219 protein-coding genes, 2 tRNA genes, 1 pseudogene and 1 riboswitch (1 of these 223 cut by a window edge) are annotated in these 230,686 nt (G+C 67.5%); of the genes and pseudogenes, 87 read left to right on the top strand and 135 right to left on the bottom strand.

All coding sequences use genetic code 11. The features are described 5' to 3' along the window. Both purQ and purS read right to left on the bottom strand, forming a co-directional pair. Positions 1–36: the beginning of a phosphoribosylformylglycinamidine synthase subunit PurQ gene (gene purQ / locus DAT37_RS14345; protein ID WP_109525214.1), read on the bottom strand. It extends 642 nt beyond the left edge of the window; 36 of the gene's 678 nt are visible here — the first part of the coding sequence; its start codon is at positions 34–36; its stop codon lies beyond the left edge, outside the window. After that, entirely contained in the window at positions 33–269 is a 237-nt protein-coding gene (gene purS / locus DAT37_RS14340) for a phosphoribosylformylglycinamidine synthase subunit PurS (RefSeq protein ID WP_109525213.1), read from the bottom strand. Before purS ends, purQ begins: the two co-directional genes overlap by 4 nt. Positions 270–384: 115 nt before the next feature. On the opposite strand from purS, the gene DAT37_RS14335 reads away from it, so the two are divergent. Next, positions 385–1,035, top strand: a complete 651-nt coding sequence (locus tag DAT37_RS14335) for an MBL fold metallo-hydrolase (RefSeq protein WP_109525212.1) — start codon at positions 385–387, stop codon at positions 1,033–1,035. Between the two features lies 1 nt (position 1,036). Here DAT37_RS14335 and DAT37_RS14330 read toward each other — a convergent pair whose 3' ends face one another. Beyond that, positions 1,037–2,437 carry a dipeptidase gene (locus tag DAT37_RS14330; RefSeq protein ID WP_109525211.1) on the bottom strand — a complete coding sequence of 467 codons (1,401 nt, stop codon included), beginning with the start codon at positions 2,435–2,437 and terminating at the stop codon, positions 1,037–1,039. 351 nt (positions 2,438–2,788) lie between these two features. On the opposite strand from DAT37_RS14330, the gene DAT37_RS14325 reads away from it, so the two are divergent. Beyond that, on the top strand, positions 2,789–4,183 hold the full coding sequence (locus tag DAT37_RS14325; RefSeq protein ID WP_109525210.1) for a glutamate decarboxylase: 1,395 nt from the start codon (positions 2,789–2,791) through the stop codon (positions 4,181–4,183). Between the two features lie 135 nt (positions 4,184–4,318). Here the strand turns inward: DAT37_RS14325 and DAT37_RS14320 are convergent, their stop codons facing one another. Together DAT37_RS14320 and DAT37_RS14315 are read right to left on the bottom strand one after the other, a co-directional pair. Then, a complete protein-coding gene (locus DAT37_RS14320) occupies positions 4,319–5,020 on the bottom strand; it encodes a DUF2334 domain-containing protein (protein ID WP_109525209.1) in 702 nt (233 codons plus the stop codon). Positions 5,021–5,142: 122 nt separating this feature from the next. Continuing rightward, on the bottom strand, positions 5,143–7,287 hold the full coding sequence (locus DAT37_RS14315) for a S9 family peptidase (protein WP_109525619.1): 2,145 nt from the start codon (positions 7,285–7,287) through the stop codon (positions 5,143–5,145). An 89-nt stretch (positions 7,288–7,376) separates the two neighbouring features. Between DAT37_RS14315 and DAT37_RS14310 the strand changes: the two genes are divergently transcribed. Continuing rightward, on the top strand, positions 7,377–8,420 hold the full coding sequence (locus tag DAT37_RS14310; protein WP_109525208.1) for a DUF2330 domain-containing protein: 1,044 nt from the start codon (positions 7,377–7,379) through the stop codon (positions 8,418–8,420). An 18-nt stretch (positions 8,421–8,438) separates the two neighbouring features. Here the strand turns inward: DAT37_RS14310 and DAT37_RS14305 are convergent, their stop codons facing one another. The 5 genes from DAT37_RS14305 to DAT37_RS14285 all read right to left on the bottom strand — a co-directional run bounded on the left by DAT37_RS14305 (position 8,439) and on the right by DAT37_RS14285 (position 13,504). Further along, the gene (locus tag DAT37_RS14305; protein WP_109525207.1) at positions 8,439–9,371 is read right to left on the bottom strand and encodes an alpha/beta hydrolase; all 933 of its coding nucleotides are present in this window, start codon (positions 9,369–9,371) and stop codon (positions 8,439–8,441) included. Between the two features lie 161 nt (positions 9,372–9,532). Continuing rightward, positions 9,533–9,961: an HIT family protein gene (locus DAT37_RS14300; RefSeq protein WP_109525206.1), complete on the bottom strand. Its 429-nt coding sequence runs from the start codon at positions 9,959–9,961 to the stop codon at positions 9,533–9,535. A gap of 69 nt (positions 9,962–10,030) precedes the next feature. Beyond that, a complete protein-coding gene (purB, locus tag DAT37_RS14295) occupies positions 10,031–11,452 on the bottom strand; it encodes an adenylosuccinate lyase (RefSeq protein WP_109525205.1) in 1,422 nt (473 codons plus the stop codon). A gap of 98 nt (positions 11,453–11,550) precedes the next feature. After that, entirely contained in the window at positions 11,551–12,180 is a 630-nt protein-coding gene (locus DAT37_RS14290) for a TetR/AcrR family transcriptional regulator (protein ID WP_109525204.1), read from the bottom strand. A 154-nt stretch (positions 12,181–12,334) separates the two neighbouring features. After that, positions 12,335–13,504 carry a pyridoxal phosphate-dependent aminotransferase gene (locus tag DAT37_RS14285; RefSeq protein WP_109525203.1) on the bottom strand — a complete coding sequence of 390 codons (1,170 nt, stop codon included), beginning with the start codon at positions 13,502–13,504 and terminating at the stop codon, positions 12,335–12,337. 110 nt (positions 13,505–13,614) lie between these two features. Here DAT37_RS14285 and DAT37_RS14280 point away from each other — a divergent pair, with 110 nt between their 5' ends. Further along, positions 13,615–14,592, top strand: coding sequence for a M23 family metallopeptidase (locus DAT37_RS14280; protein WP_109525202.1), 978 nt, complete (start codon positions 13,615–13,617; stop codon positions 14,590–14,592). 281 nt (positions 14,593–14,873) lie between these two features. Here DAT37_RS14280 and purD read toward each other — a convergent pair whose 3' ends face one another. Next, entirely contained in the window at positions 14,874–16,148 is a 1,275-nt protein-coding gene (purD, locus tag DAT37_RS14275; RefSeq protein WP_109525618.1) for a phosphoribosylamine--glycine ligase, read from the bottom strand. Positions 16,149–16,364: 216 nt separating this feature from the next. On the opposite strand from purD, the gene DAT37_RS14270 reads away from it, so the two are divergent. Next, positions 16,365–16,742, top strand: a complete 378-nt coding sequence (locus DAT37_RS14270) for a PH domain-containing protein (protein WP_109525201.1) — start codon at positions 16,365–16,367, stop codon at positions 16,740–16,742. Between the two features lie 52 nt (positions 16,743–16,794). After that, positions 16,795–17,220: an HIT family protein gene (locus DAT37_RS14265; RefSeq protein WP_109525200.1), complete on the top strand. Its 426-nt coding sequence runs from the start codon at positions 16,795–16,797 to the stop codon at positions 17,218–17,220. Between the two features lie 59 nt (positions 17,221–17,279). Here DAT37_RS14265 and DAT37_RS14260 read toward each other — a convergent pair. From DAT37_RS14260 to DAT37_RS14250, 3 genes are all read right to left on the bottom strand, one after another. Next, positions 17,280–17,351: transfer RNA gene (locus DAT37_RS14260), tRNA-Thr, on the bottom strand. 127 nt (positions 17,352–17,478) lie between these two features. Beyond that, positions 17,479–17,721, bottom strand: coding sequence for an MbtH family protein (locus tag DAT37_RS14255; protein WP_011207082.1), 243 nt, complete (start codon positions 17,719–17,721; stop codon positions 17,479–17,481). A 186-nt stretch (positions 17,722–17,907) separates the two neighbouring features. Further along, complete coding sequence (locus tag DAT37_RS14250; protein ID WP_109525199.1) at positions 17,908–18,741, bottom strand: alpha/beta fold hydrolase; 834 nt, start codon at positions 18,739–18,741, stop codon at positions 17,908–17,910. Positions 18,742–18,942: 201 nt separating this feature from the next. Between DAT37_RS14250 and DAT37_RS44910 the strand changes: the two genes are divergently transcribed. From DAT37_RS44910 to DAT37_RS14235, 4 genes are all read left to right on the top strand, one after another. Then, entirely contained in the window at positions 18,943–19,113 is a 171-nt protein-coding gene (locus tag DAT37_RS44910) for a hypothetical protein (protein ID WP_169334866.1), read from the top strand. Between the two features lie 159 nt (positions 19,114–19,272). Beyond that, positions 19,273–20,844, top strand: coding sequence for an alpha,alpha-trehalose-phosphate synthase (UDP-forming) (locus tag DAT37_RS14245; protein ID WP_232839786.1), 1,572 nt, complete (start codon positions 19,273–19,275; stop codon positions 20,842–20,844). Positions 20,845–20,939: 95 nt separating this feature from the next. After that, positions 20,940–21,665 carry a response regulator transcription factor gene (locus tag DAT37_RS14240; protein WP_109525615.1) on the top strand — a complete coding sequence of 242 codons (726 nt, stop codon included), beginning with the start codon at positions 20,940–20,942 and terminating at the stop codon, positions 21,663–21,665. 95 nt (positions 21,666–21,760) lie between these two features. After that, positions 21,761–23,200 carry a sensor histidine kinase gene (locus DAT37_RS14235; protein ID WP_109525616.1) on the top strand — a complete coding sequence of 480 codons (1,440 nt, stop codon included), beginning with the start codon at positions 21,761–21,763 and terminating at the stop codon, positions 23,198–23,200. 297 nt (positions 23,201–23,497) lie between these two features. On the opposite strand, the gene DAT37_RS14230 is transcribed toward DAT37_RS14235, so the two are convergent. The 12 genes from DAT37_RS14230 to DAT37_RS14175 all read right to left on the bottom strand — a co-directional run bounded on the left by DAT37_RS14230 (position 23,498) and on the right by DAT37_RS14175 (position 35,422). Further along, positions 23,498–23,995 carry a h domain protein gene (locus DAT37_RS14230; protein ID WP_109525198.1) on the bottom strand — a complete coding sequence of 166 codons (498 nt, stop codon included), beginning with the start codon at positions 23,993–23,995 and terminating at the stop codon, positions 23,498–23,500. After that, positions 23,992–25,065 (bottom strand): hypothetical protein, encoded by a 1,074-nt coding sequence (locus DAT37_RS45465; protein WP_232839742.1) that lies wholly within the window; start codon positions 25,063–25,065, stop codon positions 23,992–23,994. Before DAT37_RS45465 ends, DAT37_RS14230 begins: the two co-directional genes overlap by 4 nt. Further along, positions 25,062–26,480, bottom strand: coding sequence for an MCE family protein (locus DAT37_RS14220; RefSeq protein ID WP_109525197.1), 1,419 nt, complete (start codon positions 26,478–26,480; stop codon positions 25,062–25,064). The genes DAT37_RS45465 and DAT37_RS14220 overlap by 4 nt, the downstream gene beginning before the upstream one ends. Beyond that, positions 26,477–27,724, bottom strand: a complete 1,248-nt coding sequence (locus tag DAT37_RS14215) for an MCE family protein (protein WP_109525196.1) — start codon at positions 27,722–27,724, stop codon at positions 26,477–26,479. The genes DAT37_RS14220 and DAT37_RS14215 overlap by 4 nt, the downstream gene beginning before the upstream one ends. Further along, on the bottom strand, positions 27,721–28,965 hold the full coding sequence (locus DAT37_RS14210; protein ID WP_109525195.1) for an MCE family protein: 1,245 nt from the start codon (positions 28,963–28,965) through the stop codon (positions 27,721–27,723). The genes DAT37_RS14215 and DAT37_RS14210 overlap by 4 nt, the downstream gene beginning before the upstream one ends. Beyond that, positions 28,962–30,029 carry an MCE family protein gene (locus DAT37_RS14205; RefSeq protein WP_109525194.1) on the bottom strand — a complete coding sequence of 356 codons (1,068 nt, stop codon included), beginning with the start codon at positions 30,027–30,029 and terminating at the stop codon, positions 28,962–28,964. The genes DAT37_RS14210 and DAT37_RS14205 overlap by 4 nt, the downstream gene beginning before the upstream one ends. After that, a complete protein-coding gene (locus tag DAT37_RS14200; protein WP_109525193.1) occupies positions 30,022–31,050 on the bottom strand; it encodes an MCE family protein in 1,029 nt (342 codons plus the stop codon). Before DAT37_RS14200 ends, DAT37_RS14205 begins: the two co-directional genes overlap by 8 nt. Beyond that, positions 31,047–32,267, bottom strand: coding sequence for an MCE family protein (locus DAT37_RS14195; protein ID WP_109525192.1), 1,221 nt, complete (start codon positions 32,265–32,267; stop codon positions 31,047–31,049). The genes DAT37_RS14200 and DAT37_RS14195 overlap by 4 nt, the downstream gene beginning before the upstream one ends. Positions 32,268–32,274: 7 nt before the next feature. Then, positions 32,275–33,126: an MlaE family ABC transporter permease gene (locus tag DAT37_RS14190; RefSeq protein ID WP_109525191.1), complete on the bottom strand. Its 852-nt coding sequence runs from the start codon at positions 33,124–33,126 to the stop codon at positions 32,275–32,277. 4 nt (positions 33,127–33,130) lie between these two features. Then, positions 33,131–33,895 carry an MlaE family ABC transporter permease gene (locus DAT37_RS14185; protein WP_109525190.1) on the bottom strand — a complete coding sequence of 255 codons (765 nt, stop codon included), beginning with the start codon at positions 33,893–33,895 and terminating at the stop codon, positions 33,131–33,133. 299 nt (positions 33,896–34,194) lie between these two features. Further along, entirely contained in the window at positions 34,195–35,112 is a 918-nt protein-coding gene (locus DAT37_RS14180) for a 3-oxoacyl-ACP reductase (protein WP_109525189.1), read from the bottom strand. A gap of 121 nt (positions 35,113–35,233) precedes the next feature. Further along, entirely contained in the window at positions 35,234–35,422 is a 189-nt protein-coding gene (locus tag DAT37_RS14175; protein ID WP_109525188.1) for a ferredoxin, read from the bottom strand. A 165-nt stretch (positions 35,423–35,587) separates the two neighbouring features. Between DAT37_RS14175 and DAT37_RS14170 the strand changes: the two genes are divergently transcribed. Both DAT37_RS14170 and DAT37_RS14165 read left to right on the top strand, forming a co-directional pair. Then, entirely contained in the window at positions 35,588–36,781 is a 1,194-nt protein-coding gene (locus tag DAT37_RS14170; RefSeq protein ID WP_109525187.1) for an acyl-CoA dehydrogenase family protein, read from the top strand. A 26-nt stretch (positions 36,782–36,807) separates the two neighbouring features. Further along, positions 36,808–37,911, top strand: a complete 1,104-nt coding sequence (locus DAT37_RS14165) for an acyl-CoA dehydrogenase family protein (protein ID WP_109525186.1) — start codon at positions 36,808–36,810, stop codon at positions 37,909–37,911. Positions 37,912–37,975: 64 nt separating this feature from the next. Here the strand turns inward: DAT37_RS14165 and DAT37_RS14160 are convergent, their stop codons facing one another. Beyond that, positions 37,976–38,572, bottom strand: coding sequence for a TetR/AcrR family transcriptional regulator (locus DAT37_RS14160; RefSeq protein ID WP_109525185.1), 597 nt, complete (start codon positions 38,570–38,572; stop codon positions 37,976–37,978). Between the two features lie 100 nt (positions 38,573–38,672). Here DAT37_RS14160 and DAT37_RS14155 point away from each other — a divergent pair, with 100 nt between their 5' ends. Beyond that, on the top strand, positions 38,673–39,854 hold the full coding sequence (locus DAT37_RS14155; RefSeq protein WP_109525184.1) for an FAD-dependent oxidoreductase: 1,182 nt from the start codon (positions 38,673–38,675) through the stop codon (positions 39,852–39,854). Positions 39,855–40,214: 360 nt separating this feature from the next. Here DAT37_RS14155 and DAT37_RS14150 read toward each other — a convergent pair whose 3' ends face one another. Continuing rightward, positions 40,215–41,294: a substrate-binding domain-containing protein gene (locus tag DAT37_RS14150; protein ID WP_109525183.1), complete on the bottom strand. Its 1,080-nt coding sequence runs from the start codon at positions 41,292–41,294 to the stop codon at positions 40,215–40,217. Between the two features lie 31 nt (positions 41,295–41,325). Here DAT37_RS14150 and DAT37_RS14145 point away from each other — a divergent pair, with 31 nt between their 5' ends. After that, positions 41,326–41,766, top strand: a complete 441-nt coding sequence (locus DAT37_RS14145) for a MarR family winged helix-turn-helix transcriptional regulator (RefSeq protein WP_157978487.1) — start codon at positions 41,326–41,328, stop codon at positions 41,764–41,766. Here the strand turns inward: DAT37_RS14145 and DAT37_RS14140 are convergent. Next, positions 41,757–42,617 carry an acyl-CoA thioesterase domain-containing protein gene (locus tag DAT37_RS14140; RefSeq protein WP_109525182.1) on the bottom strand — a complete coding sequence of 287 codons (861 nt, stop codon included), beginning with the start codon at positions 42,615–42,617 and terminating at the stop codon, positions 41,757–41,759. The two genes, DAT37_RS14145 and DAT37_RS14140, sit on opposite strands and share 10 nt — an antisense overlap. Positions 42,618–42,655: 38 nt before the next feature. Beyond that, a complete protein-coding gene (locus DAT37_RS14135; protein ID WP_109525181.1) occupies positions 42,656–44,305 on the bottom strand; it encodes an acyl-CoA synthetase in 1,650 nt (549 codons plus the stop codon). 107 nt (positions 44,306–44,412) lie between these two features. On the opposite strand from DAT37_RS14135, the gene DAT37_RS14130 reads away from it, so the two are divergent. Next, positions 44,413–45,195 carry a crotonase/enoyl-CoA hydratase family protein gene (locus DAT37_RS14130; RefSeq protein ID WP_109525180.1) on the top strand — a complete coding sequence of 261 codons (783 nt, stop codon included), beginning with the start codon at positions 44,413–44,415 and terminating at the stop codon, positions 45,193–45,195. Between the two features lie 27 nt (positions 45,196–45,222). On the opposite strand, the gene DAT37_RS14125 is transcribed toward DAT37_RS14130, so the two are convergent. Continuing rightward, positions 45,223–45,630 carry a VOC family protein gene (locus DAT37_RS14125; protein WP_109525179.1) on the bottom strand — a complete coding sequence of 136 codons (408 nt, stop codon included), beginning with the start codon at positions 45,628–45,630 and terminating at the stop codon, positions 45,223–45,225. A 197-nt stretch (positions 45,631–45,827) separates the two neighbouring features. Between DAT37_RS14125 and DAT37_RS14120 the strand changes: the two genes are divergently transcribed. Beyond that, a complete protein-coding gene (locus DAT37_RS14120; RefSeq protein WP_109525612.1) occupies positions 45,828–46,832 on the top strand; it encodes a sigma-70 family RNA polymerase sigma factor in 1,005 nt (334 codons plus the stop codon). Between the two features lie 243 nt (positions 46,833–47,075). On the opposite strand, the gene DAT37_RS14115 is transcribed toward DAT37_RS14120, so the two are convergent. Next, the gene (locus DAT37_RS14115; RefSeq protein ID WP_109525178.1) at positions 47,076–48,614 is read right to left on the bottom strand and encodes an acyl-CoA synthetase; all 1,539 of its coding nucleotides are present in this window, start codon (positions 48,612–48,614) and stop codon (positions 47,076–47,078) included. Between the two features lie 73 nt (positions 48,615–48,687). Continuing rightward, positions 48,688–49,722: an LLM class F420-dependent oxidoreductase gene (locus DAT37_RS14110; protein ID WP_109525611.1), complete on the bottom strand. Its 1,035-nt coding sequence runs from the start codon at positions 49,720–49,722 to the stop codon at positions 48,688–48,690. A gap of 600 nt (positions 49,723–50,322) precedes the next feature. Between DAT37_RS14110 and DAT37_RS14105 the strand changes: the two genes are divergently transcribed. The 4 genes from DAT37_RS14105 to DAT37_RS14090 are packed head-to-tail and all read left to right on the top strand — an operon-like array spanning position 50,323 to position 53,946. Then, positions 50,323–51,315: a Zn-ribbon domain-containing OB-fold protein gene (locus DAT37_RS14105; RefSeq protein ID WP_232839741.1), complete on the top strand. Its 993-nt coding sequence runs from the start codon at positions 50,323–50,325 to the stop codon at positions 51,313–51,315. A 17-nt stretch (positions 51,316–51,332) separates the two neighbouring features. Beyond that, the gene (locus DAT37_RS14100) at positions 51,333–52,373 is read left to right on the top strand and encodes a thiolase domain-containing protein (protein ID WP_109525177.1); all 1,041 of its coding nucleotides are present in this window, start codon (positions 51,333–51,335) and stop codon (positions 52,371–52,373) included. Next, a complete protein-coding gene (locus DAT37_RS14095) occupies positions 52,370–53,536 on the top strand; it encodes a thiolase domain-containing protein (RefSeq protein WP_109525176.1) in 1,167 nt (388 codons plus the stop codon). The genes DAT37_RS14100 and DAT37_RS14095 overlap by 4 nt, the downstream gene beginning before the upstream one ends. Continuing rightward, positions 53,533–53,946, top strand: coding sequence for a nuclear transport factor 2 family protein (locus tag DAT37_RS14090; RefSeq protein ID WP_109525175.1), 414 nt, complete (start codon positions 53,533–53,535; stop codon positions 53,944–53,946). Before DAT37_RS14095 ends, DAT37_RS14090 begins: the two co-directional genes overlap by 4 nt. A gap of 74 nt (positions 53,947–54,020) precedes the next feature. Here DAT37_RS14090 and DAT37_RS14085 read toward each other — a convergent pair whose 3' ends face one another. Then, on the bottom strand, positions 54,021–55,316 hold the full coding sequence (locus DAT37_RS14085) for a cytochrome P450 (RefSeq protein WP_408637400.1): 1,296 nt from the start codon (positions 55,314–55,316) through the stop codon (positions 54,021–54,023). 130 nt (positions 55,317–55,446) lie between these two features. On the opposite strand from DAT37_RS14085, the gene DAT37_RS14080 reads away from it, so the two are divergent. Continuing rightward, positions 55,447–56,610 carry a steroid 3-ketoacyl-CoA thiolase gene (locus tag DAT37_RS14080; RefSeq protein WP_109525173.1) on the top strand — a complete coding sequence of 388 codons (1,164 nt, stop codon included), beginning with the start codon at positions 55,447–55,449 and terminating at the stop codon, positions 56,608–56,610. A 360-nt stretch (positions 56,611–56,970) separates the two neighbouring features. Beyond that, entirely contained in the window at positions 56,971–57,387 is a 417-nt protein-coding gene (locus DAT37_RS14075; RefSeq protein ID WP_011207048.1) for a helix-turn-helix domain-containing protein, read from the top strand. A gap of 553 nt (positions 57,388–57,940) precedes the next feature. On the opposite strand, the gene DAT37_RS14070 is transcribed toward DAT37_RS14075, so the two are convergent. The 5 genes from DAT37_RS14070 to DAT37_RS14050 form a co-directional block, all read right to left on the bottom strand. Beyond that, positions 57,941–58,963 carry a hypothetical protein gene (locus tag DAT37_RS14070; protein WP_109525172.1) on the bottom strand — a complete coding sequence of 341 codons (1,023 nt, stop codon included), beginning with the start codon at positions 58,961–58,963 and terminating at the stop codon, positions 57,941–57,943. Beyond that, the gene (locus tag DAT37_RS14065; protein WP_109525171.1) at positions 58,960–59,475 is read right to left on the bottom strand and encodes an ImmA/IrrE family metallo-endopeptidase; all 516 of its coding nucleotides are present in this window, start codon (positions 59,473–59,475) and stop codon (positions 58,960–58,962) included. The genes DAT37_RS14070 and DAT37_RS14065 overlap by 4 nt, the downstream gene beginning before the upstream one ends. A gap of 10 nt (positions 59,476–59,485) precedes the next feature. After that, positions 59,486–60,766 (bottom strand): hypothetical protein, encoded by a 1,281-nt coding sequence (locus tag DAT37_RS14060; RefSeq protein WP_157978486.1) that lies wholly within the window; start codon positions 60,764–60,766, stop codon positions 59,486–59,488. Between the two features lie 199 nt (positions 60,767–60,965). Then, complete coding sequence (locus DAT37_RS14055) at positions 60,966–61,877, bottom strand: SDR family oxidoreductase (RefSeq protein ID WP_109525169.1); 912 nt, start codon at positions 61,875–61,877, stop codon at positions 60,966–60,968. A 32-nt stretch (positions 61,878–61,909) separates the two neighbouring features. Further along, entirely contained in the window at positions 61,910–62,713 is an 804-nt protein-coding gene (locus DAT37_RS14050; protein ID WP_109525168.1) for an SDR family oxidoreductase, read from the bottom strand. Positions 62,714–62,797: 84 nt separating this feature from the next. Between DAT37_RS14050 and DAT37_RS14045 the strand changes: the two genes are divergently transcribed. From DAT37_RS14045 to DAT37_RS14020, 6 genes are all read left to right on the top strand, one after another. Further along, positions 62,798–63,562: an enoyl-CoA hydratase family protein gene (locus DAT37_RS14045; RefSeq protein ID WP_109525167.1), complete on the top strand. Its 765-nt coding sequence runs from the start codon at positions 62,798–62,800 to the stop codon at positions 63,560–63,562. 9 nt (positions 63,563–63,571) lie between these two features. Further along, on the top strand, positions 63,572–64,453 hold the full coding sequence (locus tag DAT37_RS14040; RefSeq protein ID WP_198654267.1) for a CoA transferase subunit A: 882 nt from the start codon (positions 63,572–63,574) through the stop codon (positions 64,451–64,453). Next, on the top strand, positions 64,454–65,233 hold the full coding sequence (locus DAT37_RS14035) for a CoA-transferase subunit beta (protein ID WP_109525165.1): 780 nt from the start codon (positions 64,454–64,456) through the stop codon (positions 65,231–65,233). It begins immediately after the preceding gene. Continuing rightward, the gene (locus tag DAT37_RS14030; protein ID WP_109525164.1) at positions 65,230–66,312 is read left to right on the top strand and encodes an NAD(P)H-dependent flavin oxidoreductase; all 1,083 of its coding nucleotides are present in this window, start codon (positions 65,230–65,232) and stop codon (positions 66,310–66,312) included. Before DAT37_RS14035 ends, DAT37_RS14030 begins: the two co-directional genes overlap by 4 nt. Positions 66,313–66,542: 230 nt before the next feature. Then, positions 66,543–67,340 carry a hypothetical protein gene (locus DAT37_RS14025; protein ID WP_157978485.1) on the top strand — a complete coding sequence of 266 codons (798 nt, stop codon included), beginning with the start codon at positions 66,543–66,545 and terminating at the stop codon, positions 67,338–67,340. After that, positions 67,324–69,105 carry a hypothetical protein gene (locus DAT37_RS14020; protein ID WP_157978484.1) on the top strand — a complete coding sequence of 594 codons (1,782 nt, stop codon included), beginning with the start codon at positions 67,324–67,326 and terminating at the stop codon, positions 69,103–69,105. The genes DAT37_RS14025 and DAT37_RS14020 overlap by 17 nt, the downstream gene beginning before the upstream one ends. A gap of 41 nt (positions 69,106–69,146) precedes the next feature. On the opposite strand, the gene DAT37_RS14015 is transcribed toward DAT37_RS14020, so the two are convergent. Continuing rightward, positions 69,147–69,902, bottom strand: coding sequence for an SDR family NAD(P)-dependent oxidoreductase (locus DAT37_RS14015; protein WP_109525161.1), 756 nt, complete (start codon positions 69,900–69,902; stop codon positions 69,147–69,149). A gap of 101 nt (positions 69,903–70,003) precedes the next feature. Here DAT37_RS14015 and DAT37_RS14010 point away from each other — a divergent pair, with 101 nt between their 5' ends. Further along, positions 70,004–70,828: a helix-turn-helix transcriptional regulator gene (locus DAT37_RS14010; protein ID WP_198654266.1), complete on the top strand. Its 825-nt coding sequence runs from the start codon at positions 70,004–70,006 to the stop codon at positions 70,826–70,828. A gap of 228 nt (positions 70,829–71,056) precedes the next feature. Here the strand turns inward: DAT37_RS14010 and DAT37_RS14005 are convergent, their stop codons facing one another. From DAT37_RS14005 to DAT37_RS13975, 7 genes are all read right to left on the bottom strand, one after another. Continuing rightward, positions 71,057–72,247 (bottom strand): acetyl-CoA C-acetyltransferase, encoded by a 1,191-nt coding sequence (locus tag DAT37_RS14005; RefSeq protein ID WP_109525160.1) that lies wholly within the window; start codon positions 72,245–72,247, stop codon positions 71,057–71,059. 8 nt (positions 72,248–72,255) lie between these two features. Further along, positions 72,256–72,855 carry a TetR/AcrR family transcriptional regulator gene (locus DAT37_RS14000; RefSeq protein ID WP_109525608.1) on the bottom strand — a complete coding sequence of 200 codons (600 nt, stop codon included), beginning with the start codon at positions 72,853–72,855 and terminating at the stop codon, positions 72,256–72,258. A gap of 93 nt (positions 72,856–72,948) precedes the next feature. After that, on the bottom strand, positions 72,949–73,680 hold the full coding sequence (locus tag DAT37_RS13995) for a hypothetical protein (protein WP_109525159.1): 732 nt from the start codon (positions 73,678–73,680) through the stop codon (positions 72,949–72,951). A gap of 359 nt (positions 73,681–74,039) precedes the next feature. Further along, the gene (locus DAT37_RS13990) at positions 74,040–74,657 is read right to left on the bottom strand and encodes a PIN domain-containing protein (protein WP_232839740.1); all 618 of its coding nucleotides are present in this window, start codon (positions 74,655–74,657) and stop codon (positions 74,040–74,042) included. Positions 74,658–74,725: 68 nt separating this feature from the next. Next, the gene (locus DAT37_RS13985; RefSeq protein WP_109525157.1) at positions 74,726–75,187 is read right to left on the bottom strand and encodes a helix-turn-helix domain-containing protein; all 462 of its coding nucleotides are present in this window, start codon (positions 75,185–75,187) and stop codon (positions 74,726–74,728) included. A 106-nt stretch (positions 75,188–75,293) separates the two neighbouring features. Continuing rightward, positions 75,294–76,091: an SDR family oxidoreductase gene (locus DAT37_RS13980; protein WP_109525156.1), complete on the bottom strand. Its 798-nt coding sequence runs from the start codon at positions 76,089–76,091 to the stop codon at positions 75,294–75,296. Further along, on the bottom strand, positions 76,088–77,287 hold the full coding sequence (locus DAT37_RS13975) for an acyl-CoA dehydrogenase family protein (protein WP_109525155.1): 1,200 nt from the start codon (positions 77,285–77,287) through the stop codon (positions 76,088–76,090). The genes DAT37_RS13980 and DAT37_RS13975 overlap by 4 nt, the downstream gene beginning before the upstream one ends. A 108-nt stretch (positions 77,288–77,395) precedes the next feature. Between DAT37_RS13975 and DAT37_RS13970 the strand changes: the two genes are divergently transcribed. The 8 genes from DAT37_RS13970 (at position 77,396) to DAT37_RS13935 (ending at position 85,771) form a co-directional block, all read left to right on the top strand. Next, a complete protein-coding gene (locus tag DAT37_RS13970; protein WP_269814753.1) occupies positions 77,396–78,949 on the top strand; it encodes a FadD3 family acyl-CoA ligase in 1,554 nt (517 codons plus the stop codon). Beyond that, positions 78,949–79,845, top strand: coding sequence for an enoyl-CoA hydratase (locus DAT37_RS13965; protein ID WP_109525153.1), 897 nt, complete (start codon positions 78,949–78,951; stop codon positions 79,843–79,845). The genes DAT37_RS13970 and DAT37_RS13965 overlap by 1 nt, the downstream gene beginning before the upstream one ends. Beyond that, positions 79,845–80,987 carry an acyl-CoA dehydrogenase family protein gene (locus DAT37_RS13960; RefSeq protein ID WP_109525152.1) on the top strand — a complete coding sequence of 381 codons (1,143 nt, stop codon included), beginning with the start codon at positions 79,845–79,847 and terminating at the stop codon, positions 80,985–80,987. Before DAT37_RS13965 ends, DAT37_RS13960 begins: the two co-directional genes overlap by 1 nt. Beyond that, positions 80,984–82,015 (top strand): acyl-CoA dehydrogenase family protein, encoded by a 1,032-nt coding sequence (locus DAT37_RS13955; RefSeq protein WP_109525151.1) that lies wholly within the window; start codon positions 80,984–80,986, stop codon positions 82,013–82,015. Before DAT37_RS13960 ends, DAT37_RS13955 begins: the two co-directional genes overlap by 4 nt. Beyond that, positions 82,012–83,067 (top strand): acyl-CoA dehydrogenase family protein, encoded by a 1,056-nt coding sequence (locus DAT37_RS13950; protein WP_109525150.1) that lies wholly within the window; start codon positions 82,012–82,014, stop codon positions 83,065–83,067. Before DAT37_RS13955 ends, DAT37_RS13950 begins: the two co-directional genes overlap by 4 nt. 108 nt (positions 83,068–83,175) lie before the next feature. Continuing rightward, positions 83,176–83,634 carry a MarR family winged helix-turn-helix transcriptional regulator gene (locus DAT37_RS13945; protein ID WP_109525149.1) on the top strand — a complete coding sequence of 153 codons (459 nt, stop codon included), beginning with the start codon at positions 83,176–83,178 and terminating at the stop codon, positions 83,632–83,634. A gap of 10 nt (positions 83,635–83,644) precedes the next feature. Further along, on the top strand, positions 83,645–84,892 hold the full coding sequence (locus DAT37_RS13940) for an MFS transporter (protein WP_109525148.1): 1,248 nt from the start codon (positions 83,645–83,647) through the stop codon (positions 84,890–84,892). Between the two features lie 126 nt (positions 84,893–85,018). After that, positions 85,019–85,771, top strand: coding sequence for a DUF427 domain-containing protein (locus DAT37_RS13935; protein ID WP_109525147.1), 753 nt, complete (start codon positions 85,019–85,021; stop codon positions 85,769–85,771). Positions 85,772–85,995: 224 nt separating this feature from the next. Here the strand turns inward: DAT37_RS13935 and DAT37_RS13930 are convergent, their stop codons facing one another. Together DAT37_RS13930 and DAT37_RS45460 are read right to left on the bottom strand one after the other, a co-directional pair. After that, complete coding sequence (locus DAT37_RS13930; protein WP_109525146.1) at positions 85,996–87,012, bottom strand: phosphotransferase family protein; 1,017 nt, start codon at positions 87,010–87,012, stop codon at positions 85,996–85,998. After that, entirely contained in the window at positions 87,009–88,226 is a 1,218-nt protein-coding gene (locus tag DAT37_RS45460) for a helix-turn-helix transcriptional regulator (RefSeq protein ID WP_232839739.1), read from the bottom strand. The genes DAT37_RS13930 and DAT37_RS45460 overlap by 4 nt, the downstream gene beginning before the upstream one ends. A gap of 92 nt (positions 88,227–88,318) precedes the next feature. Here DAT37_RS45460 and DAT37_RS13915 point away from each other — a divergent pair, with 92 nt between their 5' ends. Both DAT37_RS13915 and DAT37_RS13910 read left to right on the top strand, forming a co-directional pair. After that, complete coding sequence (locus tag DAT37_RS13915; protein WP_198654265.1) at positions 88,319–89,356, top strand: saccharopine dehydrogenase NADP-binding domain-containing protein; 1,038 nt, start codon at positions 88,319–88,321, stop codon at positions 89,354–89,356. 28 nt (positions 89,357–89,384) lie between these two features. Beyond that, positions 89,385–89,795 carry a cupin domain-containing protein gene (locus DAT37_RS13910; RefSeq protein ID WP_109525144.1) on the top strand — a complete coding sequence of 137 codons (411 nt, stop codon included), beginning with the start codon at positions 89,385–89,387 and terminating at the stop codon, positions 89,793–89,795. An 87-nt stretch (positions 89,796–89,882) separates the two neighbouring features. Here DAT37_RS13910 and DAT37_RS13905 read toward each other — a convergent pair whose 3' ends face one another. Then, a complete protein-coding gene (locus tag DAT37_RS13905; protein ID WP_109525143.1) occupies positions 89,883–90,212 on the bottom strand; it encodes a hypothetical protein in 330 nt (109 codons plus the stop codon). Next, complete coding sequence (locus tag DAT37_RS13900; RefSeq protein ID WP_109525142.1) at positions 90,212–91,423, bottom strand: Rieske 2Fe-2S domain-containing protein; 1,212 nt, start codon at positions 91,421–91,423, stop codon at positions 90,212–90,214. Before DAT37_RS13900 ends, DAT37_RS13905 begins: the two co-directional genes overlap by 1 nt. Before the next feature lie 198 nt (positions 91,424–91,621). Here DAT37_RS13900 and hsaA point away from each other — a divergent pair, with 198 nt between their 5' ends. The 4 genes from hsaA to hsaB all read left to right on the top strand — a co-directional run bounded on the left by hsaA (position 91,622) and on the right by hsaB (position 95,251). After that, the gene (gene hsaA / locus DAT37_RS13895; RefSeq protein ID WP_109525141.1) at positions 91,622–92,785 is read left to right on the top strand and encodes a 3-hydroxy-9,10-secoandrosta-1,3,5(10)-triene-9,17-dione monooxygenase oxygenase subunit; all 1,164 of its coding nucleotides are present in this window, start codon (positions 91,622–91,624) and stop codon (positions 92,783–92,785) included. A gap of 12 nt (positions 92,786–92,797) precedes the next feature. Next, positions 92,798–93,682, top strand: a complete 885-nt coding sequence (gene hsaD / locus DAT37_RS13890; RefSeq protein ID WP_109525140.1) for a 4,5:9,10-diseco-3-hydroxy-5,9,17-trioxoandrosta-1(10),2-diene-4-oate hydrolase — start codon at positions 92,798–92,800, stop codon at positions 93,680–93,682. 64 nt (positions 93,683–93,746) lie between these two features. Then, on the top strand, positions 93,747–94,652 hold the full coding sequence (hsaC, locus tag DAT37_RS13885) for an iron-dependent extradiol dioxygenase HsaC (RefSeq protein ID WP_109525139.1): 906 nt from the start codon (positions 93,747–93,749) through the stop codon (positions 94,650–94,652). Next, complete coding sequence (hsaB, locus tag DAT37_RS13880; RefSeq protein ID WP_109525138.1) at positions 94,649–95,251, top strand: 3-hydroxy-9,10-secoandrosta-1,3,5(10)-triene-9,17-dione monooxygenase reductase subunit; 603 nt, start codon at positions 94,649–94,651, stop codon at positions 95,249–95,251. The genes hsaC and hsaB overlap by 4 nt, the downstream gene beginning before the upstream one ends. A gap of 48 nt (positions 95,252–95,299) precedes the next feature. Here the strand turns inward: hsaB and DAT37_RS13875 are convergent, their stop codons facing one another. The 10 genes from DAT37_RS13875 to DAT37_RS13830 all read right to left on the bottom strand — a co-directional run bounded on the left by DAT37_RS13875 (position 95,300) and on the right by DAT37_RS13830 (position 105,445). Beyond that, positions 95,300–95,836 carry a hypothetical protein gene (locus DAT37_RS13875; protein WP_109525137.1) on the bottom strand — a complete coding sequence of 179 codons (537 nt, stop codon included), beginning with the start codon at positions 95,834–95,836 and terminating at the stop codon, positions 95,300–95,302. 168 nt (positions 95,837–96,004) lie between these two features. Then, positions 96,005–96,751, bottom strand: coding sequence for a hypothetical protein (locus DAT37_RS13870; protein WP_109525136.1), 747 nt, complete (start codon positions 96,749–96,751; stop codon positions 96,005–96,007). A 16-nt stretch (positions 96,752–96,767) separates the two neighbouring features. Then, entirely contained in the window at positions 96,768–98,492 is a 1,725-nt protein-coding gene (locus tag DAT37_RS13865; protein ID WP_109525135.1) for an asparagine synthetase B family protein, read from the bottom strand. Between the two features lie 9 nt (positions 98,493–98,501). Beyond that, positions 98,502–98,987 (bottom strand): hypothetical protein, encoded by a 486-nt coding sequence (locus DAT37_RS13860; RefSeq protein ID WP_109525134.1) that lies wholly within the window; start codon positions 98,985–98,987, stop codon positions 98,502–98,504. A 12-nt stretch (positions 98,988–98,999) separates the two neighbouring features. Further along, on the bottom strand, positions 99,000–99,815 hold the full coding sequence (locus DAT37_RS13855; protein ID WP_232839738.1) for a hypothetical protein: 816 nt from the start codon (positions 99,813–99,815) through the stop codon (positions 99,000–99,002). Next, a complete protein-coding gene (locus DAT37_RS13850) occupies positions 99,800–100,816 on the bottom strand; it encodes a hypothetical protein (RefSeq protein ID WP_157978483.1) in 1,017 nt (338 codons plus the stop codon). The genes DAT37_RS13855 and DAT37_RS13850 overlap by 16 nt, the downstream gene beginning before the upstream one ends. Before the next feature lie 146 nt (positions 100,817–100,962). Then, positions 100,963–101,997, bottom strand: a complete 1,035-nt coding sequence (dmpG, locus tag DAT37_RS13845; RefSeq protein WP_109525132.1) for a 4-hydroxy-2-oxovalerate aldolase — start codon at positions 101,995–101,997, stop codon at positions 100,963–100,965. 11 nt (positions 101,998–102,008) lie between these two features. Further along, positions 102,009–102,920, bottom strand: a complete 912-nt coding sequence (locus DAT37_RS13840) for an acetaldehyde dehydrogenase (acetylating) (RefSeq protein WP_109525131.1) — start codon at positions 102,918–102,920, stop codon at positions 102,009–102,011. A gap of 91 nt (positions 102,921–103,011) precedes the next feature. Then, positions 103,012–103,797, bottom strand: a complete 786-nt coding sequence (locus DAT37_RS13835; RefSeq protein ID WP_109525130.1) for a 2-keto-4-pentenoate hydratase — start codon at positions 103,795–103,797, stop codon at positions 103,012–103,014. Position 103,798: 1 nt separating this feature from the next. Beyond that, positions 103,799–105,445 (bottom strand): FAD-binding protein, encoded by a 1,647-nt coding sequence (locus DAT37_RS13830; RefSeq protein ID WP_109525129.1) that lies wholly within the window; start codon positions 105,443–105,445, stop codon positions 103,799–103,801. A gap of 101 nt (positions 105,446–105,546) precedes the next feature. On the opposite strand from DAT37_RS13830, the gene kstD reads away from it, so the two are divergent. Beyond that, a complete protein-coding gene (kstD, locus tag DAT37_RS13825; protein WP_109525128.1) occupies positions 105,547–107,256 on the top strand; it encodes a 3-oxosteroid 1-dehydrogenase in 1,710 nt (569 codons plus the stop codon). A gap of 111 nt (positions 107,257–107,367) precedes the next feature. Further along, complete coding sequence (locus DAT37_RS13820; protein WP_109525605.1) at positions 107,368–108,228, top strand: MaoC family dehydratase; 861 nt, start codon at positions 107,368–107,370, stop codon at positions 108,226–108,228. 51 nt (positions 108,229–108,279) lie between these two features. Here DAT37_RS13820 and DAT37_RS13815 read toward each other — a convergent pair whose 3' ends face one another. The 6 genes from DAT37_RS13815 to zapE form a co-directional block, all read right to left on the bottom strand. Beyond that, positions 108,280–108,741, bottom strand: a complete 462-nt coding sequence (locus DAT37_RS13815; protein ID WP_109525127.1) for a hypothetical protein — start codon at positions 108,739–108,741, stop codon at positions 108,280–108,282. Next, on the bottom strand, positions 108,738–109,943 hold the full coding sequence (locus DAT37_RS13810; protein WP_408637412.1) for a DUF58 domain-containing protein: 1,206 nt from the start codon (positions 109,941–109,943) through the stop codon (positions 108,738–108,740). Before DAT37_RS13810 ends, DAT37_RS13815 begins: the two co-directional genes overlap by 4 nt. Positions 109,944–110,389: 446 nt before the next feature. Beyond that, a complete protein-coding gene (locus DAT37_RS13805) occupies positions 110,390–111,352 on the bottom strand; it encodes an AAA family ATPase (RefSeq protein WP_109525126.1) in 963 nt (320 codons plus the stop codon). A 46-nt stretch (positions 111,353–111,398) separates the two neighbouring features. Continuing rightward, positions 111,399–111,896 carry a hypothetical protein gene (locus tag DAT37_RS13800; protein WP_109525125.1) on the bottom strand — a complete coding sequence of 166 codons (498 nt, stop codon included), beginning with the start codon at positions 111,894–111,896 and terminating at the stop codon, positions 111,399–111,401. Further along, complete coding sequence (locus DAT37_RS13795; protein WP_109525124.1) at positions 111,893–112,801, bottom strand: DUF4129 domain-containing protein; 909 nt, start codon at positions 112,799–112,801, stop codon at positions 111,893–111,895. The genes DAT37_RS13800 and DAT37_RS13795 overlap by 4 nt, the downstream gene beginning before the upstream one ends. A 181-nt stretch (positions 112,802–112,982) precedes the next feature. Further along, the gene (gene zapE, locus DAT37_RS13790; protein ID WP_198654263.1) at positions 112,983–113,966 is read right to left on the bottom strand and encodes a cell division protein ZapE; all 984 of its coding nucleotides are present in this window, start codon (positions 113,964–113,966) and stop codon (positions 112,983–112,985) included. A gap of 41 nt (positions 113,967–114,007) precedes the next feature. Here zapE and DAT37_RS44905 point away from each other — a divergent pair, with 41 nt between their 5' ends. Continuing rightward, complete coding sequence (locus DAT37_RS44905) at positions 114,008–114,736, top strand: TetR/AcrR family transcriptional regulator (RefSeq protein WP_232839735.1); 729 nt, start codon at positions 114,008–114,010, stop codon at positions 114,734–114,736. Positions 114,737–114,823: 87 nt separating this feature from the next. Here the strand turns inward: DAT37_RS44905 and DAT37_RS13780 are convergent, their stop codons facing one another. Continuing rightward, positions 114,824–115,276, bottom strand: a complete 453-nt coding sequence (locus DAT37_RS13780; protein WP_109525123.1) for an NUDIX domain-containing protein — start codon at positions 115,274–115,276, stop codon at positions 114,824–114,826. Between the two features lie 185 nt (positions 115,277–115,461). On the opposite strand from DAT37_RS13780, the gene DAT37_RS13775 reads away from it, so the two are divergent. Continuing rightward, on the top strand, positions 115,462–115,884 hold the full coding sequence (locus DAT37_RS13775) for a YciI family protein (protein ID WP_109525122.1): 423 nt from the start codon (positions 115,462–115,464) through the stop codon (positions 115,882–115,884). A 31-nt stretch (positions 115,885–115,915) separates the two neighbouring features. Next, positions 115,916–117,196, top strand: a complete 1,281-nt coding sequence (locus tag DAT37_RS13770; protein WP_109525121.1) for an RNA polymerase sigma factor — start codon at positions 115,916–115,918, stop codon at positions 117,194–117,196. Between the two features lie 25 nt (positions 117,197–117,221). Here DAT37_RS13770 and DAT37_RS13765 read toward each other — a convergent pair whose 3' ends face one another. The 6 genes from DAT37_RS13765 to DAT37_RS13740 are packed head-to-tail and all read right to left on the bottom strand — an operon-like array spanning position 117,222 to position 124,229. Continuing rightward, positions 117,222–118,403 (bottom strand): lipid-transfer protein, encoded by a 1,182-nt coding sequence (locus DAT37_RS13765; protein ID WP_109525120.1) that lies wholly within the window; start codon positions 118,401–118,403, stop codon positions 117,222–117,224. After that, complete coding sequence (locus DAT37_RS13760; RefSeq protein ID WP_109525119.1) at positions 118,396–118,815, bottom strand: MaoC family dehydratase; 420 nt, start codon at positions 118,813–118,815, stop codon at positions 118,396–118,398. Before DAT37_RS13760 ends, DAT37_RS13765 begins: the two co-directional genes overlap by 8 nt. After that, a complete protein-coding gene (locus tag DAT37_RS13755) occupies positions 118,812–119,735 on the bottom strand; it encodes a bifunctional MaoC family dehydratase N-terminal/OB-fold nucleic acid binding domain-containing protein (RefSeq protein WP_109525602.1) in 924 nt (307 codons plus the stop codon). Before DAT37_RS13755 ends, DAT37_RS13760 begins: the two co-directional genes overlap by 4 nt. Positions 119,736–119,794: 59 nt before the next feature. Beyond that, on the bottom strand, positions 119,795–120,964 hold the full coding sequence (locus DAT37_RS13750; RefSeq protein ID WP_109525118.1) for an acyl-CoA dehydrogenase family protein: 1,170 nt from the start codon (positions 120,962–120,964) through the stop codon (positions 119,795–119,797). Then, positions 120,949–122,022 carry an acyl-CoA dehydrogenase family protein gene (locus DAT37_RS13745; RefSeq protein ID WP_109525117.1) on the bottom strand — a complete coding sequence of 358 codons (1,074 nt, stop codon included), beginning with the start codon at positions 122,020–122,022 and terminating at the stop codon, positions 120,949–120,951. Before DAT37_RS13745 ends, DAT37_RS13750 begins: the two co-directional genes overlap by 16 nt. 26 nt (positions 122,023–122,048) lie before the next feature. Further along, positions 122,049–124,229 (bottom strand): acyl-CoA dehydrogenase, encoded by a 2,181-nt coding sequence (locus tag DAT37_RS13740; RefSeq protein WP_109525116.1) that lies wholly within the window; start codon positions 124,227–124,229, stop codon positions 122,049–122,051. A gap of 147 nt (positions 124,230–124,376) precedes the next feature. Here DAT37_RS13740 and kstR point away from each other — a divergent pair, with 147 nt between their 5' ends. The 5 genes from kstR to DAT37_RS13715 all read left to right on the top strand — a co-directional run bounded on the left by kstR (position 124,377) and on the right by DAT37_RS13715 (position 130,993). Continuing rightward, on the top strand, positions 124,377–125,108 hold the full coding sequence (gene kstR, locus DAT37_RS13735; RefSeq protein WP_109525115.1) for a cholesterol catabolism transcriptional regulator KstR: 732 nt from the start codon (positions 124,377–124,379) through the stop codon (positions 125,106–125,108). Positions 125,109–125,499: 391 nt separating this feature from the next. Next, on the top strand, positions 125,500–128,070 hold the full coding sequence (gene otsB, locus DAT37_RS13730; protein WP_109525114.1) for a trehalose-phosphatase: 2,571 nt from the start codon (positions 125,500–125,502) through the stop codon (positions 128,068–128,070). Between the two features lie 259 nt (positions 128,071–128,329). Beyond that, positions 128,330–129,214 (top strand): metal ABC transporter solute-binding protein, Zn/Mn family, encoded by an 885-nt coding sequence (locus DAT37_RS13725; protein WP_109525113.1) that lies wholly within the window; start codon positions 128,330–128,332, stop codon positions 129,212–129,214. Positions 129,215–129,239: 25 nt separating this feature from the next. Beyond that, positions 129,240–130,127 (top strand): metal ABC transporter ATP-binding protein, encoded by an 888-nt coding sequence (locus DAT37_RS13720; RefSeq protein WP_408637411.1) that lies wholly within the window; start codon positions 129,240–129,242, stop codon positions 130,125–130,127. 29 nt (positions 130,128–130,156) lie between these two features. Next, positions 130,157–130,993: a metal ABC transporter permease gene (locus DAT37_RS13715; protein ID WP_408637410.1), complete on the top strand. Its 837-nt coding sequence runs from the start codon at positions 130,157–130,159 to the stop codon at positions 130,991–130,993. 181 nt (positions 130,994–131,174) lie between these two features. On the opposite strand, the gene DAT37_RS13710 is transcribed toward DAT37_RS13715, so the two are convergent. Next, positions 131,175–131,915: an alpha/beta fold hydrolase gene (locus tag DAT37_RS13710; RefSeq protein ID WP_109525110.1), complete on the bottom strand. Its 741-nt coding sequence runs from the start codon at positions 131,913–131,915 to the stop codon at positions 131,175–131,177. A 182-nt stretch (positions 131,916–132,097) separates the two neighbouring features. Here DAT37_RS13710 and DAT37_RS13705 point away from each other — a divergent pair, with 182 nt between their 5' ends. Then, positions 132,098–133,267: an acyl-CoA dehydrogenase family protein gene (locus DAT37_RS13705; RefSeq protein ID WP_109525109.1), complete on the top strand. Its 1,170-nt coding sequence runs from the start codon at positions 132,098–132,100 to the stop codon at positions 133,265–133,267. 102 nt (positions 133,268–133,369) lie between these two features. Then, positions 133,370–134,176, top strand: a complete 807-nt coding sequence (locus DAT37_RS13700) for an enoyl-CoA hydratase/isomerase family protein (RefSeq protein ID WP_109525108.1) — start codon at positions 133,370–133,372, stop codon at positions 134,174–134,176. A 76-nt stretch (positions 134,177–134,252) separates the two neighbouring features. On the opposite strand, the gene DAT37_RS13695 is transcribed toward DAT37_RS13700, so the two are convergent. The 6 genes from DAT37_RS13695 to carD all read right to left on the bottom strand — a co-directional run bounded on the left by DAT37_RS13695 (position 134,253) and on the right by carD (position 138,848). After that, complete coding sequence (locus DAT37_RS13695; protein ID WP_109525107.1) at positions 134,253–134,531, bottom strand: DUF4190 domain-containing protein; 279 nt, start codon at positions 134,529–134,531, stop codon at positions 134,253–134,255. Between the two features lie 111 nt (positions 134,532–134,642). Further along, positions 134,643–135,623 (bottom strand): 23S rRNA (guanosine(2251)-2'-O)-methyltransferase RlmB, encoded by a 981-nt coding sequence (gene rlmB, locus DAT37_RS13690; RefSeq protein WP_109525106.1) that lies wholly within the window; start codon positions 135,621–135,623, stop codon positions 134,643–134,645. 70 nt (positions 135,624–135,693) lie between these two features. Further along, entirely contained in the window at positions 135,694–137,094 is a 1,401-nt protein-coding gene (cysS, locus tag DAT37_RS13685) for a cysteine--tRNA ligase (RefSeq protein WP_109525105.1), read from the bottom strand. Positions 137,095–137,160: 66 nt separating this feature from the next. Beyond that, positions 137,161–137,628, bottom strand: coding sequence for a 2-C-methyl-D-erythritol 2,4-cyclodiphosphate synthase (ispF, locus tag DAT37_RS13680; RefSeq protein WP_109525601.1), 468 nt, complete (start codon positions 137,626–137,628; stop codon positions 137,161–137,163). A gap of 2 nt (positions 137,629–137,630) precedes the next feature. Beyond that, on the bottom strand, positions 137,631–138,356 hold the full coding sequence (gene ispD / locus DAT37_RS13675) for a 2-C-methyl-D-erythritol 4-phosphate cytidylyltransferase (RefSeq protein ID WP_109525104.1): 726 nt from the start codon (positions 138,354–138,356) through the stop codon (positions 137,631–137,633). Between the two features lie 3 nt (positions 138,357–138,359). Next, entirely contained in the window at positions 138,360–138,848 is a 489-nt protein-coding gene (gene carD, locus DAT37_RS13670; RefSeq protein ID WP_011206964.1) for an RNA polymerase-binding transcription factor CarD, read from the bottom strand. Positions 138,849–139,287: 439 nt separating this feature from the next. Here carD and DAT37_RS13665 point away from each other — a divergent pair, with 439 nt between their 5' ends. Both DAT37_RS13665 and radA read left to right on the top strand, forming a co-directional pair. Next, the gene (locus DAT37_RS13665) at positions 139,288–139,986 is read left to right on the top strand and encodes a hypothetical protein (protein WP_232839734.1); all 699 of its coding nucleotides are present in this window, start codon (positions 139,288–139,290) and stop codon (positions 139,984–139,986) included. 126 nt (positions 139,987–140,112) lie between these two features. Beyond that, complete coding sequence (radA, locus tag DAT37_RS13660) at positions 140,113–141,495, top strand: DNA repair protein RadA (RefSeq protein ID WP_109525102.1); 1,383 nt, start codon at positions 140,113–140,115, stop codon at positions 141,493–141,495. A gap of 6 nt (positions 141,496–141,501) precedes the next feature. On the opposite strand, the gene DAT37_RS13655 is transcribed toward radA, so the two are convergent. Both DAT37_RS13655 and DAT37_RS13650 read right to left on the bottom strand, forming a co-directional pair. Then, positions 141,502–142,158 (bottom strand): hypothetical protein, encoded by a 657-nt coding sequence (locus DAT37_RS13655; RefSeq protein WP_109525101.1) that lies wholly within the window; start codon positions 142,156–142,158, stop codon positions 141,502–141,504. A 113-nt stretch (positions 142,159–142,271) separates the two neighbouring features. After that, entirely contained in the window at positions 142,272–142,895 is a 624-nt protein-coding gene (locus tag DAT37_RS13650) for a carbonic anhydrase (protein WP_109525600.1), read from the bottom strand. Positions 142,896–142,994: 99 nt separating this feature from the next. Here DAT37_RS13650 and DAT37_RS13645 point away from each other — a divergent pair, with 99 nt between their 5' ends. Beyond that, on the top strand, positions 142,995–143,927 hold the full coding sequence (locus DAT37_RS13645) for an HhH-GPD family protein (protein WP_109525100.1): 933 nt from the start codon (positions 142,995–142,997) through the stop codon (positions 143,925–143,927). Here the strand turns inward: DAT37_RS13645 and DAT37_RS13640 are convergent. Then, complete coding sequence (locus DAT37_RS13640; protein ID WP_109525099.1) at positions 143,924–144,670, bottom strand: alpha/beta fold hydrolase; 747 nt, start codon at positions 144,668–144,670, stop codon at positions 143,924–143,926. The genes DAT37_RS13645 and DAT37_RS13640 overlap by 4 nt on opposite strands. 61 nt (positions 144,671–144,731) lie before the next feature. On the opposite strand from DAT37_RS13640, the gene DAT37_RS13635 reads away from it, so the two are divergent. From DAT37_RS13635 to DAT37_RS13620, 4 genes are all read left to right on the top strand, one after another. Further along, positions 144,732–145,049, top strand: coding sequence for an antibiotic biosynthesis monooxygenase family protein (locus tag DAT37_RS13635; RefSeq protein ID WP_109525098.1), 318 nt, complete (start codon positions 144,732–144,734; stop codon positions 145,047–145,049). A 266-nt stretch (positions 145,050–145,315) separates the two neighbouring features. After that, positions 145,316–145,510, top strand: a complete 195-nt coding sequence (locus DAT37_RS13630; protein WP_109525097.1) for a CbtB domain-containing protein — start codon at positions 145,316–145,318, stop codon at positions 145,508–145,510. Continuing rightward, entirely contained in the window at positions 145,501–146,316 is an 816-nt protein-coding gene (locus tag DAT37_RS13625; protein WP_232839733.1) for a CbtA family protein, read from the top strand. Before DAT37_RS13630 ends, DAT37_RS13625 begins: the two co-directional genes overlap by 10 nt. A gap of 36 nt (positions 146,317–146,352) precedes the next feature. After that, complete coding sequence (locus DAT37_RS13620; RefSeq protein ID WP_157978482.1) at positions 146,353–146,832, top strand: hypothetical protein; 480 nt, start codon at positions 146,353–146,355, stop codon at positions 146,830–146,832. 66 nt (positions 146,833–146,898) lie between these two features. Here the strand turns inward: DAT37_RS13620 and DAT37_RS13615 are convergent, their stop codons facing one another. Next, positions 146,899–147,339 (bottom strand): OsmC family peroxiredoxin, encoded by a 441-nt coding sequence (locus tag DAT37_RS13615; RefSeq protein ID WP_109525094.1) that lies wholly within the window; start codon positions 147,337–147,339, stop codon positions 146,899–146,901. Between the two features lie 62 nt (positions 147,340–147,401). After that, complete coding sequence (locus DAT37_RS13610; RefSeq protein WP_109525093.1) at positions 147,402–147,857, bottom strand: SRPBCC family protein; 456 nt, start codon at positions 147,855–147,857, stop codon at positions 147,402–147,404. A 308-nt stretch (positions 147,858–148,165) separates the two neighbouring features. Here DAT37_RS13610 and DAT37_RS13605 point away from each other — a divergent pair, with 308 nt between their 5' ends. Continuing rightward, a complete protein-coding gene (locus DAT37_RS13605; RefSeq protein WP_109525092.1) occupies positions 148,166–149,548 on the top strand; it encodes a sensor histidine kinase in 1,383 nt (460 codons plus the stop codon). Positions 149,549–149,570: 22 nt separating this feature from the next. Further along, entirely contained in the window at positions 149,571–150,233 is a 663-nt protein-coding gene (locus DAT37_RS13600) for a response regulator transcription factor (protein ID WP_109525599.1), read from the top strand. Positions 150,234–150,308: 75 nt separating this feature from the next. Here DAT37_RS13600 and DAT37_RS13595 read toward each other — a convergent pair whose 3' ends face one another. Further along, positions 150,309–150,791 (bottom strand): vWA domain-containing protein, encoded by a 483-nt coding sequence (locus tag DAT37_RS13595; RefSeq protein WP_232839732.1) that lies wholly within the window; start codon positions 150,789–150,791, stop codon positions 150,309–150,311. Positions 150,792–151,168: 377 nt separating this feature from the next. Here DAT37_RS13595 and DAT37_RS44095 point away from each other — a divergent pair, with 377 nt between their 5' ends. Further along, positions 151,169–151,621, top strand: a complete 453-nt coding sequence (locus DAT37_RS44095; RefSeq protein ID WP_157978481.1) for a YfbM family protein — start codon at positions 151,169–151,171, stop codon at positions 151,619–151,621. Positions 151,622–151,693: 72 nt separating this feature from the next. Here the strand turns inward: DAT37_RS44095 and DAT37_RS13585 are convergent, their stop codons facing one another. The 18 genes from DAT37_RS13585 to ftsH all read right to left on the bottom strand — a co-directional run bounded on the left by DAT37_RS13585 (position 151,694) and on the right by ftsH (position 170,285). Then, positions 151,694–154,252 (bottom strand): ATP-dependent Clp protease ATP-binding subunit, encoded by a 2,559-nt coding sequence (locus DAT37_RS13585; protein WP_109525090.1) that lies wholly within the window; start codon positions 154,250–154,252, stop codon positions 151,694–151,696. Positions 154,253–154,644: 392 nt separating this feature from the next. Further along, complete coding sequence (locus tag DAT37_RS13580; RefSeq protein WP_109525089.1) at positions 154,645–155,265, bottom strand: anthrone oxygenase family protein; 621 nt, start codon at positions 155,263–155,265, stop codon at positions 154,645–154,647. A gap of 143 nt (positions 155,266–155,408) precedes the next feature. After that, the gene (locus DAT37_RS13575) at positions 155,409–155,969 is read right to left on the bottom strand and encodes an FHA domain-containing protein (protein WP_109525598.1); all 561 of its coding nucleotides are present in this window, start codon (positions 155,967–155,969) and stop codon (positions 155,409–155,411) included. Positions 155,970–156,289: 320 nt separating this feature from the next. After that, the gene (locus tag DAT37_RS13570; protein ID WP_109525088.1) at positions 156,290–156,649 is read right to left on the bottom strand and encodes a histone-like nucleoid-structuring protein Lsr2; all 360 of its coding nucleotides are present in this window, start codon (positions 156,647–156,649) and stop codon (positions 156,290–156,292) included. A gap of 115 nt (positions 156,650–156,764) precedes the next feature. Further along, entirely contained in the window at positions 156,765–158,243 is a 1,479-nt protein-coding gene (lysS, locus tag DAT37_RS13565) for a lysine--tRNA ligase (RefSeq protein ID WP_109525597.1), read from the bottom strand. Between the two features lie 360 nt (positions 158,244–158,603). Next, positions 158,604–159,026 carry a rhodanese-like domain-containing protein gene (locus tag DAT37_RS13560; RefSeq protein ID WP_109525596.1) on the bottom strand — a complete coding sequence of 141 codons (423 nt, stop codon included), beginning with the start codon at positions 159,024–159,026 and terminating at the stop codon, positions 158,604–158,606. Positions 159,027–159,034: 8 nt separating this feature from the next. Further along, a complete protein-coding gene (locus DAT37_RS13555; protein ID WP_232839731.1) occupies positions 159,035–159,631 on the bottom strand; it encodes a cysteine dioxygenase in 597 nt (198 codons plus the stop codon). Between the two features lie 224 nt (positions 159,632–159,855). After that, entirely contained in the window at positions 159,856–160,647 is a 792-nt protein-coding gene (locus DAT37_RS13550; protein WP_109525086.1) for a type III pantothenate kinase, read from the bottom strand. Between the two features lie 32 nt (positions 160,648–160,679). Then, complete coding sequence (gene panD / locus DAT37_RS13545; protein ID WP_109525085.1) at positions 160,680–161,126, bottom strand: aspartate 1-decarboxylase; 447 nt, start codon at positions 161,124–161,126, stop codon at positions 160,680–160,682. Positions 161,127–161,140: 14 nt separating this feature from the next. Beyond that, positions 161,141–162,136: a pantoate--beta-alanine ligase gene (panC, locus tag DAT37_RS13540; RefSeq protein WP_109525084.1), complete on the bottom strand. Its 996-nt coding sequence runs from the start codon at positions 162,134–162,136 to the stop codon at positions 161,141–161,143. Further along, complete coding sequence (locus DAT37_RS13535; protein ID WP_232839730.1) at positions 162,133–163,089, bottom strand: Rossmann-like and DUF2520 domain-containing protein; 957 nt, start codon at positions 163,087–163,089, stop codon at positions 162,133–162,135. Before DAT37_RS13535 ends, panC begins: the two co-directional genes overlap by 4 nt. 124 nt (positions 163,090–163,213) lie before the next feature. Next, positions 163,214–164,614: a DUF6779 domain-containing protein gene (locus DAT37_RS13530; RefSeq protein ID WP_157978480.1), complete on the bottom strand. Its 1,401-nt coding sequence runs from the start codon at positions 164,612–164,614 to the stop codon at positions 163,214–163,216. A gap of 70 nt (positions 164,615–164,684) precedes the next feature. Further along, positions 164,685–165,161, bottom strand: coding sequence for a DUF3180 domain-containing protein (locus tag DAT37_RS13525; protein ID WP_109525081.1), 477 nt, complete (start codon positions 165,159–165,161; stop codon positions 164,685–164,687). Next, positions 165,158–165,691 carry a 2-amino-4-hydroxy-6-hydroxymethyldihydropteridine diphosphokinase gene (gene folK, locus DAT37_RS13520; protein WP_109525080.1) on the bottom strand — a complete coding sequence of 178 codons (534 nt, stop codon included), beginning with the start codon at positions 165,689–165,691 and terminating at the stop codon, positions 165,158–165,160. The genes DAT37_RS13525 and folK overlap by 4 nt, the downstream gene beginning before the upstream one ends. A 28-nt stretch (positions 165,692–165,719) precedes the next feature. Next, positions 165,720–166,142, bottom strand: a complete 423-nt coding sequence (gene folB / locus DAT37_RS13515; protein WP_109525079.1) for a dihydroneopterin aldolase — start codon at positions 166,140–166,142, stop codon at positions 165,720–165,722. Continuing rightward, the gene (folP, locus tag DAT37_RS13510) at positions 166,139–166,993 is read right to left on the bottom strand and encodes a dihydropteroate synthase (protein WP_109525078.1); all 855 of its coding nucleotides are present in this window, start codon (positions 166,991–166,993) and stop codon (positions 166,139–166,141) included. Before folP ends, folB begins: the two co-directional genes overlap by 4 nt. A gap of 105 nt (positions 166,994–167,098) precedes the next feature. Next, complete coding sequence (gene folE / locus DAT37_RS13505) at positions 167,099–167,686, bottom strand: GTP cyclohydrolase I FolE (protein ID WP_109525595.1); 588 nt, start codon at positions 167,684–167,686, stop codon at positions 167,099–167,101. A gap of 196 nt (positions 167,687–167,882) precedes the next feature. Beyond that, positions 167,883–170,285 (bottom strand): ATP-dependent zinc metalloprotease FtsH, encoded by a 2,403-nt coding sequence (ftsH, locus tag DAT37_RS13500; RefSeq protein ID WP_109525077.1) that lies wholly within the window; start codon positions 170,283–170,285, stop codon positions 167,883–167,885. A gap of 417 nt (positions 170,286–170,702) precedes the next feature. Between ftsH and DAT37_RS13495 the strand changes: the two genes are divergently transcribed. After that, entirely contained in the window at positions 170,703–171,647 is a 945-nt protein-coding gene (locus DAT37_RS13495) for a hypothetical protein (protein WP_109525076.1), read from the top strand. A gap of 22 nt (positions 171,648–171,669) precedes the next feature. Here DAT37_RS13495 and DAT37_RS13490 read toward each other — a convergent pair whose 3' ends face one another. After that, complete coding sequence (locus DAT37_RS13490; RefSeq protein WP_109525594.1) at positions 171,670–172,494, bottom strand: DUF1266 domain-containing protein; 825 nt, start codon at positions 172,492–172,494, stop codon at positions 171,670–171,672. 142 nt (positions 172,495–172,636) lie between these two features. On the opposite strand from DAT37_RS13490, the gene DAT37_RS13485 reads away from it, so the two are divergent. Continuing rightward, a complete protein-coding gene (locus tag DAT37_RS13485) occupies positions 172,637–172,873 on the top strand; it encodes a DUF2277 domain-containing protein (protein ID WP_109525075.1) in 237 nt (78 codons plus the stop codon). A 22-nt stretch (positions 172,874–172,895) separates the two neighbouring features. Here DAT37_RS13485 and DAT37_RS13480 read toward each other — a convergent pair whose 3' ends face one another. After that, the gene (locus DAT37_RS13480) at positions 172,896–174,185 is read right to left on the bottom strand and encodes a PucR family transcriptional regulator (protein WP_109525074.1); all 1,290 of its coding nucleotides are present in this window, start codon (positions 174,183–174,185) and stop codon (positions 172,896–172,898) included. Positions 174,186–174,371: 186 nt separating this feature from the next. Here DAT37_RS13480 and DAT37_RS13475 point away from each other — a divergent pair, with 186 nt between their 5' ends. From DAT37_RS13475 to DAT37_RS13465, 3 genes are all read left to right on the top strand, one after another. Then, entirely contained in the window at positions 174,372–175,964 is a 1,593-nt protein-coding gene (locus DAT37_RS13475) for an aldehyde dehydrogenase family protein (RefSeq protein WP_109525073.1), read from the top strand. Next, on the top strand, positions 175,961–176,800 hold the full coding sequence (locus DAT37_RS13470; RefSeq protein ID WP_109525072.1) for an SDR family oxidoreductase: 840 nt from the start codon (positions 175,961–175,963) through the stop codon (positions 176,798–176,800). Before DAT37_RS13475 ends, DAT37_RS13470 begins: the two co-directional genes overlap by 4 nt. A gap of 454 nt (positions 176,801–177,254) precedes the next feature. Next, on the top strand, positions 177,255–178,133 hold the full coding sequence (locus DAT37_RS13465) for a LysR family transcriptional regulator (protein WP_109525071.1): 879 nt from the start codon (positions 177,255–177,257) through the stop codon (positions 178,131–178,133). A 38-nt stretch (positions 178,134–178,171) separates the two neighbouring features. On the opposite strand, the gene DAT37_RS13460 is transcribed toward DAT37_RS13465, so the two are convergent. Then, positions 178,172–179,770: an amidase gene (locus DAT37_RS13460; RefSeq protein WP_232839729.1), complete on the bottom strand. Its 1,599-nt coding sequence runs from the start codon at positions 179,768–179,770 to the stop codon at positions 178,172–178,174. 705 nt (positions 179,771–180,475) lie between these two features. Here DAT37_RS13460 and DAT37_RS13455 point away from each other — a divergent pair. From DAT37_RS13455 to DAT37_RS13445, 3 genes are read left to right on the top strand one after another with little or no spacing between them, the layout of a single operon-like run. Further along, the gene (locus DAT37_RS13455; RefSeq protein ID WP_408637409.1) at positions 180,476–182,746 is read left to right on the top strand and encodes a serine/threonine-protein kinase; all 2,271 of its coding nucleotides are present in this window, start codon (positions 180,476–180,478) and stop codon (positions 182,744–182,746) included. Continuing rightward, positions 182,743–184,893, top strand: a complete 2,151-nt coding sequence (locus DAT37_RS13450; protein WP_232839727.1) for a protein kinase domain-containing protein — start codon at positions 182,743–182,745, stop codon at positions 184,891–184,893. Before DAT37_RS13455 ends, DAT37_RS13450 begins: the two co-directional genes overlap by 4 nt. Beyond that, on the top strand, positions 184,890–185,597 hold the full coding sequence (locus DAT37_RS13445; RefSeq protein ID WP_109525069.1) for a cyclase family protein: 708 nt from the start codon (positions 184,890–184,892) through the stop codon (positions 185,595–185,597). The genes DAT37_RS13450 and DAT37_RS13445 overlap by 4 nt, the downstream gene beginning before the upstream one ends. Positions 185,598–185,609: 12 nt before the next feature. Here the strand turns inward: DAT37_RS13445 and hpt are convergent, their stop codons facing one another. The 4 genes from hpt to dacB all read right to left on the bottom strand — a co-directional run bounded on the left by hpt (position 185,610) and on the right by dacB (position 190,117). Next, on the bottom strand, positions 185,610–186,170 hold the full coding sequence (hpt, locus tag DAT37_RS13440) for a hypoxanthine phosphoribosyltransferase (RefSeq protein WP_109525068.1): 561 nt from the start codon (positions 186,168–186,170) through the stop codon (positions 185,610–185,612). Between the two features lie 79 nt (positions 186,171–186,249). Beyond that, complete coding sequence (tilS, locus tag DAT37_RS13435; protein ID WP_109525067.1) at positions 186,250–187,341, bottom strand: tRNA lysidine(34) synthetase TilS; 1,092 nt, start codon at positions 187,339–187,341, stop codon at positions 186,250–186,252. A 216-nt stretch (positions 187,342–187,557) separates the two neighbouring features. Continuing rightward, a complete protein-coding gene (locus DAT37_RS13430; RefSeq protein ID WP_109525066.1) occupies positions 187,558–188,667 on the bottom strand; it encodes a zinc-dependent metalloprotease in 1,110 nt (369 codons plus the stop codon). A 13-nt stretch (positions 188,668–188,680) separates the two neighbouring features. Then, a complete protein-coding gene (gene dacB / locus DAT37_RS13425; protein WP_109525591.1) occupies positions 188,681–190,117 on the bottom strand; it encodes a D-alanyl-D-alanine carboxypeptidase/D-alanyl-D-alanine endopeptidase in 1,437 nt (478 codons plus the stop codon). Between the two features lie 196 nt (positions 190,118–190,313). Between dacB and DAT37_RS13420 the strand changes: the two genes are divergently transcribed. Then, positions 190,314–190,805, top strand: a complete 492-nt coding sequence (locus DAT37_RS13420) for an inorganic diphosphatase (protein WP_109525065.1) — start codon at positions 190,314–190,316, stop codon at positions 190,803–190,805. Positions 190,806–190,913: 108 nt separating this feature from the next. Here the strand turns inward: DAT37_RS13420 and DAT37_RS13415 are convergent, their stop codons facing one another. The 4 genes from DAT37_RS13415 to DAT37_RS13400 all read right to left on the bottom strand — a co-directional run bounded on the left by DAT37_RS13415 (position 190,914) and on the right by DAT37_RS13400 (position 194,648). After that, entirely contained in the window at positions 190,914–191,153 is a 240-nt protein-coding gene (locus DAT37_RS13415; RefSeq protein WP_109525064.1) for a hypothetical protein, read from the bottom strand. Between the two features lie 230 nt (positions 191,154–191,383). Further along, positions 191,384–193,240 (bottom strand): MDR family MFS transporter, encoded by a 1,857-nt coding sequence (locus tag DAT37_RS13410; protein ID WP_109525063.1) that lies wholly within the window; start codon positions 193,238–193,240, stop codon positions 191,384–191,386. After that, positions 193,237–193,740, bottom strand: a complete 504-nt coding sequence (locus DAT37_RS13405; protein WP_232839726.1) for a MarR family winged helix-turn-helix transcriptional regulator — start codon at positions 193,738–193,740, stop codon at positions 193,237–193,239. Before DAT37_RS13405 ends, DAT37_RS13410 begins: the two co-directional genes overlap by 4 nt. Positions 193,741–193,826: 86 nt before the next feature. Next, positions 193,827–194,648 carry a crotonase/enoyl-CoA hydratase family protein gene (locus DAT37_RS13400; protein WP_109525062.1) on the bottom strand — a complete coding sequence of 274 codons (822 nt, stop codon included), beginning with the start codon at positions 194,646–194,648 and terminating at the stop codon, positions 193,827–193,829. 217 nt (positions 194,649–194,865) lie between these two features. Between DAT37_RS13400 and DAT37_RS13395 the strand changes: the two genes are divergently transcribed. The 3 genes from DAT37_RS13395 to DAT37_RS13385 all read left to right on the top strand — a co-directional run bounded on the left by DAT37_RS13395 (position 194,866) and on the right by DAT37_RS13385 (position 196,374). Continuing rightward, entirely contained in the window at positions 194,866–195,186 is a 321-nt protein-coding gene (locus tag DAT37_RS13395; RefSeq protein ID WP_109525061.1) for a 2-oxo-4-hydroxy-4-carboxy-5-ureidoimidazoline decarboxylase, read from the top strand. Between the two features lie 61 nt (positions 195,187–195,247). Beyond that, a complete protein-coding gene (locus tag DAT37_RS13390) occupies positions 195,248–195,724 on the top strand; it encodes a YbaK/EbsC family protein (protein ID WP_109525060.1) in 477 nt (158 codons plus the stop codon). A 182-nt stretch (positions 195,725–195,906) separates the two neighbouring features. Next, complete coding sequence (locus tag DAT37_RS13385) at positions 195,907–196,374, top strand: flavin reductase family protein (RefSeq protein ID WP_109525589.1); 468 nt, start codon at positions 195,907–195,909, stop codon at positions 196,372–196,374. Positions 196,375–196,494: 120 nt separating this feature from the next. Here DAT37_RS13385 and DAT37_RS13380 read toward each other — a convergent pair whose 3' ends face one another. Next, positions 196,495–197,814 (bottom strand): aminotransferase class V-fold PLP-dependent enzyme, encoded by a 1,320-nt coding sequence (locus DAT37_RS13380; RefSeq protein WP_109525059.1) that lies wholly within the window; start codon positions 197,812–197,814, stop codon positions 196,495–196,497. 47 nt (positions 197,815–197,861) lie between these two features. After that, positions 197,862–197,975: riboswitch (SAM riboswitch) on the bottom strand. 301 nt (positions 197,976–198,276) lie between these two features. On the opposite strand from DAT37_RS13380, the gene DAT37_RS13375 reads away from it, so the two are divergent. Both DAT37_RS13375 and DAT37_RS13370 read left to right on the top strand, forming a co-directional pair. After that, positions 198,277–202,350, top strand: coding sequence for a Pls/PosA family non-ribosomal peptide synthetase (locus DAT37_RS13375; protein ID WP_109525058.1), 4,074 nt, complete (start codon positions 198,277–198,279; stop codon positions 202,348–202,350). After that, the gene (locus DAT37_RS13370; RefSeq protein WP_109525588.1) at positions 202,350–203,702 is read left to right on the top strand and encodes a M1 family metallopeptidase; all 1,353 of its coding nucleotides are present in this window, start codon (positions 202,350–202,352) and stop codon (positions 203,700–203,702) included. Before DAT37_RS13375 ends, DAT37_RS13370 begins: the two co-directional genes overlap by 1 nt. 3 nt (positions 203,703–203,705) lie before the next feature. Here DAT37_RS13370 and DAT37_RS13365 read toward each other — a convergent pair whose 3' ends face one another. Both DAT37_RS13365 and DAT37_RS13360 read right to left on the bottom strand, forming a co-directional pair. Further along, the gene (locus DAT37_RS13365; protein ID WP_109525587.1) at positions 203,706–203,894 is read right to left on the bottom strand and encodes a hypothetical protein; all 189 of its coding nucleotides are present in this window, start codon (positions 203,892–203,894) and stop codon (positions 203,706–203,708) included. Between the two features lie 32 nt (positions 203,895–203,926). After that, positions 203,927–204,397, bottom strand: a complete 471-nt coding sequence (locus tag DAT37_RS13360) for a DUF2752 domain-containing protein (RefSeq protein WP_232839725.1) — start codon at positions 204,395–204,397, stop codon at positions 203,927–203,929. Positions 204,398–204,564: 167 nt separating this feature from the next. On the opposite strand from DAT37_RS13360, the gene DAT37_RS13355 reads away from it, so the two are divergent. The 5 genes and pseudogenes from DAT37_RS13355 to DAT37_RS45455 form a co-directional block, all read left to right on the top strand. After that, a complete protein-coding gene (locus DAT37_RS13355) occupies positions 204,565–204,834 on the top strand; it encodes a hypothetical protein (RefSeq protein ID WP_109525057.1) in 270 nt (89 codons plus the stop codon). A 302-nt stretch (positions 204,835–205,136) separates the two neighbouring features. Continuing rightward, positions 205,137–206,192, top strand: coding sequence for an alpha/beta fold hydrolase (locus DAT37_RS13350; RefSeq protein WP_109525056.1), 1,056 nt, complete (start codon positions 205,137–205,139; stop codon positions 206,190–206,192). Between the two features lie 565 nt (positions 206,193–206,757). Further along, a complete protein-coding gene (locus tag DAT37_RS13345) occupies positions 206,758–207,957 on the top strand; it encodes an FAD-dependent oxidoreductase (protein ID WP_232839724.1) in 1,200 nt (399 codons plus the stop codon). 291 nt (positions 207,958–208,248) lie between these two features. Further along, entirely contained in the window at positions 208,249–208,455 is a 207-nt protein-coding gene (locus DAT37_RS13340; RefSeq protein ID WP_157978479.1) for a hypothetical protein, read from the top strand. 159 nt (positions 208,456–208,614) lie between these two features. Further along, a pseudogene (locus tag DAT37_RS45455) lies at positions 208,615–208,863 on the top strand (hypothetical protein); the annotation flags it as partial. 14 nt (positions 208,864–208,877) lie between these two features. On the opposite strand, the gene DAT37_RS13330 reads toward DAT37_RS45455, so the two are convergent. The 4 genes from DAT37_RS13330 to DAT37_RS13315 all read right to left on the bottom strand — a co-directional run bounded on the left by DAT37_RS13330 (position 208,878) and on the right by DAT37_RS13315 (position 213,655). Next, positions 208,878–208,953 (bottom strand) — tRNA-Thr (locus DAT37_RS13330). A 57-nt stretch (positions 208,954–209,010) separates the two neighbouring features. Then, entirely contained in the window at positions 209,011–210,216 is a 1,206-nt protein-coding gene (locus DAT37_RS13325; protein WP_109525052.1) for a DNA polymerase III subunit delta', read from the bottom strand. A 62-nt stretch (positions 210,217–210,278) separates the two neighbouring features. After that, a complete protein-coding gene (gene topA, locus DAT37_RS13320; RefSeq protein WP_109525585.1) occupies positions 210,279–213,137 on the bottom strand; it encodes a type I DNA topoisomerase in 2,859 nt (952 codons plus the stop codon). A gap of 311 nt (positions 213,138–213,448) precedes the next feature. Then, positions 213,449–213,655, bottom strand: coding sequence for a cold-shock protein (locus DAT37_RS13315; protein ID WP_011206895.1), 207 nt, complete (start codon positions 213,653–213,655; stop codon positions 213,449–213,451). A gap of 499 nt (positions 213,656–214,154) precedes the next feature. Here DAT37_RS13315 and DAT37_RS13310 point away from each other — a divergent pair, with 499 nt between their 5' ends. Beyond that, positions 214,155–216,497 carry a DEAD/DEAH box helicase gene (locus tag DAT37_RS13310; protein WP_198654262.1) on the top strand — a complete coding sequence of 781 codons (2,343 nt, stop codon included), beginning with the start codon at positions 214,155–214,157 and terminating at the stop codon, positions 216,495–216,497. A 298-nt stretch (positions 216,498–216,795) separates the two neighbouring features. On the opposite strand, the gene DAT37_RS13305 is transcribed toward DAT37_RS13310, so the two are convergent. The 7 genes from DAT37_RS13305 to ssd all read right to left on the bottom strand — a co-directional run bounded on the left by DAT37_RS13305 (position 216,796) and on the right by ssd (position 222,343). Beyond that, entirely contained in the window at positions 216,796–217,200 is a 405-nt protein-coding gene (locus DAT37_RS13305) for an Rv3654c family TadE-like protein (protein WP_269814751.1), read from the bottom strand. A gap of 170 nt (positions 217,201–217,370) precedes the next feature. Next, entirely contained in the window at positions 217,371–217,700 is a 330-nt protein-coding gene (locus tag DAT37_RS13300) for a TadE family type IV pilus minor pilin (RefSeq protein ID WP_232839722.1), read from the bottom strand. A gap of 35 nt (positions 217,701–217,735) precedes the next feature. Next, a complete protein-coding gene (locus DAT37_RS13295) occupies positions 217,736–217,900 on the bottom strand; it encodes a DUF4244 domain-containing protein (RefSeq protein WP_109525583.1) in 165 nt (54 codons plus the stop codon). 513 nt (positions 217,901–218,413) lie between these two features. Further along, complete coding sequence (locus tag DAT37_RS13290) at positions 218,414–219,022, bottom strand: type II secretion system F family protein (RefSeq protein WP_109525049.1); 609 nt, start codon at positions 219,020–219,022, stop codon at positions 218,414–218,416. Between the two features lie 42 nt (positions 219,023–219,064). Then, positions 219,065–219,856: a type II secretion system F family protein gene (locus DAT37_RS13285; RefSeq protein ID WP_232839721.1), complete on the bottom strand. Its 792-nt coding sequence runs from the start codon at positions 219,854–219,856 to the stop codon at positions 219,065–219,067. Further along, a complete protein-coding gene (locus DAT37_RS13280) occupies positions 219,853–221,061 on the bottom strand; it encodes a TadA family conjugal transfer-associated ATPase (protein ID WP_109525581.1) in 1,209 nt (402 codons plus the stop codon). The genes DAT37_RS13285 and DAT37_RS13280 overlap by 4 nt, the downstream gene beginning before the upstream one ends. 172 nt (positions 221,062–221,233) lie before the next feature. Beyond that, positions 221,234–222,343, bottom strand: coding sequence for a septum site-determining protein Ssd (ssd, locus tag DAT37_RS13275; RefSeq protein WP_109525048.1), 1,110 nt, complete (start codon positions 222,341–222,343; stop codon positions 221,234–221,236). Between the two features lie 425 nt (positions 222,344–222,768). Between ssd and DAT37_RS13270 the strand changes: the two genes are divergently transcribed. Next, positions 222,769–223,632, top strand: a complete 864-nt coding sequence (locus DAT37_RS13270) for an HAD-IB family hydrolase (RefSeq protein WP_109525580.1) — start codon at positions 222,769–222,771, stop codon at positions 223,630–223,632. 476 nt (positions 223,633–224,108) lie between these two features. Here the strand turns inward: DAT37_RS13270 and DAT37_RS13265 are convergent, their stop codons facing one another. From DAT37_RS13265 to DAT37_RS13245, 5 genes are all read right to left on the bottom strand, one after another. Beyond that, a complete protein-coding gene (locus DAT37_RS13265; protein ID WP_109525047.1) occupies positions 224,109–224,855 on the bottom strand; it encodes a Fic family protein in 747 nt (248 codons plus the stop codon). Between the two features lie 27 nt (positions 224,856–224,882). Next, positions 224,883–226,568, bottom strand: coding sequence for a dipeptide ABC transporter ATP-binding protein (locus DAT37_RS13260; RefSeq protein ID WP_109525046.1), 1,686 nt, complete (start codon positions 226,566–226,568; stop codon positions 224,883–224,885). Further along, a complete protein-coding gene (locus DAT37_RS13255) occupies positions 226,565–227,518 on the bottom strand; it encodes an ABC transporter permease (RefSeq protein WP_109525045.1) in 954 nt (317 codons plus the stop codon). Before DAT37_RS13255 ends, DAT37_RS13260 begins: the two co-directional genes overlap by 4 nt. Further along, complete coding sequence (locus DAT37_RS13250; protein WP_109525044.1) at positions 227,511–228,437, bottom strand: ABC transporter permease; 927 nt, start codon at positions 228,435–228,437, stop codon at positions 227,511–227,513. The genes DAT37_RS13255 and DAT37_RS13250 overlap by 8 nt, the downstream gene beginning before the upstream one ends. A gap of 64 nt (positions 228,438–228,501) precedes the next feature. Beyond that, a complete protein-coding gene (locus tag DAT37_RS13245) occupies positions 228,502–230,109 on the bottom strand; it encodes a peptide ABC transporter substrate-binding protein (protein WP_232839720.1) in 1,608 nt (535 codons plus the stop codon). A 368-nt stretch (positions 230,110–230,477) separates the two neighbouring features. Between DAT37_RS13245 and DAT37_RS13240 the strand changes: the two genes are divergently transcribed. Then, positions 230,478–230,686 (top strand): acetyl-coenzyme A synthetase N-terminal domain-containing protein (locus DAT37_RS13240; RefSeq protein ID WP_332873282.1); only part of this gene is annotated, 209 nt, incomplete at its 3' end.

Below are 230,686 nucleotides of genomic sequence, written 5' to 3'. Positions count from 1 at the left end.
TCCGGGGAAGGTGATGACTCCGATCCGCGCGCTCATGAGACGCGGACCACCTTCCACTCCTCGATGACGGTGTTGGCGAGCAGGGCTTCGGCGATCTGCTCGAGTTCGGCGTCGCTGACGCTTTCGTCCACATCGAGTTCGAATCGCTTGCCCTGCCGTACATCCGAGACTCCGGCGAATCCCAGACGCGGGAGCGCACCGGCGATGGCCTGTCCCTGCGGATCCAGGATCTCGGCCTTCGGCATCACCTCGACCACGACCTTTGCCACGCGTTGCTCCTCAAGTGGTATTCGGGGGGTTACCAGCGAAATCCTAGTCGCCGTCGGCGTCCCGACACCGTGCGGGGTGGGGTGAGAAGCGGCACGCTGCAAATAGCATGGGTCCATGCGAATAGCTCACTTCGGCCACTCCTGCATCCTGGTCAAGCTGCACGGTAGGAAGGTGCTGTTCGATCCGGGTAATTTCTCGCACGGATTCGAGGGCATCACCGGTCTGGATGCCATCGCGGTGACCCATCAGCATCCCGATCACATCGATCCGCAGCGTATCGAGGCTCTGATCGACGCAAATCCGGGCGCTCGACTGTTCTCCGATCCGCAGACGGCGGCGCTGCGCGGGGAGGCGTGGGAGGCGGTGCACGCGGGCGCGGTCGTCGAGTTGGGCGATCTGCGGATCACCGGCGGCGGTGGCAGGCACGCGGTGATCCATCCGGACATCCCGGTGATCGACAACACGGTCTTCCAGCTCGGCACCGCCGACGACCCGGCGCAGTTGGTCCATCCGGGTGATTCGTTGTGGGTGCCGTCGACGCCGGTCGGTGTGCTGGCGATTCCGGCGGCGGCGCCGTGGATGCGGATCAGCGAGGCCGTCGACTATCTGCGCGCGGTCGCCCCGCGCACCGCCGTACCGATCCATTTCGGCATCGTCGCACCGGAGGCCAGGGGTATCTATTTCGGGCGCCTGTCGGAAATGGGTCCGGCCGGAACGGAATTCACCACCATCGATGCCGAGAGCGAGCGCGAGTTCGCGACCTAGGTCACGGCCCGACGGGCCGGTCCCAGCTGCCGTCGGCGCCGTATCGGGTGAGGAAGAGGACCTCGGCCAGGGCGATGTGTTCGATTTCGGTGGGGTCCACGCTTTCGTTGGGGGCGTGGATCCGGCAGCGCGGTTCCTCGACGCCGAGCAGCATGATCTCGGCGTCGGGGTAGGTGTTCGCGAAGACCGTGCACAGCGGGATGGAACCGCCCTGCCCCTGGGTGGTGGCGGGCTTGCCGTAGGACGCGGCCAGCGCCGCCTCCATCGCGGTGCGGGCCGGTCCGCCCGATCCGGAACGGAACGGCGCGCCGGTGGCCTCGGGTGTCACGGTGAGTTTCGCGTGCCACGGCGTATTCGCGATCAGGTGGGCGGTGAGTGCCTCGAGTGCCGTTTCCGGGTCGATACCGGGCGGGATGCGCAGATTCAGGCGGGCCCGGGCCGACGGCTGGATCGCGGCGGACGATCCCAGCACCTTCGGCGCGTCGATGCCGAGCACGGTCAACGCCGGCCTGGCCCAGAGCATGTCGGCGATGGTGCCGTCACCGGTCAGGCCGACACCGCCGAGCACCCCGGCGTCGGCGCGGAAGTTCTCCTCCGCGTACTGGACTCCCGGCCATTCCTGGTCGGCGGGTAGGCCCACGATCGTCGTATTGCCGCGAGCGTCGCGCAGTGTGGCGAGCAGGTGGATCAGCGCGGCGAGCGCGTCCGGCGCGGCTCCACCGTACATGCCGGAATGCACGGGGCCCGCGAGGGTTTCGACGGTGACGACGACGGTGACGTTGCCGCGCAGGGTCTCGGTGAAGGTCGGTATGCCGACGGCGACATTGCCGCTGTCGCAGATCAGCAGGGCGTCGGCGCGCAGCAGGTCGGCGTGCTCGGGCACGAAGGCCTCCAGGCCGCCGGTGCCCTGTTCCTCGGAACCTTCGGCGACCAGGGTGACGCCGACCGGGAAATCGTCACCGCAGACCTCGCGCAGGGCGCGCAGCGCGGTCAGGTGCATGACGATATTGCCTTTGCAGTCGGCGGCTCCGCGCCCGTACCAGCGGCCGTCGCGTTCGGTCAGCGTCCACACGGGGGTGCGCCATGCGCCGTTGTCGAGCGGGGGCTGCACGTCGTAGTGGCAGTACAGCAGCACTGTCGGCGCGCCCGGCGGCGCGGTTCGGCGGGCCACGACGGCTTTACTGCCGTCCTTGGTCTCGTGCAGTCCGACGTCGGTGAGCCCGACCCCGGCGAAGGCGTCTGCCACCCAGTGCGCGGTCCGCTCGCATTCCTCGGCGGGGAACTGTCGCGGATCGGCCACCGATTTGAACGAGACCAACTGCGTGAGATCCTCTTTCGCCCTTCCCATCAGCGCGGAGATCCGGCCGCGCAGCTCGGCGGTGTGCGGATCGTCGGAAGTCATGTCGTCACCCTCACGTCGTCGTCTGCTCCGGTTTCGATTCTGCCCGCGCCGCCGGGTATTCGCCGAGCCCGGATTTACTCTGGCACGGACCGCGCGGTCCGACGCTTCGATTCGCCGGACCGCGCGGTCCGTGTCGCAGGCAGGCTAGAGCGATGAATCGGCAAATACGGCCGGCGATGCCCGGACAGACACCACGTCCGCCCAAGAATCGCCCGATTGATGTGAATAGCCATCATTTGGCAACATATCTTGTGGTATTGATACTCAAGCAAGACAATGAATTTCATCGAGTCCCGTGCGCCAAAGCACGGAACCGGCAAATATTTTCCGCCAACGCGCCCTGGAGGCGAGATGCCCGAAGATATCGAAGCCGATGACCTGTTCGCCATGGCCGGGCTACAACACGGCGCACCCCGTGCCGGATTCCCCGACAAGGAGATGTTCGCGCAGGTGGCCTACCAGCTCGTGCACGACGAATTACTGCTCGACGGGGTTTCCCGGATGAATCTGGCGACCTTCTGCACCACCTGGACCGACGACTACGCGCGCAGGCTGATGGCCGAATCGCTGGACAAGAACATCGTCGACAAGGACGAGTACCCGCAGACCGCCGAGTTGGAGAAGCGCGGCGTGCGGATGGTCGCGGACCTGTGGAACGCTCCCGATCCGGCCACCGTCCTCGGCACGTCGACCATCGGCTCCAGCGAGGCCGCGATGCTCGGCGGACTGGCCGCCAAATTCCGCTGGCGGGCGCGCGGCGGACAGGGCACACCGAATTTCGTCTGCGGACCGGTGCAGGTGTGCTGGGAGAAGTTCGCACGATACTTCGACGTCGAGATCCGCCAGGTCCCGTTGCGCGGTGACCACTACATGATGCGTCCGGAAGATATCGCCGCCTACTGCGACGCGAACACCATCATGGTGGTGCCGACCTTCGGGCAGACCTTCACCGGACTGTTCGAGGACGTCGCCGGTATCAGCAGGGCACTCGACGATATCCAGGCCGCCACCGGCGTCGATATCCCGATACACGTCGACGCGGCCAGCGGCGGTTTCCTCGCGCCGTTCTGCGCGCCGGATCTGGTGTGGGATTTCCGCTTGCCCCGGGTGAAATCGATCAACGCCTCCGGCCACAAGACCGGTCTGGCGCCGCTCGGTGCGGGCTGGGCGATCTGGCGCGAACCGGCCGACCTGCCCCAGGAGCTGATCTTCAACGTCGACTACCTCGGCGGTGCGATGGCCACCTTCAATCTCAACTTCTCCCGCCCCGGCGGGCAGGCCATCACCCAGTACTACGATTTCATCCGGCTCGGCCGACGCGGCTACACCCGCGTGCAGAGCGAAATCTACCGGGTCGCACAGTATCTCGCCGAAGGACTGGAAGCGACCGGACTGTTCGACCTGATCCACGCGGGCGATCCGAACCTCGGGATCACGGCGGTGTCGTGGCGGTTGCGGGGTGAGCAGAACTTCAATCTCTACGACCTGTCGGACCGGCTGCGCAGCCGTGGCTGGCTGATCGCCGCATATCCGCTGCCCGCCGACCGGAGCGAGGAGACGATCATGCGCGCGGTGATCCGGCACGGATTCACCCACGACATGGTGGAGTTGCTACTGGCCGATATGGATCGCTGCCTGACCGTGCTGTGCAAACACGCGCTCGGTCTGTCCAGCGCCGAGGCGGGCGGATTCACCCACAGCGCCACCGCGGCCGTGCCGATCGAGCAGGTCGCCCCGGTCCGCTGATCGCGTCCGACGACGCCGCACGTCGCCGCCCGTTCACGCCTGTACCGGGCGGCGACGCCGATCGGGCGTCAGCTGGGTGATCCCGACCGGATACACCCGCGACATTCCCGACCACACCGCACAGGGCGGCGTCTCTCACGCCGCCCGAGCGGCGACGAACGGCTCCCAGCGATATACCTCGCTGACGGCGCCGTAGTAGCGGGCCAGATCGACCGCGTCGAGCATGGCCTGACGCGGACCCGAGCGCTGCAATTGCGCGGCCGAGACCGCCAGGCGCAGGATGCCGCCGCGGCGCGCGGTCCTCGCCGCGCCCATCACCAGCGCACGACACCACCAGGGTTCCGCGCGGAAACCCTCGCCGATCCCGTACACCCTGGCGCGCTGCGCGGTGTTGCGTTCCAGATCCAGTACCGAGGTGAGGCCGAGCGCGAGCCGGAATCCCACGGACGGCAATGCCTCGATGGCTCCCGCCGAGGCGTCCCAGCGGGGCGCGGCGAACAGCCGGGTGCGCAATTCGACCTGTTCCATCACCCGATCCGCCGCGGTCAGCCGCAGCCGGGCCTCGTGCCCGGGCAGCGTGGCGAATTCCGCGCGACGACTCTTGGTCGCGGCCTGGTCGTAGCCGTGCAGCACGATGGCATCGCCCCTGGCTCGCCGCCCGCGCAGCCAGGATTGGGTCGCGGGATCCTCGGCGAGGCGGTACTTGCCCTTTAGCCGGGGCGCGACCAGCAGCGAGAGGCGGATCTCGCGCCGGTCCATCTCGGCGGCGAATTCGATCGCGGCATCCCGGGTGGTGTCCCGGATCCCCGACACGGACACGATCAGCTCGGCGTTCATGGATCAACGGTGTCAGGTCCGTGTGACGCCGACATGCAGCGAACGTGACATCACGACGAACTCCCCGTCACGGTCCGCGCCGAGAGCACGGCGCGGGTTTCGAACCCGCGCCGGCGGTCGAACTACTCGCCCGACAGGCCGAGGGTGTCCAGCACCCAGGCGTACTCGAACCCGACTTCCTTCCACTTCTCGTACCGGCCGCTGACACCGCCGTGACCCGCGCTCATCTCGGTCTTGAGCAGCAGCGGGGAATCCCCGGTCTTGGTCACGCGCAGTTTGGCGATCCACTTGGCGGGCTCCACGTAGAGCACGCGGGTGTCGTTCAGGCTGGTGATCGCCAGAATCGCGGGATAGTCCTTGGCCTCGACATTCTCGTAGGGGGCGTAGGACTTCATGTAGTCGTAGACGTCCTTGTCCGCCAGCGGGTTACCCCACTCGTCCCATTCGATGACGGTCAGCGGCAGCGAGGGATCCAGGATCGAGGTCAGCGGGTCGACGAACGGGACGTTGGCCAGGATGCCCGCGAACAGTTCGGGTGCGAGGTTGGCGACCGCGCCGACGAGCAGCCCGCCCGCGCTGCCGCCGTCGGCGATCATGCGATCCGCGACGGTGACCCCGGTATCGATGAGATGCCTTGCGCAGGAGACGAAATCGGTGAAGGTGTTCTTCTTGGTGAGGGTTTTCCCGTTCTCGTACCAGAGTCGGCCCATCTCACCGCCGCCGCGCACATGCGCCACCGCGAACACCATGCCGCGATCGAGCAGCGACAGCCTCGATACCGAGAAGGCCGGATCCATACTGGCCTCGTAGGACCCGTACCCGTAGAGCAGCAACGGTTTCGGACCTTCGGGCAGACCCTTCTTCCACACCAGCGAGATCGGGACCCGGGTGCCGTCCTCGGCCAGTGCCCAATCGCGGTGCTGCTCGTAGTCGTTCGCGTCGTAGCCGCCGAGCACCGGCTGTTCCTTGCGCAACAACAGCGCCCCGGTGGCGGGGACGTAGTCGAAGACCTGGGTCGGGGTGATGAAGGAGGTGAGACCGATCCGCAGCGTCGGCTGCTCCCATTCCGGATTCGAGCCGGAACCGACCGAGAACAATTCGAGGTCGAATTCGAGTTCTCTGCGCTCGCCGTAGCCGGTGTCGGTCAGCGGCCAGATCGCGACCCTGGTCAGCGCCTCGCGACGGTAGCTGAGCACGAGGTGATCGGAGAAGGGGTCGATATCCTCCAGCCGCACGTCGTCGCGGTGCCCGATCAGCAGGGTCATATTCGACGGATCGGCGACCGGGGCGTCGGCCAGCACGAAATTCTGCGCCTTCACCCCGTCCACGACATCGTTGTGCAGGATCAGGAACCGGTCCTCACCGGCGATCACTGCGTGTTCGGCCGAGTATTCGACGCCTTCGCGACGCTCCAGGATGACCCGGAACTCGCCCTCCGGATTATCGGATTCCAGGACCCAGCCCTCGGTGGTGATCTTGGAGCCGACCCAGATCATCAAGAACTTCTCCGAGCGGGTGGCGCCGATACTCACCCAGTAGCGCTCGTCGGGCTCGTGGAAGACCTTCGCGTCGGCCTCCGTCGCGGTGCCGAGGCGGTGCCGCCAGACGGTGTCGGGACGCCACGATTCGTCGACGGTCTGATAGAAGACGTGCGTGCCGTCCAGCGACCAGGTCGCGCCCGGCGCGGTGCCGACGATCTCGTCGCCGAGCAGTTCGCCGGTGCCCAGATCCTTGAAGCGTAGTGTGTAGCGCTCGTCGCCGACGGTGTCGACCGAATAGGCCAGCAGGGTGCCGTCGTGGCTGAGGGAGAACGCGCCGAGCGCGAAGAAGTTGTGTCCTTCGGCCAGCACATTGCTGTCGAGCAATACCTGCTCGCCCTCGACCTCGGTTCCCACTTCCAGCTGGGGCGGGGTCCACGCGTCGATGCCGTCGGCATTCGCGTCGATCGGGCACCGACAGTGCACGCCGTACTGTTTGCCCTCGAAGCTGCGCGAGTAGTACCAGTACTGGCCCATCCTGGTCGGCACCGAGAGGTCGGTCTCCTGGGTGCGCGATTTGATCTCGTCGAAGATCGTGTCGCGTAGGCCGCCGAGATGCGCGGTCCTGGCCTCGGTATAGGCGTTCTCCGCCTCCAGGTAGGCGATGACCTCGGGGTTTTCCTTGTCCCGGAGCCATTCGTATTCGTCGACGAAGACGTCGCCGTGATGGACCCGCTCGGTCGGCACCGTCTTGGCGATCGGCGCCGCCACCACACTCTCGACAGACATGCGGTCCACCCTACTGTTCCCCGGTCGCGCCCTCCGGGCGACGAGCGAACTCCGCGTCACCGCGGGCTCGACGCCACTAGGCTCGCCGAATGCGCACCCATACCGTCGTTCGCCTCGCCGCGACCGCCGCGCTGCTGCTGTCCGCGGTCGGCTTCGGCGCCTTCGCTCCCGCCTCCGCCTGTGCCTGCGGCGGGGTGGTCAGTCCGGGTAATACGGCCACCGTCCACGACGAAGTGGCGTTGGCCGGATGGGACGGACGCCGCGAGACGATCGTGATGCGACTGGCCCTGGAGTCCGGCACCGACCACGCCGCGCTGATCGTGCCGACGCCGTCCCCGGCGCGGGTGAGCGCGGGCTCGGCGCAGACCTTCGCCGAACTTGCGCGGGTAACGGCGCCGGAGATCGTCACCGAACGGCACTGGTTCTCCGGTGACGGCGGCGGCGATACCTCGGCCGCGGCCCCGCCCGGCAGCGGACCGACCGTCGTGGAGCAGGTCCGGCTCGGACCGATCGAGGCGACCACCCTGTCCGGCGGCAGCCTGGACGGTTTGCGGAACTGGTTGGGCGCCAACGGCTATGCGATGCGCCCCGAGGTGACCGCCAGCCTGGACCCCTATCTGCGCGAGAACTGGTCGTTCGTCGCCGTCAAACTCACCGGCGCCAGGACGCTGACCGGCGCGCTGGACCCGATTCGGCTCACCTTCGACTCCGATCGTTTCGTGTACCCGATGCGAATGTCCAGCGCGGCCGAGGATCCGCAGACGGTGCGTCTGTACCTGCTCAGCGATCACCGTGTGCGGCGTGTCGACGCCGACGCGGACACGCAGTACAACAACGTCGAATTCGCGGGCAGAGTCGAGGATTTCGACGATCAGGACCTGAAGGACCTCGCCGCGGGCGGTCACGACTACCTGACCGAACTTTCCGTGGGCATCCATCGGCCCGACGCCATCACCACGGATTTCGCCTTCGCCGCCGCGCCCACCGATGACGACTACCGTCAGCGCGTGATCGCCACCGAATACGTCGAGATGTTCGGATTCCCGGCGGGCACAGTCATTCTCGGCGCGGCGTCACTCGCCGCGGCGGTGGTGCTCGTGGCCGTCGTCCGCGTGGTGCGGCGACGCCCCTGATCGACGGGAGCCGCGAGCTTACGCCCCGATGGCGGGGCCGATGGTCGGCCACGAGGCGTGCAGTTTGTCCTGCCAGTAGGACCAGGAATGGGTTCCGGTGGGGCTGTATTCGATCCTGGCCGGGATACCGAGGGATCGCAGACGCTGGTCGAAGGCGACGGTGCAGGTGTTGATGCCCACCTCGACCGGGCCGCCGAGGATGATGTTCTCCGCCAGTTGCGGTTTGATCTCCGCTTCGTGCGGACCGGGCACTCCGGTACCGGTCGACAGGTAGATCGTCTTGCCGCGCAAGCGATCTGCCAACAGCGATGGATCGTGTTCGGCCCACGCCCTACTCCCCGGCGGACCCCACATATTGCCGGGGTTGCCGCCACGGTTGGCGATGGAGAACATCACCGCGCCGGTCGCGAGGCCGGTGTCGGGGCACGCGCTGTAACCCGCGACCGCGCGGTACAGCTCCGGATTGCGCGCGGCCAGAATGAAAGCCGCGTTACCGCCCATGGACAGTCCGCCGATGGCGTTGACACCGTTGCCGTCGAATTCCGCGTCGATGATCGGCGGCAGTTCACGGGTGAGGAAGGTTTCCCACTTGTATCGGCCGAAATGCGGATCGTCCTGCTGCCAGTCGGTGTAGTAACCCGCCTGACCGCCCACCGGCAGCACCACGTTCAGATTCTTGCCCGCGAAGAACGGCTCGGCGTCGGTGGCGTTGAGCCAGGTGCTCTGTCCCACGCCGGGATCGAGGCCGTCGAGCAGGTAGTAGGACGGGCGGCCACCGCCACCGGCCGGGTGCAGTACATCGACCTGGATGGTGCGTCCCATCGCGGGTGAGTCGATGTACACCTCGGACCTGGTCGGGCTCACCTCATCGATCCGGACGATCCGCGCGGCGGTGGCCGTCGCCGGTTGGGCGACCACCGGCCCGAGCAGCGCCCCCGCGATAAACAGCATAGAGACAGCAAACTTTGAAAGTCGCACGTCCCACCTCCATCAACACGCACTGACGACCTCAAACGTAACTCGAGCTACGAAATCACGGGCGAGAATCGGCCAGAGAGCGTCTGTTCAGCAAACTTCCCGGTCCGTCAATATCTCGACGGAGACACCGGGCGTCAGCCGCGCCGTTCGAGCGCGCCCCGGATGGAACCGGCGAGATAGTCGAGGTCGACGCGATGCGGACTGGTCGGGCGACCGCGCAACCCGAAGCCGTCGCCCGCCGTGCGCGGGATGACATGCAGGTGCACATGGAATATCTCCTGCCCGGCCAGCACACCGTCGGCCAAGAAGAAGTTAACCCCATCGCAGCCGACCTCGCTATCCCGTAGCGCCGCCGCCAGCAACTGCCCCACCTTGAACAGTTTTCCGCCGACCTCGGGATCGAGTTCGGACAGATCGCGGGCCGCCACTTTCGGCACGACCAGCAGATGTCCCGGCGTCATCGGACGAATATCCATGAATGCCAAGACGTCCTGGTCCTCGTACACCGTGGACGCGGGCGCACGCCCGGCGACGATTTCGGCAAAGATCGTGTACGGATTCACCCCGGCACCCTAACCCGGACCGTGCCGACGACGCGCGGACGCGGTGTCGGCACGGAAACCGTGATGCCGCTAGAGAATCGGGGACGGGGTGTAGCGCGCCGCCTCGGGGTAGCTGTCGACCAGTTTCTGCACGGTGGCGACCACCTCGCCGACCTGCGCGGAGGCCGCGCCGATGAACGCCGATCGGTCGGCGAGCGCCGCGTCGAGTCCGGCGCGATCCAGCGGGAAACGGGCGTCGGCGGCGAGACGATCCAGCAGATCGGGTTCGCGGCCCTGTTCCCGCATGGCCAACGCCACCGCCACCGCGTGTTCCTTGATGACCTCGTGTGCGGTCTCCCGGCCCACGCCTGCGCGCACCGCCGCGATCAACATCCTGGTGGTGGCGAGGAACGGCAGGTATCGGTCGAGTTCACGCGAGATCACGGCCGGATAGGCCCCGAATTCGGCGAGCACGGTCAGGAAGGTCTCCATCATGCCGTCGATCGCGAAGAAGGCGTCGGGCAGCGCGACGCGACGCACCACCGAACAGAAGACGTCACCCTCGTTCCATTGCGCGCCCGCGAGTTCGGCGGCCATCGAGGCATAACCGCGCAGCACCACCTGGAGGCCGTTGACTCGCTCGCAGGAACGCGTGTTCATCTTGTGCGGCATCGCCGAACTACCGACCTGGCCGGGCTGGAAACCCTCGGTGACCAGTTCGTGCCCGGCCATCAGCCGGATCGTGTGCGCGAACGAGGACGGGCCCGCGCCCACCTGGACCAGCGCCGAGAGCACATCGTGGTCGAGCGAGCGCGGATACACCTGACCGACGCTGGTCAGCACGGTCGCGAAACCGAGATGACGGGCCACCTGATGTTCCAGGGCGGCCAATTTGTCCGCGTCACCGTCGAGCAGATCGAGCATGTCCTGCGCGGTGCCCATCGGCCCCTTGATCCCGCGCAGCGGGTACCGGTCGACGAGTTCACGCACCCGGCTCAACGCGATCAGCAGTTCGTCGGCGGCCGAGGCGAAACGTTTGCCGAGCGTGGTGGCCTGCGCGGCGACATTGTGCGAACGACCCGCCATCACCAGGGTCTGGTACTCGGCGGCACGCTCGGCCAGCCTGGCGGCGATCGCCACACCGTGCGCGTGCACATGTTCCAGCGACAGCCGGATCTGCAATTGCTCGACGTTCTCGGTGAGGTCGCGGCTGGTCATGCCCTTGTGCACGTGTTCGTGCCCGGCCAGCGCGTTGAACTCCTCGATACGGGCTTTCACATCGTGGCGGGTGACCCGCTCGCGCTCGGCGATCGAGGCCAGATCCACCTGGTCGACGACCCGCTCGTAATCGGCCACGACACCGTCCGGGATACCGACGCCGAGCTCGGACTGCGCACGCAGCACCTCGAGCCACAACCGCCGCTCCAGCACGATCTTGTTCTCGGGGGACCAGAGGTGTACCAGCTGCGGGCTGGCGTACCTGGTGGCGAGGACATTGGGAACCAGACTCACGATCGCACCTCGCTGACGCTCGGATCCTGCGCGCACATGCGCCCTGTCCCTACGGTTGGCTCTCCTGAGGATGACCCACTGCGCTCGCTCACGTGGCGTCAGTCTAGTGCCCGGAAGCGATCCACTTGCTGGGGCGTCGCCGGAGCGACGATATCGATGACTTCGAGCAGTGCGCCACGGGCCATCCGCCGCGGCTCCGGATCCATCTCGCTCAGCGCCGCCACCACCGCGCCGTCGACCACGGCGACGAGTCGGCGCAGCTGTTCGGGCCGGACCGTGCGGTCGGAGCGGCGGAGCACCTCGGCCAGGAGTTCGTCGAGTTGCGCGCGCAGGCGTAACTGCACGCCGCGGAGCTCGGGATGGCGCGCCGAGGCCACCGAGCGCTCGTAGCGAGCGATCAGCTGGCCGCGCGCGGCCTCGTCGGCGCCGATCAACAGATCGAGCACCAGGTCGACGGTCGCCTCGGCGCCACGTCGGCGATGACTCACTTCGCCGATGCGGCGGCGCATCGTGTCCAATTCGGCGTTGCCGCTGAACTCGACCGCACGCGCGATCAGATCCTCGAGGGACTCGAAATAGTAGGTCGTCGACGCGAGCGGCAAATCGGCCCGCGTCGCGACCGAACGATGCCGTACCGCATCGAATCCGCCTTCGAGTAACAACTCGGCGGCGGCCGCTACCAGAGCCTGGCGACGCCGTTCGCCTTTCGGGGTCGTCGCGGTTATCACCGTGCCATCGTGCCAGTCATCATCAGTTCATTCCGTGCGAAATCGTGAGGGGAAACCCAGCTACCGATTTTCTACCCCATCGGCACGCCCCGTGGGACGGTCTGTGGAAAGTTGTTGCAGTACTTGACCTTCGACTACCGGCTTCGAGCCCGCGTCAGCCGTCCAGATAACGGCCGAGTCGTGTCAACGCCTCTTCTATATCCGCTGTCGCTCCAGCAAACGAGAAGCGAACTGTTCGGTGGCCGGAAACGGTGTCGAAATCGATGCCGGGAGCGAGGGCGACACCGGTGTGCTCGAGCACTCGCGCGCACCACGCGAGCGAATCATCGGTCAGATGGCCGATATCGGCGTAGGCGTAGAACGCGCCGTCCGCCGGGGCGAGATCGGTGATGCCCAATTTCGGCAGTCCGTCCAGAAGTAGCCGACGGTTCGCCGCATAGCGCCGAACATGTCCGTCCAGTTCGGTTTTCGCGTCCGGACCGAAGGCGTGCAACGCCGCGCACTGCGAAATCGCGGGCGGACACACCGTCATATTCGACGCGAGCCGCTGCAACGCCGGACGCAGATCGGCCGGGGCGAGCATCCAGCCCAGACGCCAGCCCGTCATCGAGAAGTACTTCGACACCGAGCCGATCACCACGGACTCGCGCGAGGTCTCCCACGCCGAAGCAGTGCGGTCACTCAACGCCGTGGTCTCGTAGGTGATGCCGTGATAGATCTCGTCGGAGATCAGCAGCGTCCCGTTCGCCTCGCACCAGCGAGCCAGCGCGGCGAGTTCGTCCGGGGCGATCATGGTCCCGGTCGGATTCGCCGGGCTGGCCACCACCAGGCCCGCGGGCGGTTCGGGCAGCGCCTCCAGCATCGCCACCGTCGGCTGGAACCGGGTCTGCGCGCCGCAGTCCAGTTCGACCACCCGGCAGCCGAGCGCGGCCAGACTGTTGCGATAGGCCGGATAACCGGGCCTGGCCACCACGACGGTGTCACCGGGGTCGAACGCCGCGAGGAAGAGGAGGGTGAACGCGCCGGAGGATCCCGTCGTCACCACCACCTCATCCGGATGGACCGGATGCCCATAGGTCCGGCTGTGATGGTCCGCGATCGCCTCGCGCAACGGCAGAATGCCGAAAGTCTCGGTATAGCCCAGCAATTCGGAATCTATGGCGACCTTCGTCGCCCGCAGCACCGGAGCGGGCGCGGGCGTCGAAGGCTGCCCGGCCGCCAGCACCAGCACGTCACCGTGTGTTCGCGCGCGCTGCGCGGCTGCCTTCCACACATCCATCACGTAAAAAGGTGGGATGTTCGACCGGCGAGATTCTCGAGACACGAGAGAGACGGTAGACCCTCGCGCCCGGCGGCCCCTCGCCCGTGCCCGACGTGCCACACACCGTGCCCGCATCGTTTACCCAACGGATCGACGAGGCTAGGGTTTGCGTAATGCTCGAAAAAGCTCGCCGCCTCGAGAAGGCTCGCCGCGTGGGGCTCGAACGAGTACGCGCCGTGGGCCGACCAGGCGTCATCAGGCGTGATCGACGCGCCGCACCGGCCCGGCTACGAGCGACCGTCACCGGATCGTTGCGCCGAATCGAGACCCGACTACGCGAACTGCGTCACCGGCCACGCCCCGACCCTCGCGCACTGTGGCAGCGGCAACGCGACCGCGACTACCGCGCCCTCCTGATCCGGCACCGGGTACTACTCGCCGGAATGCTGACCGTCGCGCTGTTCGCCACCGCCGACTCCCCCTTCACCTGGGGAGTCACCGACCGCACCCCGGGCCCGCAGGAAGCCCAGCGCGTCGCCTTCGCCTATCCCCAGCAATTCCAGTCGACACCCCCCTCGGTGCGGCGCTACCTCAACGCCATCGCCAACGGCGAACGCATCCGCGAACAAGCCGTCGTCGCGGCCGCCGCCCGCGCCACCCTCGAACGCGCCAGAGCCGAAGCGGCCGCCGCCGTCGCCGGTGAACGCCAGCCCTGGATGACCTCCGGCACCGTCCCGCTGTCGCCCGGCTCGATCCTGCCCGGCGCGGGCGGATTCGTCCTGCCCGCCATCGGCGCCTTCACCTCCGGATTCGGTTCCCGCTGGGGCACTTTCCACGCGGGCATCGATATCGCCGCCCCCATCGGCACCCCCATCTACGCCGTCGCCTCCGGCACCGTCATCGACGCGGGCCCCGCCCAGGGCTTCGGCCTGTGGGTACGCATCAGACACGACGACGGCACCATCACCGTCTACGGCCACATGTACGACTTCTTCGTCTCCGTCGGTGAACGCGTCCCAGCCGGCATGCAGATCGCCCGCATGGGCAACCGAGGCGACTCCACCGGCCCCCACCTGCACTTCGAGGTCATCCAACAGGGACAACACATCGACCCCGCCGCCTGGCTCGCCCAACGCGGGCTCGTGTTATAGGCGGCTGTGATATCGGCGGCCGGGGCCGCGGGTTCGCGGCCCCCTGTGTCTCGCGTCCGAGCGGTCGAGACTGGCGACTGCGTCGCTTCGCTTCGACCGCTCGGACGCGAGACGGGCCGCGAACAGGGCGCTCGTAAGACTCGCGCCTGTGGTGGGTGGGTTTGGTTGTTCGGGTGAGACGGGGCGCGAACGAGGTGCTTGTGAGGCTCGTGCCAGTGGTGGTGGGTGTTGATTGCTGGGCGCGAACGGGGCGGGCGGGAGCTCCCAGTGGGTTGGGGGGGTTACCCGACCTGGATACGGTCTTCTACGGCTGCCAAGCCGATGTCGGTGCGGTAGTGGCTGCCCGCCAGTTTGATACGCGCGATGCGCTCGTAGGCGTTGACGCGCGCTTCGGTGAGGTCGGCTCCTACGCCGACGACGCTCAGCACGCGGCCGCCCGCGGAGACGAGCGCGCCGTCGGCGCGTGATTCGGTGCCCGCGTGCAGGACCGAGGACGCGGTGTTCTGGGCGCTGTCCTCGGCGCCGGTGATGACGTCACCGATGCGGGGGCGGCCGGGGTAGTTCTCGGCGGCGACGACCACGGTGACGGCGGCGCCGTCGCGCCAGCGCGGCGGCGCGACATCGGCCAGAGTTCCGGTGGCGGTGGCGTTGAGCAGTTCGCCGAGGGGGCTTTCGAGCAGCGACAGCACGGCTTGGGTCTCAGGATCGCCGAAGCGGCAATTGAATTCGATTACGGCGGGGCCGTCTGCGCCGATCGCGAGACCGGCGTAGAGCAGTCCGGAGAAGGCGCTGCCGCGTCGGACGAGTTCGGCGGCGACCGGCTTCACGACATCGTCGACGATGGCGGTGACCGTTTCCTGCGGCAGCCAGGGCAGCGGGGTGTAGGCGCCCATGCCGCCGGTATTCGGTCCGGTGTCGCCGTCGCCGACGCGCTTGTGGTCTTGCGCGGGCAGCAGCGGCACCACGGTTTCGCCGTCGACCAGGCAGAACAGCGAGACTTCCGGGCCGTCGAGGAAGGTTTCGAACAGGACGGGATGTCCGTTCTCCAACAGCTCGGCGCCGTGATCGCGGGCGGCGAGGCGGTCGTCGGTGACGACGACGCCCTTTCCGGCCGCGAGACCGTCGTCCTTGACGACCCAGGTGGGTCCGAAACGGTCGAGCGCGGCATCGAGGTCGGCGGGGGTGTCGACGATCTCGCTGTGCGCGGTGCGCACACCGGCCGCGATCATCACATCCTTGGCGAACGCCTTGGAACCCTCGATTCTGGCGGCATCGGCGGACGGGCCGAAACACGCGATGCCCGCCGCGCGGACGGCATCGGCGACACCGAGCACCAGCGGCACTTCGGGGCCGATGACGACCAGATCGGCCTTCACCTCCACGGCCAGCGCGGCGACCGCCTCACCCGAGGACGGATCGACCGCGCGGGTCTGCGCGTGCTGGGCTATTCCAGCGTTGCCCGGGGCCGCGACCAGCGCGGTGACCGCGGGGTCCTTGCGGAGGGCCAGGACGAGGGCATGTTCACGGGCACCTGAGCCGATGACGAGTACGCGCACGGCCAACAGCTTATGTGTAGTCCTCCCCGCTCCGAGCCGGAGCCCGTTACCAGCGAATGACGAGCGATCGACGTTTCGGCGAACAACGCCACGACGCGGACGAAATCCGTTGTCGCCATTCACCCGTCGCGGCCCCGCGAAGAGGATGATGGATAGTGGTGCGGGCCGAACGCCCGCACCGTCCGCTGCCGGAGCAAGCCGAAGGATGGGCCAGCGATGGGTCTGATCGATGGACTGATGGGAAATGCCGGACGAATCGACCCGGCCCAGGCGCAACAGGAGTACGCGAAGCTACTCGGCAACGGTGAGCAGATCTATTCGGCGTATCTGCTGGTCCGCGACGCGATGCTGTTCACCAACCGCCGCCTGATCCTGGTCGACAAACAGGGTCTGTCCGGCCGCAAGGTCAGCTATCACAGCGTCCCGTACCGCTCGATCACGCATTTCGCCGTGGAGACCGCGGGCACCTTCGATCTGGACGCCGAACTGGTCATCTGGATCGCCGGAAGCAGCGAGCCCTTGCAGAAGCGGTTCAACCGTCAGGTCGACATCTACGAGGTCCAGGGGATCCTGTCGCACTTCGTCGCGGTGTGACCGCGCTGCGGTGCGACCGCTGCGCGCCGGGGCGAGGTTGTAGCCTGCGCTCATGGCTTCTGTCTTCAGCGCGATCATCGCAGGCGACCTCCCCGGCCGATTCGTCTGGGAGGACGACGAATTCGTCGGTTTCCTGACCATCAACCCGATCACGCCGGGCCACACCCTCGTGGTCCCGCGCGCGGAAATCGACCAGTGGCAGGACATCGACGGCGAGGTCTTCACCCGCCTCAACCTGGTGGCCCAGAAGATCGGCAAAGCCGTGCGCGCGGCCTGGGGCGCACCGCGCGCGGGCCTGCTCATCGCGGGCCTCGAGGTCCCCCACCTCCACGTCCACGTCTTCCCCGCCTTCTCCATGGGCAATTTCGACATCTCCGGCGCCGACCCCAACCCCTCCCCCGAATCCTTGGACGAAGCTCAGTCCAAGATCAAACAGGCCCTGCGCGACCTGGGCCACGGCGCGAACGTCCCCGCCTGAGCCGGACACGAAAAAGGGTGGCCCCTCCGCACATGCGGAGAGACCACCCTTTCATCGGGAGCCCCCTGTCAGGATTGAACTGACGACCTTTCGCTTACAAGGCGAGTGCTCTACCACTGAGCTAAGGAGGCGGAAGCGGTACCAATCGCGACCGGTTGCCCACTATAGCGGGGCACACCGGCCGTGCGACACCGAGTTACGGTGCCGCACGGCTGGCGGCTGAATCAGCTTTCCCGGCGCAGTATCGGATACCGCGGTTCAGGACTGGGCGCCCTGACGGGCCGCGTCGTCGGCGGCCATCGCGTCCCGCAAGCTCTTCGGACGCATATCGGTCCAGTTCTTCTCGACGTACTCGACGCAGGCAGCGCGGCTGTCCTCGCCGAACACGACTCGCCATCCGGCCGGGACCTCCGCGAAGGCCGGCCACAGGGAATGCTGTTCCTCGTCGTTGACCAGGACGAAGAATCGACCGTCTTCGTCGTCGAAGGGGTTGGTGCTCAATTTCACCTCACTGGATACTGGCGCTGTGTACGGGATCGGCTCCTGAGACCGTCCGGCGCTGGGCCGTGCGGCACACGAACCACGCCCCGGATGCTCCCCGAGCGTTGTGTCGACCCTAGCAAGGGAGACGCTACGCGTAGGTGGTTACCTCGTCCTGGGGTTCAACGGATCGGACCCGCGTCCGGTTCACCCGGCGAAGAACTCGAGCAGAATCTTGTTCACCTCGTCCGGCTTCTCCAGGTAGCCGAAATGCCCGGCGTCGGGAATCTCCTGGTAGCGGGCACCGGGAATGGCCTCGGCGACCTCGCGGGAGAGGTAGGGCGGGATCATCCTGTCGTCGCCGAACCCGACCGAAAGGCACGGCACGGTGATGGCGCGGTAGGCCTGGACGCGGTCGAAATCGTGGTCCATCCGGCGCTGAGCGCGAATACCAGGGGTCACCGGACCGCCGGTGAACTCGAACAGGTCGAGCCAGTCGCGCGCCGCGTTGGGCTGCGACATCGTCGCGGGCGACAGGTTCATCACGGCGGTGACGGCGGCCTCGTATTTGGCGGGCATCTTCACCCCGCTCGCGTCGAGTTCGTGTTCGCCGAGCGAGAGCGTCTTCTGGAACTGGTCGAGGCGGCCGTGGCCCGCCATGAATACGGCCTTGCGCACCAGATCCGGCCTGGCCAAGGCCAATTCCTGGGCCACGCGCGCGCCCATCGACGTGCCGACGACCAGCGCTGGGCCCTCGTCGAGCAGTTCGATCAGCCCGGCGGTGTCGGCGACCAGCTGGTCGATCGTCATTCCCGACGGCGCTTCGTAGGACGGCGCGATACCCCGGTTGTCGAAGGTGCACACCCGGTATCCGGCGGCGACGAGCGCGGGCACCTGGTGCAGCTCCCAGACTCGGCCGGGACTTCCGGTGCCCATGATCATCACGACGAGCGGCGCCCCGCCCTTGACGTCCGCGCCCTTGGCACGGTCACCCTTGACCTGGTAGTTGAGGGAGATCCCGTTCACCGTGGCCAGCGGCATTGTCGACCCTTTCGTGGAGTTGGTGCTGACCGTCAGGAGCGACCTGCTTCCGGTCGCTACGGCCCGTCACCACGGTATAGGCAGGGGTCCCGCAACGCACCGAGGCGGGTGCTCGAGGTATCGGGTGCGGCGCGCCCGCGCTCGCGCCATATACCATTGACTATTCGCACGTACGAGCGTAATGAGCCGGGAGGATTTGAGATGGCTGCGAAGGGCAGCGCGAACGATATCGCGGACGATGACCTGGAACCACTCGCCGATGAAACCGCCCGTCAGGCCCAGCGCGTCGTCGCCGCGTACGCGGAAGACGCCGACGAGTGCCGGATGTTGCTGTCGATGCTCGGCATCGGCCCCAACGGTCGAGGCGAGTAGACCCAACCCGCTCGACGACAACGGCGCCGTCGACGACACCCGACAACTCCAGACGGGATCAGCGATACACACCATCCGGTGAGTGTCGGGGCCCGGAGGCGGCCGCTCGCTCGAGACCGCGAACGCCGCCGCTCGAATAAGGATGCGTGAGTGGACCAGATGACCGACCAGCCGTCCGACGACTCCGAGCTCGCTTCTCCCGACGATCGCACGACGACATCGGCGGACGCGGTGGAGCCGATCGAAACCGACGGGGCCGGTTCCGGTTTCGTCGTCGTGGCCAATCGGCTACCGGTGGATCTCGATCGACTACCCGATGGCTCGACCCGATGGAAGCGCAGCCCGGGCGGCCTGGTCACCGCGTTGGAACCGGTGTTGCGCAACAACAAAGGGGCGTGGGTCGGCTGGGCGGGAGTTCCCGACGCCGACCTCGATCCGATCATCGAAGACGGCCTGGAACTGCATCCGGTCACGCTGTCGGCGCAGGAAGTCGCCGACTACTACGAAGGTTTCTCCAACGGCACGTTGTGGCCGCTCTATCACGACGTCATCGTGCGACCGACCTACGACCGCGCCTGGTGGGCCGCCTATGTCACGGTGAACAGGCGATTCGCCGAGGCCACGGCCGAGGTGGCCGCCGAGGGCGCGACGGTGTGGGTACAGGACTACCAGCTGCAACTCGTTCCGAAGATGCTGCGCATGTTGCGCCCCGATCTGACCATCGGGTTCTTCCTGCACATCCCCTTCCCGCCGGTCGAACTGTTCATGCAGATGCCGTGGCGGACCGAGATCATCGAAGGTCTGCTCGGCGCCGATCTGATCGGTTTCCACCTGCCCGGTGGCGCGCAGAACTTCCTGTATCTGGCACGCCGACTGGCAGGCCAGGCCACATCGCGCGGCACCGTCGGTGTGCGCTCCAAGATGGGCGTCGTCCAGGTCGGATTCCGGACGGTGCGGGTCGGCGCGTTCCCGATCTCCATCTCCTCGGCCGAGATGGACGACAATTCCCGGCGAAGATCGGTCCGCGAGCGTGCCGCGAAAATCCGTGCGGAACTGGGAAATCCGAAGAACATCCTGCTCGGCGTCGACCGTCTCGACTACACCAAGGGTATCGATATCCGGCTCAACGCGCTGGAGGAATTGCTGGTCGACGGACGGGTCGACCCGTCCGAGACGGTGATGGTGCAGTTGGCGACCCCGAGTCGCGAGCGTGTCGAGAGCTATATCCAGATGCGTGGCGATATCGAACGCCAGGTCGGCCGCATCAACGGCGAATTCGCCCGCGTCGGCTATCCGGTGGTGCACTACCTGCACCGTCCGATCCCGCGCGAGGAACTGCTCGCGTTCTTCGTCGCGGCCGACGTCATGCTGGTCACCCCGCTGCGCGACGGGATGAATCTGGTCGCCAAGGAGTACGTGGCGTGCCATAGCGGACTCAACGGCGCCCTGGTGCTGAGTGAGTTCACCGGGGCCGCAGCGGAATTGCGTCAGTCCTATCTGTGCAACCCGCACGATCTGGACAGCGTGAAGGACGCGATCGTCTCCGCGCTGGAGGACGACCGCGACACCAAGCGCCGCCGGATGCGGTCGCTGCGCCGCCAGGTGCTCGCCCACGACGTGGATCGCTGGGCCCGCGCCTTCCTCGAGGCCCTCGCCCAGGATCAGGTCGCCGGGAGCGCCCTGCTCACCGACGACGACGTCTACCCGGAGTCACGGACGCCGCGCCGCTGACGGCACGGCGCGCGCTGACGCGGTGGGGGACGTTCACAGCAACCACCCAGGAAAGGTCCAGTGAGTTCCCAGTCCCCTACCGCAGGATGGACCACATGACCGGCGTGCCCACAGAACAGAAACCCGAGGCCAGGGTGCTGGTCGTGGACGACGAACCGATGATCGTCGAACTGCTGTCGGTGAGTCTGCGCTACCAGGGATTCGAGGTGGACACCGCGGCCGACGGCGCGCAGGCGCTGGACAAAGCGCGCGGTTTCCGCCCGCAGGCGCTCATCGTCGACGTGATGATGCCGGGTATGGACGGATTCGGACTGTTGCGCCGGTTGCGCGCAGACGGTGTCGACGCACCGGTCCTGTTCCTCACCGCGCGCGACGAGGTGCAGGACAAGGTCGCGGGACTCACCCTCGGCGCCGACGACTACATCACCAAACCGTTCAGCCTCGAGGAAGTGGTCGCGCGACTGCGCGTGGTCCTGCGCCGCGCGGGCCATGCCGCACCCGAGCCGAAGAATTCGCGGCTGCGGTTCGAGGACATCGAACTCGACGACGACACGCACGAGGTCTGGAAGGCAGGCGAACCGGTCGCGTTGTCGCCCACCGAATTCACGCTGCTGCGCTATTTCATGGTCAACGCGGGCACCGTGCTGAGCAAACCGCGCATCCTGGATCACGTGTGGCGCTACGACTTCGGCGGCGAGGTCGGCGTGGTCGAGACCTACGTGTCCTATCTGCGCAAGAAGGTCGACACCGAGCAGCGGTTGATCCACACGCTGCGCGGCGTCGGCTATGTCATGCGCGCGGCCCGCCCGGCCGGGCAGTGAGCCGGACCGGTCCCGCACGACGCCCGCGCCGGGCGACAAGCGAACCGGCCCGCTCGGCGACGATTCTGCGGCGTGTCCGCGACGGGTTCGCCGCGGTGCCGCTTCGGGTCGCGCTCGTGCTCGCCCTGGTGGCGCTGTCCGGTCTCGGTCTGCTGATATCGGGCACGCTCGTCACCTCCGGACTCGAACAATCGCTCACCAGCCGCACCGATCAGCAGTTGCGCGAGGGAGCGCTGGAATGGTCGCGGCGGTTGCGTCCGCCCGCGCCGATCGCGCAGCCGCCGGATTCGCGGCATCCGCCGAGCCAGTTCTACGTGAAGGCGCAGAGCACCGGCGACGCGGCCGGGATGGGCGCGACGCAGATCTATGTGAAGGCGTTCGGCGTCGACGCGGAGCCCGCGCTGCCCGCGATACCGGACGAACTGCCCGCCAATACCCGCGCCGAGGTCACCGGACCGGCGACGGTGCCGTCGGTCGGGGATTCTCCCGTCCGGTGGCGGACGTTGTCGCTGCGCACCCAGGACGGCGTCACCACCGTCGCGCTGCCGCTGACCCAGAACAGCGATACCGTGCACCGGCTGGTCATCCTGCAATTGGCGGTCGGCGCCGCGGTGCTCGCCGTGCTCGCGGTGGCCGCGTATTTCGCGATCCGCCGCAGTCTGCGCCCGCTGCGCCGGGTCGAGAACATCGCCGCCGCCATCGCCCGCGGCGATCTGCACCGCCGGGTGCCGGTGCGCGGCACCAATACCGAGGTGGATCGGCTGTCGCGGTCGCTCAACGGCATGCTGGCCCAGATCCAGTCGGCGTTCAAGGCGACCGAGGCGTCCGAAGCGGCGGCCAGGCAGTCCGAAGCGAATATGCGGCGCTTCGTCGCCGACGCCAGTCACGAACTGCGCACGCCGCTCACCACGATCCGCGGGTTCGCCGAACTCTACCGACAGGGCGCCACCACCGATCCCGCGCTGTTCATGGCGCGGATCGAAACCGAGGCGCAGCGGATGGGCCTGCTGGTCGAGGATCTGCTGATGCTGGCCCGCCTGGACGCCCAGCGTCCACTCGAACGCGGCCAGGTGGATCTGCTCGCGCTCGCCAGCGACGCCGTGCACAACGCCCGCGCGGTCGCCGCCGCCACCGCACCGGAGACCCCCCGGCCCATCGCCTTGGAAATCCGTTCCGGGGAAGGAACATTGGAGATCGAGGGCGACGCGGAGCGGTTACGTCAGGTATTGGGCAACCTCCTGAACAACGCCCTCACCCACACGCCGCCCGACGCGGCGGTCACCGTGCGTCTGACCCCTCGGAAGGACGACGTCCGTCTGGAAGTCGCCGACACCGGCCCCGGCCTGCCCGAGGACGAGGCCGAGCGCGTCTTCGAACGCTTCTACCGCACCGACACCTCGCGCACCCGCGCCAGCGGCGGCACCGGCCTCGGTCTGTCCATCGTGCAGGCCCTGGTCACCGCGCACGGCGGCACGGTCACGGTCGACAGCGTCGTGGGCGAGGGCACGACCTTCACCGTCGCCCTGCCGCGCTGAGGACCGATCAACGCAGGCCCTTCGAGCCCCCAGCGTCCGACACCAACCACTTCCGGCGCGAGCCTCACAACCGCCCCGTTCGCGGCCGTCTCGCGTTCGAGCGAACGCATGCCCTCGAAGCCCTCACCGTTCGACACCAACCACTTTCGGCGCGAGCCTCACGAGCGCCCCGTTCGCGGCCCGTCTCGCGTTCGAGCGGTCGAAGCGCATGCGACGCAGTCGCGAGTCTCGACCGCTCGAACGCGAGACAAAAAGGGGCCGCGAACCCGCGGCCCCGGCCGCCGAAAATACAGCCGATTACACAGGGTTCACCGAGTCGACCAGCCAGCGGTCGTCCGTCTTGTCCAGCGTGACGCGCACCCGGCTGCCCGTGGTCGTGCCCTGCGGGGTGTCCTTGCTCGTGGTCACCTGGTTGAGGAACAGCAGCACGACGACGTGGGACCGCTCGGCCTCCACGACGCCACCGGCCTGCGTGGTCGCGTTGACGGTGAGTTGCTTCTCCTTGGCGCCGGGCGCGATGGCCTGGGTGATCAGCTTCAGGTAGTCCTCGCGGAAACTCGCCGACAGGTTGTCGGCGGCCTTCGGCAATTCGGTGTCGACGGTGCCGTAGTCGTAGGTGAACATTGCCGACACCGTGCGCTGCGCCGCGGTGACCGCCTCGTCGCGCGCGACCTCGGTCCGCTGATGGTCCCAGTATCGGAAACCGTTGATACCCATGATGATCACCGCGGCAGCGATCACCACGCCCGCGATACCCGCGCCGACCGGTCCCAGTTTTCCCGAGAGGATCCTCATGCCACGAACTCCACCTTCGACGCGGTCAGACCGGTATCGCCCCTGGACACGGTGACCCGGAATCGGTAGTACCGCGTCTGCGGCTCGGCCTGGCCCGCATTGCTCAACGTCTGCTTCGCCGCGACGAGCACCTGTGCCGAATTCTCGTCGTCCTGCTGGATCGCGGCCTCGACGACCTCGCCGTTCGAGACGACCTTGGCCTGCTGCACGATGCTCATGAACGGATCGACGCGCCCGTCGAATTCGGTTTTGAACTGCCCCGAGGCCAGCGACAGGATCCGGTCGATATCGGCCTTGGCCGAATCCGCGCGGATCGTCGTCAGGTTCAGCACCGCCTGGCGCGCGGTCTGCACATACTCCGCGCGTCGCTCGTCGCGCTCGTTCGTCGTGTGCACCAGGTACGTCGACGCACCCGCGCCGACCACCGTCAGCAGCACCAGCACGGCGGCGGCGACCACCGCCGCGATACGTCCGGCCCGGCGCTTCGGCTTCTCGGCGATGCCGTCGGCACCGGATTTCGCTAGAGCGACCGGGGTGTCGGTGTCGGCGGCGGCGTCAGCGTCAGCGACATCAGCGGCGGCGACATCAGCGGCGGCGACATCAGCGGCGGCGACATCAGCGGCGGCGGCGGCGTCGGTGACTGCGGCAGTGGCGACGGCGGCGTCAACGGCGGCGGCGTCAACGGCGGCGACGGCGGTGACTGCGGCAGTGGCGACGGCCTTCGGCTCGGCAGCAGGTGGTGCCTTCTTCGTTGTCACCGCCGGTTTCGCCGCGACGCCCCCCGGCTCGGTTGTCGCGTCCGCGACGACGTCGCCGGAACCGCCGACGGATTTCGCCGCTTTCGCCGCGGCATCACTTCCCGACTTCTTCGCGGCGTCGGCACCGTCGCCGCGAGCCGCGGTACTCGCGGTCGCTGTGGCAGGCACCTTCGCGGTACCGACCTGCGCTTTCGTCTCGGTTGTCGCAGCGGTGACGCCGGACGTGCCGTCCGCGTCCTCCTCCACCGGAGGACCGACCGAACGGACCGCTCGCCTGCGCACGCGGTGGTTATCGCCGTTGATATCACTCATCGTTGCTGCTCCTCGAGCATCGCTTGCCAACTCGACGGTACCGTTCCCGAGCCGCCGGGACCGACATCTCCCTGACGGTAGGTCCGGCCGTCCGGGCCGATGTACACACCGGTCGACGGATCGTAGGATCGGGCCGCCGCAGGTGTGCGGTACGAGGCGGGCGCGGTGGGCGCCTCATCGGGCGTCTCGGCGCTCGCGGGTGCGACCGGCTGCACGGGGCCGAACGGCGGGTTGTTGCCCTCGGGCACGAATCCGGTCCGGCAGAGTTCCGGCGTGGGTGCGCGCACCCCGGGGAATTCCGCGCACGGGGTATTCCTGATGCCGCGCACCGCGATCGGCGAATCCTGCGGCACCTTGCAGTAGAGACCGGGCGGGGTGTCGATGGAATCCAGTTCGCTCGGTGAGCGACGCTGGTCGGCGGGCAGGAATCCGGTCGTGCAGGCGGGCGGATCGTTGACCACCGCCATGAAGTCGACCATCGCGCCGTATTTCGCGGGCCCGCGGATGATGGTGCGCAAGGCCGCGATCAGCGGCGGGAAGACGACGAGAAGTTGTTCGATACCCGCGTGATAGGTGACGGCGACCTGGCCCAGGCTCACCAGATTGGTCAGCAGGATCGGCAGGGTCGGTTGCAGCGACTGGAACTGCTCGGTGACCCGCTGCATGGCCGAGGGCCCGTCCCGGAGCAGGCTGCGCAGCGACGGGTCGTGCGCGCGCAACGTGTCGGTGACCGTCGCCAGATCCGCGGTCCAGGAACGGATCGCGGCGTCGGATTCGATCTGGGTGTCCAACAGCGGGCCGAGCTGGTCGAGCAGTTCTTTGGTCGGCTCGGTGTTGTTCTGCGCTTCCTGCACCAGCAGCGACGCGGAATCGATGAAACGTTGCAGATCCGGGCCCGCGCCGTTGAACGCGCGGAACGCCTCGTCGATCACCTGCCGCAGCCTGGTGTCGGCCACGCTGGACAGCAGCCGGTCGGTCTGGTCGAGCAGCGATCCGACATCCTGCGGCAGTTTGGTGCGCTGCACCGGGATCACCGATCCGTCGGAGAGGTTGCCGCCCCGTGGATTGTCGACCGGGACCAGGTCGACGTACTGTTCGCCGATCGCCGAGACGCTGCGCACCCAGGCGTCCACGTCGGCGGGGATCTTGTAGTCGCTGTCGATGGACAGTTTCGCGTCGACACCCTCGTCGGTGAGCACCACGTCCTGCACCACGCCGACGTTCGTGCCGCGATAGGCGACATTGGCCTGCTGGTACAGCCCGCCGGTCGCGGCGAGTCGTACCGTCACGTCGTAGCGTCCGATGCCGAACATGGCGGGCAGTTTGACGTAGACCCCGCCCATCACGACCAGGCCGATCACGGTCAGTATGGCGAAGATGGTCAGCTGACCGCGGACGAATTTGGTGAGCGTCATCGGCCCGTACCCCCCTGTGGCGCGGTATTTCCGGGCAACGGAACCGTCAGGCCCGGAATGGCGGGCAGTCCGGGGATGGGCGGCAGGCCCGGCAGCGTCGGCGTGGGTGAGGCGCCCGCGTCGGGCGTCGGCAGCAACGGCCCGGTCGCGGGATTACCTCCCTGCGCGGCGGAATCGGGGGCGAAACTGCCGATCACGCCTTCGACGCCGCCGAAACGCCCGCCGAGCGGGGTTCCGGTCAGCCAGTTGGAGTCGAGCCTGCGCCCGGTCATGTCGACGGTGATGAACAGGTTCATGTAGTCGCCCTTGATCGCGTTGCCGATGTTCTTGATCGGGAACGGGAAGGTGGGCAGGATCTTCAGCGATTCGATGAGGTTGACGCCGGTATCGGCCAGGGTCTGGAGCACCGGACCGAGACTGCGCAGATTCGCCTTCAGATCCTCACCGCTCTCGTTCACGATGCGGTCGGCCACATCGCTGAGTTCGCCGAGCGAGGTCACCGCGGCGGTGATGTTCGCGGTGCGGTCGGCCAGGATCGTCAGCGCGGGGTGGATCTGGTCGATGGCGCGTGCCACCACGTCACGCTGATCGGCGAATTGTCCGGCGAGGCGGTCGAGTCCGCTCATGGCCGAGATGATGTCCTCGCGCTGTTTGTCCAGACCGGTCGCGAGCGTCGCCAGTTGCGGCAGCAGATCGCGGATATCGTCCTCGCGCCCGGTCAGGGCGGAATTCAGTTCGCGGGTAATGGTTTCCAGCTGCGAGATGCCGCCGCCGTTGAGGACGACCGACAGCGAGGAGAGCACCTGTTCGGTGGTCGGATAGGCCCCGGCCCGCGACAGCGGGATGACGTCGCCGCCGTGCAACTCGCCCACCGGGGCCGCGTCCTCGGGCGGGCCGAGTTCGACGTGGTTGCTGCCGAGCAGACTCGTCTGGCCGATTTTCGCCACCGCGTTCGCGGGCAATCGGACGTCACGGTCGAGTGCGACGGTGACGAGCGCGTGCCAGTCCTGCACCTCGATGCCGGTGACGGTGCCGACGGTGACATCGTCGACCCGGACCGGCGAATTCTTGGTCAGGGTCGTCACATTCGGCATCTGGATCTGGATCCGATAGCCGTCGGTTCCCTCGGTGCCGGGCAGGGGCAGCGAGTTCAGTCCGTCCCATTCGCATCCGGAGACGCCGAGCGTCACCGCAAGACCTACGGCGAGTGCGGCGACCCGCCGCATCGAACGCGGGCGCGTCATCGGTTTCCTCCCGGAATGGCAAGTCCGGCAACACCGTCGGGCACGGTCACCTGCGGTGAGGTCTGGCCTTCCAGGCTCGGATCGCTGTAGACGATCTGGTCGGGGAACGCGTGCACGCCGGTGGCCGGATTCAGCAGGATCGGCGCGTAGTTCATGGCGACCGAGCTGATCACCGGCGCCAGGTACTGCGCGCACAGGTCGGCGCTGCGATCGGACTGGTCGTATTCGAGCGCACGGATGGAACCGCACAGGAAGCTGAGCGGGTCGGCCGTGTTGTTCAGCGCGATCGCGCCGGTCAGTGTGCCCTGCGCGGGCTTGTAGATCTGATAGAAGTTCACCAGCGCGGTCGGCCCGGAATGCAGCACCCGCTCGAGTTCGGGACGCTTGTCGACCAGCAGTTGGGTCACATCGCTCAACCGGGTGACACCTTCGGTGAGTTCGGCTCCGCTGCCGTCGAGGAACCGTTTCACATCGGCCAACGCGATATCCAGATTGTCCAGTCCCGCGCCGAGATCGGCCGAGGTGTCGCCGAGTACTTCCGACACCGAGGCCAGCCTGCTGCCGAATTGCACGATCTGTTCGTTGCTGCCGGACAGCACCTCGACGAATTTCTGCAAATTGCGGATGGTGCCGAAGAGATCGGTCCGGCCGTCGGACAGGGTGTTCAGCGTCGCCGACAGTTCGTGCAGGGTGTCGCGCAGTCTCTGGCCGTTGCCGTCCAGATTGTCGGCGGCGGTGTTCACGAACCGGCCGAACGAGCCCTGTTCGTCATCGCCGACCGGCCCGAGGGCGGTGGCGAGTTTGGACAGTTCGGCCTTGATGTCGTCCCACTCGACCGGGATCGCGGTGTGCTCGATCGGAATCGTCGCGTCGTCGGCCATTTTCGGGCCGCCGGTGTAGGCGGGGGCCAATTGGATGAACCGGGCCGAGACCAGCGAGGGCGAGATGATCACCGCGCGCGCGTCGGCCGGAATGTCGACACCCCGGTCGATCGTCACTGTGACGCGCACCTGCTCGCGGCCCGGCTCGATCTTGTCGATGGTGCCGACCTTGACACCGAGCACGCGCACGTCGTCACCCTCGTACAGGGCGCTCGTGGACGGGAAGTAGGCGGTGATCGTGGTCTTGCCGATCCTGGTGACACCGGTGTAGACAGCGAACGCGACGAGCGCGGCCACCAGCACTCCCGCGGTGATCAACGCCCAGCGCGGCAGTGTCCGTACTCCGTTCAACTTGCTCATCGCGGTGGATCCTCTTCCGCAGGCCCGATCGACGGCGGCGCCGGGTGGGTGAAAATATTGCGCAGATCGTTGGGCAGCTGCTCCGGCCAGACCAGCGCGTCGACCAGTGGCCGCAACTCGGTACTCGTCGCGTTGACCACGTAGGCGTTGAACCACGGACCGTTGCCGACCTGTTCACCGAGCGCCGCCGCGTACGGGCCGACGCTGTCGAGCGCGTCGCTGAGGTTCTGCTTGTTGCGCTGGAGCAGGTTCAACACCGAATTCAGCCGGTCCAGCGCGGATTTCAGCAGCGGCTCGTTATCGGAGACCAGACCGGACAGTTGCAGCGATACCTGATTCACGTACACGATGAGCTGCCCGATCGCGCCGCGGCGGCGTTCGAGTTCGCCGAGCAGATTGTTGCCGTCGAGCAGCAGCGCGTTGATCTGATCGCTGCGGTCGGCGAGGATCTTGGTGACGCTCTGCGCCCTGGTCAGCAGGTCCGACAGTGCCTGGTCGCGGGCGTTGATACTGCGCGACAGCGCCGTGACACCGTCCAGCGCGGACCGCAACGGCGCCGGGGTGTCGGCGAAGGTCTCCGACAGCGCGTCCAGGGTTCGGTCGACCTTGTCCATATCGAGTTCGCCGATGGTGCTGCCGAGATCGCCCAGCGCTTCGTTGAGCGAATACGGCGAGGTGGTGCGTTCCAGCGGGATCGTGTCGTCCACCCGCAGCGCGCCCGAACCCTGCGGGGTCACCTCGAGCGATTTGCGGCCGAGCACCGTATTGGTCTTGATGGCCGCGGAAGTCTTCTGTCCCAACACGATCGACTCGTCGAGGCTGAATCGCACGAGCACCTTGTCGCCGTCGAGTTCGACCTTCTCGACCCGACCGCTGCGCACCCCGGCGACCTGGACCGCGTCACCGGGCAGTAGGCCGCCCGCGTCGGTGAAATTCGCGGTGAAGGTGGCGCCGCCGCGGATGAAGGGCAACCGATCGAATTGCAGCGCGGACAGGGCGATCGCGAGGCCGACGACGATGCCGACGATTCCGATGGTGATCGCGGGCGAACGCTTCTCACTCATTGGGCGTACACCTTCCTGTCGCCTGCAGACCCGGCATCTTGACCTCCAGGGTTTGCCCGTTGGGGCCGTCGACCAGGAAATTCGTGCCGCAGACATAGAGCTGTAGGAAGGAGCCGTAAGCGCCGATGCGGATGAGCTTCTTGTAGGTTTCGGGCAGCCGCTCGATCACCCATTGCACGGTGTCCGAGCCTTCGTCGAGATTGGTGGCGAGTCGGCCGGTCTGCTCGATGGTGTTGCGCAGATCCGGACGCGCCGTCGCCAGCAGATCGGTGAGATCCTGTGTGGCCCCGGCGATTCTGGGCAGCGCGTCGCCGATCGGATCGCGATTCGCGGACAGTCCGCTCACCAGTCGCTGCAATTCGTCGAGGGTCGTGCCGAATTGGTCGCCGCGCTCGTCGATGGTCCGCAGGACGGTGTTCAGATTGTCGATCACGCTGCCGATCAGTTCGTCGCGTTCGGACAGCGTCTTGGTGAACGAGCCGCCGCTGTTGAGCAATTGGACCAGTGTGCCGCCCTGGCCTTGGAAGATCTGCAACAGCGCGCCGGTCAGATCGTTGACCTGGGTCGGATCGAGTCCGCGCAGCAGCGGCTTGAAACCGCCGAGCAGCAGATCCAGATCGAGCGCGGGTGCGGTCCGGTCGGTCCCCATGGTCGCGCCCGAGCGCATGACCTCGGCCGAACCCGGTCCCTCCATGAGTTCCAGGTATCGGTCGCCGACCAGATTCTCGTATTTGATGGTCGCTCGGGTGCTGGTGAGCAGGGTGTATTTCCGGTCGACGTCGAATTCGACGTGCGCGAGGTGGTCCTTGCCCACCTTCACCGAACTCACCGAACCGACCGGCACACCGGCGATACGCACCTTCGCGCCCGGCAGAATTCCCGAGGAACTGGTGAACACCGCGTTGTAGCCGTATTCACGCGAGAAACGCATCTGACTGAAGACGATGGCCAAGCCTGCGAAGACCAGGGCCATGACCAGGGTGAAAATGGTCAGTTTGACCGTTGTCGCGGTGTTCTTCACAGCTTGTCCACCCCTGGCAGCCCGGCGAACAACAACTGGAACACCTTGGGACCCTCGTTGATTGTGATCGGACCGGTATTCGGCACATACGGCGCGCCCTGGTTGGTATCGGTGACCAGGTAGTCGGAATGGCTTTCCGGCTCCCGGTCGACGACGCCCTCGCAATGCGGGCCGCCGGTGGCGTTCACCTTCGGCAGGTCGTTCGGATAGGTGTAGGGCTTCGCGCCGAACATGAAGTTGGTATTCATGCCGACGCCGGGCAGCACGCCGCCGAAGACTTCCTCGGCCAACGGCATCAATCCGCCGATACCGGTGATCACACAATTCAACGCCGGCGCGTACTCGTTCAGCAGCGCGGAGGTCGGCCGGAGCAGATCCAGCGCGGTGACCAGATTGTTCTCGTTCTGGCGCAGGACCGCGCCCGTGGTGTCGGCCAGCCCGATCACATTCGTCAGCACCGCGTCCAGGTTGTCCTGTTCGTCGATGAAGGTGCGGCTGGTGAGCGTCGCGTTGTCGACCGTGCGCAGCAGGTCGCCGACGGTATCGGAATAGATTCCGGTCACCTCGGTCGTCTTGTTCAGATCCTGTTGCAGCGTGGGCAGATAGGGATTGATCTCGCGCAGGTAGACGTCACTGCGGGAGAGCAGATCGCCGAGTTTCGCGCCACGGCCCTCCAGCGCCGTACCGAGCGCGGTCAGGGTGGCGTTGAGTTTCTCCGGGTCCAGCTGGGCAAGCACATCCGACAGATGCTGGAACAGGGTGTTGAATTCGACGGTCACCCGCGAGGCGGACACCGTGGAGCCCGGCTTCAGCGAAGTCGACGCGGGTTCGTCGGGAATGATGAAATTGACGTACTTCGCGCCGAACACCGTGGTCGACCTGATATCGACGCCCGCGTTGGACGGCACCATCTTCAATTTGTCCGGCGATACCTCGAGACGCAGCCGCGCGCCGTCCTCGGAATATTCGACCGATGCCACCCGGCCTATCTCGACCCCACGCACCTTCACTTTCGCGTCGGTGTCGAGGACGAGTCCGCTGCGCGGCGCCTCGACCAGGATTTTCGAGGTCGGGGTGAAACCACCGACGAACATGACCATCGCGACGGCAACCACCGCGATCAGTGCGAGCACCATCGCCAGGCCGGCCAATTTCAGGCCGAGCCCGCCGCTCAGCGCGCGCTTCAGACCATTTTCTGAATGCTTCGAATCCGCCATTGTCGCTTTACCCGGAGAGATGGAAGTTGCCGGAGGTGCCGTAGATGGCCAGGGAGATCAGCAGGGTCACCGTGACCACCGCGACCAGCGAGGACCGCACCGCGTTGCCGACCGCGATACCGACGCCGACGGGGCCGCCCGCCGCGTTGTAGCCGTAGTAGGTGTGGATCATCATGACCGCGAGTGCCATGAAGATCGCCTGAGCGAATGACCAGAGAATATCGCTCGGAATGAGGAACGTAGAGAAATAGTGGTCGTACACGCCCGCCGACTGTCCGTAGATGACGACGGTGGCGAATCGGGCCGCGAGGAACGAGGCGATCACCGCCAGCGCGTACAGGGGAATGATCGCGATCATCCCGGCGAGCACCCTGGTGCCGACCAGGTAAGGGATCGGCCGGATGGCCATCGATTCGAGTGCGTCGATCTCCTCGGCCACCCGCATCGCGCCGAGTTGGGCGGTGGAACCGGCGCCGATCGTCGCGGCCAGCCCGATCCCCGAGATCACCGGCGCCGCGATGCGGACGTTGATGAAGGCGGAGAAGAAGCCGGTGAGCGCCTCGACGCCGATATTGCCGAGCGAGCTGTACCCCTGGACGGCGATCGTGCCGCCCGCGAACAGGGTGAGGAAGCCGACGATCACGACGGTGCCGCCGATGACGGCCAGCGCGCCGGAACCCATGCTGATCTCGGCGATGAGCCGGATGGTCTCGGTGCGGTAGTTCCGCAGTGCCCGTGGGATGGACGCCAGCGTCTGCGCGTAGAAGACGGCCTGCTTGCCGACCGAGTCCAGCGAGTCGGAGAACCGGCGCACCCGCCGGACCGTCCGGGGGAAACGGGATTGGATCACCAGTGCCATCGGGTCACCGCACCGTGAATTTGATGCCGACGGCGGTGACGACGACGTTCACCACGAACAACGCCATGAACGCGAACACCACGGTCTGGTTGACCGCGTCACCGACACTCTTGGGACCACCCTTGACGTTCAAGCCCAGATAACAGGCGACCAGACCGGCGATCAGGCCGAACAGACCGGCCTTGACCTCGGAGATGATCAGTTCCGGCAGGTGGGTCAGCAGCGTGATGCCGTTGACGAACGCGCCGGGGTTCACATCCTGGAGCAGCACCGAGAACAGGAAGCCGCCGACGATGCCGATGGTGCAGACCAGGCTGTTCAGCATGAGCGCGACGAACATGGAGGCCAGCACCCTCGGCACCACGAGTCGCTGGACCGGATCGATGCCGAGAACCCGCATGGCGTCGATCTCTTCGCGGATCGTCCTGGCCCCGAGGTCGGCGCAGATCGCGGTGGCGCCCGCGCCGGCCACGATCAAGACGGTGACGATCGGGCCGACCTGGGTGACGGCGCCGAAGGCCGCTCCCGCGCCGCTGAGGTCGGCGGCGCCGATCTCGCGAAGCAGGATATTCAGCGTGAAGCTCACCAGCACGGTGAACGGGATCGCGACCAGCAGGGTCGGCACGAGGGACACCCGTGCGATGAACCAGGACTGATCGATGAACTCACGCGCTTGGAAGGGCCTGCGGATGCTCGCGCGGGCGACGTCGGCGGTGAGTTCGAAGAACCCTCCGACTGCCCGCAGCGGCACGGCAAGGACCTCGTTCATCCGCGATCCTCCTTGCTCAACGTGCTCGTGTTACGTGCGACACGGCCCACCGAAGGGCCGCGTCGCCGGAATGATTAGAACATGTTCATTTTTGAGATGCGAGCTTTTCATGGTTTTGAACTGCTATTTTCCTCTAAAAGAGGGTCTGAAGTTGTAACACGTATCAGAAATGACCTGCGGCCCGGCTGTGAGCCGTCACACACATCACTAGACTCCCATGTGTACCAAGTGTCTGGGTCGGGATCAAGAATTGGACAACCGATCAGTATGAACCGAAGGCAGCTGCCATCGGTCCGGCGTCAGCCGAGATCGTAGAGCGCGGACGCGGAGAAGGTCTGGTTCGCCGGACGATCGGCGAAATAGCCGCCGAGCGTGTCGGCGAGAGCTTCGGGATTCCACTCGTCGCCCTCGGCGTCGAAACGCCGCTCGACCACGGGCGCGGCCATCAGCGCGACCATCGGCCCGTAGACGACGAACAGCTGCCCGCTGATCGCCTCGGCGGCCGGTGAGGCCAGGTAGGCCACAAGTCGGGCCACGTGATCGGGAGAGAGCGGATCGATGCCCTCTTGCGGCGCGGCACTGAAGGAGGCCTCGGTCATCGCCGTGCGTGCTCGCGGCGCGATGGCGTTGGCGCGCACCCCGACCTTCGCGAGCGCGCGCGCCGCGGTGAGCGTCAGCGCGGTGATACCCGCCTTGGCCGCGCCGTAGTTGCCCTGCCCCGGCGGGCCGAGTAGACCGGCCTCGGAGGAGGTGTTGATCAGACGTCCGTAGACCGGAGCGCCCGACTCCTTGGACTTCGCGCGCCAATAGGCGGCGGCATTGCGGGTCAGCAGGAAATGTCCGCGCAGGTGCACGGCGACGACCGCGTCGAAATCCTCGTCGGACATGTTGAACAACATGCGATCACGGGTGATGCCCGCGTTGTTGACCACGATGTCCACGCTGCCGAACGCCTCGTTCGCCACACTGATCAGCGCGTCGGCGGTCGACCGTTCCGCGATACTGCCCGCGACGAATTCCGCCTCGGCGCCGAGCGCCCTGATCTCGCCGAGGGTCGCGGCCACCACGTCGTTGTCGGCCAGATCGTTGACCACCACCGAGGCGCCCGCGGCGGCCAAGGCGAGCGCCTCGGCCTTCCCGAGTCCGGCCCCCGCGCCGGTGACGATCGCTACCTTGCCCGCCAGCTCGACGGCGGATTCGCGCACGCCGTCGCTCATGACATCGCCCCGTTCCGCTCGACGATGTCGCGCGCACCGCGCGCTGGGTTGCCGGTTCGCACGCTTTGCTCACTCACCGGGCCGACTTTAGAACGTGTTCCTACCGATGGGCAAGCAGTATTCATTCCAGTTTCAGCGCGGCCTTCGGACACTGCGCCACCGCGTCCCGCACATCGGCGAGCAGGTTCTCCGGAACCTCACCCCCGGCCACGTGCAACTGGTCGTCATCATCGAGTTCGAACACGTCGGGGGCGAATCCGACGCATATTCCGTTGGCCTCGCACTGGTCGAAATCGACGGTTACCTTCATGAGAACTCCTCGCCCGAGCAATCAACTGCCTACTGTTCGAAGCCTACAAGCCAGCGGCGGCGCATGCGCGGCCAATGACCGGCTTCGCGGTCAATACTGGAACATGTTTCAGTCGATATGCAATCATCGGATCAACCGAATCCAACGAAGGCTCGAGGTTTTGCCATGCGCATTGCGTATACGCCGCAGCAGGAGCAGCTCCGCGCGGAGCTGCGCGACTACTTCGCGCGGCTCATGACACCCGAGCGCCGGGAAGCGCTGAGCGCGACGACCGGCGAATACGGGCACGGCAACGTCTACCGTGAGGTCGTGCGGGACATGGGCCGCGACGGCTGGCTCACCCTCGCCTGGCCCGAAGAATACGGCGGTCAGGACCGCCCCGTCATGGATCAGCTGATCTTCACCGACGAAGCGGCCATCGCGGGCGCACCGGTGCCGTTCCTGACCATCAACTCCGTCGCGCCGACGATCATGCACTACGGCAGCGAGGAGCAGAAGAAATTCTTCCTGCCCAAGATCGCCGCGGGCGAACTGCATTTCGCCATCGGCTACTCCGAGCCCGGCGCGGGCACCGACCTGGCGAGTCTGCGCACGAGCGCGGTACGCGACGGCGACGACTACGTGATCAACGGCCAGAAGATGTGGACCAGCCTCATCGCCTACGCCGACTACATCTGGCTGGCCGTTCGCACCGACACCGGCGCGAAGAAGCACAAAGGCATCAGCATGCTCATCGTGCCGACCAGCGCCGAGGGCTTCTCCTGGACCCCGGTGCACACCATGGCGGGCCCCGACACCAGCGCCACCTACTACCAGGACGTCCGGGTTCCGGTGAGTTCGCTGGTCGGGCAGGAACACGGCGGCTGGTCGCTCATCACCAATCAGCTCAACCACGAGCGGGTCGCGCTCACCTCGGCGGGACCGCTCGGCGTCGCGCTGAACCAGACCGTCGAATGGGCGCGCGCCACCAAGGCGGGCGACGGTTCGCGCGTCATCGACCGGGAATGGGTGCGACTCAACCTCGCGAAGGTCTACGCCAAACTCGAATACCTGAAGTTGCTCAACTGGGAGATCGCCAGCCGCGCCGACGCGGGCGGTGACGCGGCCCCGCGGCCGTGGGACGCCTCGACCTGCAAGGTGTACGGCACCGAACTGGCCACCGAGGCCTACCGGCTGCTGATGGAGGTACTCGGCCCCCAAGCCTACCTGCGCCAGGACTCCCCCGGCGCGCAGCTGCGCGGACGGCTCGAACGGTTCCATCGCGCCGCGCTGATCCTCACCTTCGGTGGCGGCACCAACGAGGTCCAGCGCGACATCATCGCCATGACCGCGCTGCGCCAGCCCGCCTCGGCCCGCTGACAGACTTCGGAAAGCAGGGAAGACCCATGGATTTCACCCAGACCGAGGCCCAGGGCGATATCGCCCGCCTCACCGCCGAGGTGACCGGCAAACTCGTGACCGCCGACCGGCTGCGCGAACTCGACAGCGCCGGACGTTTCGACGACGCGCTGTGGCAGGCGCTCGCCGAAACCGGCGTACTCGCCGCGGCACTGCCCGAGAACGCGGGCGGCGGCGATTTCGGTGTGCTCGAACAGAGCGCCGTCCTGCGCGAACTCGGCAAATCGGTGGCCGCGGTGCCGTACCTGTGGTCGATCGTCGTCGCCGCGAACGCGCTGGCGGCCTTCGGTGACGACGCCCAGCGCGAGCTGGCTCGACGGGCGGGCGCGGGCGAGATCGTGCTGACCGCCGCGCTGGCCGAGGAGTACAACTGGGAGCCCACCCAGCCGGTGACCGTCGCCAGGCAGGACGCGGGCGATTGGCTGATCACCGGATCCAAGATCACCGTGCCGCACGCCGAGCGCGCCGCCCGAATCCTGGTTCCCGCGAACGTCTCCGGTCTTCCCGCGATCTTCCTCGTCGACCCCGCCGACGCCACCGTGCGCTCGACCTTGCAGCAGGTGGTCGACTGGAGCGCCGAATACTCCGTCGAATTGACCGACACCCCTGCCGAATTGGTCGCGACGGTCGAATCCGGCGCACGGATCCTGGACTGGCTCCTCGGCCGCGCCTGGCTGGGACTGGCCGCCCAGCAACTCGGCACCCTGGAGAAGGCCCTCGACCTGGTCGCCGAATATGCCCGCGAGCGTGAACAATTCGGCAAGCCGATCGGTTCCTTCCAAGCCGTCGCCCAGCGCCTCGCCGACGCCTACATCGACGTGCAGGGCCTGCGCCTGGCCGTCACCCAGGCCGCCTGGCGACTGTCGGAGAACCTGCCAGCGGGCGAAGCCGTGCACACCGCCAAGTTCTGGGCCGCCGACGCGGGCCACCGGGTCGCCCACACCCTCGTGCACGTGCACGGCGGCGTCGGCATCGACCGCGACCACATCGTGCACAACTACTTCACCGCCGCCAAACACAACGAATTCGCCCTCGGCCCCGCCACCGACCACCTCCGCGGCCTCGGCGCCCTCCTCGCCGACCCCGCCTGACCCCTCCTCCACGACAGGCCCACCGCACCACGGTGGGCCCGTCGCGTTTCCGGCAGGTCAGCAGTCAGCCCCGATCGAGGGTGTGGGTGCTGGTCAGGTAGCGCTGGAGGGTGGGGGCGAGGTCGGTGACGATGTCCTCGGGGGTCAGGGTGAGGACCGGGGGGAGGCGCAGGATGTAGCGGCACAGGGCGAGGCCGAGGAGTTGGGTCGCGATGAGGCCGCTGCGACGGGGGGCGTCGGCGGGGTCGCCGACGCGCAGGACGGCGGGGGTTACCTGTTCGGCGAAAACCCCGCGCGCCCGGTCGGCGACGGAGTCGTCGGTGATGGCGGTGCGCAGCAGCGTCAGCATGACCTCGTTGCCCGGCGATTCCTCCCAGACGCCGAGGAAACGGCGGATCAGCAACTCCCCCATACCGTCCGGGTCGACGCCGGAGAGGTCGGGCAGGTCGAGGCTGATCTCGACGGCGGCCGCGAACAGGCCCTCCTTGTTGCCGAAGTAGCGCATCACCATGGACGGGTCGATGGCGGCGTCGGCCGCGATGGCGCGCACCGTGGCCTTGCGGTACCCCTCGGCGGCGAAGCGGGCGCGGGCCGCGTCCAGTATCGCGGCGCGGGTCGCGTCCGAGCGGCGCGCGGGGGGCTGATCTGTGCCGACTGTCATGCCAACGATTGTAGGCCAACAACTGTTGACTTCTTCAACGGCCCCGCGTTACGGTTACGCCAACAAGCGTTGGCCTACGGCCGTTGACCCAGGAGTCGTCATGACAACCACCTCGCTGCCGCAATCCGCCGATATCGTCGTCGTCGGCGCGGGACCGGCCGGACTCACCGCCGCGATCACGCTGGCCGACGCCGGTGCCGACGTCGTCGTGCTCGACCGACTGAGCGAGGGCGCGAACACCTCCCGCGCCGCGGTCGTGCACGCCCGAACCCTCGAGGTTCTGGACGAACTCGGCATCGCCGACGAACTGATCGACCGCGGCATAAGGGTCCCTCGGCTCATCGTGCGCGACCGCGCACGCACCCTCGCCGCCATCGATTTCAACAGCCTCCCCACCAGGTACCCCTTCACCCTGATGGCCCCGCAGGAGGTCACCGAGGCGATACTGCTGGCCCGCCTGCGCAAGGCCGGGGGCGATGTCCGCAGGCCCTACCGGGTCACCCGGATCACCGACGACGACACCGGCGTCACCGTCGAATACCTGGACGGCACGGACGCCGCGGGAACCATGCGCGCCGGGTATGTCATCGGCGCGGACGGTATGCACAGCCTCGTCAGGGAGCAGGCCGGGATCGGCTTCACCGGCGACACCTATCCGACCTCGTTCGTCCTGGCCGATGTCCGCATGGACTGGCCCGTCGCCAGAGACGAGGTGGCGCTGCATCTCTCACCCGACGGCGTCACCGTGGTCGCCCCGCTGCCGGACGACGTGACCCCGGACAGGTACCGGGTCGTCGCCTCGCTCGATGACGCGCCGGAACATCCCTCGGTCGGCGATATCCAGGCGATACTCGACGCGCGCGGCCCCGGCGGTGCGGTGAAAGTGACCGAGGTGCTGTGGGGTTCACGCTTCCGGATCCACCACCGCGTCGCCGACCACTATCGCGCGGGCCGCGTCCTGCTCGCGGGCGACGCCGCCCACGTGCACAGCCCGGCGGGTGGGCAGGGCATGAATACCGGCATCCAGGACGCGGCCGTCCTGGGCGGACTGCTGGCCAGGGTGCTCGCGGGTGAGCCCGAAACGCTGCTCGACACCTACGAGACCACCCGTCGTCCGGTGGCGAAGGACGTGGTCGCCTTCACCGATCTGATGACCAGGACGGGCACCCTGCGCGGCCGCCCGGCGCGCCTCATCCGCAACACCGCAGTGTCGACGCTGACCCGGATCCCCGCCGTGCGCCACAAGCTGGCCTTCCGGCTCGCCGAACTCGCCTATCGCTGAACCGGATCCGGTCGGGATCGGCCCGCCCCATCGGCGGGCCGATCCCTTCTGGCCGAACGCGGGCTCCCTCGTGCCCTGATATCCGGCCCCCGTGTGTGCCCGGCCGCCGGCACGGCCGGGCACACACGGAGTCCAGCGGGCCGCGCGAGTGACGTCGCGCCGGGAGCGCTGCTCCGGCGGTCGTCTCGATCATCACGGCCTCATTTATTTTCAGGTGAACCTATTTCGTACGGTGATGATCCAACGACAGTGATGTCTCCACCGTGAAACCACGGTGTGAACTTCCGATTACGGCGCGAGGCCGCACTCACCCCCGCTGTACGCCCGGGTACTCGAAGCCTCCGATGTCGAGGCCCCTGATCAGGACATCAGCTCGGCGAGCACACTGAATTCGAGTTCGTTCGCGTCCGCCAGGAAAACCGGCTGGGTGGTGTGCGACCCGCGGACCCTGACCTCACCGCGCGGGCCGTCGTAGCTCACCCGCCCCGCGTGCCGCTCGATCGCGCGCACGTCAAGACTGCGCGCCGCCTCGGCCAGCGAGGCGAACAGAAGCAGTCCCTCGTAACAGGATTCGCCGATATTGTTCAGCGCCGGTGCGAACGTCCCGTACCTGGCGACATACCTGCTGCCGAAATCCATCCCCCCGGGCGAGATCACGCTCTCGAAATAGCCCGATGCGGTATAGAGTCCGCGCGAACTGTCCGGCCCGCCCGCGTACAGCACATCCTCGCCGATCATCATGCTCAGCCGAATCCGGCCGTCATCGAGTCCGGCACGCGCGAAAGCGCTGTTGAAGGCGGCTCCGTCGGCGCCGACCATGAGCAGCAAGACCCCCTGGGCGGGTGAGTTCCCGATCAGCTCCAGCAGCGGCGCGAAATCCCGGCCGCCGAGCGGGACGAAACCCTCACCGACGATATCGATATCGGTATTCGCGACGTACTCCCTTGTCGCCCTGACCGTCTCACGCGGCCAGACGTAGTCGTTGCCGATCACGCACCAGCTGCGGACGCCGAATTCCGAACGCATCCAGCGCAACGCGGGAAACAGTTGCTGTTCGGGAGTCTCGCCGATCATGTAGACCCCGTCGGCGTCCTCCCCACCCTCGTAGAAGGTGGTGTACACGTAGGGAACCCGGCCCGCGGTATGCGGCGTGATCACCTTGCGCGCGGTGGACAGATGCCAGCCGACGACTCCGTCGACCTGGCCCAGACTCACCATCCGGTCGATACGCGCCGACAGTTCCGGCAATGGGGCCCCGGCGTCGACCGGATGCAGGCGCACCGGGCGACCGAGGATGCCGCCCATGGCGTTGATGTCCTCGGCGGCCAGCGTGGCACACGCCTCCGACGAAGGCCCGAACATGCCCGCGGGTCCGCTCAGCGGAATGACAAGTGCGATATCGACGCTCGTCCGTCTGCCACGTGAAGCCGAGGCCGCCATGGAATATCACCGCCGCATATATAGTGCTGACGTGGACGATAGCACCGCCCCCGCCGCACTGGAGGAGTTGGCACGGCTCATACGCCAGGCGTCACAGGAACTGGATCGCGCGATCGCGACCCGCCTGGGCGAATCCTCGGTCGGTCGTTGGCATGTGCTCACCGCGGTCACCTCGGGTGACGGCAGGTCCATGTCGCAGCTCGCCGAGGCGACACTGTGCACCGGCGCCAGCCTCACCCGCCTGATCGACGCGATGATCGCCGATAACCTCGTGCTGCGCCGAGTCGACGACACCGACCGTCGCCGGGTTCTCGTATTCCCCACCCGTCGTGGCGAACTCGCGTTCGCGGCGATGACCGAAGCGCTCGCGTCGAGCGGGCTGGACCGCGTCGCCGCCGATCGCGGCAAGGTGACGAGATCCCTGAGCGCGCTCGTGGACCGCCTGCACGCGACCGAACAGGCTCACACCTGACCCGAACGCATCGCGGCGAAGCGATCCTCGGCGAAATCGACCTGCCGTTCGGCGTTGGCCAGCGCCGTGACCACACAGGTGCCGAAGGAACCGGCGCGGTCGAACAGCGTCGCGCTACCCACCGCGATCCCGTCCAGACTCAGATGGCTGTCCGCCTCGACCCCGATCGCGGTGCCCTGGACAGCCCTGGTCAACGCCATGGTCAGATCCGCGTTGATGAAGCCCACACCCGCGCTGCCCCAGTTGGTCATCAGACTCGCCGACTCCCCGATCGTCGCGGCCGCGGCGAAGGCGGACGCGGGTCGACCGAGAACGACCGGCACCGGCGTCTGCCAGCACCGTTTGCGGCTGCCGTTCTGATGTTCGGCCAGTTCGTGCGTCCAGCCGTCGGGATGTTCGTCGCTGCCCCACAGCGGCATCCCCGTGGCGCCGAGTAACTCCGCGGGCGGGGGCGCGGGATCGTCCCCACGTGTCCACAGGTCACCCGGCGGCTGTTCCGAACGTCGCAGGAACACCGCCGACGCCCGCGCCACCGTCACCTCGTCCTGGACGAGTTCGGCATCGGCGACCCGGATCCTGTTACCCGAGCGGACGACCGTCGTGCGCACCGACACCGGACGGCGCTGCGTGAGCCGGAACAGATCGACGGTGAGCCGCGCCGGCGTGAACCCGTCGGGGCAGTGCTCGATCTCGAGCGAACGCGCCAGCAATCCACAGACCGCAGGCCCGTTCACCGAATCCGGCGACCACGCGCCCGCCGCCAACGGCAGCGGCTCGAATCCGAGCGCGGTCTCCCGGAAGAACGCGAGCGGGATGTTTGCGGGTGGGAGGGAGTTCTGCGGGGGTGTCACTGGAAACCTTGCTCCGTGCGGGGATGGGTTTCCGATTATTACTTGGCGCTCGCCTCGGCATGATCGTCGGCCGGGCGGATCTCGGTCTGTTCCTTGGCCCAGCGGTAGTCGGGCTTGCCCGCCGGGGAACGTTTGATCTCCTCGACGAACCACACACTGCGCGGCAATTTGTAGGCCGAGATCTCCTGGGTCAGCATGGGGCGCAATTCCTCCAGCGAGGGGCGTTGCTCGCCGCGACACTGCACCACGGCCACCACCCGCTGGCCCCAGCGCTCGTCGGGAACGCCGACGACGAGCGCGTCGAAGATCTGCGGATGCGCCTTGAGCGCGCCCTCGACCTCCTCCGGGTAGATCTTCTCGCCGCCGCTGTTGATACTCACCGAACCGCGACCGAGCATCGTGACCGCGCCGTCCTCCTCGACCCGGGCGTAATCGCCGGGAATCGAGTAGCGCACGCCGTTGAACTCCTTGAACGTCGCCTTGGTCTTGACCTCGTCGTTGTAGTACCCGAGCGGGATATGCCCCCTGCGGGCCAGGAAACCGATCTGGCCGGAACCGGGCACCACCGGATTGCCGTCGTCGTCGAGCACCTCGGTGGAGGCGTCGATCTTCACCCTGGGGCCGCCGGTGTGGGTGGCGCCCTTGGTCGCGATCGACAGGCCGCCGAAACCGGTTTCCGACGAGCCGATCGAATCGGTGATCATGGTGCTCGGCAGCAGTTCGATGAACTGGTCCTTGAGCGTCGGGGAGAACAGCGCCGCGCTGCTCGCCATCGCCCACAGCGTCGCGTGCGCGTACGGAGCGCCGGTTTCCGGATTTCCGGCCTGCAACGCGTCGAGCATGGGCCGCGCCATCGCGTCACCGGTGATGAAGATCAGGTTCACGGTGTGGCGGTCGATGGCCTGCCACACCCCGTGCCCGCTGAATTCGGGCAGCATGATGGTCTTGCCGCCGTCGAAGAGCCCGTGGAACACCGCCGACTGCGATCCGCCGTGGATCAGCGGCGGAATCGGGTAGCGCACCATCTGCTGATTACCAGCGCCGACCTTGGCCTGCTGCCATTCGTCCTGCACCACTTCACCGGTCACGAAGTTGATGCCGCCGCCGAGCACCCGCCACCAGTCCTCCTGGCGCCACATGACGCCCTTGGGCAGGCCGGTGGTACCGCCGGTGTAGATCATGAAGATGTCGTCGGGGGATCGCTCGCCGAAATCGCGCTCGCCCGACGAGGTGGCCAGCACCGCGTCGTAATCGATCGAATCCGCTGCGGTCGCGACGGTGCCGGTCGTATCGTCGTCCACAACGACGACGGTCTTCAGCTTGGGGGTGTTCGGGCGTACCGCGGCCACGCGGTCGCTGTAGCGGCGCTCGTGGATCAGCGCGACCATATCCGAGTTGTCGAAGATGTACTGCAACTCGTTCTCGACGTATCGGAAGTTCACGTTGATCAGGACGGCCCTGGCCTTGAACACCGCGACCATGGTCTCCACGGCCTCGATGGTGTTCCGCGAGTAGAGGCCGACCTTGTCCCCCGGCCGAACCCCTTGTTCTTGCAGGTAATGGGCCAGTTTATTGGCTCTCTCCTCCAACTGCGCGTACGTCACCTCACGGGTGTCGTCGACCAGGGCGACGCGATCCGGCATGAGGTCGATGGCGTGTTCGACAAGGTCCGCTATGTTGTGGCTCACAAGCTAAAAATAGAACGTGTTACTGTTCCTGACAAGGCTGATTTTGCCCGCACCGGGCCGAATCCGCCGACTTGCCATCCCCGACTGGAAAGTCAGGAGAAATCCCGATGCCGCACTGCCTCGTCGAGAAGCGCGACCACGTTCTCATCGTCACCCTGAATCGGCCGGAGGCACGCAACGCGCTCTCCGGCGAAATGCTCGCGATCATGCGCGACGCGTGGGACCGGGTCGATGACGATCCCGACATCCGGGTGGCCATCCTGACCGGCGCGGGCGGCGCGTTCTGCTCCGGCGCCGACCTCAAGGCCATGACCACCTCGCATCCCGGCGACGCGTTCAAGGGCGGCGGCTGGGATCTGTCCAAGATCGACGCGCTGCTCAAGGGCCGCAGGCTGACCAAACCGCTGATCGCCGCGGTCGAGGGCGCGGCCATCGCGGGCGGCACCGAGATCCTCCAGGGCACCGATATCCGCGTGGCGGGCGAGAGCGCCAAATTCGGTGTGTCCGAGGCACGCTGGGGACTGTTCCCACTCGGCGGCTCGGCCGTGCGCCTGGTCCGCCAGATCCCCTACACCATCGCCGCGGAAATCCTGCTGACCGGCAGACATCTCAGCGCCGCCGAGGCCAAGGAGATCGGCCTGATCGGCCACGTGGTCCCCGACGGCACCGCCCTGGACAAAGCGCTGGAGATCGCCGACCAGATCACGGCCAATGGCCCCCTCGCGGTTCAGGCCATCCTGCGCACCATCCGCGACACCGAGGGCATGCACGAAGAGGAAGCGTTCAAGATCGACGCTGAACTCGGTGCCGCCGTGTTCAAATCGGCCGACGCCAAAGAAGGCCCGAAGGCATTCGCCGAGAAGCGCAAGGCGAACTTCACCGGAAGTTGAGATATCGGCGGCCCTCGGGCCGCCGCCTCATCCCTTCATCCAGAACGGTTCCCACTGGTGACCGTCGGGGTCGACGAAGGTGCGGCCGTGCATGCCGACCTGTGCCTCCTGTGCGCGCTTGTCCTCGTTGACCTCTTCGACCGCACCGGCGCCGACGGCGGCTTCGGTGATGCTGTCCACTTCGGCGGCACTCGACAGCGACAGCGCGTAGGCCGCGCCGATCGCGGCCACGGTGTCCGCGATCGGGCGTTTGGTGAAGGTCGGGAAGAATTCCTTCGTGAGCAGCATCAAGCAGATGTTGTCGTCGACGACGATGCACGCGGCGTTCTCGTCGGTGAAATCCTGGTTGACCTTCCAGCCGAGCGCCTCGTAGAAATTCTTCGACCGGGTCAGGTCGGCCACGGGGAGATTGAGGAAGATCATCCTGCTGCTCATCGTCTTGTCCTCTCGAGCACATCGGCGGGTTCACCGGTACAGACGAGACGGCGGCGGGAAACTCATCGCGACGCCGAGGATCGTGACGCCCGGCACCGCTCGCTGTCGGGCACCCTGGACAAGCTCGATCACCTACGCCGCTGGTAGCGGGAATTCGGGCCTGTAATCTGTCGGACCCCTGTGGCATGGTGACATTCATGACCGACTCGTCCGGCCCGTCCACCACCCTCGACGACGCACTGAAGTCGTTCGAGGGACATCGGCGGGAGCTGTGCGCCTACGCCTACCGCATGCTCGGATCGTCCTTCGAGGCCGAGGACGCGGTGCAGGAGGCCTTCACCCGCGCCTGGAAGTCCTACTCGTCGTTCGAGGGCCGCGCGAGCCTACGGTCCTGGCTGTACAAGATCACGACCAATGTCTGCCTCGACATGCTCGACGGCCCTCAGCGCCGGGCGAGGCCGATGGACCTCAACGGGCCGTCGCGCCCGGATTCGCCGCTGCCCGCCCCGCAGCCGGATTACGTCTGGATCGAGCCGATTCCGGACGGGCTCGCCTTCGGCGCCGACCCGGCCGAACACGCGTCGACCAAGGACACGCTGCGGCTGGCTTTCGTCGCCGCCTGTCAGCACCTGCCCGCCACCCAGCGCGCGATCCTCATCATGCGCGAGGTGCTGCGGTTCTCGGCGAGCGAAACCGCCGAGGCCCTCACCATGTCCCCCGCCTCGGTGAACAGCGCGCTGCAACGTGCCAGGGCCACCATGTCGAAGGTGCAGCCCACCGTCACAGACGATTACGACGAGTCCGACGAGAATCAGCGCAAACTGATCAACGATTTCGTCTCGGCCTTCGAGGCTTACGACATGGACACCCTCACCACCCTGCTGAAAGCCGATGTGGCCCTGTCCATGCCGCCGTTCGATCTCTGGATCTCCGGCCCCGACAACGTCGCGGCCTTCATGCTCGGCACCGGAAGCGCCTGCGAGGGTTCCAAACTCATCCGGCTGGAGGGCGCGAACGGCCACGTCGCCTTCGGCCACTACAAGCCGACCGAAGAACCCGGCGTCTACAGCCCCTGGTCGATCACCATCCTGGAACTGGAAGGCGACACCATCGCCGGCCTGAACTTCTTCCTCGACACCGACAAACTGTTCCCCCTCTTCGACCTCCCCCTCGAACTGCGCGACCCCGTCACACAGTCCTGACCCCGACCCGCAACCCCCACCACGCGTCGCACCACAGCCCGGCGCAAGTCTGACGAGCGCCTCGTTCACGGGCCCGTCTCGCGTCGGCCCCCCGCCCGGCGCGAGTCTTACGAGCGCCCCGTTCGCGGCCCGTCTCGCGTCCGAGCGGTCGAAGCGCATGCGCCGAAGGCGCGAGTCTCGACCGCTCGGACGCGAGACAAAGGGGGCCGCGAACCCGCGGCCCCGGCCGCCAAATTACAGCAATCAATACCTCTCGCGCAGTTTGCGTTTGTACAGCTTCCCGTTCGGGTCGCGGGGCAGTTCCGGCAGGTAGTCCACCGATTTCGGGATCTTGTATTTCGCGAGCTGGGTGGCGGCGAAGGCGAGGAGTTCGGCGGTGAGTTCGTCGTCGCCGTCGACACCTTCGGCGGGTTGCACGACGGCTTTGACCTCTTGGCCCCAATCCTCGTGCGGGATACCGAATACCGCGACGTCGACGACCTTCGGATGGGTGACGAGTACGGTTTCCACTTCGGCCGGATAGATGTTGACTCCGCCGGACAGGATCAGGTCGGAGCGCCGGTCGTGCAGGTAGAGGTAGCCGTCGCTGTCGAGGTGGCCGATATCGCCGACCGTGAACAGGTCACCGACCCGGGATTCCTCGGTCTTCTCCTTGGCGTGGTGGTATTCGAAGCTGGACGCGCCCATCTTCATGTAGACGAGTCCCGGTTCGCCCGCGGGCACTTCGGTGCCGTCCTCTTCACTGAGCACTTTGATGACCGACCACGGCCAGGCTTTGCCGACGGAGCCGGGTTTGCGCAACCAGTCGGTGCCGTTGATGACGGTGCCGCCGCCTTCGGTGGCCGCGTAGTACTCGGTGACGGTCGGTCCCCACCATTCGAGCATCTGCCGTTTGGTCTCCTGCGGGCACGGCGCGGCGCCGTGCACCATGCTGCGCAGCGAGGAGACGTCGTATTTCGCGCGCACCGCTTCGGGCAGCGCGAGCAGTCGGTGGAATTGGGTCGGGACCATGTGGCTGTGGGTGACGCGGTGTTTGTCGATCAGGCGCAGCATGTCCTCGGCGTCCCACCGGTCCATCAGGACGAGGGTGTGTCCCAACTGGATGGAGATGGTCGCGAAGTTGAGGACGGCGGTGTGGTAGAGCGGTGAGCCGCAGATGTGGACGTGATCGTCGTAGGCGCCCAGTTCGAACAGGCCGAAGAAGGCGGTGGTGTGGGGCGGAACCGCATCCGGGTCGGCGCCGGTCAGCGGGCGGCGGACGCCTTTGGGGCGGCCGGTGGTGCCGGAGGTGTAGAGCATCGGTCCGCCGGTGCTGCGGTTGTCCGGCCGTCCGGATTCGGCCGCGCCGAGTTCGGATACCGGTGCGAAGCCGTCGATCTCGCCGACCGCGAAACGCGCCGTCGCGGGCAGACCGGCTTCGTCCGCGGCTGCGATCGCGGCCGCTGCGAAACGGTCGCTGGCGAAGAACGCCTTGGCTTCGCTGTCCTGGAGGATGTAGGCGACTTCGGGGCCGGTGAGATGCCAGTTCACCGCGACGATGTACAGCCCGGCCTGGTAGGCCGCGAAGTAGGTGGCGATCGCTTCGACGCTGTTGTGCACCATGCTGACCAGAACGTCGCCGGTTTCCAGGCCGAGTGCGCGCAGGCCGGTGGCGTATCGGTTCGCGAGGGTGGCCAGTTCCCGGTAGGTCACCTCCCGGCCGAGCGGATCGACCATGGCGATCCGGTCCGGTTCGGCGTCCGCGATATTCCACAGACCGAGAATTTTCACTGGCTCGCGCACGGGGGAATCCTGGGGCGGCGGAGCCGACGGGGCGGGAGAGGCTGACACCCCATTGAATTTAGAACGTGTTCTACTAATCGACAAGGGGTGCGAGCCGACGCAATTGCTCGACGTCGGGAACCGACACCAGCATCATGGTCACACCGGCCGCCTCCCACACCTTCAATTGCTTCCGGACGTGTTCCTGATCGCCGATGATGGCCGTATCGAGGATCAGTTCGTCCGGGACCAGCGCGGCGGCCTCGGCCTTCTTCCCGGACTGGAACAGCCTGCCGATCTCGTCGACCTCGCGGTCGTAGCCCATCCGCCGGTAGACCTGGGCGTGGAAATTGAGCTCGGGCGCGCCCATCCCGCCGATGTAGAGGGCCATCACCCAGCGCATCCGTTCCAGTTCGCTCGCGGCGTCGTCGGTGATCACCACCTGGCAGCTCGCGGCGATCTCGAAGTCGTCGCGGGTACGCCGCGCGCCCGCCCGCGCGAACCCTTCGTCGAGCCAGTCGTTGTACATGTTCGCCAGCCGCGGCGCGTAGTAGATGGCGAGCCAGCCGTCCGCGATCTCCGCCGTCAGCGCGACGTTCTTCGGCCCTTCCGCGCCCAGCCAGATCGGCAAATCCGCACGTAGCGGGTGCACGATCGGCTTGAGCGGCTTACCGAGGCCGAGAGCGCCCTCCCCCGTGTACGGCAGCGGGTAGTGCGGACCGGCATTGGTGACCGGGGCTTCGCGGGCCAGCACCTGGCGGATGATGTCGACGTATTCGCGAGTGCGCTGCAACGGCTTGGCGAACGGCTGCCCGTACCACCCCTCGACCACCTGCGGACCCGAAACACCGAGCCCGAGCACCGCACGCCCACCACTGAGGTGATCCAGCGTCAGCGCGTGCATCGCCGTCGCCGCCGGGGTCCGCGCCGACAACTGCACCACCGAGGTACCAAGCCGCACCCGCTCCGTCCTCGACCCCCACCAGGCCAGCGGACCGAACGCGTCCGACCCCCAGGACTCGGCCGCGAACACCGCGTCGAATCCCGCCGCCTCCGCCGCGACGACGATCTCCCCCGCGTTCGCGGGCGGCTGCGCCATCCAATACCCGAGTTGCAATCCGAACTTCATGATCAACCCCTTTCCGGTCAACTGCTTGCCAGCAGAATAAGAACCTGTTCTACTCGATATCGTGACTCAGGGGAATACCGCGTCAGCCGCCATCGCGGACCTTCGCGCGCCCGCCCCACCCCCCGAGCAGCGGGTCCGGCGAGCGACGGTTCGCACCACCCTCACACCCCCGAACCGGGCGATGGAACCGACCGTTCGCGCCCGCCCCACTTCACCGGGCCGCCCCCGCCGGGCAACCGCTCGCCCCGACCGCACCCCCTCCGGAGCGAGCCCCGTCAGCGACCGTCCGCACACCCACCCCACCCCCACGAGGCGAGCACCGAAAGCGGCGGTTCGCACCGCCCTCGCCCCCGCGGGCCAAGCACGACAAGCAGCGATCCACACCATCCCCACCCCCACGGGGCAAGCACGACAAGCAACCGTTCGCCCCCACCTCGCCCCCCACGGAGCGAGTCTTACGAGCGACCGTTCGCGGCCGTCTCGCGTCCGAGCGGTCGAGACAATGCGACGCAGTCGCGAGTATCGACCGCTCGGACGCGAGACAAAAGGGGCCGCGAACCCCGCGGCCCCCGGGCCGCCAATTACCAGAAAGGGTCGGAATTGAACGCCAGCCAGCTGGAGCAGAGCGACCCGGGGATCAGCACCGATGTGCTCAGCGCTCCCCTGCGGGTGCGCTTCGACTACACACGGTCGGTCGGTCCGACCATCGGCGCGTTTCTCACCGGTTTGCGTGCCCGCAGGGTCGTCGGTGTGCGTGGTTCGGACGGGCGGGTGCTCGTGCCGCCGTCGGAATACGATCCGGTGACGGCCGAACCGTTGACCGAGTTCGTCGACGTCGCCGATGTGGGCACCGTCCAGTCCTGGACCTGGGTGCGCGACACCCTGCCGGGTCAGCCGTTCGACCGCCCGTTCGCGTGGGCGCTGATCACGCTGGACGGCGCGGATTCGGCGCTGCTGCACGCCGTCGACGTGGCCTCGCCGCAGGATATCGCCACCGGACTGCGCGTGCGGGCCAGGTGGGCCGAGCGGACCGAGGGCAGCATCCGGGATATCGTCTGCTTCGAACCGGGTGAAACCTCCACCGCCACAACAGATTCCGACACCGAGACCGAACCGGTCACGATGCTCACCACACCGGTCGATCTCGACTACAAGCACACGGCCTCGCCCCAGGAGAGCGTCTACCTGCGCGGACTCGCCGAGGGCAAACTCATCGGGGCCCGCACCGACGCCGAGGGCAAGGTGTACTTCCCGCCGCGCGGCGCGAACCCGACCAACGGGCTGCCGACCAACGATTTCATCGAACTCTCCGATCACGGCACCGTCACCACGTTCTGCATCGTGAACGTGCCGTTCCTCGGACAGCGCATCAAACCACCGTACGTGGCCGCGTACGTATTGCTCGACGGAGCCGACATCCCGGTGTTGCACCTGGTGCTCGGCTGCGACGCGAGCGAGGTCCGCATGGGTATGCGGGTCAAGGCGGTGTGGCGACCGCGCGAGGAGTGGGGTTTCGGCCTGGAGAACGTCGACCACTTCGAACCGACCGGCGAGCCCGATGCCGACTACGACACTTACAAGCATCACCTCTGAGAGGCGCTGTCCCCATTATGAATGAGCGTTCCACCGACATCGCGGTCGTGGGCTTCGCCCACGCGCCGCACGTGCCGGAAACCTACGGCACCACCAATGGTGTCGAGATGCTGGTGCCCTGTTTCCAGCAGCTCTACACCCGTCTGGGCATCACCAAGACCGATATCGACTTCTGGTGCTCGGGCTCCTCAGATTTTCTTGCCGGGCGCGCCTTTTCGTTCATCTCCGCGATCGATTCGATCGGCGCGGTGCCGCCGATCAACGAATCGCACGTGGAGATGGACGCGGCATGGGCGCTGTACGAGGCGTTCGTGAAATTGAAGTCGGGGCAGGCCACCACGGCGCTGGTCTACGGCTTCGGCAAGTCCTCCGCGGGCACCTTGCGTCAGATCCTGACGATGCAGCTCGACCCGTATGTGGTGGCCCCGCTGTGGCCGGATTCGGTGTCCATCGCCGGACTTCAGGCTCGCGCGGGCATCGACGCGGGACGCTGGACCGAACGGGATATGGCCGCGGTCGCCGCGGGCTCCGACGTCGATATCGAAAGTCTGCTCGCCACACCGTATGTGGCCGATCCGCTGCGCGCCCATGATGTCGCGCCGATCACCGACGGCGCGGCGGCGATCGTGCTCGCGGTCGGTGACCGGGCACGCGAACTCTGTGAGCGTCCGGCCTGGATCACCGGAATGGCGCACCGCGTGGACAGCCCGGTGCTCGGTGCACGGGATCTGACCGTCTCACCCTCGACCTCCGCTGCGGCACAGCAGGTTACCGGCGGTGACACCAGCGGTTTCGATATCGCCGAATTGCACGCGCCCTACAGTCATCAGCAGCTCATCCTGACCGAGGCGATCGGTCTTAAACCGGAGACGGTCGTGAACCCGTCCGGCGGCGCGCTCGCGGCCAACCCGATGTTCGCCGCGGGATTGGAGCGCATCGGCTTCGCCGCCGAGGCGATCATCGCGGGCACCGCCAACCGCGCGCTCGCCCACGCGACCAGCGGCGCGGCGCTGCAACAGAACCTCGTGACCGTTCTCGATTCGGAGGCGACCCGATGAGCTTTCCCGCCGCCGTCCTCGGCACCGGACAAACGCATCACGTGACGAAACGAACCGATGTATCGATGGCGGGCCTGTGCCGCGAGGCCATCGATCGCGCCCTTCTCGATGCCGGCCTCACCATGGCCGATATCGACGCGGTCGTCGTCGGTAAAGCGCCGGACTTCTTCGAGGGCGTCATGATGCCCGAACTGTTCATGGCCGACGCGCTGGGCGCGACGGGTAAACCGCTGCTGCGGGTGCACACCGCCGGATCGGTCGGTGGTTCGACCGGCGTCGTCGCCGCCAATCTGGTGCAGGCGGGTGTGCACAAGAAGGTGCTCGCGGTCTCCTGGGAGAAGCAGTCCGAATCGAATGCCATGTGGGCGCTCTCGATTCCGGTGCCGTTCACCATGCCGGTCGGCGCGGGCGCGGGCGGGTATTTCGCGCCGCACGTCCGCTCCTATATTCGCAGGTCGAACGCGCCGAGCCATATCGGCGCGATGGTCGCGGTGAAGGATCGGCGCAATGGCGCGAAGAATCCGCTCGCCCACCTCCAGCAGGCCGACATCACCCTGGATTCGGTGCTGGCCTCGCAGATGCTGTGGGATCCCATCCGGTTCGACGAGACCTGCCCCTCCTCCGACGGCGCGTGCGCCGTGGTGATCGGCGACGAGGAATCCGCGACCGCGATCGAAGCCACCGGCCAGAAGGTCGCCTGGATTCACGCGACCGCGATGCGCACCGAACCGACGACCTTCGCCGGACGCGATCAGGTCAATCCGCAGGCAGGCCGGGATGCCGCGGCCGCACTGTGGGAGGCGGCCGGGATCACCGATCCGCTCGAGGAGATCGACGCCGCCGAGATCTACGTCCCGTTCTCCTGGTTCGAACCGATGTGGCTGGAGAATCTGGGTTTCGCCGCCCCCGGCGACGGCTGGAAGCTGACCGACAAGGGTGAGACCGAGATCGGCGGCCGGATACCGGTGAACCCGTCCGGCGGTGTGCTCTCCTCCAATCCCATCGGCGCATCGGGCATGATCCGGTTCGCCGAGGCCGCCAAGCAGGTCATGGGCAAGGCGGGTGACTACCAGGTCACCGGTGCGCGCAAGGCACTCGGTCACGCCTACGGCGGTGGTTCGCAGTACTTCTCGATGTGGGTCGTCGGGTCGGAACGCCGATGAGCGACGAACACCCGGCCAGGGTGGCAGGGCGGGCCTCGCAGGCCGCGGTGCGGGCCAAGGACAAGGCGGCCTGGGTGGCGCTGTTCGCCGCCGACGGGATCGTCGAAGATCCCGTCGGCCCTTCGGGTTTCGACCCGGAAGGGAAAGGTCATCGCGGTACCGAGGCCATCGCGGCGTTCTGGGATCTGGCGATCGCGAAAACCGATTCCATCGAATTCCTCTTCGATGATTCGTTCGCCTGCGGGTCGGAGGTCGCCTTCACCGGCACCATCCGCACCCGTATCGGTGGGCATCAGATCGACGCGGAAGGCGTGTTCACCTACAAGGTCGACGACGCGGGCAGGATCGCCGCCCTGCGCGCGTTCTGGGAAATCGACCGCGCGATGAGCACGACGAAACCCGTCGACTGAGGGCGCTGCCTTCCCCTCCGGCAGCGAAAGGGCCCCGAACCGGATTCCGGTTCGGGGCCCTTTGCTCGCGAGTGTCAGTGCGCGACCGAACCGGTCCCGTAGTTCACCGGGAATTCCTTGATGCCGTTGAGCCAGCCGGAACGCAGCCGCTTCGGAGCGCCGACCTTGGTGATGTCGGGGAGATGATCGGCGATGGCGTTGAAGATCAGATCGATCTCGAGCCGCGCCAGGTTCGCGCCGATGCAGAAATGCGCGCCGGTGCCGCCGAAGCCCAGGTGTGCGTTGTCCTTGCGGGTGATGTCGAACTTCTCCGGATTCTCGAAGACGTCCTCGTCGAAATTCGCCGACCGGTAGAGCATGACCACCCGGTCGCCCTTCTTGATCCGCACGCCACCGAGTTCGGTGTCCTCCAGCGCGGTGCGCTGGAAGGAGGTGACCGGGGTCGCCCACCGGACGATCTCGTCGGCGGCGGTGGCGGGGCGTTCCTTCTTGAACAGCTCCCACTGATCCGGGTTGTCGATGAACGCGTTCATACCGTGGGTGATCGCGTTGCGGGTGGTCTCGTTGCCCGCGACGGCGAGCATGATCACGAAGAAGCCGAATTCCTCTTCGCTGAGTTTGTCGCCGTCGATATCGGCCTCGATCAGCGTGGTGACCAGGTCGTCGGCGGGCTCGGCCTTGCGCGCGGCCGCCATCTGATAGGCGTAGCCGAGCACCTCCGCCGAGGCGGTCACCGGATCGGCGTCGCTCTCGGGGTCGTCGTAGCTGGTCATGTCGTTGGACCAGGTGAAGACCTTCATGCGGTCTTCCTGCGGGATACCGATCAGCTCGGCGATGGCCTGGAGGGGCAGTTCGCACGCGACCTGGGTGACGAAATCACCCGCGCCCGATTCGGCCGCCGCCTTCACGATGGATTCGGCGCGCGCCGTCAGCTCCTCGCGCAGGCTGTTGATGGCGCGCGGGGTGAAGCCACGGGAGATGATCTTGCGGAGTTTGGTGTGCTCCGGCGCGTCCTTGTTGAGCAGGACGAAGCGCTGGAGTTCGATCTGTTCGCGGGTGATCTCGTCGTTGAAACGCGGGATCGCGGTGTTCTCGTAGCTGGAGAACACGTCGCTGCGCCGCGACACCTCTTTGACGTCGGCGTGCTTGCTGACCACCCAGAAGCCCTCGTCCTGGAAGCCGCCGGTGGTCGGGGACTTGGGATTCCACCAGACGGGAGCGGTTCGACGCAGTTCGGCGTATTCCTCTACCGGAACCCGCTCGGCGTAGATGGCCGGGTCGGTGACGTCGAACCCGTCCGGCACATTCGGAGCTGTTTCGAGCGACTTGCCGGCAGTCGCCAGCGGCTGGGCGTTCCCAGTGTCAACCACCAGATGTCTCCTTCGACAAACTGAAACACGTTCTACAATCATTGCAGCACAGGCGGACGGACTAGTAAAGAAGACCTGGCCGTATACCTGGCACACGTTTCAGTTTCTTGGACCTTACGAAAGGTTGGACATGGGCACACCCGTGATCGTCGAGGCCGCTCGCACCCCGATCGGCAAGCGCGGCGGACAGCTCGCCGGCCTGCACGCCGCCGAACTGCTCGGTCTCGCCCAGCGCGGACTGCTGGACAAGGCACACCTGGATCCGGCACTGGTGGAGCAGGTCATCGGCGGCTGCGTCACCCAGGCGGGCGAGCAGTCCAACAACATCGCCCGGGTCGCGTGGCTGCACGCGGGACTGCCGTGGCAGACCGCCGCGACGACCATCGATACCCAATGCGGTTCGGCACAGCAGGCCAACCACCTGATCGCGGGCCTCATCGCCGCCGACGCCATCGAGATCGGCATGGCCTGCGGCGTCGAGGCGATGAGCCGGGTCCCGCTCGGCGCCAATCTCGGCGAGAACGCGGGCCAGCGCAGGCCCGCGTCGTGGAATATCGACCTGCCCAACCAGTTCGAGGCGGCCGAGCGTATCGCCAAGCGGCGCGGCATCACCCGCGCCGACGTCGACGAATTCGGCGTGCGGTCGCAGCGCCTCGCCGCCCAGGCGTGGTCCGAGGGCCGTTTCGACCGCGAGGTACTGACGGTCACCGCACCCGTCGTCGACAAGCAGGGCACGCCGACCGGCGAGAAGGTGGACGTCACCCGGGATCAGGGCTTGCGCCTGACCTCCGTCGAGGCCCTTTCGACCCTGAAACCGGTCCTCGAGGGCGGGATCCACACGGCGGGAACGTCGTCCCAGATCTCCGACGGCGCGGCCGCGGTACTGCTGATGGACGAAAAAGTGGCCCAGCGAGAGGGTTTGCGCCCGCGCGCCCGCATCCTCACCCAGGTCGTGGTCGGCGCGGAGCCCGAGTTCCACCTGGACGGTCCGGTTCAAGCGTGCACCCGCCTTCTGGAACGTTCCGGGATGAAAATCGACGATATTGATCTGTTCGAGATCAACGAGGCATTCGCATCGGTGGCTCTTTCATGGGTCTCCGTCCACAACCCGGACATCGATCGGGTTAATGTCAACGGTGGCGCGATCGCGATCGGACATCCCGTCGGCTCGACCGGATCCCGTTTGATCACAACGGCTTTGCACGAGCTGGAGCGAACGGGCCGCAGTACAGCGATGGTGCTCATGTGCGCCGGTGGCGCATTGGCGACAGGAACGATCATCGAACGACTGTAGGAATCGCCCCAATTCCCCGAAGTAGTTGAACGTTCATCTTAAATCCCCCAAAACGTGTCGTACGCCACACAAAGCCCAGTTCACACAAGTAGATGAGATGTCAGCTATTCTTTCGCTATCATCGACCGGTTGGGGAAGACCTTCTCAACGGGCTAGAACCGGGCCGTACCACGCCTTCACAAGAGTCGTTGGGGTGACCCGCAAACGCATCGGTCGCAGTGACTTCACCGGACCGACACCTGGAAGCTTCAAGGAAATCCTGAATCAGGCGTAGGTTTTCAGTTACTGAGCCGCTAATATCAATGATACGTATCCGAGATAACGACTGTTAGTACAGCGAAGGGAATTGGGCGGCTCACAATGGCTGATTTCGCGGCGCGGCTGAACAAGCTGTTCGAAACCGTGCATCCCCCGGGGCGCAAGCCGCACACCAACGCAGAGGTGGCGGCTGCACTGACAGCCTCCGGGCATCCGATCTCGAAACCGTATCTCTCACAGTTGCGGTCGGGACAACGGACGAATCCATCGGATGAAACGGTGGCTGCACTGGCCAAGTTCTTCAAGGTCAAACCGGACTACTTCTTCAACGACATCTATGCCGCCAAGATCGATCATGATCTGGAACTGTTGTCCCAGCTGCAAGGCTATGGACTGCGGCGGCTGTCGAGCAGGGCGTTCGATTTGTCCGAAGAATCACAGAACCTCCTCACCTCGATGGCGGAGAAGCTTCGAGCGAGCGAAGGCTTGCCCGAAATCCCGCCTGACGGTACCGAATAGGCGCGTTCTCGCCGATCCGGAACTTCGTGTGCTCTGAAAAGTGCCCGTGACGTTGCGGTTCGGCGGTCGCGCGCTCCGGAGGTTCCGGGCGTGATGCCGGGCTCCCGAAGTCTTCGGACCGAGGGTTCCCGGCAAGTGTTGCATGAATGCGGGTTCGGCCGATCACCATGGCCGGGCCCGCATTTGTGCTGCCGCTACGCAATTCTCGCGCACAACCAAACGTACGCACATCCTACCTTGCAAACGAATTCGACAACGCACCCCACTCTACTGTTGATCACCGGGCTTGGCCGCACATTTCGCAAGACCCCGAGAGTCGGGGCAGGAATCGAGTGATGCCACGAACTCCTCGCGCCCCGAACACCGGCCCGTGATCGTTAATGCGCGATGCCGCCAGAGAATACGCCGACGCCGTAGCGTCTGTACGTTTCGCCCGATTAGGGACTTTAGTAATCAGTGACGGCAAAACACTCATCCGGATTCTGTCCATGTGGTTGTTCGAACTCGGTGCGGCCCCGGACTTCCCGTGTTCGGCCCTGCTCCGAATACCGTACTAGCGGGATACGGAATTGCGCGCGCCGACGCGATCGGCCGACCGGAAGGATCGGGCGATCGCCCGGACCCACCCCCGTGCGCTGACCCCATCGGGCGGGGCGATCCACCGCGCGTCGATCACGATGTCACCCAAAGGGTTACGCGCCCACTCCGCGACACGCGCGGCACGTTCGGGAATCGAGCGCGGCGGCGCTCCCGCCGCGACCGACTCGACACCCCCGCCGGACTGTAGGTAGAGCGCGTCCATGATCTGGGCCACCTGATCGGAAGCCGCCAACTGGGTGGACGCACCGGGCCGCCCGTGCGCGATCACCTCGGGAAAGCGCTCGATCATGGTCCGGTGCAGCGGTCCGATCCGTCGCAGCAGGAGCCGGGCCCGCAGCCACAACTCGACCACGATCCATATCGCGCCCAACGCGACGAGCAGGGCGGCGACGGCGAACAACGGCCAGGCCCAATCCGCTTCGCCGGGCGAGGCACGTGGCGCGTCGGTGACGGCACGGCGGATCTGCGCGGCGGACAGCGCCGCGACCAGCGCGGTGCCGCTCGTATAGATCGCGATACCCCGGCCCAGCGTGGTCCAGTCCAGATTGCGGACACCGGTGACGACGACGAAGGCGCTGGCGAGCGCGGTGACCAGCCAACCGAACGTGAACGACCAGCACAGCGTGAGCGTCACCGTGACAGCGCCGACCCCGTATGTCCAGGTGGCGACTCGCCGCAGATTCACCCTCGACACCACCGGCCAGGCCGCCGCCGCGACCACCGAGGTGGCGACCGCGAAGAGCTGCCACGCGGCGACGACGACACCGTCCGACAGCGCACCGGAGACCAGTCCGCGCGGAAGGAGATTGTCGACGGCGAGGGCGATTTCGGGAACCGCGACGGTGGCGGCGAGCGCGACCGAGGCGACCGCGACGACGATCGCGACCCGTGCCGTCGTCGCGGGTTTCACCATGACCCGTCCCACCCGCGCGCCCGCGGCTATCCAGACGAGCAGGGCTGTCGACCACAGTGTCATCCGAGTGCCTCGTCGAATCGGAGGACCGAGACGCCCGCGCCCCGGCTGTTGAATACCCGCAGTCGCGTCATCAGCATGGCGGCGAAGGTCTCCGCCTCCCATTCGGCGAGTTCGTCGGCGCCGTCGTCCACGATCCGCTGGTGCGCGCGCTGGCTGAGCATGTAGGCGATGAGATCGTCACTGGCCTCCAACACCACCTCCGAGGCGGGCACACCTTCGTGATCGAAGACGATATGGCCCAATTCGTGGGCGAGCGTGTGCTCGCGAGCGGGCAGCGCGGTGGCGAGGACGATCACGTCCCGGTCCGGATAGAACCGGCGCTGGCCGCAGACCCCCGGCCCCAATCGCGCACTCGCGATCTCGATCTCGCGCCGCCGCTCGTCCGCGATCGAGGCGACCACCTCATCGAGTGTGGTCGCGTCGGAATCGGCGGCCACCGCGCAGACGGCGTCGACCGCCGCCGCCACCCTGCGATGGGAACGGGAACCGCTGCGTGTCCTGCTCTCACTCATCTGCCCCTCCTCACGATCTCGGTCCGAAGAATTCGGCGCGCGCGGCATCGACGCGGGCCTGGGCCGCGGCGGCGCCCTGGAAGCTGACCGCGCCGGAACCGACTCCCGCGAGCCCCAAGGCGAGCAGCCCGCCGACCACGGAGAGGATATTCGGCGTCGGCAGCCCGTCGGCCGAGCTGGTCGGGCGCACATCGGGATCGAGCCCCGCCGGGATCCGGATGGACGATGCCGGTGGGGCGGGTGGCTGTGGCGGGTCCGGAGGTATCTCCGCGGGGGCCGGTAGCGCGACGACGGGCAGTGCGGAGACGGGTTGCGGCAGCGCCGGTATCTGTACCGGCGGGATGGCGAGCGGTACCGGGGGGATCGAGGGCGTCGGCAGTGGAATGAGTAGCAGGAGCAGCGGTGTCGCCGAGCCGACGGTGGCCGAGCCGGTGAGGGCCGAACCCGTCGCGGCCGAGCCGACCGCCGCCGAACCGGTACCTGCGGAACCCACTGCGGCGGAACCGGCTCCGAGAGCAGATCCGGTACCCGCGGCGGCGGACCCGACAGCGGCCGAACCCGTGCCCAGCACGGCGGAACCGGTGCCCGCAGCGGCAGAACCGACCGCCGCCGAACCCGTGCCGAGCACGGCGGAACCGGAACCGAGCACGGCGGAACCCGTGCCAGCAGCGGCGGATCCGATAGCGGCCGAACCGGTACCCGGGGCAGCAGAACCGACTGCCGCGGAACCACTTCCGAGCGCGGCACCCGCACCCGCCGAACCTGCACCGGCCGCCGCGGAGCCCGTCCCGAGTCCGGCACCCACACCCGCCGAACCTGCACCCGCCGCCGCAGAGCCCGATCCGAGCGCGACACCTGCGGATCCGGTACCGAGCACCGAACCCACTCCGGCGGAACCGGTACCGAGCACGACACCGCCGGAGCCGGTGGCGAGCACCGAACCGATTCCGGCGGAACCTGTTCCGAGAATGGCCGCGAGTCCCGCCGAACCCGACCCGAGGAATACTCCGCTCGACCCGACAGCCGCCGAACCGGCGGCACCGCGAGCGCCGACCGAATTCACCGACGAGGCAATCGGAATCGGCTCGGAGTCGTCAGGTGACTGTCCGGGAATGGTGAGTGGTTGCCAGTCCTCGGCGGGCTCGGCAATGGGTGCGTTCTCCCCCGCGCTCGCGCTGGAATCCGCGCTCCCGCTTCCCGGCTGGGCGAAGGCCGCCACCGGAGCGAGTAGCGCAATACCGGCAACCGCCCCGGCAACCATCGCCACCCGTATCGTGCGACCAATAGCCATGCGCCGGCCTTTCCCCTCATCGTTCGAGCGCAGATCTCCCCGGTCGCCACACCCTCCGGGTTTCGTGGATAGGCGCTCATAGTAAACCCCGGCCACATGCCGTGCGCACGAGACCGCCGACCGCACTTCACTTCCGCGTGAAAACGACGACGGTCCCCGGCGATGCGAACATCACCGGGGACCGTCGTCGTTGTCGTGCTCAGGCGCCGTACACGGGCTCCGGCGGCACTCCCTTGGCAATCAGATCGGCAACCACCGGGCCGAGTTCACTTGGCGCCCAACGCGCGCCGCGATCCACCGCGATACCGTGACGCCAGCCGTCGGCGAGTGCGACCTTGCCGCCTTCGATCTCGAATATCCGGCCGGTCACCGCGGCCGATTGCGCGCTGCCGAGCCAGACCACCAGCGGGGAGATGTTCTCGGGGGCCATGGCGTCGAAACCGCCGTCCTCCGGCGCGGCCATCATCTCGGCGAAAACCGTTTCGGTCATCCTGGTGCGCGCCGAGGGGGCGATGGCGTTGACGGTGACCCCGTAGCGTCCGAACTCGGCGGCGGCGGTCAGCGTCAGACCGGCGATGCCCGCCTTGGCCGCGCCGTAGTTGCCCTGACCGACACTGCCCTGCAATCCGGCGCCGGAACTGGTGTTGACGATGCGGGCGTCGACGGGCCTGCCCGCCTTCGATTCGCCGCGCCAGTACTCGGCGGCGTGCCGCATCGTGGCGAAATGGCCCTTGAGGTGGACGCGCACCACCGCGTCCCATTCGTCCTCGCCGAGGTTGACCAGCATCCGGTCCCGGACGAACCCGGCGTTGTTGACCAGCACGTCGAGCCCGCCGAAGGTGTCGACGGCCTGGCGGACCAGGGCCCGCGCACCCTCCCAGTCCGCGACGTCGTCACCGTTGGCGACGGCCCGGCCACCCAGTGCCTCGATCTCGCCGACGACCTGCTGGGCGGGCGTCTCGTCGGTCGCCGCGCCGTCCAGGGTCGAGCCGATGTCGTTGACGACCACGTTGGCGCCCGCCGCGGCGAAGGCCAGCGCGTGCGCGCGGCCGATGCCGCGACCCGCGCCGGTGACGATCACGGTGCGCCCGGCGCAGATCTGCTCGTCCATACCTGTTGTCCTCTTTCGTATCCGGATACTTCTCAGGCCTTTTCGGGGGTGGACACGGCGCCGATCTCGGCGGTGGACGCGGCAAGGAAGGCGGGGCGTTCACCGCCGCCGTGCACGAGCAGTGTCGCGCCGCTGACGTAGGCCGCCAGCGGCGAGGCCAGGAAGACCGCACACCGGCCGATATCCTCCGGGGTGGCCATCCTGCGCAGCGGAATGGTCTCGCTGACGGCGTCGATGCCGTCGCGGTCGCCGTAGTGCAATTCGCTGAGTTCGGTTTCGACCATGCCGACGATCAGCGAGTTCACCCGGACCCGCGGCGCCCATTCGACCGAGAGGGATTGGGTCAGGCTGTCCATTCCGGCCTTCGCCGCACCGTAGGCCGCGGTGCCGGGCGAGGCCCGGTGACCGCTGACGCTGGAGATCATCACGATCGAACCGCCGTCGGGCTGATCGCGCATGACCCCGTAGGCGGCCTGCGAAACCAGCAGCGGCGCCATCAGATTCAGTTCGACGATCTTGGTGTTGAAGTTCTTGCTCGCCGTGGCCGACGGCGCGAACGGCGCGCCGCCCGCGTTGTTCACCACGTGATCGAGCCTGCCGTGTCTGGCGACGATGGCGTCGACCAAGCCACGTACCGCGTCGGCGTCGCGCACGTCGCAGGGCAGGTAGTCGATCTCGTGCGCGCCGAAGGCGACGGGCCGGTCGGCCGGACGGCGGGCACAGGCCACCACGGTGGCGCCCGCTTCGAGGAATACCCGGCTGATACCGGCGCCGACTCCGCGCACACCGCCGGTCACGAGGACAACGCGTCCGGCCAGATCGATTTCGAGTGCCACCGTGCTAACCTACCAAGCAACTGCTTGCTTTGCCAATGGCGCCGACAGTGGACACCGAAGGCCCGGGACAACGAAGGACATCCGATGGGGATCAACCGTCACTCCGAATCGACCGGCATCGCCGTGGTCACGGTCGACTATCCGCCCGTCAACGCCATACCGACGGACGGCTGGTTCGCCATCGCCGACGAGGTGCGCGAAGCGGGCCGCGACCAGAAGACCAAGGTCGTGGTGCTGCGCGCGGAGAATCGCGGGTTCAACGCGGGTGTCGACATCAAGGAGATCCAGAGCAAACCAGGTCATCAGGCGCTCATCGACGCCAATCACGGCTGCTTCGATGCCTTCGCCGCCGTCTACGACTGCCCGGTCCCGGTGATCGCGGCGGTGCAGGGATTCTGCCTCGGCGGCGGCATCGGCCTGGTCGGCAACGCCGATGTCGTGATCGCTTCGGACGACGCCACTTTCGGACTCCCCGAGGTCGACCGCGGCGCACTCGGCGCGGCCACCCACCTGTCGCGGCTGGTGCCCCAGCATCTGATGCGGGCGCTGTTCTTCACCGCGAGCACCATCACCGCGCAGCAGCTGCACCACCACGGCTCGGTGTACCAGGTGGTGCCCCGCGCCGAACTCGACGCGGCGGCGTTGAAGGTCGCCGAGAACATCGCGGCCAAGGACGGCCGGGTGATCCGCGCCGCGAAGCGGGCGCTGAACGGGATCGACACCCAGGACGTGCACCGCAGCTACCGGTACGAGCAGGGTTTCACCTTCGAATTGAATCTGGCGGGCGTCGCCGACGAGATCAGGGCCAAATTCGACGACGATCTGGCCGCACGTAAGAGCGGGGAGTAGGCACACACCATGCGAGACAAGCGAATGTCGCTCGACGAGGTCGTCGGCGAACTGCGCAGCGGCATGACCATCGGCATCGGCGGCTGGGGTTCCCGGCGCAAGCCGATGGCGCTGGTCCGCGCCATCCTGCGCTCGGATATCACCGACCTGACCGTGGTGAGCTACGGCGGCCCCGATCTCGGACTGCTCTGCTCGGCGGGCAAGGTGCGCAAGGCGTACTACGGATTCGTCTCCCTCGATTCGGCGCCGTTCTACGACCCGTGGTTCGCGAAGGCGCGCACCTCCGGCGCGCTGGTGGCCCGCGAGATGGACGAGGGCATGCTGAAATGCGGGCTGGAGGCGGCCGCCGCGCGTCTGCCCTTCCTGCCGATCCGGGCGGGTCTCGGCTCGGACGTGTTCAACTTCTGGGACGGCGAATTGCGCACGGTCACCTCGCCCTATCCCGGCGAGAACGGCAAACCCGAGACGCTCACCGCCATGCCCGCGCTGAATCTGGACGCGGCGCTGGTGCACCTGAATATCGGCGACAAACACGGCAATGCCGCCTACACCGGCGTCGACCCCTATTTCGACGACCTGTACTGCCTCGCCGCGCAGCGCCGCTACCTGTCGGTGGAGCGCGTGGTGGAGACCGAGGAACTGGTGAAATCCGTTCCGCTGCCGTCGCTGCTGCTCAATCGCATGATGGTCGACGGTGTCGTCGAGGCGCCGGGCGGCGCGCACTTCACCCTGGCCGGCGACGACTACAAGCGCGACGAGAAATTCCAGCGTCACTACGTGGAGTCGGCCAAGACACCGGAGGGCTGGCAGCAGTTCGTCGACACGTACCTGTCGGTCTCCGAAGACGAGTACCAGGCCGCAGTCCGCGCGTTCGCCACCAAGGAGGCGTGAATGTCCGAGATATCCACCGAGACGACATCCACCGACACCGTCACCCGCGCCGAGATCTGCGCGGTCGCGTGCGCCGAGATCTTCGAGGGCGCGGGCGAGATCATGGCATCCCCGATGTCGCCGATGTCCATCCTCGGCGCGCGCCTGGCCAAACTGACCACCGAACCGGATCTGCTGCTCTCCGACGGTGAGGCGCTGCTGTTCGCCGAGACTCCCCCGATCGGCGGCAAATCCCCCATCGAGGGTTGGATCCCGTTCCGCAAGGTTTTCGACGTGGTGGCCTCGGGCCGTCGCCACGTGGTGATGGGCGCCAACCAGGTGGACCGCCACGGCAACCAGAACCTGTCCGCGTTCGGGCCGTTGCAGCAGCCGACCCGCCAGATGTTCGGCGTGCGCGGCGCACCGGGCAACACCCTCAATCACGCCACCAGTTACTGGGTTTCGCGCCACAACAAGCGGACCTTCGTGGAGACGGTCGATATCGTCAGCGGCGTCGGCTACGACAAGATCGACCCGGACAATCCGGCCTTCCGTTTCCACCACCTGCACCGGGTGGTGACCAACCTGGGCGTCTTCGATTTCGACGGGCCGGATCACACCATGCGGGCCCGCAGCCTGCACCCCGGGGTCACCGCCGACGAGGTCGCGGAGAACACCTCGTTCGAGATCGCCGGGCTGGCCGAGGCGGGCGAGTCGAGGCGGCCCACCGCCGAGGAACTGCGCCTGATCCGGGATGTGCTCGATCCCAAGAAGGTTCGCGAATCCGAGGTTCCGGCATGACACCCGCGATCCGGACCCCGTTGACCGAACTCGTCGGCATCCAGCATCCGATCGTGCAGACCGGCATGGGCTGGGTAGCGGGGCCGAGCCTGGTCTCGGCGACCTCGAACGCGGGCGGTCTCGGCATCCTCGCCTCCGCCACCATGACCTTCGCCGAACTCGAAGCCGCCGTCGCGAAGACCAAGGCGCACACGAACAAACCCTTCGGCGTGAACATCCGCGCCGATGCCACCGACGCGCCCGAGCGGATCGATCTGCTCATCCGGGAGAAGGTGGCCGTCGCCTCGTTCGCGCTCGCGCCCAAGCAGGATCTGATCGCGAAACTCAAAGACGCGGGCGTCGTCGTGATTCCGTCGATCGGCGCGGCCAAACACGCGGTGAAGGTGGCCTCGTGGGGCGCGGACGCGGTGATCGTGCAGGGTGGCGAGGGCGGCGGACACACCGGCCCGGTCGCGACCACCCTGCTGCTGCCCTCGGTCCTCGACGCCGTCGACATCCCGGTGGTCGCCGCGGGCGGCTTCTTCGACGGCCGCGGCCTGGCCGCCGCGCTCGCCTACGGCGCGGCGGGCGTCGCCATGGGCACCCGGTTCCTGCTCACCCGGGAGAGCACGGTGCCCGACGCGGTCAAACAGGAGTACCTGAGCAGGCAATTGCAGGACACCGTCGTCTCGGTGAAGGTCGACGGCATGCCGCACCGGGTGCTCAACACAGAACTGGTGCAACGCCTCGAGCAATCCGGCCGCTGGCGCGGACTGAGCGCGGCCGTCGCCAACGCCGCCCGCTTCAAGGGCATGACCGGCATGAAATGGTCGACCCTGGTCCGCGACGGGCTCGCCATGCGCAAACAGAAGGACCTCACCTGGTCACAGGTGGTCATGGCCGCGAACACCCCGATGCTCCTGCGCGCCGGACTGGTCGAGGGCGACACGCACGCGGGAGTGCTCGCGGCCGGACAGGTCACCGGCATCATCGATGATCTGCCCACCTGCCGGGAATTGATCGATCGCATCGTCACCGACGCGGCGGCGCGGATCGATGCGATAGCCGCGCTGAAAGCGGGAACCGCCGCGGGAGACTGAATACTCGGCGTGACCAGTCCGATGTGCTGACAGAGCGCGGCGGCCGGGCGGTATCCCCTGGCAGTGAGCGTGCCCGGCAGTGACACCGCGTAGACGACAACCGTGATAAAACGGCGAAATCGGGCTACCGTGCCGCCCTCATTCTTGTTAATCTGCACGCAGCTCGGGGGCTTGGGAGGAGGGACCGTGCGCAGTGGGGGCGGCATGCGTCATTCGCGTAGGTGTACGGAGTGACTCCGGCGCAGGATGGCGGGGAGTCTCCGTGGGGTGCCCCCGAATGGGTCACCGTCGGTCTGATCGCCGTTTCTCTTGCTGTCGCGCTGGTTCTGCTGATTGTGACGGCCGGTCCTCGAACAGTGCGCGGCGCCGCGGTCGCCGCGCCCGCACCTCCTCTGCCGGCGCAGCCGACGCAGGCGTCGCTGATACCGCCACAGGTTCCGAACTGGCAAGCGGCAGTATCGACCAGACGAAACGCCGCACTCGACGTGCCGCCCACCTGGCGCGTGGAAGGCCCGGGATGGGTGTTCGGATATGGGATCCCGGAACTCGACGTGCGGATCGCCTTCGACGGCGGCGCGAGATACTCGAATGCGTTGTGCCCTGGGGATCAATCGGCCAAGCACTCGGCGATCGCGGGTATCGCAGGATCGCCGATCACCGATCTGACCGCCGCGGCGACAGATTCCGCGCGACTCTGGGCGTTCGGGATGTTCGGGGACGACACCACACCGCTCCCGGTGATCGCGCTCTCCGATCCGGTGCCATCGACCGTGAACAGTAGACCCGCCGTACGGGTTACGGCGACCGTGAACCGCACCTCCTGCTCCGACGGGCGCGGTGGTGTCGTGCACGCACTCGCGTTACCGGGCAACCGCGGCCAGCCGATCGTGTTCATCGTCGGTGCGGAACAGGGCATGCCGGGGGCGGCCACCGATGCGGACTTGCAGAAGATGCTGACCAGTGCCCGTGCCGCGGGACTCACTCCGGCCCAATGCGATCAAGGAAATGTCGTTGGCACCTGGTGTTGAAGATCGCTCACTGGCACGTGTCGTTGCGACCGAGGGCACGTTGCAGCCCCAGGAGCTGCGGCAGTTCGGTGCGGATCTGGCGCGATGGTTGGCGGCGACAGACCGGACGAGCGGTCCGTACGGCGGAGTCTCACCGGCGACGGTGGTCTTCACCGAGTCCAGTGTCGAGGTGACCGCGTCGCCGACCCTTGCCGAGAGCGCGGGATACGTTGCGCCCGAAATCGCTTCGGGAGCGCCCGCCCATGCCGCGTCCGATGTCTTCGCGTTCGGAGCGGTCCTTGTCTACGCCGCGACCGGTGCGGGGCCATTCGGTTCGGGCACTCCGGTGGAGTTGCTGATCCGGGCGCTGACGTCCGAACCCGATCTCGAGGCAGTTCCACCGGGACTGCGGCAGGTGGCGGCGGACTGCCTGTCGCGAGACCCGCTACGGCGACCGAGCGCCGCCGACCTCGCCATGCGCTTCACGATCGCTCTGTCTCCGACGGAACCGGTTGCGGGATCCACGCCGTCCACTCCGCCACCGCCGGAATCCGCTGGGTCGACGACCCAGTCCGCGCCCCTGCTCATCGATTCCACCTCTACACCAACGCAATTCGTCAGCATGTCGAAGCAGCCCGCCCTGCGAGCGGCGAAATCGGCCGCCTCGTCACCGGCGTCGGACGCGCCCTCGACACCGACCGTCACGCCTGCTCCGGAATCCTCTGTACCCCCTCGACTACGGACGCCGCCGCTACGCCGCCGCGTTCGCGTCGCGATCGGCGCGCTGTTCAGCGTCGCCGTGCTGGCGGCGGCCGCGACCTACGCTGTCGGGCATGATCGGCCCACGGACGCGGGGGCGACCGAATTCGCAACGACGTCGCCCGCGGTGATCGCGACTCCCGCGGTGACCGCGTTGGCGATGTCGCCCGACGGACGGCGGATCTACTTGGGGGGTCGCACGCCGCCGACGGTGACGGTCATCGATACGGCCTCGAATACCGTCACGGCACTGATCGGGGTTCCGCAGAAACCGAACGGGCTCGCGGTATCGCCCGACGGCGCGTATGTCTACGTAGTTTCGAATAATGCCCTGTCGGTGATCACGACGGCTTCGAACACTCTCACCGGGGTGACGATCGCCGACTACGATTCAACTCTCGAGGCGGTCGCGGTTTCCCACGACGGCACTCATCTCTACATCGCCGACGGGCTGCGCGCCACGGTCACGATCCGCGATGCCCGGACGAGAGCGGCGACCGCGACGACCCCGCTCGGCACGGGGTACGACATTGTCGATGCTATAGCGCTGACAGGTGACGGCCGGCGCTTCTTCGCGGTCATGCCCCGCCAGATCGCAATGCTCGACGCCGCCACCGCGACCGTGACCACGCGGACCGCATTCGAAGGGCCCGATTCGACGATCGTCGTCGGCGCCGACGGCCGGTTCGTCTATGCGATGGGCAAACCTTCCTCGAAGGTGCACGTGTTCGACGGCTCCACCGGCGCTTCGGTCGCGGTCGTCCAACTGAACGGTATCGGCAACGGTCTCGCGATCTCGCCGAGCGGCCGCTATATGTTCGTGGCGATCCAACCGACCTCGAGAGACGGGTCGTCAGGCGATATCGCGGTGATCGATACGACGACCAGGACGGTGGTCGGCAACCTTCAGCCCGGGCTGAAGGTTGAACATCTCGCGGTCACCCCGGACGGCCATCGGCTGTATGCGGCTCCGTCGGAACACGACGGGGGCGGCGTAGCGGTCATGGACGTCCGCCGCTACCTCTGAGGAGGTCGCCGAGATCCGGGACCGCCGCCCGGCTTCTCCTCTCACCAGGGCAGGACGCCGTACTCGTCCGCGCCGGTCGCGCCCCAGCGGTAGCCCCACAGGGTGCCCGTCGGGCCGTCGACGGGCAGGGTCGCCAGGCGCGCGACCACCTCGGCTCCCTGCGCGGCGGTGCGGAATCCGGTGTTGGCGTTCAGGTCGGTCGCGCAGTAGCCGGGGTTGGCCGCGTTGACCTTGATGGGCGTGTTCCACAGTTCCTTGGCGTACATCGCCGTGACCATGGTCAGCGCGGTCTTCGAGGTGGGGTAGGCGATCGCGGCCATCGGCCACATGGGGCTGTCCTCGTCCATCGTCATCGCGAAGGAGCCGACCTCGCTCGACACGTTCACGATGCGGGCGGCCTCGGACCGACGCAGCAGCGGCAGCACGGCATTGGTGAGGGCGACGATGCCGAAGACATTGGTCTCGAACACCTCGCGCAGGGTGCTCAGCGCGGTGGAGGAGGGTTTGCCGTCTCCGTCGAGCCTGCCCGCGATACCCGCGTTGTTGACCAGGATGTCGAGTTTGCCGAATTCGGCGTCGATATCGGCGGCGGCGCGGGCGATCGAGTCGGCGTCGGTGACGTCGAGCGGGATGAAACGGGTGTCGGCTCCAGCCCCGGACAGCGCCGCCGCCGCGTTCTTGCCTCGGTCCGCGTCACGCGCGCCGACCAGGACGGTCGTCCCGGTCGCGGCGAGCCGCCCGGCTGTTTCGAAACCGATTCCCTTGTTGGCGCCGGTGATCAATGCGATGGTCGTCATGGCCGCGAGATTTCCACCGCGGCCGAGCCCCAGGGAGGCTCGGTCGAAGGTGGTACCGCTTGTACCTCCCCCGCGACCGCCCGATCATCGACACTGGATCGGTGACCGACAAAGGAGAACTCGCGGCATTCCTGAAAGCGCGTCGCGCCCGCCTGCGTCCCGGCGACGTGGGGTTGCCCGAGAACGGACAGAGGCGCACTCCCGGCCTACGACGACAGGAAGTCGCCCAGCTCGCCGGTATCTCGGTCGAGTACTACATCCGGCTCGAGCAGTCCAGGGGTCCGCGTCCCTCGCAGCAGGTGCTGGCGGCGCTGTCGCGGGCATTGCTGCTCACCGTGGACGAACGCGACTATCTATTACGCGTCGCCGGTCACCATCCGCCGCCGATGGTGGGACCGAATCGCACGGTGCCGGAATCGATCCGGATCATCCTCGACACCATGACCGAGACACCGGCCTACGTCGTGGACGCGACCTACGAGGTGCTCGCCTGGAATCGTGCGGCGATACCGTTCATCGGCGATCTGGCCACCGTGCCCGACGCCGAACGCAATATCGTGCGCTGGACGTTCCGCACGGCCGCCGATCACCCCCGCTGGTCCGACGAGGACACCGTCGCCTTCGCCCGTTCGACGGTCGCCGATCTGCGCGCCGCCTACGCCCGCTACCCCGGCCATCCCGCCCTCGCCGCGCTGGTCACCGAATTACTCGGCACCGCACCCAGATTCGCGGCGATGTGGCACGACCACGATGTCGAGATCCGGCGCACGCACCGCAAGCGGGTCGCCCATCCCGAACTCGGGGCGTTGGAATTCGACTGTCAGGTACTGCACGTCAGCGATACCGATCAGCGCATGATCGTGTACTGCGCCCCGCCGAATTCGCCCACCGCCGAGGTGTTCCGGGCACTGTCGGCGACGCGATGAACCCGAGCGCCTCGGATGGCTCGGCACCGAGAGAGCCACCACGCGCGGAAGCGGACACCCGCACCGGCGCGGACGCGCTCCACGGAGTCTTGACCGCCCCGCACCGGCGGCGCGCGAGAGATAGTGGTGATGGGTACTGGATTCCGCGCCTACCAGCGTGAATTCGAGGTTCGGCGCTGAGCGGACGATCGGGGTGGCGCGCCGAATCACACCACCCCGATCTCGAAATCAGCGATCCAGGCGCTCGATGATGGTCGCGTTCGCGGTGCCGCCACCCTCGCAGATGGTGAGCAGACCGTAGCGACCGTTGACCCGCTCGAGTTCGTTGAGCAGGGTGGCGAACAGTTTCGCGCCGGTCGCGCCGAGGGGGTGACCGAGGGCGATCGCGCCGCCGTTGACGTTCACCTTGTCCGGATCGGCCCCGGTCTCCTTCAACCAGGCGAGCACCACGGGTGCGAAAGCCTCGTTGATCTCGACGACGTCGATATCGTCGATGGTGAGACCGGTCTTCTCCAGCGCCCACTTGGTGGCCGGGATCGGGGCGGTCAGCATGAAGATCGGGTCGGCGCCGCGCGCGCTGACGTGGTGGATTCGCGCGCGCGGTGTGAGTCCGTATTCCTGGACCGCCCATTCCGAGGCGAGCAGGGTGGCACTGGCGCCGTCGGAGATCTGGCTGGCCACGGCCGCGGTGAGCGGACTGCCCTCGGCGAGCGCGGGCAGCGAGGCCATCTTCTCCAGGGTCGTCTCGCGCGGGCCCTGGTCGATCGAGAAATCGCCGACCGGCACGATCTCGTTGTCGAAGCGGCCGTTCTTGATGGCGTCGCGGGCGCGCTCGTGGCTGCGCAGCGCCCAGCGCTCCATATCCTCGCGGCTGATCCCCCACTTCTCGGCGATCAGCTGCGCGCCGCGGAACTGGGACACTTCCTCGGTGCCGTACCGGTGGTCCCAGCCCTCGGAGCCGACGAACGGCGAATCGAATCCGTATTCCTTGCCCGCGAGCATGGCCGCGGAGATCGGGATCCGGCTCATGTTCTGCACGCCGCCCGCGACGATCACCTCGGCGGTGCCGCTCATGATGGCCTGCGCGCCGAAATTGATGGCCTGCTGCGAGGATCCGCACTGGCGGTCCACCGTGACGCCCGGCACCTCTTCGGGGAATCCGGCGGCCAGCCACGCGGTGCGCCCGATATTGCCCGCCTGCGGTCCGACATTGTCGACGCAGCCGACGATGACGTCGTCGACGAATTTCGGGTCGACCGGATTGCGGTCGAGCAGACCACGCAGCGCGGCGGCACCGAGATCGGCCGGGTGCACCTCGGCGAGCGCGCCGTTGCGCTTGCCGACAGGGGTGCGAACGGCGTCGATCACGTAGGCGTCCCGGAGCGGGGCGTAGGGCCGACGGGCGGATGGTGCAGACATGGAATCTCCTACTCGGACTTGCCCTCGGGTACGACCGACCCGGAGCCGATGGCTTGCGAAGCCGTTGGGACGGTGAGCCCGTCCAGCACGATGGTCAGGTATTGCTTGGCGAGGTTGTCGACGGTGATGGGGCCGCCCGGCTTGTACCACCGCACCGCGACCCACACGGTGTCGCGCAGGAATCGGAAAGCGAGTTCGACATCGAGTTCGGCGCGGAAACTGCCGTTCTCGACCCCGTTGATCAGCACGCGGTGCCAGAGTTCACGGAATTCGGCGTTGTACTCGGCGATATAGGCGAACCGCTCCGAATCGCGCAGGCGCTTGGCCTCGGTCTGGTAGATGGCGACCGCGGAGTGGAATCGGTCGAACGATCCGTAGGACGCGATCACCAGGGCTTCCAGCGTGTCTCGCGCGCTCAGTCCGGCGGCGACGATCTCGCGATAGCGCCCGAACAGGTCGTCGAGGAAGCCGCGCAGGATCTCGTCCACCATGGATTCCTTGGAATCGAAGTGGTGGTAGAGACTGCCGGATAGGATTCCGGCCGCGTCGGCGATATCGCGGACGGTGGTCGCACGCAGTCCCCGCTCGGCGAAAAGTTCGGCCGCCATCGACAGCAACTCGTTGCGGCGCGCTGATTTCGTGGAGTCCGGTGCGGTCACCACGTCATAGTACAACCAAGCATTTGCTTGGTGCCAGCGCCGTCAGCGTGACGAATAGCGCAACGGCGAGGACATGGAGAGATCGGCGAGCAGCCGCTCACAGATGACCACCGGGGAGATTCCCGCACGCGCCATCCGGGTCACCAGGGCGAGGCGGCGTTCGCAACTGTCCCATTCGACGGTGAGCGGTCCGCGTTCCGGACCCGCGTCCACGGTCGCCATGACCCGGGGCGGGCCGTGCGAGGTCGGTTCCTCGATCAGCTTCAACACGATGCCGCGCTGCCAGGCCCGATAGGTGTCCATATCCGCGCCGACCACCAGTTTGTCGGTCGCCGCGCACAGTCCCTGGGCGATCTCGTCGGCGAAGGCGTCGCGGTCGAATCGGACCCCGCGGCTCCTGTGCACGAGTTCGAGCAGGTCCGCGCGCACCTCACGCATCAACGCCATCTGCCGCTGCCTGCGCCGATCCCGCGCGGACGGCACCCCGTCCTCGGGATGGAGCCCGATCCGCCGTCCACGTTCGTGCACCCGCTCGGTATCGGCCCTGAGAGCCGCCCGCGGATCACGCATGACCTCGGCTTCGTCCACCGCGAACTGCTCGAGAAAATGCGCGGCCCGGCACGCGACGGCGCGGGCGGATTCGTGCCGCATGATTTCGGCGCCCAGGGTCAGCGCCGCGAGTACGAGCCCTTCCAGTCTGCGCCTGGCCAGCACGACATCGCGCACCAATTCGAGTTCCAGTTGTTCGCGGGCGTCCGGGCCGTCAGTGCCCATAGCCATCGCCCCTTACGGGAGTGCGTGATCCGACCGATCCCAGCATCGCACACCCACCGCACCGCCGCCCCCGGTTTTTCCCTGATCAGCGCTGTCTCATCACCGTCATCGACCGACTTCATCCCATCGGGGCTCGAGCGCACACCGAGTGATTTCAGCCGATCGACACCCGACCGCCGGTGTTGCCGGTCGATATCCGGCTCACAGCCCGGGACCGAATCACGACTGCCGAATACCGTCCGGATAGCCGTGAGCGGTCATCGCGAACCGCACCTCTCGCTCGGATAACGGCCCGAAACATCCGAGAACGAGACACGACCTCGATCGTCTGCCGCATAAGCTTTGGCGCCGACCAGGGCCTACCTACCATCGGTTACCGCCGGCGGACTCGACGCGACGAGCAACGTATCGATGTCGAGGCTCCGTACATGCCGACGCACACGCTCACCGAACGCCGGAGCGCCCGCGGCCCGCAGCATCGCAGGCAGTGAAATGCTGCCGGTAGCGCTCCTACGAAGGTGGTAGACCAACTGCTCACCCGTCACCGCACGCACCAGATCGGGCGCCGAGTCATCGACGAGCTGGAAGAACTCGTCGCAGTCGAATACCTCGTACGGAAGATCGTCCCACTGCGTGAAGTCTCCGACGTTCCGGGTCAACAGGATGTCGACACCGGCATGCAGTGCCGCGCAGTGCACATGCGCGTCGCCGGGGTCGGGATAGGTGATCGTTTCATCGATCTCGTAGCCGGATATCCGACCTGTCGCGAAGACGCTTTCGAGCCTGCGTCTGATGCCGCCGACCTGCGCATCGCCGAAGGTCGGGTTGTTCTTACGCAGGTGATAATGGAACTCGGCCATGATGTCATCGGTCCACCTGACCGCGAACATCTCATTCCCGGGCTGAAGATAGAGCAGTGCGAGCCAATCCCGAAGCGTTCGGGAGTACAGCACATTGGCGTCGACGAGAACGCTCATACCCCACCCCTGGACCATGCCGGACAGAATACGAGCCGAGATCGAACGGCACGGCGGATCGACCGAACTCAGTCGGCCACGCCGAGTTCGTCCTCGAGTTCGCGCAGCCGATCGAAGTCCTCACGCCGGGCGGCACGTCGAGTTTCCCTGTAGGCCAACACATCTCTGCTGAGCAACCGCGTATGGGAACCGACCTTGCGTGCGGGGATGTCACCCTGTCCGATCAGCTTCATCAAAGTCGGGCGCGAGATGTGCAACATCTTGGCGGCGACGGTTGTCGTCACCTCGTCCGGAATGCTGCCGACCGTCACCGTGCGGCCGCGCCCCAAGAGCTCGATGACCCTGGACAGGACCGCTGCCAGTTCGGGAGGAACGTCGACCACGGAGTCGGCACTACGGAGCATGACCGCGATACTCCCGACGCTCTCGGCATCGTGACCTTGCTCCACCCGTGCGGTCAACGCGCGAGCCTGTTCCACCTCGCTCGCGGTGATCGACAGAACCGCCTTCTCTTCGTGGACGACGCTCATGACCCGACTCCCCTCGTCGACTGTCGCTAGGAACTCGACGATAGCCAGTTGCACTTATAAGTGCAACGAGGTTTCGGTGAGGCGCTATGGCGCGACACGACCGCCCTCACGCCCGCTGGCTGCTGACCGAGACCACCTCGCCGGTGAGGTACGACGTGTAGTCACTGGCGAGCATCGCGATGGTCGCGGCGACCTCCCATGGTTCGGCGGCGCGGCCGAAGGCCTCACCTTCGGACAAACGATCCAGCAGTTCGGTGGAGCTGACCTTGTCGAGGAAGGCGTGGCGGGCGATGGAGGGGGCGACGGCGTTGATACGGACGCCGAGTTCGGCGGCCTCCACGGCGCTGCACCTGGTCAGGGCCATGACGCCGGCTTTGGCGGCGGCGTAGTGGGCCTGGCCGTATTGGGCGCGCCAGCCCAGGACGCTGGCGTTGTTGACGATGATGCCGCCGTGGCCCGCGTCGCGGAAGTAGGCGAGGGCGGCGCGGGTGCAGCGGAAGGTGCCGTTGAGGGTGATGTCGAGGACGCGGTCCCACTGGTCGTCGGTCATGTCGACGACGGGGGTCTCGCCGCCGAGGCCCGCGTTGTTGACCATGATGTCGATGCGGCCCATCGCCCGGGCGGCACCGCTGACCAGCGCGTTCACCTGTTCGGTGCTCTGCACGTCGCAGGCGATGGCGGCGACGCGGCGGTCCGGGAATTCGCCTTTCAGTTCCACTTCGGTTTCACCGAGGCGGCGTTCGTGCCAGTCGGAGACGACGACGTCGGCGCCCTCGGACAGCAGCCTGCGCGCGGTGGCCGAGCCGATGCCGGTGCCCGCGGCGGCGGTGACGACGGCGACGCGGCCGGTCAGCAGGCCGTGGCCGGGGACGGGCTGCGGGGCGACCGACAGCGGGCGGGTCACGGTCGGGCCTCGCGCGGCAGGCCGAGTACACGCTCGGAGATGATGTTGCGCTGCACTTCGTTCGAACCTCCGTAGATGGTGTCGGCGCGGGTGAACAGGTACAGCCGCTGCCATTCGTTCAGATCGCTCTGATCGTCACTGCCCGCGAGGAGACCGGCGGGACCCAGCACCGCCATGGCGAGTTCGCCGAGGCCGCGGTGCCAGTTGGCCCACAGCAGTTTCGCGACGGAGGCCTGTCCGCCGTCGTCGACGCCGCTGCCTTCCATGGTCCGCAGGGCATGGGCTCGCAGGACGCGGAGCCCGACCCAGGCCCGGTCGATGCGGTCGGCGATGAGGGGGTCGTCGGCCGCGCCGGTGCGGCGCGCGAGATCTTCGATATCGGCGAGTTCACGGGCGAAGCGGATCTGCTGACCGAGGGTGGAGACGCCGCGTTCGAAGGTGAGGGTGCCCATGGCGATGCGCCAGCCGTCACCGGGGGTGCCGACGACCAGGTCGGCGGCGGTGCGGGCATCGTCGAAGAAGACCTCGTTGAATTCCGACGTGCCGGTGAGCTGGATGATCGGGCGCACTTCGATACCGGGCTGTTTCATGGGAACCAGCAGGTAGGAAAGGCCCTTGTGCCGAGTCGACCCCTTCTCGGTGCGCGCCACGACGAAACACCAGTCGGCGACGTGCGCGAGCGAGGTCCAGATCTTCTGGCCGTTGATCGACCATTCGTCGCCGTCGAGGTGGGCGGCGGTGCTGACGGCGGCGAGATCGGATCCCGCGCCCGGTTCCGAGTAGCCCTGGCACCACAGTTCGGTGACATCGCGGATGCCCGGCAGGAACCGGTCCTTCTGCGCCGGGGTACCGAACGCGAGGACGGTCGGGCCGAGCAGTTCCTCGCCCATGTGCGAGACCCGTGCGGGGGCGTTCGCCTTGGCGTATTCCTCGTGGAAGATCACCTGCTGACGCACGGTGGCCTCGCGCCCGCCGTATTCCTTCGGCCAGCCGAGGCAGGTCCATCCGGCCGCGGCGAGGTGCCGGTCCCAGGCGAGGCGTTCGTCGAATGCCTCGTGTTCCCGGCCCGGTCCGCCGAGTCCGCGCAGCTCACGGAACTCACCGCTGAGATTCTCCGCCAACCACTCGCGCACTTCTGCCGAAAACCGCGCGTCGGACGCGGCGGTATCGGAGTCTGAGGTCTGGATCGCAACCACGACGGTAGGATAACCTACCAAGCACTTGCTTTGTTAGATTGTCGACCTGATCGGTCCGGCGACCCCGGATCGACCGGCGATGGGCCAGCACGAACGGTGAGGACAACCGTGACACCCCCTGCACAGACGACACCGATGGCGCTGCACGACGCCGCGCGCCTGTTCGGCGAAACCCCGGCCGTCGCCGACGGTGAAGTCCGGCTCGACTGGACCGAGCTGCTCGGTGCCGTTCAGGAGGTGGCGCGCGCGCTGATCGCGCGTGGCGTGCGGCACGGCGATCGGGTGGCGATGTGGGCGCCCAATACCCACCACTGGGTCGTCGCGGCATTGGCCGCCCACTACGTCGGGGCCGGGCTGGTTCCGCTGAACACCCGCTACGTGGCCGACGAGGCCGCCGATGTGCTCGCCCGTGTCGACGCGAAGGCGCTGTTCATCGCGGGGACCTTCCTCGGCCGGGACCGGATCGCGGAATTGCGCTCGGCCGCACCGGATCTGGGAATACCTACGATCGTGGTGATTCCGGTGGAGCCGGACAGCGCGGTGGAATCGGAAGCGACCGTGCTGAATTGGTCGGAGCTGGCCGATATCGCCGAACAGGTCACCGTCGAGGACGCGCGTAAAAGGGCCGAGGAGGTGAGCCCGGACGATATCTCCGACATCCTGTTCACCTCCGGCACCACCGGGCGCAGCAAGGGCACCCTGGTCGCGCACCGGCAGGCGCTGTCGGTGGTCAGGGGTTGGGCCGAATGCGCGACGCTGCGCGGCGACGACCGGTACCTGGTGGTGAATCCGTTCTTCCACAATTTCGGCTACAAGGCGGGCATCCTCGCCTGCCTGGTCACCGGGGCCACGATCGTTCCGCAGGCCAGCTTCGACGTGCCGCAGACCATGCGCCTGATCGGTGAGGAGCGGATCACCGTCCTGCCCGGACCGCCGACGATCTACCAGACCATCCTCGATTTCCCCGACCGCGCGCAGTTCGATCTGAGCTCGCTGCGCGTCGCCACCACGGGGGCGGCGACGGTGCCGGTGGTGCTCATCGAGCGGATGCGATCCGAACTCGACATCGATATCGTCGTCACCGCGTACGGGCTTTCGGAGGCCTCCGGCTTCGGGACCATGTGCAAACCCGACGACGACGCCGAGACCATCGCCAACACCTGCGGCGGGCCGATCGCGGGTTTCGAACTGCGGATCGGCGACGCGGGCGAGGTGCTGTTGCGCGGACCCAATGTGATGCTCGGCTATCTCGACGATCCCGAGAACACCGCGGCGACCATCGATGCGGACGGATGGCTGCACACGGGCGATATCGGCGTGGTGGACGAGCGCGGATACCTGCGCATCACCGACCGGCTCAAGGATATGTACATCTCCGGCGGGTTCAACGTGTATCCGGCCGAGGTCGAGCAGGCATTGGCACGGCTCGACGGGGTGGCCGAATCCGCGGTGATCGGCGTGCCCGATACCAGGATGGGCGAGGTCGGCAAGGCCTACGTGGTGCGCAAACCGGGGTCGACGGTGACCGAGGAACAGGTGCGCGCACACACCAAGGCCGTGCTCGCCAATTTCAAGGTGCCGCGATTCGTCGAATTCCGGGATCGATTGCCCTACAGCGCCGCCGGGAAAGTGCTCAAGCGCGAACTACGTGAGGAGAAGTGATGTCGGACGAGAACGGTGTTCCGGACGAGGGTGAGGTCGTCACCTACGAGACGCGCGGACCTATCGCGATAGTCACCTTGAATCGGCCCGACTACCGCAACGCGCAGAACTCGGTGATGACCTACGCCATCGACGCCGCTTTCGTCCGGGCCGTCGAAGATCCCGACGTCAAGGTGATCGTGCTGGCGGGCAACGGCAAACATTTCAGCGCCGGGCACGATATCGGCACCCCGGGGCGCGATCATCACGTGCGCTACCCGAACAAGGCGACGCTGTGGTGGGACCACGTGGACCGGGTCGGCGGCGACCAGCGTTTCTCCCGCGAGACCGAGGTCTACCTCGGCATGTGCAGGCGCTGGCGGGAGATCCCGAAACCGACCATCGCCATGGTGCAGGGCGCGTGTATCGCGGGCGGGCTCATGCTGGCCTGGGTCTGCGATCTGATCATCGCCTCCGACGACGCGTTCTTCTCCGATCCCGTCGTCCGGATGGGTATTCCGGGCGTGGAGTATTTCGCGCACCCGTGGGTCATGGGACCGCGCGCCGCCAAGGAATTCCTGTTCACGGGTGACCGTTTCGACGCCGCGCAGGCCAAGGAATGGGGCATGGTGAATCGGGTGGTGCCGCGCGCGGAACTGGAAGAACGCACGCTGGAACTGGCCGAGAAGATCGCCACCATGCCGCAATTCGGTCTCGCGCTGACCAAGAAGGCCGTCAACCAGGCCGAGGATCTGATGGGCATGCGCAGCGGAATGGATTCGGTTTTCGGACTTCACCATTTCGCGCACGCGCACAATGCCGAGATCGGGGCCGATTCGCTGGGCGGCATGAACGCCAAATCGATGAAGGCCGGAGCGACGACCGCAGACAAGACCGCGCAGAACGGAACACCGTAGTGGATCTGGATCTCGATCGGGCGACACGGGAATTCCAGGACGAGGTCCGCGAATTCCTGGCCGCCAACACGCCGAAGACACCGCTGCCGTCGATGGATACCGAGGCCGGTTTCGAGGCGCACCGCGACTGGGAACGCACCCTCGCCGACGCGCGACTCTCGGTCGTGTCGTGGCAGCGCGAATACGGCGGGCGCGACGCGTCGCTGCTGGAGTGGGTGCTCTTCGAGCAGGAGTACTACGCGGCGGGCGCACCGGGGCGGGTCAGCCAGAACGGCATCTTCCTGCTCGCGCCCACGCTGTTCGAACACGGCAGCCAGGAACAACTCGCACGCATCATGCCCAGGATGGCGCGCGGTGACGATATCTGGGCACAGGCCTGGTCCGAACCCGAGGCGGGCAGCGATCTGGCCGGAATCCGGTCGACCGCCAAGCGCACCGACGGCGGCTGGCTGCTGAGCGGACAGAAGACCTGGAGTTCACGCGCGGCCTTCGCGGACTGGGCCTTCGGCCTGTTCCGCAGCGATCCCGAGGCCGAACGGCATCGCGGACTCACCTACCTGATGTTCCCGCTCACCGCCGACGGCGTGACGGTGCGGCCGATTCCGCAGTTGGACGGCGAACCGGGTTTCGCGGAGATCTTCCTCGACGATGTATTCGTCCCCGATCGCGATGTGATCGGCGAACCGGGCGAGGGCTGGCGGGTGGCGATGAGCACCTCCAGTAATGAACGCGGCCTCTCGCTGCGCAGTCCCGGCCGTTTCAGCGCCACCGCACAGCGGCTCATCGACCTGTGGCTCGAACGCGGCGACCGCGCCAACACCGGTCAGCGCGATGCCGTCGTGGACGCCTGGATCGGCAGCGAGGCCTACCGCCTGCACACCTTCGGCACCGTCACCCGGTTGAACGAGGGCGGCAAACTCGGGGCGGAATCGTCGATCACCAAGGTGTTCTGGTCCGAACTCGATATCGCCATGCACGAAACCGCGCTGGAGGTCCTCGGGGACGCGGGCGAATACGCGAGTCCGTGGACCGACGGCTACCTGTTCTCGCTGTCCGGCCCGATCTACGCGGGCACCAACGAGATCCAGCGCAATATCATCGCCGAGCGGCTGCTCGGATTACCGAGAGGGAGCAGCCGATGAGGTTCGCGCTCAGCCCGGAACAGCTCGATTTCGGCACCAGCCTGCGCAAATTACTCGACGCCGGTCAGACCCCGGCGGCGGTGCGCGCCTGGGCGAGCGGTGATCCGCGGCCGGGCCGCGCTCTGCTGCGGCAGTTGGCCGGGGCGGGCGTGCTCGGGCTCGCGATCGAGGAGGCGCACGGCGGTGTCGGGGCCGAGCCGATCGATCTCGTCGTCGCATTCCAGGAATTCGGCCGCGCCGCCGCGCCCGGTCCGGCGGTGGAGACCGCGGCGGCGATACCCGCACTGCTACAGGCACTTCCACAATCGGACCTCGCCGCCCGCTGGCTGCCCGATTTCGCGGACGGCGCCACCCTCGGCACCGTGGCATTCGCCACGCCGGGGCGCGGTCCCGTCGCACTGGACGCCGATATCGCCGACGTCGTGCTGTTCGTCGACGGCGACAAGCTGTGCACGGCGCGACGCACCGGGCCCGTGCGCTCGATCGATCCGGCGCGTCGCCTGTTCCAGGTCGCCGCGGACGAAGTACTCGTCGAAGGTGAGCGGGTACTCGACGCGGGGGCGGCGGCATTCGACGCGGGGGCGCTCGCGGCCGCGGCGCAACTACTCGGGGCCGGGCGGGCGCTGTTGCACGCCTCGACCGAATACACCAAGCAGCGCAAGCAGTTCGGCAAAGCGATCGGTGAATTCCAGGCGGTCAAACAGAAACTCGCCGACGTGCTGATCGGCTTGGATCTGGCCGAACCGCTGCTGTTCCGCGCGGCGCTCACCACGACCGAACCGACCAGGAGCCGCGACGTGTCGGCCGCCGTGATCGCCTGCGGTGACGCCGCGTACGCCGCCGCCCGTGCCGCGCTCCAGGTGCACGGCGCGATCGGCTACACCGCCGAATACGATCTGTCGCTGTGGCTGACCAAGGTCACCGCCCTTCGGACCGCCTGGGGCACTCCGGATCTGCATCGCGCGCGGATCGCGCGGGCGCTGCGTGACGAAACCCTGCTCGAGCGCGCGTTGCGGGGCACCGCGTGAGCGCCGCCGAGCACCGGGAATTCACCGCCTCCGTGCGTGCCCTGCTGACCAAACACGCGACCAGCGCCGCCGTGCGCGCGGGGATGGACGCCGAACTCGGCTACGCCCCCGCGCTGTGGCGACTGCTGTCCGAGCAGATCGGCGTCGCGGCGCTCGCTATTCCCGAGGAGTACGACGGCGTCGGGGCCGGACTGATCGAATCATTGCTGGTGGTCGGCGAATTGGGCCGCACGCTGGCGAATGTCCCCATGCTGGGTTCGGCCGTGCTCGGCGTTCAGGCCGTGCTGCTCTCCGGTGACGGCGACGCCGCCGCGCGACTGCTGCCCGGTGTCGCGGCCGGTTCCACCATCCTCGCGGTGTGCTGGGCGGGCGCGGACGGCTGGGACGAGCCGGGTATCCACGCCGACGGGGAAACACTGTCCGGCACCGCGCATTATGTTCTCGACGGTCTGCCCGCCGACACTCTGATCGCGGTGACGACCTCGGGCCTGTTCGAGGTGTCCGCCGATGCCGAAGGGGTGTCCAGGCGCGCGGTCGCGACCATGGATCCGACCAGGAAACTGGCCGAGATCACCTTCGACACGGTGTCCGCCCGCAGGCTCGGTGACCGCGATCCCCTCGTCGTCGCGGCGCGATTGCGGGAGGTCGCGTGGGCGGCGGTCGCGGCCGAACAGGTCGGCGCGGCACGACGGTGTCTCGAGCTGACCGTCGAATACACCGGATCGCGGGTCCAGTTCGGCCGGGCGATCGGCAGTTTCCAGGCGCTCAAGCACCGGATGGCCGATATGTATGTGCTGGTGGAATCGGCCGAGTCCGCGTCACAGGCGGCCACCGCGGCGGTGGCCGAGGGCAGCGAGTCGGCGGCGGAGGACGTCTGGGCGGCGCGTATCCACTGCTCGGAGACGTTCACCACGGTTGTGTCGGAAATGGTGCAGATGCACGGCGGTATCGCCATCACCTGGGAACACGACGCCCATCTGTTCTTCAAACGGGCGCACGGCGACGCCCAACTGTTCGGCACACCGCGCAGGCCACTCACGCACTCGGCCTGATCGATACACAGTTATCCCCAGGGGTTCGACACTCCTGGGGATAATTCGTGCGGGTCCGGTGACGACCCTCACCGGGAATAGATAGTTAGCTTATGTAATAATATTTAGGTGCAGCTGCCCCCGGTGACTCCCATAGAAGACAGCGTGGTCGACCTCCTCGTCACCGCGGGCAGGCTCACCCGGCTGGCCGGGGCGAGCGGCGGCGACGATCTGCCGCGTGCCGTCCTCCGAGCACTCGCGGTGCTCGAAGAACACGGCGCGATGCGGGTCAGCGAATTCGCCCGAATCGATCGATGTTCACAGCCGGCGGCAACGGCGCTGATCGGCAGACTCGTCGCGGACGGATACGCCACCCGAAGCAAGGACCCGGAGGATTCCCGGGCCGTCGTCGTCACCCTCACCCCGGCCGGACGCGATCGCCTCCACCGTGCGCGCCGCCGCTACGGCGCCACCTTCGCGAGCAGGCTGGCCGAATTCGATCCGGCGCGTCTGGCTCGCATGGAAGCCGATCTGAAAGACCTGCTCGACGCATTGAAGAGCGCTCCGCCACAGCACTATTCGACCTAGAGGTGATCCCATGACAGTGACCGCGCCCGACGCCGATCTCACCGCGCGCACCGCGCCGAGATCCAGACAGCCCAAAGCCGTCTGGGCCGTCGCCTTCGCCAGCGTCATCGCCTTCATGGGTATCGGACTCGTTGATCCCATCCTGAAGCCGATCGGCGAACAGCTGCACGCCTCGCCATCGCAGGTATCGCTGCTGTTCACCAGCTACATGCTGGTGACAGGGGTGGCCATGCTGATCACCGGTGTGGTGTCGAGCCGCTTCGGCGCGAAGAAGACCCTGCTGGCCGGGCTCGCGATCATCGTCGTGTTCGCGGCGCTGGCCGGAATGTCGGACACGGTCGCGCAGATCATCGGCTTCCGCGCGGGGTGGGGTCTTGGCAACGCCCTGTTCATCGCCACCGCGCTCGCCACCATCGTCGGGGCGTCCACCGGCGGCGTCTCGCGCGCGATCATTCTCTACGAGGCGGCGCTCGGCATCGGCATCGCGACCGGTCCGCTGGTCGGCGGCCTGCTCGGCGGAATCAGCTGGCGCGGACCGTTCTTCGGCGTCTCGGTGCTCATGGTCATCGCCTTCGTCGCCATCGTCACCCTGCTGCCGGACGGACCGAAACCGGCCCATCACACCTCGATCACCGCGCCTTTCGCGGCGCTGCGCCATCGCGGCCTGCTGACGGTCAGCATCACCGCGCTGCTCTACAACTTCGGCTTCTTCACCCTGCTCGCCTACACCCCGTTCCCGCTCGACATGGGCACCTACGCCATCGGATTCATCTTCTGCGGCTGGGGCATCCTGCTCGCCGTCGCGTCGGTCTTCCTCGCCCCTCGCCTGCAGAAGCGCTTCGGCACGCTGCCGATGATGGGGGTCTCGCTCGGACTGTTCGCCGCCGATCTCGCGGTCATGGCCGTCTTCGCCGAACACAAGCCGGTACTGATCGCGGGAACCGTCGTCGCGGGCCTGTTCCTCGGTGTGAACAACACACTGATCACCGAAGCCGTCATGATCTCCGCTCCGGTCGAGCGAGCGACCGCCTCGGCCGCGTACAGCTTCGTCCGCTTCGCGGGCGGTGCGGCGGCCCCCTACCTCGCGGGCAAACTCGGCGAGCACAATATCGGCCTGCCGTTCTGGGTCGGCGCGGCGTGCACGGCGGCGGCGGTGCTGGTGCTGGCGTCCGGGCGAGCGGCACTGGCCCACCTCGACGAACACGATCCGGCGGCGCACAGCGTCGACGAGGCACGGGCGATCACCGTCGGCGACTGACCCCGGACCTCTCGACGTAGGTGGACACCGATCCGGGCGGAACCACGGCGTCATCGCAGATCGGCGAACGTGACACCGGCGGCAGGCGCCGCCCGGTCGGGAAATCGCGGAGTAGCGTCGAGCGGTATGGGCGATGCGCAGCGTGGGCGGGTCACACTGGAAACCGGCAAGAAGCGGGTCAGGGTCTATCTGGGCGGGCATCTGGTCGCCGACTCGATCCGGCCGGTGCTGGTGTGGGAGAACCCGCACTATCCCACCTATTACCTGCCCGCCGCTGACGTGTTCGCGACGCTGGAGGCCAGCGGTACGAGCAAACACTCCCCCAGTCGCGGTGACGGCACCGGATACGACGTCGTCGTGGCGGGGATCACGGCGGAGAACGCCGCGTTGCGCTACCACGATTCGCCGATCCCCGAACTCCAGGAGCTGGTACGGCTGGAGTGGGACGCGATGGACGAATGGTTCGAGGAGGACGAACCCGTCTACGTACACCCACGGAATCCGTATTCGCGCGTGGACATCCTGGCCGGCTCACGCCATATCCGCGTGGAGATCGACGGCGTCACCGTCGCCGATTCGCGCGCCGCGCGCATCCTGTTCGAAACCGGCCTTCCCGCACGGTATTACCTGCCGCTGACCGACGTCCGCACCGATCTGCTGTCGACCTCCGACACCCACACCAGCTGCCCCTACAAGGGCAATGCCGACTACTGGAACGTGCGGGTCGGCGACACCGAATACGCGGACTACGTGTGGATCTACCGCACCCCGGTCGCGGAGAGCCAGAAGATCGCCGGGCTCGCCTGTTTCTACAACGAGAAGGTCGACATCTACGTCGACGATGTGCTCCAGGAACGGCCGAAGACGCCGTTCAGCTGATCGAAAGTGTCGGCGGGGTACCGGTTCTCGCTCGGGCGAGCTGTGGACACGTCGAACGCGACCGACGGATCGCTCGGGTGCCCGCGTCGGCCGTCATACGCCGACGACCTCGGGACAACCGGCCGGGGAACTCCCGTCGAGATCCACTGCGCGTTCCTCGTCGCCCGCCGTCGACGCTGTGCGGCGGGTACAAGCGCGTGTGACGCTTGCCGACCGGCCAGAGCTCACCGGTACCCGGCGAGACCGTCGGCGAGCTCGGCACTGTCGTTGTCGTGGTGTCCGGCGAGTGCCTGCTGGAGAGCGAAAGTCGCACGGATAGCGGTGATGCGCCGCACGAGATCGGGACGGCTCGACGGTGTCGTCGGGGTTTGCGCGCCATCGGTGACGGCAGGATCGGACAGCTCGACGAGCCTGTTCAGGAATCGATGGCCGAAGGTCGCGCTCAGAGCCGCGTAGTCCTCGGCCCGGTCCGCGAGGCAGGCGGAATCCCAGTCGACGACGCCGACGAGGCGAGGACCGGTGGAACTTCTTTCCCAGAGCAGATTCTCGCCGCCAAGATCGCCGTGGACGAGCGCGTTCGTGCGGTACGGCAGCGAGTCGAGCGCGGCCAGTTCGGCATCGGCTCGGAGGCGGCCTTCCGCTGACATGAGGGGGTACAGACGGGTGCGGATATCGTCGGCGAACCGGCCCCAGCGGTCGGGGTGAGCGGGGGGAATCGCTGCGGGCCATTGGGAATCCGCGCCGCCCGAAGCTACCGACGATCGCCGCCCGAAATCGAACCCGGCGGGCAGGTCCGAGCGAACGGTGTCGACGTCGCAGTCGAGTACCGAGCGCCCGGCCGCCACCGAGTACAGCGCGGCGAGTACGGCGTGACAACCGCGCACCACGGCGGCCGCCACGGCCGGGTCTTCGAGGGTGGCGGGGTCGAGCGGCGCACCGGGAACCAGTGTCGTGACCAGATACGCCGGATCACCGGAGACGTCCAGCGCCAGTGGTTTCGGAACGAGGACGCCGATATCGACACCGGTGAGCGCCGCCAATCGAGCCGCGCGGTCCGGGAGTCGTCGCGCGGCGGCGGGTGTACGGGCCAGGCAGACGACGATCTCCGAACCCATGACGACGGTATGGAATTGGCCTTCGCGCACCTCCGTCACCTCATCGCCGCGCAGCAGCCGAGCGAGTAGCGTGCGATGACCGTCGAGTACCGCGCGGACCGAGCGGTGGCCGAGCCGACGGGTCATACCGCGATGAGCGGGGTTTCGTCGGTGGTGTGGCGGTACCGGCCCGGGGCCAGCCCGTATTCGCGTTTGAAGGCTTTGGCGAAGGCGAATTCGGAGGTGTAGCCGACTTTTCGGGCGATCGCGCTCAGGGCGGCGTCGGTGTCGCGGAGCAGTCGGGCGGCGGTGAGCATGCGCCAGCGAGTGACGTAGGCGAGTGGGGGTTCGCCGATGGTGGCGGCGAACCGACGGGCCAGGGTGGCGCGGGACACGCCCGCGATATCGCTGAGATCGGAGACCGTCCACGCGCGGGCCGGTTCTTCGTGCACCGCGCGCAGGGCGACGGCGACGGCCGGGTCGGCGAACGCGGCGGCCCAGCCGGTGGCGTGTTCGGTGGCCTGCTGGTCGAACCAGGAGCGCAGGGCGAAGAGCAGCAGCATTTCCAGTAGCGCGGGGACCACGGCGTCGCTGCCGAGTCGGGGTTCGGTCATCTCGGCGGCGAGCAGGTCGACCGCGCCGCGCAGCGCGGGATCGCGGCGGGAGTCGGCGGGGAGGTGGATGAATTCGGGGAGTTCGTCCAGCAGTGGGTGGCTGCGCTGCCTGCCGAGTCCGTACGCGCCGCAGAGCAATGCGGTCCTGTTCCCCGAACCCGGGATATAGCGGGGTTCGCCGGGAATCGCGACTTCGGTGACCGGGCTGCCGAGGTCGTCGACGAGGTAATGGTCGGCGCCGCGCGGCATGAACAACACGTCTCCTGTCGCCAGCGCGAGGGGTACACCCGCCGCGGGCATCCCGACGGGCCTGCGCGGTGACTCCGGGAGAAGCCGGTTGGAGTGCGTGACGACACCCGGTTCCGAGGAGACCGGCGCCGTGCCGGACGCCGCCGAACCTGGCGCTGTACCGAACGTTGTCGAACCCTGCTCCGTGCCGAACGCCGCGGGCCCGACGCTGCTCGGACGTGATCCGATCCGCGATGCCCGAGCACCGGCACGATTCGCCGCCCCAACGGGCGATGTTTCGAGAGTTCCTGTGCCGATGGGCGATTCGGACACATTCCGCAGCGAAGCGACGGTCACACCGGCGGGCGGGATCAGGTAACACGACCCCTCCAGCACGACGTGGAACCCCGCACCCGGCACCACCGGGTACTCCCGCCCCCACGGCGCGTGCCGGACGAACATGCCCGAGGCGGGGTTGCCGGTACGGATCGCGGCGACGGTTTCACTGAGGACGTCCACCGCACCAGCCTAGCGTCGATATGAGTGTTTCGGACATCGAAGAGAGCGATTCAGCCATTCAAAGGCTCAGCGAATCGCCATACGGTGGGTTCATGACAACGACGAAAACCACCATCGCCGTCTACGGTGCCTCCGGCATCACCGGCGGTCACATCCTCGGGGAACTGCGCCGACGCGGACTCACCCCGATCCTGGTCGGCCGGGACGCGGCACGATTGCGCGCCGCCGCCGACGCGGCGGAACTGACGGACGCGCAAATCACGGTCGCCGCTCTCGGTGACCACGACGCGCTGGTCGCCGCCTTCTCCGGTGCGGACGTGGTGATCAGCGCCCTGCCCGCCTACGTGGACAACGGCGAACCGGTGCTCGCGGCCGCCATCGACGCGGGCGCGCACTACACCGACGTGTCGGGCGAACAACTGTTCCTGAAGCGGGTTCTCGACGTGTACTCCGCGCGCGCCGAAGCCGCAGGGGTGACGGTGATCTCGGGGGTCACCGACAACAGCCTGCCCGCCGACCTGCTGGCCTACCTGACGTCGCGCCGGGTCGCGGGCCCCGCCGACATCGTCATCAGCCACCTGAGCAAGAGCGGCGGAAACGGGTCGAAAGGCAGCGCGCGAACGGTTCTCGCCGGACTCGACTGGTTCCGTTCGGGCGGCTGGCACTACGCGGACGGCGAATTGCGCACCGGCACGACGGCCCGGCACCCCGAGATGACCTTCCCCGGCGACAGCATGCCGACGGCGGTATCGAAATTCCCGCAGCCGCCGGTGCTCACCATCCCCCGTCACTCGGAGGTCTCCTCCGTCGAAGGCGTGGTCGCGACCTCGATTCTCGACCAACTCGGCGGGTTCACCGCCGAGATCGTCGACTCCCTGCCCGAGACACCGAGCGCGGACCTGCGCTACGACCTCGTCGTCGACGCGTACGGGTCCGACGGTGCGCGAGTCCGCGGCGTCGTCAGCGGGGTGGACTCCTACCGCGACTCCGCTCTGCTGACGGTCGAGATCGCGGTCCGACTGGCCCGAGGCGAGGCGAAACCGGGCGCGCTCGCACCGGCGGAGGCGTTCGACGCGGTGCGGATCCTGGACTCGCTCGAACAGTTCGGCATCACGTGGCGGATCGAGTGACAGCGTGGCCGTCGGGCATAGTCGGGTGATGACCGAGAATCGACCCGACTTGGCCGCGGCATTGGATCTGGCTCCGCACCCGGAAGGCGGCTGGTATCGGGAAACCTGGCGCAGCGCCGTGGAATTCGCCCCCGAGGGATATGCCGGATCGCGAGCGAGCGCGACCGGGATCTATTTCCTTCTGATGCCGGGAGAGCGGTCCGCCCCGCACACGGTCACCTCCGACGAGGTGTGGCTCTGGCACCGGGGCGGGCCGCTCGTGCTCGATATCGGCGGTGCCGAGGTGATACTCGGGCCCGACGTCGAGCGGGGGCAGGTGCTCCAGGCGGTGGTGCCGGGCGGGGTCAGCCAGGCGGCGTGGCCGTTGGGGGCGGACTACGCGCTGGTCAGTTGTATCGTCTCGCCCGGATTCGACTTCGCGGATTTCCGACTCGACTGAATATCCGGCCTCAGCGGTCATTCGCGCCGCGAACGGGCAGGATCCCGCGTTCCCGGCCGCAGAATGTCCGCTGCGACCGGGGTGCGCTCACCGGACTTCGATGACCCCCTCGTCCACCGCCCACTTGATGGTCTTCTCCAGATGCGGGCAGGAGTCGGGACGGCCGGGCGCATTGCCCTTGGCCGCCAGTTCGGCATAGACCGGGCAGTGGGCGGCGGGATTGTCCGTCCACTGCACCGAGGTCTGATGCGAGCTCGCCTTGCGCACCAGCACGCGACTGTGGCAGGTGTGACAGTTCAGCGGCGTGAGCCCGTCCTCCAGGTAGCGCTTCCTGTCGGCGACGGTCTGGGACTGCACTTCGGCTCGCCGCGCGGGCTGATCGGCGAAATCGGGTGCCTTGGCCCAGCTCGACGACATCAGACACTCGCCTCCTGGGCCGCGTCGGCCGCGTCGGATTCGGCCTTGCGTCGCAGATTCTCCGCGACCTCGGCCTCCCACGCCTCGTTGGCCTTGGTGGTGTCGACCTCGAATTCGAAACGCTGGGTCATCTTGTCGGTGACCTCGGCGAGGTCGACGTAGAACTGGTCGTACCAGCGGCGCAGCTGGTAGACGGGGCCGTCCTCCTCGCACAGCAGCGGATTCTCGACCTTGGACTTGTGCTTCCAGATCTCGACGTCCTGGAGGAAGCCGACGCTGATGCCCTCGGTCATCTTCGCCGCCAGTTTGTCGGCGGTCGGGCCGTCGACGCCCTGCGGCTTCTCCAGCGTGATCCCCCACTGGAGTACGAACGAATCCTGCGTCACCGGGTAGTGGCAGTTGATCAGGACGCTCTTGACCTCGTATCCGCTGTAGACATTGACCAGCGGGTTGATCATGTAGGAGGGTCCGAAATAGGACGCCTCCGATTTCAGCAGGGTGTCGCCGCTGTACTTGGACGCCATGCCGATATCGGGCCTGCCCTTGGTCTCCAGGAACTGGGTGGCGATATGACCTTCGAAGACGTTCTTGAAATAGGTCGGGAAGGCGAAGTGGATGTAGAAGAAGTGCGCCATGTCGACCACGTTGTCGATGATCTCGCGGCAGTTGGCGCCCTCGATCAGCATCGAATTCCAGGTCCAGTCCGTCCAGCCGCTGTCGAGTTGCTCGACCGGGCCGCCCTGCTCGTCGGTGTAGGGGCCGACGATATGCGGGATGGTGACCTCCGGCGGCGGCTGGCTGCCCTCGTGGTCGTGCCAGACGAACAGCTGACCGTTGCGTTCCAGCGTGGTCCATTTGCGGGTCCGCGCCAGCGGCGGCACCCGGCGCGCGTACGGAATCGCCGAGCATTTGCCGTTGGTGCCCGACCAGCGCCAGTCGTGGAACGGGCAGGCGATATCGTCGCCCTTCACCTCGCCCATCGACAGGTCGCCGCCCATATGCCTGCAATAGGCGTCGAGCACGCGCAGTTCGCCCTCGCTGTCGGCCCAGACCACGAGTTTGGTGCCGAAGACGCTCACCGCGTGCGGCTTGCCGTCCCGGAAGTTCTTGGCAAGGCCGATGCAGTGCCATCCCCGCGCATACCGGGTCGGCACCGAGCCGACATCCAGCTCGCGGACTTTCGCACCGCTCCCCTGTGGGGTAACCGCCATCGCGAATCCTCCTCCTTCTGTACTAGAACACGTTACAAAAATGTCGCGTTCGACGCCAGCGATTCCGCTCACTTCCAGCACATGTCCATGTTTTACCCGCGTGGAACACCGGTTCTCGACATAAATAAGAACCTGTTCTAGTCTCAGAGGCAAATGAGTACCGGTTACCAATCCGACCAGGCAGGAGCAGGTCCCGAGATGACGCAAGAAGTGACCGAACGGGTCGAAGCGCTGTTGCCGACGCTGCGCGAGAAGGCGCAGGAGGCCGAGGACCTGCGGCGGCTGCCCGACGAGACCGTCAAGGCGCTACAGGAGACCGGGTTCTTCCGGTTGTTGCAGCCCACCCAGTGGGGCGGCTACGCGGCCGATCCCGTCGTTTTCTACGACACCGTGCGCAAGATCGCGAGCGCGTGCGGTTCCACCGGATGGGTCGCGGGCATCATCGGCGTGCACAACTGGCATCTGGCGCTGTTCTCGCAGGAGGCGCAGCAGGACGTCTGGGGTGAGGACACCGAGGTCCGCATCTCCTCGTCCTACGCCCCGATGGGCGCTGGCGTGGTCACCGACGGCGGCTACACCGTCAACGGTTCGTGGGCCTGGTCCTCGGGATCCGACCACGCGGACTGGGTGGTCGTCGGCGGCCCGGTCATCAAGGACGGCAAGCCCGTCGACTTCGGCAGCTTCCTCATCCCCCGCTCCGAATACCGCATCGATGACGTCTGGAATGTGGTCGGCCTGCGCGGCACCGGCTCCAACACCATCGTGGTCGAGAACGTCTTCGTGCCGCGGCACCGCTTCCTCAGCTTCCGCGCGATGAGCGAACTGAAATCGCCCGGCCTGGAACAGAACACCGACCCGGTGTACAAGATGCCCTGGGGCACCATCCACCCCACCACCATCTCCACGCCCATCGTCGGCATGGCCTACGGCGCGTACGCCGCGCACGTGGAACACCAGGGCAAGCGCATCCGCGCCGCCTACGCCGGGGAGAAGGCCAAGGACGATCCGTTCGCCAAGGTCCGCATCGCGGAAGCCGCCAGCGATATCGACGCCGCGTGGCGTCAGCTCTCGGGCAATATCGCCGACGAGTACGCGCATATCGTCGCCGGTGAGGAAGTGCCTTTCGAGCTGCGGCTGCGCGCCAGGCGCGACCAGGTCCGCGCCACCGGACGCGCCATCGCCTCGATCGACAAGCTGTTCGAGAGCTCCGGCGCCACCGCGTTGGCCAACGGCACACCGCTACAGCGATTCTGGCGAGACGCCCACGCCGGGCGGGTGCACGCAGCCAACGATCCCGAACGCGCCTACACGGTCTTCGGCTCCGGCGAATTCGGCCTGCCGATCACCGACACCATGGTCTAGGAGGACCTTGTCGTGACCTCGACGGTGGAACTCACCTACGAATCCACTTCCAAGTACGCCCAGGTGCGTCCCGATCTCCGACTGCACTACCACGAGGCCGGGGTCGGCAACGGGCCGACGATCGTGCTGCTGCACGGCGGCGGCCCCGGCGCGTCCTCGTGGTCGAATTTCTCCCGCAACATTCCGGTGCTGGCGCGGAATTTCCACGTGCTCGCGGTGGACCAGCCCGGATTCGGGCGCTCGGACAAGCCGACCGAGCACCCGCAGTACTTCGTGCACAGCGCCTCGGCGCTGAAGGATCTGCTCGATCACCTCCGGATCACCGAACGTGTTCACCTGCTGGGCAATTCGCTCGGCGGCGGGGCCGCGGTGCGTTTCGCGCTCGACTACCCCGAACTCGCGGGCAAACTCGTGCTGATGGGTCCGGGCGGGCTCAGCGTGAACGTCTTCGCGCCCGACCCGACCGAGGGCGTGAAGAATCTGGCGAAGTTCAACTACGAACCGACCAGGGCGAATCTGGAAGCGTTCCTGCGGATCATGGTCTTCGACCAGTCGCTGATCACCGAGGAACTGATCGACGAACGCTTCGAATCGGCGCGGCAGCCCGAATCGTTGGCGGCGACCAGGGCCATGGGTAAATCGTTCTCCGGAGCCGATTTCGAACAGGGCATGCTCTGGCGCGACGCCTACAAACTGCGCCAGCCGGTGCTGTTGATCTGGGGCCGGGAGGACCGGGTCAACCCGCTCGACGGCGCGATCGTGGCCACCAAACTGTTGCCGAGGGTGCAACTGCACGTCTTCGGCGGCTGTGGACACTGGGCGCAGTTGGAGAAATTCGACGAATTCAACCGACTGGCCTCGGATTTCATCGCCGGTTCGCGCGGCAAGGAGCGATGATGGACCACGATCGCGCGGCGCTCGCGGGCACCGGCCGAGCGTCCGGCAACACTCAGGAGACGTGATGGGTATTCGATCACTGGGGTATCTGCGCATCGAGACCGCGAATATGGCGGCGTGGCGCGAATACGGGCTCAAAGTGCTCGGGATGGTCGCGGGCAACGGCACCGATCCCGAATCGCTGTATCTGCGGATGGACGAATTCCCGGCCCGGCTGGTCATCGTGCCGGGCGAACGGGAACGGCTACTGGTGTCCGGCTGGGAGACCGCGAACGCCGGTGAACTCCAGGATGTCCGGGATCGGCTCGACGCGGCGGGGGTGCCCTTCAAGGAGGGCACCGCGGCGGAGAAACTCGACCGGCGCGTCGACGGGTTGATCCGGTTCGAGGATCCCTCCGGCAATACGCTGGAAGCCTTCCACGGGGTCGCGCTCGAATCCCGACGCCTGGTCACCCCGTACGGGCACCGGTTCGTCACCGAGGAACAGGGTCTGGGCCACGTCGTCCTGAGCACCACCGACGACGCCGCCGCGCTGGTCTTCTACCGCGACGTCCTGGGCTTCCGGTTGCGCGATTCGATGCGGATGCCGCCGCAGATGGTCGGGCGTCCGGCCGACGGCGAACCGGCCTGGCTGCGGTTCTTCGGCTGCAACCCGCGCCATCATTCGCTGGCCTTCCTGCCGCTGCCGACCCCGAGCGGGATCGTGCACCTCATGCTGGAGGTCGAGAACGCCGACGACGTGGGTCTGGCGCTGGATCGCGCGCTGCGCAAGAAGGTTCCGATGTCGGCGACGCTCGGACGGCACGTCAACGACAAGATGCTGTCGTTCTACATGAAGACGCCCGGCGGTTTCGACGTCGAATTCGGTTGCGAGGGACTCGAAGTCGAGGACGATTCGTGGATCGCCAGGGAATCGACCGCCGTGAGCCTGTGGGGTCACGACTTCACGGTCGGCATGAAACCGCAATGACGGACGGGGTCGGCGAAACCGTGGCGGACCCGGCGGCGGGTCCGGTGATCGACGCGCGCCAGTTCCGGAACGTACTCGGCCAATTCTGCACCGGCATCACCGTGATCACCACGTTCGACGGCGATGGAACCCCCGTGGGGTTCGCGTGCCAGTCCTTCGCGGCGCTGTCGCTGGAACCGCCGCTCGTCCTGTTCTGCCCGACCAAGAACTCGCGGTCCTGGGCGGCGATCGAACGGTCGGGGCGGTTCTGCGTCAACGTCCTCGCCGAGGAACAGCAGCCGACCTGCGCCCGGTTCGGCTCCCGCGAACCCGATAAATTCGCCGGAATCCCGTGGCGCACCTCCGATTTGGAACTCCCGCTACTAGACGACGCGCTGGCCACCATCCAGTGCGTGGTCGACAGCGTGATCGACGGCGGTGACCACTACATCGTGATCGGCCGCGTGCAGGCCCTGTCGGAATCCACCGATTCCGGCAGACCCCTGCTGTTCTACCGAGGCCAGTACACCGCCATCGAACCGGACAAGACCACCCCGGCCCCCTGGCGAGCCGACCTGGACCACTTCCTCACCACCACCACCCTCGACACCTGGCTCTGACCACAGCGAACAGCCGCGCGCCACCGCGCGGCTGTTCGGCGTTCGGGGTCAGGCGGAGGCTGCGCGGAGGGCGAACCAGCCGGTGGTGGGGTCGGCGTAGCCGTGGTAGAGCAGGGGGATGCCCTGGTCGACGTCGAAGTGACGGTAGATGGCGAGCATGGCCTGGCGGACGGCGTAGTCCTGGAAGTCGTCGACGCGGCGGGGGCCGATGGGGTGTTCGGGGAGCAGGGACAGGCGGGCCATGTCGTCGGAGTCCGCGGTGTCGAGGCCGACCGGGATCGGGTCGTCGATGAGGTGGTCGTGCAGGATGGCGCGGGTGCGGTCGTAGTCGGGCAGGCGGGCGGACAGGGCGGGAAGGGCACGGAATTCGGCGCGGACCGAACTGTGCGGGTCGACCTGGGTCTGGATCAGGGTCATCAGATCCGGGCGCGGCATCGTCAGGCCCGCGCGCAGCGGTGTCTGTTCGAGGAGGTGCAGCATGCAGCCGCCGTGCACGAGTGGTTCGGGGACCAGGAATGCCGCCAGCACCGGATCGGCGTATTCGCGGCAGGTGAGACAGGCTTTCACCTGGGTCGGATCGGTCATGCTGATCTCCCTCCGGGAGGGGCGTCGATCGCTCGCTCCGACTCGCGGGCGACCACCGAGAGTATGCGTTGAGCGCCGAACGCGCGTACATCTCGCACCGCCCGACCAGATCTGCCCTGCCAGTATAGGGGCGCGGACACCCCCCGCGGCAGGTCCGGAAGACAACGATCAGGCGCGCGGACGCACGGTGACCTCGGCGCAGGTCGCGGCGTCGGGGGATTCCTCGGCCAGGAATACGGTCTGCGCCATCATCCGGAATCCGGACATCTGCTCGCGGAAGACCTCGATGGATTCCTCCGGGTGCACCGAATCGATCACCGCGTGCGGACCGAAGGCATTGAACTGATGACTCACCCCGCGCGGAATCTGCATATCCATGAAGGAACAGGGCGGCACGATCACGTTGTATCGGGGGCGGTGCACGCCGGGCCGGGTGTCGGGCAGATCGTCGATGAACCGTTCGGGGTGGAACGGGGTCACGCCTTCGACGTGATTCACCTCGAACGGTGACAGACTGCTGACCCGGATACGGGTGTCGGGACCGGTCATCATGCGCACGAAACGCAGGCCGGTGTGCAGGTGCATGCGCGAACAGATACCGCGTTCGCCGACATCGTAGAAATCCATCAGGTACCGGTCGGCGAAGAATCCGTCGAAGGGCTTCTCGATCATGTAGACATCGCCCTCCTCGAAGGTCTGCGAGCGGACGATCCCGTCGACATCGGGTGTGGTCGCGACGCGCAGGGTTTTCGCCTTCCTGACGATCTCGGCGAAGGTCTGCACGACCACGAGGGCGACCTCGGCGGGGAAGGTCGCGACGGGCGTCACGATATTGCGGCCCGCGTCTTCGAAGTCGGCCACCTCGTGGATCTCGTTCTCGTCGTCCGCGGTGTTCTTGATCCGGGGATCGGACATGGGGTGGTGGCTCCTCTCACGGACCGACGTCGAATGCTCGCAACCACAGTTCCAGCGAGAGCACCAGCCACAGTTTGCCGCCCTGACGTGGCAGCAGCGCGCCGTCCCCCCGCAACCAGGCCCGGATGGTGTCCTCGCGGAACAGTCCGCGAGCCCGCGCGGAGCGGCCGAGCAGCAGATCGTGGCCGAGGTCGCGCAGCGGACCGGCCAGCCACTGCTGCACCGGCACCCGCATTCCGCTCTTGGGGCGGTCGACGATGGTCGCGGGCAGCAGATCCCGGACCGCCTCCTTGAGAATCCATTTCTCGGTGGCGCCCGCGAGTTTGAAACGCGGCGGAACCCGGAATGCGTGGTCGATGACGGCGCGGTCGAACAGCGGCGCGCGTCCCTCCGATCCGCTTGCGGCGGTGAGCCGTTCGACCTTGGTGAGGATGTGGTGCGCGCCCTTGGTGCGCAGATTCGTGTGCAGCAGCTGGTTGAGCAGACTCGTCATCGCGCCCTGGGTGAGGGTGGGCGCGAGCAGGTCGGTCAGGGGCGGCGCGTCGGTGAGCGCGGCGAGCACATCGGGGTTGAGCAGGACCGGAAGGTCGCCGTAGCATTTGCGGTAACTGTCGAGGTAGGCGTGGGCCCTGGCGGTCGGATCCAGATCGTCGCGGGTGAGTTCGAAGATCAACATGGGCAGGTTCTTCGGACCACCGAAGACCGGATCGCCGCCCTCGCCGTTGAGCACGACCCGCGCGCCGTCGGCGGCCGCGGCTTCGGCGAGCAGCAGATTGGGGACCGTCAGCGGATCGCCGACCGGGCAGTCGAGCAGTGCCACCGTCTCGGCCAGCCGGGCCGCGACGGTCTCCCCCGGCACCGTCAGCACGCGATGCTCGGTATGGCAGTGCGCGGCGACGAGTCCGGAGTAGGCGAGTTCGTTGGGCGTGGTGCCGGTGAAGGCGATCGAATACGAACGCACCGTCTGATCGTGGTTCTTGGCGGCGAGTGCGGTGACCAGACTGCTGTCGATACCGCCCGAGAGCAGCACGCCGACCGGTTCGCCCACTGGCAGGCGTCGCACGGTGGCGTCCTCCAGCAGGGCGCGCAGGTCGAGCGCGTGCGCGGCGGCGGAACGGTCATCGGCGGCTTCGGCGGGCTCCCAATAGCTTTCCTCGACCGAGGTGCCGTCGGGACGCAGGCGGAGGCAGCGACCGGGAAGGGCCTCGTGGACGTCGCGGAAGAGGGTTTCCCGGCCGGGGAGGTAGGCGAAGGTGAGGAACGAGCGCACGGCGGGCAGGTGCAGGCCGGTGCGCAGCGCGGGCCAATCGGCCACGGCGCGAATCGAACCCGACGCGGCCCACGCGCGGCCCGCTCGGGCGTAGAAGAGAGTGCGGGTGCCGACGTGGTCGCGCAACAGCACGAGATCGGTGCCGTCGGCGACGGCGAGGACGAACATGCCGTCGGCGCGGGCGATTCCGGCGTTGCCGAAACGCGCGTACATCCGCAGCAGCAGTTCGCCGTCCGCGGCATCAGGAGGTGGCGCGTCGGCACCGAGCGCGGCGCGTAGTTTCGCGGCGTTGAGCAGGGTGACCGCGCCGACGGCGGTCAGCTCACCCGCGGTGAAATATCCGGCGGGCGCGCCGGATCCCGGGAGTAGCCCCAGGGCGTGACGATCGGTCACGGCGACCGGGTCGCCACCGACCGCACGGACGGACCCCGACGGATCGTCCGAGGTCAGGAACGCGCACCAGCGAGACATGGCTCTCCCCTAACCGAAATCGCCGCCGCCGTCATCGGAGTCGTCACCCCAGTCGCCGTAATCGTCGGAACCGCCGTCGGAACCGGAGGGTTGCGTCGCCGCCTGTCTGCGCAATTCGTCCTCCTCGGCCGCCGACATGAAATCCGGCGGCATGATCAGACCGCCGAGCAACGCGCCGCCCGCCACCGCGGCGAGGATCGCGCCGAGCCTGCCGCCGAAAGAGGAACGGTTGACGGTGAGCAGTCCGTCGCTCCACAGGGTGCGGCCGTACCCGGATTCCCTCCCGTACAGCACGGTCCCGTTGCTGAAGACGCGTTTCACCATGGTGCGGCCCAGCGGTTCGTCGATTCCGGAAGTGCCGCGGTCGTCTCGCCAGGACACCGTGGTGCCGGGCCCGCGCGAACGCCACTCCTGCCGACCGTCGGAATAGCGCCGGTGCACGGTGCCGTCGGTGAGCAGTTCATCGGAATAGGTGACTTGCCGTCGCACCGACATGAGCAGCCCCTTTCATGCGGTGGGCCAGGTCAGGAAACCGGTCGTGCGGACGCGGCCCCATTGCGTCCCGCTGCGCGGACGGACCTCGCGCACGAGGCGGTGCACGGTGCGCAGTAGCGAGGCCGGGCGGACCGCGGCGACCTCGACGTATCTGTTCCGGCGCAGCCACGCGCTTTCCCACGGGTCGACCGTGGATTCGAGATCTGCCTCGTTTCGCACCGGCAGGTGGGTCGAGTGCAGGGAACCCGCCTGACGGGGACGAAGTCCCAGCGGTACCACGCGCACTCCGTCGGGGATCGAGGTCAGCGCGCGCACGCGATCGGGGAAAGCCAGACCGTGGGCGCTCGCGTCGTGGAGCAGATACACGGCGGACCCTTCGACCAACTCAAGCATTCCCGCGACGCGCGGATCCAGCGGGAGTTCGGCGGCGCTCAGCACCGGACAGGCCGATTCCATCGGAACACCGTTGGCGCGCAACATCTGCGCGATGTCGTCGGATTCGCAGATCAGCAGGCGGGGCAGGCCGTAGTCGAACAGATCCGGTTCCGGGGTGTGCCGACCTGCGGGGCGGGGGCGAGCCGGTCGCGGTGTCAGCAGACCGGGGATCGGGCGGTGCGCGCGCAGCGCGGTGCGGAAGTCGTCGTAGTTGACGGGGGCGGCGACGGTGAAGGCGGGACGCCGGAGTCCGCGCGGCACCGGAAGCAGCACGCGGCAGACCTCGTAGTAGAGCTGACGTTCGGTGAATCGGATATCGCTCGGCGCACCCGCGCGGAGGGCGGCGACGCGCAGCGCCCGGCCGAGCACCTGCGCTTTCACCCGGTCGGCCACGTAAGGAAACCTACCGCGCGGGCGCGCTGACGATCCGGGTCGGAGGCTTCCTCGACCCGGCGCATCGCGCTGTCCAGCGCCGCGAGCAATTTGGCGGGCGGTACCGCGGCCAGCGGTGACCACCAGCCGTCGGCGAGCCAGGCGGTCTCGGCCTCCGACAGCGGTTCGCCGCGCAGTCGTGACACGTCGGTCGCCGACGGCTGCCCGTCACGCAGGCACAACGCTTTCGGTTTGCCGATCAGCGCCCGAGGAGCCAGACCGACCGGAACGGCCCGCGAGCCGAGCGCGGCGCGTGCCTCGCTCGCGAAGGCGATACCGGGCACGCTCGCGTCGTGCAGCACCAGGACCGGCACGCTCGGCGGCAGCCGATCGATCCGATTCGACAGCGCCATTCCCCAGGTCTGGGACACATTGTTGGCCGAAAGGCAGGTGAGCACATGGCGATCCGAGCACAGCACCGCGATCCTGGGGCTCGCCGGGGGCGGCGGCATATCGGCGCGCTCGTTCACCGAGCCGGGCGGCGGGTAGCCGTAGACCTGCAACCACCGGCCGACAACCTCCTTGTGGAACCGGTCGTAGGGCACCGGCATCCGCACCGGGGCCCGACGCAGGTATCGAGGGCGGAGCGCGGTCAGCAGCAGGTTCACCAGTATCAGCGCGCCGACACCGACACCGATGACGACCAGCACGGGGAACAGACCGGTCAGCGCGAGGACGAAGGTGGCGATACCGATCGGCACCGACAGCAGGAACCGCCGCCCGAGGTATTTCGCGCGCAGATCCGGCAGTTTCCTGCGCGAGGCCGCGTACCAGAGCTGCGGCGTCGTGTACCGCAGATTCCGCCCGTCCCCGAGCCGCTCGGCCAGCTTGCGCACGCGGATGTCGTGCAGGCCGAGCACACTTTCCTTCGGTTCCAGCGCGAACACCCGGCGGCATTTCGAACACCGCCGGTCACCGCGCTCCCGGCGCAGCAGGTTCTGGCTACAGTGCGGACAGATCATCTGTCATCCATCCGCACACGCCACGGCCCCGCCGCCGACGAAACTGGATCCTCACAGGTACGGCATACCCGATCAGCCCCGATCGCGCGACCGCAGTGCGTGAACCGCCGATAACACCCCGGACAATTCCCGGCGACTCCGGCCGATCAGGCGTTGGCGGACTGTTCGCGTCGCAATTCCAGGGCGATGTCGATGAGTTGGTCCTCCTGGCCGCCGACGAGTTTGCGTTTGCCCGCGCGGACGAGCATTTCGGCGGCCGAGACGCCGTAGCGTTCGGCTTGACGTTCGGCGTGCTTGAGGAAGCTGGAGTAGACGCCCGCGTAACCCATCATCAGGGCTTGGCGGTCGAGCAGGCATTCCTGGGGCATGACCGGGCGGACCACGTCCTCGGCGGCGTCGGCGATGGCGAAGAAATCGATACCGGTCTTGACGCCGATCTTGTCGCAGACTCCGACGAAGGCTTCGACGGGAGTGTTACCCGCGCCCGCGCCGAAACGGCGTGCGCTGCCGTCGATCTGCTTGGCCCCGGCACGCACCGCGTACACCGAATTCGCCACGGCCAGATCGAGGTTCTCGTGGCCGTGGAAACCGACCTGGGCGTCGTCGCCGAGTTCGGCGACCAACGCCGAGACGCGGTCGGAGACTTCGTCGAGTACCAGCGCGCCCGCCGAATCCACCACGTAGACGCACTGGCAGCCCGCGTCGGCCATGATGCGGGCCTGTTTCGCCAGCGCCTCGGGCGGCTGGGTGTGCGACATCATCAGGAAGCCGACGGTTTCCAGACCGAGTTCGCGAGCCAGGCCGAAATGCTGGATGGAGACGTCGGCTTCGGTGCAGTGCGTGGCGATGCGGCAGATGGAGGCGCCGTTGTCCTGGGAGATCTTGATGTCCTCCTTGACGCCGACGCCGGGCAGCATGAGGACGGCGATCTTGGCCTGTTTCGCGGTCTCGGCCGCGATCTTGACCAGTTCCTGTTCGGGGGTCTTGGAGAACCCGTAGTTGAACGAGGAGCCGCCGAGTCCGTCACCGTGGGTGACCTCGATGACGGGCACGCCCGCGCTGTCGAGCGCGGCGACGATATTGCGCACGTCCTCGCCGGTGAACTGGTGACGCTTGTGATGGGATCCGTCGCGCAACGAGGTATCGGTGACGCGGACGTCGAATTCGGTCCAGAGGGTCATGGTGAAAGCTCCTATACCCGAGCCGAGACGATATGTTGTGCCATGACCTCGCCCACCTGGGTGGCCGCGGCGGTCATGATGTCGAGATTGCCCGCGTAGGGCGGCAGGAAATCACCCGCGCCCTCGACCTCGACGAAGACCGAGACCTTCGCCATACCACCGGAGATCACCGACGGCGGATCGAATTGCGGGTCGTTGAGCAGCCGGTAGCCCGGCACGTACTGCTGGATGTCGGCCACCATGCGGTGCACGGATTCGGCGATGGCGTCGGTGTCGGCGTCCTCGGGAATCGCGCAGAAGATGGTGTCGCGCATGATCATCGGCGGGTCGGCCGGATTCAGGATGATGATCGCCTTACCGCGTTCGGCTCCGCCGATGGTCTCGACGCCGCGCGAAGTGGTCTTGGTGAACTCGTCGATATTGGCGCGGGTGCCGGGCCCGGCCGACACCGAGGCGACCGACGCCACGATCTCGGCGTACGGCACGGCGACGACCCGGGAGACGGCGGCCACGATCGGAATGGTTGCCTGCCCGCCGCAGGTGATCATGTTGACGTTCGCGGCGTCGATATTGCCGCCGAGATTCACCGGCGGCACCACGGCGGGGCCGACGGCGGCGGGGGTGAGATCGACGGCCCGGATACCGGCTTCGGCGTAGCGGGGCGCGGCGGCCCGGTGCACATAGGCCGAGGTGGCCTCGAAGACCAGGTCGGGCAGTTCGGGCTGGGCGAGCAACCAGTCGACGCCTTCGTGCGAGGTTTCCAGTCCGAGACCGGCGGCCCGCTTCAAACCCTCGCTCTCCGGGTCGATCCCGATCATCCAGCGCGGCTCGATCTTCTCGGAGCGGAGCAGTTTGTAGAGCAGATCGGTACTGATATTGCCGGACCCGACGATCGCGGCGGTGACGGTCCCGTGATCGGACACGATTGGCCTCCTAGGGGTGGCAGCCGGCGGAGCCGGCGGGGCGGGTGTGGGGGCGGGTGGCGGCCGGCGGAGCCGGCGGGGTGGGTGGTCTCTAGGTGAATTGCAGTCGGACGGAGCCGAGTCCGGCGAAGTCGGCGTGGAAACTGTCGCCGGGGCGGACATCGATCGCGCGCGTGCACGACCCTGGCAGCACGATGTCGCCCGCTTTCAGCCGCACGCCGAAGGAGGCGACCTTGCGGGCCAGCCACGCGACCGCGATGACCGGATCACCGAGTACCGCGTCGCTGCGGCCTTCGGCGACGACTTCGCCGTTGCGGGTGAGCACCGCGTCGATCGCCTTGATATCGATATCCTTCGGCACGACGCGTTCGCGGCCGAGGACGAAACCGGCGGAGGAGGCGTTATCGGAGATGGTGTCGCACAGGCCGATATTCCAGTCCTTGATGCGCGAGTCGATCAGTTCGATCGCGGGCGCGTAGGCGACGGTCGCGGCGAGCACGTCCTGTTCGGTGCAGTCCGCGCCGGGCAGGTCGGCGCCGAGCACGAAACCGACCTCGACCTCCACCCGGGGGAACAGGTAGCGCCCGGTGTCGACCGGCGCTTCCTCGAAGACCTCCATATCGGCGAGCAGATGACCGTAATCGGGTTCGTCGACGCCCATCATCTGCTGCATCGCCTTCGAGGACAGGCCGACCTTGTGGCCGACCACTTCGGCGCCAGCGGCGAGTTTGCGCCGGATATTGATGAGCTGGATCTCGTAGGCATCGACGACGTCGATATCGGGATGTCGATCGACCAGCTTGTCGATGGCGACGCGTTCGCGTTCGGCGACATCGAGTTCCTCGGCAAGTTGGATCCGTACCGCGTCGGACAGCACGCTAATTTCCTTCCGCTGTGATGGAGTCGAGCGCGATCGCCCGCTCGGATACCGCGACCGGGTCGGCGGCGGCGTTGGCTCCGGCCCTGCGGCCGGAGAAGACGCAGTCCGAGAGGGAGAGTCCGCTGACGTAGGAGTCCGAGCAGATGCCGACCGCGGTCCGTCCGGCGGCGAAGAGCCCGGGAATGGTCTCGCCGCTGGTCGACCGGACCGCGCCGGTGTACTCGTCCACGACGACGCCGCCGAGGGTGAGCATCGGACAGGGGTTGACAACGCTCGGGTGGATACCTACATCCAACAACCAGAACGGCGCGGTCCGTACGGGTTCGGTGAATTCGGCCGGCTTGCCGACGGGGTCCGGTGTGCCGTTCTCGATGGCGGCGTTGTGGGCGGCGACGGTCGCGCGCAAACCGGCCGGGTCGATGCCGGCCTTCGCCGCGACGGCTTCCAGGGTGTTCCCGCGCACGGCGCGCCGCCGCGTCGCCTCGAACTGGGCGCGCTGGAACCAGGCGCCCTGTTCGCCGATCTGCGAGATCGCCTTGCGCATCAGTGGATCGTCGGCCAGGACCCAGCCCTTGCCGTCGTGTTCGGTGATGAGGGCGTGCCCGACCGCCGCGCCGTATCGGGTCTCGTCGATGACCCTGCGCCCCGCGGCGTCGACCAGGACGGCGCCGGTGAACGAACTCGGCGGCAGCAGGAATCGCCAGGCGGAGATATTGCCCATCCGATCGGTGGCAGCGCCGACCTCGCGCGCCATCAGGATGCCGCTACCGTCGTCGCCGCTGCTGCCCAGCGCCAGACCGTGGCGATACAGCGGGCCGTATTCGGCCATCATCGTGCGGTTGGCGATGAACCCGCCCGCGCTGAGCACGACACCGCGACGCGCGAGCACCCTGATGGTCTTGCCGTAGCGGCGGTCGAGCCGGTCGAGTTGTTTCTCCAGCGCTCTGCGCAGCGGCGGGTAGTAGATGCCGGGTTTGGCCGCGACCTTCGCCATCCTGGTGTAGCGATCGCGTACCCGGCCGGGCGCGTCACGCAGCGAGAGACATTCGACGCCGATCACCGCACCGTTGTCGTCGGTGATCAGCGCCGTTGCCCGCGTGAGGGTTTCGACGCGCACACCGCGACGGGCGGCGGAGGCGTGCAGCGGACCGGTGAGTTTCTTACCCGAGGTGCCCCTGCCTTTGACCCGGTGGCCGCGCTGGGCGGGTTCGGCGACCTCGCGGCCGTAGCCGGAGACCTCGCTGCCGGAGTGATACAGGTAGTAGCTGTCGTTCGGATACGAGGTCTTGTACGGACACAGCGAGGGTTCGAAGGGCACGCCGTGTCCGGTGAGCCAGTCGATCATGGCCGGGCTCTGGTCGACGAACCGGCGCAGGGTCTCCGGCGCGACGGCCGTGCCGACCTCGCGACGCAGATAGGCCAGCATCTGTTCCGGGGAGTCCTCGACCCCGGCCGCTTTCTGGACCCAGGTGCCGCCACCCGCGTAGATGATGCCGCCGGACAGGGCGGACGCACCGCCCCCCGTGAACCGCTCGAGGACGAGCACCTGCGCACCGGCGGCCGTGGCTTCCAGCGCGGCCGACGCACCCGCCGCGCCGTACCCGACGACGACCACGTCCGCGGTCAGGTCCCATTCGAGGCCCATATTCACTCCGGTCTGAAACTGAAACGAGTTTCTCGTCTAGTGGAATGCCGAGCAAGTCTTCTGCCACACAACATAGACCAACGGCGCACTCATTCTATAACGTGTTCTACATGACTGATCGGGAATATGACGTGGTGGTGGTCGGCAGCGGCGCCGCGGGCATGACCGCCGCTCTCACCGCGGCGCACCACGGGCTCAGCGTGGTGATCATCGAGAAGGCCGCCCACTACGGCGGTTCGACGGCCCGTTCCGGCGGTGGCGTGTGGATCCCGGGCAACAAGGCGCTGAAGGCGTCGGGCCGACCGGACGACCGCGACGTCGCCCGCACCTACCTGCACAGCATCATCGGCGACGTGGTGCCCAAGGAACGGATCGACACCTACATCGACCGCGGCGCGGAAGCCTTCGACTTCGTCCTCGATCACACCCCGCTGAAAATGCGCTGGGTGCCCGGTTACTCCGACTACTACCCCGAAGCGCCCGGCGGCAAGGGCGAAGGCCGCTCGTGCGAACCCAAACCCTTCAACGCCAAGATCCTCGGCGAGGAGCGGTTCAACCTGGAGCCGCCCTACGCCAAGGCGCCGCTCAACGTCGCGGTCACCCAGGCCGATTTCGTGCGGCTCAACCTCATCCGCCGCCACCCCAAGGGCATCATGCGGGCCATGCGCGTCGGTGCGCGCACCTACTGGGCGAAATTCACCAACAAGCACCTGATGGTGATGGGGCAGGCCATCATCGCGGCCATGCGCAAGGGGCTGCTCGACGCGAATGTGCCGCTGCTGCTGAACACCCCGATGACGAAACTCGTCGTCGAGAACGGCGCGGTCACCGGGGTCGAGGCCGAGCAGGACGGCGAGACCGTGCGCTTCACGGCCCGATACGGCGTGGTGCTCGGTAGCGGCGGTTTCGAGCACAACGCCGAGATGCGCACCAAGTACCAGCGTCAGCCGATCGGCACCGAATGGACCACGGGCGCGGCGGCCAACACCGGCGACGGCATCATCGCGGGCATGGAAGCGGGCGGCGCGGTCGGCTTCATGGAGGACGCCTGGTGGGGCCCGACCATCTTCAAGGGCGGCAGGCCGTGGTTCGCGCTTGCCGAACGCAACCTGCCCGGCTGCATCATGGTCAATCCCGACGGCGAGCGGTTCGGCAACGAATCCGCGCCCTACGTCGAGGCCGTGCACACCATGTACGGCGGCGAATACGGACAGGGCGACGGGCCGGGCGCGAACATTCCGGCGTGGCTGGTCTTCGATCAGCGGTACCGCAACCGCTACATCTTCGCCGGACTCCAGCCCGGACTGCGCTTCCCGTCGCGGTGGATGGAGAACGACAACATCGTCAAGGCCGACAGCCTCGAGGAATTGGCGAGCGCGATCGGAGTGCCCGCGGGAAACCTCGCCGCCACGGTCACCCGGTTCAACAGTTTCGCCGAATCCGGCAAGGACGAGGATTTCGGCCGCGGCAACAGCCATTACGACCGCTACTACGGCGATCCGACCGTGAAGCCGAATCCCTGCCTCGCCGGGCTGGTGCAGGGGCCCTTCTACGCGGCCAAGATCGTGCCGGGCGATCTCGGGACCAAGGGCGGCCTGGTCGCCGACACCTCGGGCCGGGTACTGCGCGAGGACGATTCGGTCATCGACGGGCTCTACGCCTCCGGCAATTCGAGCACCCCGGTCATGGGCCACACCTACGCCGGGCCCGGCGCGACCATCGGTCCCGCGATCACCTTCGGCTACCTGGCCGTCCTCGATATCGCCGAACGCAAGAAGGCGGGTTCGGCCAAAGCCGCCGCCGAGGCCTGAGCCCCGCCATCGCGCCACGCCGCGGTTCGGTTTCCGCCCGACACAATGGACGGGCGGACCGTTCCGCGGCGGTGCCGTGTTCTGTCCACACATATCCACAAGGGAGAACCGATGCCCATCGACCCGAAGATCGCGCTCGGCGCCGAACTGCCCGACCTCGCGTTCGCCTGGACGCCCTCCGACATCCAGCTCTACCACCTGGGTCTCGGCGCGGGCGCGCGCTGGACCGACCCCGCCGAACTGCGCTACCTCGACGACCGCGCCCCGCAGGTGCTGCCGACCTTCGCCGCCGTCGCACCGACCTTCCACGACACCGAACCGCCCACGGTGGTCTTCCCCGGCATCGATATCGACCTGGCGAAAGTGGTGCACGGCTTCCAGGAGGTGCGGCTGAACGGGCCGATCCCGACCTCGGGCAAGGCCACCCGCAAGGCCCGCATCACCGAACTGTGGGACAAGGGATCCTCGGCCGTGGTGGTGCAGGAGCACACGATCGTCGGATCCGACGGTGCGACGCTGTGGACCAGCCGCTCCTCCATCTTCGCCAAGGGCGAAGGTGGTTTCGGCGGCGAGCGCGGACCGAGCGCGAAATCGGAACTGCCCGACCGCGCACCGGATTTCGACGTGACCGTGCCGACCCTGCCGCAACAAGCCCTGCTCTACCGCATGTCCGGCGACCGCAATCCCCTGCATTCGGATCCCGGGTTCGCCCGCGGTGCGGGTTTCCCGAACCCGATCCTGCACGGGCTGTGCAGCTACGGCATGGTCTGCAAAGCCGCCACCGACACGGTGCTCGACTCCGACGCCGCCCGCGTCACCGGATTCAGCGCCCGCTTCGCCGGGGTCCTGTACCCCGGCGAAACCATCCGCACGCGAATCTGGCGAGCGGACAACGCGCTCACCATCGCCGCCACGGTGGTCGAGCGCGAGGACGCCCCGGTCCTCGGAGACGTCACCCTCTGGTTCGAATAGACCCACCGCACCGGACGGTCGGGGTCGGCACTCGGTTCGAAAACCGGGTGCCTACCGTCTCGGGGCGGCGGTTCTCCCGGTCGCGGTGCGGGGTCTGCGGACCGCCAGGCCCTGGATGATCGAGCCGTAGAGCAGGATCACCAGGATCGGGGCGGCGATGGGGGCCCAGGCGAGGCGCAGTGGAAGCAGGGCGGCGGCGATGGCGCAGACCGAGAAGAGGACGGCGCCCGCGACGGAGGGGACGGTGGTGGGTACCACGCCGACGGGGGCGGAGACGGTCGCGGTGTTCAGCAGGTAGGTGGTCGCCACCAGGCCCGCGGCGGCCGCGGCCAGGACACCGGTCTCGGAGGCGACGAGGACGCCGAGCGCGAGCAGTACGGCGGTCACCGCCGATACCCGCAACCACCAGCCCGCGACCACGAGGACGATCGCGGGAATCGCCGCGAACGGCATCATCAGCGCGACCGCGAGAACCAGCAGCGCGCCGGACAGGACGGCGAGGAATCTGGTCATCGGCGCACCCTGATCCTTCTGCGATGTTCGGGCAGCAGGCGCATGACCTGGTCGAGCCGGGCGCCCTCGGTCCACGCGACGATATCGACGCCGACGGTGCCCATATCCCGGTACATCGTCGCCCGTTCGAGCTGCCACATGCGGGCCAGCGTCGGATCGAGACCGTCGCGGAACGGTGTGCCGCGCAGCACGTCGACCACGACGACCACGTGTCCGCGTTTGCGCAGATCGATGAGCGCCAGCGCGAATTGGGTGTCGAGCAGGGTGGAGAACGCGACCACGATCGCGCCGAGCGGCACCGCCGCGTGCGGGGCGAGAGTGCCGGTCGTCTCGATATGTTCGTCGCCGACCTCGAGCACCGTGTCGACGATCCGGTAGAACTGGCGGCGGCCGATATCGGGGCGCAGCCAGCGCGGCGTGCCGCCGAGACACACGACGGCGGTGCGGTCGCCGGCTTGCAGGGTGGACTGCACCACCTGCGCGGCGCCGCGCACCGAGAGTTCCAGCGAATCCGTCGCGGGGCCGGGCGCCTGCTGCGAGGTGTCGACCAGGACGACGACGTCGGCCGAGCGGTTGGTCAGTCGCTCGGTGACATGGAGCCTGCCGCGCCGAGCGCTCACCGCCCAGTTCACGGTCCGCAGCTGATCGCCCGGTGTGTAGGCCCTGATATCGGCGTATTCGACGCCGGGGCCGAATTTCCTGGTCAGATGGGTGCCGAGACGTTCGGGAAGTTCGGTGCGCGGCAAACGCATTCGCTGCGGATCGGTGATCGGGTACACGTACAGTTGCCCGGCGGGCAGCACGACGGTGGCGACCGCCAGGCCCGCCGGGCTGAGCGCGGAGACCCGCACGGCGCAGGGGTAGCGGCCCCAGCGATCCGCGGTGAGGGCCAGCCGCAACCCGGCGGGCGCCGTCCCGGAATCGCTCGCCTCCTCGATCTCGATCCCGAGTCCGTGGACCGGCTCCGGTTTCAGCCGGAGCAGGGCGTGTCCCGCGTCGACGTAGGCGGCGACGGGCAGTACCACCTCCTCGGTTTCGAAGCAGCGCAGCGTGCCGCCGCCGTCGACCTGGATTCTGGTGCGCGACTGCTGCCACCGGGCGGTGGCGAGCACGCCGAGCATGGGCGCGGCGAACAGGATCGGCTGCCACTGCCCGAACGCGACCGCCGCCACCAGCGCCGCGCCCGCGCACACGGCGAGCATGTACACCAGAGCCGCGGGCCGCCAATGCAATTCGGCGTCGACGGTTCTGGTCACATCGCGATGGCGGGCGACGGACCGGTCACCGGCATCGGACGCCTGCGCCGCGGCTCTGCGCCCGGCGGCGCCCTGGATCACCGACGGCGCGGTGACCGCTGCCGGGACTACGGCCTGCTGCGGGCCGGTGGTGGACGCTGGAATCGCGCGGGGCAACGGCTCGGGTGCTACCGGCCCGGTCACGGCCCTCGACCAGAAACTCGACCGACGCCCGGTGTCGGAGGGGACACCAGTCGGCGCGGACTCGCCGCTGCCACCCTCCGGACGTGCCGTCCGTGCGGGCACTTGCCCGGGCTCAGGCCCGGGCCAGTGCCCGGCCGCCGCGGTCGGCCGCGACTCGGTGTCACCACCGGACTCGCCGGGTTCCGGCGCGCGATGCAGACCCCGCATGCTCACGTCACACTTGCGCGCGGAACGGGTAGGCGGCGCAGCAGTTCGGCGATCACGTCCTCGCCGCGAATCCGGCGGACCCACATCTCGGGGCGCAGGGTGATCCGGTGGGCCATCGCCGGGACGGCGAGCGCTTTCACGTCTTCGGGGACCACGTAGTCGCGACCGAGCAGCAACGCGCGGGCCCTGGCCATCTGGACCAGGTCCAGTTCCGCGCGTGGACTCGCGCCGACCTCGACCTGCGGATGTGAGCGGGTGGCCGAGGCGAGCGCGACCACGTAACCCACCACGTCCGGGTGGACCGTCACGTATTCGACCGATTGGCGCATCTCCAGCAGACCGCCCGCCTCGACCACCTTGCCGACCTGCGGGGGTGTCGAGCCGCGTTCGAGTCTGCGCCGGATCATCTGGGCCTCGTCGTGTTCGGACAGGTAACCCAGGCGCAGTTGGATGGCGAACCGGTCCAGCTGCGCTTCCGGCAGCGGATAGGTGCCCTCGTACTCGATCGGATTATCGGTCGCCAGCACGATGAAAGGCTGTGGCAGCGGGAAGGTCTCGCCGTCGATACTCACCTGTCCCTCGGCCATCGCCTCCAACAGCGCCGCCTGGGTCTTGGGCGGGGTCCGGTTGATCTCGTCGGCCAGCAGCACATTGGTGAACACCGGCCCGCGCCGAAAATTGAAACGGCCCGACGACATGTCGTAGATCGTCGACCCGAGCAGATCGGCGGGCAGCAGATCGGGGGTGAACTGCACCCGGGTGAACTCCAGGCCGAGCGCGGCCGAGAACGACCGCGCTATCAGGGTTTTGCCCAAACCCGGCAGATCCTCGATGAGGACGTGCCCGCCCGACAGCACGGCGATCATGATCAGCTGCAACTCGTCCCGCTTACCGACGATCACCCGGGACAGTTCCCGGAGAACGGCTTCGGTGCGCTGGACCGTCGCGTCCATCGGCATCGTCATATGTCTTCTCGCACTTGCCTCAACCCATTCGTGTGATGATCGACCGCTACATTCCCTGCAAACGACGCAGGATCTCGTCCAGCGCGGCCCGTCCCGGCGCGCGCGAGGTCTGATCGCGCAGTGCCGAGTTCGCCGGATCGACCCAGCGCCACAGCTCCGGACCGAATTGCAGGATTCCCGCGGCTTCGGTCGCCTTCCTGTTCTTCGCGACCCGTAGGCCGGTGGACAATTCGAACTCCTTGGCCAGCAGCGGACGCAGGTGCCGGTCCCAGTCGGCGCGGGTGCCCTCCGCCCGATCGGCCAGCATCTGGGCCCGCGCGTGCCAGCGATACAGCATCTCGGCGGGTCCGTTCTCCATATCGTCGGGAGGTTCCTCTTCTTCGATCTCCCGTCCGCGTCGCAACCCGAGCGTCAACTGGACGACGGCCAGCGCCAACGGGATCGCGGCGACCGGCAGCAGCACGCTCGGCGCTTTCCCGAAGGTGACCAGTTCCACCACCGCGATGAGAACCATCGCGGCGACCACGACGACGACCCGGTTCATGCCCGCGCCCCCTGGAGGTCGGCGAGCACGATTCGCAGCAATTGTTCGGCGCGCATCCGCTGCCATTCCATCATCGAATGAGGGCTGAACCGCGCCTCTTCGAACAGGCTGACCAATTCGCGCGCGGACGCGTCGTGCAGGGCGCCGCGCTCGAAGGCGCGCGCGAGCACCTCCATCGGGGTGTCCGAGGCCAGCGGCGCGGCGGCGCGATCGGAGGCGAGTCCGCGTTCCATCGCGACGTAGCAGGCGATGATCGCGGTGCGCGGGTCCTGGCCCGGCGCGTTCATCGCGGCCAGACCCATTTCGGCGGCGCGGGTCAGCGAATCGACCACGACGGCGGGCGCGGCGGGAACCGGCTGCGCTTCCCTGCGCGGGGTGCGACGGGCGGCGAGCGCCACGACGACGAGCCCGGCGAGGGCGACCGCGATCAGGGCGACGGCGGCGACACCGGTCAGGAGCAGGGGAAGGCCGCTGAGCCCGTCCGTCGCCGTACCGGGGTCGGTCGGCTCCGATCCGCCGGGGACCGGGGTGAGGGCGGGGGCAGTCCGCGCCGGTGGGGGCGAGGTCTCGTTCCCACCCCGCAGGCCGATCGTGTAGACGGCGACGGCCGCCGCCGCCAGCAGCGCGAGCACCGCGAGAACGCCGAGGACGATCTCCAGGGTTCGGCCGGGTTTCGACGGACCGGTGGGATCGTCGTCGACGTCCGGCATGGACAGCGGGAGACGATGTCTGCTCGCGATCACCCCGGCGAGCAGGATCACCACCGAGACGGTGAACAGCACCGGCATCAGCGCCACCGCTATCGCCGAGGGAACCCACCGATGCTCGACGGTATCGCCCGCGCCGGGTATGTGGCCGCGCAACGCTATCGCGGCGCACGCCAGCAGCGTGATCAGCACGATCACGCGCGATATCGGCGCTCGCGCCCGAACCAACCGGATTACCACCAAACCTGAGTACTGCCCGAAACAGCCACATAGTTACATGCCCGGCTGCCCGTTCGAGAGAGAATCGAATACTTCGTATCACCTCGGGTTTATACGGTGTACCAGGTACGAACGTACCACTCGAAACGGCCTGGGTCAGCTACCCAGAAGCCACCCGCGCGGGTTGTGAAATCTCACTGAGCCTGCTGCGAATTCGGGCGATACCGGGGACACCCAGCGCGCCGTCCAGCAACTCCGGCAGCGCCGCGTCCGCGTGCACGGTCAACTCCCGATCGGCGTCGTAGAGGACGTCGATCAGGTTCACCAGACGCGTGACGGCGTCGGGATGCACCTCGCGCAGCCGAGGCACGCCGGTGAGCGTCCACCGCCGGAAACGGTGCGCGAGTGCGAGATAGTCGGCCGCCGAGGTCGGGGTGGCGCAAAGGTCGGCGAAATCGACGGTGATCGAATCGGTCGTCGTCGCGCGGACGCGGATGCGGCGGGTGCCGACGAGAACGTCGGACGCCTTTCGCCCGGGTCGGGACGCCGCGCGTTCGGCCGCGCTCACCTCCGCCGTCGCCGTGACGACGTAGCGCCCGGCCGCGAAACCTGTTCCGGCACTGTCGCCCAACGTTCGATAGTCGACGGGGCCGTCCACGGCGACGATGTCCAGGTGCCGCACGATACGGTCGATGGTCGGCACGAACCGGTCGTGGAACAGCGGGTTCGGCAGCAGGTCGGCGGGTGGATGGTTCGAGGTCAGGACGAGAACCGTGGAGCGGGCGAACAGCACGTCGAGTATGCGGGCGATCAGCATCGCGTCACCGATGTCGTCGGCGTGGAATTCGTCGAAACAGACCAGCGCGGCGTCACCGAGCAGCGCGGCGACGGCCGCGTCGATGGAACCCGTCTCATGGACGGCGGCGTGCCACCGCGCGAAGAAGTGATGGAAATGCCAGCGTCTCTTGCGTTCCGAGGCCACGCTGCCGAAGAAGCGGTTCATCAGCATGGTCTTGCCGCGCCCGGGCCGACCGTGCAGGTAGATCCCCCGAGCTCGTTTCAGCGGCCGACCGCGCCGGTCGAGCAGCTCCCCCAGCCGCGCCGCGACCCGACGTTGATCGGCATCCAACTCGACCGTCTCCATGACACCCTCCTCGATCCTCTACATTTGTAGAGGAGTCTCGAATGCCCCCGCCACAGAAGGTGACGATGTCCACTACCGACCGCCGCGAACGCCTGGTCGACGCGGCCATCGACCTGATCGCCACCCGCGGGATCCGCGCGCTCACCCACCGCGCCCTCGACACCGAACTGGCACTGCCGCCCGGATCCGCCTCCTACTACTTCCGCACCAAGAAGGCACTCGTCGAGGCGATCGCCGACCGCATCACCACCCGCTCCCGCGAGGATTTCCTCGCTTCGGAACTGAAGGAGACGATCGTGCCTGCGGAACTGACCCCGTCGGCGCGGAGCAGTCCCGGGATCGTCGGCCCCGGCGACTTGGACACCGCTCGCGTCGACGGCGGTTCCGCCACGCGAACAAGCACCGAAACCGGGCTCGTCGACCCCGACTCCGTCGCGCATGCCATCGCCCGATGGCTGGACCGACTGCTGGCCGAGCGCCGCAACCATCTGATCGCGCGTCACGCGCTGATCGTGGCATCGATCGGAGAAGCGCAGGCGCGTGATCGACTCGCGCGCAGTCTCTTCTCCGTCGATCGCGGCCGGGACCTGTTCCGGGCCCTGGGGAGTGTCGATCCCGATCGGGCGGCGGCCGATTTCGTCGCGGTGGTCGAGGGCGCGGTATTCGACCGGTTCGCGGGGGTTCGGGCCGGGGTGCGGGCGGGCAGCGACGAGAGCGTCGCTCAATTGAGCGCGTTGCTGTCGACCTTCCTGCGCGGCGCACAGCGGTGAGGTAGGTCGAAGGCGCTCGGGAAGGGCGGAGTCAGCGGCCGGAGTGCGCCGTGAGCCTGTCCGTCGGCCGCACGCGACGTGCGACCATCACGATTCGGACCGCCTACCGCTCCAACCGAGTTCAGAATAGGGCGCACCGGTGCGGTGTGCGTGAATCCCGTTCAGCGAGTACGAGATGACCTGCTCGGGCAGGGCCTCGAGGGGGAACCATCGCAGTTCGTAGCATTTGTCCGGCTCGCGATTATCCGGTTCACCGATCCAACGGCGGGTTCGGAAGAACAGGCCGAGGCGGGCGGGCAGGTGCGGGGCGACCACGTGCGAGACGTGGATCAGTTCCAGCTCCGCCGGATCGAGGGTGACACCCACTTCCTCCATGGCCTCGCGGGCCGCCGCCGCGGTCGCGGACTCTCCCGGTTCGAGTTTGCCCGCGGGCAGATGCCAACTCCCGTCGAATTCGTCGGGGCTGCGGCGCTTGCTGAGCAGGATCTCGTCGTCGCGCAGGAAGAGGACGTGCACGTCGACCAGGTGTTTGGGTGTCATCGAACTCCTCGGGGCGACGCGGTGCCGCCGCCCCAAACTACGCCGCGACGGTGGCCGCGCCCGGCGTGGTATCCGCGTCGAAAAGAATTCCGAAAAAACTTTCGGCGGGCGGTCGATCCGTGTGCTTCTCGTTCGACGTGATGGATGAGAGGGTCGAGACACGACCCGTGACGAAGGAGCAAACGATGAAATACATGCTGATCATGCGTTCGACCGACGAGGCGATCGAAGCTTCGAAGAACATCCCGTTCGAGCAGGTCATCGAGGCCATGGGCAAGTACAACGAGGCACTGATCAAGGCGGGCGTACTGCTCGCGGGTGAGGGACTCGCGGGCCCCGAGGAAGGTTTCGTCGTCGATTTCGAGGCCGACCCGCCACTGGTGACCGACGGCCCTTACGGCGAGACCACCGAACTCTTCGGCGGGTTCTGGATCCTCGAGGTCGCTTCCAAGGAAGAAGCCGCGGAATGGGCCAAGCGCGTGCCGCTCGGCCCGGGATCCAAGATCGAGGTGCGCCGTGTGCACGAAAACGAGGATTTCCCGCAGGACAACGAGTGGATCCAGAAGGAAATCCAGTGGCGCGAGGAGGCCGAGGCGCGCAAATCCTAGATCCACGACCGAGAATTCGAGAGTTCCAGCCATGAACGTCGCCGCGACACGGGACGACCGCACGGAATCGGTACGGCGTTCCGTCGCGGCGGTCTGGCGCATGGAATCGGCCAAGATCATCGCGACATTGACCAGGACCGTCGGCGACTTCGGTTTCGCCGAGGACCTCGCCCAGGAGGCCCTGGTCGACGCGCTGGCGCAGTGGCCCCAGACCGGGATTCCGAAGAATCCGGGCGCCTGGCTGACCACGGTCGCCAAGCGCAGAGCCGTCGATCGCTGGCGGCGCGACGAACGCTATGCCGAACGGCTGGCCGGAATCGCCCGCGAGATGGCGCTCGAGGACGACACGGAACCACCGTGGGACCCCGACCGCATCGACGACGACGTGCTGCGGCTGGTGTTCATCGCCTGTCATCCGGTACTCGCCAGGGAAGCGCAGGTGGCGCTCACGCTGCGGGTGGTCGGCGGATTGTCGAGTGAGGACATCGCTCGCGCCTGTCTGGTATCGACCGCCACCGTGCAGCAGCGGATCGTGCGGGCGAAGAAGACACTCGCCGCCGCCGGGGTGCAGTTCGAGGTGCCGGAACGGCTCGAATTCGGACCTCGGCTGGCCGGGGTGCTCGGCGTGCTCTATCTGATGTTCAACGAGGGCTACGCGGCGGGCCGCGGCGACAGCTGGATGCGGCCGGAACTGGGTGTGGAGGCGGTGCGGCTGTGCCGCGTTCTCGCCGGGCTGGTCCCGGACGCCTCCGAGGTGCACGGCCTGCTCGCCCTGATGGAGCTGACCTCGGCGCGTTTTCCCGCGCGCACCGACGTCAACGGCGATCCGATCCTGCTCGCCGACCAGGACCGGCGGCGCTGGGATCGCAGCAGCATCACGCGCGGCCGGATCGCGCTGCGACGGGTGGACGCGCTCGGTCGCGGTCGCGGCGCGTACGCCCTCCAGGCGACCATCGCCGAATGTCACGCCGTCGCGCACACGGTGGACGACACCGACTGGGAACGCATCGTCGTCGTCTACGAGGCACTCGGCCGGATCGCGCCGTCACCGGTCGTCGAACTCAACAGGGCCGCCGCGGTGGCCATGGCCGTCGGCCCCCACGCCGCCCTCCGCCTGGTCGACGCACTGGTCGCCGACGGCCGCCTGGCCCGCTACCACCTGCTCCCCGCGACCAGGGGCGAACTCCTGGCCCGCCTCGGCCGCCGCGACGAGGCCCGCGCCGAATTCGAGGCCGCCGCCCGACTCGCGGGCAACGAACGCGAACGAGACCTGCTGCTACGCAAGGCAACCGCGATCACCCTGCGTACCTGACCGAACCGGTCGTTCGGCGATACCGTCAGCCCGCGGTGAGGACCAGGCCCGAGGTGGGTACGCCGGTGCCTGCGGTCACCAGGATGTTCTCGACCGCGTCCACCTGGTTGACCGAGGTGCCCCGGATCTGGCGGACGGCTTCGGCGATGCCGTTCATGCCGTGGATGTAGGCCTCGCCGAGTTGGCCGCCGTGGGTGTTGAGCGGAAGTCGGCCGCCGAGTTCGATCGCGCCGTCGGCGATGAAATCCTTGGCTTCGCCGCGAGCGCAGAAACCGAGTTCCTCGAGTTGCATGAGGACGAACGGGGTGAAGTGGTCGTAGAGGATCGCCGCCTGCATATCGTCGGGGCGCAGGCCGCTCTGGGACCACAGCTGGTCGCCGACCAGACCCATTTCCGGTAGGCCGGTGAGGGCGTCGCGGTAGTAGCTGGTCATGACGTACTGGTCGGCTCCGCTGCCCTGCGCGGCGCCGACGATGACGGCCGGGCGCTGCGGCAGATCCTTCGCCCGCTCCGCGCTGGTGACCACGATGGCGACACCGCCGTCGGATTCCTGGCAGCAGTCGAGCAGATGCAGCGGTTCGGCGATCCAGCGGGAATTCTGGTGGTCTTCCAGCGTGATCGGTTTGCCGTAGAAGAAGGCGTCCGGATTGACCGCGGCGTGTTTGCGATCGGCGACCGCGACCCGGCCGAAATCCTCGCTGCTCGCGCCGTAGACGTGCATGTAGCGCCGCGCGACCATGGCGACCTGCGCGGCCGGGGTGCCGAGACCGTGCGGGTAGGACCAGCCCGCATCGATGCCCGACGAGGTGGGCGCGGTCGCGAGCGCGGTGGAGAACTGCCCGAAACGCGACACCGAGCGCTCGTTGAAGGCGCGGTAGGCCACCACCACGTCGGCGATTCCGGTGGCGACCGCCATCGCGGCCTGCTGCACGGTCGCACACGCCGCGCCGCCGCCGTAACCGATGTGCGAGAAGAATTTCAGGTGCGGGATACCGACGGCCCGCGCCACGGCGGCCTGGGTATTGGTATCCATCGTGAAGGTGGTCAGGCCGTCGACGTCGGCGGGCGTGAGCCCCGCGTCGGCCAACGCCGCGGTGACCGCCTCGGCGGCCAGACGCAATTCGCTGCGGCCGGAATCCTTGGAGAAATCGGTGGCGCCGATACCGACGACCGCCGCCCGCCCCGACAGGCCATTTCGCTCACTCACTACGGCTCCCGGGGAAGGCAATCACTGCTTTCGCCGTGATGTGGTCGCCGAGGCTGTCGCGCCCGGTGACCTCGATATGGATGTCGTCGCCGTCGAGTTCGGTCACCGTGCCCGCGAGGGTGAGCGTGTCACCGGCGTAGAGCGGAACCCCGAGGCGCAGGGCGATGGATTTCACGACGGCGCGCGGACCCGCCCAGTCGGTGACGAAACGCTGCACGAGTCCGGTGTCGGTGAGGATGTTGACGAAGATGTCCTTCGACCCGCGCGCGACCGCCTTGTCACGGTCGTGGTGCACATCCTGGAAATCCCGGGTGGCGATGGCGGTGCTGATGACGAAGGTGGGATCGGCGTGGATCACCAACTCCGGCAGCACCGCGCCGACGCGGATATCCGGTTCGGACACGGTCGTCATTCGGAAACCTTCCAGTACGGCAGCGTGGAATCGTCGTCCAGCGCCTCGAAATCCACTCGCACCGGCAGACCGACCTTGACCTCGGCCGGATCGATGCCGCGCAATTCGCCGAGCATCCGCACGCCCTCTTCCAGCTCGACCAGCGCGACCACGAACGGCAGTCCACGGCCGGGCACCTTCGGCGCGTGGTGCACGACGTAGCTGAACACCGTGCCCCGGCCGGAGGCGACCACGTAATCGGTGGCCTCGGACTTGTCCTTCCACAGCGCGGGGATCGGCGGATGCCGCAGCGATCCGTCCGGCAGTCGCTGGACGCGCAGTTCGCCCGCTTTCGCGCCCTCCCAGAAGAATTCGGTTTCATGGGAGACCAGCGGTACGACCCGCTCACCGGCCGGCCGCTGCGGTTTCGCGGTGCCGGGTGCGAATTTCAGTATGCGGAACAGCATTTCGGTGACGTTCTCGTCGCCGACGTACCACCTGGTGCGGAAGGTCAGGAACCAGCCGTCGCCGAGTCCGGTCCGTTTGGGGCCGACGACGCTGTCGAGCTGACTGGTGACGGTCACCCGCTCGCCCGGCACCAGGTACCGGTGGTAGATCTGCTCGCAGTTGGTGCCGACCACCGAGGTGAATCCGGCCTCGTCGAGCAGCGCGGTGGCCGCGCCCATCGGATCGTCGGCCGGTCGAACGCCGTTGAGCCCGAACATGGTCCATACCTGCGCCATGGCGGGCGGCGCGACGACGCCGGGATGTCCGGCCGCGCGGGCGGCCTCCTCGTCGACGTAGATGGGGTTGGTGTCGCCGATGGCCTCCAACCAGTTGTTGATCATGGGCTGGTTCACCGGGTCGCGCGCCAGGCGCGGGGCGCATTCGCCCGCGGCCATGATCGCTTCGGCGGCTGTGGCGATCTCTCCCGGGGCGATGTCTCCCGGGGTGATCTCTTCCGGTGCTGTGGTGTCCGGCACGCGAGTCTCCTTGTCCTCTAGCGGGGTACGCGCGGCAGTTTCAGCCCGGCCGTGGCGACGAGTTCGCGCATCACCTCGTTGACGCCGCCGCCGAAGGTCAGCACCAGATTCTGTTTGGTGCGACGATCCAGCCAGGTCAGCAGAGCCCCGGTGTCGGGGTCGGCAGGATCGCCGTGGCCGCCGACGATCTCCTCGGCCAGCCTGCCCGCTTCCTGGAGCGCTTCGGTGGAGTAGACCTTGGTGGCCGAGGCGTCGGCGATGACGCCCATGGGGTCGTCGGCCTTACTGTCCATAGTGGCCGCGACCTGCCAGTTCAGCAGTTCGTTGAGCCGGACCATGGCGTGCATCCGCCCCAGCGAGCGCCGCACGTCCGGTTCGGTGAGCACGTTGTGCGCGTCCGCCCAGTCGCGGACCCGGTCGTAGAGCTGTTCGATCTTACCGGACGGGCCGAGTCCGACCCGCTCGTGATTGAGCTGGGTGGTGATCAGCTGCCAACCCCGGTTCTCCTGTCCGACCAGCATGTTCGCGGGCACGCGGACACTGTCGAAATAGGTGGCGTTGGTGTGGTGGGCGCCGTCGCAGGTGATGATCGGCGTCCAGGAATAGCCGGGGTCGGTGGTGTCGACGATGAGGATCGTGATGCCGCGGTGGCGGGATTCGACGGTTCCGGTGCGGCAGGCCAGCCAGATGAAATCGGCCTCGTGCGCGCCGGTGGTGAAGATCTTCTGCCCGTTGACGATCCAGTCGCCGGAATCGTCACGCACCGCGCTGGTCCGCAGGGCCGCGAGGTCGGTGCCCGCTTCGGGTTCGGAATAGCCGATCGCGAAATGGATATCGCCGGAGAGGATTCCCGGCAGGAATTTCCGCTTCTGCTCGTCGGTGCCGAAGGTCTGTAGGGTCGGGCCGACGGTCAGCAGGGTGACCAGCGGCAGCGGCACGTCGGCGCGCACCGCCTCGTTGTAGAAGATCTGCTGTTCGACCGCGCCGAAACCCTGGCCGCCGTATTCCTTGGGCCAGCCGACGCCCAGCCAGCCGTCGGCGCCCATCCGGTGCACCACGGCACGGTAGGCGTCGCCGTGACGGTTCACCTGCATCTGCGCCTCCTCCTCCGGAGTGACGAGATCGGCGAAATAGGAACGCAGTTCGGCACGCAGCGCGCGTTGCTCGGTGGTCAGGTCGATGAACATCTGGCCCCCAATCGGTCGAGTCGGAACGACGCGCCGCCGAGCCAGCGGGCGATGTCCTTGGCCTGTGAGAAATAGCGGTGCATCGGATGGGTCACGTCGACGCCGATGCCACCGTGCAGGTGATGACACTTCTGCATCGCGGCGGGCAGTTCGGAGGCCACGGTATAGGCCAGAACGTCCAGATCGTCGTCGGTGCGTTCGCGGTGTTCCGGCGTGGCGGCTATCTCGGCGTCCTGGGCAAGAGCCCAGTTCGCCGACACCGCCGCGGCGTGCAGGGTGCGCGAGACGACGTAGAGATCGGCGATCTGCTGTGCGACCGCCTGGAATTCGGCCAGCGGACGGTTGAACTGGTGTCTGGTCCGCAGATGTTCGGCGGTGAGCACCAGCGCGCCCTTGAGCAGTCCGTCCGCGACCGAACCGATGGCGGCGATCGCGGTGCGGTGCAATCGGTCGAGCCCGTCGGGGATCAATTGCTCGGCCGGAATACGCACGCCGTCCAGGCGCACCCCGGCCTCCGGTATGCCGCCGGAGGTCGGCGTCGGTGTGATGGTCAGGCCGTCGGCCCCCGCGTCGACGAGGGCCAGCCCCGTGTCGGTCGGGATCAGCAGCCAACGGGCCCGCTCGGCATAGGGCACCGCGATCTTGGCTCCGGTGACGATCACCGAATCACCGTCGACGACTGCGGTGGTCGAGGGTTTGTCCACGAAGGGCGCGCCCGGTTCGCTCAGTGCCACGGTGAGGATCGCGCCGCTCGCGACCTCGGGAAACACCCGCTCGGCGACGCTGTCGGGAAGTCCGGCCAACAGCGGCGGCAGGGCGAGACCCAGTGTCGGCAGAGCGGGTACGGCTACCGCGTCGGTGGCCAATTCGGTCAACATGACCGAGATCTCGGACAGGCCCATGCCGTCGCCGCCGAAGCGTTCCGGCAGGGCCACCGACAGCAGTCCGCTGTCGACCAGGATCGGCCACAGCTCGAAATCGCGCGCCTGCTCCCGCTCGAGCACGCTGACGACGACCTCGGCCACGGCGTCCTGGCCCTCGTCCCTGGTGAAGTCCACGCTGTATCTCCCAGTTCCCTCGTCGACTAACCGCTCGCGTCGCGAGGCAGGCCGAGCACCCGTTCACCGGCCACGGTGAGCAGGATCTGTTCGGTGCCGCCCGCGATCGACAGACAGCGGGTGAGCAGGAATTCCTTGACCTCGTCCGAGGCCAGCGCCCCGGCCGGACCCGCCGTGGTCGCGGCGAATTCCGCCACGTCCTGCCGGTGGCGGACGCCCACCAGTTTGCGGACACTGCTGAGCGCCGTCGGGTCGCCGCCGGACAGCATCTCGATGACCGCGCGCTGTTCCACCAGCAGGCCCGAGATGGCCTGGGCGATCAGCGCGCCGAGACGATCGCCGGTGAGTTCGGCGCCGGGCCCGGATTCGGGCAGTTTGGCGATCAGTTCTTCCAGTACCGGTCCGATACCGTTGCCGCCCATCGCGACCCGCTCGGCCGACAGTGTCGATCTGGCGATCTTCCAACCGTTGTTCACCTCGCCGACCAGACCGTCGTCCGGTACGAACACGTCGTCGAGGAAGACCTCGCTGAACCGCGCTTCACCGGTGATCGTCACCAGCGGGCGGACATCGACGCCCTCGGTTCGCATATCCACCAGGAAATAGCTGATGCCACGGTGTTTGGCCGCCGCGGGGTCGGTCCGGGCCAGACAGATGCCCCAGTCGGCCCGGTCGCCGAGCGAGGTCCAGACCTTCTGGCCGTTGAGCACCCAGCCGCCGTCCACCTTCTTGGCGGTGGTGCGCAGCGCGGCCAGATCCGATCCGGCGCCGGGCTCGCTGAACAGCTGACACCAGACGACCTCTTCGCGCAGGGTCGGCCACGCGAAGCGGTCGATCTGCTCCCGGGTGCCGTGTTGCAGCAGGGTCGGCACGGCCCAGCCGCCGATGGCGAGGTCGGGCGCCTTCATGCCGTGACGGCGCAGCTCCTCCGAGATCACCAGCCCGGTCATGGGATTCGCGGCGCGACCGTAGGGGGCGGGCCAGTGCGGCATGGTCAGGCCCGCGTCGACCAGCGCGCCCGCGCGCTCGGCGGCGGGCAGCGCGGCGATCGCGGCCACCTCGGCGGCCAGATCACCGGTGTCGTCCACCTCGACGCCGTCCGCGGCGAGGACCCGATCGGCCCCGGTCGTCCGGCGTTGCCCGGCCCTGGTCAGTTCGGTCACCCTGGCCCGCCACCGGTCCGAGCCGCCGAGCAGCTGACGCAGTGCCGTGGCCCGGCGCAGGTAGAAGTGCGCGTCGTGTTCCCAGGTGAAACCGATGCCGCCGAGGACCTGGACGCAGTCCTTCGCGGTCTCCACCGCGGCGTCCAGCGCGACGGTGGCGGCGATGGCGGCGGCGATCGGCAGCTCCGCCCCGCCCTCGTCGATCGCGGCGGCGGCGTCGGCGGCGACCGCGCGGATCAGTTCGGTTCGGCACAGCATCCACGCGCAGATATGTTTGACCGCTTGGAAAGAGCCGATCTTGCGGCCGAATTGCTCACGCACCTTGGCGTATTCGACGGCGGTGTCCAGGCACCAGCCCGCGAGTCCCGACAGTTCCGCGGCGACGAGGACGGCAACGAGATCCTCGACCGCGTGCGGCGCGGTGAACACACGCGACGCGGGCACCGTCACGCCGTCGCAGTACACGCGGGCCAGTGGCGTGCTCGGGTCGGCCCCCGGCAGTCGCTCGATACGCAGACCTGGGGCATCCGGGGCGATCAGGGCGTGACGCGGACCGTCCGGCGTGCGGACCGGCAACAGTACCGAGGTGCCCTCGTCCGCCCCGAGCACCAACTCCCAGACACCCTCGAGCAACACGTTCTCGTCCACGGCCGGTACAGTGACCGCGGATTCGACAACGAAGTCGAGCGCGACGCCGCACGGCATGTCCTCGTCGATGGCGCCCGCCGTGATCAGGTTCGCCAGTGCCGTGGACAGCACCGGACCACCGACCAGATCGTGGGCGGCCTGTTCGACGAGCACCGCGAGGTCGGCCACTGTACCTCCCGCACCGCCCGCCTCCTCGGCGACGGCGACGCGGAAGATCCCGAGGTCGGCGAGCGCGGGCCAGTACGCACGCCAGAAAGGTTGTCCATCCGGATCGGACCGTGAACTCTCTCCCGCGCTGGTGGCGGCCCGCATTGTTGCAATCGGCCGGACCGATCCGGCCCATCCGCGCATCGACTCCTGAACGGCTTTATGCTCGTCAGTGGTGGCGATGGTCACACTCCGTACCGCCTTTCCGGCGTGACGCCCACACCTAGAACATGTTCTAATATCAAGGCCGGGTCCAAGTCAAGAGAGCGACTTGGGCGCCCGGCCCCGCCGCGCATGCCAGCCGACGAAACGACGCCAGGAAAGGACTCTCATCTCATGGCAAGTCCATCCCGATCGCAGCCCGCCGATTCGAGCCCTTCGGCGCCCGCGAACGGCGCGGAGGCGGTAGCACGGCGCGAGAACACGGCTCCCAAGGAGCGGCGCGGGGGCAACAACGCCCGGCCCGCCACCACCGTCGCCACGCTCAGCGAGGACGAGCTGAGCTCGGCCGCGCAGCGCGAACGACGTAAGCGAATTCTGGACGCGACACTGGCCCTGGCCTCCAAGGGCGGTTACGACGCGGTGCAGATGCGCGCGGTCGCCGAACGCGCCGATGTCGCCGTCGGCACGCTCTACCGCTATTTCCCCTCCAAAGTGCATCTGCTCGTTTCAGCGCTGTCGCGCGAATTCGAGCAGATCGAGGGCAAACGCAAACCATTGGCCGGACAGTCGCCGCGCGAACGCATGCATCTGCTGCTCACCCAGATCACCAGAATGATGCAGCGCGACCCGCTGCTCACCGAGGCGATGACCCGAGCCTTCATGTTCGCCGACGCGTCGGCGGCCGCCGAGGTCGACCGGGTCGGCAAGGTGATGGACCGGGTCTTCGCCCGCGCCATGAACGACGGTGAGCCCACCGAGAGGCAACTCGCCATCGCGCGGGTGATAAGCGATGTGTGGCTTTCGAACCTGGTGGCTTGGCTCACTCGCCGGGCCTCGGCGACCGATGTGACCGACCGCCTCGAACTGACCGTGGATCTGCTTCTCGGCGATGGCGCTCTGAAATAGCTGGAGGCTTTCGCGCCGACATCGAAGCCCAACCGGTAGCCCGGCCGTCGCACAATAGTGCGCCGACCGGGCTACCGTTGTCATATGCCGCGTTTGCCCGCGGTCGCCGACCCGGATTCGAACCTCGATGTCCGGCAAAGTGACTCACCCCCGGCACTCGAGCCGAGGCGCCACCACGCCCCGGCGAGCACACTCGTGATCGTCTCGCGACACGGGTCGCTCCGGTCCGTTGAAAGGTTACCGGCCAGTTACCCATATGTTAACTGGGCGAATCCGGTTCGCGCCGTCGGACACCCCCGCACGCGCACCGGCGCACTGCGGTGCGACGAATTCAACACAGTATTGTTTTGCCCGCCCAGAATTAAACTCCTCCGATCACTAGGTTGGATGCGTGAGCGCACAGGATCTGCCAAAGGAACTTCGTCGTGCATTGTCGACGATCGCGCGCGAGCCACGGCTCTTGATCGCGTCGGATTACGACGGGACATTAGCGCCCATCGTGTCCGACCCGGCGAAGGCGTATCCCCACCGGGAATCGGTGAGCGCCTTACGCGCTCTCGCCGGTCTCACCGGAACCACCGCCGCCGTGATCTCCGGCCGCGCGCTGCGGGATCTCGCCGCATTGTCACGGCTTCCGGTGGAAGTACAACTGATCGGTAGCCACGGCTCGGAATTCGACGTGGGCTTCGTGCACGCGATCGACAACGACGCCAAACATCTGCTGAACGAGGTGCAGACCTCGCTGACGCAGATCGCCGAGGAGAATCCCGGCGTCGCCGTGGAGATCAAGCCGGCGAGTATCGCACTGCACGTGCGCAATGCCAGCCCCGAGATCGGACTGCGCGCGCTGAAGTCGGCCCGTCTGGGCCCGGCCTGCTGGGTCGGCGTCCAGGTGACCGAGGGTAAGGCGGTCATCGAACTGGCCGTCATCCCCACCGACAAGGGCACCGCGCTCGACACCATCCGCCATCAGGAGGGTGCGACCGCGGCGGTGTTCTTCGGCGACGATGTCACCGACGAGAAGGCGTTCCGGGTCCTGTCCGGGCCCGATCTCGGCATCAAGGTCGGCGCCGGTGACAGCCTCGCGAAATTCCGGGTGGACAGCACCGAGGACGTGTCGAAGGCTCTGGCCTACCTGCTGGAAGAACGGCGCACCTGGCTGGCGGGCGCGAGCGCGCCGCGGATCGAACGGCTCACCATGCTGGCGAGCCCGCGTTCGGTGGCGCTGCTCACCCCCGATGCCACGGTCACGTGGTTCTGCCATCCCGAACCCGATTCGGCCGCGGTCTTCGCGCATCTGCTCGGCGGGCCGCAGGCGGGGCATTTCACCATCGCGCCCGAGCGACCGGGCCTGCCGCTGTCGCAGCGGTACGTCGACGGCACCATGACCGTCGAAACCCGTTGGGCGAGTTTGTCGGTCGTCGACTACCTGCCGCACGACGTCGATCCGACCCGGACCGATCTGACCCGGGTCATCAGCGGCGACGCCAAGGCCGTCGTCACCTTCGCGCCCCGGCCGGAATTCGGCCAGGTGCCGGTGACCATCGAACGTGAGCAGACCGGCCTGCGGGTGCTCGGCACCAACGATCCGATGGTGCTGCGCTCCCCCGGCGTCGAATGGCAGATCGAGACCGACGGCACCCACGATGTGGCGCGTGCCGTCGTCGACCCCTCCGACGGTTCGATCGTGCTCGAATTGCGTTGTGGCACGCAGGATCTCGCACCGGCGATGAGCAGCGAGCTGGAGCGGCGGCGAGAAGCGGAGAGCTACTGGGCATCCTGGGCCGCCGGACTCGAATTGCCGCCGCTCAAGCCCGATCTCATGAAGCGTTCGGCACTGACCCTGCGCGGCCTGGTGCACGCGCCGTCCGGTTCGATCCTGGCCGCGGCCACCACATCGCTGCCGGAGGATATCGGCGGCGTGCGCAACTGGGATTACCGCTACTGCTGGCTGCGCGACGCCTCGCTCACCGCGCAGGCGCTGGTCTCGCTCGGATCGCTCGGCGAGGCCGACGCCTTCCTCGGCTGGGTGCACCGGGTACTGGAGACGTTGCCGGGCCCGGAGCGGTTGCACCCGCTGTACACGCTCTACGGCGAGACGCTGCCACCGGAGGCCGTCATCGATCAGCTGCCGGGATACGCGGGTTCGCGTCCGGTGCGCGTCGGCAACGCCGCGAATATGCAGGTGCAGCTCGACGTGTTCGGCCCGATAGTCGATCTCATCGCCTCGCTCGCCCACGCCCGCGAACAGCAGGGCAGCACCGACCCGGCGCGGGTACTGCCCGACGCCGACTGGGAACTTGTGCGCGCCATGGTTTCCGCGGTCCAGCGGCGTTGGACCGAACCCGACCACGGCATCTGGGAGATCCGCGGCAATCCGCGCCACCACGTGTACTCCAAGGTCATGGGCTGGTTGACGGTGGATCGCGCGCTGACGCTGGCGCAGAAATTCCAGCGCCACGTCGATCCGGCCTGGGTGGTCCTGCGCGACACCATCGCCGACGAGGTCAAGACCAAGGGCTGGAACGACGAGGTGCAGTCCTACACCGCGGCCTACGACGGCACGGATCTGGACGCGGCGACCCTGCACATCGGTCTGAGCGGACTGATCGACCCGTCCGATCCGCGCTTCGCCGCCACCGTCGTGGCGACCGAGGCCGAACTGCGCAGCGGTTCGACGGTCTACCGGTACCACCACGACGACGGCCTGCCCGGAGGCGAGGGCGGTTTCCACCTGTGCGCGGCCTGGTTGGTCGAGGCGTACCTGCTGATCGGCAGGCGCTCGGACGCCGAGGCCCTGTTCGCCCAGCTGGTCGATGTCGCCGGACCGACCGGACTGCTCAGCGAGGAGTACGACCCGGTCGCCGAACGTTCGCTCGGTAACCATCCACAGGCCTACAGCCACCTCGGCCTGCTGCGTTGTGCGCAACTTCTCGGCCTGCCCGCGGACGCGCTGGTCTGATCGACCCCCGAACGCCGCGCACGATCACCGCTGGTGAATCGGGCGCGGCGTTCGGCATGGATGCGGTGGTTACGCGGGTTCGCCCCCTTGGCGTCGCCCGGGCAGGGTTTGGGCGGTGGGTGGGCGGTTCCCGAGTTGCGGACCCCTGTTAAAGTTAAACGGTAACGATTTCCATTATGATCTAGCGCACCGCGGACCCGGGCGATCAGCCCCGCCGGTCCGTCACGCACCCAGATCCACCGCACCAGGAGTCCTCCGCGTGAAGAGTCGATTCGCCCTGAAGTTCGCCGGTCTCGCCCTGGGGGTGGCGACCGCGGCGACACTGACCGCCTGCGGCAGCGGCTCGGACGATTCCGGGAAGCCCGAGGTCGTCGCCTCGACCAACGTGTGGGGCGATATCGCCTCGGTCATCGCGGGTTCGGATGCCACGGTGACCGCCCTGATCACCGATCCGGCCGCCGATCCCCATTCGCACGAGACCTCCGCGGTGGAATCGGCGAAGATCAGCGACGCCGACCTGATCGTCTACAACGGCGGCGGCTACGACGAATTCATCGAGAAGGCGATCGAGGGCAGGGACAAGCGCGCCGTCGACGCCTTCGCGGCGCGCACCGACACCTCCGACGAGAACGAACACCTCTGGTACGACGTCACCACCGTCGCGACCGTCGCCGACCGGATCGCCGCGGCGCTCGGCGAGGTCGACGCCGACCACGCCGCCGGTTACACCGAACGCGCGGCGGATTTCAAGGCCCGGCTGTCCGGCATCTCCGCGATCACCGGCAAGGTCGCCGCCGAACACCCCGGCACCCCGGTGTTGCAGACCGAACCGCTCGCGCACTACCTGCTGCTCGCGGCGGGTGCGCGGGACCGCACCCCCGCAGAATTCCAGGAGGCGATCGAGCAGGAGACCGACCCCGCGCCGGCCGCCGTCGCCGCCACCCGCGACCTGTTGACCGGCAAGCAGGTACGCGCCCTGGTCTACAACGTGCAGACCCAGGACAAGATCACCCGCGACCTGCGCGATATCGCCGAGAAGAACGGAGTAGCCGTGGTCGAGGTGACCGAAACCCTGCCCGAAGGGGTCGATTACATTCAGTGGCAGACCAAGAACGCCGAGGCGCTCGCCTCCGCACTCCGGTAGTCGTGCGATGAACAAGGGAGCCGCGCTGACCGAGCACACCGATCGGGTGGAACGGCGGGCGACCGGCACCGACGGTGCGGCCGCGGTCCGCCTCGAAGCCGCGAGCCTCGCCTTCGGCGACCGCACGCTGTGGCGGGATCTCGACCTCGAGGTCGCGCCGGGCGAATTCGTCGCCGTCCTCGGTCCCAACGGATCGGGTAAGACCTCGCTGATGCGGGTGCTGCTCGGGCGACTCGCGCTCAGTTCCGGGCACGCCCACATCGCCGGAGCGCCCGTTCGAGCGGGCAATCACGATATCGGCTATGTGCCGCAACAGAAGACGATCGACGCGGGCGTGCAGTTACGCGGCGTCGACCTCGTCGGCCTCGGCGTGGACGGACACCGCTGGGGACTCGGACTGCGTGGCCGCGCCGAACGCAAGCGCAAGGTCGCCGCCGCCATCGCCGACGTGGGGGCCGAGGCGTTCGCCCACCACGCCCTGGAGTCGCTGTCCGGTGGTGAGCAGCAGCGGCTACGGGTCGCGCAGGCGCTGGTCGGCGACCCGAAGGTGCTGTTGTGCGACGAACCACTACTGAGCCTGGATCTGGCCAATCAACGGCTGGTCTCCGAACTGATCGAGCAGCGCAGACGCGCGCACGGCACCGCGGTGCTGTTCGTCACCCACGAGATCAATCCGATTCTGCCGCTGGTGGACCGGGTGCTGTACCTGGTCGACGGCCGGTTCCGGATCGGGCCGCCGGACGAGGTGATGACCTCCGAGGTGCTCTCCGAGTTGTACGGCACCGAGGTCGACGTGCTGCGGGTACGCGGACGGCTCGTCGTCGTCGGCACCGGTGACACCATGGACGCGCTGGGCGCTGCGGGCGCCCAGCACTGCCATGCCGATACCGATCCGAACCGGGTGCGCGCGTGAACGACAAACTCGCGGGCGTGTTCTCGAAGATGTTCGATTTCAGCACCACCGCCGATCTGCTCTCCTACGACTTCGTCCAACAGGCCGTGCTGGCCGCGGCCATGCTGGGCCTGCTGGCCGGGGCGATCGGCCCGCTCATCATCAGCAGGCAGATGTCGTTCGCGGTGCACGGCACCAGCGAACTGTCGCTGACCGGCGCGGCGGCGGCGCTGCTGGCCGGAATCGGCGTCGGGCTCGGCGCGATCATCGGATCGGTGGTCGCCGCAGTCCTCTTCGGTGCGCTGGGAACCAAAGCGCGAGAGCGCGATTCGGTGATCGCGGTGGTGCTGTCGTTCGGCCTCGGCCTGTCCGTGCTCTTCCTGTGGCTCGGACCGGAACGGGCCGGGTCGAAATTCTCGCTGCTGACCGGACAGGTCGTCAGCGTCGGCTACAGCGGTCTCGCGCTGCTCACCACCTGCACCATCGGGGTGCTGGCCGTCCTCGCCTTCGTCTACCGCCCACTGCTGTTCGCCAGCAGCGATCCGGAAGTCGCGGTGGCCAAGGGCGTTCCGGTACGCGCGCTCTCGATCGTCTTCGCGGTCATGCTCGGGATCACCGCCGCCTTCGGCGTGCAGATCGTCGGCGCGCTGCTTGTCCTCGCGCTGTTGATCACCCCCGCCGCCGCGGCGGCCCAGCTCACCGCGAACCCGGTCCGCGCGACCGTGCTCGCGGTGGTCTTCGCCGAGATCGCGGCGGTCGGCGGCATTCTGCTGTCACTGGCACCCGGCGTGCCCGTATCGACCTTCGTCACCACACTGTCGTTCCTGATCTACCTGATCTGCCGGGTGATCGGCGCACGGCGGCGTCGCACGGTCGGCGTGCGCTGAGCGATTCGCGCGATCGCCGTGGGCGCTCGGTCCACGAGCGCCGCGATTCGGGCAGGCGATCCCGTCATCCCGGTGCATCGCTCCCCGACACCTCACATCCGGGCGGCTCGCTCGGCGACCTCGAAATCCGCGGACCGCGTCCGCCGACTCGGCGAACGCCGCACACCGGCCCCTTCGACTCTCACCGGGAGATCCGGTCGGCCTCCTGATCGACGGCGGTCAGGAACGGCGTCAACGCGGCGAGGTAGGACGGAATGTCGTTGCTCCACAGGCCGTGACCGCGCTCGGGGAGCGTCACCACTTCCACGTCGTCGGCGGCGGCACGATAACGGTCGGCGGCGGCATCGTCGACCACCGACCCCCGCCTGCCACCTCGGATGACCAGCACCGGACAGCCGAGTTCGGGCAGCCGCTCCCACAGCGACACCTCCTCACTCTGCGCGGCCACGGCCTCGATCACGTGCGACGGCATGCGTTCCACGACCGCGCGGCCGTGCACCCGCATCGCGGACAGTCGCTCGACCGCCTCCGGTGGCAGGAAGACGTGCCGCGCCTGATAGTCGTTGATCACCAGCCCCGCCACCCGGTGGTCGGCGTGCAGCGCCGCCCCGATGGCGTAGGGCGTGCCGCGCGAATAGCCCATCACGATCGGCCGTCGCAGTTCACACGCGGTCATCACGGCGAGCACGTCGCCGTAGTGGTGCTGCCAGGTGTATCCGCTGACCGGAGCGTCACTGCGACCCCGCCCGCGTACGTCGACGACGACCACGCGCCGGTCGCCCAGCGCCTCCAGCTGCCAGGCGTAATCCTCGGCGTCTTCGCCGGTGCCGGGAACGACCAGCACCGGCACGCCCGAACCGGCACGCCGATTATCGATGGCGTGCAGCCGCACACCGGCGTTGTCGACGTACACCGTCGCCATCGGACCCCCTCGGGTGCGGCTTGCGCGAGAAATGTTTGTGTGGCGAACAAAATTTAGCGCGCGGTCCTCGCCGTCCGCCAGACCGCAGGGGTCGCGACCACTTTGATGGCAGCCGCCTTCAGTCGAGGGGTCGAGGTTTCGTATGCTCGACACACCCGCCGCCGACCGAATGGTGATCACCGATGATCGATTTCACGATTCCCGCCGACCTCGCCGCCGAACGCGACCGCGTGCGGCGATTCGTCATCGACAAGATCGTCCCGTTCGAACGGGATCCGCGCCTGACCTCCCACGGACCGACCGACGAACTGCGCCAGGAACTGGTCGAACTGGCCCGCGCCGAGAAATTGCTGACCGTCCAGGCGCCCGAGGAACTGGGCGGACGCGGGCTGACCCATATCGAGCAGGCGGTGATCTACGAGGCGGCGGGCTGGTCGACCCTGGGCCCGGTGGCGATGAACTGCGCCGCCCCCGACGAGGGCAATATGTACCTGCTGTCGAAGATCGCGAACCCGGATCAGATCGACCGGCACCTCATGCCCGCCATCAACGGCCACCAGCGCACCGTCTTCGCGATGACCGAACCCGACGGCGCGGGCTCGGATCCGAATCAACTGGCCACCGAGGCCGTGTTCGACGGCGAGAATTTCACCATCAACGGGCGCAAATGGCTGATCACGGGCGCGAACGGCGCGAAGACCTGGATCATCATGGCCCGGGTGGCGCCGAACCCGCACGTGCCCGACGGCCCGACCCTGTTCCTGACCGACGGCGATCAGCCGGGCATCGTCATCGAACGCACCATGAACACCATGGACCGCAACTACGTCGGCGGGCACGGCGTCGTTCGTTTCGAGAACCTGGTGCTGCCGAAGGAATCGCTGCTCGGCGATACCGGCCAGGCGCTGCGCTACGCCCAACTGCGGCTGGCTCCGGCACGGCTGACCCACTGCATGCGCTGGCTGGGCGCGGCCGAACGCGCGCAGAGCATCGCCGTCGACTACGCCAAGACCCGCACCGCCTTCGGCAAGCCGATCGGCGAACACGAGGGCGTGTCGTTCATGCTGGCCGATAACGAGATCGCGCTGCACCAGTGCCGACTGACCATCTGGCACGCCTGCTGGCTGATGGACCAGGGCGAGAAGGCCAGGCACGAGAGTTCCATCGCGAAATCGTTCGTCTCCGAGGAACTGTTCAAGGTCGCCGACCGGTGCGTTCAGGTCCTCGGCGGCATCGGCATCAGCGACGAGACGGTCGTCGAGATGATCTTCCGCGACATGCGCGCCTTCCGGCTCTACGACGGCCCGACCGAGGTGCACAAATACGCTATCGGCCGCCGCGTGCTGCGCTGACACGGCGGAACGGCCGGCGAGGGAGTTGGGACGAGTGGTTCGGGTGGGGCAGTTGAGCCGGAGCCGAGGACGGCTGGAATTCGATACGACTACCATGCTGGCATGAGTTCGGAACTGCTCGTCGATGTCTCAGCGGGCATCGCCGTGCTCACACTCAATCGTCCCGCGCAGCAGAACGCGTTCACCCCGGCGATGACTGCCGAACTGAGCGCCGCGTTGCACCGGTGCGACGCCGAGGACGCGATCCGCGTGGTCGTCATCACCGGAACCCCGCCCGCGTTCTGCGCGGGCGCCGACCTGTCCAGCCGGGTGGGTGAGGTCAGCGCGACGATCGATCCCGCCCCGTGGCAGATCCGCAAACCGGTGATCGCCGCCGTCAACGGTCACGCGGTGGGGATCGGCCTCGCGCTCGCCCTGCAATGCGACCTGCGCTATATGGCCCGCGACGCGGTCTACGGCCTCACCCAGGTCAGACGGGGTGTACTCGCCGACGGCTACGCGCACTGGACGCTGCCCCGGCTGGTCGGCATGGCCAACGCCGCCGACATCATGCTGACCGGGCGCACCTTCGACGGCGAAGAGGCCAAGTCGATGGGTCTGGCCAACAGCTGCCTCGACGGGTCCGAGGTGCTGCCGACCGCGCTGTCGGTGGCGCACGACATGGCCAACGGATCGGCCCCGCTGCCGGTGGCGCTGTCCAAGCGGCTGCTGTGGGAAGGTCTGCGGATGAGTCCGGCCGTGGTCGGAAAGCTGGAAACCGATCTGAACGCGCACGCCGCCGAGAGTGTCGACGGTGACGAAGCCATGGCGGCCTTCCGCGATCGCAGGCAGCCCAATTGGACCGGCAGTATCAGCGCCGAATGGCCTGCCTGGGACAAGGCCGTCGCCGAACGACCGGTACTGGACTGACCCGAGCCCGGCATTCCGGTCTCGACCGGGCGGGTGCCACCGGGTTCTGCTCCCGTCGAGTTCTGCTCCCGCGGCGTCAGGCACCGCCGCGCAACACGAGCAGGATGAACAGAATCGCCATGATGATCATGCAGATGGTGCCGACGACACCGAGCACATAGCCGACGAGCACCTGGGCGCGGCCACCGTAGGCGCCGCCGGATTCTTCGATCTGGTCGAGCGCGCGCCTGCCCATCGCCCACGCCACCGGCCCGAGTGCTCCGCAGCACAGCAGACTCGCGGCGCCGATGAACAACACGGCCTGCGCATTGGGATGCTCGACTGGCTGCCCGATGGGCTGGTTCGGTATGACCACTCACCGAATTCTACGGGGGCCCCGGGCTTTTTGGCAGCGGCTGCCGCGCAGCGTGTTCGGCGGCGACCGCCGTCCCGGCCGACCGATCACGGACGGTGACCGGATCGGCGATCAGGACGAACGTCGTTGGCGGGCAACCTCGGCCAGCACCACGCCCGCGGCGACCGAGGCGTTGAGGGATTCGACCGGCCCCGCCATCGGAATGCTCAGGACGGAATCACAGGTTTCGCGGACGAGACGCGACAGGCCCTTGCCCTCCGAACCGACGACGATCACGGTCGGCTCACGCCCGTCGAAATCGTCGAGCGTGGTGTCCCCGCCCGCGTCCAGACCGATGATCTGATAACCCTTGCTCGCCCAATCCTTCAGCGTGCGAGTCAGATTGGTGGCGCGAGCGACCGGAAGCCTGGCCGCCGCGCCCGCACTGGTCCGCCACGCAACGGCGGTGACACTCGCGCTGCGCCGCGACGGGATCAGCACACCCTGACCGCCGAAAGCCGCGACCGAGCGGATGACGGCGCCGAGATTGCGCGGATCGGAGATATTGTCCAGCGCGACCAGCAGGGCGGGCTCGGCGGTGCCACGTACCCGGTCGAGCAGGTCGTCCGGGTGCGCGTAGCGGTACGGCGGCACCTGGAGGGCGACGCCCTGGTGCAATCCGTTGGCGCTCAAACGATCCAGATCGGTGCGCGGCACCTCGAGAATCGAGATGCCCGCGTCGGCCGCGATCTTCACACTCTCGGTGAGCCGATCGTCGTTCTCGGTGCCGACGGCCACGTACAGCGCCGTCGCGGGCACCTCGGCGCGCAGACATTCGAGGACCGGGTTTCGACCGAGCACCAACTCGGGACCGTCGTCGCTCTTGCGACCGGCCGGTCGACCCGACGAACCACGTTTGTTCGGCTGGTTGGCCGCCGCCTTCGCCTTGGCCGCGGCGCGTTTGGCCGCCGGGTGTTTGGTGCGCGCCTCGGCGGGCGGGGTCGCGCCCCGGCCTTCCAGGCCACGCCTGCGCTTACCGCCGGAGCCGACGACGGCGCCCTTCTTGGTGCTGCCCTTGCGGACAGCGCCTCGTCGCTGCGAATTCCCTGCCATCAGTACGCCTTTCCGCGCGGTGTCGGGCAGGAGCGCCCGCGTGCCTTCGGCCTGTCGAGCACGTCGCGGCTCATCGGGCGCCCTTGGGATCGACGAGCGACCACTCCGGGCCGTCGGAGGTGTCGGTCACCTCGATACCGGCGTTCTGCAACCGGTCCCGCGCCGCGTCGGCGCTGGCCCAATCCTTGTCCGCGCGCGCCTGCTGGCGACGGTCGAGTTCGGCGCGGACCAGCACATCGAGCGCGTCGAGCGCCGTCGAATTGTCCTTGCCGCTGTACCACCTCGGGTCGAACGGGCACACGCCGAGGATGCTCAGCATTCCCCTGACCTGACCTGCCAGTTCACGTGCCTCGTCGATCGAACCCGATTCCAGCGCCTTGTTGCCGTCGTGCACCACCCGGTGCACCTCGGCCAGTGCGCGCGGCACCGCGAGATCGTCGTCCATGGCCTCGGCGAAAGCGTCGGTCCATTTACCGACCGGAATCTCCCCGGCCCGGTCGACCACCCGGTGCAAGAACGATTCGATGCGTTGATACGAGGCAACGGCGTCGTTCAAAGCCTTGTCCGAATATTCGAGCATCGAACGGTAGTTCGCGCTACCGAGATAGAACCGGAGTTCCACGGCGCGAACCTTTTTCAGCATATTCGGGACCGAGAGCACATTGCCGAGCGATTTCGACATCTTCTCCCCGCCCATCGTCACCCAGCCGTTGTGCAGCCAGTAACGCGCGAAACCGTCGCCGGCCGCTTTCGACTGGGCCACTTCGTTCTCGTGATGGGGGAAAACCAGATCCATTCCACCGCAGTGGATATCGAATTCGGAACCGAGGTAGTACTCGGCCATCGCCGAGCATTCCAGATGCCATCCCGGACGGCCGGGACCCCACGGCGACGGCCAACTCGGCTCACCCGGTTTCGCGGCCTTCCACAGGGTGAAATCGCGCGCGTCGCGTTTACCCGCGCCCGCGCTCTCGCCCTGGTGCACGTCATCGAGTCGGTGGCCGGACAGTTTGCCGTAATCCGGATAACTCACCACGTCGAAATACACATTGCCTTCGGAGGCGTACGCGTGGCCGCGCTCGATCAACCGGTGCATCAGGTCGATCATCTGCGTGATGTGCCCGGTGGCGCGCGGTTCGGCCGACGGCGCCTGCACGCCGAGCAGGTCGTAGGCCCGGTCGAAGGCGCGCTCGTAGGTGGCGGCCCATTCCCACCACGGCCTGCCCGCCTCGGCGGCCTTGGTCAGGATCTTGTCTTCGATATCGGTGACATTGCGAATGAACCAGACGTCGTAATCGTGCGCCTGCAACCACCTCCGCAGCACGTCGAAGGCGACGCCGCTGCGCACATGGCCGATATGGGGTTCACCCTGAACGGTCGCGCCACACAGGTACACCGAAGCTCGGCCGGGGACCAACGGCGCGAATTCGCGCAGGGTCCGCGTTTCGGTGTCAAAGAGGCGCAGAGTCACGGCAGTCGATCCTAGTCGGTGTAGCTGGGCGTTCTTGCCCCGGCTCAGGTCTGCCGAACCAGGGTGCTATACGCGTTGTCGCAGCAAGGCCGTGGCGATCGCGGCGATGCCCTCGCCCCGGCCGGTGAGACCGAGGCCGTCGGACGTGGTGCCGGATACCGACACCGGTGCGCCGAGCAGGCCGCCCAGAACCTCCTGGGCTTCCGCGCGACGCGGTCCGATCTTGGGGCGGTTGCCGATTACCTGTACGGCGGCATTGACAACATCGAAGCCGGCCTCACCCAGGAGCCTACGCACCTCTTCGAGCATGGTCGCACCGGATACGTTCTCCCACTCCGGGCGACCCACCCCGAAGACCGCGCCGACATCTCCGAGTCCGGCGGCGGACAGCAGCGCGTCGCACAGGGCGTGCGCGGCTACGTCGCCATCGGAATGTCCGGAACAGCCGTCGGCATCCTCGAAAAGCAGGCCGGCCATCCAACATCGACGGCCGGGTTCGATCGGATGGACATCGCTGCCGATTCCCACGCGGATGTTCATGAGGTCCGCACGATTTCCGGGCGCTCGGCGGCGTGTCGGGAAAGTATCGTCTCGGCGAGCATCAGATCGAGCCGAGTGGTGATCTTGAAGGCGAGCGGGTCGCCCGCGATGGTGCGCACCGGCGCACCGAGTAGTTCGACCAGACCCGCGTCGTCGGTGGCGTGCACATCGGCCGCGTACGCGGTCCGCAGCAGTCCGGCCTCGAAGCCCTGGGGTGTCTGGATGGCGCGCAACATGGCCCGGTCCGGCGTGCCGGTGACGGTGCCGAGCGCGTCGACGGATTTGACGGTGTCGACCACGGGCAGCGCGGGAACGACCGCGGGATGACCCGCGCGCAGTTGGGCGACGACGTCGGCGATCAGCCCGGGCGGGGTGAGCGCGCGGGCGGCGTCGTGCACCAGATAGTAGGAAGCCTCGGGCGCGGCGGCGATACCGGCGCGCACCGAATCGGTGCGCTCGGCTCCACCGACCACGATCCGGACGGTATCCCGCACAGCCGAGTGCGACAGCAGGGCGACTGCGCTCTCGACCGATTCCGGGGGCACCATGACGATGATCCGGTCGACCGCCCCCGAGGCGATCAGTCCGTCTACGGCGAGTCGGACCATAGGTGTGCCGCCGACCTCGACGAACGCCTTGGGTGCATTCGCACCCAGACGCACGCCGCGACCGGCGGCAGGCACCAAGGCAACGACAGATCTGTCGTTGTCAGCGTTGTTCACGGTTCAGGAAGCCGCTGCGAGGACCTCGTCGAGCAGGGTCTCTGCCTTGCCGTCATCGGTTCCCTCGGCGAGCGCGAGCTCACCGACGAGGATCTGACGCGCCTTGGCGAGCATCCGCTTCTCACCGGCGGACAGCCCGCGATCCTGCTCACGACGCCACAGGTCGCGTACGACCTCTGCCACTTTGTTGACGTCACCGGAGGCCAGCTTTTCCAGGTTGGCCTTGTAGCGACGCGACCAGTTGGTCGGCTCCTCGGTGTGCGGCGCCCGCAGCACCTGGAAGACTCGATCGAGACCCTCCTGGCCTACGACGTCACGAACGCCGACGTATTCGGCGTTCTCCGCGGGAACCCGAACAGTAAGATCGCCCTGAGCGACCTTCAGGACCAGATACTCTTTTTGCTCACCCTTGATGGTGCGAGTCTCGATTGCTTCGATCAGCGCCGCTCCGTGGTGGGGGTAAACGACGGTGTCTCCGACCTTAAAAATCATGTGTCCCGTGCCCCTTTCGATGTTCACAGTTTAACATGCGACTCGGTAACGGCGCGATCAACGGCGCAGGTCAGGGCCACAACGAGGCAATCGCAGGGGTTGACAGAACCGGCGGGGTGTGCATTACGTTGTGCCGGAACAGGTTATCGACCGGCGCTGTCCCCGCCCCCAGCGCCGCGATTACCCGACACCGTCCGCGCAATCGCAGTTCGCGATCGCGGAAACCGTTATGCAAAGGTTGCGAAGAACATCGGGAAGCCGCCGGAGTCATATTTCTTTCCCGCGCGTGTCCCGCGCGCGCGACGCGGCACGCCGCGGTCGAAAAGCACGGCCGGTGCGGCCGGACTCGACGTCGACTACTACGCTGCCTAGTTACTACTCTCTGTAGCGGAGTGAGCCCGGTCGACATGGAGGACAACCCGTGACTGCCCTGAATGCTGTGACCGCCTCTTCTGGGGCGTGGACGCGACGTCGTTTGGTGACGGTTGCCGCACTCGCCGCGGGCGCGGCGATCGCGATCTCCGGTTGTAGCGCCGGCCAGATCTCGCAGACCGCCGAACAGGTCGCCGCCGTCAACGGCAGCAGCGTGGACGCGGAGCAGATCTCGCTGCGCAATGTGCACATCGTCTACCCGGGCAGCGGCTACACCAACCTCAAGGGCGGCAACGCCCTGCTCGCGTTGTCGATCATCAACAACAGCGAGACCACCGACGACAAGCTGCTCAGCGTCACGACCGACCTCGGCCCGGTGAAGATCACCCCGCCCGCCGGTCAGTCGGCCATCGTGATCCCCGCGCTGCACAATGTCGTCGCGGCGCCGAAGCAGGCCGCGACGGCCGGATCGCCCGCGGCGGACTCGCACGGCGCCGACTCGCACGGGTCGGACTCGCACGCCGCGCCCGCCACCGGCGACAAGGCTGCCACCGATCCCGAGGCCGATCCGGCGCGGATCGAGATCACCGGACTGACCCGCGACATCATCCCCGGCCTCACCTACAGCGTGGTGTTCAACTTCGAGCGCAACGGGCCGGTCAAGATCGAGGTTCCGGTCGACGCGGGCACCGCCACCGAACGCCACGAATCCGATAAGTCCGGTCCGGCGGCCGAGGGCGGCCACGGGGGATCCGGCGGGCACTGAGCCCCCTCCATACGCGAAACGAGGCTGCCGCGTCCGATGCGGCGGCCTTTTTCGTCGGTACGGCCGCTGTGGGTCGCACCGGCTGTCGGGCGAGCCGCTGTCGGACCCGGTACGTAAGGTGCGCGTGTGGCCAAGACCAAGCCGATCTTCCGGTGCTCCGCCTGCTCGCACGAGGTAGCCAAATGGGTCGGCAAATGCCCCGGCTGCGGGGCGTGGGGCGCCGTGGACGAGATCGCCGTCGCAGCGACCCCGGCCGGTGTGCCCGCCCGGCGCGCGATGTTGCCGAGCACGGCGGCCGCGCCCATCTCCACCATCGATTCCCAGATCACCAAGGCGCGTACCACCGGGGTGCCGGAATTGGACCGGGTGCTCGGCGGTGGTGTCGTCCCCGGGTCGGTGGTGTTGCTGTCCGGCGAGCCCGGGGTGGGCAAATCCACGCTGCTGCTCGAGGTCGCCTACCGGTGGGCCGCCCAGCACGAGCACACCTCGCTGTATGTGACCGCGGAGGAATCTGCGGGTCAGGTCAGGCTGCGGGCCGACCGCACGGGAGCGATACACGAGCGGGTGTACCTGGCCGCGGAATCCGATCTATCGATCCTGCTCGGGCATGTCGAGCAGGTACGCCCGAGCCTGCTCGTGGTCGACTCGGTGCAGACCATCCTCGCCCCGGAGGTGGACGGCGTCACCGGCGGCGTCACCCAGGTCCGCGCGGTCACCGCGGCGCTGACCTCACTGGCCAAGGCGAGCGGAATCGCGGTCCTGCTGGTGGGACATGTCACCAAGGACGGCAATGTCGCGGGCCCGCGCACGCTGGAACATCTGGTCGACGTGGTGTTGCAGTTCGAGGGCGACAAGAATTCCACCCTGCGCATGGTGCGCGGTATCAAGAATCGCTTCGGCAGCGCCGACGAGGTCGGCTGTTTCGAATTGCACGACGACGGGATCAGAGGCGTAGACGACCCGTCGGGACTTTTCCTGCACCACCGGACCGATTCGGTGCCGGGCACGGCCGTGACGGTGGCGATGGACGGTAAACGTCCGCTGGTCGGCGAAGTGCAGGGGCTGACCGTGAAGACCGAGATCCCGGCGCCGCGGCGGGCCGTCAGCGGACTGGACTACAACCGCGTCGCGATGGTGCTCGCCGTGTTGCAGAGCCGCGGCCGGGTGTTCGTGGGCAAACACGATGTCTATGCCGCCACGGTCGGCGGCATGCGCTTGGTCGAACCCACCGCCGACCTGGCCATCGCGCTCGCCATCGCGAGTTCGGAATCCGATATCGCGCTGCCCGCGGGCTGGGTGATCCTCGGCGAGGTGGGGTTGGCCGGTGAGGTGCGCAAGGTGACGGGCTTGACGCGCAGGCTGGCCGAAGCCGAACGCCTCGGCTTCACCGACGCGGTCGTACCGCCGGGATCGGACAGGCCGAAAGGCGGCGGCATGAAAATTCACGAAGTGGCCGATCTGCGGTCGGCGATCCGGCTCTGCGGATTACGCAAATCGCGAGGCGAATAAGCGATCTCAGGCGATATTGAACGGCTCGGCCGCGCTGCGCACCGAACCGAGCTGCGCGACAACCGAATAGGCGCCCGCCGGGACCGGGACGCGCTCGCCCGCGCAATTGGGCTGCGAGGTGGAGCCGGACCAGGTGACCTGGAAGGCAGCCTGCTCACCGCGATTGAGGGTGCGCATATCGGGCTGGCCGTCGGGATAGCAGTCGGTACTCGACCACAGCCTGCGCTGGCCGTCCAGCGAGTACACCGAGATCTGTTGCAGACCCGAACCGACATCGCGGGCGCACGCCACCGACGAGATATTCGTGATGACGATGCCGAAGACCGGCTGCTCACCCGGCCGGTATGTCGGTTGCTCCACGGTGACCTTGACCGCGAGCGACTGGTCGGGGCACTGGCCCGCCGCGACCGCGGTGGCGGTCGCGGCGGCACTGCCCGTCGTCTTCGACGATTCCCCGCCCCCCGACGCTGTGGACGAGGAATTCTTGACCGACGTGGCGCTCGCGGCGCCGGTGGCATTCGGATCACCGGGCGAGTTGCCGCCGCGCGCGACCATCACCACCAACCAGATCACCAAGGCGAACGCCACGACCAGAGCGCCGATGGCGAAGACACGACGACGCCAGTAGATCTCCGGTGGCAGCGGTCCAGTCGGTTCCAGCACGCCTCAACGTTAAAGGCACGGGAGGACAACGCGACTCAGGACCTCGGCGTGTCGAGTCGTCCTACGCCGACGCGCCGATCGATTTCACCACCGCACGCTGGGCGAACGGCGGCTCAGACCACCTCGCCGATGTTGCCGACGACACGATGTAGTTGAACCCTGCCGTCGACCAGCTTGTAGGTGACACACGCGATAGCGCACGCACCGGTCGCCACCCGCTGGGAGATGATCATCGAACGCTGCATCAGCAGCCTGCTGGTCTCCACCACATGCCTGGCCTCCATCTCGTCGACGGTCTCCAGACCCTCGCGGCGGCCGATCAGAATGGACGGGGCGACCTTCTCGACCACGCTGCGGATGAATCCGCCCGGCACCTCGCCGCCGTCGAGCGCGTCGATGGTGGCTTTGACCGCACCGCAGCTGTCGTGTCCGAGCACGACGATGAGCGGGACGTCGAGCACCTGCACGCCGTACTCGATCGAACCGAGCACCGAACTGTCGACCACGTGACCCGCGGTGCGGACCACGAACATATCGCCGAGGCCCTGGTCGAAGATCAGTTCGGCGGCGACCCGGGAATCACCGCAGCCGAACAGGATCGCGGACGGATGCTGTCCGCTCACCAACTTGGCTCGGTCGGCGGCTCCTTGGCTAGGATGCAGCAGCGTGCCATTGACAAAGCGCTCGTTGCCCTCGCGAAGGGATTTCCAGGCGCTGATCGGATTGGAATCAGGCATACCGTCCATTGTGCACAGGCGTACCGCTACCAGCGAGTCAGGCGCGTTACGGGTCGGCAAATATCGACTTGCCGTGCTACGACAGGAACGGTGAGGAATATGACCGCCACCACAAGGCGCGTCGTCTCCGCGCGGCGCGCGATCAGCCCCGACGCGGTCGATGCCGAGGTGTTGCTGCGGTGGTACGCCGCGACCGCCCGTGACCTCCCCTGGCGGCATGCCGGAGTGACCGCGTGGCAGATCCTGATGAGCGAGATCATGCTCCAGCAGACCCCCGTCGTCCGCGTCGAACCGATCTGGCGGGAGTGGGTCGCGCGCTGGCCGGTGCCATCGGCGATGGCGGCCTCCTCGCAGGCCGAGGTGCTGCGGGCCTGGGGAAAACTCGGCTATCCGCGTCGCGCGCTGCGGTTGCACGAATGCGCGCGCGTCCTCGCCACCGACCACGGTGACGAGGTGCCCTCCGATGTCGACGTGCTGCTCGGCCTGCCCGGCATCGGGGCGTACACGGCACGCGCGGTCGCCTGTTTCGCCTACGGTCAGCGGGTTCCCGTGGTCGACACGAATGTTCGCCGCGTGGTGGCGCGCGCGGTGCACGGACTCGCGGACGCGGGCAATCCCTCCTCGCGCGACCTCCCCGAAACCGAGGCCCTGCTACCCGAATCCGTGCACCGCGCGGCCACCTTCTCCGCCGCCCTGATGGAACTCGGCGCGACCGTGTGCACCGCGCGCAATCCCGACTGCGCCCGCTGCCCGCTGCCGAGTTGCGCGTGGATCACCGCGGGACGACCGGCGTCGGAGACCGTGCGACGCACTCAGAAATACGAGGGCACCGACCGCCAGGCCAGGGGGCGGCTACTCGACGTGCTGCGCGACTCCTCCGGACCCGTCGAGCGGGTCCGGCTGGATCTCGCGTGGACCAGAGATCCGGGTCAGCGGGACCGCGCGCTCGATTCGCTGCTGAGGGACGGGCTGATCGAACAGACCGAGGACGGGCTGTTCGCGCTGGCGGGCGAGGGCGGGTCGCCCGGCTAGTCGCCGAGAACGCGGCTCAGGAACCGCTCCACCTCGGTGCGATAACGCTGCGGCTGATCGTCGTGTACGAGATGTCCCGCGTCCTGGACCAATACGTAGTCGGTGTCCGGCCCGACCTCGGCCATCTGCCGCATCTGGCCCGGCGGGGTGATGGTGTGCTCCCCCTCGATCAACAGGGTCGGCACCCGCACGGCACGCCACTGCGCCCAGAAATCCCGACTCCCCCACTCCTGGGAGATATCGCGGAACGTGGCGACGGCGCCGTGCAGCCGATAACCGTCGGGGCCGTGATCGAACGAATTCAGGAAATAGCGACCGGCGACCGGGCCGAAGAAATCGATCACCGCGTCCGCGTCGGGGAATGGCTGCGGCCAGGACTCGACCATCGCGGCCCAGTCGTCGGCCGTGCGGCCGGTGAAATCGGGGGCGATGTCCTCCACCACCAGCGCGCGCACCCGGTCGGGGAATTCCGCGGCGAAAACCCAACCGTGCAGGCCGCCCATGGAATGGCCGATCACCACCATCGGCTCGGTGATCACCTCGGTGGCGGCGGCCAGATCGGCGATGAACGCCTCTGTGGACAACTCCGCGGGGGCCGGACGGCCGTGACCGGCGGCGTCGAAGGTGTAGAGGTGGCCGAACGGACGCAACCACCCGAGGTGGTCGGACCAGGTCCGCGCACTGCCCATCAAACCGTGCAACAGCAGGATGGGCGTCCCGGAACCGCCTTCGTCATACAGCACCGTGTCATCTTGCCGCGACGCTGCCGGGACTCGCGACGGGTATCTCCGTATTCTCGGGGGCATGGCTGTTGTGAAGATCAACGCGATCGAGGTTCCCGAGGGCGCGGGCCCCGAGTTGGAGAAGCGGTTCGCCCATCGGGCGCACGCGGTGGAGGGGTCGCCGGGGTTCCTCGGCTTCCAATTGCTGCGGCCCGTGGCGGGGGACGATCGGTACTTCGTCGTCACCCAGTGGGATACCGAGGAGTCGTTCGCCGCGTGGCGGGACGGGCCCGCGCGCACGGCGCACGCGGGCGCGGGTGGGCAGAAGCCGGTGTCGACGGGTGCTTCGCTGCTCGAATTCGAGGTCGTCATCGACGTGCCTGCCACCTCCGGTTCCTGAGCGAATCGGGCGATCTACCGGCAGTCGCGGGTATCGGACATGCCGGTGGACGCGCCGTGCGCGCGGCGAGCGCCACGGCCCGTATTGACGCGGAGTACGGCCAGGTGTCACAGTTCGAGTGATAGAGCGATGGTGACCAGGTAATCCGGTGGAAATCCGGAGCGGTCGCGCCACTGTGTTCCATGCACCGGGTCCCGGTGCCGGAAAGCCAGACGCCGGCACCGTCGCATCAACTCGACGGGACGCGCATCCCTAGGAGGACTCGAATGGCCATCGTGCATTCCCCGAGCCGGACCGCCGAATCACTGGCGACCGTTCTCATCACAGTAGGTGTCGTACTTCTCGCACTGCTCACGCTGTACCTGGTCGGTTTCGACCAGGGCGCCATCTCACGCAGTGGGATGTTCATGCACGAGTTGATGCACGATGGCCGCCACCTGCTGGGTGTTCCGTGCCACTGACACCACCGACGACCGCCGTCCCGTTGGGCGGCTCTTTGAAGACCCTGCTGTTACGTGGCCTGCTGGCCGGCTTGATCGCCGGCCTGCTGGCCGCGACAGTCGGCTACTTCGTCGGTGAACCCAAGATCGACGCCGCCATCGCCATCGAAGAGGCCGCGTCGGCCTCGGAACCGGCGCATCAGGAGGCGGCCGAACCCGCGGGTCACACCCACGGTGACGAAGAGGAACCCCTGGTGAGCCGGGACGGCCAGAAGGCCGGGCAGTTCCTCGCGCTCGGACTCGGCGGTATGGCCTTCGGCGCGATCTTCGCGGCGGCGGCGCATCACGCGCGACGTTTCACCACGCTTTCTGGTCCGAGGCTGGCACTCGGACTCGGCATCGGCGGATGGCTCGCCATCGCGGCGGTGCCGTTCTTCAAATATCCGGCGAACCCGCCGGCGGTGGGCGACCCGGAGACCATCAACGACCGCACACTGCTGTGGGTGGCGTCGGTCCTGTTGGGGCTCGTCGCCGTGGGCGCGGGGGTCTACGTGTACAAATCGCTGCACGGAAAACTCGACACGCTCCGGCTGATCGGCGGGGTCGCGGCCTTCGTCGTCGTCGTCACGCTCGGCTACGTCCTGTTGCCCGGCGTCGACGAGGTGAAGGCGGATTTCCCGGCCAGCCTGCTGTGGCAGTTCCGGGTGGCGTCACTGGCGCAGACCGCGACGCTGTGGGCCGCGCTCGGCCTCGGTTTCGCGTTCCTGACCGAATTCACCACCCGGTCCACTACCCCGGTACGGGAAGAAGTCGCTACCGCGGTGTGATCCGCGCGTCGCATGGACGAAGGCAGTGTCGGTCTCATGACCGACACTGCCTTTTCCGTTCCCGCGTCGCTGCGTAGGGCCGATCACGTGCCGCGCCCGATCGCGATCGCGTATCAGGCCTTGGTCGTGGCGCTGCTGGCCGGGATCGCCGAGACGATCGCGCGGGTCGCGATCGCACTGGACGATTCCGACGTCGAGCCCGCGGACCTCGCGATCGGGCTGACCACGCGCTGCGTCCTCTATGCGGCCGTCCTGTTCGTGGCGATCCGGATGACGCACGGCGATCGACGGGCCCGGCTGCTGCTGACATTCGGCATCGGCGTCGTCGGCCTGGCCTCGCTGCTGATCGAACCGCTGACCGCCGCGCTCGATGCCGATGACCTCGGCGCGATCCTCACCGGCGCGACCCTCGACGACCTGCTGGTGGCGACCCTGCGAATCGTCCACATCCTCGCCGTGCCGATCGCCGTCGTCGCGATGTACAGACCTGCCGCGCGTGCCTACTTCCGTCGGTGACGCCGTCTGCTCGCGCCGCCGGACTTCCCGCGCACCGACCTCGAGGGTGCGCGGGAAGGCGCTGCGCTAGACCAGCGCGGCGTCGAGGGAGATCTCGTCGACGCCTGCGAGCGCCTTGCTCACCGGGCATCCGGCCTTGGCCGCGGCCGCGGCGGCCGCGAAACCGTCGGCGTCGAGGCCGGAGACCCGGCCACGCACGGTCAACTTGATACCGGTGATCCGGAATCCGCCCGCCGGATCCGGACCGAGGGTGACGTCGGCGCTGACATCCAGGCTCTCCGGCGTACCGCCCGCGTTGCCGATCTGCGCCGAGAGCGCCATCGCGTAGCAGGAGGAGTGCGCGGCGGCGATCAACTCCTCGGGGCTGGTGGTGCCGTCGGCGTCCTCGGCGGAACGCTTCGGGAACGACACGTCGTATTTGCCGACACCCGAGCTGGCCAGTTCGACCTGGCCCGAGCCGTCCTGGAGGCCGCCGGTCCAAGCGGTGCGCGCGGTACGAGTAGGCATCACGGTCCTTTCACAGAAGTCACAGAATTCGATGCGATCGCAGACGAACCTACTCGCCGGATTCAGTCCACGGTGCCGGTACGGCGATCGAGTTGCTCGAGTACGAGCGGCCAGGCCACCAGATGCCGGTCACGCGCCGCCTCGTTCGGAAAACCCGCGTGCCGCAAGCGAAGTCGGATACCGCGCGGCTGATGGACGAATTGGAAGGTGACGACGGTTTCCGCGCCCTCGGTCCCGTCGGCGCCGGTGACCCAGGTCAGTTCGACCAGGCGTTCCGGTTCCAGGCGAAGGAATCGGCCGTAATGCGGATAGCGGTTGCCCGCGTGCTCGGTCTCGAAGAAGAACGGCTCGTTCACCGCGGGCTTCATCAACACCGAACCGGGTGCGGCAAACCAGATATCGAAACCCTGGGTGAGTGCCGCGTATAGCAACGCCGGTGGTGCTGACATGACGCGCTCGACTTTGAGCTCGTGCGGACGAGCGGAGAGATCCGGAAAGCGAATCGGCTGGTCGGACATGACTGGACAATACCCGGACGACCCCGCCGAACCTGGAATTCGCTACTCGGAACGGGTAACCCGCACCGATCGGCGCTCGGTCGCGCGCGCACGAGTTCCCGCAGCCGCGAAGCGCTCCCGCTACCGCGTGGTCGACCCGCGACAGTGACGGCCGATATCCGCCATGCTCGAGCGAATCCACGGCGGGTGGCACCGGCTGGTACGTCACGCGGCGGTCGTCCCGGTACGCGGCGCGGCTTATCCGGGCGGTGTACTTCGTGTACCCGCGACCGGCGGAATATACGACCGGGCGGACTAGTCTCACAGGGGTGAGAGCGCCAGGCATACCCAATCGTGGCTCGGTCCTGTGGGACTGTGGACTCGCCTTCGCCGTCGCGGTCGTGCAGGTAGTGGGGGGACGCGCGGCGAATCTGGGCCAGGACGACGCGCAGTCGCTGGATCTGTTCGGCTACATCCTGCTGCTGGCCGGACCGATCGCGCTGATATTCCGCAGGCGTCAGCCGCTCGCGGTGCTGCTGATCGCGCTCGCGGCGGCCGGGATCTACCTCGCGCTCGACTACGGATACGGCCCGATCTTCATTTCGCTCGTCATCTCCTTCCTCACCGCGGCGATCATCGGATCACGATGGTGGACTTACCCGTTGGTGCCCGCGGGCTACCTGCTGATGGTGTGGCCGGTACCGCATCTGATCGGTCGCCCGACCGACGCATGGCAGCAGTTCGGCATCATGGCCTGGCTCGGCGTCCTGGTGGCGGTGGCCGAGGGGATCCGTCAACGTCGAGCGGTGCTGGAGGCCCGCGAACAGCGCGTCGAAGCCGCGCGCCGCGACGAGGAGGCGCAAATGGAGCGGCGGGCGACCGAGGAGCGTCTCGCCATCGCCCGCGAATTGCACGACGTTCTGGCGCACAGCCTTTCGCTCATCAACGTGCAGTCCTCGGTGGCGCTGGAACTGTTCGACAGGAAACCGCAGCAGGCCGCCACCGCGCTGGCCGCGATCAAGACGGCGAGCAAGGAGGCGCTCGCGGAGGTACACGTCCTGCTACAGACGATTCGCGCCGGTTCGGTCTCCGCGGCCGCCGTGGAGGAGCCCGAACCGGATCGGACCGAATCGCACGGCCGGACGACCCTGTATCGCAACCTGTTCGGCGTCCGGCGCGACGGCGACGAGGGGGTCCGCAACGGCACGCAGCGTGTCGTGACCGAACCGCAACCCGCGCCTGCGCCACGCACCCCGACACCGAGTATCGATGATCTCGACGGCCTGTTGCAGCGCACCCGCGCGGCCGGTGTGCACGTCGACACCCGGGTCATCGGCTCCCCGACGAAATTGCCGAGCGTGCTCGATGTGGCCGCGGCCCGCATCATCCAGGAATCGCTCACCAACGTGGCAACGCACGCACCCGGCGCGGGAGCGACGGTCACTGTGCGCTACACAGCCGAATCGGTGGACCTGACGATCGACAACACCAGACCCACCGCGCCGCAGGCGAAGTCGACCACCGGCGGCCGCAACGGCATCATCGGCATGCGCGAGCGGGCGCACGCGCTCGGCGGTCAACTCACGGCGGGCCCGCGACCCAGCGGCGGCTTCCGTGTCGCGGCCCGGCTGCCCGTGCGAGTCATGGCGGCGACCGAATCGAACGGTCGGAAGGCTTCGCTCCCGGACGAGTCGACGTCGCGGGAGCCGTGATGGGCACCGGACGGTGACCGCGGTGAGCATCCGGGTGCTCGTCGCCGACGACCAGGCGCTGGTGCGCGGCGGATTCGTCGCGCTGCTCGACGCCCAGGACGATATCGAGGTCGTCGGCGAGGCGGACAACGGCGAGCAGGCCGTCCGGATGACGCGCAGCCTCGCCCCCGACGTGGTGCTGATGGATATCCGGATGCCGATCCTGGACGGCCTGGCCGCGACGAAGATGATCGCCGAGGACACCCGGCTGTCCGAGGTGCGGGTGGTCGTGCTGACCACCTTCGAACTCGACGAATACGTTTTCGAGGCGATGCGCTGCGGAGCGACGGGTTTCCTGGTCAAACACACCGAACCCGCGGATCTGCTGCGCGCGGTCCGGGTCGTCGCCGAGGGCGAGGCCCTGCTGTCGCCCGGTGTCACCCGCCGTCTGATCGCCGAATTCTCGGCGCGGGCCAAACCTCCGCCGGATACGGTGCTGACCGAACTCACCGATCGCGAACGCGAAGTGATGACGCTGGTCGCCGAGGGGCTGACCAATGCCGAGATCGGTGCGCGACTGTTCCTGAGCCCGGCCACCGCGCGCACGCACGTCAGTCGGATTCTCACGAAGCTCGGCGCGCGCGACCGCACCCAACTGGTGGTGCTCGCGTACGAGTCGGGACTCGTCCGCCCAGGCTGGCAATAGCGGCCCGGCGCGGCGATCATCACGGCGTAGATGTGCGTGCCCCCGGCGAACGGTAGCGGCGCGCATCCGGCCGATCTATACCTGTTCCTGCCCCGGCTGCGCCGCCGCGCGCTCCTCGTCGGAGAAACCGCCGTCCCAGGCCGCCGCGGGCGCCGTACGGCGACGCGCCGAATAGGCCGCGCCCGCCCGGAAAGCGCCGGCGACACCGGCGGGGGCCGCGGTGTAGGTGATGGATCGGCGCGGGTCGAAACCCATCTGCGAACCGATCCGCACCGCGTCCATATTCGCGCCGAGGAACAGGAAATCCCAGGAATAGACCTCCTGCTGCCGGGTGATCAATGCCCGCACCGCCTCGTGCGTCCATTCCCTACTGGAATTCTCGTGACCGTCGGTGAGGACGACCACGATCACCGTGCCCGGACGCTCGCGCTTCGGTTGTGCGGCGAGGCTCTCGCCGACCTCGGTGACCAGTTTCCCGACCGCGTCGTAGAGCGCCGTGCCGCCGCGCGGACGCAGATCCAGCGCGGGCACCCGCTCGATCGGCAGATCGGCGTACACGCATTTCGTACTCGGTATCGAATTGCGCCAGCGTCACCCTGGTGCTTCCCGGCAACGCGCGCTGTTCTTCGATATAGGCGTCGAAACCGCCGTCGGTATCGGCCTTGATCGATTGCATGGAACCGGAACGATCGAGCAATACGGCCAGCAAAGTCAGTTCGGCATTCGTCATCTCACTCCCCCTGGTAGTGAATATCTCGAACGCTGTCCACGGTACGCCGCCGTACCCGCCGAGCGGCCCGACGAGTAACGACGCTCGACCTGGATTGCGATCGGGTAGTAGAAGCGTGGCGGGATGCGCGGTCGCGCGCTGTCGGCGCACGCTGATACCGTCGCGGCACTTTGACCGAAAGAACGACCGGGGGTCGAATATGGGCATGATCATGAGCTTCGCGGCGATCACCACCGAGGAGTTGGCGAGCGTGCTCACAGATGCCGACGCGGTGACCGAACTCATCGCGACCGGGCCGAGAGCCGGATACGCCCGGGTCGATCTCGACAAATCATGGGACGGGATCCGCTATCTCATGCGCACGGCCGGACTCGGTGTCGATCTGCTCGAAGACGGTCGCACGATCGGTGACGAGGGCACCATGTCCGGGTGGAGTACGGCCGATGTGGAACGCGCGGCCGTAGCCATGCGGGATGTGCCGTTCTCCGACCTGCTCGACCGGTACGACCCGCAGCGGATGGAAGACGCGGACGTCTACCCGAATATCTGGGCCACCGAATGGGCGCTGGACTACCTGCTCGACAACTACCGCCGATTGCGGCATTTCTTCATCGACACCGCGGCCGAGGGGCAGGCGGCGCTCATGGTGTGGGGCTGAGAGCCCGGAACAGCGGCACACGAAATAGGCCCACCCACGGCGTGAACCGTGGGTGGGCCTTTTCGCGGTCGACTACTCGCCCGAGGCGGCCTCGGTCGGGCCTTCGGTCGCGCCGGTCAGCACGACTTCGGGCTTGTCCTCGGCGGCGGGGGCCTTGGTCAGCTTCGCCTTGGGGGTGAAAGTGAACTTGGCATCCTCGCCGGAACCTTCGCCGTCCCAGCCCTCGACGTCGACGAAGACGGTCTGTCCGGGGCCGATCTCGCCGAACAGGATCTTCTCCGACAGCTGATCCTCGATCTCGCGCTGGATGGTGCGACGCAGCGGCCGCGCACCGAGCACCGGATCGAATCCACGCTTGGCCAGCAGCGCCTTGCCCTGCGCCGACAGCTCCATCGACATGTCCTTGTTCTTCAACTGCTTGCCGACGCGCTCGATCATCAGATCGACCATCTGCACGATCTGATCGGTCGTGAGCTGGTGGAAGACGATGACGTCGTCGATGCGGTTGAGGAACTCGGGCCGGAAATGCTTCTTCAGCTCGTCGTTGACCTTGAGCTTCATCCGCTCGTAGTTCGAGCCCTCGCTGTTGGACTGGGTGAAGCCGAGACCGACGGCCTTCGAGATATCCGAGGTGCCGAGGTTCGAGGTGAAGATCAGCACCGTGTTCTTGAAGTCGACGGTACGGCCCTGGCCGTCGGTGAGACGGCCGTCCTCGAGGACCTGCAACAGGGTGTTGTAGATCTCCTGGTGGGCCTTCTCGATCTCGTCGAACAGCACGACCGAGAACGGCTTGCGCCGCACCTTCTCGGTGAGCTGGCCGCCCTCCTCGTAGCCCACGTACCCGGGAGGGGCACCGAACAGGCGCGAGGCGGTGAAGCGGTCGTGGAACTCGCCCATGTCGATCTGGATGAGCGCGTCGTCGTCGCCGAACAGGAAGTTCGCCAGCGCCTTGGACAGCTCGGTCTTACCGACACCGGACGGGCCGGCGAAGATGAACGAGCCGGACGGACGCTTCGGATCCTTCAGGCCGGCGCGAGTGCGGCGGATCGCCTTGGAGACGGCCTTGACGGCATCCTCCTGGCCGATGATCCGCTTGTGCAGCTCGTCCTCCATGCGGAGCAGACGGGTGGTCTCCTCCTCGGTGAGCTTGAAGACGGGGATACCGGTCCAGTTGGCCAGCACCTCGGCGATCTGCTCGTCGTCGACCTCGGCCACGACGTCCAGGTCACCCGAACGCCACTGCTTCTCCCGCTCGGCGCGCTTGGCGACGAGCTGCTTCTCCTTGTCGCGCAGCCGCGCGGCCTTCTCGAAGTCCTGCGCGTCGATCGCGCTTTCCTTCTCCCGGCGCGCGTCGGCGATCTTGTCGTCGAATTCGCGCAGGTCCGGCGGGGCGGTCATGCGACGGATACGCATGCGCGCGCCCGCCTCGTCGATCAGGTCGATCGCCTTGTCCGGGAGGAACCGGTCGTTGATGTAGCGGTCGGCCAGGGTCGCGGCGGCCACGAGCGCGCCGTCGGTGATGGAGACCCGGTGGTGTGCCTCGTAGCGGTCACGCAGACCCTTGAGGATGTTGATGGTGTGCTCGACGGTCGGCTCGCCCACCTGGACCGGCTGGAAGCGGCGTTCCAGGGCGGCGTCCTTCTCGATGTACTTGCGGTACTCGTCGAGGGTGGTCGCGCCGATGGTCTGGAGCTCACCGCGGGCCAGTTTCGGCTTCAGGATCGAGGCCGCGTCGATCGCGCCCTCGGCCGCGCCCGCACCGACGAGCGTGTGCAGCTCATCGATGAACAGGATGATGTCGCCGCGGGTGTTGATCTCCTTGAGGACCTTCTTCAGGCGTTCCTCGAAATCACCGCGGTAGCGGCTGCCCGCGACCAGGGAACCCAGGTCGAGGGTGTAGAGCTGCTTGTCCTTGAGGGTCTCGGGGACCTCGCCGTTGACGATGGCCTGCGCGAGGCCCTCGACCACGGCGGTCTTGCCGACACCGGGCTCGCCGATCAGCACCGGGTTGTTCTTGGTGCGGCGGCTCAGCACCTGCATGACGCGCTCGATTTCCTTCGAGCGGCCGATGACCGGGTCGAGTTTGCCCTCGAGCGCGGCCTGGGTCAGGTTGCGACCGAACTGGTCGAGCACCAACGAGGTGGACGGCGTACCCGCCTCACTCCGCGTGCCGGACTCGACGGCTTCCTTGCCCTGGTACCCGGACAGCAGCTGGATGACCTGCTGACGGACCCGGTTGAGGTCGGCGCCCAGTTTGACGAGCACCTGGGCCGCGACGCCCTCGCCCTCGCGGATCAGCCCGAGCAGGATGTGCTCGGTACCGATGTAGTTGTGGCCGAGCTGCAGCGCTTCGCGCAAGCTCAGTTCCAGCACCTTCTTCGCCCGCGGGGTGAAGGGGATGTGACCGGACGGGGCCTGCTGACCCTGGCCGATGATCTCCTCCACCTGGCTGCGCACACCCTCCAACGAAATGCCGAGGGATTCCAGCGACTTCGCCGCGACGCCCTCGCCCTCGTGGATCAACCCAAGCAGGATGTGCTCGGTGCCGATGTAGTTGTGGTTGAGCATCCGGGCCTCTTCTTGGGCCAGGACAACGACACGCCTCGCGCGGTCGGTGAACCTCTCGAACATCGCTCCCTCACTCTCCTGCTCAAGCCTTCACTGGCGTCCGACGCTTCAGTGCTGTTGTCCAACCTGTGGTCGTCAGCCTGCCATGAAGCCCGGGGGTTGCGGTCCCCGCCTCCACTCTAGTTGGCAGGGGTTCGAGCCGCCGCCGGTCCACCCTATTGGGGGCCGGTGACAGCACCGTCATTCACTCACAACGTGAGCGACGCGGGATTCGTTTCCGTGCAGGTTTTGCCTACAGCGAACAACGGACTCCCGACCCGCATCGGCCGCTTCTCCGCATCATCCTTCATAACCGCGGCGCCCGCCACACCGTGGAATCGGTGTGGCGGGCGACGAACGCGCCGGATCGGCCGTCCCGCGGGTCGCGAGACCCGCGTTACGTCCCTCCAGGGTAATCAACCGAGGACGCGCGCTCCCGCACCCTGCCCGCTCGTGTACGGGACGGGGTGTCCGGTACCGGACGCCGACGAAGCCTCCGAGGTTACGGTCGCCCCCGGAGCCGCTGACGCCTTCGCGCCGCCGTGCTGCACCCCCGCGACGAACAACGCGCCGCACAGCACCAGGAACGCCGCGGTGTGCAGCACCGCCCTGACGATATTCCAACGGACCCAGGCGGATTCGAAATCGGCGCGGACCGCGGCCGGGTCCGCGAGCGCGGCGACGTCACCGGCCGAGGCGAGTTGATCGTTCAAGGGCACATTGAGGGTGCCGGTCACAGCGAAGGCGATCACATTGAGCGCCAACGCGATCCCGATCCAGACCAAGGTCGCGCGGTGATCGGCGCCGAGATGCAGTGCCGCCGCGGCGACACCGAACACGAGTGTGCCGACGAATCCGACGAGGAACCACGGATTGATGATCACCACGTTGATCTTCTGCATCACGTCGATGATCGTGCGATCGTCGCCGCGGCCGAGCGCGGGCATCACCGACATGGCGTAGGCGTAGAAAACCCCCGCGATCAGTCCCGTCGCGAGTGTGGCCGCCACCAGGGCGGCGATTCGGAGCGCGAACATATTCTTTTCTCCTGCCTCGGAAAACCCCTCCCGATCACGGTCGGGCTCGATACATCCGAGTCAACCGTTTCCGGGCGGGCTCCTCCATGGCCGAGAATCTCGGCTACCTGTTCGATCGTCTACCGCCCTGGAAGGGGCGCCGATCACAGATCCCGGTCGGAGATGATGCCGCTCTGCATGGCGAGAAAGGCCAGCCGCACGCGTTTCTGATTCTGCGGCAAACTCTCCACGCCGAACTTGGCGAACAGCGCGCGCAGATGTGTCTTGATGGCGTCGACGCTGAGGAACAATTCCTCGGCGATCGCCTGATTGGACGCGGGTGTCGCGAAACTGGCGCCGTTCTTGTACGGCCTGCACAGCGCGATCAGAACCGACCGCTGGGTTTCGGTCAGTGAGCGCAGCGTGGGGATGGAACCGGTGGCGGTGCGCGTGGCGTCCTCGGCCACGCTGCCGAAATCGTGGAACGACACCAGCGAGGTGCCGACCCGGATGCGATCGCCCGCCATCAGCCGGTGTCTGCCGACCAGCCGCTCACCGTTGACGAACGTTCCGTTGCGGGACAGACCGTCGTCGACGATGGTCCAGTGCGCGCCGATGTACTCGACCGCCGCGTGCAGGCGGGAGACCTCGGCATCCCAGCTCAGGGTCAGATCGGCCTGGGGGGAACGTCCGATGGTGATCCGCTGCCGGTCGGGGGTCAGCATGATCTCCTGCTGACGGCCGGCGTCATCGGTGAATCGCAACAATGATCCGATGAATCCTGTCACTGCGCCGATACCTCATCTCTCCATACCGCCAGTGACATCCTTCGCACGGCTTCCATGGTCCCGCGCCGGGGTGATCCGAGCAAGATCGCGTCGCGTCGTCGACCGAGCACCTCGATTACCCGACCCTCCCACTATGGCGCAACGATGTCGGAACCGCCTACCGCGACCGATACCGGTCATACCGGGGCAGTATCACAAACGAAGCTGCCACCCCGGCGTCGCACGATTTCGCCCGGGGCGGCAGCCCGAATTCGATTTCAGCTCTTCGCAGCCTTGTTGTAAGCGTCGGTGATGTCGGCGGAGATACGACCCCGCGCGGATACCTTGTGCCCATTCCGGCGAGCCCACTCGCGAATTGCGGCACTTTGTTCCCGGTCGATCGAGACCCGGCTCTTCGGACTCGCCGCGGCACCGGCGGCGGCTTTGACGCGCCGACGACCACTGACCCGGCGTGCGCTGGAAACCCACTGCTCCAGCTCGTCACGAAGCTTCGAAGCATTGGCCGACGACAGGTCGATCTCGTACGAAACACCGTCGATCGCGAACTCGATGGTCTCGTCCGCGATGGACTCACCGTCGACATCGTCGATCAGGCTAACGGTGACCTTCTTTGCCATGAGATGAACGTCCTCTCGAAATCGTGCGACCCGCATACTAGGCCGATTACCCGAGGCAAGAATACCTCGAATTCTAAAAATTCCAAGACGAGACTTCGGCTATGCAATCCAGTGCTCAGCGAGTGACCGGACGCACAATTGGGAACAGTATCGTTTCTCGGATTCCCAAACCTGTCAGCGCCATCAACAACCGATCGATTCCCATACCCGTTCCGGTTGTCGGCGGCATGCCGTGCTCCATCGCGGCGAGGAAGTCTTCGTCCAACACCATAGCCTCGTCGTCACCGGCGGCGGCAAGCCGTGCCTGATCCACGAAGCGTTCGCGCTGGATCACCGGATCTACCAACTCCGAATAGCCCGTTGCCAACTCGAAGCCGCGAACATAGAGATCCCACTTCTCGGTAACTCCGGGCTTGCTCCGATGCTGTCTGGTGAGCGGAGAAGTCTCCACCGGGAAGTCACGAACGAAAGTCGGCGCATACAACTTGTCGCCGTACTGATGCTCCCAGAGTTCCTCGACGAGTTTGCCGTGCCCGTAGCCCTTACCCGCGGGAATTTCCAGGCCGACCCGATCGGCGAGCGCAAGCAATTCCGCGACCGACGTTTCCGGGGTGACGGCTACGCCCAGCGCATCCGACAGCGACGGGTACATCTCGACCGTCGCCCACTCGCCGCGCAGATCATATTCGGTGCCGTCGGCGAGCATGACCACCTGGGTGCCGAACGCTTCCTGCGCGACTTCCTGCACCAATTCCCGGGTCATCCTGGCCGAGTCGTCATAGGTGCCGTATGCCTCGTAAGTTTCGAGCATCGCGAACTCCGGCGAATGCGTGGAGTCGGCGCCTTCGTTGCGGAAGTTCCTGTTGATCTCGAAGACCTTCTCCAGGCCGCCGACCACGCATCGTTTCAGGAACAACTCGGGCGCGATTCGAAGGTAGAGGTCCATATCGAGGGCATTGGAATGCGTGACGAAGGGTCGTGCCGCCGCGCCGCCGTGCAGGGTTTGCAGCATCGGGGTCTCGACCTCGAGAAAACCGCGGCGATCCAGCGCGGCACGAAGCGCGCGCACCACGCCGACCCTGGTCCTCGCCATTTCCCTGGCTTCCGGACGCACGATCAGATCGACATAGCGCTGCCGAACGCGCGATTCCTCGTTCATCTCCTTGTGGGCCACCGGCAACGGCCGCAGCGCCTTGGCGGACATGGACCAGGAATCGGCCATGACGCTCAATTCACCGGTCCGCGACGCGATCACCTCGCCGTGGACGAATACGAAATCGCCCAGATCGACGTCGGACTTCCAGGCCGCGAGCGCGTCGGGACCGACACCGTTCAGGCTGATCATCGCCTGCAACTTGGTGCCGTCGCCCTCCTGCAGCGTCGCGAAACAGAGCTTTCCCGTATTGCGCAGGAAAATCACGCGACCGGCGACGCCGACCTGTAATCCGGTGTTGGTATCGGCGGCCAGGTCGGGATAGGCGGCACGAATTTCGGCGAGAGTATGGGTCCGGGGCACCACGACGGGATAGGCCTCGGTGCCCGACTCGAGCAACCGTTCCCGCTTGTCCCGCCGAATGCGGATCTGCTCGGGAATGTCGTCGACGGTCGGTGCGGGACGGCCGGACTTGCCCCCGGCGGCCGACGCCTTCGTCGGCTCGGCAGAAGGGGGTTGCGGGGTGCTCACGACCGCCCCTCGCTGACGCTCGGCGGGGTCGCGAGCAATGCTGCTGCGCCTATGGATCGCTCGCTACGCTCACTCACAACCAACTACCCTAGCGGGCAGCGGAAATCGTTTTGCGAGCCGCCCGGGCAGTGCGGCGCGAATGCCGGTCCGATGCCGATTTCCCCCGGCCTCGGCGCACGGCTTTACCCGGCGGCGGACCCGGCGATAACCGGGGGCCGTCCGAAACCTATTGCGTCGCCGAAAAACTCGGCGAGGGAGTCGATCGCCGAATTACAGCGACGCCAGTGAAGCGACCTCGCGGGTGAAGTGCGACGCGCGGATTCCGATGGTCAGCAGTCCGGCCGCCTTCAATGCCTGGTAGCCGCCGACCAGATCGGTCGCCCGGTGTAGGCCGAGTTCTTGCAGCGACGCCGCCGCCAGGCTGGAGGTATAACCCTCCGAGCACAGGACGATCCATTCCACGTCGTGATCGGTGGCCGTGGCCAACCGCGCGGAACTGGTCGGATCGAGCCGCCACTCCAGCACATTCCGTTCGATGACGAGCGCGCCCGGCAGGGTGCCCTCACGGCCACGCTGGGCCTGCGGCCGGATATCGACCAGAATCGCTCCCCTGGCGAGTGCCTCCGGCAATTCGAAGGCATAGATCCGATTCAAACGGGCGCGCGCGTTGTCGAGCATCTGATCGATGGTCAGGCGGCTCATCACATATCACCTTCGGGCTGGTCGGTGAGAACGGTCGAGGTACGTCGCAGGGTGCCGTGACCGGTCACCTCGTAGTACGACATGGCGGTGAGCGGCGGCGAATACGCGTGCACACTCAGGGTGGGTTCGAGCGGGCCTGCCGATTCCACAGCGGCGGGCGCGCGCATGACATCGTGCACCCAGCCGATAGGGAAAGAAGCCTGATCACCCGCGGCCAACGTGCGGCTGCGCAATTCGGTGCCATTCCAGCGGAATTCCGAGAGAGCGCCGCTGAGCACGGTGAGCGCGCCGAGCGAACCCGCGTGGTCGTGCAATTCGGTGGATTTTCCCGGCGTCCAACTGATCAGCCAGACATCGACCTCGTCGTCGGAGAGCAACCGGGTGGCCCAGCGCTCCTCGGACGGCCAGATGCCCTGGTCGGGCAGCAGGTGGTCGTAACGTCCCGCCAGGACGTCCTCGGCGCCCTCGTCGGTCAGGCGCAACAGATCCGCGGGACGCAACCGCGTCGGCAACGCGGAGGCCACGGCACGATCGATCGGCGGAACGGCCGAATGGCGATCACGTCCGGAAGTGAGGGAAAGGACGGAAGAACGCATGAGCGAATCTCCAGGATTTGTGCGACGGTCGAGGGACGTAGTCAGCCTCGAACTGTCGAGGCCATATCAGCCTCGACAACACTCCGTATTCAGATCCTGGGTGCTCACGCCGTAATACACAGGGGCGAGCATAGCAGCGGATCCGCGATGAGCAACACCCGCTCGACAGTGATCTACACCCCACCCGCGCGCTTCGCCCCACCCGCGATCTACACCCCACCCGTTCATTTTCGGCGCAGCTGATTGCGCTCGTAGACCAGGCGCAGGCCGATCAGGGTGAGATGCGGTTCGTGGTGGTCGATGGTCTCGGACTCGGGGACGATCAGCGGCGCGCTGAACCCCGTCGCCACCACCGCGACATCGTCGCCCGCGAAGGCGTCGAACTCGTCGCGTATGCGATCGATGAGTCCGTCCACCATGCCCGCGAATCCGAAGACCGCCCCGGATTGAATGGCCTCGACGGTATTCTTGCCGACCACCGAACGCGGTCTCGCCAATTCCACCCGGCGCAGCGCGGCCCTTTCGATCAGGGCTTCGCTGGAGATCTCCACACCCGGTGCGAGCACGCCGCCGAGAAATTCTCCCTTGGCCGAGACCAGATCGACCGTGGTCGCCGTGCCGAAATCGACGACGATCGCCGCTTTTTCGAAACGATGATGCGCGGCAAGGGTGTTCACGATCCGATCGGCGCCGATCTCCTTCGGATTGTCGACCAGCAGCGGAATTCCGGTGCGCACACCGGGTTCGACCACCACATGCGGTACGTGATGCCAATAGCGGTCCAACATCGTGCGCAATTCCCGCAGGACCGGCGGCACGGTCGACAGCGCGGCGACGCCGACGACCTGTTCCAGATGTTCACCGACCAGTCCGCGCACCTGCATGGCGAATTCGTCGGCGGTCAGCAGCGGATTCGTGTGCATCCGCCAGTGCCGCGCCAATTTCGCGTGCGAACCGCTGCCGGAGAACAACCCCAGTTCGATACTCGTATTGCGGACATCGATGGTCAGCAGCATTGCTCAACCGATCCCGTTGGTCGCGGTGCTCGTCAGGCGAAGGCCAGGGGCGCGGAACGATCGGCCGCGTTCAGCGAGCGCGGCGAGGTCAGGCCCGAACCCTGCGGCGCGTGCGCCGGATCCGAACCGAGGTCGGTCGGGCGGTTGTGGTCGTCGACGAAGACGACCTTGGGGGCATAACCCGCGATCTCCTGCTCGTTCATCATGCCGTAGGCGATGAGGATGACCAGATCACCCGGATGCACCAGATGCGCTGCGGCGCCGTTGATTCCGATGATGCCGGAACCGCGCTCGCCCGCGATGACATAGGTCTCGAGGCGGGCGCCGTTGTCGATGTCGACGATGCAGACCTGCTCGCCCTCCAGCAGGTCGGCGGCGTCGAGCAGATCCTGGTCGACGGTCACCGAACCGACATAGTGCAGATCGGCGTGGGTCACGGTGGCCCGGTGGATCTTGGATTTCATCATGGTGCGCAACATCTGTGTCGCCTTTCCTACTGAGCTGCCCGAGCGGGCGTGGAATCGGCCCCGGGCTGCCGGGGCACTGTGGTCGGGGAAGCCGACGGGGTCGGGGCGGTCGGGGAAGCCGACACGGTCGGATGGCCGTCGATCGAGACGCCGAGCGGGATGGCCGCGTTGTCGATCAGCCGGGTGGGGCCGACCCTGGCCGCCACGAGGAGCCGGGCATTGCCCCCGGCGAGGACAGCCTCGACCGGTTCGAGAGTCGACGAACGCAGTTCCAGGTAGTCGAGTTCGACACCCGGCGCGTCGTCGAGCACCGCGCGAGCGGCGGCGAGCACGCCGTCGGCGCCGAGACCGCCCGCGTGCCTGCCCGCGGCCAGCGCCGCCGACAGGGCGAGCGCCGATTCACGTTGCGCGGCATCGAGATACCGGTTTCGCGAGGACATGGCCAGGCCGTCGGCCTCGCGCACGGTCGGCAGCGGGACGATCTTCACGTCGAAATTCAGATCGCGGACCATCTGCCGGATCAAGGTCAGCTGCTGATAGTCCTTCTCACCGAAGAACGCCTCGGACGGGCGCGCGATCTGGAGCAGTTTGGCGACCACGGTGAGCATGCCCGCGAAATGCGTCGGCCTGCTCGCGCCCTCCAGCTCCGCGCCGAGCGGGCCGGGATGCACGGTGGTGCGCGGGCCGTCGGGGTACATATCGGCGACGCTGGGCGCGAAGACCAGATCGACGCCCTCGGACCGCAGCAGTTCGACATCGGCGTCGAGGGTGCGCGGGTATTTGTCGAGATCCTCGTTCGCGCCGAATTGCAGCGGATTGACGAAGATCGAGACGATCACCACCTGATTGGTGCGCTTGGCGCGGCGCACGATCTCCAGGTGACCTTCGTGCAGCGCGCCCATCGTCGGCACCAGGCCGATGGTGCGGCCGACACCGCGCAGCGCCTTGGCGATCGCGCCGAGCGCGGCCGGATCGTGGTGCACGGTCAGCTCACCCGGCCGGTACGAGGGTCGATTCGTCATCGGGTCCGTCCTTCCAGGAGCTCGATCAGGGCGGGATCGGTCCCGGCCCATTGGGCGGTGCGCAACGAGAGCGCGCGGTAACTCGCGGCCACCTGCGGGTCCACGGCGTCGAGCGCTTCCAGATGGGCCGCGACGGCCTCGGTGTCACCTCGGGCGACCGGTCCGGTCAGCGCGGCGCGACCGCGTCGCAACGCATTGTCGAGCGCGGCCGAGGCCAGCGGTGCGAGCAGCCGCTCGGCCAGGCCGTTGGGCTGCTCGTCGACCAGTTGCTGACCGAGTAGCCCCTGACCCGACAGCGCCTCGCGCAGCGCGGCGACCGCGTCGACGATCACCGTCACCAGGTGATTACTCCCGTGCGCGAGCGCGGCGTGGTACAGCTGACGGTTCTCCTCCGCCACCCGCACCGGCTCACCGCCCATCTCGATGACCAGCGATTGCGCGATGGCGTAGCCGATATCGTCGGCCGCGGTGACGCCGAAGCAGGCATTGCCCAGGCGGGCGACATCCTCGTCGTGTCCGGTGAATGTCATGGCCGGGTGGATCGCCAGCGGCAGCGCGCCCGTCGCCGCGAGCGGAGCGAGCACGGCCACGCCGTTGGCACCGGAGGTGTGCGCCACGATCGTGCCCGCGCGCACCGCGCCGGAACTCGCCAGACCGCGTACCAGGCCCGCCAGTTCGGCGTCGGGCACCGCGAGCAGCAGCAGTTCACTGCGTTCGGCCACCTTCTCGACCGGCAGGATCTCCGAATCGGGCAACCTGGTCCGCGCCCGGTGTACCGAGGCGTCGGAAATCGCCGAAACACCGAACACCACGTGTCCGGCCCGCTCCAGCGCCGCGCCGAGGGCCGAACCTACGCGTCCCGCCGAGACGATTCCCACCGTCAGCCGTGCGGGCGCCGGGTCGAAATCCTTCGATCCCTTACCTGAACTCTCGGGCGCGTTGTCGGAAGTCACGCTTCTCGAGGTCAACATTGTCCTCTCGATGTCGTTCCAGTCCCGCAGGGCGGGTACCAGACGTTACGAGTCGAGGATATCGGCCGGGGATTTGCCGACGCCATGCCCCCCGGCGTGATCTGCGCTACCCGCGACCGTTGCCGTTCTCCTCGGACTGGAGGTTGGCCATGATCTCGGCGACCGAGAGCCGTCGCGAGGGGCTGCCCGAACCCGATTCCTCGTCGACCCTGCGGCGTCGGCGCGCGGTGCCGACCTGGCGCACCGGGGCCGCCGGTGTGGTCGGGCGCGGTGCGGCGGGAGTGGGTTCGGGGCGCTGTTGCGCGGTGCGGCGCTCTTCGGCCCGCTCGTTCTCGGCGCGCTGCTCCTCGGCCCTGCGCTGCTCGGCGCGCTCGTTCTCGGCACGCTGCTCCTCGGCACGCCGTTCCTCGGCACGCTGCTCCTCGTCGCGATGTTCCTCGGCCCGGCGGTTCGCTTCGTCGGAGCCCCTGGCCTCGGTGAAAGCGTCGGACCAGACCGACGAATCACTCGTGCGTCCATCGCGCACCGCGGCCGATTCGTCGTAGTCATCGGAATAGTCGTAACCGTCGGCGAAGTCGTATCCGTCGGTGTTGCCGTGTCCGCTGCCATTGTCGTGTCCGTTGGCATTGCCGTATCCGTTGCCGGAAATGCCCGCGTCGCCGTCGCGGAAATCACCGTCGCGGTAGGAGTTCCCGTAGCCGTCGGTGGTGGCGAACCTGTCCGCGGCGCGGTAATCGGCGGCGGCGAGATCGGAATCCGCGTATCGGTAACCGTCGTCGAATCCGCCGGTGGGGTAACCGTCGGAATCCGCGTCCGAATCCCCGGCGCTCCGCGATCGGACACCACCCGCGTGCTCTGCCGGAACGACCGAGGTCTCGGCGGTGACCGGTTCGTCGAACGGGCTCGCGAACAGCGGCGGTTCGGGATGGTGCGGTTCGAAGACGGGGGTGATGGTGCTGCGGGGCGGATGCGGCAGATGCGGACCCCAGCCATCGGCATTCGCGGAGCTATTGTTCGCCGGGTGTTCGGCGCCGCGCTCCAGCTCCTGGATTCTGGTGGCGTCGGCGCGCAGGGCCGGCCGGTCGGCGAGTAGCTCACCGTCGAAGAGGCGCTGCAAATTCTGCCGGAGGATGGACAGTTCCATGCGCAGCGCGGCCATTTCGGAGGCGTCGGCGCCGACCTCTTCACGCACACGGGACTCGACCCCGAGTTCGTATTCGCGCCGTGCGGTGATCTCGCGTTCCAGCTGCAGTTCGTAGACGGTTTGCAGATCGCGGGCCTTGGCCTTGTCGACCGCGGATTCCTTGCGGAACTTCGTCGCGGCCAACGCACCGATCGCGGCCGCCCACAGTGCGGCAACCAGTCCGATACGCACGAATTGGAGGCTATTGCTGAAGACCAGGAAAACGCTGGCAACCAGCCCGAGAAGTATCAACGTGCCGATGAACAATTTTCCCGCTTCGTCCCGTCGCCGACGGGAAGTGCTGCTACGGGAGGGTGAAACCATGAACGCCAGGGTAGCCCGGATGCGACCGCCCGCCCACAAATTGATTCTGTGATTCCACTCGGAACGATTGCTATGTGGTAGCCGTATCATCGGTCGGGTCTTCCGGTGCCCGACAGCAATACTCGAGCCACAACGCGGCGCCGACCAGGGCGGCTCCCGCGAGCAGGCCGACGATCGCGCCGGGAGAATCGGCTGCGGCCGCGCGCAGCGTTCCGCGCTGCGGGAACACCCAGAACAGGAAGCCGAGCCAGATCCCCGAGGCGATCGCGCCCACGTGCGCCGACGCCTTCGCCAGCGCCACCGCCCGAGCCACGGTGATCGGATGCAGTTGATGCCTGCCGTCACCGATTTCGCGATCGTTGACCCTGGCCCGGATGACGAAGGCCAGCGCCACCTCGATCGCGGCCACCGGATACAGCGAGGCGCCCGCGAGCACCGAGATCGGCGGGAAACTGCTGTAGGCGACCCTGGTCGCGATCCATGCCGCGATCGTGGCGACGAGGAAATCCGCTACCAGATCCAGCACCCGGGTCGGCGAGAGTTTCACGAGGCGCTCCCCCGCTCACCCGACAGCGACAACTCGGTCCGCAGCACTCCGTCGCGCTCCTCGGCCGCCAATTCGGCGAGCAGCTCACGCACCGGACGGACCGCACCGTCGACGGGCAATGTCGCGTCCGGTTCGACCTCCAGCCACGGCACCAGCACGAAAGCCCGATGACGCGCCTGCGGATGCGGCAGCGTCAGCACCGGATCGTCGCTGAGGATCGGCTCGGTCCCGGTTCCGCACCAGACCACGTCCACATCCAGGGTGCGCGCACCCCAGCGGATGTCGCGCACGCGCGCGGCCGCCTGTTCCATCCGCTGCCCCTCGGCCAGCCAATCCCGACAGTCGAGATCCGGATCATCCACCAGTACAACGGCATTCAGGTAATCGTCCTGATCGATACCACCCCACGGCGGCGTCGAGTACACCGAGGACACCGCGACGACCCGATCACCGAAACCGTCGACGACACCGCGCAGATAGCCGAGCCGATCACCCATGTTGGAGCCGATCGACAGGACCGCCCGGCTCACGAACGCGCCTCGCGCGCACCGGTCCCGATCATCCGGTCACCGCCCTGGTCCGCGAGGTGACCACCCGGACATCGGCGAAGGCGTGCGGAATCGGCGCGGAGGGTTTGTGCACGACCACCTCGACCGCGCGGATCCGCGGATCGGTCATCACGTCGTCGGCGATCTCGGAGACGACCGTCTCGATCAGATCGCGCGGGGTGCCCGACACGATCCGCACCGCCCGATCCGCGAGCGCGCCGTAGTCCACCGTGGCGGCGAGGTCGTCGGAAGCGGCGGCCGCGGCGAAATCCACCCAGACGGTGAGATCGACGATGAACTCCTGGCCGTCGCGCTTCTCGTGTTCGAAAACGCCGTGGTGGCCGAACACGCGCAATCCGCGCAGTTCGATCCGGTCCGCACCGGAACCGAGGCCGCGCCCGCGGCCGGAATCGATGATGGACGTTTCGGTCATCCGGTCGCTCCCCGTGACGATGCGCCCGCCGACGCTGCGGCGTGCGGTTGATCGGCGGCGGCCCGCCAGGCATCGGTCACCGCGAGCGCGTCCAGCGAGGCGCGGACATCGTGCACCCGGACGCCCCACGCACCGTGCAGCGCGGCCAACGCCGATATGGTCGCGGTCGCCGTCTCCCTGCCGTCGGGCGGACGCGGGCCCGCCTCGTCGGCCAGCAGCGTGCCGAGAAAACGTTTGCGTGACGCGCCGATCAGGACGGGAAGCCCGTCGGCCACCAACCGCGGCAGCGCGCCGAGCAGCGCCCAGTTGTGTTCGGCGTTCTTGGCGAATCCGAGACCGGGATCGAGCAGCAGTCTGCGCGGGTCGACGCCCGCGGCGACAGCCATGTCCACCTGGGCGTTCAGTTCCGCGCGCACCTCGGCGACGACGTCGTCGTAGTGGTCGGCGGGACCGGTGTGGCGATAATCCGCCGCCGCCCGCCAGTGCATGAGAATCCACGGGATATCCGCCGCGGCGACGACGCGCACCATCGCCGGATCGGCGCGCCCGCCCGACACGTCGTTCACGATCGAGACCCCGGCCGCGATGGCGGCTTCGGCCACGTCGGCGCGCATGGTGTCGACACTGGTCGGCACGCCCGCTTCGACCAGTGCGCGGATCACCGGGGTCACCCGCGCGGCTTCGGTACCCGGATCGATCCGGATCGCGCCGGGGCGGGTGGACTCACCGCCGACGTCGATGATGTCGGCGCCGAGTTCGTACAGCGCGATGCCGTGCGCGACAGCGCGATCGGTGTCGAGATACCGGCCGCCGTCGGAGAACGAGTCACTGGTGACGTTCACCACGCCCATCACCACGCAACCGCGACCGGAACGCGGGGTGAGGATTCCGACTCGCGTCACCGGCTCACCGCCGCCGTGACCCTCGCGCTCCCGGATTCCGCCACCGCCGCTGCCTCACTTCCGAAGAATGAGGTCGAGTGCCTCCGAGCGCGACGAGGCGCTGGTCTGCAACAGGCCGCGCACCGCCGAGGTGGTCGTGCTCGCACCCGGCTTGCGGATACCGCGCATCGCCATGCAGAGGTGTTCCGCCTCGACGACGACGATCGCGCCGCGCGGATCCAGTTTCCGCATGACCGCGTCGGCGATCTGACTGGTCAGCCGTTCCTGGACCTGGGGGCGCTTGGCGTAGAGATCGACCAGCCTGGCGAGTTTGGACAATCCGGTGACCCGACCGTGCGTGCCGGGGATGTAGCCGACGTGCGCCACACCGTGGAAGGAGACCAGGTGGTGTTCACAGGTCGAGTACAGCGGAATGTCGCGGACCAGCACCAATTCCTGGTGTCCCTCGTCGAACGTGGTGTTCAGCACCGCGTCCGGCTCGGTGTACAGGCCGGCGAAGACTTCCCGGTAGGCACGGGCGACGCGGGCCGGAGTGTCGAGCAGTCCCGGTCGATCGGGATCCTCGCCGACCGCGATCAGCAATTCTCGAACGGCCGCCTCGGCGCGCGGTTGGTCGAACGGACGCCCGCTCTCCACCGCGATGAGTTCCGGCCTGGCCTGATCCGCGTCGGACCCGCCGCGTTCGGCCCCCTCGGAGCCGTTGCGCGTCTGATCGACGACGTCATGCTTGGGCGACAATCGAGGACACCTCCAAAATCCCGGGTGCAGCAATCACTAGGCACCCCGATGGTCGAGCGTAATCGGCGGCTTCCGGTGGCCTCACAGGGCCACCGGAAAATCAGTGCCGACCGTTCGGTCCTTCCCAGTCCCGATTCTCGCCATCGTTCTGCTGAGCGGGCTCGTCGTAGCCGCCGCGGTCGTAACCGCGATCCGCACCGGGTTGCCCCTGCTGCGGATTGGCCCACGGCTGGTAGCCACCGTGCTGATCGCCGGACCGTCCGCCGCCGTACCCCTGCTGTCCCGACTGCTGCGGTTCGTCGCGCGGCGGCCAGCCCGGAGCCGACCAGCCCGCGGGAGCGCCGTAATCCGGACGCGAACCGTGCGTCGGACCGCCCTGGCGGGGCAGCGCGTGGGTCGGGGCCTGCGGCAAGGGGTAACCGCCGGTCGGATAGCCGCCCGAGGATCCGGGATGGCCGTACTGCGGCTGGGCCTGGTAGCCCTCCGGCGGGTAGCCGTTGGCCGGCGCGGGCTCACGTTGCGCGGTCGCGGCGGCGGGCAGCGGAACCACCGGCTCCGGCGGCCACGGCTCGCCACGCTCGGCGGCCAGTTCACCCGGCGTCTTGACCGGCGGCTTGTCCGAGGGCACCCGGTCGCCGAAATCGTTGAACGCGGTGATGCGCGGACGCTTCTGCACCGCGGTGAGCAACGTCTCCAGTTCCTTGCGGTGCAGCGTCTCCTTCTCGAGCAGCGCCGTCGCGAGGACGTCGAGCACGTCGCGATACTCGTTGAGAATGGACCACGCCTCGGTGTGCGCGGCCTCGATCAGGTTGCGCACCTCCTCGTCGATGGCGCCCGCGACCTCGTGCGAGTAGTCCGAGCTCACGCCCATCGAGCGGCCGAGGAACGGATCGCCCTGCTCCTGGCCGTAGCGCACCGCGCCCAGACGAGAACTCATGCCGTATTCGGTGACCATGGCGCGCGCGATCTTGGTGGCCTGGTCGATATCGGAGGACGCGCCGGTGGTCGGCTCGTGGAATACCAGTTCCTCGGCCGCGCGGCCGCCCATCGCCATCACCAGGCGGGCGATCATCTCCGAGCGGGTCATCAGGCCCTTGTCGTCCTCGGGCACCGTCATGGCGTGACCACCGGTGCGGCCGCGGGCGAGGATGGTGACCTTGTAGACCGGTTCGATATCGGGCATCGCCCACGCGGCCAGGGTGTGACCACCCTCGTGGTAGGCGGTGATCTTCTTCTCGTGCTCGCTGATGATGCGGCTCTTGCGGCGGGGACCGCCGATGACGCGGTCGACCGATTCCTCCAGCGAGTCGCCGGTGATCACGGCGCCGTTCTCGCGGGCGGTGAGCAGCGCGGCCTCGTTGATGACATTGGCCAGATCCGCGCCGGACATACCGACGGTGCGCTTGGCGAGACCGTCGAGGTCGGCGTCGGGGGCGATCGGCTTACCCTGCGAATGCACGCGAAGGATGGCGCGACGGCCCGCGAGATCCGGATTGCCGACCGGGATCTGGCGGTCGAAGCGGCCCGGACGCAGCAGCGCGGGATCGAGGATGTCGGGGCGGTTGGTCGCGGCGATCAGGATGATGCCGGTGCGGTCGCCGAAGCCGTCCATCTCGACGAGCAACTGGTTCAGCGTCTGCTCGCGCTCGTCGTGACCGCCGCCGAGGCCCGCGCCACGCTGACGGCCGACCGCGTCGATCTCGTCGACGAAGATGATGCAGGGGCTGTTCTGCTTGGCCTGCTCGAACAGGTCGCGCACGCGGGAGGCGCCGACGCCGACGAACATCTCGACGAAATCCGAACCGGAGATCGTGAAGAACGGCACACCCGCCTCGCCCGCGACAGCGCGCGCGAGCAGTGTCTTACCGGTTCCCGGCGGACCGTAGAGCAGCACACCCTTGGGGATCTTCGCGCCGAGTGCCTGGTAGCGCACCGGATTCTGGAGGAAGTCCTTGATCTCGTACAGCTCTTCGACGGCCTCGTCCGCGCCCGCCACATCGGAGAACGTGGTCTTGGGCATGTCCTTGGACAGCTGTTTGGCCTTCGATTTGCCGAAGCCCATCATGCCGCCGCGACCACCGCCCTGCATACGAGCCATGACGAAGAGGAAAAGGCCGAGCAGGATGACCGTCGGCAGGACGAACAACAGGATCTGGGTGAGCAGACTCTCCTGTTTGACGACCGTGTCGTACGGTGCGCCGGATTTCTGGACCGCGTCGAATATCTGCGCCGAGGTCTCACTGCCGCCGGGGAACTTGGCGATGATCTTGCTCTCGCCCTCGGTGGCGTCGCTGCCGTTGTTCAGCTCGATCCGCAACTGCTGTTCGCGGTCATCGATCTGGACGTTCTTGACGTTGCCCTTGTTCTCGAGCTGGCTCAGGGCCACCGACGTATCGACGCTCTTCCAGCCGCGCGTGTCGTTACCGAAATAGCTGAACGCATAAACAACGAGCAGGATGCCCGCGATTATGGCCAGAGTGCGAAACACTGTCTTGCGGTTCATAGAGCGTCGGCCGGGTGGCCAGTCCTTTCCGGTGTCTCCGGTCTGCCTAGCGGAACGTCGGGCGGCGTCTGTGTCGCAACCCGCCGTGGCGGTGTCGGATCACACCCTCGCCCGCCCGCGTGCGGGACGGATTCGGATGCGGACAAGCCACGTTACCGCGTACGGTCTACTCGATACATCGCGCAGTTCGGCAGTTGGTGCAGTTCGACAGGTAAACGGCCGGGGAACGAAGGTGGTTCCCGAGATCCCCGCTCCGGTTTACCCCGAGTGGTCACAATCATGGCATGTTCGGCCTATCGTGAGCGACGACACAACATCGCGGAGTGGTCGAGCGGCCTCGAAGGAGGTGGGCGAAGCGACAGATTTTCGCCGCGTAGGTCGCCCGCATACGCCACACCAGACAAGAGCGCAGGGGGTATGGACATAGTCGAGCTACGGACACCCACAGCGATAGTGCGCCACGGTCACGGACGATTGATCGTCCTACGGCCGGGGAGCGAAGGCGAGCGCGTACTCGACGTACCGGTCACCGATCTACTGAAGGTCAGGTTGAACCGCCGCGCCGACGACGCGGTCGTCATCGAGATCTTTCTGCGTTACCCCACCCCGGTGCTGACCGGCGTGCCCGCCGACCGCACCCCGCTCCCCGTGCTCATCGCCGAGCACGACGTCCCCGCCGCGACGGGGATCGTCGACCGGATCAACGATCAGGTGCTGGCGAGCCAGCGCATCGACGTCGCCGCGCCCGATCTGCATCCACCCGCCCCGACCTGGGCCAAGAGTGGTCCCACCCGTGCCGATGTCGAGCGCGCGGTGCGCAGGATGACGCCGAGGCGCGAGGTGAAATCCGCCGTCGCGGCACTGCACCGCTATGTCACCCCCGACGAATACGTGCTGGAGACCGCGATCGCCATCGCGCATCCGCCCGCCGGAACCGGTCAGGGGTTGCTCGCCGCGACCACCGAACGACTGTTGTTCGTCTCGATCGGTCCCGGTGAGCGCTACGCGCACGAACTGCCGATTCCCGCCGTGCTGTGGGCTCGCACCACCGACGGCGTCCCGTCCGCGCCCGGCGAGATCGGCGCGCGCGGGGAAGCCGGTATCGACGTGCACGACGGCAATGTCACGCTCCGCTTCACCGGCACCGAACGCGCCGATACCGAGCGGGTCACCTGCGCGGTGAATTTCGCGATCCGTCGCGATTCCGCCGACGGCGCCGCGGGACCGGCCGATCCCGGTGTGGCACAGCTGTATTCGGAATGGGAACTGCTGGTGGAACGGCATTCCCTCGGCATGGTGGACGACACGCAGTTCCAGCGATACGGCAGGGGCATCCTGCGGTCGTTGCCCGACGGCGGATAGCGCGACGCCGCCGGGCCGAGCGCTACCCGGCGGCGTTGAGCGTGATCCGCCGCCACGGACTCGTCGGACGCAACCACAGGCGCAGGAGTTCCATGCGCCGGTCGACGCCGCCGTTCTTGAGTTCGGCGAGATCCTCGCAGGCCTGCCAGTAGGTCCACCCGGCGAGATAGGCGTCGCCGAATTGACGCCAATTGCGGTATTTGCGCTGCGCCAACGGAAGCGCGCGCATCAAATAATCCCAGGCCACATCGGCTTCCAGGTAACCGGCGGTGAACGCCATCCTCGCCACCGCGACCACCCTGGCCAGATCCCAGGCGTGGATATCGCTGGGCAGCGGACGGGCCAGATGGTCGGTGAAACCGATTTTGATCGCCTGCGACCAGATGTCGTAATCGCGGACCAGCGCCTCCGGATTGTCCATTCCACGAAACGAACCGACCTGACGCAGAAATGCGCGGTGCCGGTCGGCGCGTTCCCCGAAGCGATCCCGCTCGCTGGCGTTGATGGACGCCATCACCAGCGGATGCACCAGCGCGTAGAGCGGTGCGTGCATCCCGGCCAGCAACTGTTCCATGGAGGCCTGCGCCTCGGTGCTGTCGGTGATGCCCCACGCGCCGGTCAACGTGTCGATCGCGAGTTCACGGCGGTCACCGAGCGGGTGCTCGCGTTCCGGGCCGAGGAGCAGCGCGTCGTGGAAGGCGTCCCAGCGGGCCGAATAGAAACCGCCGAGCGCCAGCGCGCGCAGTTCGTCATCCGATACCGCGGACCCGGACCAATGATCTTCTTCCCGCTTGTCCAGTTCGTCGTAGGGGAATGTGGTCAACGGGGGTACACCGCGGGAAGGCATATTCCGATTCTTCCCCATGTAACTCCGTCGGTCCCGTACTTATCGTCAACACGTGGGTCTTCCGGGAGATTCTTCCGGGAGATTTCGGCCTCCTCGCAAACTTGTCCTGCCGTGATACGTAGATGGGGGCTAATGTGCACCCATGCCCGACAACATCACCCTTCTGCGTGGCCTCGAGCCTGCCGCAACCGAGCAGGAAATCTACGCTGCCGCACTGCAGTACGTGCGAACGGTCGGTGGAGTCTCCGGCCTGAGCACCGCCACCAAGGCCGCCGTCGACAAAGCGGTCACCGCGATCGCATCCGCTACCACACAGCTATTGGCAGACCTGTCGAGCGCACCCGCTCCGTCGGCCGCGCAGTCGACGCTACGCGACTAGCGCCGACACCGGGACGGCGTGCTCACGGCAGCGCGTCGACCCCGTAGGCGGCGACGCAGGCCATGGCGATCTCCAAGGCCAGGCCGCGCTGTTCGATCGAATGACCGAGCAGTTCCTCGATCCGCTGGATCCGATAGCGCACGGTGTTCTTGTGCACGCCGAGCAGTCTCGCCGCGCTCTCGGGACTGCGTCTGCTCAGCAGATAGGCGTGCAACGTCTCGCGCAACCGCGCGGCATTGACGTCACGGCCCGCGAGTGCGCGCAGTTCCCTGGCGACGAGGCCGTGCATGGCGGCCTCGTCCGCTCCCGCGAGGTAGGCGACCTCGACGGCGCGATAGGCGGTCACCCTGGCCGCCGCGGCTCCTCGTTCGGCGACCTGACGCGCGGCCACCGCCTCCCGATGACTCTCCCTGAAACCGCTCAACTGTCCGGCCGGAACTCCGAACGCCACCCGCACGGGCGCGAGCGGCAGGCCGGACAGCGCGAGTTCGAGCGCGCCCGGCGCGGACAGTTCCTCCGCCCGCGCCGTGTCGAGTCCGGCCCACGCCCACATTCCGCTGGCCCCCGAGGGCAGCGTGAGTACGCGGTTGCTGCCGAGCGCACCGGCCAGTTCGGTGGCGACCCGGTCGAGCAGGCCGACCATCTCGCCGTCGCCGCCGAGTTCGGCGGCCGGTTCGTCGGCCCAGAGCACGAAGGCCACGTGCTGTTGCGAGAGCCGGTAACCCAGCCGCACCGACGCGAGTTCGATATCGATCTCGTCGCCCGCCAGTAGCGCCCGTACCGTCTCGGTCCTGCGGTTGAGCGCGGCGCGCAGTACTTGTTCGCGCTCTTCCATATAGGTGTCGGTGAGCTGTTCCACCGACATGCTTATCCATTTCGTCGACCTGTCGAACAGGCGCAGCATGACCGCGCGTTCCAGTTCGCGCGGCACCTTGTGCTGGTCGATGACGTCGTTCATGTACTCCAGGACCGCGTCCATGCCGGAGTGGTAGGTCCGCAGCAGCACCCGCAGTTCGAAACCGCGCCTGGCGATGGTGCGCGCGAGTGCGTGCGCCTCCTCGGGAATGGCGAATTCGAGGCTGTCGGTGGTGAGACCGCTCAGCATGGTCCGCGCGTGCGAACGGGTGCTCGCGGCCAGGTCACGGCGCATATCGCGGTCGGCGAGTTCGGGCACTTTCGCGACGATCGCGGTATCGAGCCGCTCGACCACCTGGTCGAGCGTTTCGGTGCGCATCGTCTCGAAGACGTACTCGGCCAGCCACTCGCGGACCACTTCGCTGTCGGGCCCGACGCGTTCGGGTGCCGCGGCCATCGCCCGCCTCCATCGATCATCGTGGTCCACCACGGAATTTTGGCTCCAGAGTACAAATTCTCGGGACTTACTTGACCGCGCGGGCCAAGAAAGTCCCCTCGAATTGTGTCACGATCATAGACAGTGAGCTGATTCACAGTGATCAGTTTCCGCGTGGTTGCGCACAACGTCAGTGGGAGAACAGCAGTGACCAATACCGAGCGGCCCAAGGCCACCAACGGGAAGGCGGCAGCGGAGGGCACCGGGCCCGCCGTCATCGAGGTACGCAATCCCGGCACCGGCGAGATCGTCGGCACCGTGCCGGACCAGAGCGCGAGCGAGGTCGCGGCGCAGGTCCGCGAGTTGCGTCTGTACCAGCCGGAATGGGAAGCCATCGGCCCCGACGGCCGTAAGGAATGGTTGCTCAAGCTCCAGGACTGGCTGATCGACAACACCGAGCATCTGGCCGACGTCCTGCAATCGGAGACCTCCAAACCCCGCGCGGACGCCCTGATCGATCCCGCCTTCGGCGGCGACCTCATCGGGTATTACGCCCGGCGCGCGGCGAAATTCCTCGCCGACGACCACCCGTCGCCGCACAGCCCGCTGGCCCGGGTCAAGAGGTTGACGACGGTCTACCGGCCGTACCAGGTCGTCGGCGTGATCACGCCGTGGAATTTCCCGCTGGCGATGCCGATCATGGACGTCATCCCGGCGTTGGCCGCGGGCGCCGCGGTCATCCTCAAACCGTCCGAGGTGACGCCGCTGTCGGCACTCGAATTGGCAAGGGGCTGGGCCGAAATCGGCGCGCCGCCGGTTTTCGCGGTCGTCACCGGCGCCGGGGCCACGGGCGCCGGCGTCGTCGCCGAGGCCGACTACATCCAGTTCACCGGGTCCACCGCGACCGGACGCAAGATCGCCGCGGCCTGTGTCGAGCGGATGATTCCCTACAGCCTGGAACTGGGCGGTAAGGATCCGGCGATCGTACTGGCCGACGCCGATATCGATCGGGCCGCGCACGGCATCGCCTTCGGCGGCATGTTCAACGCCGGTCAGGTGTGCATCTCGGTCGAGCGGGTCTACGTCGAAGCACCGGTCTACGACGAATTCGTCGCCAAACTCACCGCGAACGTCAAGGCGCTGCGCCAGGGCATCGACGGACGCGACCTGAACCACGACGTGGGCGCCCTGGCCAACGAGAACCAGGTGAGCATCGTGCAACGGCACGTGGACGAGGCCGTCGCCGCGGGCGCGACCGTGCTCACCGGCGGCAAGAGGACCGGGCAGGGCACCTTCTTCGAGCCGACGGTGCTCATCGACGTCGATCACAGCATGTCCTGCGTCGCCGAGGAGACCTTCGGCCCGACGCTGCCGGTGATGAAGGTCGCCGACGAGGCCGAAGCCATCCGGCTGGCCAACGATTCCGTATATGGCCTCTCGGCGTCGGTCTGGACCGGGGACAAGGATCGCGGCGAGCGGGTGGCACGGCAACTGAACGCGGGTGCGGTGAACATCAACGATGTGTTCGCCAACCTGTTCAGTTACGCGCTGCCGATGGGCGGCTGGGGTCTGTCCGGGGTCGGCGCGCGCTGGGGCGGCGCGAACGGTGTCCGCAAGTACTGCCGTGCGCAGGCCATCACCAAGCCGATCCTGCCGACCCAGGGCAAGGAACTGTTCTGGTACCCGTACAAGTCGTCGAATCTGCTGATGGCCCTCGGCGCCATGCGCGCGGCGGGGGCGCGCGGCCTACGTCGCGTCGACCTGCCCGCACTGCTCAAACTCCGAGGGGACAGCAAATGAGCGACAAGTTCCGCGCCGCGGTACGCGGCAAGGTCATCGTCATCACCGGTGGTGCCCGCGGTATCGGACTCGCCACCGCGACCGCGTTGCAGGCGCTCGGCGCGAAGATCGCCATCGGCGATATCGACGAGACCACCGTCAAGGAATCCGGCACCGCGCGCGATTTCGAGCTGTACGGGAAGCTCGATGTCACCGATTCTGCGTCGTTCGAGAGTTTCCTGGACGAGGTCGAACGCACGGTCGGCCCGATCGACGTGCTGATCAACAACGCGGGCATCATGCCGACCGGCCGACTCGTCGACGAACCCGATCAGGTCACCCGCCGCATTCTCGATATCAACGTCTACGGCGTGATCCTCGGCTCCAAACTGGGGCTGGCCCGGATGCTGCCGCGTAAGACCGGCCATATCGTCAATATCGCGTCGCTCGCGGGCGAGACCCACATTCCGGGTCTGGCCACCTACAACGCCAGCAAACACGCGGTGCTCGGGTTCACCGACACCCTGCGCGAGGAGTACCGGGGGTCGGGCGTGCACTTCTCCTCGGTGCTGCCGACGCTGACCAATACCGAACTCGGTTCGGGCGTCACGCCGCCGAAGCTGTTGCGTCCGGCCGAGCCGGAGGAGATCGCCGACGCCATCGTCGGACTGATCGCCGCGCCCAAGTCGAAGGTCAGGGTGACCGCGGTGGCCGGGGCCATTTCGCGGTTCGTGGGATTCCTGCCGGAAGCGGTCGGCGACAGTCTCGGCCGCGCGCTGGGGTCGGGTCACGCTTTCCTCGACGATGTGGACGCCGAGCGGCGCAAGGCCTACGAGGACCGGGCGCGCAGCGTCTGATCTTTCCGCACCGCGAGACGGGGCGCCGGGGTACTTCCCCGGCGCCCCGTTTTCGCGTGCGCGGGTCCGTTGTCGTCGTGCGCCCGGTGTGCCGAAGCCTCCGCCGAGCCGGTCTACAAACCAATTTGTGACCAACATCACATGGTTGAATTCTGCGGATCCCGGCGGGAACCGACGAATGATTCCTGCCGATTCACCGCTACGGATCGACCGGCCGGACCTCCCGCGCGCGACCGATGAACGTTGGACCATTTCCCCTGGTCATACGTCCAGCATTGATAGGTCGTGCCATCTTTTTCGAGTCTGCTCGAGATTCGCTCGCTGGAGCGTGCACATGATCATGACAAGCAATATGCTGTCCCTAACAAACCTATCGACGGTTTCTGTGGCTGTATTCCGACTTTTTGGCTTGATAAGGCTAGAAATTCCCGACTAATTCTGATAGCAAGGGGCTATGGACCCGCACTTGCGCGACCTGCGGTATTTCGTCGCTGTCGCTGAGGAACTGCATTTCACCAACGCCGCCCAGCGGCTGCACATCGCTCAACCCACTCTGTCGCGCCAGATTCGCCAGCTCGAACGTCAGCTCGACGTGGTCCTGTTCGACCGCAACCAGCGCAGCGTCGCGCTGACCGTGGCGGGTAAAGAACTGCTCGAAGGCGCGCGCAAGATCCTCGAACTCTGGGAGGTCACCAACGTCTCCCTGCAGGAGGCGGGTGAAGTGCTGCGCGTCGGCATCCAGTCCGCGCTCGGACGCGGCCTGCTCAACGATCTCGAGAGCGCGAGCGGACATCGCCTCGCCCTGCACGCCGCGTCGTGGACCGACGCGTCGAGCGGCCTCGGCGGACGGCAGGCCGATCTCGCGCTGGTGTGGCTCCCGCTGCCCGACCCGAACCGCTACCGCTGGCAGGTGCTGCGCACCGAACCACGCTGGGTGTTGCTACCGGAGAATCACGCGCTGGCCGACAACGAGACCATCGAATTCACCGATCTGCTCGATGAGCCGTTCATCGCGCTGCCCTCCGAAGCCGGTGCGGTACGTGACTTCTGGCTCGGCAACGACGCCAGGAACGGGCGTCAGGCCAAGATCGGCGCGGAGGCCGCGACCCCGGAAGACAAACTGGAGGCCGTCAGCCTCGGACTCGGCATCTGCCTGCTGGCCGAGAACAATGTGCCGATGTACCGCTGGCCCGGACTCACCGCACGTCCGGTCAACGGACTCGCGCCGTGCGAACTCGCGGTGGCATGGCGCGCCGACGACTCCCGCCCGACCATTCTCGAATTCGCCGGCCGCGCCGTCGACGGCGGTTTCAGCGCGACCTCATCGCACTGACCGAGGCCGCCACCCACCGATAGCATCGCCAGTGGGTTTCATCGAACGGCGATGCGCCGCCACGGGCGATGTTGTTCCAATTGGGCCGCGAGGCCGAGCAGGGTGGATTCACTGCCGGGCGGGCCGGCGAGTTGGGCGGCGACCGGGGTGTTCGTGCGGGAATGGGTGCCCATCGGGATGGATGCCGCGGGCCAGCCGACCAGATTCCACACGGGGGTGAAGGGGGAAAGGCGGGCGGCGGTGAGAATGTTGGCGAGCCAGCCGCGGGCTCCGCGAATGCGTGCGCGGGGCGGCGGGGCCGCGAGCGTCGGGGTGATCACGACGTCGTAGTTGTCGAACAGTTCCAGTAATCGCGCTTCGATCCGATCGATCTGCGCGGGGCGGACGAGCCGCAGGCGGTCTACCAACCTGCCGAATGCGAGATGACGCCGAGTTCTTGGCTGTAGTCGTTCGGGTCGCGGTAGTCGTTCGACGCCGGGTAGTTCCGCGGTGAGCCACCGTAGGAGTACCGCCGGTAGAGCGGCCCCGTAGGGCACGGTGACCGTGTCGACGATATGCCCGGCTCGTTCGGCGGTTTCGGCCGCGGACCGGGCCGCTTGCGCCCACTGCCTGTCGACCCGGAAGAAACGGTGCGGCGGGGCGAGTGCCAGACCGATACGTAGTCGCCCCGGTGTGTCCGGCTCGGCCAGATCGGGCCTGCCAGCCATCACCGACAGCATCAACGCCGCGTCGTCGACCGTCGTTGCGAGGACACCGTTTTCGGCCAGACCACCCCAGCCGTCGACGCCGATATCGGCCGGAACGGTGTACCTGCCCGGCTTGAAACCGAAGACTCCGCAGCACGCCGCGGCGATGCGCACCGACCCCGTGCCATCGATACCGTGCGCCACCGGAACCAGGCCCGCGGCCACCGCCGCGGCGGCCCCGCCCGCTCCGCGCTCCAGATTCCACGGATTGCGGGTCGCCGAATCGGCGTCGTCCGACATCGGCCACAAACCCATCTCGGAGATCGCGCTCGTCCCGACGACCACCGCGCCCGCCGCGCGCAACCGGCGCACCACGGGGTGATCGGCGGTGGCGGGCGAGCGGTCGGTGGCCTCGGAGCCGCGCGACATCGTCACGCCGGTGACCGGAAGGCCGTGCTCGACCGCGACGGGAACCCCCGCCAGCGGCAGCACGTCCAGATCGTCGCGTTGCTCGACCGCCGCCGCCTCGGCGCACGCCGCGTCCGCGCGAATGAGCGTGAGCGCGTTGGTTTTCGAATTCTCGGCGGTGATCCTGGCCAGTGCCGCTTCGACCGCGTCGGTCGGGGTGAGCGTGCCCTCGCGCACGTGCGCGGCGACCGCCGTCGCGGTGCGGACGTCGAGCGCGTGCACCGCGCGCGGAGCCGATTTCGCGGCGTCCACTGTGATGGGGGCCACCCCGGTGAGCGCCCTCGATTCGCGGTCCGATACTGTCTGCTTGCTCGCCGCGTTACCCGGTCGCCGCATCTCGTCGAGGCTCCCGTGATCGCGATCGGCTGTCGTGTCCGTACCCGTGGTCCCGGCCGTGCCGGTGGAGCGGAGGATCTCGCCTGCCTCGTCGCGATCGTGTTCGGCTGCTGTTTTCGCGCTCGTCGTGCGCGCCGTGTAAGACATGTGCTGATTCGCCCCCGTCGCTTCGTTGTCGAATTCGGGTGATCTGCTCTCGCGCCGCAAAGTATCATTCCGAATACTGCTCGGGGGATGATGGCGTCGGGTGTTGCGGAAATTTCCGCAGCGGCCACCGACCGATCAGCGCGGAATTCCCGAACATCCGCCCAGCCGCAAGGTCCGAGAATGAGTGCCGAGTCCGATAGTTTTTCCGGTCCGGACATGGGTTCCGAGGGTGGAACCGGTGGCCGTGGAGCCGTGACACGAACCGAGTCGAGTGCCGTGGAGGCATTCGCCGCGGCCTGGGAATCCGCCGCGCGCGCCGCGGCGACCGGGAACACCATGTCCCAGCTGCCCGAGATCGCCGAATTTCTGCCCGATGCCGCGACCCTGCGCAGGGAAGCCCTGGTCGAGCTGATTCGCGTCGATCTGCGCCACCGCTGGCTCCGGCGACCCGGCACCAGGACCGGTTCCGCGGAATCCGAACGCGACGTGCGACGCAAAAGGCTCAGCGAATACTGCGCGGAATTTCCAGAACTCGATCGCGACAGCATTCCCCCCGGACTCGTCTACGAGGAATTCGTCGTCCGTCGGCACAGCGGTGAGCGAGTCGACCCGCGCGAATGCCTTCGCGAATATCCCGGACAGGCCGCCGAACTCCGAGGTCTGCTCAACACCGACGACCTGGACCAGAGCACCCATCGCGCCGCCATGGAGGACTCGACGCGCGTCGACACGCCGGACGCGGACGACGACGTCACCCGCACCGCGTCGGTCCCCACCGTGGCCGCGCGGGAATCCGACCTGAACCGAACCGCCCCCGTCTCTCGTGGTACCGAGGTGAATCGAACCGCGGACGCCACCCAGACGGACGCCACCGAAACCGACGCCACCGAAACCGACGCCACCGAAACCGACGCCACCGAAACCATGGCCGCCGAAACCATGGCCGCCGATGCGACGGACCCGACCGACGCCACCGGGACGGCCACCGCGATCGGCACGACGGCGGGCCACGAGCCCGGACTCTTCGGTGTTCTCGATCGCATCGAAATCGGCCAGCGCATCGATGATTTCGATCTGCTCACCGGACTCGGCAGCGGCGCGTTCGCCCGTGTCTTCCTGGCGCGGCAGCGTTCGCTGCAACGGCTGGTCGCGGTGAAGATCTCGGCCGATCACGGCACCGAACCGCAGACCCTGGCCCAACTCGACCACGACTACATCGTGCGGGTCTTCGACCAGCGTCTACTCGACACCGGCGACGAACTCGCGGGCGGTTCACGTCGGCTCCGGCTGCTCTACATGCAGTTCCTGCCCGGCGGCACGCTGCTCAGCGTATTGCGCTGGGTGCGGGCGACCCCGCAGGAGGAACGCAGCGGCAGGCTGCTGCTCGACGCGGTGGACGCGGCGATGGAGGAGAAGGGCGAGATCCGCCCGACCGATTCCAGTCTGCGCGCCGAGATCGCGGCGCTGAGCTGGCCGGAGACGGTCGCCTGGCTCGGCCGCCGCCTGGCCGAGGCCCTGGACTACGCCTCGGACCACGGCGTGCTGCACCGCGACGTGAAACCGGCCAATGTGCTGCTCACCGCGGAGGGCGTGCCGAAACTGGCCGATTTCAACATCAGTTTCAGCCGCAATGTCGAAGGCACGAGTCCGGTGGCTTATTTCGGCGGCTCACTGGCCTACATGTCGCCGGAGCAGTTGGAGGCCTGTCATCCCGGCCGCGAGCGCAGCGCGGCGGATCTGGACACCCGCGCCGACATCTACTCACTGGGCGTGGTGCTGTGGGAATTGCTGACCGGCGCGAAACCCTTCGACGACTCCACCGCGGGCGCGAACGCGCACGGTGACGACACCACCCTCGAGGCGATGCTGGAACGCCGCAGCGGTGGCGTGGACGAGGCGGCCTTGCAACGGCTTCCCCCCGACTGCCCGGCCGCGTTGCGCCGCGTACTGCTGACGTGTCTCGCACCGGACCGGTCCGGGCGCTGGGACAACGGCGCGACCCTGGCCAAACAGCTCGAACTGTGTCTGGATCCGCGGGCCCGCGATCTGGTCGACCCACCGCCGGGCAGCTGGCGACTGCGGCTGCGGCGGTGGATGGTCCCGATCCTCGTGCTCGCCATCGGCGTGCCGAACGCCCTCGCCTCGTTGTACAACATCCAGCACAACCAGCATCTGATCGTCGACAGGATGACCGAGGAGGCCCAGCGCACCTTCCTGATCATCACCGGCGTGGTCAATTCGGTGTTCTTCCCGATGGGCATGCTGCTCGTGGTCTACCTGTCGAGATATGTCCTGACGGTGCCGCGCGGGTTGCGCCGAGGGCGGCGGTACGACCCGCAGATCCTGCGTCGTGCCAGAGCCGATTCGCTGCTGCTCGGCGAGCGAGCCGTGGCGATCGCGTTCGCGCTGTGGATGCTGTCGGGCCTGATATTCCCGATCGCCCTCCAGGTCGCGACCGGCGAGATCACCGCGCGATCGGTCGTGCACTTCCTCGCCTCGATCTTCGTCTGCGGCGCGATCGCGGCCTCGTACCCGTTCTTCCTGGCGACGTTCTACATCGTGCGGTGCATCTACCCGATCTTCCTGCGTCACGGCGAGATCAGCGCCGAGGACGCGGTTTGGCTGCGCGGCCTCGACCGCCGCTGCAACGGCTATCTCGCCATCGCGGCCTCGGTGCCGCTGCTCGCCGTGGTCGGGGTGACATTCCTGCCGGCCGGCGATATCCCCGAGGTGATCGTCGCGGTGCGGGTGCTGTGCGCGGGCGGCATCATCGCCTTCGTCGGCTCCTATCTGCTGTTCCGCGCCCTGGAAGCGGATCTGCGCGCGCTGGAACGGGTCGTCGCCCCGGGCGGCGGGGAGCGCGAGGTGCGACGGGACGGGCCCCAGCGCGCTCGCGCGTCCCGGCTCCGACGGGTTCTGCGGCCCGTACGGACCATCCGGACATCACCGAGCACGCCCGTGGAGTCGCCCAGGTGACGGTGCACTGGGCCGATTCCGTCGCTCGGTTCACCGCGGACTGGCGGCGTTCCCAGCACGGCGACCGCTCGGTGCCGCGACTCGCCGACTACGTCCCCGACGAGGGCACCGCGCGCCTCGGCGTGCTCACCGAACTGGTCCGCATCGACCTGCGTCACCGCTGGGACGGGGCCGGACCGGCCAAGCGGATATCGGAATACCGCGCGGAATTCCCCGAGGTCACGCAGAGCCCCGCGCTGGTCGAATTGGTGTGCGAGGAATTCGCGACCAGGCGCGCCCAGGGCCCGCTGCCGCTGGAGGATTTCCTCGCCGAATATCCGGAACTGGCCGACTCGGCACGCGAGCGGCTCGCGGCCGAAGCCGAACGGATCGACACCAACGCGCTGGCCCTGGACAGCCTGCCCGCCGAGATCACCCCGGGCAGGCGCATAGACGATTTCGACCTGCTCACCGATCTCGGCACCGGCGCGTCCGGGCGGGTCTTCCTGGCCAGGCAGATATCCATGCAACGACTCGTCGCGGTCCGGTTGTCGACCACCGGCGGCGGTGAACCGCAACCCGTGGCGCGGTTGGACCATCCGCACATCATCCGCGTCTTCGACCACAAATCACTGAGATTCGACGCCGAGGCGGGTTTCGGGCGGCTCGTCTACATGCAATACCTGCCGGGCGGCACGGCGAAGGATGTCCTCGAACAACTGCGCGGCGATCGCGAATCCGACGGCGGCGCGGTACTTCTCCGCGCGGTCGACCGGGCGATGGAGACCAGGGGCGAGATCCGCACATCGGATTCGCGTGTGCGGGAGGAGATCTCGGCGCTGAGCTGGCCGGAGACGGTGGCTTGGCTCGGCAGACGGCTCGCCGACGCACTCGACTACGCCGATCGGCACGGTGTGCGATACGGCGTCATCACACCGGGCGACGTGCTGTTCACCGCGGAGGGCGAGCCGAAATTCGGAGACTTCTCCGATATCGGCGAGAAGCGCGAGAACGCACTGCCCTATCGGTCGCCGGAGGATCTCGCGACCGCGGACACCGCCGTGGCGGATCAGCGCGGGGCGATCTACTCCCTCGGAATCCTGCTGTGGGAACTGCTCACCGGCGCGACCCCGTTCGCCGAGACCACGGATACCCGTGCGGCACTGCGACAGCGCCGCGACGGCGTACCCGCCGACGCGCTGTCGCGACTACCCGCGGATTGCCCGCCCGCGCTGCGGCGCATCCTGCTCACCTGTCTGGAGCCGGACCCGCATCGACGCTGGTCGAACGGGGAGGTGCTGGCCAAGCAGTTGGATCTGTGCCTCGACGCCCGCGCCCGCGACCTGGTCGATCCGCCGGAGCACGGACTGCGCCTGCGGTTGCGCCGGTGGCGGATTCCGCTCATCACCCTCGCCATCCTGATTCCGAATATGCTCGCGTCGATCTACAACATCGACTACACGCGACTTCTCGTCGTTCCCCAGCTGACCGACGAGGCGGCTCGCAAACTCGATTTCGGCGCGGCGATCGTCAACACCGTCGGATTCGGTCTCGGCGCGGTCGTTCTCGTCTACATGTCCCGGCACCTCATCTTCGTCCCGCACGGATTACGCAGGGGCGGGCGCTTTTCCGCCGAAACACTGCGCCGCGCCCGTACCGACACCATCCTGTTCGGCGACCGAGCGATCCTGGTGATCTTCACGATGTGGATGCTGTCTGGCACCTCGTTCCCGATCGTCATCCGCGGCACCTCCGACGCCATCACCGCGTACGACTACACGCAATTCGTCGTCTCGCACGCGATCTGCGGCGCGATCGCGCTGGTGTATCCGTTCTTCCTGGTGAACTTCTACGTCGTGCGATGTATCTACCCGATGTTCCTGAGCCAGGGGGAGATCGACGAGGAGGACGCCGTCCGCCTGCGCAAATTGCGCCGCCGGTGCGGGATCTGGCTGCTCGTCGCCGCGTCCATACCGCTGATCACGGTCGCGGGCGCGACCCTGCTCACCCAGGCGGATCTCGAGACGATCATCGTCGAACTGCGAATTCTGGCGATCGGCAGCGTGATCGCGTTCTCGGGCATCTATCTACTGTTCCGGGCGATGGAGAACGATCTGCGAGCGCTCGAGGGTGTCCAGGTTCCCGCGACACCGGTAGGCACGGTGTGAACCGCCCGTTCGGACGGCTCGTGAACCTGTCGCACATCCACGATCCGGCGACGACACCGCTGTTTCCCGGCGATCCCGAATTCCGCCTCGACACGGTCGCGACGATCGCGAAGGACGGCTACTACCTGCGCGCGATCCACCAGGGCGAGCACACCGGAACCCATTGGGGCGCACCGATCCACTTCGATCCCGACGGGCTCGCCGCCGACGAACTCGAGGTGGAGGATCTGTTGCTGCCCGCGGTGAAGATCGACCTGCGCGCGCAATGCGCCGCCGACCGCGACTACGCCGTCACCGTCGCCGACCTGCGCGACTGGGAATCGCGCCACGGTCGAATCCCGGACGGCGCGGCGATCGTCGCCTGGACCGGCTGGGATGCGAAATGGGGCACCCCCGATTTCCTCGGCACCGGCGAATCCGCCGGACACCAACCGGGTTTCGCCGTGGATACCGTCGAATGGCTGCTGCGCACCGGCCGACTCGGCCGCCGCGGCGCACTCGGCACCGACACCTTCGGCCCCGACGTGGGAACCGACGACACCTACGCCGCCTCCCGCCTGCTCTACCGCGACCACCGCATCAGCCTCGAATGCATGGCGAACCTCGCCGAACTCCCCCACACCGGCGCCTGGATCCTCGTCGGCGGCCCCCTCTACCGAGCCGCCTCCGGCTCCCCCGCCACCATCTTCGCCCTACTCCCCTGAACGCGGAACCGCTCAGGCTCCGCCGCCGTAGACCTTCGGGTCGAGGGTGCCGATGTAGGGGAGGTCGCGGTAGCGCTCGGCGTAGTCGAGGCCGTAGCCGACGACGAAATCGTTGGGGATGTCGAAGCCGACGTGGGCCACCTCGACGGGGGTGCGTAGGGCGTCGGGTTTGCGTAGCAACGTGACCACCTCGAGGGAGGCCGGGTTGCGGGTGGAGAGGTTGCGCTTGAGCCAGGACAGCGTCAGGCCGGAGTCGATGATGTCCTCGACGATCAGGACGTTGCGGCCCGCGATGTCCTTGTCCAGGTCCTTCATGATCCGCACCACGCCCGAGGACGAGGTGGACGAACCGTAGGAGGAGACGGCCATGAATTCCATCTGGGTCGGGATGGACAGGGCCTTCGCCAGATCGGTCATGAAGAAGATCGCGCCCTTGAGCACTCCCACCAGCAGCAGGTCACCCTCGGGGGCACCGACCGGATAGCGTTTGGCGATCAGTTCGGCCAGTTCCTGCGTCTTGGCCGCGATCTGTTCCTCGGTGATCAGCACCGACGCAATGTCGTCCCCGTACACGTAGGTTGGTGTCCTTCCGTGGTTGGTCGGCACCGAGGATGTCGATCCCGATCCGGCATCAGTCACTGCGCGAAAAAATTCAGAGTCCGCGCAGTGTCAGCCTGCCACGTTCCCGCGCGGCAACCAACCTCGTCCCGGGCGACCCGCCGCCGACCGCGACCCCGCCCTGTCCCCGCCACGCCGTGACCAGTGCGTCGACCGCCCGCAAATGTTTCTCGGTCAGGGCTTTCGCACCGCCGTCCAGGAGCCAGAACCGAATGGCCCGGCGGCGCAGCGCCTCGGGGGCAGTGGCGAGGGTCTCGACCGACAGGGTGGACCCATCACCGACCGCGTCCACGATCGAACCGGCGCGCGGGGCTCGCTCGTGACCCCGCGCCGACTCCAGCAACTGCTCCGCTAGCGCGTCGAGGACGGTGCCGTCCGCGCGCAACTGGTCGGCCGTACGGGCCAACGCCGCGGCGACTCCCCCGCCGAGCACCTCCTCCAGCAGTGGCAACACGTCGGTGCGCAGCCGAACCCGGGTGAACTCCGGTGCAGAATTGTGCGGGTCCTCGTACGGGACCATTCCGAGATCGGCACACAATTGCCTGGTCACAGCCCTGCGCACCCCGAGGAGGGGGCGACCCCACGGTGCGGCGTTGGCGGCCATTCCCTGGATGGACCGACCGCCCGATCCACGCGCGAGTCCGAGCAGCACCGTTTCGGCCTGGTCGTCGATGGTGTGGCCGAGCAGCACGGGACGGCCCTCGCGGGCGAGATCGAGGGCCGCGTATCTGGCACGCCTGGCCGCCGCCTCCAAACCACCGTCGACGCCCACATCGACCGGTAGCACCCGCGCCGTCCGGCAGCCGAGGTCCAGCGCCGCCGACGCCGCGCGGGCCGCGACCTCGTCCGACCCCGCTTGCAGGCGGTGGTCGACGATCAGCGCGTCGACCTCGTCCGCCTCGATCACCGTGGCGGCGGTCAACGCCAGTGAATCGGCCCCGCCCGAGAGCGCGACCGCCACACCCGTGCTGCGGTACGCGCTGTCGTCGGAGAACGTCCGCAACCAGACCCTGACCGCCCTGCGCACCTCGAGTACCGCGGCGGTCTCGGGCAACCTGCGCGGCGAGGGGCGACTCGCACCGGAACCACCCGAATCGGGCGGCGTCACTCCCACCGCAGGACCCATACCGGGAGAGTACCGACCGGGCCACACCGCCGACCACGGATGCGCGGGCGATACCCGGCGCGGAATCGACCTCCACCACGTCCGCCCCGGCTCCGAGACAACCGGCGGTGGTCCGCGCCGGTGCCTGTCGCGCGGTCCCGCCCGATACAACGAGGCTCCACCCGGGCGATCCGACGATCGCGGGGTGCACCCCGGCAGGTCGACCTCGCCCGCCGACTACCCGAGAACGCGGGCGATCCAGCGATCCCCGTCCTCGATCTCCTCCGGCCGCGGCAAGGTGTCACCGTCGGTCCAGATCGTGTTGAACTGCTGCATACCCACCCGGTCGACCACGTGATCGACGAACGCCTTACCGCGCACGTACTGGGCGACCTTCGCGTCGACGCCGAGCAGGGCGCGCAACAGGCGTTGCAGCGGATTGGTCGGGCGGGTGCGGCGTTTGTCGAAGGCGGCGCGGATCTGGCTCACGGTCGGGACCACGGCGGGCCCGACGGCATCCATCACGTGGTCCGCGTGACCTTCGAGCAGGGTGCCGAGTACGAGCAGCCGGTCGAGCGCCTCGCGCTGCGCGGGGGCCTGGGTGGCGCGCAGCAGGCCGACGATGCCCCGTGCGGCGGGATCGTCGGGGACGGTGCCGCGGCGGCGCTCGCGCAACTCGTCGAGCAGCCGCGACAGCACTTCGGCCATCGGTTCCTCGCCCACCGCGCCGAGGATGTCGACATTGGCGCGCATGTAATCGGCCAGCCAGGGCGCGGAGGAGAACTGGACCCGGTGGGTCACCTCGTGCAGGCACACCCAGAATCGGAAATCACTCGGTGAGACGCCGAGCGCGCGTTCCACCGCCACGATATTCGGGGCGACGAGCAGCAGGGTGCCGTCCTCGCCGGTGAACGGATCGTATTGTCCGAGAATCGCGGTGGAAAGGAAGGCCAGCATCGCGCCCGCCTGCACACCGGCGGGTTTACCGGTCAGCAGTCCGCCGCCGGTGACGCCGGTGCCGGTCAGCGTCGCCATCGAGTCGGCGGCGGCGTCGATCCATCCGCGCCGATCGACGATCCGAGCCGACGGGATCGGTCGATCGTCGAGCAGTCCGCTGACCTCGCGGACCGGACTCTCCGCCCGGATGGACGCCTCGGCGAGTTCCTGGACGACCTGTTCGGCGGAGCGCCGCGTGGTGCGCGGCCCCGACGGCACCACCGCCGCACCGGTGCGCGCGGCCAGCCGCCAGTCGACGGCGCCGGTCAATCCGGAACCGCGCCGCTGCCGCTGTTCCTCGCCCGGACCCGCGGAATTCGGCTCGACTGATTTGTCAGCGCCTTCGAACATGGTCAACCACCCGTCACGAGCATCCGCAGTTGCGCAGCGTCCCGGCGATGGCGTCCAAGGCTGGCCTGCTCACCTCGGGGGGCCGATCGTTGGACATCAGCGCGAAGGTCAGCACCCGGCCGTCACGGTCGAGCACATATCCGACCAACGCGCTGGCCACGGACAGAGTTCCGGTCTTGGCCCGGACCCATCCGGCGCCCTCCCGGTTCCGGTCGACATAGCGGCTGGTCAGCGAACCGGTGGCGCCCGCGACGGGCAGGTCGTCCAGTACCGGGGACAGTGTCGCCGCCAGGGTGTCGGTCTCGGGCTTCGCGACCGCGCCCGGCACGGTGACGTTCTCGCCTTCGGCCCTGGCTGCGGTGGCGAGCACCGTGTCGAGCAGTCGCGCGGGCAACCGATCGTCGACCGACAAACCGCTGCTGTCGTGCATGACCGCGCCCGCGCGATCGAATCCGGCCTTGTCCAGTGTCGCGCCGATGGCGGTGACCGCCCCCGCGAACGAGGGCGCGTTACCGGTGGCGACCGCGATCTCCCTGCCGATGGTCTCGGCCAGGACGTTGTCGGAGTGGACCATCATGTCCCGCAGTCGGTCGCGCAGCGGCGCCGAACGCACACTCGCCACTTCGGCGGCTCCCGGCGCGGCCGATCCGAGCCGCACCCGGCCGGGGTCGAGCCCGAGTTCGGTGGCGAGCATGCGCCCCGCGTCCAGGGCGGGGTCGGCGGTGCGCGGCGAATACTCGACCAGCGGATCGACGCGGCCGCCGTCGATCATCACCGACTCGATAGGCGCGATGGACCCGTCGGGGATGTCGATCGGATCCCAGCCCTGGGCCATGGTCGGTCCGGTGAACGCCGAGGTGTCGACGACGATCGTGTCGACGGGGCGTCCGGCGGCCCGGATCTGGTCGACCAGATCCGACAGCCGCGCGCTGTTCGGGTAGTAGCCCTTGCCGTCCGGCTGCGCGGTGATCGTCGGATCGCCGCCGCCGACCAGCACGAGTTCGTTCGGGGCCGATCCGGCGACGACCTTGGTGACGACCCGCTGATCGGGCGGCAGCACCAGCAGGGCGGCGGCCGTGGTGAGGATCTTGGCGGTCGACGACGGGATCATCGGTCTGCCCGGATCCGCACTCCACACGGTCGCTCCGGTGTCGGCGTCGGTGACGATTCCGGTGAACGCGCCGAGGTCGGGATTGCCGATCACCGGGGCCAGCGCGGCGGCCAGCGCGGCCTGGCTCGGCGCGGGCGCCGTCGCGGGAGCCGGGACGATCTGCGGGGACGCGGTGACCGGGGCGGGCGGTGCGGCGACGGTCAGTCCGCCGTGGCGGAATTCGGGGGTCCACGGCTTCACGACGATCAGCCCGGCGGTGGCGAGCCCGAGCACGACGATCAGGGTGAGACCGAGTCCGATCCAGATCCTGCGCCGCCGTCTGGCGGCCAATCCACCGATATTGCGTTGACTACCACCCACTGGCCCGCCGTCTCCCTGACTCCGCCGCCGCGCGCCGCCGTGGCGCACCCGTGCCCTTCAAAGTATCGGCCCCACCGGTCACACTATCCTCGTACCGCTACCGTTCCCCTGAACAGCATGGCGAGTCGGCATTCGTGCCCGCCGAGCCAACGAATGCACCATAGAAGGAGATGGCGTGGAGTTCGACGTCACCATCGAGATCCCCAAGGGTTCCCGCAACAAGTACGAAGTCGATCACGAAACCGGCCGGGTTCGTCTCGATCGCTTCCTCTACACGTCGATGGTCTACCCGGCCGACTACGGCTTCATCGAGAACACCCTGGGTGAGGACGGTGACCCGCTGGACGCGCTGGTCCTGCTGCCCACATCGGTGTTCCCCGGCGTGATCGTCGAGGCCAGGCCCGTCGCCATGTACAAGATGGAGGACGAGGCGGGCGGCGACGCCAAGGTGCTGTGCGTGCCCGCGGGCGACCCCCGCTGGAACCATATCCAGGATCTGGCCGACGTGCCCGAGTTCGAGCTGGCCGAGATCAAGCATTTCTTCGAGCGCTACAAGGATCTGGAGCCCGGCAAATTCGTGAAGGGCTCGGAGTGGGTAGGGCGCGCGGAGGCCGAGGTCGAGATCGAGGCGTCCTTCAAGCGGTTGCAGGAGAACGGCGCCCACTAGTAACGGGCGGTGACGACAACGAAGCGGGAAGCCCGGTCGGGCTTCCCGCTTTCGTTGTACTCGGTCGAAAAGAGCCACCCGGTATTCCGGACGTCCCTCCTCTGGCTATCAGTAGTAGATGTAGAGGTCGTACCCACTCCAGGTCTCGACACACTCCCAGTAGTAGCCGCCGGTGCTCGGCGAGGCGCCGTCGGCGCTGCACGCGGCCAGGGTGGCGTAGGTGCCGTAGTAGTACCCGGTGTCCACGGCGGTGTACTGCGGCGCGGCGGAGGCGGACGCTGCCGTCGACACCCCGGCGACGGTAGCGACAGCCAGCAGGCCGGCGGCGATGAAGGATTTGATGCGCATGTGGTTGCTCCCTGTTGTGGTTTTTCCGACGGGATTCACGTTAGGTCCGCAACGCCGTCGCAACAGCCACCCCTAGGGGTTCATCGAGCCCTCCCTCGGGCGACTCACCTTCCCCACCCTTGGTGAGGTCCGATCCCCACCCGAGCGCCCGCGAAACGACGGAGTGGGCCGTCCCGCGCGCCGGATCCCGGTGACACGGAACGACCCACTCGGATCGCTGTTCGACGAACTCAGGCGTTCTCCCGATCCACCTCGTCGACTTTCTTCGTCAGGCCGTTGGTCACGCTCGACGTCGTGCCGTTGCGCTCGGCGACGGAACCGTCCGGCTCCTCCGGCGGCTCGTCTACCAGCGGCTGCACCGATTCACCACCCGCGAGCGGCAGACCCGTCCGCTCCACGAGTTCCCTCTCGGCGTCGACGAGGGATTTCGCGGCGGCCTCACCATCGGCGGCCTGGATACCGCCCAGCATGCGCAGCGGGAGTTCCTTCCAGAACAGTACGAGGATCAGGCCGATCAGGGACGCGGCGACCGCGACGAGGAATACCGTCGACATCGAATTCGCGAAACCGACCTGGAACGGTCTCGCCAGTTCCGGGCTCAGCTGCTGGATGATCGAACTGTCCTTGAGCACCTCGCCCGCGGCCGAGGTGTCCTGTGCGAGCAATCCCTTGGCCAACGCGACGTCGGCCGGGTTGGTGCTCTGCGCCCCCGCGACGACGGCCGCGCGGAACTGCGGATCGGCCGAGGCCGACTGGAGTTCGCCGGAGATGTTCGGTGTCATCCTGGCGAACAGCACCGACAGGAAGATCGCGACGCCGAAGGTGCCGCCGATCTGCCGGAAGAAGGTGGCCGCTGCGGTGGAGACGCCCATGTCCTTGGCTGGCAACGCGTTCTGCAACGCCAAGGTCAGCGGCTGCATCAGATTGCCGAGGCCGAAACCGCTGATGGCCATGAACGCCATCACCACCCACAGCGGGCTGTCGGCGTCGAGGAAGTGCAGCAGCAACATGCCGATGGTCAGCGTGATGACGCCGATCAGCGGGAAACGCTTGTAGCGGCCGGTACGCGAGATGAGCTGTCCGGAGATGATCGAACCGGTCATCATGCCGAGCACCATCGGCAGCATCTGCAAGCCCGCCATGGTCGGACTCGCGCCACGCACCACCTGGAGGTACTGCGGGAGCAACGCGATTCCGCCGAACATGGCCGCGCCGGTGACGAACGAGATGATCACGCCGAGTGAGAAGGTGCTGTTGGAGAAGATCCGCAGCGGGATCAACGCCGCGTCCTTCAGGCCCCTCTCCACCATGACGAAGCCGATGATGCCGAGCACGCCGACCACGTAGCAGATCACCGCACCCGGACTGCCCCAACCCCATTGGTGTCCCTGCTCGGCCACGATGAGCAGCGGCACCAATCCGATGGCGAGTACGAGCACGCCCCACCAGTCGACGCGATCGGTGCTGTGCGGTTTCCTCGGCAGTTTCAGTACCCGCGAGACCACGAACAGCGCGATCAGCCCGAGCGGCACGTTCACCAGGAAGACCCAGCGCCAGCCGCTCACCCCGAGTATCGAACCGGCGCCCGCGAGCACACCGCCCGCCACCGGACCGATGACGCTCGACGTACCGAAGACCGCCAGGAAATAGCCCTGGTACCTGGCTCGTTCACGCGGGCTGACGATATCGCCGAGGATGGCGAGCGCCAGCGACATCAAGCCGCCCGCGCCGAGGCCCTGCACGGCACGGAAGATGGCCAGCTGGTACATCGTCTGCGCCAGCGTGCACAGCAGCGAACCGAAGACGAAGATCGCGATACCGATCATGAAGAACGGCTTGCGGCCGTACATGTCGGAGAGTTTGCCGTAGAGCGGCGTCGCCAGCGTGGCGGTGATCAGGTAGGCCGTGGTGGCCCACGCCTGCATCGAGTACCCGTGCAGATCGTCGGCGATGGTGCGGATCGCGGTCGACACGATGGTCTGATCCAGCGCGGCGAGCAGCATGCCGAGCATGAGGCCGCTGAGGATGGTCAGGATCTGCTTGTGCGTGAAACCCGCGGGGGATTCCGTGGCTGCCGGTGCGGTCACGAACCGTTCTCCGTCCCTGTGATGGTGGCGTGGGATTCGCGGAGAGCGGCAACCATTCCGGGCCGCGCGCGATCGAAATCGTCGACGAACTGACGCAGCAGTTCGGCGAAGGTGGCCCGGTCGGCGGGAGTCCAGGACTCCGTCACCCGGGTGAGGTTCTCGTGGCGACGACGGCGGATCCGCTCGCAGACCGAGCGACCGTGTTCGGTCACCACGAGTACCGAGGCGCGGCCGTCGGTCGGATCGGCCATGCGCCGCACCAGTTCCCGTTCGACGAGGTGGGCCACCTGGCGGCTCACCGTCGAGGCGTCGCTGTACACCGCGTCGGCCAGTGCGCCGGAGCGCATCGGTCCGTCCTGGAGCAGTCGGAACAGCACGGCGAACGCGGCCGGATCGACTCCGTCCGCGGTGCGGATCTGGGCCGCGGTGCGTTCCCTTACACGCTGTAACCGGGTGAGCTGAACCGCGATCGTGTCGATCGCCTCGTCGTCCACGTCCACGCGGCCACCTTTACTTGCGTCAAACAATTAGTTGCTTGACGCAAGTATGTAGGCGTGCGAACGGAAAAAGCAAACCTCAGGTTGGTTTAACGGCCCTTGAACTGCGGATCGCGCTTCTCGAAGACCGCCTGGATCGCCTCGGTCAGATCCTCCGAGGGCAGGAAGGCCGAATTCCATGCCGAGACATAGCGCAACCCGGCCGCCACCACATCCTTGGTGCGCTGTTCCAGGACATCCTTCGCGCCCTGCACCACCAGCGGCGGATTGGCCGCGATGTCGCGGGCCAGCGCGTGCGCGGCGTCGAGCACGGCGACCTGATCGGCGTAGACGTCGTTGACCAGGCCGATCTTCTCGGCGCGCGCGGCGTCGATATCCCGGCCGGTGTAGGTCAGTTCACGCAGATGTCCCTCGCCGATGATGCCGGGCAGCCGATGCAGCGACCCGATATCGGCGACGATCGCCACCTTCGCCTCGCGCAGGCTGAACTTGGCCTCCGCGCTGGCCAACCGGATATCGGCCGCCGCGATCAGATCGAGCCCGCCACCGATGCACCAGCCGGACACCGCGGCGATCACCGGCTTGCGGCAATCGGCCACCGCCGTGACGGCGCCCTGCATCTTGCGCAGCTCGACCAGGAATTCCGTACGCGGCGCGGCGAAGGCACGATCGGCGAGCAACGCGCCGAAGGTCCCGGCCATCGCGGGCAGATCGAGTCCGTAGGAGAAATGCCTGCCCGAACCGGTCAGCACGATCGCGCGCACCTCGGGATCGGCGTCGAGTTCGCCGAAGACCAGGGGCAGCTCGCGCCAGAAGTCGGGGCCCATGGCGTTGCCCTTGCCGGGACCGATCAAGGTCACCTGCGCGACGTGGTCCTTGGTTTCGACGCTGAACGCCTGCCAATCAGTCATTTGTACAGCGTATCGAGAACGCGGGCGCCCGCGTCCGCTGATCCCCGGATATCGTCATCGACAGCCCCCGCCGACCACCGCGTTCCGGTTTCACAGGCGGGAGCGGTCGCGCCCGGTAAATGCTGTGCTAAATCGATGTGCACCGGTGGTTCTCCCGCAGCTTCGCCCCGCATCATGAACGAGTCGGCAAACCTCTCAATTCGGTTCGGAGATCACAATGCTGATGCACCGAGGAATCGGCTTGGACCGCTTCAATTCCCTGCCGCGCACGCGCGCCGTGCACGCCATGTACACCTGCTGCGGCAATGTCACCTGGGCCACCCGGATCGTGGAAGCGCGCCCCTTCGCCGATCACGACGCACTACTGAACGCGGCCGACCTCGAGCTACTCCAACTCTCGCAGACCGATCTGGATCGCGCGCTCGCCGCGGTCGGCCACGAACACCTCGGCGCGCATACGGTCACCGAACTGACGAAGGTCACCAGGGACCGGATCGAACGCATGCTCGGGCCGGAGGAAGGCTATCCCGAGTACTGAACCGAAACCGACCTGGCCACTTCGCCCGGCGTACCCCCCGCAATCGCTTTACCCTGGTGCCATGCGCAGGTCGTCGTTACCCCCGGTCGCATGCCGGGTCTCGGACACGCTGATCGCGCGCGGACATCACGGCGTCATCGTCAGCAGACCCGAACCGGCGGCCACGGCCGCCGAGGCGGCGCGCTCCCTCGGTGTCGATGTGGGCGCGATCACGAAATCCCTGGTCTTCCTCCTGGACGACGATCCGGTGTTGCTCCTGGTATCCGGTGCGCACCAGGTCGACCTCCAGCACACCGGGCAGCGCCTGGAGGGCACGCTGACCAGGGCGCCGGCCGAGATGGTGCGCGAGGTCACCGGGCAGCCGATCGGCGGCGTCGCCCCGGTCGGTCATCCCACCAACCTGCCCACCTGGGTCGACAACGCGCTGAGCGGTCACCGGGAAGTCTGGGCCGCGGGCGGTCATCCGAACACGTTGTTCCGCACATCCTTCCGTGAACTCGTGCGGATCACCGCGGGTCTGCCGATCGACGTCGACTGATCCGGCGCGTGCTCGTCGGGCACTCCCGTGACATATCGAACAGTCGCCGAAGCCCGCGCGGGCGTCCGCGATCGGTCGCGCGGGCGTAACTTCGACATGTGACCGAAGTACCACCGCCGGGCGCCGGAATCCAGATACCCGACGATCTGAGCGGCATCACCGCCGAGCAGTATCGGGCCTCGATGCGCCACTACCCGGCGGGCGTCACGGTGGTCACCCTGAATTCCGAGCACGGCCCGATCGGTTTCACCGCGACCTCGTTCGCCTCGCTCTCGCTGGAGCCCCCGCTCGTCTCCTTCAATATCGCCCACACCTCGTCCAGCCTGGACGCCATGCTCGGCGCGGATTCGGTGGTCATCCATTTCCTCGGCGAACACCAGCACCACCTCGCCCAGCGTTTCTCCCGCACCGCCGACGAGCGTTTCTCCGACCGCTCCCTGTGGACACCACTCGACACCGGCGAACCGGTCCTGCACGGCACCCCCATCTGGGTCCGCGCCACCGTCCACCACCGAATCCCCATCGGCGACCACACTTTCGTCGTCGGCCTGGTCACCCGCGTGCACGACAACACCGACGAGACGCCCGCCGCGGCCCCGCTGCTGTACTACCAGGGCCGCTACCACCGCCCCACTTCGCTGGACCGATAGGTTTCGCGGCCGATCACGCCGCGTGCGGGTCCGCCGTTGCCATGTGTCCCCGGGGCAGTTACAGCCTCTCGACACACGACGAGCCCGTCCGGTGCGCGGCGGATAACGCCGCCTGCGGGTTCAGCCGAGGGCGCAGGGGGAGGTGCCGATCGGGTCGGTCGCGGCGAAGGGGCGGGTTTCGGGGGTGGGGTTCCAGTGCGCGCCGGTTCGGGCGTATTCCCAGCCCGTGCCCTTGTCGACGAGGGTGGCGACGGCCTCGATGAGTCGCTCGACGTCCGCCGAGCTGGTGCCGAGACCGACGCTGGCGCGCAACGCGCCGTCGAGACCGAGGCGGGCGAGCAGCGGGTGGGCGCAGAAGCGGCCGTCGCGGACGCCGATCCCGTGTTCGGCAGAGAGATAGGCGGCGACGTGGCCGGGTTCGAAACCGTCGAGGGTGAAGGCGACGATGCCGACCGAATCGGGACTGTCGGACCACAGGCGCAGCAGTTCCACACCGGGCACGGCGGACAGGCCCTCGCGCAGTCGCTCGGCGAGACGATGTTCGTGATCGGCGAGGGTTTCGGCGTCGATATCGCACAGTGCCTCGCAGGCGGCGGCGATCGCGGCCGCGCCGAGCACATTCGGCGAACCCGCCTCGTGGCGCTGCGGCGCGGGAGCCCATTGCGCCACATCCACACCCACCTCGCGCACCGCGCCGCCGCCCGCGAGATACGGCTCGGCGGCGTCGAGCCAATCGCGACGGCCGACGAGGACGCCCGTGCCGAACGGCGCGTAGAGCTTGTGACCGGAGCAGGCCAGGTAGTCGACTCCACTGTCGCGCAGACTGATCCGACGGTGCGGGGCCAACTGCGCCGCGTCGACCAGGATGCGCGCGCCACATCGGTGCGCCACCTCGGCGAGCCGCTCGATCGGCAGCACCTCACCGGTGACATTCGAGGCGCCGGTGACGGCGAGCAGCGCGGCGGGCCTGGCGCACAATTCGGCGACGAGCAGCGCGATGGTCTCCTCGACGGTGTCGGCGGCCCGGACCACGCGACGTCCGTTCCTGGTCCACGGCAGGAAGTTGGCGTGATGTTCGGTATCGAGCACGACGGTGTCGCCCGGGACGCATCCGGCCAGCAGGTTGAGCGAATCGGTGGTGTTGCGAGTGAAGACCACGACCTGGTCGTCCTCGGCATCGAAGAACCGGCTCACCGATCCGCGCGCCGATTCGTAGCATTCGGTGGAGATCCGGGAGGCGTAACCCGCGCCCCGGTGCACGCTGGCGTAGTACGGCAGCAACTGCTGCACCCGATCGGTGACCCGGGCCAGCGCGGGGGCGCTCGCCGCGTAGTCGAAATTCGCGTAGGTGGTGGTTCCGCCCTGGACGAGCGGCACCTGGAGATCGTCGCCGGACACCCGCGCGAGCGGGGCACAGGTCTGGTTCGCCACAGAAGTCATCACAAAATCCCATCGGCCGAGGGGACTCGCAATCAGGAGATCGTTCGAGTCCGCGCTTGCCGCACCCGGTCGGGCGACGGCCCGGTCGTCACCCGGAGCACCCCACCGCGGAGGAGGGTTGCCGACCAGCTAGCCGGGGCTTGACGCTGGTACTCATGACCTGGAACGAGGTTGGCAGAAGCACCACCGCCCTGTCAACCGCGACATTCCGACGACTCTTCGCGCCACGACATAGACGACGACCACGCCCCGCGACCCCCTCGCCGTGCGACCGAAACCGGCATTCCGGCCGGTAGAACCGCTGGCGTGCGGCGCGAACCACCGTGTCCGGACGCACGAACCAGGCGATACCCCGAGTACCGTAGACACTCGGTCACCGTGGCGTTTGCCCTCTGGTAACCCTCTTGTGAAACAACCAAGGGTGAAGAGCTAGGCAGGTCGATGAGAGGTGGTCAGGACGTCATGCTGCAGCCGCAGATCGACGCCACGGCGAATGAGAGCCGGGACGCGGGGTCGATTCCCGATCCGTTGTCACGGGGCAGCCTCGCCGCGCCCGCGCGCACCCTGGTCGACATACTCGCCGCCACCGCGATCGATTACCCCGACGCACCGGCCATCGATGACGGCGAGGTGGTCCTCGGCTACGCCGAACTTCTCGCCGAGATCGACGTCCTCGTCGCGCGTCTCGGAGCGGCGGGAGTGAGCGCGGGCGACCGCGTCGGCGTCCGCATGCCCTCCGGCACCCACGAGCTCTACGTGACCATCCTCGCCGTCCTGCACGCCGGGGCGGCCTACGTGCCCGTCGACGCGGACGACCCGGACGAGCGAGCCCGCCTGGTCTTCGGCGAAGCGAAGGTCACCGCCGTCGTCACCGCGAACGGCATCGAATCCGTCCCCGCCGCGAACACGCCGGACTCCACCGCGAGCAGCCCGGTTTCGGCCCCGAGCGACTCGAGCTCCACAACCGCGTCGGACTCGGGACACGCACGGCATGCCGGAGCCGAACGGACCTCGACAGAGGTCCGCACCGCACTCCCCGACCCCTCCGACGACGCCTGGATCATCTTCACCTCCGGTTCCACCGGCACACCGAAGGGCGTCGCGGTGACGCACCGCAATGCCGCCGCTTTCGTCGACGCCGAGGCGGAACTCTTCCTGCGCGAGGCTCCCATCGGCCCGGGCGACCGCGTGCTGGCGGGCCTGTCGGTCGCCTTCGACGCCTCGTGCGAGGAGATGTGGCTGGCCTGGCGGCACGGCGCGTGCCTGGTCCCGGCCCCACGAGCGCTGGTCCGCACCGGCGCCGATCTCGGGCCGTGGCTGGTGCGCCGGGAGATCAGCATCGTCTCCACCGTGCCGACGCTGGCCGCGACCTGGCCCGCCGAGGCGCTCGATCCGGTCCGGCTGCTGATCTTCGGCGGCGAGGCCGTGCCACCGGAACTCGCCGAACGCCTTGCCGGGAAAGCGAATTCAGGCCGTGAGGTGTGGAATACCTACGGCCCCACCGAAGCGACCGTCGTCGCGTGCGCGGCACTGCTCGACGGCTCCTGGCCGGTGCGTATCGGCCTGCCGCTGGACGGGTGGGATCTCACCGTGGTCGATCCGGCGGGAAATCCGGTGGCAGAAGGCGAATCGGGCGAGCTGGTCATCGGCGGCGTCGGCCTGGCCCGATATCTCGACCCGGCCAAGGACGCCGAGAAATACGCCCCGCTGCCGTCGCTGGGCTGGGAGCGCGCCTACCGCAGCGGTGACCTGGTCCGCAACGACAGCGCCGGACTGGTCTTCCTCGGGCGCGCCGACGACCAGATCAAGATCGGCGGGCGCCGCATCGAACTCGGCGAGATCGACAACGCGTTGCAACATCTGCCCGGCGTCACCGGTGCGGCGGCGGCGATCCGAAGTACCAAGGCGGGCAACAAGATCCTGGTCGGCTACCTGACCGGGCCGGACGGCGACTACGACCTGAAAGCCGCCCGCGACCGCCTCGCCGAACAGCTTCCCGCCCCGCTGGTTCCACGACTGGCCGTCGTCGCCGAACTGCCGACGCGCACCTCCGGCAAGGTCGATCGCGACGCGCTGCCGTGGCCGCTGCCGAAACAGAAGGACATCGAGGCCGAGGCCGGACTCAGCGAGACCGCGCTGTGGGTCGCCGGACTGTGGGACGCGCTGCTCGGCGCTGAGGTCACCACCCCCGATATCGATTTCTTCGATGTGGGCGGCGGCTCGCTGGCCGCCGCGCAACTGGTCGCCGCACTGCGCGAACGCTATCCGCACGTCACCGTGGCCGAACTCTACGACCATCCGCGCCTCGGGGCGCTCGCCGATTTCCTCGACGACAGCGCGCCCGTCGTCGCCGCGGAAGAACGCATCGTGCGGCCCACCCCGCTGCCCGCCCAGGTGTTCCAGGTGCTCGCGACCATTCCGCTGACCACGCTCACCGGTTTGCAGTGGCTCACCTGGCTCGCCATCGTCGGCAATATCGCCGCGTGGTCGGGTTCGTTGCCGTGGCTGCCGCAGCTGTCGTGGTGGTGGGCGCTGATCGCCTTCCTGCTCTTCATCTCCCCGCCCGGCCGGATGGCACTGTGCGCCCTCGGCGCCAGGCTGCTGCTCGACGATGTGAAACCGGGCAGCTACCCGCGCGGCGGTCACGTGCACCTGCGCCTCTGGACGGCGGTGCGACTGTCGGAGGCCAGTGGCGCCGAGAATCTCTCCGGCGCACCGTGGATGGTGCCCTTCGCCCGGGCGCTCGGCGCGAAGATCGGTAAGGGCGTCGACCTGCACACGCTGCCACCGGTCACCGGAATGCTGGAACTCGGCAACGGGTGCAGTGTCGAACCCGAGGTCGATCTCTCGGGCTATTGGATCGACGGCGACCTGGTCCATATCGGTCCGATCTCCGTCGGCCCCGGCGCGGTGGTGGGTTCGCGCTCGATTCTGCTGCCCGGCACCAAGATCGGGAAGAACGCCGAGATCGCGCCGGGCTCCGCGGTATCCGGCAAGGTCAAGGCCGATCAGGAGTGGGGTGGCTCGCCCGCGGTGAAGGTCGGCAAGGCCCAGCACCGCTGGCCCGACGAGACCCCGGCGCGCGCGGCGCACTGGGTGCTGATCTTCGGCATCACCTCGATGGTGCTCGCCGCCGTCCCGATCATCGGACTAGCCTCCGGCGGGGCGTTCATCGCGTGGTGGATCCGCGACACCACGACACTGACCGAAGGTCTCGGCCGCGCCTTCGCCATCCTGCCCGTCGCGTCGGTGCTGAGTCTGGCCGTCTACGCCGCGGTGACGATCATCGCCGTGCGGCTGTTCAGTATCGGACTGCGGGAGGGCTACCACCCGGTGCGCAGCCGGACCGGCTGGCAGGCATGGTCCACCGAGCGTCTGCTTGATTCGGCAAGGACCTTCCTCTTCCCGCTCTACGCGAGTCTGCTGACCCCGATGTGGCTGCGCCTGCTCGGCGCCAAGATCGGCCGCGGTGTCGAAGTGTCGACCGTGCTGCTGCTGCCCAAATTCACCACCGTCGCCGACGGCGCCTTCCTCGCCGACGACACCATGATCGCCGGATACGAACTCGGCGGCGGATGGCTGCACATCGGCGAGGCCAAGGTCGGCAAACGCGCGTTCCTCGGCAATTCCGGGATGACCGCCCCGGGACGGCGGGTGCCGAAGAACGGACTCGTCGCCGTCCTGTCCGCCGCGCCGTCCAAAGCCAAAGCGGGTTCGTCCTGGCTCGGCAGTCCCCCGGTCCGGCTGCGTCGCGACTCCGAAGGCGGCGATTCCGACCGCACCTTCGATCCGCCGCTGCGCCTCCAGATCGCGCGGGCCGTGGTGGAGACCTGCCGACTCGTTCCGGTGCTGGTGACCTTCGCCATCGGCCTCGGCGTGCTGTTCACCCTGGCCTGGCTGGCGCAACTGCTGGGGCATCTGCCCGCCGCGCTGCTCAGCGGTGTGGTGCTGCTGGCCGCGGGCGCGGTCGCCTGCGGCAGCGCGGTCGCCGCGAAGTGGTTGATGGTCGGACGTATTCGCGCGGAGGAGCACCCGTTGTGGAGTTCGTTCGTGTGGCGTAACGAGGTCGCCGACACCTTCGTGGAGACCGTCGCCGCGCCGTGGTTCGCGCGCGCCGCGACGGGTACACCGGTACTCAACCTGTGGCTTCGCGGACTCGGTGCGAAAATCGGACGCGGGGTATGGTGCGAGTCCTATTGGCTACCGGAGGCGGACCTGGTGACACTCGGCGACGGCGCGACCGTGGAGCGCGGCTGTGTGGTACAGACCCATCTCTTCCACGATCGGATCATGGCGATGGACACCGTCACCCTTGGTGCCGGAGCCACCCTCGGCCCGCACTGCGTCGCGCTCCCGGCGGCGGTGATCGGCGCGGGCGCGACCATCGGACCGGCCTCGCTGGTCATGCGCGGCGACGTGGTGCCGCCGTCGACCCGCTGGTGGGGCAATCCCATCTCGCCCTGGCCCGGCGCGATCCCGAGCGCGCCGGAAACCGAGGCCGAATCGGAAGCGGGCCGAGCGAAAGCGGCTCGCTGATGCCGGGCAAGTTCTACGACGTTCCGATCGACGAATACCTACCCCAGAACGGCAATCGCGGCTACCGGGTCTCCAGGTACGAACTCGAACTGACCTACCGGGTGGCGAGCAACCGCCTCGCCGGACGCGCCGAGATCACCGCGGTGACCACCGAGGTCCGATCGCGTTTCGCCGTCGACCTGTCGCAATCGCTCGCCGTCAGCAAGGTTCTCGTTAACGGCGTCAAGGCGTCGAAATACGCTCATCAGCACAACAAACTGGTGATCACACCGCAGCAGCGCATTCCGGCCGGCGGCGTACTCTCCCTGCTCGTGCTGTACAGCGGCACACCGAAACCGGTGCGCGGACCGTGGGGCGAGGTCGGCTGGGAGGAACTGACCGAGGGCTCGCTCGTCGCCAGTCAGCCCAACGGCGCCGCGTCCTGGTTTCCGTGCGACGACCACCCCAGTTCCAAAGCCAGCTACCGCATTTCGATCACCACCGACACCCCGTACTACGCGCTCGCCAACGGAGCCCTCGTCGGTAAGCAGACCAAGGCCAGCCAGACCACCTGGGTCTACGAGCAGGCCGAGCCGATGGCGAGCTATCTGGCCACCATCCAGATCGGCCCCTACCGGAAATTCCGGGTCGGCTCGGCGCAGAGTCCGGTCGCCATGCACGCCGTGGCCCCGATGCGGTTGCGCGCCAACTTCGAACACGATTTCGCCCGGCAGCCCGCGATGATGAATTTGTTCATCGAGAAATTCGGGCCGTACCCGTTCGGCGGCTACACGGTGGTGATCACCGACGACGAACTGGAGATCCCGATCGAGGCGCAGGGCATCTCGGTTTTCGGGGCGAACCACTGCGACGGCCGTCGCGGTTCGGAACGACTCGTCGCGCACGAACTCGCCCACCAGTGGTTCGGCAACAGCCTGACCATCCGCCGCTGGCGTGACATCTGGCTGCACGAGGGTTTCGCCTGCTACGCGGAATGGCTGTGGTCGGAGGCCTCGGGCGGCGCGTCGGCCGATCAGCAGGCCAGGGCCGCGCGTCACAACCTCTTCCGCCAGCCGCAGGACATCATCGTCGGCGATCCTGGCCCGCGCCGCATGTTCGACGACCGCGTGTACAAACGCGGCGCGCTGACCCTGCACGCCCTGCGTCTGGAACTCGGGGATTCGGCGTTCTTCGACCTCGTGCGCGAATGGGCGGCCCGATACCGGCACGGCTGGGTCACCACCGAGGAGTTCACCGATCTCGCGGGGCACTACAGCCTGCTACCGCTGCGCCCGCTGTGGGACAGCTGGCTGCACGCGGAGGTACTACCCCCGCTGCCCCCGCTGGGCGGTCAGGCCGGCTCCGCCCGCTGAGCTTCAGAAGACCAGGTAGCGGGCGGCGAGTTCCTCGATGAGCGGATCGCCTTCGGCGACCGAGGCCAACGCGTCCAGATCGGTTTCGATCGCGATGCGGCGTGGATCGTCGTGTTCGGAATCGGGTACGCCGTCCTCGGCGAGTTGTCGTAACAACTTGACGCGGACGCGGTGCCTGAGTGTGTCGCTCATATTCGAAGCTTGCCCGATGTGGGCGACCGAAATCAGATCGGCGCGAGCCAGGATCCCCACGGCGTATTGCGGAACACCGAATACACCGCGATGACGGACAGCAGAATCCACATGGTGCTGCGTTCCATCTTCGGCACGACGAGGCGTTGACCGCGCCACGCGTGCATCGTCCACGCGCCGACCCACACCGCGAGGGCGAGGATCAGCGGGATCGCGATCAGACTGCTGTGCAGCGAATCGATGACCCGCCCGTCGGTCAGGTTGTGCACGGCCCGCATACCGCCGCAGCCAGGGCAGTACAAGCCGGTGAGGGCGTAGAACGGGCAGTAGCCGTATGCCCCCTCCTCGTGCGGGTCCCGGAAATGCAGCAGTGCCAGCGCGCCGATGCCCGCACCCGCCGTCAGCAGCGGCAGCGGCATCGCTCGCCAACCCCGATGCTTGGGCGGCGCCAGAAATCTCCCCGACCCCGAGTCCGCACCCGGTGCGACATGCGTGCTCTCCACGAGGAACAACGGTAGCCGCGTCGGCCCGATCCCCGCCACCGCGACCGCGATCACCGAACCGATTTCCCGCCTCCGAGCGGCCCGGATGGCGCCGCGGCCGGTTCGAGACCGAGCGAACATGATCAATTCCATACCGCGTTTTCCCAGCTCGAACTAAAATTTCCGCCGTGGATGCCGCTGAATTTCTTCGGCTCGACGGATATGGGGTCAGTTCGGCTCGCAGGCTCGAATTCGGGAATGTGGGTCACTGGCACGCCCCCCAGGAGGGCGAGATCGCAGGCGCGGTGGCAGTGGAGATAGACCCGGGTGACGGAAGTTCGGTAGTGGTTTTCGTCCAAGCGCCGCACAGACGCGACGTACCCGACGATTTCCACCCGAACGATCAGGTCTGTCTGGTCATACCGGACATGATCGCCGAACTTCTCGACGCCGACTGATCGTCGTACTCACGACACTCCCCCTACCCGCCCGACCGGGAAGCCGCGGTAGCGCCTGCTCCGCGCGAACGGTCGACCGGTAGTACGAGCCGCCGCACCCGCCACGGCGCGGATCCGGCGGGTGCGATCCTGGCGGCCGGGCCGTCGAGTACCCGAGATCTTTTGTTCGGAAAAGCAGTGTTCGCCGTACCGAATATCGGGTATTCGACCGTTCGAGCCAGGATTTCCGTCATCGAGCGCTTGCACTAGCAAGCACCCCAGCTTGCAGGGTACGGTGACGGCAGACACAAAGGAGTGCTCGAATGCTGGTCACGTCGATGAAGACGCTAGCGGGACTACGCGGTAGCGAACCGCTCACCGCGGCCTACCGTGCTGCGCTGCGCAACCGCACCTTCGCCACCGCGTCGCTGAACAGGCCGACCGTCCCCCACGACGTCATCCCCGTGACCACCGCCGACGGCGCCCGTCTGCGAGTGCACGCCTACGGCCCCGCCGACGGCGAGACCCTCGTGCTCGTGCACGGGTGGAGTTGCAGCATCGAGTACTGGAATCCCCAGATCAACGCCTTCGCCGACCGCTACCGCGTCCTCGCCTACGATCAGCGCGGCCACGGCGAGAGCGAGCTCGGCCGTGCCCCGCTCGGTGCGGCCAGCCTCGCCGACGACCTCGTCGCCGTACTCGACGCGGCCCTGCCCGCGGGCAAGCGCGCCGTCCTCGTCGGCCACAGCATGGGTGGCATGACCCTGCAGGCCTGGGCCGCCCGCTACCCCGAGCAGGTCGCCGAGCGCGCCTCCGAAGTCGTCCTCGTGAACACCGCCGCCAGCGAGATCCGGCACGAGACCGACATGATCCCGGTCCTGAACAAGCCGCTCACGGTCGCGGACCGGCCGCTGACCGTCCTCGGCGCGACCGTCAGGATGCCGTCGGCCATCGCCGAGACGATGCTGTACTCCCCCGTGCCGTTGCCGGGCGGCTGGCTGGCCAACACGGTCTTCAAGGACCGCGCCATGACCAAGAACGCCACCGCCGACGAAGTCGAGTTCGCGCTGAGCGTCATCCGGTCGTGCCGCCCGCTCACTCGCGGCCTGCACGCCGTCGCCCTGCTCGACATCGATCTGGGCGAGTCCGCCGAACATCTGACCGTCCCCACCACGGTTATCGCGGGCTCGAACGATCTGCTGCTGCCCGAACGGCTGTCGCGCCGCATCGTCGAACTGCTCGACCGCACCGGTTTCCTCGCCGACTATCACGTCTGGCCCACCGGCCATCTCGGCAATATCGAGGCCGCCGACCGCTTCAACGCGGTACTGGAACAGGTCGTCACCCGCACCTACCAGCAGACCGCGACCGCCGTCTGAGCCGATTCGGCATCCGGGTCGAGAGAAACATTCTCGGCCTGCCGGATCTACCCGGTAGGTCACCACCAGCCGGTCGACCCGATTTCCGCCGGGTCCGATTCCACGACGGCTTCCCCGCATCGACAAGGGGGAAGCTCCTGGTTACGTATCCGATGGAGCTTCCCCCGGATCGAAGGGTAGCGGGCGCGTTGGGCTCGCGGGCCACTATCCCGGTTCCGGTCACCCGGAACACCTTCGAGCATACCGAGGGTTATGGTCCGAGGGGTGTCGAGCGAAGAGCCGACCGACTTCGTGTCCGGTCCCGTTCGCCCCGGGGAACGTCATGTCCCGGGCGACCGATTCGGGCCCGCACGTCGACGAGCATGCCCCTCGATTTCCGGGACTTGACCGGACCGCATTGTGACCGGCGCGAATCTCTTCCGCCCGTCATTTATAGCTATCATTCAGCAATGGCTCCGGCGTGCTCGATCAGCGGCCGCGTCGCCCGTGCCTGATTCGTGGCCCCGCTGAACCGGTCGAACTGCCCCCACATCGGATGAGGTGGTGAATGTCGAATTCAGGTGACATGGCTCGAAACGGTGTTGTCCCCGGTTCATCGGCCCATCGGGCGCTGATAGTCGGCGCGGGCGTCGGCGGTATCTCCATCGCCCGAGGATTGCTGCGCGATGGCCACGACGTGACCGTATTCGAACGGGCATCCGCCGTGCGGGCCGGTGGCGGTGCGGTGACCATCTGGCCCAACGGGGCGAACGTGCTCGCCCAACTCGGCGTCGACATGACCGGAGCGGGCCGGCTCCTCTCGGCGGTATACGTGTCGACCGCGACCGGTCGTCGCCTCGCCGCGATCGACGTGACCGCGCTGAGCGCCAGGATGAGAGCCCCCACCCGGATGGTTCCCCGTCGGGTGCTGCTGGAACGACTGCTCGACGGTTTCCCGCTCGATCGAATCCGCTGCGACGCGCACGCCGTCGACGTGACCAACACCCCCGGGGGCGTGCGAGTCGATTTCGCGGACGGCACATCGGCCGAAGGGGATCTGCTGATCGGCGCGGACGGGCAGCGCTCGACCGTGCGCGCCGCGATGGGCGCACCGGAGGCGACATCGACCGGCTGGTGCAGCTGGCAAGGACTGGTAGAGCTGCCCGAGATCGCCGACAGCGACGTCGGCGTGATCATCATCGACGAAGGCGGCAACCTCGGCCTGTGGCCTGCCGGCGACGGCAGCCTCCAATGGTGGTTCGACCTGCCGTGGACCCCGGATTTCGTCCACCCCGACTCCCCCATCGACGCCATCCGGTCCCATTTCACCGGCTGGTCCCATCCGGTCGACCGGGTGCTGGCCAGACTGACCGACGACGACCTGAGCATGTCCCCCTTCCCCCACTTCCGGCATCCGATACCGCGCGAATGGGGCCGCGGCCGATTCACCCTGCTCGGCGATGCCGCCCACACGATGCCGCCCACCCTCGCCCAGGGCACCAACCAGGCGCTTCTGGACACGATGGTGCTCCGCCGCGCCCTGGCCTCCGCGCGCACCGTCCCCGAAGCGCTGAGTTGGTACGGCAGAACCCGCCGCCGCAAGGTCGCCGCCGTCTCCTGGGTGACCTCACTCCAGGTCTCACACGGCGAGTCCGCGATGAAGCCCGCCGCGCTCCTGCCTCCCGGTTTCGCGACCTCGGCCCTGACGAGTTTCCTTCGGGCAACCAGTCATTCGAGAATGTCCGCCGAAGCCACCGAGAAATTCTCACCGATCGACACCCGATGAGGACCATGCACGCTCGTCACACATCCGCGCGGGCGAGGGCGTCCTGCTGTTTCCGGGCTCGCTCGGGTGAGATGTGGCAACGCCGTGACATCTTCGCCTGTTCGGAGACGTCGGTTACGAGCAGTGATCGCAGTCGGAGTGCGGAAGTGGGATTAGTTGTATATTGTTGCGGCCCTTGGCTTCTGTGTAGATGAAACGTGCCGTTCGATCAGCTCTCTTGCGTACCGCATGACCCGTACGGAAAGGAATAACACCGCCGATCGGCGGGGGCTTCTCCTCTACCATGAATGGGTGTGGTTCAAGATTGTCATCACGTCGGTGCTGTTGCTGGCGGCCCTGTTATGGGGAGTGACATGGTTGTTCGAGCATCCGGAAGTGTCGGATCCCTGCGTCCAGGTGCCGTGCCCGCCGGATGTGTTCACGCAACCAACGACCACACCGCCGGCGCCGGGCGAACCGTACGCGATCACTTCGAGCGCCTACGCGTGCTGTGCATGAAGGGCAAAAGCCCCACCGGCCAGGCCCCACGAGCGATTAGCCGGCGGATTCGCTGGGCAGCTACGGGAGACCAAGTCGGGGACGGCTGACGCACTGTTCGGTGAAACGAAAGCGGCGAACTCTGGGACATGCGGGCGAGTACTGGGCGAAGCGTTCTGCATTCGACTGCATGACGCACGTCACAGCTGCGGAACTGTCATGCATCTTCGGGGAGTGCCGATCGCGGTCTTCACGGAGTGGCTAAGGCACGCTGACAGCGCGTTCACGATGTGTACCTATGTGCATTCACAGAACGATGCGCTGGTCTCGGCGGCGGGCACTTCGGCAGCCCCTGTGACAAAGCGTGACAAGACCGAGAAGGCACCGACTCGGAGCAAGCGTCGGAAGGGTCGAAAAGCGGCTGGATAGGGCCGCTTTTCGAGTGGAGCCGCCTGGGGGAATCGAACCCCCGACCTTTTCATTACGAGTGAAGCGCTCTACCGACTGAGCTAAGGCGGCGTGCCTTTCGGCCACGCGAGTCTATCGCCTCGGTGGCCGTATCGCGAAAACGGGTGGTCAGCCGGATTGGGCGGCGATCAGTGAGGCGACCATGGCAGCGACGGCGAAGCGGGGTTTGACGTTGAGGTCGAGGGCTTCGCGGCAGCTCAGGACGGCTTCGATGGAGCGGAGCAGGCCTTCGGGGCGGACCCGGTCGGCGAGGTCGTGGATCTGATCGGACAGGTCGGGATGGGTGAGGACAACCCCGGAGCCGTTGCGCGCCGCGCCGTATCGGACCACGAGCGCGTCGCGGTAGAACCCGGCTACGTCGATGAGGGCACGGTCGAGGGCGTCGCGGCCGGTTCGGGTCGCACGCGATTTCTGACGGCGTTCCAGATCTTTCAGCACACCCGCCGAACCACGGGTCGCGCTCGCCGAGCCTTTTCCGGTGCCGCCCGCGCCGAGGGCGGTCGCGAGTTCGTCCCGCTCGCGTTCGTCGCGGGTCGCGCTCATCTGTTTGGCCTCGTCATCGGCGGATTTCACCAGGTCGTCGGCGGCGGCGTAGGCGGCACCCGGCCGGGATACGGCACCGACCAGGGCCAAGGCGCGCTTTCTGCTCGAACGCGCCGCCTCGTCGGTCGCGAGACGGCGGGCGCGGCCGACATGTCCGCCGCTGATCGAGGCGGCCCATTCGGCGGTCTTCGCGTCCAGTTGATCGCGTTCACGCAGCACCCGGGCGATCGAGGGCACCGACGGAGTCACCAGGTGCACGTGCCGACAGCGCGAACGCAGGGTGATCGAGATGTCCTCCGGATCGACCGACGGTGCGCAGAGCAGGAAGACGGTGCGATCCGGCGGCTCCTCCACCACTTTCAACAGCACATTTCCCGCCGCTTCGGTGAGCCGGTCGGCGTCCTCGACGACGACCACCTGCCAGCGGCCGGTACTCGGCCGCCGCGAGGCGATCTGCACGATGCCGCGCATCTCCGCGGTGCGGATACTCAGCCCCTCGGGGACGACCCGGCGCACGTCACCGTGGGTGCCCGCCATCGTCGTCGTGCAGGCATGACATCGCCCGCATCCTGGAGTTCCCGCGTCCGTGCACTGCAACGCGGCGGCGAAGCACAGCGCGGCAACGGATCTGCCCGATCCGGGGGGGCCGGTGAACAACCACGAATGGGTCATCGCCCCCTCGATGACTCCGGCGCGTGCCGCGACAGCGGCAGCCGTCAGCTCGGACTCGACCGCATCCTGGCCGACCAACCGATCGAAGACACCCGCCACGCGATACACCCTAGCCGCAGGTACCGACACGACTCACCGTGGTCGGCGCGTCGGTTCGCACCTCAGGATTTCTTCGCGGCCGTCTTCTTGGCCGGAGCCTTCTTGGCCGTGCCGGTCGTCTTCTTGGCCGCCGTCTTCTTCGCGGCGGTCTTCTTCGCGGCGGTCTTCTTCGCGGTCTTCTTCACCGGACCGCGCGAGCGCCGATCGGCCAGCAGTTCCGAGGCCCGCTCATCGGTGATCGATTCCACCGCATCGTCTTTGCGCAGACTGGCGTTGGTCTCGCCATCGGTGACGTACGGACCGTAGCGTCCGTCCTTGATCACCATCGGCTTGCCCGTGGCCGCGTCGTTGCCGAGTTCACGCAGCGGCGGCGCGGTGGCCGCCCGCCCACCGCGACGTTTGGGTTCGGCATAGATCTTCAATGCCTCCTCCAGCGTGACCGTGAAGATCTGATCCTCGTCGGCCAGCGACCGCGAATCGGTCCCCTTCTTCAAATAGGGTCCGTAGCGACCGTTCTGCGCGGTGATCTCCTCGCCCGACGCCGGGTCGGTCCCGACCACGCGCGGCAGCGACAGCAGTTTGAGCCCGTCCTCGAGGGTGATCGTGGCCAGATCCATCGACTTGAACAGCGAACTGATGCGCGGTTTCGGTCCCGTGGCCTTCTTGGCGGTCTTCTTCGCGGGCGTCGCAGCTTCCTCGACCGGTTTCGGCAGGACCTCGGTGACGTAATCACCGAAACGTCCCTTCTTGGCGAGGATTTCGTGCCCGGTCTCGGGATCGACGCCGAGTTTGCGTCCCTCCTGCGGAGTCGAGAACAACTCCTCGGCGACCTCGGTGGTCAGCTCGTCCGGGGGCAGATCATCGGGCAGATTGGCCCGCTGCGAGATCGAATCACCGTCGGGATCATCGGGATTGACGATCATCCGTTCCAGGTACGGACCGTAGCGACCGACCCGGACCACGACATCGCGTCCTTGATCGTCACTGAACAGTTTGATCGAATTGATCTCACGGGCGTCGATATCGTCGAGTTGTCCGCCGACCATCTTCTTCAGACCACCGGACCGCGCCACCGACCCCTCGGCACCACTGCTGCCACCGAAATAGAAGCTGGACAACCAGTTTCCGCGTTGTTCACGCCCACCGGCGATGGCGTCGAGATCGTCTTCCATCGCCGCGGTGAAGTCGAAGTCGACCAGTCGTCCGAAGTAGGCCTCTAGCAGTCCGATGACGGCGAACGCCACCCACGACGGCACCAACGCGCTGCCGCGTTTGTACACGTAGCCGCGATCCAGGATCGTCTTGATGATCGACGAATACGTCGACGGGCGTCCGATGCCGAGCTCTTCGAGCGTCTTGATCAGCGACGCTTCGGTATATCGCGCGGGCGGATTCGTGCTGTGCCCATCGGGATTCAGCTCGACCGCGGTGACGCCCTGGCCCTCTTCCAGTGCGGGGAGCCGGGATTCGGCGTCGTCGGACTGACCGCCCGCCTCTTCGTCCACACTTTCCACGTAGGCCTTGAGGAAACCGGGGAAGGTGATGGTGCGACCGGACGCGGAGAAGACGCATTCCTCGCCGGTGCCGGCGACGCCGGTGATGCGCAATGTCAGCGTGGTGCCGCGCGCGTCGGCCATCTGCGAGGCGACGGTGCGCTGCCAGATCAGTTCGTAGAGGCGGAATTCGTCGTTGTCGAGCCGCGAATGCAACTGCCCCGGGGTCTGGAACGTGTCACCGGACGGACGGATCGCCTCGTGTGCCTCCTGCGCGTTCTTCACCTTGCGCGTGTACTGACGCGGTGACGGCGAGACGTAGTCCGCGCCGTACAACTGCGTCGCCTGCGAACGGGCCGCGGCGATGGCCGACTCCGACAGCGTGGTCGAGTCGGTACGCATATAGGTGATGTAACCGTTTTCGTAGAGCCGCTGCGCCACTCGCATGGTGCGCTCGGAGGTGAAACGCAGTTTGCGCCCGGCCTCCTGCTGCAACGTCGAGGTCATGAACGGCGGATACGGCTTGCGCGTGTAGGGCTTGGCTTCCGCGGAGGAGACCACAAGCGCGGTGCCATCGAGCGCCTCGGCGAGTCGGCGGGCGTGGGCTTCATCGAGCACGACGACGCCGTTGGCCGTTTTCAACTGCCCGTCCGGGCCGAAATCGCGACCGGAGGCGACCCTCGCGCCGTCCACGTTGACCAGGCGCGCACCGAAGGTCCGAGGATTGGTGGTGTTGCTCTCGTCGCCGGATCCGGCGTCGAGTTTGGCTGCGATATCCCAGTACTCGGCGGAGCGGAACGCCATGCGCTCACGCTCGCGCTGCACGATCACCCTGGTCGCGACGGACTGCACGCGGCCCGCCGACAACCGCGGCATGACCTTCTTCCACAGCACCGGGCTGACCTCGTAGCCGTACAGACGGTCGAGGATGCGGCGGGTCTCCTGCGCGTCGACCAGATCCGAATCAAGTTCACGGGTATCGGCGGCGGCGGCGAGGATCGCCGGTTCGGTGATCTCGTGGAACACCATCCGGCGGACCGGCACCTTGGGTTTGAGCGTCTCCAGCAGATGCCAGGCGATGGCCTCGCCCTCACGGTCGGGGTCGGTGGCGAGGTAGAGCTCGTCGGCGTCTTTCAGCAGACTCTTGAGCTCGGTGACCTTGGCCTTCTTATCCGGGCTCACCACGTAGATCGGCTCGAAGTCGTTGTCGACATCGACACCGAGGCGGGCCCAGGACTGACCCTTGTATTTGGCGGGGACATCCGCGGCACCGCGCGGAAGATCCCTGATGTGACCGACGGAGGCCTCGACCGTGTAATTGCGCCCGAGATAGGGCGCTATCTTGCGGGCCTTGGTCGGGGACTCGACGATCACGAGACGACGCAGGGGACGGCCCTGGTCGGCTGCACCGCGGTCTCGTGTTGCCACCGGCGAATACACCTTTCCTTCTCGACCCGCGCGACGCTGTTACGCGCAATGCGCGGCTGGGGTAAACAGCAGCGGCTACTACTCGAGCCGCTACCAGACACGTTTATACCTTGACGCCGGCTGCGTTCGAGTGCTTGCGACTCGAACCACCGAGCGTACGTGGTCACCGCCGTTCAGTATGCAGTGTGCCCGACCACACCCGCCGCGACATGTCCGGGCACGGCGTGTATCGGATCGTGTCCTACCCCAGATATAGCTCGTCCCTCACCCCCGTTACCGGCGGTGAGGGACGAGCTGAATCGTGGCGTCGCTCAGGAGAGCGCGCGAACTCCGGTGGCCTGCGGGCCCTTGGTGCCCTGGCCGACCTCGAACTCGACCTTCTGGTTCTCCTCGAGGGTACGGAAGCCGGACCCCTGGATCTCGGAGTAGTGGACGAAGACGTCAGCGGACCCGTCCTCGGGCGCGATGAAGCCGAACCCCTTCTCCGCGTTGAACCACTTCACAGTTCCCTGTGCCATTCTGTTCCTTCTCTTTTCTACCGGAACGGCGGACAACTGGGTTCGTCCACCGGGCCCGTTGAGAGCGCTGTACTGTTGGTTCCCCCTGCAGGAAAGCAACCAAGCACACCGTTCGCAACATCGATCCTGCTGACGGTTTGGACTTTGGATCCGTCCCTCGAACACAGAAGCTTGCGACCAGGAACCAGTGAACCATGTCTTCGAGCAATTCAACAGTCGAGTTACCGACAATTTGCAAAAAACTTGATCTTGCGAATGCGCAGGTAAGGGACACAATGCCCGAATCCAGACTTGAGGTTCGTTTGCTTAGCGATAACCGAGTGTACGTTCAGCAATCCGGCTGTGACCCAGGTCGCTATTGGGTATCAAAAAGGTGCCCGAGCCTTGCTAACTACGCACGTTTCACACTTTCCGCACGTGTTGTGGACGTTCGGAGGTGAATCCTGCCGTCGGAGCGACCTCAGCGAACGCCGGCAACCCCCTCGGATACGGGCGATCGTTGCTGAATCGTGTCCTGGAAGGGGTGCCCGGTTCCGACACCGGACTCACCCATGTCGCCGAGCTTCCCGCGCGGGCCGCACGTACCACTACCTGGCCCGATTGGGCTGCCCCCGAGGTCGTCACCGCGTTGCGAGAGACCGGTATAGACGCCCCGTGGATTCATCAGACCAGGACCGCCGAGTTCGCCGCGGGCGGCAGCCACGTCGTGATCAGCACCGGAACAGCATCCGGCAAGTCATTGGGCTACCAACTGCCGGTGCTGACCGCCCTCCTGCATGACCCACGCGCCACCGCGCTCTATCTATCCCCCACAAAGGCGTTGGGCGCCGACCAGTTGCGGGCAATCGGATCGTTGACCCACGAGGGACCACTACGCGATATTCACCCCGCCGGCTATGACGGCGATACTCCGGCCGAGATAAGGCAGTGGGTACGCGCCAACGGACGGTGGATCTTCACCAATCCGGACATGCTGCACCTGGGGATCCTGCGCTCACATCAACGCTGGGCCCGTGTGCTGCGCAGGCTGCGCTACGTCGTCATCGATGAATGCCACGCCTACCGGGGAGTCTTCGGTTCGCATGTCGCGCTGGTGCTGCGCAGGTTGCGACGCGTCGCCGCGCGCTACGGCGCCGATCCGGTCTTCATCCTCTGCTCGGCGACCACCGCCGAACCCGAAGCGGCCGCGTCACGGCTCATCGGCGCACCGTGCGTCGCGGTCACCGAGGACGGCTCACCGCAGGGTCCGCGCACGGTGGCGCTGTGGGAGCCGCCCCTGCTCACCACCGTGACCGGGGAGAACGGGGCTCCGGTCCGCAGGTCGGCGACCTCCGAGTCGGCCAGGATCATGGCCGATCTGGTGGCAGAGGGCGCGCGCACGCTCACTTTCGTTCGATCCCGGCGGGCCGCGGAACTGACCGCGATGGACGCCAGGCGACGCCTAGCGGAGGTGGACCCGCAGCTCAGCACCCGGATCGCCGCCTACAGGGCCGGATATCTGGCCGAGGACCGCCGAGAATTGGAAGCCGCGTTGTCGAGCGGGGCGCTATGGGGAGCGGCGACGACGAATGCCCTGGAACTCGGGGTGGATATCGCGGGGTTGGATGCCGTAATCGTCTCCGGTTTTCCCGGGACTGTCGCCTCGTTCTGGCAGCAGGCGGGCCGGGCGGGACGGCGTACGCAAGGATCGCTCGTCGTGCTCGTGGCCAGGGACGATCCGCTCGACACCTATCTCGTGCACCATCCGGACGCGCTGTTGGACAAACCCATCGAAGCCACCATCACCGATCCGAGCAATCCGTACGTGCTCGGCCCGCAACTGCTGTGTGCGGCCATGGAACATCCGCTGACCGATGCCGAGGTCGACGCGTTCGGCGCACGCGAAGTCCTGGACGAACTCGCAGCTCAGGGCATGATCCGTCGCCGATCCGCCGGCTCGGACGCGCGCTGGTACGTGACCGCCGAAACGCAGCCGCACGACGCGGTGGATGTGCGCGGGGGTATCGGCACACCCGTCGCGATCGTCGACTCGGAAACGGGCAGGCTGCTCGGTACCGCCGACGCGGGCCGTGCGCCCGCCACCCTCCACGAAGGGGCCGTTCACCTGCACCAGGGCGATACCTATGTCGTCGATGAACTGGATCTCGACGGCGGCGTCGCCTTCGTCCACGCCGCCGAACCCGGATGGACGACCAGCGCCAGGCAACTGACCTCGATAGAAGTCGACGCGATCACCGAACAGCACCGATACGGAGCGGTGACCAGCGCGTTGGCACAGGTCAGGGTGACGAGTCAGGTGGTCGGCTACCTCCGGACCCTCGTCACCGGCGAAATGCTCGGCCTCGTCGAACTGGAGATGCCCGCGCAGATCCTGCCGACCAGGGCCGTTCTCTACACCGTCACACCGGCGCTGCTGGCCGCCGCCGGGATAGCACCGCATCGGGTCCCCGGAGCCCTGCACGCGGCCGAACACGCGGCAATCGGCCTGCTCCCCCTGGTCGCGACCTGCGATCGGTGGGATATCGGTGGCGTGTCCACCGCGGAGCACCCCGATACCGGCCTCCCCACGATCTTCGTCTACGACGGGCAGGCAGGCGGTGCGGGTTTCGCCGAACGAGGATTCGCGCAGCTGCGCCGCTGGCTGGCGGCCACGCTGGAGGCCATCGATTCGTGCGGATGCGCGAGCGGGTGCCCCTCCTGCGTTCAGTCACCCAAATGCGGTAACGGCAACCACCCGCTCGACAAGGCAGGCGCGGCCTGTCTGCTGGCGGCCGTAGTGGCCGAACTCGACGGCGGCGAGACCGGGATTCCGCCCGGTCGAGGCCACTTTTCGGATTCGTGACCCGGGCGCGATCCCGGCGTGACCGACCGGCGATGTGAGCCGCGATCACCAGCTGTCAGCTAACGAGAGTCCTCCCCACGCCGCCCCGGACACCGCGCGGTCCGCCCGGTCGAATAAAGAGGACTAGTTTCATGTTAACTGGCTTATTGCCACACTCATTCGCGTCCGACGTGCGGTTACCTTCACCCCATTTCCACGACCACTCCGGGAATTGATGCAATACCGCGATTATTCGACCACCCTATTGGTGAAATAACCCCGTCGCGCACTACCACTGATCGGTGTCTATACGCACCCGTCATTGTTGATCAGTCAACGGCCCCGCTCTCGCGACAGCACGAACGGATCGGTGCCCGAACAGACCTATTGGTACATTCCCTTCCGCGGTGATCACGGCATCCCATTCGGCAACTTCACAACCGCGCATCCCCGAACTCATGAGATGTACTACTTCTTCTGCCTCGGCACACGCCACTTCCGTTCCCGCGACCAGCGCGCCCGCAGCGGCCAGCGCGCCGAGGTCCGCCGCGGCCTGCACCCGATGCCGCGCCACCACGACCGCACCCACCTGAGCGATCATCAGCGTGACCGCGATCAGCGCGGTGACCGCCACGCACCCGAGAACCGTCGCCCCGCCCCGGTCCGAATCCCACCGCGCGTGATGATCCGATTCGGTCGGCGTACGCCGGCCCGAGTCGATCACCTGGCGGCGGTCCGCGATACTCCCCGGCGCCATTGCGCGACTGCCCAAACGGGTGGCGGTAGCGCCGGTCGGCCGGGTCGCGTCCGAGTGGGTGGAACGGAGCCGTCCCCTCGGACCGCTCACGCTCCGCATCGATGTCATGTGCCCGCGCGAGAACCGCGTCCACACCCTCATCGCGTACCCGGCTCGGGTGCCGCGACCGCCTCGGCTCGCAGGACGAGGGTTGGGAGTAACGGGGTTTCGGCGGAAACCACCGCGACGATGTGCTCGCTTCCGCTGCGGATGGTGATCTCCGCGCCCGGTGGTGCGACCCGGCGGGCCACGATGGTCGCGTTCTCGTGGTCGCCGCGCGCGGTGAGGCGGGCGGCTTCGCGAGCGGCGTCGACACAGCGGACCTGCGTCGACGCCGCGAGTAACGCCCCGAGACAACACAGGACAGCGGCGACGATCGCCGTCAGCGCGATGGCGGCCTCCACCGTCACCGCGCCCCGCTCTTCCACCAGAACGGTCCCACCACAACGCCGCGACCGCGAGGTCAGACCGCCGTGTCGAGCGCCCGCTCGATAATCTTGGTCAGCGCGTCGACGATCGAATCGCCGGTGACGACGCCGTACAGCACCGCGCCGAATGCCGCTGCCGCGATGGTCCCTATCGCGTATTCGGCGGTGGACATGCCCTCCTCCGCGACCACCGCGCGCATGATTCGGTATCGAATCTTCCACAGTGACAGCTGGATTCGCTGTGGTGCGGAACGGATCGGATGGACGGTCGAGACCGGCCGGGTCGGATCGCACCTCGGATCGACCTGTACCGGAGCGGCCTGCACCACGCTGGAGACCAGCGCGTTCGGGGGACGAAAGACCGACGGTGTCCTCTCGAATCGCGCCTTTCTCCCACGTTGCACCGCACCCGCGACCTCGTCGTTTCGCACCATGTGCCCCTCTCCCCTCGGCCCGGGCGGCTGCTCCGCGCGGGCATGTTCCGACAATGTGTGAACTCGCGCACTTCGACTCGGCATGCACCTCGACACGCGCGATGCGTATCGGCTCAGCGGTGTGGGCGGAGTGCGTACCCCGGGAACGGATGCTGTGCGACCGATCAGCACGTGACGTAACGGCGGACCACACCTTGTGCGGGCGCCACCCGGTCCGATTCCGGCTGGTCGTCACCTCGGCACCCCGGAACCACGCGAGGACCGATGAACCGGCAGCGGTCAGAGCAAACCATCGCCGAGGACATGCGCGGCCAAGCCGATCACGACCGGAATGATGCCGAGACAGAGGAATGCGGGCAGGAAGCACAGGCCGAGCGGCCCCGCGATGAGCACCCCCGCACGTTCGGCACGGGCGGCCGCCACATCCGCCGCGGCACCACGCCGCTGTTCCGCCAGTTCGCCGATGGCCGTGGCGAGCGAGGAGCCGGAGCGAGCCGAGCGCCGCGCCATCCGTGCCAGCGCTTCGACCTCCTCGGCACCCGGTCGCCCACTCGCGTCGCGCACCGCGCGTTCCCACGCCGTTGTCGCGTCGGCACCCAGTTCCAGCAGGCCGGACGAGCGAACGAGCGCCTCGCGCAGGACTTCCGGCGCACCGGGAGCCACGGCCGCGGCGGCACCCGCCATCGGCATTCCTGCGCGTAGACAGGCTGCGAGCAGGTCGAATACCGAGGACACCGCGAGAGGGTCGGTCGTTTCGACCCGCACTCGACCGCGCGCCGAGTTTTCCGCGCCGTGCGGATTCGCCGCGCGCAATCGTCGGCCGACGGCGACCCGCCCCGGCAGAACCAGCACGGCGACGGCGAGCAGTAATACGGCGGTCGCGAGCACCCCGGCCTCCTCTCCTCGACTTCGAGCACATCCCACGGCGATTCATACGAGCGCCTTTCCCGTGATGGCATCGGTCCACAGCAGACCCGCGCAGATGAGTCCCGCGCCGAGCGGCAACAGAATCGTTCCCGGACCAGAACCGAACAGCACCCGCAGTGGCGCGGCGCCCATGAGTTGGCCGAGACCGATACCGAGCAGCGGAAGCCCGGCGAGGACAGCGGCCGTCGCGCGTGCGCCCGCCAGCGCGGCGTCGGTGCGAGCACGAAAGCGGATGCGGCCGAGCAGATCGGAACGGGCCGCAGTGAGTAGTTCGGCGAGCGCGAGGCCATACTGTTCGGCGACCTGCCAGGCGTCGGCGACGCGGTCGAGTTCGTCGGCGACAACCGCATCCGGCAGGCGCAATCCCTCCCCCGCCGAACCACCGAGCCTGCCGCGTGCCGCACCGATCGCGAACGCCTGCGCGGCGACTCCCCGTGCTTCTTCCGCCGCGACGCGCGCCGCTGCGCCCGGATGCGCGCCGACCCGCAATTCCCCGATGACCGCCTCGAGCGCTTCCAGGAGATGCGTGTTCTCCGTCGCACGCCGACGATCGCGGCGCACCTTCCGCGTCCTGACCACGGCGGTCGCTCCGACCAGCGCCGCGGCGATCACCGGGCCGATTCCGAGCACCATCGTGACGACGGCACCGATCGCGGCCGCGATGCCGACCATGGGGCGACGCGTGCCGTATCGAACGATCGGCGCGTTCCCGAACAGCAGTTCCCGACGTCGAGTCGCGGCGGGCCGTGGTGCGATCACCAGAGCCAACGCCAGGCTGATCGCCGCGGCCGTCACCGCGCACCCGGGTGGGCCGAGGGAGTGGCCCGCTCCGCGAGCAGACCGGTGAGTGCGGCCCGCGCCGGTGTGGCGTCGGTGTCACAGCGCCATGCGGGAACGATCCGGACGTGTCCGTGCCGGTCACGTTCGAGGACACCGATCTCGCGCAATCCGCGTGATCCGTCGGCGCGGCGGTGTACGTGCAGAACGACCTGCACGGCGGCGGCCAGTTGGCTGTGCAGTGCCGACCTGTCCATACCTCCGAGGGCCGCGAGCGCCTCCAGGCGGGCCGGGACTTCGCGCGGCGAGTTCGCGTGGACGGTTCCCGCACCGCCGTCGTGGCCGGTATTCAGTGCCGTCAGGAGATCGACGACCTCCGCTCCTCGAACCTCTCCGACGACGATGCGGTCGGGCCGCATGCGCAAGGCCTGGCGCACGAGGTCGCGAACCGTGACGGCCCCGATGCCTTCCACATTCGCGGTGCGCGCCACCAACCGGACCACATGCGGGTGCGGTGGCGCGAGTTCGGCGGCGTCCTCCACACAGACGACCCGCTCCCGCGAATCCACCTCGGCCAACAGCGCCGACAGCAGCGTCGTCTTTCCCGCGCCGGTGCCACCGACGACGAGGAACGCCAGGCGCGACCGAATGATGTCCCGCAGTAGTGGTTCGACCTCGACGGGGATCGAACCCGCCGAAACCAGAGCGGGCAGACCCTGGGTCGCGGGACGCAGAACGCGCAGCGACAGGCAGGTGCCGCCGTGCGCGATCGGAGCGAGCACGGCGTGCAGCCGCACGCCGAACGAAGCACCGAGCGCCGCTTCGGTTCCCGGCAGTTTGCCGTCCACCCACGGCTGCGCGTCGTCGAGACGACGTCCCGCCGAGAGGGCGAGCCGTTGCGCCAGGCGGCGGACCGCCGCCTCGTCGGCGAAGGTGACCTCGGTCTTCTCCAGCCCACGGCCGCGATCTATCCACACCGCGTCCGGCGCGGTGACGAGGACATCGGCGACCCGCGGGTCGCGCAGAAGCGGTTCGAGCACTCCCGCACCGGTCATCTCGGTCTGGAGCAGACGCAACGCGCGGAGCAGATCGGTGTCGCCGAGTACGCCGCCCGCCTCCGCACGGACGGCCGCGACCACCCGCGCCGGGTCTGGATCGGCCGAACCGCTCGCCAATCGCTCGCGGACCCGGTCGAGCAGTTCCCCCGTCACCACCGTGTTCATCGCCGCCGTGTTCATCGCGGCCGCCCTGTTGTTCGCGCGAAGCGTGTCCGGCACCCACGGCAGGCGGTGAGACGATCGGCACTCGATCGGCCGGTCGACTCGGAGCGCGATCGCGCCGCCGAACGCCGTCCGGCCCGCGCGTCCGCACCGGTGCTGGAATCTCCGGCCCCGCTCATCGCACACCCTGAACGGCGGGTGCGCTCAGGACCGAGAGGATCGCGTCGGCCGCGCCGCGCAAAGGGCCTCGCCGCAGGGTGAGACCGCCCCTTTCCAGCCGAGCGGGAAGGTCGCCTTCGGCGCGGACGGCGGCGAGCAGCGGGAGGTCGAGGAGTTCGGCGACCTCCGCTCCTCGCAGTCCGCCGGGTGCCGGTCCACGAACCACCAAGCCCTGATTGGGATTTCGCTGACGTATCCGCGTCGCCACGGATTCCGCCGCCGCGACAGCGCGCAACTGAGCTGGAACGACGAGCACGACGAGATCCGCGCAGTCGATCATCCGGTCCGCGTGCGGGCCGCGTTCGCCCGAAACATCACAAATGACGAGATCGCCTGCGGCACGGCCTGCTTCGATGACGGCGTGGGCCGCGGCGGCGCCGATCTCCCCCGGCAATCGGCCGGCACCACCGCGCCCGCAGGCGAGCACGCACAGTCCCGGCGCGGCGGCGGGGAGGGCGTCGTGCAGCGCGCCCGCCGAAACCCGACCGTCCTCGACGACCAGGTCGGGCCAGCGCAGTCCCGACACCGTCTCGATGCCGAGCAGCAGGTCGAGGCCACCGCCGAGTGGTGCTCCGTCGACCAGGACGGTGTCGGGACGGAACTTTCTCGCGGCCGAACGCAGCGCTGTCGCGGCCGCGAGAATGGAGGCGCCCGCGCCGCCTCCCGCACCCGCGATCGCCACGACGACACCGTCTCCCGCGCGGTACTCACCGTGCTCAGCAAACTTCTCGATAAGCCCGACGGCGGCGCCGGGCAGCGCGATCACCCGCTCCACGCCGACAGCGGCCGCGCACTGCCAATCGGCTAGTTCCGGCTCGCCGTCGGTGACCAGGACGACGCCGATGCGCCGGGGGTTTCCCGCCTCGGCACAGGCCATGGCAGCGGGTGTGTCGAGGATCACCAAGGGGGCAGAAGCCCAGGTGTGACGGCCGACGGGAACATCACGCTCGTCGAGCGCGCGTTCGGCGGCGGCCGCGATGCGGCGGACCTCGTCGCGCAGCCGCGTATCCCCGATGAGAACAAGGGCGGGCGGGGTGGTGGCCATCCGATCCGGAGTGGAATCCATGCAGGTCAGCGTGGTTGAGATGGCGCCCGTGCGACAGCCCCGATATGCCGAATGTGGATAACTCGCCTGTTGTGGATGAATTCACGACCGGAAAACAGCAGCTGATCGACCCCGGAATAGAGGACGACCCCAGCCGGGGGGGGGAGGAGGCTGGGGCCGTCGGGGTTCAGCCCCGGGGGGTCGGGCTGAACGCGCCTGGACTATGTCCAGGTGCCAGCAATACTACACCCAAGTCCCGCCCAGAACGCAAGTCTGACGCGGGAGAACTTTGTCGTACCCACCGGCCCGGCGGCCCTCCGGCAAACCTCCGGCGTCCGACTTCTCGGCCCGTGAACAAGGGTTCGCGCGGTGCGCGATTCGGCCCGCGAGAGCACTCGGGCAGCGTCCGGACGTACGCGGCCGACACGAGCACCTATCCTGTACGAGTGACGGGCCAGGGCGACCACAGATCGGTTCCGGACCGGACCGCGCCGGTCACGGCGTCTCCGGACGAACCGACCGCTGCGCGGGTCGCCGCGTTCTTCGACCTGGACAAGACGGTGATCGCGAAGTCGAGCACCTTCGTCTTCAGCAAGCCGTTCTTCGCACAGGGCCTGCTCAACCGCCGCGCCGTATTGGAAAGCAGTTACGCGCATTTCCTGTTCCTGCTCTCCGGCGCCGACCACGATCAGATGGAGCGGATGCGCGCCCACCTGACCGATATGTGCGCGGGCTGGGACGTCGAACAGGTGAAATCCATTGTGGCCGAGACGTTGCACGAGCTCGTGGACCCGCTCGTCTACGCCGAGGCCGCCGATCTCATTGCCGACCACAAGATCCGGGGACACGACGTCGTCATCGTCTCGGCCTCGGGCGAGGAGATCGTCGGTCCGATCGCCGAAGTACTCGGCGCCTCGCACACCGCGGCGACCCGGATGGTGGTGGAGAACGGCGCCTACACCGGCGAGCTGGAGTTCTACTGTTACGGCGAGGGCAAGGTGACCGCGATCGAAAAGCTCGCGGCCAGTGAGGGTTACGATCTCGCCCAGTGCTACGCGTACTCCGATTCGGTAACCGACATCCCGATGCTGAGCGCGGTCGGCCACCCGACGGCGGTGAATCCGGACCGCGCGCTGCGGCGCGAGGCGACGGCGCGGGGCTGGCCGATTCTGACATTCTCCAACCCGGTCTCGCTGTGGGCGAGGTTCCAGACGCCGTCCTCGACCACGGTCGCCGCGACCGCCGCGGTCGGCCTCAGCGCGATAGTCGCGGGCGCGATCACCTACCGGATCCTGCGCGGACGGCGCTGAGATCCGACGGTCCGGCCCGGGGCGACCGAGGGCGGGTCGGGCGGCGATCCCACCACGAAACGCCGGGTGACACCCCGGATATTCAATGCTTGACGAAGCCTTGAAGTGAGACCCGTCACAGTGTAGAAAGGTAGCTACGGAGGGCGAAAGGCCAAGGCTGGACCGGAAGAGAAGGTCGAGTCTCCCGATCGTACTTCCCAGCACGGACACCAGGCACCCACGCGGAGCACGCCGCTACAAGGGCAGAAGCGTTGTGGGCCTGCGAGATTCGGATTCCGGCGGCGAGAGCCTCGCACAGGTTGCGGGGATTAACCGGCGAAGTCCGGAGCATCGCCGAGGCCGCAGAACACAACCCACCGAGCACGCCTGGTAACCGGGTAGTCCGTGCTAGCGGGCGGTGAGGTCGTCGTCGACTACGCCGCCCGCTTCGATGTCCGCACCCTTCGGGGCACACTCCGCGCGATCACCCGCGGAACTCATCCGGCGGCCGAATCCGCGATCGAGGCAGCCTCTCGCGCGCCGTCCTCCAGCGCCCCGCAGCACAGGATCGTCCAACCCCCCACCGCGTCCGGGGTTCCCGTGGCGAATCCGGCGGCGGCGTCGAGGTAAGCCTGCCGCCGCCGCAACCAGAACACCTCGGGCACACCGAGGCCGTGCGGGTCCAGACCACTCGACACCGCGACCAGACGCGACGCGGCGCGCGCGACGACACCGTCGGCTGTGCCGAACGGGCGGAGCGTGAGCAGTTCACCGTGCACCACCGCCGCGATGACGGGGGCGGGCGCGGTGGAGCCGAGCACGGTCTGCGCGAGCAGATCCAGGCGCTCGGAAACCCCCCGGTCGGAGCGCGGACGGCCGAGCAGTGTCTCGTCCTCGACCATATCGGCGGCGGCGAGCAGATGCAGTCGTGCCAGCGCCTGTAGCGGCGCACGTTGCCAGACGCCGACCAGGTTGCGCAGCGCGTCGCCGTCGAGGGCCTGTCCCACCCGGAGGGCCCCCGCCAGGATCGGATCATCGACGTGACCGTCGGGGCGGAGCTCGGTACTGCCACCGTCGACGGCCGAGGACGACCGCGCGGCGCGCACCGCGGCTTCGGCGGCGGTGGTCGCCCAGCCGCGCCGATTCGATTTGTGCCTGTGCACCGCGGCGAGCGCGTCACGGGCGCGGTCGGCGGCATCGCGGACGCCGGGCAGGTCGACCAAGGGCTGTAGCGGATCGGTCACGGAATACGAGGCTAGCCGTCGCCCGATTCACCCCGTCAACAGGTCACGCCCGGGTATGGCCTCCAGCAGCCGCCGCGTGTACTCCTCTTTCGGACTGTCGAACACCTCGCTCGTGGGGGCGGACTCCACCACCCGCCCCGCTCGCATGACCAGCACCTCGTCGGCGATCTGGCGGACGACGGCCAGGTCGTGGCTGATGAACAGGTAGGACAGCCCGAGTTCGGCTTGCAGGTCGTTGAGCAATTTCAGGATCTGCGCCTGAACCAGGACGTCGAGCGCCGAGACCGCCTCGTCGCAGACGACGACCTCGGGGGAAAGCGCGAGCGCGCGTGCCACCGCCACCCGCTGCCGCTGACCGCCCGACAACTCGTTCGGGTAGCGACGCATCACCGAATGCGGCAGCGACACCTTGTCGAGCAGATCGCGCACCGCGGCCTCGCGCTCCCGCGCCGTGCCGATCCGATGGGTGCGCAGCGGTTCCTCGATCGTGCGGAAGATCGAGTACATGGGATCGAGGGAACCGTACGGGTCCTGGAAGATCGGCTGCACCCTGCGACGGAAGGCGAAGGCGCCCTTGCGATCCAGTGTCGCGATCTGCCGACCGTCGAAGGTCACCGAGCCCGACGTCGGCTCGAGCAGACCGAGAACCATCTGCGCCAGCGTCGACTTACCCGACCCGGATTCACCCACGATCGCGGTGGTCGTGCCGCGTTTCAACCGGAATCCGACATCGTCGACCGCCCTGAACACGGTCGACGACCATGGTCGCGCGCCACGGATGGCGAACTCCTTGGTCAGATTCCGCGCGACCACCACATCGGTGGGAGCGTCGCCGCCCGTGTCCTCAGCGACTCGAACCGCCTGTTCACGTACCGCTATGCGCTCACGTACCGAGGACAGTCGCTGCGAGGCCAGCGAGGGCGCCGACGCGACGAGTCGCTTGGTGTAGAGATGTTGGGGATCGCGCAGAATACGCAGTGCCGGACCTGATTCCACCACCTTGCCCCGATACATCACCACGAGGTGTTCGGCTCGTTCGGCGGCGAGCCCGAGGTCGTGGGTGATGAGCAGCACGGCGGTGCCGAGTTCGGTGGTCATCGCGGCGAGATGGTCGAGGATCTGACGTTGCACGGTGACGTCCAGCGCGGAGGTCGGTTCGTCGGCGATCAGCAGTTTGGGCCTGCACGCCAACCCCATCGCGATCAGCGCGCGCTGACGCATTCCGCCGGAGAATTCGTGCGGATACTGGTTGACTCGGCGCTGCGCGTCGGGCATCCCCGCTTCCTCCAGCAGTTCGACGGCGCGCCGCGCGGCCGCCTTACCTTTCGCGATCCCGTTGGCTTCCAAAGTCTCCCGGATCTGGAAGCCGACTTTCCACACCGGATTCAGATTCGACATCGGATCCTGTGGCACGAGTCCGATGCCCGTGCCGCGCACCGCGACGATGTCGTTCTTCGACGCCCCGGTCAGGACTTTCCCGTCGAAGACGATGGAACCCGAAGTCACCCGGCCCGTGCCGGGCAGCAGGTCGATGACACTGTGCGCGGTGGTCGTCTTGCCCGAACCCGATTCGCCGACGATCGCGACGGTCTGGCCGGGATAGACCGCAAGACTCACCCCGCGCACCGCCGGGATCCGCTTTCCCTCCGAGGTGAAACAGACAGTGAGGTCGTCGATCTCGAGCAGCGGGCGTTCGGATATCTCCCCGGTCATCGTTTCCTCGCCTTCGGATCGAGCGCGTCACGCAGGGCGTCGCCGAGCAGGATGAAACTCAGGACGGTCAGCGCCAGTGCGGTCGCGGGATAGAACAGGATCGGCGAACCGCCACGCAGTTGTTGCTGGTTGGTGTCGATATCCGAACCCCAGGAGACGACGGTGCGCGGCAGTCCGACGCCGAGGTAGGACAGCGTCGCCTCGGTCACGATGAAGACCCCGAGCCAGATCGTGGTGACCACGATCAGCGGTCCCGCCGAATTCGGCAGCACGTGACGTATCAGCACGCGTATTCGCGAGACTCCCAATGCTTTCGCCGCGGTGACGTATTCGCTGTTCTTCGACTCGATGACGGCGCTGCGCGTGATGCGAGCGGCCTGCGGCCAGGTGAAGGCGGCCAGAATCACGATGACGGTCCAGATGGTGCGCTGGTCGAGCAATTGCATAATCACGATCGCCGCCAGCATGAGCGGGATGGCGAAGAAGATCTCCGCGATACGCGAGACGACCGAATCGAGCAGACCGCCGTAGAAACCGGCCAGCGCGCCGAGCGTTCCGCCGATGAGAACGAACATCGCGGTGGCGCCCAATCCGGTCAAAACCGATGCGCGGGCACCGTGAATGGTCCGCGCGAAGACATCGCACCCCTGTTTGTCGAATCCGAAGGGATGACCGGGTCCACGCGGATCCATGCTGAAATCGCCGTGGCAGTAGCGCGGATCCTGGTCGGTGAACAGTCCAGGCCACACCACCATGAGCACGACGACCACGATCATCACCGCGGCGACGAGGAAGATCGGATTGCGCCGCAATTGACGCCAGGCGTCGCCGAGGATGCCGCGCGGCGCACCCGATTCCTCCACCCGGTCGGTGGCGAGTACTTCCACCTCGTCGGGTGGGGCGAGGAAATAGGGCTGGCGCGGTCCGGAACTCTTATCCAGCTCAGGCATAGCGGATCCTCGGGTCGAGCGCGGCGTACAGCAGATCGACGACCAGATTCGCGATCAGGAAGACGACGATCAGCACCGTCACGAAGGAGACGACGGTCGGCGGCTCACCGCGCGTGATCGCCTGGTACAGCGTGCCGCCGACACCGGGAATATTGAAGATGCCCTCGGTGACCACCGCCCCGCCGATCAGCGCGCCGAGATCGGCGCCGAGAAAGGTGATGACCGGAATCAAGGAATTGCGCAGGATGTGCACGGTGACCACGCGCGGTCTGCCCAGTCCCTTGGCGGTGGCGGTGCGGACATAGTCGGCGGACATGTTCTCCGCCACCGAGTTGCGCGTCAGCCGCAGCACGTACGCGAACGACAGCGACCCGAGGACGAGCGCGGGAACGAGCAGTTCCCCGAAACTGGCGTGCCCGGTGACGGTCACCGGAGCGATTCCCCATTTCACGCCGAGCAGGAATTGGGCGAGGAATCCGGTGACGAAAATCGGCACCGCGATGATGATCAGGCTGACCACCAGCATCGTCGAATCGAACAGCCTGCCTTTGCGCAGGCCGGCGATCAGGCCGAAGATCACGCCGAAGACACCTTCGATCAGCACCGCCATCAACGCGAGTTTGATGGTGATCGGGAAGGCGCGGGCGAGTTCGTCGCGCACCGGCCTGCCGGAGAACGCGGTGCCGAAATCGAGGGTGACGATCCCCTTCAGGTAGAGCAGGTACTGCACGAAGAACGGCTCGTCCAGGTGGTAACGCGCCCTGAGTTGGGCTTCCACCGCGGGGGTCATCGGTTTATCGCCCGCGAGCGCCTGGATGGGGTCACCGGGAACAAGGAAAACCATCGCGTAGACGAGCAACGTCGCCCCGAGGAATACCGGGATCATCTGGAGTAGACGCCGCACGATGTACCAGGCCATATCGTCTCCTGGGTGAACGGTGCGGCCGTGCTGCCGGATGTGGCGGCACGGCCGGGCCTGGCGGCTACTTCTCGATATTCTCGAAGTCGAACAGGCCGTTCCACCCCAGTTCGGCCTTGGTCACCCGATCCGAGTGCCCGGCGGCCGCGACGTAGTCGAATATCGGGATATCGGCCATATCCCGGATCAACAGGGCCTGGGCCTGTGCCACGATCCGGTAGGACTCATCCTGGGTCGGCGCGGCGAGCGCGGCGTCGAGCAGCCGGTCGAGTTCGGGATTCTTGTAGTCGACGTTGTTCGTATCGGAGAAGCTGTAGTACTGCGAGGTCAGGAATTGCAGCATGGTCGGGTAATCGCCCTGCCAGCCGTATCGGAACGATGTACCGATCGTTCCGGCGTTCACGAGATCGCGGATGTTCTTGAACGTCGGATACGGCGTACCGACCGCGTCGATGCCGAGGGTGTTCTTCACACTGTTGGCGACGGCCTCGATCCAGGCCTGATGACCGCCGTCGGAATTGTAGGCGATCTCGTAGCGGCCCGTCCACGGCGAGATCGCGTCGGCCCGCGCCCACAACCGCTTGGCCTCGGTCGGGTTGTATTTCAGCACGTCCGAACCGGGCAGATTACCGTCGAATCCGGGCAGGGTGCTCGCGGTGAAATCACGGGCGGGCAGCCTGGTTCCATTGAAGATGGTCTCGCAGATCTGTTCCCGGTTGATCGCCATCGAAATCGCCCGGCGGCGAAGCAAACCCTCCTCGCCGCTGAAATGCGGCACCGCGGCCTGGACCCCGATGTGCTGGTTCTGCGCGGTGGGCTTGGTGATGGCACGGTCACCGAGATCGGCTTCGTAGGTGGTCAGCGCGCTGTCGGGAATGGTGTCGAGGGTATCGAGATTGCCCGCTTGCAGATCGGAGTACGCGGTGTCGAAGGACTGGTACATGACGAATCGCAGACCCTTGTTCTTGGCCGGGCGTCCACCGCGATAGTCTGGATTCGGCACGAGGTCGATCTTGACGTTGTGCTCCCACGCGCCGGTATTCGCGAACTTGTACGGCCCGTTGCCGATCGGGTTCTCGCCGAAGGCCCGCATATCGGCGAACGCGGATTCAGGCAGCGGATAGAACGGCGCGTAGCCGAGTTCGGTCTCGAAATCGATGGACGGCTGCTTCAACTCCACCGTGAAGGTACGATCGTCGACGACCTTCAGGCCCGACATCGTCTGTGCCGTCGGCTTTTCCGCCGATACTTCGTCGAATCCGGCGATCGGGGTGAAGACGTAGCTCTGCAACTGCGCGTTGGCGCCGAGTGCCCCGTAGTTCCAGGCGTCGACGAAGGATTTCGCCGTGACGGGGGTGCCGTCGGTGAACTTCCAGTCCGGTTTCAGGACGATGCGATAGTTCTTGCGATCCGTCGTCGTGATGGATTCGGCCATCTCGTCGTGGGCGACACCCTTGTTGTCGTAGTACTTCAGACCCGCGAACAATCTGTCGACGACCCGCCCGCCGTAATTCTCGTTGGTATTGGTTGGTACCAGCGGATTCTGCGGCTCACCGCCGTTGGTGGTGACGATGGCGGGATCGGCGGTGTCGCTGGAGGAACACGCGGACAGTCCGAGTCCGGAGGCCAGCACCAGCGCCGCGGTCAACGCGGTAACTCTGTGGAATCTCAACGCGTTCTCCCGAATTCGGCATCGAGCGGCTCGGCGGGCACGCGACGACCATGGTGTGCCCGATCCGATCCACCAGGAACGTTTCGGAGATTAGCCATCGGTGACGGCGCTGTCACCGGATCGAGCAAGGTTCGGTGCGCTTGTTACCAAGGGGGCAACATGAGAGAAACAGGGAAAGATCGCCGATCGGCCGAAGGTTCGCCGTCGCCCGAGGTGGTGGGCGGGCCCACCGGGCGACGGCGGTTCCGGCGAACGAGACAGTTCCGAAACCCGGTGGACACACCCGGCCCGGCGGCGTCGGCCGTTGACTACTGTCGAACCGGCCGCGTCGAACAGTGCGCCCAGGTTACGTGGAAAGAAGAGGCGAGATGACCGAAACGAACGCCGATCACAACGACTCGTACCCACCGACCGCGGAGTTCGCCGCCGCGGCCAATGCCGATGCCTCGTTGTATGAACAGGCTACAGCCGATCGTGAAGGCTTCTGGGCCGAGCAAGCCAACCGCCTGCACTGGCACCAACCCTTCACCCACACCCTGGACTGGACCAACCCACCGATCGCCCGATGGTTCCACGA

Source organism: Nocardia aurea (assembly GCF_003123685.1).
GTDB classification, from domain to species: domain Bacteria; phylum Actinomycetota; class Actinomycetes; order Mycobacteriales; family Mycobacteriaceae; genus Nocardia; species Nocardia aurea.
Note: the sequence above shows the minus strand (reverse complement) of the source record. Positions and strands in the feature narration are given on the sequence as shown.

Bases quoted from the DNA above. Each gene is read 5' to 3' on its own strand.
- DAT37_RS14335 (WP_109525212.1), top strand. From the start codon at position 385: ATGCGAATAGCTCACTTCGGCCACTCCTGCATCCTGGTCAAGCTGCAC.
- DAT37_RS14330 (WP_109525211.1), bottom strand. From the start codon at position 2,437: ATGACTTCCGACGATCCGCACACCGCCGAGCTGCGCGGCCGGATCTCC.
- DAT37_RS14325 (WP_109525210.1), top strand. From the start codon at position 2,789: ATGCCCGAAGATATCGAAGCCGATGACCTGTTCGCCATGGCCGGGCTA.
- DAT37_RS14320 (WP_109525209.1), bottom strand. From the start codon at position 5,020: ATGAACGCCGAGCTGATCGTGTCCGTGTCGGGGATCCGGGACACCACC.
- DAT37_RS14315 (WP_109525619.1), bottom strand. From the start codon at position 7,287: ATGTCTGTCGAGAGTGTGGTGGCGGCGCCGATCGCCAAGACGGTGCCG.
- DAT37_RS14310 (WP_109525208.1), top strand. From the start codon at position 7,377: ATGCGCACCCATACCGTCGTTCGCCTCGCCGCGACCGCCGCGCTGCTG.
- DAT37_RS14305 (WP_109525207.1), bottom strand. From the start codon at position 9,371: ATGCTGTTTATCGCGGGGGCGCTGCTCGGGCCGGTGGTCGCCCAACCG.
- DAT37_RS14280 (WP_109525202.1), top strand. From the start codon at position 13,615: ATGCTCGAAAAAGCTCGCCGCCTCGAGAAGGCTCGCCGCGTGGGGCTC.
- DAT37_RS14270 (WP_109525201.1), top strand. From the start codon at position 16,365: ATGGGTCTGATCGATGGACTGATGGGAAATGCCGGACGAATCGACCCG.
- DAT37_RS14265 (WP_109525200.1), top strand. From the start codon at position 16,795: ATGGCTTCTGTCTTCAGCGCGATCATCGCAGGCGACCTCCCCGGCCGA.
- DAT37_RS14250 (WP_109525199.1), bottom strand. From the start codon at position 18,741: ATGCCGCTGGCCACGGTGAACGGGATCTCCCTCAACTACCAGGTCAAG.
- DAT37_RS44910 (WP_169334866.1), top strand. From the start codon at position 18,943: ATGGCTGCGAAGGGCAGCGCGAACGATATCGCGGACGATGACCTGGAA.
- DAT37_RS14245 (WP_232839786.1), top strand. From the start codon at position 19,273: ATGACCGACCAGCCGTCCGACGACTCCGAGCTCGCTTCTCCCGACGAT.
- DAT37_RS14240 (WP_109525615.1), top strand. From the start codon at position 20,940: ATGACCGGCGTGCCCACAGAACAGAAACCCGAGGCCAGGGTGCTGGTC.
- DAT37_RS14230 (WP_109525198.1), bottom strand. From the start codon at position 23,995: ATGAGGATCCTCTCGGGAAAACTGGGACCGGTCGGCGCGGGTATCGCG.
- DAT37_RS45465 (WP_232839742.1), bottom strand. From the start codon at position 25,065: ATGAGTGATATCAACGGCGATAACCACCGCGTGCGCAGGCGAGCGGTC.
- DAT37_RS14220 (WP_109525197.1), bottom strand. From the start codon at position 26,480: ATGACGCTCACCAAATTCGTCCGCGGTCAGCTGACCATCTTCGCCATA.
- DAT37_RS14215 (WP_109525196.1), bottom strand. From the start codon at position 27,724: ATGACGCGCCCGCGTTCGATGCGGCGGGTCGCCGCACTCGCCGTAGGT.
- DAT37_RS14210 (WP_109525195.1), bottom strand. From the start codon at position 28,965: ATGAGCAAGTTGAACGGAGTACGGACACTGCCGCGCTGGGCGTTGATC.
- DAT37_RS14205 (WP_109525194.1), bottom strand. From the start codon at position 30,029: ATGAGTGAGAAGCGTTCGCCCGCGATCACCATCGGAATCGTCGGCATC.
- DAT37_RS14195 (WP_109525192.1), bottom strand. From the start codon at position 32,267: ATGGCGGATTCGAAGCATTCAGAAAATGGTCTGAAGCGCGCGCTGAGC.
- DAT37_RS14190 (WP_109525191.1), bottom strand. From the start codon at position 33,126: ATGGCACTGGTGATCCAATCCCGTTTCCCCCGGACGGTCCGGCGGGTG.
- DAT37_RS14185 (WP_109525190.1), bottom strand. From the start codon at position 33,895: ATGAACGAGGTCCTTGCCGTGCCGCTGCGGGCAGTCGGAGGGTTCTTC.
- DAT37_RS14180 (WP_109525189.1), bottom strand. From the start codon at position 35,112: ATGAGCGACGGCGTGCGCGAATCCGCCGTCGAGCTGGCGGGCAAGGTA.
- DAT37_RS14175 (WP_109525188.1), bottom strand. From the start codon at position 35,422: ATGAAGGTAACCGTCGATTTCGACCAGTGCGAGGCCAACGGAATATGC.
- DAT37_RS14170 (WP_109525187.1), top strand. From the start codon at position 35,588: ATGCGCATTGCGTATACGCCGCAGCAGGAGCAGCTCCGCGCGGAGCTG.
- DAT37_RS14165 (WP_109525186.1), top strand. From the start codon at position 36,808: ATGGATTTCACCCAGACCGAGGCCCAGGGCGATATCGCCCGCCTCACC.
- DAT37_RS14160 (WP_109525185.1), bottom strand. From the start codon at position 38,572: ATGACAGTCGGCACAGATCAGCCCCCCGCGCGCCGCTCGGACGCGACC.
- DAT37_RS14155 (WP_109525184.1), top strand. From the start codon at position 38,673: ATGACAACCACCTCGCTGCCGCAATCCGCCGATATCGTCGTCGTCGGC.
- DAT37_RS14150 (WP_109525183.1), bottom strand. From the start codon at position 41,294: ATGGCGGCCTCGGCTTCACGTGGCAGACGGACGAGCGTCGATATCGCA.
- DAT37_RS14130 (WP_109525180.1), top strand. From the start codon at position 44,413: ATGCCGCACTGCCTCGTCGAGAAGCGCGACCACGTTCTCATCGTCACC.
- DAT37_RS14125 (WP_109525179.1), bottom strand. From the start codon at position 45,630: ATGAGCAGCAGGATGATCTTCCTCAATCTCCCCGTGGCCGACCTGACC.
- DAT37_RS14120 (WP_109525612.1), top strand. From the start codon at position 45,828: ATGACCGACTCGTCCGGCCCGTCCACCACCCTCGACGACGCACTGAAG.
- DAT37_RS14110 (WP_109525611.1), bottom strand. From the start codon at position 49,722: ATGAAGTTCGGATTGCAACTCGGGTATTGGATGGCGCAGCCGCCCGCG.
- DAT37_RS14100 (WP_109525177.1), top strand. From the start codon at position 51,333: ATGAATGAGCGTTCCACCGACATCGCGGTCGTGGGCTTCGCCCACGCG.
- DAT37_RS14095 (WP_109525176.1), top strand. From the start codon at position 52,370: ATGAGCTTTCCCGCCGCCGTCCTCGGCACCGGACAAACGCATCACGTG.
- DAT37_RS14090 (WP_109525175.1), top strand. From the start codon at position 53,533: ATGAGCGACGAACACCCGGCCAGGGTGGCAGGGCGGGCCTCGCAGGCC.
- DAT37_RS14080 (WP_109525173.1), top strand. From the start codon at position 55,447: ATGGGCACACCCGTGATCGTCGAGGCCGCTCGCACCCCGATCGGCAAG.
- DAT37_RS14075 (WP_011207048.1), top strand. From the start codon at position 56,971: ATGGCTGATTTCGCGGCGCGGCTGAACAAGCTGTTCGAAACCGTGCAT.
- DAT37_RS14070 (WP_109525172.1), bottom strand. From the start codon at position 58,963: ATGACACTGTGGTCGACAGCCCTGCTCGTCTGGATAGCCGCGGGCGCG.
- DAT37_RS14065 (WP_109525171.1), bottom strand. From the start codon at position 59,475: ATGAGTGAGAGCAGGACACGCAGCGGTTCCCGTTCCCATCGCAGGGTG.
- DAT37_RS14060 (WP_157978486.1), bottom strand. From the start codon at position 60,766: ATGGCTATTGGTCGCACGATACGGGTGGCGATGGTTGCCGGGGCGGTT.
- DAT37_RS14055 (WP_109525169.1), bottom strand. From the start codon at position 61,877: ATGGACGAGCAGATCTGCGCCGGGCGCACCGTGATCGTCACCGGCGCG.
- DAT37_RS14045 (WP_109525167.1), top strand. From the start codon at position 62,798: ATGGGGATCAACCGTCACTCCGAATCGACCGGCATCGCCGTGGTCACG.
- DAT37_RS14040 (WP_198654267.1), top strand. From the start codon at position 63,572: ATGCGAGACAAGCGAATGTCGCTCGACGAGGTCGTCGGCGAACTGCGC.
- DAT37_RS14035 (WP_109525165.1), top strand. From the start codon at position 64,454: ATGTCCGAGATATCCACCGAGACGACATCCACCGACACCGTCACCCGC.
- DAT37_RS14030 (WP_109525164.1), top strand. From the start codon at position 65,230: ATGACACCCGCGATCCGGACCCCGTTGACCGAACTCGTCGGCATCCAG.
- DAT37_RS14015 (WP_109525161.1), bottom strand. From the start codon at position 69,902: ATGACGACCATCGCATTGATCACCGGCGCCAACAAGGGAATCGGTTTC.
- DAT37_RS14005 (WP_109525160.1), bottom strand. From the start codon at position 72,247: ATGTCTGCACCATCCGCCCGTCGGCCCTACGCCCCGCTCCGGGACGCC.
- DAT37_RS14000 (WP_109525608.1), bottom strand. From the start codon at position 72,855: ATGGCGGCCGAACTTTTCGCCGAGCGGGGACTGCGTGCGACCACCGTC.
- DAT37_RS13995 (WP_109525159.1), bottom strand. From the start codon at position 73,680: ATGGGCACTGACGGCCCGGACGCCCGCGAACAACTGGAACTCGAATTG.
- DAT37_RS13990 (WP_232839740.1), bottom strand. From the start codon at position 74,657: ATGAGCGTTCTCGTCGACGCCAATGTGCTGTACTCCCGAACGCTTCGG.
- DAT37_RS13985 (WP_109525157.1), bottom strand. From the start codon at position 75,187: ATGAGCGTCGTCCACGAAGAGAAGGCGGTTCTGTCGATCACCGCGAGC.
- DAT37_RS13965 (WP_109525153.1), top strand. From the start codon at position 78,949: ATGTCGGACGAGAACGGTGTTCCGGACGAGGGTGAGGTCGTCACCTAC.
- DAT37_RS13955 (WP_109525151.1), top strand. From the start codon at position 80,984: ATGAGGTTCGCGCTCAGCCCGGAACAGCTCGATTTCGGCACCAGCCTG.
- DAT37_RS13940 (WP_109525148.1), top strand. From the start codon at position 83,645: ATGACAGTGACCGCGCCCGACGCCGATCTCACCGCGCGCACCGCGCCG.
- DAT37_RS13935 (WP_109525147.1), top strand. From the start codon at position 85,019: ATGGGCGATGCGCAGCGTGGGCGGGTCACACTGGAAACCGGCAAGAAG.
- DAT37_RS13930 (WP_109525146.1), bottom strand. From the start codon at position 87,012: ATGACCCGTCGGCTCGGCCACCGCTCGGTCCGCGCGGTACTCGACGGT.
- DAT37_RS13915 (WP_198654265.1), top strand. From the start codon at position 88,319: ATGACAACGACGAAAACCACCATCGCCGTCTACGGTGCCTCCGGCATC.
- DAT37_RS13910 (WP_109525144.1), top strand. From the start codon at position 89,385: ATGACCGAGAATCGACCCGACTTGGCCGCGGCATTGGATCTGGCTCCG.
- DAT37_RS13905 (WP_109525143.1), bottom strand. From the start codon at position 90,212: ATGTCGTCGAGCTGGGCCAAGGCACCCGATTTCGCCGATCAGCCCGCG.
- DAT37_RS13900 (WP_109525142.1), bottom strand. From the start codon at position 91,423: ATGGCGGTTACCCCACAGGGGAGCGGTGCGAAAGTCCGCGAGCTGGAT.
- hsaA (WP_109525141.1), top strand. From the start codon at position 91,622: ATGACGCAAGAAGTGACCGAACGGGTCGAAGCGCTGTTGCCGACGCTG.
- hsaC (WP_109525139.1), top strand. From the start codon at position 93,747: ATGGGTATTCGATCACTGGGGTATCTGCGCATCGAGACCGCGAATATG.
- hsaB (WP_109525138.1), top strand. From the start codon at position 94,649: ATGACGGACGGGGTCGGCGAAACCGTGGCGGACCCGGCGGCGGGTCCG.
- DAT37_RS13875 (WP_109525137.1), bottom strand. From the start codon at position 95,836: ATGACCGATCCGACCCAGGTGAAAGCCTGTCTCACCTGCCGCGAATAC.
- DAT37_RS13870 (WP_109525136.1), bottom strand. From the start codon at position 96,751: ATGTCCGATCCCCGGATCAAGAACACCGCGGACGACGAGAACGAGATC.
- DAT37_RS13865 (WP_109525135.1), bottom strand. From the start codon at position 98,492: ATGTCTCGCTGGTGCGCGTTCCTGACCTCGGACGATCCGTCGGGGTCC.
- DAT37_RS13860 (WP_109525134.1), bottom strand. From the start codon at position 98,987: ATGTCGGTGCGACGGCAAGTCACCTATTCCGATGAACTGCTCACCGAC.
- DAT37_RS13850 (WP_157978483.1), bottom strand. From the start codon at position 100,816: ATGATCTGTCCGCACTGTAGCCAGAACCTGCTGCGCCGGGAGCGCGGT.
- dmpG (WP_109525132.1), bottom strand. From the start codon at position 101,997: ATGACCCTCTGGACCGAATTCGACGTCCGCGTCACCGATACCTCGTTG.
- DAT37_RS13830 (WP_109525129.1), bottom strand. From the start codon at position 105,445: ATGGGCCTCGAATGGGACCTGACCGCGGACGTGGTCGTCGTCGGGTAC.
- DAT37_RS13820 (WP_109525605.1), top strand. From the start codon at position 107,368: ATGCCCATCGACCCGAAGATCGCGCTCGGCGCCGAACTGCCCGACCTC.
- DAT37_RS13815 (WP_109525127.1), bottom strand. From the start codon at position 108,741: ATGACCAGATTCCTCGCCGTCCTGTCCGGCGCGCTGCTGGTTCTCGCG.
- DAT37_RS13810 (WP_408637412.1), bottom strand. From the start codon at position 109,943: ATGCTCGCCGTGTGCGCGGGCGCGGCGCTGGTGGCGGCGGTCGCGTTC.
- DAT37_RS13805 (WP_109525126.1), bottom strand. From the start codon at position 111,352: ATGACGATGCCGATGGACGCGACGGTCCAGCGCACCGAAGCCGTTCTC.
- DAT37_RS13800 (WP_109525125.1), bottom strand. From the start codon at position 111,896: ATGAACCGGGTCGTCGTCGTGGTCGCCGCGATGGTTCTCATCGCGGTG.
- zapE (WP_198654263.1), bottom strand. From the start codon at position 113,966: ATGGAGACGGTCGAGTTGGATGCCGATCAACGTCGGGTCGCGGCGCGG.
- DAT37_RS44905 (WP_232839735.1), top strand. From the start codon at position 114,008: ATGCCCCCGCCACAGAAGGTGACGATGTCCACTACCGACCGCCGCGAA.
- DAT37_RS13780 (WP_109525123.1), bottom strand. From the start codon at position 115,276: ATGACACCCAAACACCTGGTCGACGTGCACGTCCTCTTCCTGCGCGAC.
- DAT37_RS13775 (WP_109525122.1), top strand. From the start codon at position 115,462: ATGAAATACATGCTGATCATGCGTTCGACCGACGAGGCGATCGAAGCT.
- DAT37_RS13770 (WP_109525121.1), top strand. From the start codon at position 115,916: ATGAACGTCGCCGCGACACGGGACGACCGCACGGAATCGGTACGGCGT.
- DAT37_RS13760 (WP_109525119.1), bottom strand. From the start codon at position 118,815: ATGACGACCGTGTCCGAACCGGATATCCGCGTCGGCGCGGTGCTGCCG.
- DAT37_RS13750 (WP_109525118.1), bottom strand. From the start codon at position 120,964: ATGTTCATCGACCTGACCACCGAGCAACGCGCGCTGCGTGCCGAACTG.
- kstR (WP_109525115.1), top strand. From the start codon at position 124,377: ATGGCAAGTCCATCCCGATCGCAGCCCGCCGATTCGAGCCCTTCGGCG.
- DAT37_RS13715 (WP_408637410.1), top strand. From the start codon at position 130,157: ATGTTCGATTTCAGCACCACCGCCGATCTGCTCTCCTACGACTTCGTC.
- DAT37_RS13710 (WP_109525110.1), bottom strand. From the start codon at position 131,915: ATGGCGACGGTGTACGTCGACAACGCCGGTGTGCGGCTGCACGCCATC.
- DAT37_RS13705 (WP_109525109.1), top strand. From the start codon at position 132,098: ATGATCGATTTCACGATTCCCGCCGACCTCGCCGCCGAACGCGACCGC.
- DAT37_RS13700 (WP_109525108.1), top strand. From the start codon at position 133,370: ATGAGTTCGGAACTGCTCGTCGATGTCTCAGCGGGCATCGCCGTGCTC.
- rlmB (WP_109525106.1), bottom strand. From the start codon at position 135,623: ATGGCAGGGAATTCGCAGCGACGAGGCGCTGTCCGCAAGGGCAGCACC.
- carD (WP_011206964.1), bottom strand. From the start codon at position 138,848: ATGATTTTTAAGGTCGGAGACACCGTCGTTTACCCCCACCACGGAGCG.
- DAT37_RS13650 (WP_109525600.1), bottom strand. From the start codon at position 142,895: ATGCCTGATTCCAATCCGATCAGCGCCTGGAAATCCCTTCGCGAGGGC.
- DAT37_RS13645 (WP_109525100.1), top strand. From the start codon at position 142,995: ATGACCGCCACCACAAGGCGCGTCGTCTCCGCGCGGCGCGCGATCAGC.
- DAT37_RS13635 (WP_109525098.1), top strand. From the start codon at position 144,732: ATGGCTGTTGTGAAGATCAACGCGATCGAGGTTCCCGAGGGCGCGGGC.
- DAT37_RS13630 (WP_109525097.1), top strand. From the start codon at position 145,316: ATGGCCATCGTGCATTCCCCGAGCCGGACCGCCGAATCACTGGCGACC.
- DAT37_RS13620 (WP_157978482.1), top strand. From the start codon at position 146,353: ATGACCGACACTGCCTTTTCCGTTCCCGCGTCGCTGCGTAGGGCCGAT.
- DAT37_RS13615 (WP_109525094.1), bottom strand. From the start codon at position 147,339: ATGCCTACTCGTACCGCGCGCACCGCTTGGACCGGCGGCCTCCAGGAC.
- DAT37_RS13610 (WP_109525093.1), bottom strand. From the start codon at position 147,857: ATGTCCGACCAGCCGATTCGCTTTCCGGATCTCTCCGCTCGTCCGCAC.
- DAT37_RS44095 (WP_157978481.1), top strand. From the start codon at position 151,169: ATGATCATGAGCTTCGCGGCGATCACCACCGAGGAGTTGGCGAGCGTG.
- DAT37_RS13585 (WP_109525090.1), bottom strand. From the start codon at position 154,252: ATGTTCGAGAGGTTCACCGACCGCGCGAGGCGTGTCGTTGTCCTGGCC.
- DAT37_RS13580 (WP_109525089.1), bottom strand. From the start codon at position 155,265: ATGTTCGCGCTCCGAATCGCCGCCCTGGTGGCGGCCACACTCGCGACG.
- DAT37_RS13575 (WP_109525598.1), bottom strand. From the start codon at position 155,969: ATGCTGACCCCCGACCGGCAGCGGATCACCATCGGACGTTCCCCCCAG.
- DAT37_RS13570 (WP_109525088.1), bottom strand. From the start codon at position 156,649: ATGGCAAAGAAGGTCACCGTTAGCCTGATCGACGATGTCGACGGTGAG.
- DAT37_RS13555 (WP_232839731.1), bottom strand. From the start codon at position 159,631: ATGCGTTCTTCCGTCCTTTCCCTCACTTCCGGACGTGATCGCCATTCG.
- DAT37_RS13550 (WP_109525086.1), bottom strand. From the start codon at position 160,647: ATGCTGCTGACCATCGATGTCCGCAATACGAGTATCGAACTGGGGTTG.
- panD (WP_109525085.1), bottom strand. From the start codon at position 161,126: ATGTTGCGCACCATGATGAAATCCAAGATCCACCGGGCCACCGTGACC.
- panC (WP_109525084.1), bottom strand. From the start codon at position 162,136: ATGACGAATCGACCCTCGTACCGGCCGGGTGAGCTGACCGTGCACCAC.
- DAT37_RS13530 (WP_157978480.1), bottom strand. From the start codon at position 164,614: ATGGTTTCACCCTCCCGTAGCAGCACTTCCCGTCGGCGACGGGACGAA.
- folB (WP_109525079.1), bottom strand. From the start codon at position 166,142: ATGACCGAAACGTCCATCATCGATTCCGGCCGCGGGCGCGGCCTCGGT.
- folP (WP_109525078.1), bottom strand. From the start codon at position 166,993: ATGGGCGTGGTGAACGTCACCAGTGACTCGTTCTCCGACGGCGGCCGG.
- ftsH (WP_109525077.1), bottom strand. From the start codon at position 170,285: ATGAACCGCAAGACAGTGTTTCGCACTCTGGCCATAATCGCGGGCATC.
- DAT37_RS13495 (WP_109525076.1), top strand. From the start codon at position 170,703: ATGGACATAGTCGAGCTACGGACACCCACAGCGATAGTGCGCCACGGT.
- DAT37_RS13490 (WP_109525594.1), bottom strand. From the start codon at position 172,494: ATGCCTTCCCGCGGTGTACCCCCGTTGACCACATTCCCCTACGACGAA.
- DAT37_RS13485 (WP_109525075.1), top strand. From the start codon at position 172,637: ATGCCCGACAACATCACCCTTCTGCGTGGCCTCGAGCCTGCCGCAACC.
- DAT37_RS13480 (WP_109525074.1), bottom strand. From the start codon at position 174,185: ATGGCCGCGGCACCCGAACGCGTCGGGCCCGACAGCGAAGTGGTCCGC.
- DAT37_RS13470 (WP_109525072.1), top strand. From the start codon at position 175,961: ATGAGCGACAAGTTCCGCGCCGCGGTACGCGGCAAGGTCATCGTCATC.
- DAT37_RS13465 (WP_109525071.1), top strand. From the start codon at position 177,255: ATGGACCCGCACTTGCGCGACCTGCGGTATTTCGTCGCTGTCGCTGAG.
- DAT37_RS13460 (WP_232839729.1), bottom strand. From the start codon at position 179,770: ATGTCTTACACGGCGCGCACGACGAGCGCGAAAACAGCAGCCGAACAC.
- DAT37_RS13455 (WP_408637409.1), top strand. From the start codon at position 180,476: ATGGAGGACTCGACGCGCGTCGACACGCCGGACGCGGACGACGACGTC.
- tilS (WP_109525067.1), bottom strand. From the start codon at position 187,341: ATGGGTCCTGCGGTGGGAGTGACGCCGCCCGATTCGGGTGGTTCCGGT.
- DAT37_RS13430 (WP_109525066.1), bottom strand. From the start codon at position 188,667: ATGTTCGAAGGCGCTGACAAATCAGTCGAGCCGAATTCCGCGGGTCCG.
- DAT37_RS13415 (WP_109525064.1), bottom strand. From the start codon at position 191,153: ATGCGCATCAAATCCTTCATCGCCGCCGGCCTGCTGGCTGTCGCTACC.
- DAT37_RS13400 (WP_109525062.1), bottom strand. From the start codon at position 194,648: ATGACTGATTGGCAGGCGTTCAGCGTCGAAACCAAGGACCACGTCGCG.
- DAT37_RS13395 (WP_109525061.1), top strand. From the start codon at position 194,866: ATGCTGATGCACCGAGGAATCGGCTTGGACCGCTTCAATTCCCTGCCG.
- DAT37_RS13390 (WP_109525060.1), top strand. From the start codon at position 195,248: ATGCGCAGGTCGTCGTTACCCCCGGTCGCATGCCGGGTCTCGGACACG.
- DAT37_RS13385 (WP_109525589.1), top strand. From the start codon at position 195,907: ATGCGCCACTACCCGGCGGGCGTCACGGTGGTCACCCTGAATTCCGAG.
- DAT37_RS13380 (WP_109525059.1), bottom strand. From the start codon at position 197,814: ATGACTTCTGTGGCGAACCAGACCTGTGCCCCGCTCGCGCGGGTGTCC.
- DAT37_RS13375 (WP_109525058.1), top strand. From the start codon at position 198,277: ATGCTGCAGCCGCAGATCGACGCCACGGCGAATGAGAGCCGGGACGCG.
- DAT37_RS13370 (WP_109525588.1), top strand. From the start codon at position 202,350: ATGCCGGGCAAGTTCTACGACGTTCCGATCGACGAATACCTACCCCAG.
- DAT37_RS13365 (WP_109525587.1), bottom strand. From the start codon at position 203,894: ATGAGCGACACACTCAGGCACCGCGTCCGCGTCAAGTTGTTACGACAA.
- DAT37_RS13350 (WP_109525056.1), top strand. From the start codon at position 205,137: ATGCTGGTCACGTCGATGAAGACGCTAGCGGGACTACGCGGTAGCGAA.
- DAT37_RS13345 (WP_232839724.1), top strand. From the start codon at position 206,758: ATGGCTCGAAACGGTGTTGTCCCCGGTTCATCGGCCCATCGGGCGCTG.
- DAT37_RS13315 (WP_011206895.1), bottom strand. From the start codon at position 213,655: ATGGCACAGGGAACTGTGAAGTGGTTCAACGCGGAGAAGGGGTTCGGC.
- DAT37_RS13295 (WP_109525583.1), bottom strand. From the start codon at position 217,900: ATGCGCGCGGTGGTCGCGGAGGAGGGCATGTCCACCGCCGAATACGCG.
- DAT37_RS13280 (WP_109525581.1), bottom strand. From the start codon at position 221,061: ATGAACACGGTGGTGACGGGGGAACTGCTCGACCGGGTCCGCGAGCGA.
- ssd (WP_109525048.1), bottom strand. From the start codon at position 222,343: ATGGATTCCACTCCGGATCGGATGGCCACCACCCCGCCCGCCCTTGTT.
- DAT37_RS13260 (WP_109525046.1), bottom strand. From the start codon at position 226,568: ATGACCGGGGAGATATCCGAACGCCCGCTGCTCGAGATCGACGACCTC.
- DAT37_RS13255 (WP_109525045.1), bottom strand. From the start codon at position 227,518: ATGCCTGAGCTGGATAAGAGTTCCGGACCGCGCCAGCCCTATTTCCTC.
- DAT37_RS13250 (WP_109525044.1), bottom strand. From the start codon at position 228,437: ATGGCCTGGTACATCGTGCGGCGTCTACTCCAGATGATCCCGGTATTC.